General features: G+C 63.8%; 211 protein-coding genes, 4 tRNA genes and 2 riboswitches (2 of these 217 running past the window's edge). Of the genes, 86 read left to right on the top strand and 129 right to left on the bottom strand.

Annotated features, from left to right (window positions below; genetic code table 11):
* From ACLI1C_RS08690 to ACLI1C_RS08660, 7 genes are all read right to left on the bottom strand, one after another.
* Positions 1-311: the 5' end (the start) of a sugar phosphate isomerase/epimerase family protein gene (locus ACLI1C_RS08690; RefSeq protein WP_411396469.1), read on the bottom strand. 745 nt of this gene lie to the left of the window's left edge; the window shows 311 of its 1056 coding nt (coding positions 1-311); its start codon is at positions 309-311; its stop codon lies beyond the left edge, outside the window.
* 141 nt (positions 312-452) lie between these two features.
* A complete protein-coding gene (locus tag ACLI1C_RS08685) occupies positions 453-1592 on the bottom strand; it encodes a Gfo/Idh/MocA family protein (protein ID WP_411396468.1) in 1140 nt (379 codons plus the stop codon).
* Position 1593: 1 nt separating this feature from the next.
* Positions 1594-2343, bottom strand: a complete 750-nt coding sequence (locus ACLI1C_RS08680; protein WP_411396467.1) for a sugar phosphate isomerase/epimerase family protein — start codon at positions 2341-2343, stop codon at positions 1594-1596.
* A gap of 177 nt (positions 2344-2520) precedes the next feature.
* Positions 2521-3606 (bottom strand): ABC transporter ATP-binding protein, encoded by a 1086-nt coding sequence (locus ACLI1C_RS08675; protein ID WP_411396466.1) that lies wholly within the window; start codon positions 3604-3606, stop codon positions 2521-2523.
* A gap of 4 nt (positions 3607-3610) precedes the next feature.
* Positions 3611-4537: a carbohydrate ABC transporter permease gene (locus ACLI1C_RS08670; RefSeq protein WP_411396465.1), complete on the bottom strand. Its 927-nt coding sequence runs from the start codon at positions 4535-4537 to the stop codon at positions 3611-3613.
* Complete coding sequence (locus ACLI1C_RS08665) at positions 4534-5496, bottom strand: carbohydrate ABC transporter permease (RefSeq protein ID WP_411396464.1); 963 nt, start codon at positions 5494-5496, stop codon at positions 4534-4536. Before ACLI1C_RS08665 ends, ACLI1C_RS08670 begins: the two co-directional genes overlap by 4 nt.
* Positions 5497-5613: 117 nt before the next feature.
* Positions 5614-6852 carry an ABC transporter substrate-binding protein gene (locus tag ACLI1C_RS08660; protein WP_411396463.1) on the bottom strand — a complete coding sequence of 413 codons (1239 nt, stop codon included), beginning with the start codon at positions 6850-6852 and terminating at the stop codon, positions 5614-5616.
* Between the two features lie 228 nt (positions 6853-7080).
* Here ACLI1C_RS08660 and ACLI1C_RS08655 point away from each other — a divergent pair, with 228 nt between their 5' ends.
* The 3 genes from ACLI1C_RS08655 (at position 7081) to ACLI1C_RS08645 (ending at position 9503) form a co-directional block, all read left to right on the top strand.
* On the top strand, positions 7081-8154 hold the full coding sequence (locus ACLI1C_RS08655) for a LacI family DNA-binding transcriptional regulator (protein ID WP_411396462.1): 1074 nt from the start codon (positions 7081-7083) through the stop codon (positions 8152-8154).
* A 56-nt stretch (positions 8155-8210) separates the two neighbouring features.
* Positions 8211-8287: transfer RNA gene (locus ACLI1C_RS08650), tRNA-Arg, on the top strand.
* A 163-nt stretch (positions 8288-8450) separates the two neighbouring features.
* Positions 8451-9503: an SIR2 family protein gene (locus ACLI1C_RS08645; protein WP_411396461.1), complete on the top strand. Its 1053-nt coding sequence runs from the start codon at positions 8451-8453 to the stop codon at positions 9501-9503.
* 111 nt (positions 9504-9614) lie between these two features.
* Here the strand turns inward: ACLI1C_RS08645 and ACLI1C_RS08640 are convergent, their stop codons facing one another.
* The 6 genes from ACLI1C_RS08640 to ACLI1C_RS08615 are packed head-to-tail and all read right to left on the bottom strand — an operon-like array spanning position 9615 to position 17466.
* Positions 9615-10304, bottom strand: coding sequence for a response regulator (locus ACLI1C_RS08640; protein ID WP_411398278.1), 690 nt, complete (start codon positions 10302-10304; stop codon positions 9615-9617).
* Positions 10304-12982 carry a DUF4118 domain-containing protein gene (locus ACLI1C_RS08635; protein WP_411396460.1) on the bottom strand — a complete coding sequence of 893 codons (2679 nt, stop codon included), beginning with the start codon at positions 12980-12982 and terminating at the stop codon, positions 10304-10306. The genes ACLI1C_RS08640 and ACLI1C_RS08635 overlap by 1 nt, the downstream gene beginning before the upstream one ends.
* Positions 12983-13540, bottom strand: coding sequence for a potassium-transporting ATPase subunit KdpC (gene kdpC / locus ACLI1C_RS08630; RefSeq protein ID WP_411398277.1), 558 nt, complete (start codon positions 13538-13540; stop codon positions 12983-12985).
* 13 nt (positions 13541-13553) lie between these two features.
* Positions 13554-15605, bottom strand: a complete 2052-nt coding sequence (gene kdpB, locus ACLI1C_RS08625) for a potassium-transporting ATPase subunit KdpB (protein ID WP_411396459.1) — start codon at positions 15603-15605, stop codon at positions 13554-13556.
* Between the two features lie 10 nt (positions 15606-15615).
* The gene (gene kdpA / locus ACLI1C_RS08620; protein ID WP_411396458.1) at positions 15616-17325 is read right to left on the bottom strand and encodes a potassium-transporting ATPase subunit KdpA; all 1710 of its coding nucleotides are present in this window, start codon (positions 17323-17325) and stop codon (positions 15616-15618) included.
* Positions 17326-17352: 27 nt separating this feature from the next.
* Positions 17353-17466, bottom strand: coding sequence for a potassium-transporting ATPase subunit F (locus tag ACLI1C_RS08615; RefSeq protein ID WP_411396457.1), 114 nt, complete (start codon positions 17464-17466; stop codon positions 17353-17355).
* A gap of 220 nt (positions 17467-17686) precedes the next feature.
* Here ACLI1C_RS08615 and ACLI1C_RS08610 point away from each other — a divergent pair, with 220 nt between their 5' ends.
* Positions 17687-19174 (top strand): alanine/glycine:cation symporter family protein, encoded by a 1488-nt coding sequence (locus ACLI1C_RS08610; protein ID WP_411396456.1) that lies wholly within the window; start codon positions 17687-17689, stop codon positions 19172-19174.
* A 47-nt stretch (positions 19175-19221) separates the two neighbouring features.
* Here the strand turns inward: ACLI1C_RS08610 and ACLI1C_RS08605 are convergent, their stop codons facing one another.
* Positions 19222-20010, bottom strand: a complete 789-nt coding sequence (locus ACLI1C_RS08605; protein WP_411396455.1) for a hypothetical protein — start codon at positions 20008-20010, stop codon at positions 19222-19224.
* 160 nt (positions 20011-20170) lie between these two features.
* On the opposite strand from ACLI1C_RS08605, the gene ACLI1C_RS08600 reads away from it, so the two are divergent.
* Complete coding sequence (locus ACLI1C_RS08600; protein ID WP_411396454.1) at positions 20171-23860, top strand: autotransporter-associated beta strand repeat-containing protein; 3690 nt, start codon at positions 20171-20173, stop codon at positions 23858-23860.
* Here ACLI1C_RS08600 and ACLI1C_RS08595 read toward each other — a convergent pair.
* The 7 genes from ACLI1C_RS08595 to ACLI1C_RS08565 all read right to left on the bottom strand — a co-directional run bounded on the left by ACLI1C_RS08595 (position 23857) and on the right by ACLI1C_RS08565 (position 29017).
* On the bottom strand, positions 23857-24243 hold the full coding sequence (locus ACLI1C_RS08595) for a DUF302 domain-containing protein (protein ID WP_411396453.1): 387 nt from the start codon (positions 24241-24243) through the stop codon (positions 23857-23859). The genes ACLI1C_RS08600 and ACLI1C_RS08595 overlap by 4 nt on opposite strands.
* A gap of 71 nt (positions 24244-24314) precedes the next feature.
* Positions 24315-24944 carry a peroxiredoxin gene (locus ACLI1C_RS08590; protein WP_411396452.1) on the bottom strand — a complete coding sequence of 210 codons (630 nt, stop codon included), beginning with the start codon at positions 24942-24944 and terminating at the stop codon, positions 24315-24317.
* A 222-nt stretch (positions 24945-25166) separates the two neighbouring features.
* Positions 25167-25613, bottom strand: coding sequence for a thioredoxin TrxC (trxC, locus tag ACLI1C_RS08585; RefSeq protein ID WP_411396451.1), 447 nt, complete (start codon positions 25611-25613; stop codon positions 25167-25169).
* Positions 25610-25951, bottom strand: coding sequence for an ArsR/SmtB family transcription factor (locus tag ACLI1C_RS08580; RefSeq protein WP_411396450.1), 342 nt, complete (start codon positions 25949-25951; stop codon positions 25610-25612). Before ACLI1C_RS08580 ends, trxC begins: the two co-directional genes overlap by 4 nt.
* Positions 25952-26026: 75 nt before the next feature.
* The gene (locus tag ACLI1C_RS08575; protein ID WP_411396449.1) at positions 26027-26719 is read right to left on the bottom strand and encodes an ABC transporter ATP-binding protein; all 693 of its coding nucleotides are present in this window, start codon (positions 26717-26719) and stop codon (positions 26027-26029) included.
* Positions 26716-27918, bottom strand: coding sequence for an ABC transporter permease (locus ACLI1C_RS08570; RefSeq protein ID WP_411396448.1), 1203 nt, complete (start codon positions 27916-27918; stop codon positions 26716-26718). Before ACLI1C_RS08570 ends, ACLI1C_RS08575 begins: the two co-directional genes overlap by 4 nt.
* Positions 27919-27922: 4 nt before the next feature.
* Positions 27923-29017 carry an efflux RND transporter periplasmic adaptor subunit gene (locus tag ACLI1C_RS08565; RefSeq protein ID WP_411396447.1) on the bottom strand — a complete coding sequence of 365 codons (1095 nt, stop codon included), beginning with the start codon at positions 29015-29017 and terminating at the stop codon, positions 27923-27925.
* Positions 29018-29239: 222 nt separating this feature from the next.
* Between ACLI1C_RS08565 and ACLI1C_RS08560 the strand changes: the two genes are divergently transcribed.
* The 3 genes from ACLI1C_RS08560 (at position 29240) to ACLI1C_RS08550 (ending at position 30577) form a co-directional block, all read left to right on the top strand.
* The gene (locus ACLI1C_RS08560) at positions 29240-29674 is read left to right on the top strand and encodes a hypothetical protein (RefSeq protein WP_411396446.1); all 435 of its coding nucleotides are present in this window, start codon (positions 29240-29242) and stop codon (positions 29672-29674) included.
* A 107-nt stretch (positions 29675-29781) separates the two neighbouring features.
* Positions 29782-30126 carry a YbaN family protein gene (locus ACLI1C_RS08555; protein ID WP_411396445.1) on the top strand — a complete coding sequence of 115 codons (345 nt, stop codon included), beginning with the start codon at positions 29782-29784 and terminating at the stop codon, positions 30124-30126.
* A 64-nt stretch (positions 30127-30190) separates the two neighbouring features.
* A complete protein-coding gene (locus ACLI1C_RS08550; protein WP_411396444.1) occupies positions 30191-30577 on the top strand; it encodes a DUF983 domain-containing protein in 387 nt (128 codons plus the stop codon).
* Positions 30578-30584: 7 nt separating this feature from the next.
* Here ACLI1C_RS08550 and ACLI1C_RS08545 read toward each other — a convergent pair whose 3' ends face one another.
* Entirely contained in the window at positions 30585-30809 is a 225-nt protein-coding gene (locus tag ACLI1C_RS08545; protein ID WP_411396443.1) for a hypothetical protein, read from the bottom strand.
* 164 nt (positions 30810-30973) lie between these two features.
* Between ACLI1C_RS08545 and ACLI1C_RS08540 the strand changes: the two genes are divergently transcribed.
* Together ACLI1C_RS08540 and ACLI1C_RS08535 are read left to right on the top strand one after the other, a co-directional pair.
* Positions 30974-31795 carry an HlyD family efflux transporter periplasmic adaptor subunit gene (locus ACLI1C_RS08540; protein ID WP_411396442.1) on the top strand — a complete coding sequence of 274 codons (822 nt, stop codon included), beginning with the start codon at positions 30974-30976 and terminating at the stop codon, positions 31793-31795.
* Complete coding sequence (locus ACLI1C_RS08535) at positions 31795-33765, top strand: glycosyltransferase (RefSeq protein ID WP_411396441.1); 1971 nt, start codon at positions 31795-31797, stop codon at positions 33763-33765. The genes ACLI1C_RS08540 and ACLI1C_RS08535 overlap by 1 nt, the downstream gene beginning before the upstream one ends.
* On the opposite strand, the gene ACLI1C_RS08530 is transcribed toward ACLI1C_RS08535, so the two are convergent.
* The 3 genes from ACLI1C_RS08530 to ACLI1C_RS08520 all read right to left on the bottom strand — a co-directional run bounded on the left by ACLI1C_RS08530 (position 33762) and on the right by ACLI1C_RS08520 (position 36028).
* A complete protein-coding gene (locus ACLI1C_RS08530) occupies positions 33762-34844 on the bottom strand; it encodes a cache domain-containing protein (RefSeq protein ID WP_411396440.1) in 1083 nt (360 codons plus the stop codon). The genes ACLI1C_RS08535 and ACLI1C_RS08530 overlap by 4 nt on opposite strands.
* 180 nt (positions 34845-35024) lie before the next feature.
* Positions 35025-35339, bottom strand: a complete 315-nt coding sequence (locus ACLI1C_RS08525; RefSeq protein WP_411396439.1) for a hypothetical protein — start codon at positions 35337-35339, stop codon at positions 35025-35027.
* A 29-nt stretch (positions 35340-35368) separates the two neighbouring features.
* Positions 35369-36028 (bottom strand): hypothetical protein, encoded by a 660-nt coding sequence (locus ACLI1C_RS08520; RefSeq protein WP_411396438.1) that lies wholly within the window; start codon positions 36026-36028, stop codon positions 35369-35371.
* 215 nt (positions 36029-36243) lie between these two features.
* Here ACLI1C_RS08520 and ACLI1C_RS08515 point away from each other — a divergent pair, with 215 nt between their 5' ends.
* From ACLI1C_RS08515 to ACLI1C_RS08500, 4 genes are all read left to right on the top strand, one after another.
* Positions 36244-36516 (top strand): hypothetical protein, encoded by a 273-nt coding sequence (locus ACLI1C_RS08515; protein WP_411396437.1) that lies wholly within the window; start codon positions 36244-36246, stop codon positions 36514-36516.
* A gap of 262 nt (positions 36517-36778) precedes the next feature.
* Entirely contained in the window at positions 36779-37327 is a 549-nt protein-coding gene (locus tag ACLI1C_RS08510; RefSeq protein ID WP_411396436.1) for a PepSY domain-containing protein, read from the top strand.
* Positions 37324-37989 carry a response regulator transcription factor gene (locus ACLI1C_RS08505; protein ID WP_411396435.1) on the top strand — a complete coding sequence of 222 codons (666 nt, stop codon included), beginning with the start codon at positions 37324-37326 and terminating at the stop codon, positions 37987-37989. The genes ACLI1C_RS08510 and ACLI1C_RS08505 overlap by 4 nt, the downstream gene beginning before the upstream one ends.
* A complete protein-coding gene (locus tag ACLI1C_RS08500; protein WP_411396434.1) occupies positions 37986-39350 on the top strand; it encodes a sensor histidine kinase in 1365 nt (454 codons plus the stop codon). Before ACLI1C_RS08505 ends, ACLI1C_RS08500 begins: the two co-directional genes overlap by 4 nt.
* On the opposite strand, the gene ACLI1C_RS08495 is transcribed toward ACLI1C_RS08500, so the two are convergent.
* Positions 39318-39464, bottom strand: coding sequence for a hypothetical protein (locus ACLI1C_RS08495; protein WP_411396433.1), 147 nt, complete (start codon positions 39462-39464; stop codon positions 39318-39320). The two genes, ACLI1C_RS08500 and ACLI1C_RS08495, sit on opposite strands and share 33 nt — an antisense overlap.
* A 215-nt stretch (positions 39465-39679) precedes the next feature.
* Between ACLI1C_RS08495 and ACLI1C_RS08490 the strand changes: the two genes are divergently transcribed.
* Positions 39680-40126: a DUF1236 domain-containing protein gene (locus tag ACLI1C_RS08490; RefSeq protein WP_411396432.1), complete on the top strand. Its 447-nt coding sequence runs from the start codon at positions 39680-39682 to the stop codon at positions 40124-40126.
* 72 nt (positions 40127-40198) lie between these two features.
* Positions 40199-41608 carry a DUF6600 domain-containing protein gene (locus tag ACLI1C_RS08485; RefSeq protein WP_411396431.1) on the top strand — a complete coding sequence of 470 codons (1410 nt, stop codon included), beginning with the start codon at positions 40199-40201 and terminating at the stop codon, positions 41606-41608.
* Positions 41609-41667: 59 nt separating this feature from the next.
* On the opposite strand, the gene ACLI1C_RS08480 is transcribed toward ACLI1C_RS08485, so the two are convergent.
* Positions 41668-43593, bottom strand: a complete 1926-nt coding sequence (locus ACLI1C_RS08480; RefSeq protein WP_411396430.1) for an alpha/beta fold hydrolase — start codon at positions 43591-43593, stop codon at positions 41668-41670.
* Between the two features lie 191 nt (positions 43594-43784).
* Here ACLI1C_RS08480 and hisD (ACLI1C_RS08475) point away from each other — a divergent pair, with 191 nt between their 5' ends.
* Positions 43785-45080 (top strand): histidinol dehydrogenase, encoded by a 1296-nt coding sequence (hisD, locus tag ACLI1C_RS08475; RefSeq protein WP_411396429.1) that lies wholly within the window; start codon positions 43785-43787, stop codon positions 45078-45080.
* A gap of 40 nt (positions 45081-45120) precedes the next feature.
* Here hisD (ACLI1C_RS08475) and ACLI1C_RS08470 read toward each other — a convergent pair whose 3' ends face one another.
* The 11 genes from ACLI1C_RS08470 to ACLI1C_RS08420 all read right to left on the bottom strand — a co-directional run bounded on the left by ACLI1C_RS08470 (position 45121) and on the right by ACLI1C_RS08420 (position 56642).
* On the bottom strand, positions 45121-45471 hold the full coding sequence (locus ACLI1C_RS08470) for an endonuclease domain-containing protein (RefSeq protein WP_411396428.1): 351 nt from the start codon (positions 45469-45471) through the stop codon (positions 45121-45123).
* Between the two features lie 85 nt (positions 45472-45556).
* Positions 45557-46258 carry an RraA family protein gene (locus ACLI1C_RS08465; protein WP_411396427.1) on the bottom strand — a complete coding sequence of 234 codons (702 nt, stop codon included), beginning with the start codon at positions 46256-46258 and terminating at the stop codon, positions 45557-45559.
* A 5-nt stretch (positions 46259-46263) separates the two neighbouring features.
* On the bottom strand, positions 46264-47301 hold the full coding sequence (locus tag ACLI1C_RS08460) for a cupin domain-containing protein (protein WP_411396426.1): 1038 nt from the start codon (positions 47299-47301) through the stop codon (positions 46264-46266).
* Between the two features lie 122 nt (positions 47302-47423).
* Positions 47424-48497, bottom strand: a complete 1074-nt coding sequence (locus ACLI1C_RS08455) for a LacI family DNA-binding transcriptional regulator (protein WP_411396425.1) — start codon at positions 48495-48497, stop codon at positions 47424-47426.
* Positions 48482-49246 carry an SDR family NAD(P)-dependent oxidoreductase gene (locus ACLI1C_RS08450; RefSeq protein ID WP_411396424.1) on the bottom strand — a complete coding sequence of 255 codons (765 nt, stop codon included), beginning with the start codon at positions 49244-49246 and terminating at the stop codon, positions 48482-48484. The genes ACLI1C_RS08455 and ACLI1C_RS08450 overlap by 16 nt, the downstream gene beginning before the upstream one ends.
* 1 nt (position 49247) lies before the next feature.
* Positions 49248-50576 carry a histidinol dehydrogenase gene (hisD, locus tag ACLI1C_RS08445; protein ID WP_411396423.1) on the bottom strand — a complete coding sequence of 443 codons (1329 nt, stop codon included), beginning with the start codon at positions 50574-50576 and terminating at the stop codon, positions 49248-49250.
* A gap of 93 nt (positions 50577-50669) precedes the next feature.
* A complete protein-coding gene (locus ACLI1C_RS08440) occupies positions 50670-52211 on the bottom strand; it encodes an amidase (protein ID WP_411396422.1) in 1542 nt (513 codons plus the stop codon).
* Position 52212: 1 nt separating this feature from the next.
* Positions 52213-53271 carry an ABC transporter ATP-binding protein gene (locus tag ACLI1C_RS08435; RefSeq protein ID WP_411396421.1) on the bottom strand — a complete coding sequence of 353 codons (1059 nt, stop codon included), beginning with the start codon at positions 53269-53271 and terminating at the stop codon, positions 52213-52215.
* A gap of 5 nt (positions 53272-53276) precedes the next feature.
* A complete protein-coding gene (locus ACLI1C_RS08430) occupies positions 53277-54164 on the bottom strand; it encodes a carbohydrate ABC transporter permease (protein WP_411396420.1) in 888 nt (295 codons plus the stop codon).
* A 1-nt stretch (position 54165) separates the two neighbouring features.
* A complete protein-coding gene (locus tag ACLI1C_RS08425) occupies positions 54166-55197 on the bottom strand; it encodes a carbohydrate ABC transporter permease (protein ID WP_411396419.1) in 1032 nt (343 codons plus the stop codon).
* 206 nt (positions 55198-55403) lie between these two features.
* Entirely contained in the window at positions 55404-56642 is a 1239-nt protein-coding gene (locus ACLI1C_RS08420) for an ABC transporter substrate-binding protein (protein WP_411396418.1), read from the bottom strand.
* A 344-nt stretch (positions 56643-56986) separates the two neighbouring features.
* On the opposite strand from ACLI1C_RS08420, the gene ACLI1C_RS08415 reads away from it, so the two are divergent.
* On the top strand, positions 56987-57274 hold the full coding sequence (locus ACLI1C_RS08415) for a hypothetical protein (RefSeq protein ID WP_411396417.1): 288 nt from the start codon (positions 56987-56989) through the stop codon (positions 57272-57274).
* 213 nt (positions 57275-57487) lie between these two features.
* A complete protein-coding gene (locus tag ACLI1C_RS08410; protein WP_411396416.1) occupies positions 57488-57793 on the top strand; it encodes a hypothetical protein in 306 nt (101 codons plus the stop codon).
* Positions 57794-58096: 303 nt separating this feature from the next.
* Here the strand turns inward: ACLI1C_RS08410 and ACLI1C_RS08405 are convergent, their stop codons facing one another.
* The gene (locus ACLI1C_RS08405) at positions 58097-58420 is read right to left on the bottom strand and encodes a hypothetical protein (RefSeq protein WP_411396415.1); all 324 of its coding nucleotides are present in this window, start codon (positions 58418-58420) and stop codon (positions 58097-58099) included.
* Positions 58421-58549: 129 nt separating this feature from the next.
* On the bottom strand, positions 58550-58951 hold the full coding sequence (locus ACLI1C_RS08400) for an ArsR/SmtB family transcription factor (RefSeq protein ID WP_411396414.1): 402 nt from the start codon (positions 58949-58951) through the stop codon (positions 58550-58552).
* 193 nt (positions 58952-59144) lie between these two features.
* Here ACLI1C_RS08400 and trhA point away from each other — a divergent pair, with 193 nt between their 5' ends.
* Positions 59145-59828, top strand: coding sequence for a PAQR family membrane homeostasis protein TrhA (gene trhA / locus ACLI1C_RS08395; protein WP_411396413.1), 684 nt, complete (start codon positions 59145-59147; stop codon positions 59826-59828).
* Here trhA and ACLI1C_RS08390 read toward each other — a convergent pair whose 3' ends face one another.
* Together ACLI1C_RS08390 and ACLI1C_RS08385 are read right to left on the bottom strand one after the other, a co-directional pair.
* Positions 59829-60305, bottom strand: coding sequence for a DUF192 domain-containing protein (locus tag ACLI1C_RS08390; RefSeq protein WP_411396412.1), 477 nt, complete (start codon positions 60303-60305; stop codon positions 59829-59831). It abuts the gene before it with no gap.
* Positions 60306-60315: 10 nt separating this feature from the next.
* Positions 60316-60939, bottom strand: a complete 624-nt coding sequence (locus ACLI1C_RS08385) for a cold-shock protein (RefSeq protein WP_411396411.1) — start codon at positions 60937-60939, stop codon at positions 60316-60318.
* 175 nt (positions 60940-61114) lie between these two features.
* Here ACLI1C_RS08385 and ACLI1C_RS08380 point away from each other — a divergent pair, with 175 nt between their 5' ends.
* The 7 genes from ACLI1C_RS08380 (at position 61115) to ACLI1C_RS08350 (ending at position 64549) form a co-directional block, all read left to right on the top strand.
* Positions 61115-61531, top strand: a complete 417-nt coding sequence (locus ACLI1C_RS08380; protein ID WP_411396410.1) for a VOC family protein — start codon at positions 61115-61117, stop codon at positions 61529-61531.
* A 139-nt stretch (positions 61532-61670) separates the two neighbouring features.
* Positions 61671-62147, top strand: a complete 477-nt coding sequence (locus ACLI1C_RS08375; RefSeq protein WP_411396409.1) for a YcbK family protein — start codon at positions 61671-61673, stop codon at positions 62145-62147.
* 72 nt (positions 62148-62219) lie between these two features.
* Positions 62220-62294: transfer RNA gene (locus ACLI1C_RS08370), tRNA-Glu, on the top strand.
* 51 nt (positions 62295-62345) lie between these two features.
* Positions 62346-62420: transfer RNA gene (locus tag ACLI1C_RS08365), tRNA-Glu, on the top strand.
* 130 nt (positions 62421-62550) lie between these two features.
* Positions 62551-63150 (top strand): sigma-70 family RNA polymerase sigma factor, encoded by a 600-nt coding sequence (locus ACLI1C_RS08360; RefSeq protein WP_411396408.1) that lies wholly within the window; start codon positions 62551-62553, stop codon positions 63148-63150.
* On the top strand, positions 63147-63794 hold the full coding sequence (locus tag ACLI1C_RS08355) for a ChrR family anti-sigma-E factor (RefSeq protein ID WP_411396407.1): 648 nt from the start codon (positions 63147-63149) through the stop codon (positions 63792-63794). Before ACLI1C_RS08360 ends, ACLI1C_RS08355 begins: the two co-directional genes overlap by 4 nt.
* 2 nt (positions 63795-63796) lie before the next feature.
* On the top strand, positions 63797-64549 hold the full coding sequence (locus ACLI1C_RS08350) for an SDR family NAD(P)-dependent oxidoreductase (RefSeq protein ID WP_411396406.1): 753 nt from the start codon (positions 63797-63799) through the stop codon (positions 64547-64549).
* A 127-nt stretch (positions 64550-64676) separates the two neighbouring features.
* On the opposite strand, the gene ACLI1C_RS08345 is transcribed toward ACLI1C_RS08350, so the two are convergent.
* The 7 genes from ACLI1C_RS08345 to ACLI1C_RS08315 form a co-directional block, all read right to left on the bottom strand.
* Entirely contained in the window at positions 64677-65912 is a 1236-nt protein-coding gene (locus ACLI1C_RS08345) for a class I SAM-dependent methyltransferase (protein ID WP_411396405.1), read from the bottom strand.
* Positions 65913-65935: 23 nt separating this feature from the next.
* Complete coding sequence (locus ACLI1C_RS08340) at positions 65936-66709, bottom strand: DUF1365 domain-containing protein (RefSeq protein ID WP_411396404.1); 774 nt, start codon at positions 66707-66709, stop codon at positions 65936-65938.
* A complete protein-coding gene (locus ACLI1C_RS08335; RefSeq protein ID WP_411396403.1) occupies positions 66706-68040 on the bottom strand; it encodes an NAD(P)/FAD-dependent oxidoreductase in 1335 nt (444 codons plus the stop codon). The genes ACLI1C_RS08340 and ACLI1C_RS08335 overlap by 4 nt, the downstream gene beginning before the upstream one ends.
* Positions 68041-68114: 74 nt before the next feature.
* Positions 68115-69905 (bottom strand): single-stranded-DNA-specific exonuclease RecJ, encoded by a 1791-nt coding sequence (recJ, locus tag ACLI1C_RS08330; RefSeq protein ID WP_411398276.1) that lies wholly within the window; start codon positions 69903-69905, stop codon positions 68115-68117.
* Between the two features lie 77 nt (positions 69906-69982).
* A complete protein-coding gene (gene glpX, locus ACLI1C_RS08325; protein WP_411396402.1) occupies positions 69983-70969 on the bottom strand; it encodes a class II fructose-bisphosphatase in 987 nt (328 codons plus the stop codon).
* A gap of 36 nt (positions 70970-71005) precedes the next feature.
* Positions 71006-72346: a homoserine dehydrogenase gene (locus ACLI1C_RS08320; RefSeq protein WP_411398275.1), complete on the bottom strand. Its 1341-nt coding sequence runs from the start codon at positions 72344-72346 to the stop codon at positions 71006-71008.
* Between the two features lie 294 nt (positions 72347-72640).
* Positions 72641-73855, bottom strand: coding sequence for an LL-diaminopimelate aminotransferase (locus tag ACLI1C_RS08315; protein ID WP_411396401.1), 1215 nt, complete (start codon positions 73853-73855; stop codon positions 72641-72643).
* 414 nt (positions 73856-74269) lie between these two features.
* Here ACLI1C_RS08315 and ACLI1C_RS08310 point away from each other — a divergent pair, with 414 nt between their 5' ends.
* On the top strand, positions 74270-75589 hold the full coding sequence (locus ACLI1C_RS08310; protein ID WP_411396400.1) for a glycosyltransferase: 1320 nt from the start codon (positions 74270-74272) through the stop codon (positions 75587-75589).
* Between the two features lie 48 nt (positions 75590-75637).
* On the opposite strand, the gene ACLI1C_RS08305 is transcribed toward ACLI1C_RS08310, so the two are convergent.
* The 8 genes from ACLI1C_RS08305 to ACLI1C_RS08270 all read right to left on the bottom strand — a co-directional run bounded on the left by ACLI1C_RS08305 (position 75638) and on the right by ACLI1C_RS08270 (position 80308).
* Positions 75638-75997 carry a VOC family protein gene (locus ACLI1C_RS08305; protein WP_411396399.1) on the bottom strand — a complete coding sequence of 120 codons (360 nt, stop codon included), beginning with the start codon at positions 75995-75997 and terminating at the stop codon, positions 75638-75640.
* 98 nt (positions 75998-76095) lie between these two features.
* Positions 76096-76746 carry an SdpI family protein gene (locus ACLI1C_RS08300; protein ID WP_411396398.1) on the bottom strand — a complete coding sequence of 217 codons (651 nt, stop codon included), beginning with the start codon at positions 76744-76746 and terminating at the stop codon, positions 76096-76098.
* On the bottom strand, positions 76743-77012 hold the full coding sequence (locus ACLI1C_RS08295; RefSeq protein ID WP_411396397.1) for a metalloregulator ArsR/SmtB family transcription factor: 270 nt from the start codon (positions 77010-77012) through the stop codon (positions 76743-76745). The genes ACLI1C_RS08300 and ACLI1C_RS08295 overlap by 4 nt, the downstream gene beginning before the upstream one ends.
* Positions 77013-77095: 83 nt before the next feature.
* Positions 77096-77728, bottom strand: a complete 633-nt coding sequence (locus ACLI1C_RS08290) for an SdpI family protein (RefSeq protein WP_411396396.1) — start codon at positions 77726-77728, stop codon at positions 77096-77098.
* 94 nt (positions 77729-77822) lie between these two features.
* Complete coding sequence (rpsI, locus tag ACLI1C_RS08285) at positions 77823-78305, bottom strand: 30S ribosomal protein S9 (protein WP_411396395.1); 483 nt, start codon at positions 78303-78305, stop codon at positions 77823-77825.
* Position 78306: 1 nt separating this feature from the next.
* Positions 78307-78771: a 50S ribosomal protein L13 gene (gene rplM / locus ACLI1C_RS08280; RefSeq protein WP_411396394.1), complete on the bottom strand. Its 465-nt coding sequence runs from the start codon at positions 78769-78771 to the stop codon at positions 78307-78309.
* Between the two features lie 189 nt (positions 78772-78960).
* Positions 78961-79167, bottom strand: a complete 207-nt coding sequence (locus ACLI1C_RS08275; RefSeq protein WP_411396393.1) for a hypothetical protein — start codon at positions 79165-79167, stop codon at positions 78961-78963.
* A 76-nt stretch (positions 79168-79243) separates the two neighbouring features.
* Positions 79244-80308 (bottom strand): COX15/CtaA family protein, encoded by a 1065-nt coding sequence (locus tag ACLI1C_RS08270; protein WP_411396392.1) that lies wholly within the window; start codon positions 80306-80308, stop codon positions 79244-79246.
* Positions 80309-80386: 78 nt separating this feature from the next.
* On the opposite strand from ACLI1C_RS08270, the gene ACLI1C_RS08265 reads away from it, so the two are divergent.
* Entirely contained in the window at positions 80387-80593 is a 207-nt protein-coding gene (locus ACLI1C_RS08265; RefSeq protein WP_411396391.1) for a DUF2842 domain-containing protein, read from the top strand.
* Here the strand turns inward: ACLI1C_RS08265 and ACLI1C_RS08260 are convergent, their stop codons facing one another.
* Both ACLI1C_RS08260 and ACLI1C_RS08255 read right to left on the bottom strand, forming a co-directional pair.
* Positions 80594-81634 carry a polysaccharide deacetylase family protein gene (locus ACLI1C_RS08260; RefSeq protein ID WP_411396390.1) on the bottom strand — a complete coding sequence of 347 codons (1041 nt, stop codon included), beginning with the start codon at positions 81632-81634 and terminating at the stop codon, positions 80594-80596.
* 12 nt (positions 81635-81646) lie between these two features.
* Entirely contained in the window at positions 81647-83881 is a 2235-nt protein-coding gene (locus ACLI1C_RS08255) for a GumC family protein (RefSeq protein ID WP_411396389.1), read from the bottom strand.
* A 175-nt stretch (positions 83882-84056) separates the two neighbouring features.
* Here ACLI1C_RS08255 and ACLI1C_RS08250 point away from each other — a divergent pair, with 175 nt between their 5' ends.
* The 5 genes from ACLI1C_RS08250 (at position 84057) to ACLI1C_RS08230 (ending at position 90095) form a co-directional block, all read left to right on the top strand.
* Positions 84057-84608, top strand: a complete 552-nt coding sequence (locus tag ACLI1C_RS08250) for a polysaccharide biosynthesis/export family protein (RefSeq protein WP_411396388.1) — start codon at positions 84057-84059, stop codon at positions 84606-84608.
* Between the two features lie 11 nt (positions 84609-84619).
* A complete protein-coding gene (locus tag ACLI1C_RS08245) occupies positions 84620-85750 on the top strand; it encodes a glycosyltransferase family 4 protein (protein ID WP_411396387.1) in 1131 nt (376 codons plus the stop codon).
* A gap of 72 nt (positions 85751-85822) precedes the next feature.
* Entirely contained in the window at positions 85823-87343 is a 1521-nt protein-coding gene (locus tag ACLI1C_RS08240; protein ID WP_411396386.1) for an undecaprenyl-phosphate glucose phosphotransferase, read from the top strand.
* 44 nt (positions 87344-87387) lie between these two features.
* A complete protein-coding gene (locus tag ACLI1C_RS08235) occupies positions 87388-88800 on the top strand; it encodes a hypothetical protein (RefSeq protein ID WP_411396385.1) in 1413 nt (470 codons plus the stop codon).
* Complete coding sequence (locus ACLI1C_RS08230; RefSeq protein WP_411396384.1) at positions 88797-90095, top strand: O-antigen ligase family protein; 1299 nt, start codon at positions 88797-88799, stop codon at positions 90093-90095. Before ACLI1C_RS08235 ends, ACLI1C_RS08230 begins: the two co-directional genes overlap by 4 nt.
* Position 90096: 1 nt before the next feature.
* Here the strand turns inward: ACLI1C_RS08230 and ACLI1C_RS08225 are convergent, their stop codons facing one another.
* Both ACLI1C_RS08225 and ACLI1C_RS08220 read right to left on the bottom strand, forming a co-directional pair.
* Positions 90097-91068, bottom strand: a complete 972-nt coding sequence (locus tag ACLI1C_RS08225; protein WP_411396383.1) for a phosphotransferase enzyme family protein — start codon at positions 91066-91068, stop codon at positions 90097-90099.
* A gap of 69 nt (positions 91069-91137) precedes the next feature.
* Positions 91138-91214, bottom strand: a tRNA-Pro gene (locus ACLI1C_RS08220).
* A 226-nt stretch (positions 91215-91440) separates the two neighbouring features.
* Here ACLI1C_RS08220 and ACLI1C_RS08215 point away from each other — a divergent pair.
* Positions 91441-91929, top strand: a complete 489-nt coding sequence (locus ACLI1C_RS08215) for a twin-arginine translocation pathway signal (protein ID WP_411396382.1) — start codon at positions 91441-91443, stop codon at positions 91927-91929.
* A gap of 10 nt (positions 91930-91939) precedes the next feature.
* Complete coding sequence (locus tag ACLI1C_RS08210) at positions 91940-92527, top strand: ferric reductase-like transmembrane domain-containing protein (protein ID WP_411396381.1); 588 nt, start codon at positions 91940-91942, stop codon at positions 92525-92527.
* An 83-nt stretch (positions 92528-92610) separates the two neighbouring features.
* Here the strand turns inward: ACLI1C_RS08210 and ACLI1C_RS08205 are convergent, their stop codons facing one another.
* The 6 genes from ACLI1C_RS08205 to ACLI1C_RS08180 form a co-directional block, all read right to left on the bottom strand.
* Entirely contained in the window at positions 92611-93342 is a 732-nt protein-coding gene (locus ACLI1C_RS08205) for a phosphotransferase enzyme family protein (protein WP_411396380.1), read from the bottom strand.
* Positions 93343-93360: 18 nt separating this feature from the next.
* Positions 93361-93870 carry a nucleoside kinase gene (locus ACLI1C_RS08200; RefSeq protein WP_411396379.1) on the bottom strand — a complete coding sequence of 170 codons (510 nt, stop codon included), beginning with the start codon at positions 93868-93870 and terminating at the stop codon, positions 93361-93363.
* A 73-nt stretch (positions 93871-93943) separates the two neighbouring features.
* The gene (locus ACLI1C_RS08195; protein WP_411396378.1) at positions 93944-94729 is read right to left on the bottom strand and encodes an SDR family oxidoreductase; all 786 of its coding nucleotides are present in this window, start codon (positions 94727-94729) and stop codon (positions 93944-93946) included.
* The gene (locus ACLI1C_RS08190) at positions 94726-95658 is read right to left on the bottom strand and encodes a dihydrodipicolinate synthase family protein (protein ID WP_411396377.1); all 933 of its coding nucleotides are present in this window, start codon (positions 95656-95658) and stop codon (positions 94726-94728) included. The genes ACLI1C_RS08195 and ACLI1C_RS08190 overlap by 4 nt, the downstream gene beginning before the upstream one ends.
* A 24-nt stretch (positions 95659-95682) precedes the next feature.
* The gene (locus ACLI1C_RS08185; protein WP_411396376.1) at positions 95683-96543 is read right to left on the bottom strand and encodes an amidohydrolase family protein; all 861 of its coding nucleotides are present in this window, start codon (positions 96541-96543) and stop codon (positions 95683-95685) included.
* Positions 96536-98233: an IlvD/Edd family dehydratase gene (locus tag ACLI1C_RS08180; protein ID WP_411396375.1), complete on the bottom strand. Its 1698-nt coding sequence runs from the start codon at positions 98231-98233 to the stop codon at positions 96536-96538. Before ACLI1C_RS08180 ends, ACLI1C_RS08185 begins: the two co-directional genes overlap by 8 nt.
* Before the next feature lie 222 nt (positions 98234-98455).
* Between ACLI1C_RS08180 and ACLI1C_RS08175 the strand changes: the two genes are divergently transcribed.
* Both ACLI1C_RS08175 and ACLI1C_RS08170 read left to right on the top strand, forming a co-directional pair.
* The gene (locus ACLI1C_RS08175) at positions 98456-99436 is read left to right on the top strand and encodes a Gfo/Idh/MocA family protein (protein WP_411398273.1); all 981 of its coding nucleotides are present in this window, start codon (positions 98456-98458) and stop codon (positions 99434-99436) included.
* 41 nt (positions 99437-99477) lie between these two features.
* Positions 99478-100134, top strand: a complete 657-nt coding sequence (locus ACLI1C_RS08170) for a GntR family transcriptional regulator (protein ID WP_411396374.1) — start codon at positions 99478-99480, stop codon at positions 100132-100134.
* 40 nt (positions 100135-100174) lie between these two features.
* Here ACLI1C_RS08170 and ACLI1C_RS08165 read toward each other — a convergent pair whose 3' ends face one another.
* Positions 100175-101776, bottom strand: a complete 1602-nt coding sequence (locus ACLI1C_RS08165) for a GH39 family glycosyl hydrolase (RefSeq protein ID WP_411396373.1) — start codon at positions 101774-101776, stop codon at positions 100175-100177.
* Between the two features lie 327 nt (positions 101777-102103).
* Here ACLI1C_RS08165 and ACLI1C_RS08160 point away from each other — a divergent pair, with 327 nt between their 5' ends.
* The 5 genes from ACLI1C_RS08160 to ACLI1C_RS08140 all read left to right on the top strand — a co-directional run bounded on the left by ACLI1C_RS08160 (position 102104) and on the right by ACLI1C_RS08140 (position 107830).
* Positions 102104-104011: an ABC transporter substrate-binding protein gene (locus tag ACLI1C_RS08160; RefSeq protein WP_411396372.1), complete on the top strand. Its 1908-nt coding sequence runs from the start codon at positions 102104-102106 to the stop codon at positions 104009-104011.
* A gap of 69 nt (positions 104012-104080) precedes the next feature.
* On the top strand, positions 104081-105085 hold the full coding sequence (locus tag ACLI1C_RS08155) for an ABC transporter permease (RefSeq protein WP_411396371.1): 1005 nt from the start codon (positions 104081-104083) through the stop codon (positions 105083-105085).
* A gap of 2 nt (positions 105086-105087) precedes the next feature.
* A complete protein-coding gene (locus tag ACLI1C_RS08150; protein ID WP_411396370.1) occupies positions 105088-105945 on the top strand; it encodes an ABC transporter permease in 858 nt (285 codons plus the stop codon).
* Between the two features lie 2 nt (positions 105946-105947).
* Positions 105948-106970 (top strand): ABC transporter ATP-binding protein, encoded by a 1023-nt coding sequence (locus tag ACLI1C_RS08145; RefSeq protein ID WP_411396369.1) that lies wholly within the window; start codon positions 105948-105950, stop codon positions 106968-106970.
* On the top strand, positions 106967-107830 hold the full coding sequence (locus ACLI1C_RS08140) for an ABC transporter ATP-binding protein (protein ID WP_411396368.1): 864 nt from the start codon (positions 106967-106969) through the stop codon (positions 107828-107830). Before ACLI1C_RS08145 ends, ACLI1C_RS08140 begins: the two co-directional genes overlap by 4 nt.
* Before the next feature lie 22 nt (positions 107831-107852).
* Here the strand turns inward: ACLI1C_RS08140 and ACLI1C_RS08135 are convergent, their stop codons facing one another.
* The 5 genes from ACLI1C_RS08135 to ACLI1C_RS08115 all read right to left on the bottom strand — a co-directional run bounded on the left by ACLI1C_RS08135 (position 107853) and on the right by ACLI1C_RS08115 (position 114995).
* Positions 107853-108734, bottom strand: a complete 882-nt coding sequence (locus tag ACLI1C_RS08135; protein ID WP_411396367.1) for a carbohydrate ABC transporter permease — start codon at positions 108732-108734, stop codon at positions 107853-107855.
* On the bottom strand, positions 108731-109612 hold the full coding sequence (locus tag ACLI1C_RS08130; protein WP_411396366.1) for a carbohydrate ABC transporter permease: 882 nt from the start codon (positions 109610-109612) through the stop codon (positions 108731-108733). The genes ACLI1C_RS08135 and ACLI1C_RS08130 overlap by 4 nt, the downstream gene beginning before the upstream one ends.
* 66 nt (positions 109613-109678) lie before the next feature.
* Complete coding sequence (locus ACLI1C_RS08125; protein WP_411396365.1) at positions 109679-110953, bottom strand: ABC transporter substrate-binding protein; 1275 nt, start codon at positions 110951-110953, stop codon at positions 109679-109681.
* Between the two features lie 93 nt (positions 110954-111046).
* Complete coding sequence (locus ACLI1C_RS08120; RefSeq protein ID WP_411396364.1) at positions 111047-112126, bottom strand: ABC transporter ATP-binding protein; 1080 nt, start codon at positions 112124-112126, stop codon at positions 111047-111049.
* Between the two features lie 100 nt (positions 112127-112226).
* A complete protein-coding gene (locus ACLI1C_RS08115; RefSeq protein ID WP_411396363.1) occupies positions 112227-114995 on the bottom strand; it encodes a glycoside hydrolase family 2 protein in 2769 nt (922 codons plus the stop codon).
* Between the two features lie 160 nt (positions 114996-115155).
* Here ACLI1C_RS08115 and ACLI1C_RS08110 point away from each other — a divergent pair, with 160 nt between their 5' ends.
* Complete coding sequence (locus ACLI1C_RS08110) at positions 115156-116178, top strand: LacI family DNA-binding transcriptional regulator (RefSeq protein ID WP_411396362.1); 1023 nt, start codon at positions 115156-115158, stop codon at positions 116176-116178.
* Here the strand turns inward: ACLI1C_RS08110 and ACLI1C_RS08105 are convergent.
* From ACLI1C_RS08105 to ACLI1C_RS08090, 4 genes are all read right to left on the bottom strand, one after another.
* Positions 116175-117173: a LacI family DNA-binding transcriptional regulator gene (locus ACLI1C_RS08105; protein WP_411396361.1), complete on the bottom strand. Its 999-nt coding sequence runs from the start codon at positions 117171-117173 to the stop codon at positions 116175-116177. The genes ACLI1C_RS08110 and ACLI1C_RS08105 overlap by 4 nt on opposite strands.
* A gap of 260 nt (positions 117174-117433) precedes the next feature.
* A complete protein-coding gene (locus ACLI1C_RS08100) occupies positions 117434-118717 on the bottom strand; it encodes a GGDEF domain-containing protein (protein WP_411396360.1) in 1284 nt (427 codons plus the stop codon).
* Between the two features lie 284 nt (positions 118718-119001).
* Positions 119002-122004: a tetratricopeptide repeat protein gene (locus tag ACLI1C_RS08095; protein WP_411396359.1), complete on the bottom strand. Its 3003-nt coding sequence runs from the start codon at positions 122002-122004 to the stop codon at positions 119002-119004.
* A 118-nt stretch (positions 122005-122122) separates the two neighbouring features.
* The gene (locus ACLI1C_RS08090) at positions 122123-123106 is read right to left on the bottom strand and encodes a LacI family DNA-binding transcriptional regulator (RefSeq protein ID WP_411396358.1); all 984 of its coding nucleotides are present in this window, start codon (positions 123104-123106) and stop codon (positions 122123-122125) included.
* Between the two features lie 146 nt (positions 123107-123252).
* Here ACLI1C_RS08090 and ACLI1C_RS08085 point away from each other — a divergent pair, with 146 nt between their 5' ends.
* From ACLI1C_RS08085 to ACLI1C_RS08050, 8 genes are all read left to right on the top strand, one after another.
* Entirely contained in the window at positions 123253-125184 is a 1932-nt protein-coding gene (locus ACLI1C_RS08085) for an ABC transporter substrate-binding protein (protein WP_411396357.1), read from the top strand.
* Positions 125185-125262: 78 nt separating this feature from the next.
* Positions 125263-127371 (top strand): family 10 glycosylhydrolase, encoded by a 2109-nt coding sequence (locus tag ACLI1C_RS08080; RefSeq protein ID WP_411396356.1) that lies wholly within the window; start codon positions 125263-125265, stop codon positions 127369-127371.
* A gap of 11 nt (positions 127372-127382) precedes the next feature.
* Complete coding sequence (locus ACLI1C_RS08075) at positions 127383-128369, top strand: ABC transporter permease (protein ID WP_411396355.1); 987 nt, start codon at positions 127383-127385, stop codon at positions 128367-128369.
* Positions 128369-129541, top strand: coding sequence for an ABC transporter permease (locus ACLI1C_RS08070; RefSeq protein ID WP_411396354.1), 1173 nt, complete (start codon positions 128369-128371; stop codon positions 129539-129541). Before ACLI1C_RS08075 ends, ACLI1C_RS08070 begins: the two co-directional genes overlap by 1 nt.
* Positions 129542-129551: 10 nt before the next feature.
* Positions 129552-131285: an ABC transporter ATP-binding protein gene (locus ACLI1C_RS08065; RefSeq protein ID WP_411398271.1), complete on the top strand. Its 1734-nt coding sequence runs from the start codon at positions 129552-129554 to the stop codon at positions 131283-131285.
* Positions 131286-131296: 11 nt separating this feature from the next.
* Positions 131297-132073: a hydroxypyruvate isomerase gene (gene hyi, locus ACLI1C_RS08060; protein ID WP_411396353.1), complete on the top strand. Its 777-nt coding sequence runs from the start codon at positions 131297-131299 to the stop codon at positions 132071-132073.
* Positions 132074-132083: 10 nt separating this feature from the next.
* The gene (locus ACLI1C_RS08055) at positions 132084-132959 is read left to right on the top strand and encodes a 2-hydroxy-3-oxopropionate reductase (RefSeq protein WP_411396352.1); all 876 of its coding nucleotides are present in this window, start codon (positions 132084-132086) and stop codon (positions 132957-132959) included.
* 87 nt (positions 132960-133046) lie between these two features.
* The gene (locus ACLI1C_RS08050) at positions 133047-135155 is read left to right on the top strand and encodes a beta-galactosidase (RefSeq protein ID WP_411396351.1); all 2109 of its coding nucleotides are present in this window, start codon (positions 133047-133049) and stop codon (positions 135153-135155) included.
* 82 nt (positions 135156-135237) lie between these two features.
* On the opposite strand, the gene ACLI1C_RS08045 is transcribed toward ACLI1C_RS08050, so the two are convergent.
* On the bottom strand, positions 135238-135816 hold the full coding sequence (locus ACLI1C_RS08045) for an outer membrane protein (RefSeq protein ID WP_411396350.1): 579 nt from the start codon (positions 135814-135816) through the stop codon (positions 135238-135240).
* A gap of 502 nt (positions 135817-136318) precedes the next feature.
* Between ACLI1C_RS08045 and ACLI1C_RS08040 the strand changes: the two genes are divergently transcribed.
* The 7 genes from ACLI1C_RS08040 (at position 136319) to ACLI1C_RS08010 (ending at position 142691) form a co-directional block, all read left to right on the top strand.
* Positions 136319-137092 carry an amino acid ABC transporter substrate-binding protein gene (locus ACLI1C_RS08040; protein WP_411396349.1) on the top strand — a complete coding sequence of 258 codons (774 nt, stop codon included), beginning with the start codon at positions 136319-136321 and terminating at the stop codon, positions 137090-137092.
* Between the two features lie 79 nt (positions 137093-137171).
* Positions 137172-137852 carry an amino acid ABC transporter permease gene (locus ACLI1C_RS08035; RefSeq protein WP_411396348.1) on the top strand — a complete coding sequence of 227 codons (681 nt, stop codon included), beginning with the start codon at positions 137172-137174 and terminating at the stop codon, positions 137850-137852.
* Positions 137849-138604: an amino acid ABC transporter ATP-binding protein gene (locus ACLI1C_RS08030; RefSeq protein WP_411396347.1), complete on the top strand. Its 756-nt coding sequence runs from the start codon at positions 137849-137851 to the stop codon at positions 138602-138604. The genes ACLI1C_RS08035 and ACLI1C_RS08030 overlap by 4 nt, the downstream gene beginning before the upstream one ends.
* A gap of 199 nt (positions 138605-138803) precedes the next feature.
* A complete protein-coding gene (locus ACLI1C_RS08025) occupies positions 138804-140060 on the top strand; it encodes a PQQ-dependent sugar dehydrogenase (RefSeq protein WP_411398269.1) in 1257 nt (418 codons plus the stop codon).
* Between the two features lie 23 nt (positions 140061-140083).
* Positions 140084-140824 carry an ABC transporter permease gene (locus tag ACLI1C_RS08020; protein ID WP_411396346.1) on the top strand — a complete coding sequence of 247 codons (741 nt, stop codon included), beginning with the start codon at positions 140084-140086 and terminating at the stop codon, positions 140822-140824.
* Between the two features lie 32 nt (positions 140825-140856).
* Positions 140857-141873, top strand: a complete 1017-nt coding sequence (locus ACLI1C_RS08015) for an ABC transporter substrate-binding protein (RefSeq protein WP_411396345.1) — start codon at positions 140857-140859, stop codon at positions 141871-141873.
* Positions 141870-142691, top strand: coding sequence for an ABC transporter ATP-binding protein (locus tag ACLI1C_RS08010; protein WP_411396344.1), 822 nt, complete (start codon positions 141870-141872; stop codon positions 142689-142691). The genes ACLI1C_RS08015 and ACLI1C_RS08010 overlap by 4 nt, the downstream gene beginning before the upstream one ends.
* Here the strand turns inward: ACLI1C_RS08010 and ACLI1C_RS08005 are convergent.
* Together ACLI1C_RS08005 and ACLI1C_RS08000 are read right to left on the bottom strand one after the other, a co-directional pair.
* Positions 142667-144802, bottom strand: a complete 2136-nt coding sequence (locus ACLI1C_RS08005; RefSeq protein ID WP_411396343.1) for a CHASE2 domain-containing protein — start codon at positions 144800-144802, stop codon at positions 142667-142669. The genes ACLI1C_RS08010 and ACLI1C_RS08005 overlap by 25 nt on opposite strands.
* Before the next feature lie 4 nt (positions 144803-144806).
* Positions 144807-145727: a helix-turn-helix domain-containing protein gene (locus tag ACLI1C_RS08000; protein ID WP_411396342.1), complete on the bottom strand. Its 921-nt coding sequence runs from the start codon at positions 145725-145727 to the stop codon at positions 144807-144809.
* A 104-nt stretch (positions 145728-145831) separates the two neighbouring features.
* On the opposite strand from ACLI1C_RS08000, the gene ACLI1C_RS07995 reads away from it, so the two are divergent.
* The 7 genes from ACLI1C_RS07995 to ACLI1C_RS07965 all read left to right on the top strand — a co-directional run bounded on the left by ACLI1C_RS07995 (position 145832) and on the right by ACLI1C_RS07965 (position 155201).
* Positions 145832-147106, top strand: a complete 1275-nt coding sequence (locus tag ACLI1C_RS07995; protein ID WP_411396341.1) for an ABC transporter substrate-binding protein — start codon at positions 145832-145834, stop codon at positions 147104-147106.
* Between the two features lie 163 nt (positions 147107-147269).
* Complete coding sequence (locus ACLI1C_RS07990) at positions 147270-148100, top strand: carbohydrate ABC transporter permease (RefSeq protein ID WP_411398268.1); 831 nt, start codon at positions 147270-147272, stop codon at positions 148098-148100.
* Positions 148097-148915 (top strand): carbohydrate ABC transporter permease, encoded by an 819-nt coding sequence (locus ACLI1C_RS07985; RefSeq protein ID WP_411396340.1) that lies wholly within the window; start codon positions 148097-148099, stop codon positions 148913-148915. The genes ACLI1C_RS07990 and ACLI1C_RS07985 overlap by 4 nt, the downstream gene beginning before the upstream one ends.
* Before the next feature lie 12 nt (positions 148916-148927).
* Positions 148928-150007 carry an ABC transporter ATP-binding protein gene (locus tag ACLI1C_RS07980; RefSeq protein WP_411396339.1) on the top strand — a complete coding sequence of 360 codons (1080 nt, stop codon included), beginning with the start codon at positions 148928-148930 and terminating at the stop codon, positions 150005-150007.
* Between the two features lie 105 nt (positions 150008-150112).
* Positions 150113-152119: an aldo/keto reductase gene (locus ACLI1C_RS07975; protein WP_411398266.1), complete on the top strand. Its 2007-nt coding sequence runs from the start codon at positions 150113-150115 to the stop codon at positions 152117-152119.
* 896 nt (positions 152120-153015) lie between these two features.
* A riboswitch (FMN riboswitch) is annotated at positions 153016-153158 on the top strand.
* A 101-nt stretch (positions 153159-153259) separates the two neighbouring features.
* On the top strand, positions 153260-154240 hold the full coding sequence (locus tag ACLI1C_RS07970; protein WP_411396338.1) for a DMT family transporter: 981 nt from the start codon (positions 153260-153262) through the stop codon (positions 154238-154240).
* Positions 154241-154358: 118 nt separating this feature from the next.
* Entirely contained in the window at positions 154359-155201 is an 843-nt protein-coding gene (locus ACLI1C_RS07965) for a MurR/RpiR family transcriptional regulator (protein WP_411396337.1), read from the top strand.
* A gap of 83 nt (positions 155202-155284) precedes the next feature.
* On the opposite strand, the gene iolG is transcribed toward ACLI1C_RS07965, so the two are convergent.
* The 7 genes from iolG to ACLI1C_RS07930 all read right to left on the bottom strand — a co-directional run bounded on the left by iolG (position 155285) and on the right by ACLI1C_RS07930 (position 160709).
* On the bottom strand, positions 155285-156322 hold the full coding sequence (gene iolG / locus ACLI1C_RS07960; protein WP_411396336.1) for an inositol 2-dehydrogenase: 1038 nt from the start codon (positions 156320-156322) through the stop codon (positions 155285-155287).
* A gap of 158 nt (positions 156323-156480) precedes the next feature.
* Positions 156481-156936 (bottom strand): MerR family transcriptional regulator, encoded by a 456-nt coding sequence (locus tag ACLI1C_RS07955; protein ID WP_411396335.1) that lies wholly within the window; start codon positions 156934-156936, stop codon positions 156481-156483.
* Between the two features lie 26 nt (positions 156937-156962).
* A complete protein-coding gene (locus ACLI1C_RS07950; RefSeq protein ID WP_056229170.1) occupies positions 156963-157274 on the bottom strand; it encodes an integration host factor subunit alpha in 312 nt (103 codons plus the stop codon).
* A gap of 237 nt (positions 157275-157511) precedes the next feature.
* Complete coding sequence (locus ACLI1C_RS07945) at positions 157512-158489, bottom strand: beta-ketoacyl-ACP synthase III (RefSeq protein WP_411396334.1); 978 nt, start codon at positions 158487-158489, stop codon at positions 157512-157514.
* On the bottom strand, positions 158486-159556 hold the full coding sequence (gene plsX / locus ACLI1C_RS07940; protein ID WP_411396333.1) for a phosphate acyltransferase PlsX: 1071 nt from the start codon (positions 159554-159556) through the stop codon (positions 158486-158488). Before plsX ends, ACLI1C_RS07945 begins: the two co-directional genes overlap by 4 nt.
* A gap of 77 nt (positions 159557-159633) precedes the next feature.
* Positions 159634-160185 (bottom strand): YceD family protein, encoded by a 552-nt coding sequence (locus ACLI1C_RS07935; protein WP_411396332.1) that lies wholly within the window; start codon positions 160183-160185, stop codon positions 159634-159636.
* Entirely contained in the window at positions 160182-160709 is a 528-nt protein-coding gene (locus tag ACLI1C_RS07930; protein WP_411396331.1) for a ubiquinol-cytochrome C chaperone family protein, read from the bottom strand. The genes ACLI1C_RS07935 and ACLI1C_RS07930 overlap by 4 nt, the downstream gene beginning before the upstream one ends.
* Before the next feature lie 167 nt (positions 160710-160876).
* On the opposite strand from ACLI1C_RS07930, the gene ACLI1C_RS07925 reads away from it, so the two are divergent.
* Positions 160877-161326 (top strand): outer membrane protein assembly factor BamE, encoded by a 450-nt coding sequence (locus tag ACLI1C_RS07925; RefSeq protein ID WP_411396330.1) that lies wholly within the window; start codon positions 160877-160879, stop codon positions 161324-161326.
* A gap of 66 nt (positions 161327-161392) precedes the next feature.
* Here ACLI1C_RS07925 and nusB read toward each other — a convergent pair whose 3' ends face one another.
* From nusB to ACLI1C_RS07885, 8 genes are all read right to left on the bottom strand, one after another.
* Positions 161393-161887 carry a transcription antitermination factor NusB gene (nusB, locus tag ACLI1C_RS07920; RefSeq protein ID WP_411396329.1) on the bottom strand — a complete coding sequence of 165 codons (495 nt, stop codon included), beginning with the start codon at positions 161885-161887 and terminating at the stop codon, positions 161393-161395.
* 102 nt (positions 161888-161989) lie between these two features.
* Positions 161990-163093 carry a bifunctional diaminohydroxyphosphoribosylaminopyrimidine deaminase/5-amino-6-(5-phosphoribosylamino)uracil reductase RibD gene (gene ribD / locus ACLI1C_RS07915; protein WP_411396328.1) on the bottom strand — a complete coding sequence of 368 codons (1104 nt, stop codon included), beginning with the start codon at positions 163091-163093 and terminating at the stop codon, positions 161990-161992.
* Positions 163090-163566 carry a transcriptional regulator NrdR gene (nrdR, locus tag ACLI1C_RS07910; protein ID WP_411396327.1) on the bottom strand — a complete coding sequence of 159 codons (477 nt, stop codon included), beginning with the start codon at positions 163564-163566 and terminating at the stop codon, positions 163090-163092. Before nrdR ends, ribD begins: the two co-directional genes overlap by 4 nt.
* A gap of 9 nt (positions 163567-163575) precedes the next feature.
* Positions 163576-164877: a serine hydroxymethyltransferase gene (gene glyA / locus ACLI1C_RS07905; RefSeq protein ID WP_411396326.1), complete on the bottom strand. Its 1302-nt coding sequence runs from the start codon at positions 164875-164877 to the stop codon at positions 163576-163578.
* A 121-nt stretch (positions 164878-164998) separates the two neighbouring features.
* A riboswitch (ZMP/ZTP riboswitch) is annotated at positions 164999-165081 on the bottom strand.
* 50 nt (positions 165082-165131) lie between these two features.
* Positions 165132-165347: a DUF6898 family protein gene (locus ACLI1C_RS07900; RefSeq protein WP_411396325.1), complete on the bottom strand. Its 216-nt coding sequence runs from the start codon at positions 165345-165347 to the stop codon at positions 165132-165134.
* A 166-nt stretch (positions 165348-165513) separates the two neighbouring features.
* The gene (locus ACLI1C_RS07895) at positions 165514-166677 is read right to left on the bottom strand and encodes a L,D-transpeptidase family protein (protein WP_411396324.1); all 1164 of its coding nucleotides are present in this window, start codon (positions 166675-166677) and stop codon (positions 165514-165516) included.
* Between the two features lie 340 nt (positions 166678-167017).
* Positions 167018-167527 (bottom strand): transcriptional regulator LdtR, encoded by a 510-nt coding sequence (ldtR, locus tag ACLI1C_RS07890; RefSeq protein WP_056252463.1) that lies wholly within the window; start codon positions 167525-167527, stop codon positions 167018-167020.
* 212 nt (positions 167528-167739) lie between these two features.
* Complete coding sequence (locus ACLI1C_RS07885; protein WP_411396323.1) at positions 167740-168147, bottom strand: hypothetical protein; 408 nt, start codon at positions 168145-168147, stop codon at positions 167740-167742.
* 127 nt (positions 168148-168274) lie between these two features.
* Here ACLI1C_RS07885 and ACLI1C_RS07880 point away from each other — a divergent pair, with 127 nt between their 5' ends.
* Positions 168275-169006, top strand: coding sequence for a helix-turn-helix domain-containing protein (locus ACLI1C_RS07880; RefSeq protein ID WP_411396322.1), 732 nt, complete (start codon positions 168275-168277; stop codon positions 169004-169006).
* Here ACLI1C_RS07880 and ACLI1C_RS07875 read toward each other — a convergent pair.
* Positions 169003-169392: a hypothetical protein gene (locus ACLI1C_RS07875; protein ID WP_411396321.1), complete on the bottom strand. Its 390-nt coding sequence runs from the start codon at positions 169390-169392 to the stop codon at positions 169003-169005. The genes ACLI1C_RS07880 and ACLI1C_RS07875 overlap by 4 nt on opposite strands.
* A gap of 94 nt (positions 169393-169486) precedes the next feature.
* Here ACLI1C_RS07875 and hemB point away from each other — a divergent pair, with 94 nt between their 5' ends.
* The 4 genes from hemB to ACLI1C_RS07855 all read left to right on the top strand — a co-directional run bounded on the left by hemB (position 169487) and on the right by ACLI1C_RS07855 (position 172948).
* Positions 169487-170500 carry a porphobilinogen synthase gene (gene hemB, locus ACLI1C_RS07870; protein WP_411396320.1) on the top strand — a complete coding sequence of 338 codons (1014 nt, stop codon included), beginning with the start codon at positions 169487-169489 and terminating at the stop codon, positions 170498-170500.
* A 60-nt stretch (positions 170501-170560) separates the two neighbouring features.
* Complete coding sequence (locus ACLI1C_RS07865) at positions 170561-171079, top strand: RDD family protein (RefSeq protein WP_411396319.1); 519 nt, start codon at positions 170561-170563, stop codon at positions 171077-171079.
* Positions 171080-171139: 60 nt separating this feature from the next.
* The gene (locus ACLI1C_RS07860; RefSeq protein ID WP_411396318.1) at positions 171140-171868 is read left to right on the top strand and encodes an arginyltransferase; all 729 of its coding nucleotides are present in this window, start codon (positions 171140-171142) and stop codon (positions 171866-171868) included.
* 90 nt (positions 171869-171958) lie between these two features.
* The gene (locus ACLI1C_RS07855) at positions 171959-172948 is read left to right on the top strand and encodes an endonuclease/exonuclease/phosphatase family protein (protein WP_411396317.1); all 990 of its coding nucleotides are present in this window, start codon (positions 171959-171961) and stop codon (positions 172946-172948) included.
* On the opposite strand, the gene ACLI1C_RS07850 is transcribed toward ACLI1C_RS07855, so the two are convergent.
* The 10 genes from ACLI1C_RS07850 to rpoZ form a co-directional block, all read right to left on the bottom strand.
* A complete protein-coding gene (locus ACLI1C_RS07850; RefSeq protein WP_411396316.1) occupies positions 172949-173263 on the bottom strand; it encodes a Dabb family protein in 315 nt (104 codons plus the stop codon).
* The gene (parC, locus tag ACLI1C_RS07845; RefSeq protein WP_411396315.1) at positions 173260-175530 is read right to left on the bottom strand and encodes a DNA topoisomerase IV subunit A; all 2271 of its coding nucleotides are present in this window, start codon (positions 175528-175530) and stop codon (positions 173260-173262) included. Before parC ends, ACLI1C_RS07850 begins: the two co-directional genes overlap by 4 nt.
* Positions 175531-176312: 782 nt before the next feature.
* Complete coding sequence (recO, locus tag ACLI1C_RS07840) at positions 176313-177020, bottom strand: DNA repair protein RecO (RefSeq protein ID WP_411396314.1); 708 nt, start codon at positions 177018-177020, stop codon at positions 176313-176315.
* Between the two features lie 187 nt (positions 177021-177207).
* On the bottom strand, positions 177208-178131 hold the full coding sequence (gene era, locus ACLI1C_RS07835; RefSeq protein ID WP_411396313.1) for a GTPase Era: 924 nt from the start codon (positions 178129-178131) through the stop codon (positions 177208-177210).
* Positions 178128-178835 carry a ribonuclease III gene (gene rnc / locus ACLI1C_RS07830; protein WP_411396312.1) on the bottom strand — a complete coding sequence of 236 codons (708 nt, stop codon included), beginning with the start codon at positions 178833-178835 and terminating at the stop codon, positions 178128-178130. Before rnc ends, era begins: the two co-directional genes overlap by 4 nt.
* Entirely contained in the window at positions 178832-179626 is a 795-nt protein-coding gene (gene lepB / locus ACLI1C_RS07825; protein WP_411396311.1) for a signal peptidase I, read from the bottom strand. Before lepB ends, rnc begins: the two co-directional genes overlap by 4 nt.
* 93 nt (positions 179627-179719) lie before the next feature.
* Positions 179720-180118, bottom strand: coding sequence for a holo-ACP synthase (gene acpS / locus ACLI1C_RS07820; protein WP_411396310.1), 399 nt, complete (start codon positions 180116-180118; stop codon positions 179720-179722).
* Between the two features lie 151 nt (positions 180119-180269).
* Positions 180270-180863, bottom strand: coding sequence for an orotate phosphoribosyltransferase (gene pyrE / locus ACLI1C_RS07815; protein ID WP_411396309.1), 594 nt, complete (start codon positions 180861-180863; stop codon positions 180270-180272).
* Positions 180850-183135 carry a RelA/SpoT family protein gene (locus ACLI1C_RS07810; protein WP_411396308.1) on the bottom strand — a complete coding sequence of 762 codons (2286 nt, stop codon included), beginning with the start codon at positions 183133-183135 and terminating at the stop codon, positions 180850-180852. The genes pyrE and ACLI1C_RS07810 overlap by 14 nt, the downstream gene beginning before the upstream one ends.
* A gap of 353 nt (positions 183136-183488) precedes the next feature.
* Entirely contained in the window at positions 183489-183857 is a 369-nt protein-coding gene (gene rpoZ / locus ACLI1C_RS07805) for a DNA-directed RNA polymerase subunit omega (protein ID WP_092179449.1), read from the bottom strand.
* 257 nt (positions 183858-184114) lie between these two features.
* Between rpoZ and ACLI1C_RS07800 the strand changes: the two genes are divergently transcribed.
* On the top strand, positions 184115-184690 hold the full coding sequence (locus ACLI1C_RS07800) for an NYN domain-containing protein (RefSeq protein ID WP_411396307.1): 576 nt from the start codon (positions 184115-184117) through the stop codon (positions 184688-184690).
* Between the two features lie 152 nt (positions 184691-184842).
* On the opposite strand, the gene smpB is transcribed toward ACLI1C_RS07800, so the two are convergent.
* Entirely contained in the window at positions 184843-185340 is a 498-nt protein-coding gene (smpB, locus tag ACLI1C_RS07795) for an SsrA-binding protein SmpB (protein ID WP_411396306.1), read from the bottom strand.
* Between the two features lie 5 nt (positions 185341-185345).
* Positions 185346-186221 (bottom strand): 4-hydroxy-tetrahydrodipicolinate synthase, encoded by an 876-nt coding sequence (gene dapA, locus ACLI1C_RS07790; RefSeq protein WP_411396305.1) that lies wholly within the window; start codon positions 186219-186221, stop codon positions 185346-185348.
* A gap of 249 nt (positions 186222-186470) precedes the next feature.
* Here dapA and ACLI1C_RS07785 point away from each other — a divergent pair, with 249 nt between their 5' ends.
* Both ACLI1C_RS07785 and ACLI1C_RS07780 read left to right on the top strand, forming a co-directional pair.
* A complete protein-coding gene (locus ACLI1C_RS07785) occupies positions 186471-188495 on the top strand; it encodes a lytic transglycosylase domain-containing protein (RefSeq protein ID WP_411396304.1) in 2025 nt (674 codons plus the stop codon).
* Positions 188496-188554: 59 nt separating this feature from the next.
* On the top strand, positions 188555-189493 hold the full coding sequence (locus ACLI1C_RS07780) for an alpha/beta fold hydrolase (RefSeq protein WP_411396303.1): 939 nt from the start codon (positions 188555-188557) through the stop codon (positions 189491-189493).
* A gap of 9 nt (positions 189494-189502) precedes the next feature.
* On the opposite strand, the gene ACLI1C_RS07775 is transcribed toward ACLI1C_RS07780, so the two are convergent.
* The 3 genes from ACLI1C_RS07775 to ACLI1C_RS07765 all read right to left on the bottom strand — a co-directional run bounded on the left by ACLI1C_RS07775 (position 189503) and on the right by ACLI1C_RS07765 (position 194838).
* Entirely contained in the window at positions 189503-190075 is a 573-nt protein-coding gene (locus tag ACLI1C_RS07775; protein ID WP_411396302.1) for a hypothetical protein, read from the bottom strand.
* Positions 190076-190217: 142 nt separating this feature from the next.
* Positions 190218-193187, bottom strand: coding sequence for an OmpA family protein (locus ACLI1C_RS07770; RefSeq protein ID WP_411396301.1), 2970 nt, complete (start codon positions 193185-193187; stop codon positions 190218-190220).
* A 238-nt stretch (positions 193188-193425) separates the two neighbouring features.
* A complete protein-coding gene (locus ACLI1C_RS07765; protein WP_411396300.1) occupies positions 193426-194838 on the bottom strand; it encodes a hypothetical protein in 1413 nt (470 codons plus the stop codon).
* Positions 194839-195285: 447 nt separating this feature from the next.
* On the opposite strand from ACLI1C_RS07765, the gene ACLI1C_RS07760 reads away from it, so the two are divergent.
* Positions 195286-196029 carry an SDR family oxidoreductase gene (locus ACLI1C_RS07760; protein WP_411396299.1) on the top strand — a complete coding sequence of 248 codons (744 nt, stop codon included), beginning with the start codon at positions 195286-195288 and terminating at the stop codon, positions 196027-196029.
* A gap of 147 nt (positions 196030-196176) precedes the next feature.
* On the opposite strand, the gene nagA is transcribed toward ACLI1C_RS07760, so the two are convergent.
* From nagA to ACLI1C_RS07745, 3 genes are read right to left on the bottom strand one after another with little or no spacing between them, the layout of a single operon-like run.
* Positions 196177-197337, bottom strand: a complete 1161-nt coding sequence (gene nagA, locus ACLI1C_RS07755; protein ID WP_411396298.1) for an N-acetylglucosamine-6-phosphate deacetylase — start codon at positions 197335-197337, stop codon at positions 196177-196179.
* Positions 197334-198344, bottom strand: a complete 1011-nt coding sequence (locus tag ACLI1C_RS07750) for an SIS domain-containing protein (RefSeq protein WP_411398264.1) — start codon at positions 198342-198344, stop codon at positions 197334-197336. The genes nagA and ACLI1C_RS07750 overlap by 4 nt, the downstream gene beginning before the upstream one ends.
* 20 nt (positions 198345-198364) lie before the next feature.
* A complete protein-coding gene (locus ACLI1C_RS07745) occupies positions 198365-199144 on the bottom strand; it encodes a GntR family transcriptional regulator (protein ID WP_411396297.1) in 780 nt (259 codons plus the stop codon).
* A 272-nt stretch (positions 199145-199416) separates the two neighbouring features.
* On the opposite strand from ACLI1C_RS07745, the gene ACLI1C_RS07740 reads away from it, so the two are divergent.
* Entirely contained in the window at positions 199417-200313 is an 897-nt protein-coding gene (locus tag ACLI1C_RS07740) for an N-acetylmuramic acid 6-phosphate etherase (protein ID WP_411396296.1), read from the top strand.
* Between the two features lie 203 nt (positions 200314-200516).
* On the opposite strand, the gene ACLI1C_RS07735 is transcribed toward ACLI1C_RS07740, so the two are convergent.
* Entirely contained in the window at positions 200517-200837 is a 321-nt protein-coding gene (locus ACLI1C_RS07735; RefSeq protein ID WP_411396295.1) for an XRE family transcriptional regulator, read from the bottom strand.
* Between the two features lie 124 nt (positions 200838-200961).
* On the opposite strand from ACLI1C_RS07735, the gene ACLI1C_RS07730 reads away from it, so the two are divergent.
* The 6 genes from ACLI1C_RS07730 to ACLI1C_RS07705 all read left to right on the top strand — a co-directional run bounded on the left by ACLI1C_RS07730 (position 200962) and on the right by ACLI1C_RS07705 (position 206724).
* Positions 200962-201444 carry an SRPBCC family protein gene (locus tag ACLI1C_RS07730; protein ID WP_411396294.1) on the top strand — a complete coding sequence of 161 codons (483 nt, stop codon included), beginning with the start codon at positions 200962-200964 and terminating at the stop codon, positions 201442-201444.
* Between the two features lie 557 nt (positions 201445-202001).
* Positions 202002-203150, top strand: a complete 1149-nt coding sequence (locus ACLI1C_RS07725; protein ID WP_411396293.1) for an extracellular solute-binding protein — start codon at positions 202002-202004, stop codon at positions 203148-203150.
* Between the two features lie 2 nt (positions 203151-203152).
* Positions 203153-204022, top strand: coding sequence for an ABC transporter permease (locus ACLI1C_RS07720; RefSeq protein ID WP_411398262.1), 870 nt, complete (start codon positions 203153-203155; stop codon positions 204020-204022).
* A complete protein-coding gene (locus ACLI1C_RS07715) occupies positions 204023-204844 on the top strand; it encodes an ABC transporter permease (protein WP_411396292.1) in 822 nt (273 codons plus the stop codon).
* A gap of 9 nt (positions 204845-204853) precedes the next feature.
* Positions 204854-205894, top strand: coding sequence for an ABC transporter ATP-binding protein (locus ACLI1C_RS07710; protein WP_411396291.1), 1041 nt, complete (start codon positions 204854-204856; stop codon positions 205892-205894).
* On the top strand, positions 205891-206724 hold the full coding sequence (locus ACLI1C_RS07705; protein WP_411396290.1) for a glycerophosphodiester phosphodiesterase: 834 nt from the start codon (positions 205891-205893) through the stop codon (positions 206722-206724). The genes ACLI1C_RS07710 and ACLI1C_RS07705 overlap by 4 nt, the downstream gene beginning before the upstream one ends.
* A gap of 129 nt (positions 206725-206853) precedes the next feature.
* On the opposite strand, the gene ACLI1C_RS07700 is transcribed toward ACLI1C_RS07705, so the two are convergent.
* The 4 genes from ACLI1C_RS07700 to ACLI1C_RS07685 form a co-directional block, all read right to left on the bottom strand.
* Entirely contained in the window at positions 206854-207669 is an 816-nt protein-coding gene (locus ACLI1C_RS07700; protein ID WP_411396289.1) for an inositol monophosphatase family protein, read from the bottom strand.
* 13 nt (positions 207670-207682) lie between these two features.
* Positions 207683-209353: a Na/Pi cotransporter family protein gene (locus tag ACLI1C_RS07695; protein ID WP_411396288.1), complete on the bottom strand. Its 1671-nt coding sequence runs from the start codon at positions 209351-209353 to the stop codon at positions 207683-207685.
* Positions 209354-209447: 94 nt separating this feature from the next.
* On the bottom strand, positions 209448-211286 hold the full coding sequence (gene treZ / locus ACLI1C_RS07690) for a malto-oligosyltrehalose trehalohydrolase (RefSeq protein ID WP_411396287.1): 1839 nt from the start codon (positions 211284-211286) through the stop codon (positions 209448-209450).
* Positions 211287-211364: 78 nt separating this feature from the next.
* Positions 211365-211994: a class I SAM-dependent methyltransferase gene (locus tag ACLI1C_RS07685; protein ID WP_411396286.1), complete on the bottom strand. Its 630-nt coding sequence runs from the start codon at positions 211992-211994 to the stop codon at positions 211365-211367.
* 93 nt (positions 211995-212087) lie between these two features.
* On the opposite strand from ACLI1C_RS07685, the gene ACLI1C_RS07680 reads away from it, so the two are divergent.
* On the top strand, positions 212088-212981 hold the full coding sequence (locus tag ACLI1C_RS07680; protein ID WP_411396285.1) for a LysR family transcriptional regulator: 894 nt from the start codon (positions 212088-212090) through the stop codon (positions 212979-212981).
* A gap of 39 nt (positions 212982-213020) precedes the next feature.
* Here ACLI1C_RS07680 and ACLI1C_RS07675 read toward each other — a convergent pair whose 3' ends face one another.
* The 3 genes from ACLI1C_RS07675 to murB form a co-directional block, all read right to left on the bottom strand.
* The gene (locus tag ACLI1C_RS07675; protein WP_411396284.1) at positions 213021-213425 is read right to left on the bottom strand and encodes a host attachment protein; all 405 of its coding nucleotides are present in this window, start codon (positions 213423-213425) and stop codon (positions 213021-213023) included.
* A gap of 136 nt (positions 213426-213561) precedes the next feature.
* Positions 213562-213957 (bottom strand): nucleoside diphosphate kinase regulator, encoded by a 396-nt coding sequence (rnk, locus tag ACLI1C_RS07670; RefSeq protein ID WP_411396283.1) that lies wholly within the window; start codon positions 213955-213957, stop codon positions 213562-213564.
* 259 nt (positions 213958-214216) lie between these two features.
* The gene (gene murB / locus ACLI1C_RS07665) at positions 214217-215209 is read right to left on the bottom strand and encodes a UDP-N-acetylmuramate dehydrogenase (RefSeq protein ID WP_411396282.1); all 993 of its coding nucleotides are present in this window, start codon (positions 215207-215209) and stop codon (positions 214217-214219) included.
* 187 nt (positions 215210-215396) lie between these two features.
* On the opposite strand from murB, the gene ACLI1C_RS07660 reads away from it, so the two are divergent.
* Positions 215397-216170: an SDR family NAD(P)-dependent oxidoreductase gene (locus ACLI1C_RS07660; RefSeq protein ID WP_411396281.1), complete on the top strand. Its 774-nt coding sequence runs from the start codon at positions 215397-215399 to the stop codon at positions 216168-216170.
* Between the two features lie 201 nt (positions 216171-216371).
* Positions 216372-217616: a DNA polymerase IV gene (gene dinB / locus ACLI1C_RS07655; RefSeq protein WP_411396280.1), complete on the top strand. Its 1245-nt coding sequence runs from the start codon at positions 216372-216374 to the stop codon at positions 217614-217616.
* 175 nt (positions 217617-217791) lie between these two features.
* On the opposite strand, the gene phnE (ACLI1C_RS07650) is transcribed toward dinB, so the two are convergent.
* From phnE (ACLI1C_RS07650) to phnK, 7 genes are all read right to left on the bottom strand, one after another.
* The gene (gene phnE, locus ACLI1C_RS07650; RefSeq protein WP_411396279.1) at positions 217792-219141 is read right to left on the bottom strand and encodes a phosphonate ABC transporter, permease protein PhnE; all 1350 of its coding nucleotides are present in this window, start codon (positions 219139-219141) and stop codon (positions 217792-217794) included.
* A gap of 9 nt (positions 219142-219150) precedes the next feature.
* On the bottom strand, positions 219151-220110 hold the full coding sequence (phnE, locus tag ACLI1C_RS07645; RefSeq protein ID WP_411398260.1) for a phosphonate ABC transporter, permease protein PhnE: 960 nt from the start codon (positions 220108-220110) through the stop codon (positions 219151-219153).
* A gap of 68 nt (positions 220111-220178) precedes the next feature.
* On the bottom strand, positions 220179-221087 hold the full coding sequence (gene phnD / locus ACLI1C_RS07640; protein ID WP_411396278.1) for a phosphonate ABC transporter substrate-binding protein: 909 nt from the start codon (positions 221085-221087) through the stop codon (positions 220179-220181).
* A gap of 80 nt (positions 221088-221167) precedes the next feature.
* A complete protein-coding gene (phnC, locus tag ACLI1C_RS07635) occupies positions 221168-221983 on the bottom strand; it encodes a phosphonate ABC transporter ATP-binding protein (protein ID WP_411396277.1) in 816 nt (271 codons plus the stop codon).
* 109 nt (positions 221984-222092) lie between these two features.
* Positions 222093-222704, bottom strand: coding sequence for a DapH/DapD/GlmU-related protein (locus ACLI1C_RS07630; protein ID WP_411396276.1), 612 nt, complete (start codon positions 222702-222704; stop codon positions 222093-222095).
* A complete protein-coding gene (gene phnL, locus ACLI1C_RS07625) occupies positions 222701-223402 on the bottom strand; it encodes a phosphonate C-P lyase system protein PhnL (RefSeq protein ID WP_411396275.1) in 702 nt (233 codons plus the stop codon). The genes ACLI1C_RS07630 and phnL overlap by 4 nt, the downstream gene beginning before the upstream one ends.
* A gap of 2 nt (positions 223403-223404) precedes the next feature.
* Positions 223405-223529 carry the end of a phosphonate C-P lyase system protein PhnK gene (gene phnK, locus ACLI1C_RS07620; RefSeq protein ID WP_411396274.1) on the bottom strand. Its footprint extends 652 nt past the window's final position, so the window shows 125 of its 777 coding nt (coding positions 653-777); the start codon falls outside the window, past its right edge — the gene reads right to left on this strand; its stop codon occupies positions 223405-223407.

Here is a 223529-nt window from a genome sequence, read left to right as displayed (position 1 = left end):
GAAGCCGGGGCAAAGCCGTCCAGCATGGTGTCATAGACCGGATGCGCCGCGACAAGCTGGCCCTGGAGGTGGGTCGACAGCTCGGTAATGGCCAGACCATGCTTGGCGGCGGTGCCGGCCAGCTCGTCAGCATAGGTCTTGGAGGTCGCCGCCTTTTCCAGGTCGATCAGGCTGCCCACCCAGGTCGGGATTTGCACGCCCTTGTAGCCGTAATTGGCAGCCCAGCCGCAAATGGCGTCAAAGGAATTGAACGGCGCCGCATCGCCAGCGAATTGCGCCAGAAAGATTGCGGGCCCCTTGATGGTGCGCATGAAGTTTCTCCTCTAACGGCGCTTGGCGCCTTGGTCTTTGCCAGTTTTTGCGAAAACAGGCGGCGGGGTTGGCCGCCGCCTGTATGGGTTGGTCACAGTGTTGACTGGCAGATGATGCCTGTCAATGAGGTACGCACCTCACTATTTCAGCAGAGCCTGGGCATCGGCCGCGTTCAGGGCCAGCGGCCGCTCGCAAGTGGTCGACAGGGTCAGGACCTGACCGCTCTCGCCCGCCTTCAGCAAGCTGGTCATGACGTCGACCGCATGCAGGGCAACGTCGAGACCGCAGCGTGCCTTGTAGCCACCGTCGATGGAAGCCATCATGTCGGCGAGGCCGGCAGCGCGGTAGTTGGCGCGCGGCACGGGCTTGTCGAGGTCCTGATTGGCCTTGCCGAAGGGGTGTTCCCACGGCGTGACCTTGCTGCGCTCACCGGAGATGCTGGCCGTGACCAGATCGCCGCCGAAGAAGTTCGGATCGGGCACGAAGATCGAGCCGTCGGTGCCGTAGAGCTCGATGTTGTGGTGGCCATGCGCCGCCACGTCCCAGCTGGCGCCGATGGTGATTATGGCGCCGGAGTCGAATTCGAGCACACCGTGAATGGTGGTCGGCGTGCCGACCTTGACGAAGGTGCCCTTGTAGGGGCCTTCGGCCGTCACTTCGCGCTCAGCACGGGCCATGTTGGTAAAGGCCGAGAGGCGCTTGACCGGTCCGAGCAGGTGGATGAGGTCGGTGACGTAATAGGGGCCGAGATCGAGGATCGGGCCGGCGCCGGGCTGGAAGAAGAAATCCGGATTGGGATGCCAGTGCTCCATGCCGCGGCTCATCACGTGGGTCGTGCCGCTCATGATCTTGCCCAGCTGGCCGCTGTCGATGATGTCGCGCGCCTGCTGGTGCGCGCCGCCCAGGAAGGTATCGGGAGCCGAGCCGACCTTGAGACCGCGGTCATCGGCGGCCTTCTTGAGCGCCATGCCCTCTTCAAGGCTCAGCACGAAGGGCTTTTCCGAATAGGCGTGCTTGCCGGCCGAGACGATATCCATCGACACCGAATAGTGCGTCGAAGGGATGGTCAGGTTCACGATGACGTCGATTTCGCTGTTCTTGAGCAGCTCGTCGGGCGTCTGCGCCTTGACGCCGAATTCCTCGGCACGCTTCTGGGCGGCGGCCGGCACAATGTCAGCGATCGCCCGCACGTCGAGCCCCTTGAACAGGGGCGCGAGGCGCAGATAGGCACTGGAGATATTGCCGGCACCCATGATGCCGACGCCAAAGGTCTTGGCCATTTTAAACTCCGTAGCCCTTAAGGGTTGCCATTGAGGTGCGCGCGAAACGAATGGCGTCGCTCGGCTTGTCGTGCTCGAGAACGAAGTACTTTGCCTGCGTCTTGGCCTTCACTTCGGCAATGTAGTGCTTCCAGTCCAGCGTGCCGGTGCCCACGTCTGCCCAGCCGTCTTCATCGGCCTTCTCGCCTGCGGGGGCGATATCCTTGACATGAACGGCGGTGATGCGGCTGCCGAAGCGATCGAGCCAGACCAGCGGATCTTCATTGGCCTTGATGACCCAGGCCAGATCCATTTCCCACTGCGTATCGGGCGAAGCCGCCAGGATCAATTCCATCGGGGTCTTGCCGCTGGCATCCTTGCTGAATTCCCAATGATGGTTGTGATAGCCGAAGCCCTTGCCCGCCTTCTTGAAGGCGGCAGCGATCTTGCCCAGACCTTCGGCGAATTCCTGCCAGTTGCCGGTGCCGTTGCGATAGTCCTCGGACGGCGGCGCCGGGCAATAGACGGTCTCGATGCCGACCGTATCGGCGATCTTGAGCGCAGCGTCGGTGTCGGTGAGCTGGCTATAGCCCATATGGGCCGTCGGCATGGTCAGGCCCGCGGCCTTGAGACTCTGGGCCAATGCAGCCGGATCAGCGAACTGACCGCCCCAGCCCTCCACCTGAGCGTAACCCAGCGACTTCAGCGTCTTGAGCGTAGCGTCCAGCGAGGCTTCGTTGCGGGCGCTGTAGAGTTGATATGAGAAGTCCATCTTGGCCTCTTTTGTAACGTTAGAATGGGCTCTCCTGCCCGTCGATCGCGGGTCAGGAGCTATTGATTTTCGAGGACGCTGTCGCGCATTCCTGGCAGGCCCAATGCGTGAAAAGTAACATTGGCCAACAAACAGGTGGCGGGGCGCCCGGAGGCGCCGCCGCCAGAGTGAGGGGAATCAGAGGCGGTTGGTGGTCTCGGTGCTGAAGATCGAGCCGCGACCCGGATCGAAACCGACGACGATCTTCTGGCCGGTCTCGATGAGCACGTCGCTGTTGCAACGGAAGGTCACCGAATGGCCGGCAATCTTGGTCCAGGCGAGCGTGTCGGAGCCCATGGGTTCGACAATCTCGATCTCGACTTCCGTGTTGAACGGCATGGCCCGGGCATCATCACCCAGCAGGATGTGTTCGGGGCGAACGCCGAGCACGGCCTTGGTCGAGCCCGCTGCGGGCGTGGTGAACTGGTAGGTGCCCACCGGGATCGCGGTGCCGTCTTCGGTGGTGAAGACATTGCCGTTGAGAGTGCCCTGGAACATGTTCATCGAGGGCGAGCCGATGAAGCCGGCGACATAGAGATTGACCGGCTTGTTGTAGATGGTGTGCGGATCGGCCAGCTGCTGGATGACGCCATTCTTCATGACGGCAATGCGGTCGGCCAGGGTCAGCGCCTCGATCTGGTCGTGGGTCACGTAGATCATGGTGTTCTTGAGCCGCTGGTGCAGCCGCTTGATCTCGACGCGCAGATCGCTGCGGAGCTTGGCGTCGAGGTTGGACAGCGGCTCGTCGAACAGGAACACGTCCACGTCACGCACGAGGGCGCGGCCGATGGCGACGCGCTGGCGCTGGCCACCGGACAGTTCCACCGGCTTGCGCTGGAGGAGCGGCTCGATCTGCAGGATCTCGGCGGCGCGGTTCACGCGCTTGTCGATCTCTTCCTTCTTCATGCCGGCGACGCGCAGGCCGAAGGAGAGGTTCCGCTCCACGGTCATCTGCGGATAGAGCGCATAGGACTGGAACACCATGCCGATGCCACGGTCCTTGGGCTCTTCCCATGTGACGTTCTTGCCACCGATGAAGATCTGGCCGTCTGAGACGTCGAGCAGGCCGGCAATGCAGTTGAGCAAGGTGGACTTGCCGCAGCCGGAGGGCCCGAGCAGGACGATGAACTCACCCTGCGCGATGTCGAGATCGAGGTGCTGAAGCACCTTCACATTGCCGAAATTGAGCGACAGATCGCGAATGGATACACTGTGTTGCGTCATCTGCTTAACCCTTCACCGCACCGGCGGCGATGCCGCGGACGAACCATTTACCCGAGATGAAATAGACAGCCAGCGGCACGGCAGCGGTCAGGATGGTCGCTGCCATGTGCACGTTGTATTCGCGCACGCCGGTTGTCGTCTGGACGATATTGTTGAGCTGCACGGTCATCGGCATGTTCTCGCGGCCGGCAAAGACGGTGCCGAACAGGAAGTCGTTCCAGATGCCGGTGACCTGCAGGATGACCGCCACGATGGTGATCGGCACGGCCATGGGGACCATGATCTGGAAGAAGATCTGCCAGAACCCTGCCCCGTCGACACGGGCTGCCTTGAACAGTTCGGGCGGCAGCGCGGCGAAGAAGTTGCGGAACAGCAGCGTCAGGATCGGCATGCCGAAGATCGTGTGGATGATGATGATGCCCGGGAAGGTACCGAACAGGCCGATTTCGCGCAGGCCGATGATCAGCGGATAGATCACCACCTGGTAGGGCACGAAGGCACCGAACACGAGCAGGCCGAACAGGATATTGGCACCCTTGTACTTCCAGAAGGACAAGGCATAGCCGTTGAGCGCGGCGATGATGATCGAGACGGTCGTGCCCACCAGGGTGATCTTGACCGAGTTGAGGAAGCCGGGCTTGAGGCCGTTGCAGTCACGGCCGGTACAGGCCGTGTCCCAGGCCTTGAGCCAGGGCTCGAAGGTGATCTGCTGGGGCCACTGGAAGATGTGGCGCAGCTGGATTTCCGGCATGGACTTGAGCGAGGTCACGACCATGACCCAGAGCGGCATCAGGAAGAACAGCGCCGCCAGGATGAGGAAGACATAGACGCCGACGCGGCTGAGCGTCAGGGTGCGGGGCTTGGCGCCGCGCGGACCATCCTCGATGCGGGAGGTGCCGGCGGAGGGGGCAAGGGCTTCGGTGGTCATCATGCGTTCTCCTTGACCCGATTGGCGCGCCACTGCACGAAGACCTGCAGGCCGAGCAGGACGATGACCGGCAGCAGCATCATGGTTGCCGCAGCCATGCCCAGACCCACATTGGAGCGGTCGGTAATGTGCTGGATGACGAAGACGGCGGGCATCTGCGTGGAGATGCCGGGGCCGCCCTGCGTCATGGCGACGATCAGGTCATAGACGCGGACCACGCCAACGCATTGCAGGATGAAGGCGGTCAGCAGAGCGCCCTTCATCATCGGCAGCACGATGAACAGGTAGGTCTTCCAGGTGGGAATGCCGTCGATCTTGGCGGCCTTCCAGATTTCGCCATCGACGCCGCGCAGGCCGGCCAGCATGATGGCCATGGTGACGCCGACGCCGTTCCAGATGCCGGCGACCACGAGGCCGTAGATGGCGGTGCCGGAATTGACCAGCGGGGCGAAGGCGAAGTCTTCAAAGCCCCAGCCGCGCACGGTGGCCTGGATGCCGTAATTGGGATCGAGGATCCAGCGCCAGACTAGGCCGGTAATGACCAGCGACATGGCGAATGGATAAAGGAAAATCGAGCGGAACAGGTCTTCCTGCTTGATGCGCTGGTCCATGAACACGGCCAGCAGATAGCCGGCGGTCATGTTGGCGACGATAGAGAGCAGGCCGAAGAACCAGATATTGTTGACCGAAACCAGCCAGCGTCCCGTGGACCACAGGCGCGCATACTGGTCGGTACCCACGAAGTTATCGGCGCCGAAGGCCGGGAAGATGCGGGAATTCGTGAAGGAGAGCACGAAGGAGTAGATGATGCAGATGAAGAAGACGCCGACGGCCGTGGCGATCATCGGCATGGTGCCGACGATGGACATCAATGTCGACAAGCGGAACGGCTTCCGCCCGGAAGAACCGGCGGCCGGCCTCGCGGCGGCTCCGTCTTCCTTGGCTGTAGCAAGCTGAGCCATGACGATTTCCCTTGTGGGTCGATGTTTAAGGGCGGTCAGAACTCAGGCTCGACCAGGTTGCCCCAATAGCAAACCGGGTGGCCCCTTGCAGGGTCACCCGGCCTGTCAATGATCGTGTCAGTCAGCCGACGCGATGATGTCGACGAAGCGCTGCTGGGCTTCTTCAACGCTCAGGTCGGGGTTGGACCAGAGTTCTGCCCACAGGTCTTCGGTCTGGCCGATAGCGTCCTGGTTGAGGTAGATGCTGGCGCCCTGGATGACGCTGTCGGGGTTCTTGAGGATCTCAAGACCGGCCTTCATGCAGTCATCGGCGAGGGACATGTCAACGTCGTCACGCACCGGGAGCGAACCCTTGGCGTTGTTGAACAGGGCCTGCACCTGTGGATTGACCATCATCGAGGCCATCTTCAGCTGAGCAGCTTCCACTGCCGGGTCATCCTGCTTGGGGAACAGGAAGATGTCGCCGCCGGTATCCAGGTAGGGATTTTCGGCAGGACCAGCGATACAGGCGTAGTCGACGCCCGGCTGTTCGCCGGCAACGGCGAATTCGCCACGAGCCCAGTCACCCATGATCTGCAGGGCGGCCTGATCCTGGATAACCAGGTTGGTCGTGTCGTTCCAGGTGCGGTTGGCCGAACCTTCGTCGGTGAAGGTCTTGAGGCTCTTGAAGATCTTGATGGCGTTGGCCACTTCCGGACCGGCAGCCACTTCCAGGTTGCGATCCTTGTAGATCGCTTCATGGCCGGCTTTGCCGAGCTGGGACAGCATCACGACGCCCATGGCGCCACCGATCTGCCAGGCTTCACCACCGATGGCGAAGGGGATGATGCCCGCTTCCTGCAGCTTGGGAGCGGAGGCAATGAACTCGTCCAGGTTCTTGGGCAGCGGAACGCCGGCCTTTTCGAACGCCGGGACCGAAGCCCAGGCCCACTGCCAGGAGTGGATGTTCACCGGAACGCAATAGATCGCGCCTTCGAACTCGCAAACGTCGAGAATGGCGGCGGGGCGAATGAAATCGCGCCAGCCTTCGCTCTCGGCGAGCGGGGTCAGGTCGAGCAGCAGGCCGCCTTCGGCAAGCTCTTCGAACTGACGGCTGATGTTGAACTGAGCAGCGCCCGGAGGATCGCCACCGAGGGTACGCTGCAGCGTAGCCGAACGGGCATTTTCACCACCGGCAATGGCGGTATCCACCCACTTGTCTTCACCCAGAGCATCGAACTCACGAGCAAACACCGACACGGCGGCCTGTTCGCCACCCGACGTCCACCAATGGATAACTTCGACATCCGCTGCATTGACAGCGGTGGAGCCGAGCAAAGCAGTTGCCATAGCGGCAACCACTGCAAACTTCTTCATAGGTTGTCCTCCCAACGATCACTTGGAGCGAAATCGCCCCCGCGAGCTGCCAGCCGCAAGGCTACCTTCTTGTGAGGCATCCCGAGCTGGCTGCGTGTAATCGATTGCATTTTTCGGGTCCCGAAATCTCTGCAATCGATTGCATTAGTTTCATACACGTGTTGCGCACCTGTCAAGATCGATTTAGACAGATCATGTTTCTGACAGCGAGAGGGGGCGCTGGCAGGCATGACTTTGATGAAGAAAACGCCTACGATTCAAGACGTTGCGCGTTTTGCACACGTCTCGACCGCCACCGTCAGCCGCGCCCTTTCAAGCCCTGAAAGGGTGAGCGAGAGCACCCGTGCGCGTGTTTCGGAGGCCGTGCGCGTCACCGGCTATACACCCAACCAGTCGGCACGCTCGCTGCGGCAGCGGACGGCCCGTACGATCCTCGTCGCCCTGCCCGATATCGGCAATCCGTTCTTCTCGACGATCCTTGATTCCATCGAGCGCGAAGCGACGATGCGCGGCTATGGCGTGCTGGTGGCCAATCGCTTTTCGGGCGCGGATTCGGGGCGGCGCATGCGCGACTATTTCATGTCCAACCGGGTGGATGGGCTACTGCTGTTCGATGGCTCGCTGGACCTGTCGCAGCTGATGATGCTGACCGGCGAGCCGGCGCCGCTGCCGCTGATCGTCGCCTGCGAGGAAATCCCGACGGCGCCGTTCCACACGGTCAAGACCGACAACAGCTATGCGGCCGAGCGGGCGACGCGGCACCTGATCGAGCTGGGGCACCGGCGCATCGGCCATATTCGCGGACCGGTCGGCAATGTGCTGACGCTGGAGCGCGAGGCGGGCTTTGCCAAGGCCATGGCGGCGGCGGGGCTCGAAATCCGGGCCGACTGGATGTTTGCCGGGGGATTCGACATGGATGCCGGGCATGCGGCGGGCCAGAATTTCATGCGGCTGACCGACCGGCCCACGGCGGTGTTCGCCGCCAATGACGAAGGCGCCATCGGCTTTCTCTCGGCCGTGCGCCAGCAGGGGCTCGATTGCCCGCGCGACGTCTCGATCGTGGGCTTCGACGACCTGGCCATCTCCTCCCATGTCTGGCCGCCGCTCACCACGATGCGGCAGCCGCGCGAGGCCCTGGGCCGCATCGCCGCCGGGGCGCTGATCGACGTGATCGAAGGCCAGCGGCGCAGCCGCGTGCCGATGCATATGGTGCTCAGCTCGGAACTGATCATCCGCGGCAGCACGGCCTGCCCCCCTGCCCTCGGCCGCACGACTTCATCGCCGGTGGTCGCGGCGGAATAGCCCGAACAAGGGCATTCACTTTGCGCGAAAATGCGTTAAATGGGGCCATCTGCGCGGGTCCCGTAGCTCAGCTGGATAGAGCAGCAGCCTTCTAAGCTGTTGGTCGCAGGTTCGAGTCCTGCCGGGATCGCCAGATTCTCCAGAATTTAGTCGCTTCGATCATAATAGCATTGGCCCCCTCTAGTGGACTACCAGTGCATAAGCTTTGTCGGTCGCCTTGTCCTATCCCAATCCTTGGGCGAATGCTTCGCTACGCGGGCGCGCACAGCTAATGGCGGCGCTTTGAAAGGCAGGAGATGTTCAAAGACTCTACTGTATTCATTGTGGGCGCTGGCGCCTCTTATGAGTTTGATATGCCGCTGGGGGCGCACCTCGCCAAGACCATATCCAGCAACTTGGAATGGCTCTCGCGAGATGTCGAGATTTATGGTCGCCTCAGAGACAAGCAGACCAACAGCCTGATCCAACACTATGCGCAGACCCTTCCTAGGGAGCAGCAGGACGAGGTTTACCAAGCGGCGCGTCTGATACATGAAGGCATCGACCATGCGATGTCGATCGACGCCTTCATCGACATGCACGCGGACAAACCGCTAGTGGGCGCCGTAGGCAAGCTTCAAATCGCTTTGGAAATATTGCGGGCCGAGAATAATTCGAAGCTCGCCCTCCCGAGGAGTTCCCTTGGTGGGTTCGATTGGGAAATGACGAAGGACTCGTGGCTTCGCGTCTTTTCAGAGATTCTATTGGAGAAATCCAAGTCGTCGGCAATTGACTCTATCGCTGAGGACCTAACGATTATCTGCTTCAACTATGACAGATGCATCGAACACTACCTGACATACGCTGTACAACGAACCTTCGGCATAGACTGGCAAGAGGCCTACGATCACGTATCGAAAATACGGATAATTCACCCCTATGGCGACTTGGGGCCATTGAAGTCAGGTGCGACCAGTCGCAACAGCTTTGGCTCTCTTGAGGGCGTAGATTTTTGGATGGCTTCACAGCGCCTGAGCACGTTCACGGAAGAAGTCAGGGATCAGGACAGCTTGAAAGAAATCCGCTCGGCTATCGCGTCTGCCCACCAGTTGGTCTTCCTTGGTTTCTCGTTCCAGCCGCAGAACATGGCTCTCCTGCGGCCCGACAGCGACAAACGTGAAAGAAAGCGACGTCCTGCTGTCTATGCTTCGGCGATGGGTTTTCACGACGTCGCAAAGGCCGAGATCGTGCGGAGAATCCGAGATGTCCTGCGCTACGAGGCGCATCATCTACTTGATATAGAGGTCATGATAGACACCACTGCGTACGACTTGATGCGCTTCAACCGATTGAATCTGGCTCGAAGCTAGCTGCTCGATGAGTGCGCCAGACTAGCCTAAACCATGACGGGTGTAGTGAACTTTAGGTCGTTTTTTGGGGCGAGGTCACGGGCCGCGACACCACACACATTCACCCTCACCTTACTCTCGGGGTTCCAGCCGATAGCCAATGCCTGGTTCGTTCTCGATCAGGCCCCGGCCGCCCGGGGCGGGCTCGATCTTGGCGCGCAGCTGGCCGACGAGGACGCGCAGGTACTGGACGTCTTCGGCATGGGCCGGGCCCCAGACCTGGGTCAGGATCTGCCGGTGGGTGAGGACGCGGCCGGCATTGCGGGCCAATAGCAGGAGAAGATCGTATTCCTTGGGCGTCAGGTGGAGCGGCTGGCCGGCAAGGGTGACGCGATGGGCGGCATCGTCGATGGCGAGGGCGCCGAAGGCGAAGCCGTCGGGCGGGGGCTGCGTGTCCTGCCGGTGCCGCAGCGCGGTGCGGATGCGGGCCAGCAGTTCGCCGATGCCGAAGGGTTTTTCGACATAGTCGTCGGCGCCGAGGTCGAGGGCCTCGATCTTCTCGCTTTCGCGGTCGCGCGCCGACAGGACGATGATGGGCACGGCGGAAAAGGCGCGGACCGAGGCGATGACATCCTTGCCATCGCCATCGGGCAGGCCCAGATCGAGCACCACGACGTCCGGCGCCTGCGCGGCGATGGCGCGCCGGGCCTCGGCGACCGTTCCGGCCTGCAGCACGTCATAGCCGACGGCCATCAAGGCGGGCTTGAGGAAGCGCTGGATCTGCGGCTCGTCATCGACGACGAGGATGCGGGGCTGGGTGATCATGGCGCCTCGGCCACCGGCAGGCGGATGACGAAGCGGGTGCCGCGCTTGCGCATCGCGGGGCTCTCGGCCTTGATGGTGCCGCCCATGGCCGTGACGAAGCCGCGCGCGATGGAGAGGCCCAGGCCGGTGCCGGCGGGGCGGCCATCGCCCTTGGCCCGGCGATGGAATTTTTCAAAGATCAGTTCCAGCTCGTCCTCCGGAATGCCGCGGCCCTGGTCGGTCACGCTGATCACCGCCATGTTGGCCTCACGCCGTATATAGATGCTCACCGGCTTGTCGGTCCCGGCATATTTGCGGGCATTGTCGAGCAGATTGAACAGGACCTGTTCGAGCAGGGCGGGATCGGCAAGGGCCGGCGGCATGGCTTCCGCCGCGCTGATTTCCAGCGTGAGCCGGTCGTCGATCCGCTGCATGCGGTCGGCAAGGCCGGCGACCAGGGCGCGCAGGTCGACGGGTTCGCGGCGGGGCTTGAGCAGGCCCGATTCGATCCGCGTCATGTCGAAGAGATTGCCGACGAACCGCGCGAGGCGCCCGGTTTCCTCCTCGATGGAGGCCAGGAGATCCATGCGGGATTCGGCGCTCATCCGGTCGCCGAGCTGGCGCAGGCTGGTGACGGCGCCGGTGATCGAGGCGAGCGGCGTGCGCAGGTCATGCGAGAGCGAGGACAGCAGCGCCGATTGGAGCTTTTCGCCTTCCCGGGCCACGGCGGCCTGGGCGTTTTCGCGCACGAGGCGGGCGCGATCTATGGCGATGGCCGCCTGCTCCAGCACGGCGGAAACCTGGCGGTCCTCATCGGGCGAGAGCGGGCCATGGGCGGCGTCGAGCCGGATGCCGGCAATGCCGGCCATGCGCTGGTCGGACCGGATGGGGATGAAGAGATAGGGCACGTTGGGGAGCGTGCCCGTCATGCAGCCGGCCGGCTCCTTCTTGTCGAAGGCCCAGCGCGCCGCGGTCATGGCGATGTCGTCCAGCGCCTGGTCGGGCGGCCAGGCAACACGAAGTTCGAGCCCGCCGGTTTCCCCGGCAGCCAGGGCCACGGCGGGCAGGCCCAGCATGGCGTGGAGCTGCGCGGTGGTTGCCGTCAGGGCGCCATCGACGCCATAGGCGGCCGAGAGCTTGCGGGAAAAATCGTAGAGCGCCTGCGTGCTGCGGACCGCCTGGCGGGCACGTTCGATCTGCTCGCGCAGCCGCGCCGCCAGCGTGCCCGTCACCGCGGCGACGGCCATGAAGATGGCCAAGGCCAGCACCTCGTGCGGCCTGGCGATGGTGAAGGTGTGGACCGGCTCGATGAAGAAGAAGTTGTAGGCGAGGAAGGACAGGCCCGCCGCCAGCATGGCGGAGAAGCGGCCGGCCAGGATGGCCGAGAGCAGGACTGCCAGCATGTAGAGGATCGACAGGTTCTGCAGGGCCAGCAGCTGCGAAATGCCGAGGCCGAGCACGGTGATGGCGCCGACCGTGGCGATGGGCAGGCCGACGGCCGCGGCCCATTGCGGCAGGCTGCGCTTGCGCGGCCGCAGCCGCAGGCCCGCGGGGCCGGAAGCATCGGACAGCAGGTGGACGCCGACGCCGGGCGCCGCATCGACCAGCGCATCGGCCAGCGAGCGGCGGAACAGGCGAACGAGGCCGCCGGCCCGGGGCCGTCCGACCACGATCTGGGTGATATTGTCCCGCCGCACGACGCGGAGGATTTCGGCGACAAAGTCATCGGCCACGAGGCGCCGCACCTCGGCGCCCAGCTGCTCGGCCAGCACAAGCGTCGTCTCGAGGCGGGCGGACCGGTCGGCATCCAGGATCGGATCGGCGCTGCGCATCAGGGCCAGCACGATCCAGCGGGCATTGAGGCCAAGGGCCATGCGGCTGGCGGAGCGCACGACCTTTTCGGACAGGGCATCGGGGCCGACACAGACCAGCAGGCGCTCGCCAGTGACCCAGGGGCCTTCGACAGCCTGCTGCCGCCAGATGTCGCTCATCTGGTCGTCGACCCGGTTGGCGGTGCGCCGCAGCGCCAGCTCGCGCAGGGCCGTCAGGGTCTCGGGGCGGAAGAATTTCTCGGCCGCCCTGGTGGCATTTTCGGGCAGGTAGACCTTGCCCTCCTTGAGGCGCTGGATGAGCTCGGTGGGCGGCAGATCGACCAGCACCACCTCGTCGGCGAGCTGCAGCACGACATCGGGCACGGTTTCGCGCACCGGCACGCCGGCAATGCGGGCGACGAGGTCGGCCTGGCTCTCGAGGTGCTGCACATTGAGGGCGGTCCACACATCGATGCCCGCATCGATCAGTTCGGCGACATCCTGGTAGCGCTTGGGGTGGCGGGCGGCAGGATCGTTGGTATGGGCGAGTTCATCGACGATGATGATGGCCGGGCGGCGCGCAAGGGCGGCGTCGAGGTCGAATTCGTCATAGGTCCTGCCCGAATGCTCGCCCTTGCGGCGGGGCAGGATTTCGAGCCCTTCGAGGAGCTCGGCGGTCTCGCTGCGGCCATGGGTTTCGGCCAGGCCGACGACGATACCGGTGCCGCCGAGCCGGCGCGCCCGTGCGCGCGCCAGCATGGCATAGGTCTTGCCGACTCCGGGCGCCGCGCCCAGGAAGATCGTCAGCTTGCCGCGACCCTCGCCCGCGGCAAGCTTGAGCAGCGCCGCGGGGTCCGGGCGGGCCGTTTCCCTTGCCTCGTCCATTTAGCTGTTGTCGTCTCCCAAGGCGTCCAGCGCAAGATTGAGTTTGAGCACATTGACCATGGGCTCGCCGAAAATGCCGAGCAGGGGATGCTCGGTGTTTTGCTCGACCAGTGCGGCGAGGCCGGCAGCATCGAGACTCCGCGCGGCGGCGACGCGGGCGACCTGCGCCGCGGCATAGGCCGGGGAGATATGCGGGTCCAGCCCGGAGGCAGAGGCGGTGACGGCGTCGGCGGGCGCCTCGCCCGGGGCAAACGCCTGGGCGCGGGCAGCGACGTCGCTGGCGAGCGTGGCGGAGGTTGCGCCCAGATTGGTGCCGCCGGAGCCGGCCGCGTCATAGCCGACGGCCGAAGGACGGGGGTGGAAATAACCCGCCCCGGCGAAGACCTGCCCGATCAGGGCGGAGCCGACGACCTGGCCATCCTGCTCGACCAGGCTGCCATTGGCCTGGCTGGGAAAAGCCGCCTGGGCGATGCCGGTGATGGCCAGGGGATAGGCCAGCCCGGTCAGGGTAGCCAGCAGCAGGAGCAGGACCAGGGCCGGACGAAGTTGTGCGATCAGCATGGCAGGTCTCCTAGATGAGGTTGAGGGCGCTGAGGGCAAGGTCGACGAGCTTGATGCCGACAAAGGGGGCGACAAGGCCACCCAGCCCATAGACCAGGAGGTTGCGGCGCAGCAGCGCGGCTGCGCCCACCGGCCGGTATTTGACGCCCTTGAGCGCGAGCGGGATCAAGACGACGATGATCAGGGCGTTGAAGATGACGGCGGAGAGGATTGCCGATTCCGGCGAGGCCAGCCCCATGACGTTGAGCGCGCCGAGCTCGGGATAGGTCGCCATGAACAGCGCCGGGATGATGGCGAAATATTTGGCGACGTCATTGGCGATCGAGAAGGTGGTGAGCGAGCCGCGCGTCATCAGGATCTGCTTGCCGATCTCGACGATCTCGATGAGCTTGGTGGGGCTGGAATCGAGGTCGACCATGTTGCCGGCTTCGCGCGCGGCCTGGGTGCCGGACTGCATGGCGACGCCGACATCGGCCTGGGCGAGCGCGGGAGCATCATTGGTGCCATCGCCGCACATGGCGATGAGGCGGCCGCCCTCCTGCTCGCGGCGGATGAACTCGAGCTTCTGCTCGGGCGTGGCTTCGGCGAGGAAATCGTCCACGCCGGCTTCCGACGCGATGGCGGCGGCGGTTACCGGATTGTCGCCCGTCACCATCACGGTCCGGATGCCCATGGAGCGCAGGGCGGCGAAGCGCTCCTTGATGCCGGGCTTGACCACATCCTTGAGGTGGATGACGCCGAGCAGCCTCTTGCCATCGGCTACGCCCAGCGGCGTGCCCCCAGTGCGCGCGACGAGGTCGACTGCCGCGTTGAATTCGGCCGGAGCCTGGCTGCGGTCGAGACCGACAAACCTGAGCACGGCATCCACGGCGCCCTTGCGGATTTCGCGACCATCGATGTCGATGCCGGAAATGCGCGTCTGGGCGGAAAAGGGGATTGGCCGTCCCTGCCCCGAGGCCGGTTCCGCCAGCCCGTACTCGGCCTTGGCGAGCGCCACGATGGAGCGGCCTTCGGCGGTCTCGTCAGCGAGGCTGGCCAGCAGCACGGCCTGGGCGAGGTCGGCGTCGTCGATGCCCTCGACCGGCAGGAATTCGCTCGCCATGCGATTGCCGAAGGTGATGGTGCCGGTCTTGTCGAGCAGCAGCGTATCGACATCGCCGGCGGCCTCGACGGCGCGGCCGGACGTGGCGATCACGTTGAAGCGGATGAGGCGGTCCATGCCGGCAATGCCGATGGCCGAGAGCAGCCCGCCAATGGTGGTGGGGATCAGCGTCACCAGCAGCGCAGCCAGCACTGCGATGGAAAGCTCGGTGCCCGAATAGAGCGCCAGGCCATAGAGGGTGACGACGGCGATCAGGAAGACCAGGGTCAGGCCCGAGAGCAGAATCGAGAGGGCGATCTCGTTCGGCGTCTTCTGCCGCTTGGCGCCCTCGATGAGGCCGATCATGCGGTCGACAAAGCTCTCGCCGGGCCTGGTGGTGATGCGGATCCTGAGCCAGTCGGAGATGATCTGCGTGCCCCCGGTCACCGCCGAGCGATCGCCGCCGCTTTCGCGGATCACCGGCGCGGACTCGCCGGTAATGGCACTTTCATTGACGGAGGCAACGCCGGCCACCACTTCGCCATCGCCGGGAATGATGTCGCCGGCCTCGACCAGGACGATGTCGCCGACCTTGAGCGCGGTCGCCGGGATCACTTCGGAGGCGGTGTCCCCCTCGTCACCCGGAAACAGGAGCCTTTTGGCGAACAGGTCCGCCTTGCCGCGCTTGAGGCTTTCCGCGTGCGCCTTGCCGCGCCCCTCGGCGACGGCTTCGGCGAAATTGGCGAAGAGCACGGTGAACCAGAGCCAGGCCGCGATCTGCCCCGAAAAGGCGGGCGCGCCGATGCCGGTCAGCAGTTCCTGCAGCCAGAGCGCGCTGACCACCACCGCCACCACCTCGGTGACGAAGATGACGGGATTGCGCACCAATTGCCTTGGGTCGAGCTTGATGAGCGCGTCGCGCAAGGCCGGCAAGAGGATAGCCGGGTCGAAGACCGAAGGCGTTGCAGCTTTCGTTGACATGTGAGGTCTCCTAGAACGTCTGGCCGGCGAGCATGAGGATGTGCTCCAGGATCGGCCCGAGGGCGAGCGCGGGGAAGAATTGCAGGCCGCCGAGGATGAGGATGATGCCGATGAGCAGGCCGACAAACAGCGGCCCATCGGTGGGGAACGTGCCCGCGGATGCCGGCACCTTCTGCTTGCGCGCGAGCGACCCGGCTATGGCCAGGACCGGCACGATATAGGCGAAGCGACCGGCCAGCATGGCGAGCCCCAGCGTGGTATTGTACCAGGGCGAGTTGGCGGCGAGGCCAGCAAAGGCCGAGCCATTGTTTCCGGCAGCCGAGGAATAGGCGTAGAGAATCTCCGTCAGCCCATGGGGGCCACTATTCGCCGGGCCGGCCAGGCCCTGGGGCAGAACGGCGGCCAGGGCGGAAAAGCCGAGAATGGCGAGAGGCAGGACGAGGACGGCCAGCATGGCCAGCTTCATCTCGCGCGCCTCGATCTTCTTGCCCAGGAACTCGGGCGTGCGCCCCACCATCAGGCCGGCAACAAAGACCGTCAGGATGGCAAAGACCACCATGCCATAGAGCCCGGAGCCGACGCCGCCCGGCAGGACTTCGCCGAGCTGGATCAGAAATAGCGGTACGAGTCCGCCAAGCGGGGTCAGCGAGGAATGCATGGCATTGACGCCGCCATTGGAGAGCCCGGTGGTCACGGCCGCGTAAAGCGCAGTCATAGCCTGGCCGAAGCGGACTTCCTTGCCCTCCATATTGCCCAGGGCCGGATCGAGGCCCGCGGCAAGATGGATCGGATTGCCCGCCGTCTCGGCCCAGTAGATCGCGCCGATGCCGACGACCAGCAGGACGGCCATGGCCGAAAGCAATGCCCAGGCCTGCCGGCGGCTGCCGACAATCTGGCCGAAGGCGTAGACCATGGCCGCAGAGATCGACAGCATCGAGAAGATGCCGAGATAGTTCGAGAAGGCGTTGGGATTCTCAAAGGGATGGGCGGCGTTGACGTTCATGAAGCCACCGCCATTGGTGCCGAGCTGCTTGATCGCCTCCTGGCTGGCCATCGGCCCCATGGCGATGGTCTGGCTGGCGCCTTCCAGGCTCGTGACGTCGACCGATCCGGCAAGGGTCTGCGGCAGGCCGAGCGCCACGAAGACGACCGCGACCACAACTGCCATGGGCAGCAGCACGTAGAGGGTGGCGCGGGTCAGATCGATCCAGAAATTGCCGATCCGGTCGACACCCGACCGGGCAAGAGCCCGTGACACGGCCACGGCAATGGCGATGCCACTCGCGGCCGAGACGAAATTCTGCACCGTCAGTCCCAGCATCTGGCTGAGATGGCTCATTGTCGTCTCGCCGCCATAGGACTGCCAGTTGGTATTGGTCACGAAACTGACGGCGGTGTTGAAGGCGAGGTCGGGCGACAGCCCGGCAAAGCCCTGCGGATTGAAGGGCAGCACGGCCTGCAGGCGCAGGATGGCGTAGAGCAGCAGCGCGCCCAAGAAGCTGAATAGGAGGACACCGGTAGTGTAGCCCAGCCAGGTCTGTTCCGATTGCGCGTTCACGCCGGCAAGGCGGTAGAAGCCCCGCTCCACCGGGCCAAATAGCGGGGTCAGAAAGGTGCGCTTGCCGTCGAATACCTGGGCCATATAGAGCCCCAGCGGCTTGATCGCTGCGGCGACGAGCCCGAGCACCAGGCCAATCTGCAGCCAGCCTTGCCACGTCATGATTGCTCTCCTTGGAGAATTTTGGGGTCAGAAACGCTCGGGCGAGATCAGGGTCGCCAGCAGATAGCCAGCGAGGCCGAGCACGATGAGGATGATGATCACCAACATGGCGCCCTCACAGGCGCGACAGGCCGCGCGCATAGGCAAACAGGCCCAGGAACGCGATGGCGATGACGGAGAGGATGATCAGATCGGACATGGTTGCCTCCATGGCTTTGGAGGTCATTGAATGGCCCTGATGGCCATAAGGATTCCATCCGGAAGGTCCGGGCCGGCCATAAGAAAACAATAAAGTCGCCCGGCTGGTTGAGCATGGCGGGCCTATCGCCTAGCGTAGTCGTTCAGCGGAGGGCTTGAGAACTTGGACCTGGTCAGACAGCTATTCAGCCTCATTGAGGATTTCACCTGGGGCTGGTCGCTCATCCCCATCCTGGTCATCTTCGGCGCTTTCATCACCGTCATGAGCGGGTTCGTGCAGCTGGAATATTTCGGGCGGATGTTCCGGGTCCTCTCCTCCAAGAACCAGAGCAGCGATCCCAATTCCATCAGTGCGCGAGAGGCCCTTCTCGTCTCAGTCGGCGGACGGGTCGGCGGCGGGAATATCGCGGGCGTCGCCGTTGCGATTACCCTGGGGGGCCCAGGCGCAGTGTTCTGGATGTGGGCCGTGGCGCTGATCGGCATGGCCACAAGCCTGGTCGAGGCTTCACTGGCGCAACTCTACAAAAGGTCCAACGGGGACGGCACCTACCGGGGTGGTCCGGCGGCCTATATCATTCACGGCCTGGGCGCCCAGTATCGCTGGCTGGCGGTGGTCTATGCCGTTTGCCTGCTGGCCGCCTTTGGGTTCGGGTTCAATGCATTCCAGGGCAATACCTTTGCCGGGGCCGCCAATGACAGCCTCGGGATCGATCGCGTATGGAGCGGCATATTCCTGGCGGTCCTGACGGGCTTCATCGTCTATGGCGGCATTCGCCGTATCGCAAAGGCAGCCGATGTCGTGATCCCGGTCATGGCCTTCGTCTATATCGGCATGGCCCTGCTGGTGATCGCCCTCAACATCACGGCCCTGCCCGGCGTGCTCTGGTCAATCGTTGCCAATGCTTTCGGCCTCGAGGAGGTCGTCGGTGGCGGCGTGGGCGCTGCGCTGGCCCAGGGCCTGCGGCGAGGGTTGTTTTCAAACGAGGCCGGCCTCGGCTCCGCCCCCAATATTGCCGCCACCGCCGAGGTGAGGCATCCGATCAGCCAGGGGATAACCCAGTCGTTTTCGGTCTTCATCGACACGATCATCGTCTGTTCGTGCACGGCCTTCATCATCCTGCTGAGCCCGGTCTACGTGCCCGGCGCCGAAGGCGTCGATGGTGTCGTGCTAACCCAGCAGTCCCTGGTCAGCCAACTTGGCGGGTGGTCTCAGTATTTCCTGACGCTTGCCATACTGCTCTTTGCCTTCAGCTCTATCATCTACAACTATTACCTGGGCGAGACCGCGCTCAAGGTGATGACCGAAAGCAATGCGGCGCTTCACGTGTTGAGACTCTGCATTGTCGGCGTCGTTTTCCTGGGGGCCTCGGCGCCGGGAGCCACGGCTGTGTTCTTCTTCTCCGATCCGGTCATGGGCATTCTCGCCCTGGTCAACCTGATGGCGATCATGATGCTGTTTCCCATCGCGCTGCGCGTGCTGAACGATTTCCGCTCGCAGCTGAAGCGCGGCATAGCGCGCCCGGTGTTCGACCCTGAGCAGTTCGGTGATCTCGACATCGATGCCACTGCCTGGCCCTATGCCACGAGTGCCGAGCACAGGGGGACGCTTGCTGTTGATGGGTCCCTGGCGGCAGTTTCCCGACAGGTCTAGCTCGATCGCGGAGCGCGACGGGCAGGCCCGATCCGCCCTGCCCCCGGCTACGCCATCAGCTTGGCATAGTGCTGCATTTCGGCGGCGCACCATTGCTCGAATTCCTCACGGAAATCCGGCCGGACCGCGCCGGATTTCTCCGGCGCGATGATGCCGTGCGCGCGGAAATGGGCAATGACATTGGCGACATGGGATGGGGAGACCTGGAAGCGCTCGGCCATGGCCTTGTAGGTCAGCACGCGGTGGGTGGGGCCGCTCGCGTAATGGCCCGCCATCAGGCCGACCAGCAGCTGATAGCCGCAGTCGAAGCCGGCCGCGGCAAAGACCCGTGGGAAGGCGGCGATCACCGTGTCGCTTTGGCGGATCACGCTGCGCGAGCGTGCGATCAGCCTGCCAAGCGCATCGGGTGATCGTTCCAGCTCGCGCGACAGGTTCTGGCCCGTCAGGCGGTCGAAGGCCGCGACGAAACAGGCGCAGGAGCGGCCGACCTCGCGGATCAGCTCGGGCTGCGGGCGTAGCACCTTTTGCCGCCGATCGCGGGCGTCACTCTCCACTGCGATCAGGCCGGCGGTGGACAGGGTCTGCACCAGCGTGGCCGTCTGGCGCGGGCTGAGCCGGGATTCGGCCTGCAGCCGCGAGAGCGTCGCGGCGGGCGCGTCGTCGTCTCCGGCGTAGAAGAGGCCGATCAGCACATAGCAGGCATAGTAGCGGTCCAGCTGATTGAGGAATTTCCGGATCGGCCAGCCGGGCACGGCCGGCTCCGTCATGCGGTTGCAATAGTCCGCCACGGCCGCGCGGAAGTTGTCCTGGGTGATCAGACTTGAATTGATTGCCAATGCTCGTCCTCCGGCCGGAACGCAATACAGCAAGGGCCGCGACACAATCGATGCAAATTTTGGAGTAGCAACAACCTGGTGTCCTCGCCAAAAGAAACGGCAGCGCCCTGACCGGGCCGCTATCTGCCGCATACTTAAGGAAAAACGGGGGACGCAAGGGGTGGCCGGGACAAGACACACTGCGCCCGCGGTTCTGTCCGGATTGCTCTGCGCCTTCGGCGCGGGCAGCCATGGCGCGCAGGCCCAGAGCAGCATCAGTGGCTATGTCGAGGTCACCGACACCAGTACATTCGCGCAGCAGGTGACGTTCGCGCCCGGAACCCATCTGCATGTGATCGGTGGCGGCACGATCGGCGACGGGACGATCTCGACCGGTATATTCCTGCAGGGGGCAACGACAATCTCCACGACGGGCGTGCTCACCATCCAGCAGATCGCCGCCCTGCCGCAGGGCCAACCGCTGCGGTTCGGCCTCGCCGGCCAGGCCGGCACGATCCAGGTGGAGGGTTTCGGCAGTTTCAGCAACACCAATCCGCCCATCATTTCCGTTGATGGCGGCACGCTGGAAGTCACCAGAAGCTCGGCCGCGCAGTATTTCGCCTTTTTCGGTCCCGTGAACGTAGCGAGCGGCGCAGCGCTGGATTTCGGGCTGCAGAACGCGACGCTGGAAGGATTGTCGGGCGGCGGCCAGATCGGCGCGCGCAACCTGAGCGTGGGACCGGGCACGTTTAACGGATTGCTCAACGTCGGCCAGGGCGTGACCATCACGGGCGATCTTACCATGAACGGCACAATCAGTGGCGCGGAAACCGTGACGGTGAGCACGGGAGGCAAGCTGACACTGACAGCGAGCGGTGCCCTCGAGACCAGCGCCGCCCTGGTCATCAACGGCACGCTGAACGTCGGGACCGGCCAGAGCGCGGGTTCTCTTGCCGGGTCAGGGGCTGTGACGATAGCGCCGGGCGTGATCCTGTCGGTTGGCAGCGACAATACCAGCACGACATATTCCGGCACATTGTCCGGCGCCGGCTCGGGGCTCACCAAGCTGGGCACCGGCACGCTCACCCTTGAAGGCACCGGTTCCTATACCGGCGAGACACGCATCGAGGCCGGGACGCTCGCCGTGTCGGGCGGCAGCGCCATTTCAGACCAATCGGCCGTCGTCATGCAGGCTCCGGCCAGTTTCGCCGTGCTGGCGGACGAAACCATCGGCTCGCTCAGCGGCAATGGCACAGTCATGCTGACCGGGAACCTGACGACCGGCGGCGACAACACCTCCAGGTTCTTTACCGGAAGCCTGAGCGGCGCCGGCGGGCTGTTCAAGACCGGAACGGGCACGTTTATCCTCGCTGGCGTCAATACCAATGCGGGCGGCGTTGCCGTCAATGACGGCATTCTGCAATTGCAGAACGGACAAGCCGTCGCCGATACCGCCATGCTGTCGGCCACGGGCAGCGGCACGGCGCGGCTGCTGAGCAGCGAAACCGTCGGCGCCATTTCGGGGAACGGGATCATCGATCTCGGTGCCAATACGCTGACCGTTGCCGGCGCGGCGCTTTCCAATTTCAGCGGCGTGATCAGCGGGACTGGCGGCCTGGTCAAGACGGGCACGGAACGGCTGGTGCTCAGCGGCACCAACACGTTTACCGGGCCGATCCAGATCAGCGCCGGAACCATCGAAATCGGCAATGGCGGCACGACCGGATCGATTGCCGCGGGCGCCACCATCACCAATGATGGGACCCTCGTGGTCAATCGCAGCAACGACCTGACCCTGGCCAACCGCATCGAGGGGAGCGGCCTCCTGGTCAAGCGGGGCGCCGGTACGCTGACGCTGGACAACAATGCCAACAGCTATACCGGCGGCATCGAAATCCAGGGGGGCACGCTGGCCGGCAATACGCTGGCCATCCGTGGCGATATCGTGAACGAGGGCACGCTCTCCATTCTCGATATTGGATCCAACACCTTTTCGGGTGTGATTTCGGGCTCGGGCAATGTGGTCGTCGACGGCACCGATCGGCTTACCCTTGTCGGCGCCAATACGTTCTCCGGCGGCCTCACCATCAGAAACGGGAAAGCGGTGGGGGTCGCTTCCGATGCCAATCTGGGCGCTGCCGCAGGCGCCCTGACCTTCCAGGCCGGAACGCTTGCTACGAATGCGAGCTTTAGCAGCGCGCGGTCCATGACCTTCGAGCCAGGCGGCGGCGTGTTCGAGCCGGCCGCCGACACGCGCCTTACCCTGACAGGCGTGTTGTCCGGCGCGGGCGGCCTGCGCAAGCGCGGCCCGGGCGTGCTCGAGATTGCCGGCACCGGCACTTATGCGGGGACGAGCTTTGTCGATGCCGGGACGCTGGTGGTGAATGGCACGCTCGGCTCGGCCGTCAGCGTCGAGAGCGGCGGGCGGCTGGGGGGCAGCGGCACGATCGGTGGCCTGACGCTGCAGAACCTGGCGACCCTGGCGCCGGGCAATTCCATCGGCACGCTGAGCGTCAATGGCGCGGCCAGCTTCGGGGCAGGCTCGACCTATGCGGTCGAGGTCAATGCCGCGGGCCAGTCGGACCGGCTCGCGGCGACCGGGGCCGTCACCATCGATCCGGCAGCGCAGGTCTCGGTCGCTGCCGCCGATGGCACCTACGCGCTTGCCACGACCTATACGATTGCCAGCGGCGCCTCTGTCACCGGCGCCTTTGCGGGCCCGGTGGCCAGCAACCTTGCCTTTCTCGACGCTAGCCTCTCCTACGACCCGACCGATGTGCTGCTGACCCTGACGCGCAACGATGTCAGCTTCACCGATGTCGGGCAGACGCCCAACGAGGTTGCCGTTGGCGGCGCACTCGGATCGCTTCCGCCGACCAGCCCCATCGCCAACACGATCGTCGGCCTGTCCGCCGAGCAGGCGCGCCACACCTACAATCAGCTCTCGGGCGAGGCGCATGCGGACATCCGCATGGGGCTGCTGTCGGACGCATCATTGACGCGCGACGCCGTGCTGGCGCGCATGGGCGATGAGCGGACCGAAGAGGGTGCGGAAATCTGGTCGAGCGCGATCGGCAACCTGACCACCGCTGCAGCCTCACCCAACCATCCCTATGCGCAACAGTCCCTGACCGGGGGCGTGGAGTTCGGGGTGGATCGGCAGGTCGACGCTGGAACCTTGGTCGGGGCTCTGGTCGGGTCGTCCGTGACGAGTCTGAGCATCGACGCGCTCGGGTCGAGTGTCAGGGCCAGTGGCGTGCATGCCGGCATCTATGGTGCGGTGGAGGCAGGTCCCGTGGCCCTGCGTGGCGGGGCGATTGCCGGCCTCTACGACATGGCCGGCACGCGCAAGTTCGACATCCCCGGACAATCCGGAAGCGCCGTCGCGGCATATACGGCTGGGCAGGCGCAGGTGTTCGGCGAGCTGGCCTATGAGTTCCTGGACGGCCCGAGCGCCGCCGAGGCCTATCTCGGCCTGTCGCATGCGCATCTGTCCTCGACGACCTTTGCCGAGACCGGCTCCCCGCTGGCGCTGAGCGGCCGCGCAGGCGATGGCGGGCTGACCATGGCGGCCATCGGACTGCGGTCCGCAACGCAAATCGACATGGGCGGGCAGGAGGCAAGCCTGGGCCTCGGCGTCGCCTTGCGGGCAGCGGTGGGCAATTCCGAGCCCGGCTACCAGATGCAGCTTGCCGGCAGCACGGCGTTTGACGTGCGCGCCCGGCCGGTCAGCAGCCCCGAACTCGTGCTCGACGTCAGCTTCGACTCGGCGCTCTCGCAGACGACCAATGCCAGGTTCGGATATCAGGCCACTGTCGGCGGATCCGGGCTCAGCCAGTCCGCCAAAGCGACGCTGTCCATGGGGTTCTAGAGCTCGTCGGCAGCTTCGCTCAGCAGGCTCTGAACCTTGCCGGCCACGGCCTGCAGCGCAGGATTGTCGATGGCGGTCATGGAGGCTACGGGGTCGATGGCGCTGACTTCGATGACGCCATCTGCCAGCTCCCGTACGATCACGTTGCAGGGCAGCATGGCGCCGGCGCGTGGCTCCAGCTGCAGCGCCTCATAGGCCATCTTGGGGTTGCAGGCGCCCAGGATGACATAGGCCGGAATGTCGACATCCAGCTTGGCCTTCATGGTCTTCTGCATGTCGATCTCGGTGAGGACGCCAAAGCCCTTGGACGCGAGCACCTGCCTGGTGCGGGCAATGGCATCGTCGAATGTGATGCCACGCAGCTGCTTGTCGAAGGTGTACATGCTGGTCTCCTTGCATGGTGATAGGTGGCCGCCACGGCGCCAGGCCTGGACGGTCAGGGAATGTTGGGGCGTTACTTCACATCGGTGAGCCGAAGGTAGGGACGCGGCGCTTCCCAGCCCTGTGGGAACCGGTCCCTGGCCATATCGTCGGTGACCGAGAGCGGGATGATGACCTTGTCGCCCGGCCGCCAGTCGGCCGGCATGGCCACCTTGCTCTTGTCGGCAAGCTGCAGCGCGTCGATGACCCGAAGGATCTCGTCGAAATTGCGCCCGACATTCATCGGATAGGTCAGGGTGAGCCGGATCTTCTTGGCCGGATCGATGATGAAGACCGACCGCACTGCCTCGGTAAAGCTCTGCGACGGGTGGATCATGTCGTAGAGCCTTGCCACCTTGAGGTCGGCATCGGCGACGATGGGGAACTCGACATTGGTGTGCTGGGTGGCGTTGACGTCGTCGATCCACTTGAGATGTTCCGCGGCCGTATCGGTCGAGAGCCCCAGCGGCTTGGTATTGCGCTTGGCAAACTCACCGGCCAGCTGGGCCGTGCGGCCCATTTCGGTGGTGCAGACCGGCGTGAAATCGGCCGGATGGCTGAAGAAGAAAATCCAGGAATCGCCTGCCCATTGATGAAAGCTGATCGGCCCTTTGGAGGAGTCGATGCTGAAATCGGGTGCGACGTCGCCGATATGGAGAGACATTGTCTTGGTTCCTTTGCGTTCGAAGAGCGAAATGGGCGTGCCAGATCGTATGGCCGTGACTGGTCCTGCCCGGCGGGACCTGGCTGGGCTGCTGCGCCGCCAATCCCTGGAAGCCTGGTTGCTGCAAGAATGAAGACTACCTCCCGGCGCAAGGGCCACACTTGACGGAGATCAAGCGCCGGGGGGATGGAGCGTTTGTTTCCTCAGCTGTCGCCGTTCAGCTCACCGCGCCGGACCGAGCTGTTCGCCAACCCAGCGACCGATCTGTTCGGCCGACATGGCGCCAGAGACCCGGGCGACTTCCCTGCCCTCGCGAAACAGCAACATCGTCGGTATGCCGCGAATGCCCAGGCGGGATGCGACGGCCTGTTCGCTGTCGGAATTGAGCTTGATGAAGCGGGCGCGCGGCTCAAGGGCTCGCGCCGCCTTTTCGAATTCGGGGGCCATGGCCCGGCACGGACCGCACCAGGGCGCCCAGACATCGACGATGACCGGGATGCTGCTCTTGCCGATCTGGCGCTCGAAGGCGGTACCCTTCACATCGCTCGGCCGGCCCGAAAAGAGCGGCTCCCCGCACTTGCCGCACTTGGCGTCCAGGGCGTCGCGTTCGGCAGGGAGGCGGTTTGCGGCCCCGCATCCGGTGCAGACGACGTGCCGATCGGTGCTCATGCATTGTCTCCGTTTGAAGTGGGCGGCGCGGCCGTGTCACTGACTTTGGCGCAATAGATTCCGTGCAGGGTAGAAAGCAGCCGGCCCACCTCTTCCGAGGCCAGCCGGTATCGCATCGACTGCCCGTGGCGATGGGCCGAAACCAGATGCAGTGCGCGCAGCCTGGACAGATGCTGCGACAGCGGCGATTGCGCCAGATCGATGCGTGCCGACAGTTCCCCCTCGCTGAGCTCAGCGTCGATCAGATGGCAGAGGATCAGCAGCCGCTTCTGGTTGGCCATCGCCGCGAGCAGCTCGACAGCGTCTCCGGCGCGTGGTTCCAGATCAATCATCTTCATGCACATGCATTAGCAAATGCGAATATATATGTCAACCGGGCGTTGGGTGCGCCGGGCGGCACAGGACGCCGGCTGCTAGCGGCTGTCGTCGGCGATCTTGCCATCCACCATGTAGATCTGCCGGCGGCAGCGGGCAGCGATCTTTTCGTCGTGGGTGGAGATCAGGAAGCCTGTGCCGTCGGACGTGTTGATCTCGGTCAGCAGCTGCATGACGCGGTCGGCACTCTCCCGATCAAGGTTGCCGGTCGGCTCGTCGGCTAGCACCAGTTCGGGCGCATTCATCAGCGAGCGGGCGACGGCAACGCGCTGCTTCTGCCCGCCCGAAAGCTGGCTGGCGAGATAGTCACGCCGATCCGACAGGCCGACGCGGTCGAGCAGTTCGCTGCCCCGCGCCCGGTCTTCCCGCCGCTCCCGCCCGTGGCGCGCGGCGGCCGGAAACATCACGTTTTCAAGCGCGGTGAAATCGGGCAGCAGCAGGTGGGCCTGGAACACGAAGCCGATATGGCGATTGCGGAACTCCGTGAGCACAAAGTCGTCCGCGCCAACTAGGCTCTGCCCCAGGATGCGCACAGAGCCGGCAGTGGGACGCATGAGGGTGCCAAGGATATTGAGCAGGGTCGACTTGCCCGAGCCGGAGGGGCCGAGCAGCGCAACCAGTTCGCCGCGCGCAACCTCCAACTGCACGCCCTTGAGCACGCGGGCGACGTTGTCGCCTTCCTCGTAGTCCTTGGTGAGGTCGTGCACTTCGACCAGCTGCCCGTCGCTCATGGGCCGATCGCCTTGACCGGGTCGATGCGCGAGGCCGCGTAGGCCGGCCAGAGGGCGGCGGCAATCGCGCCGGCCAGCGTCAGGGCAATCGCCGCGCCATAGGCGCCCTGGCGATAGTCGACCGGCAGGCCGCCGCCGCTGGTCAGTTCGGGCGGCGGGAATGGCAGCAGCGACAGGTAGCCCAGCCCTGCCCCGAGCAGCCCGCCAGCCAGGCCGACCAGCGCCCCCTGAATGACGAAGACGGTGACCACAAAGCCCCGGCTGGCGCCCATGGCCCGCATGATGCCGATCTCGCTCTGCCGACGATAGGTGGAGAGCAGGAGGGCACTGGCCACGCCGATGATGATGGTGACAAGGGCAAAGCCCTTGATGAGGTCGCCCGAGCGTGCCTGCGCCGTCAGTCCCTCGAGCAGCTGCGCATTCTGGTCCTGCCAGGCGGTGGCCTTGAGGCCGGTCCGCGCCCGCAGATCATCGGCCACGATGCGCGCCTGCTGCAGGTCATCGAGCTTGATCTCGTAGCGCGACAGGCCCTCGGGCAGATCGAGCAGCACGCGGGCCGCCCGGATGTTGAGATAGACGGCCGCATCGTCGACGGCGGCAAGGCCGAGCTGGAAAATGCCGCCTATGGTGATGGACTGCTCGACATCGCGCTCGGAGCGGATCACCAGCGACTGCCCGATGCCGATGCCGAGGGACTCTGCCAGGCCGCTGCCGATGACGGCGGTACCGAGCATCAGCTCACTCGAACCCGCGACCAGGCTGGCGTCGATATCGGCAATGGCCGAGATATCCTTGGAGTCCAGGCCGGTGATCTGTACCGGCGCAACGGCCTCGCCCTTCACCATGAAGCCGTTGCCGAGCAGCTTGCCCACGACGACCGAGACATGCGGCGCCGTTTCGAGGATCGGCAGATAGGCCTCGGCCGATTGCAGCGTCGGCCGCTGCTGGCTCGATTTGAGCACGGCAAGCAAGGTGCCGGGCGCCTCCTCCAGCAAGGCCGGATTGCGATCGGCCGGCTCGACGATGACATGGGCGATGCTGCCGACCGTGCGGTCGATGAGCAAGACAGCGAGCCCACCGATCAGGGCGCTCATGAAGACGAAGACATAGACGCCCACTGCCACGCCGAGAACGAGCAGCAGCGACTGCCCGCGCGTGGCCGTCAGATAGCGCGTGGCGATCTTGATGCTGTAGAGCACCGCCCTACTCCCCGACCGCGACGAGAGCCCCGTCGGCCTCGACCAGCGTGCTGTCGACGATCAGCGTTTCCCCGCCCGACAGTCCCTGGGTGACCATCAGCCGATCGGAGGGCCAGTCGATATATTGGACGGGCCTCAGCACGGCCCGGCCATCTTCCACCACATAGACGGCGGGCTGGCCTGCGGCCGCCAGGGCCTCGCGCGGGATGGTGATGGCATTGTCGCGGGCCTCGACCTCGATGTTGAGCATCACGGTCAGGCCGACCGGCAGATTGCGCTCACCGGCCCCCGGCAGTGAGACGCGCACGAGACGGCCGCCGGTGGATGCGTCAACACTGGGGGAGACATGGATGACCTCCCCCGCGATCAGCTCGGAATGGCCGGCCGGACGCGCCATGACAGGCAGTCCGCGGCGCATTTCCGAGGCATAGAGTTCATCGACGCTGGCCTCGGCATGCAGGGTGGCGAGGTCGGCGATCAGGAAGAGCGGCGTCGAGCTGCTCACCACCTGCCCCGCATCGGCACCCCGGCTCAGGATCGTGCCGTCGAACGGCGCCTTGACGATGTGCTGGGCCAGCAGGTCCTCGGCCTGATCGAGCAGCGAGCTCAGCCGGTCGACCTCCTCCTGGGCGGTTTCCGCCGCCAGGCGCGCATCATCCAGTGACCGTTGCGACACCGAGGCCGTGAGCGCCTCGGCGCGCTCCAGGTCCACCTGGGCCTTGTTGCGCTGCGCCTCGGCGCCGTTGAGCTGCGAGCGGGCCTGCGCCACCGTTGCGCGCTGCTGGGTATCGTCGATGACGAGCAGCGGCGTGCCCTCTGTGACCAGTTCCCCTTCGGCCGCGGCAACGCTCAGGATGCGCCCCGACACCGTTGAACTGATTTCGACCTGCTCGGTCGGCTTCACCCGGCCATTGATGGCGAGGACCCGGCTGGCAGGCCCCTCGGTCACCACCTCGACACCGACGATGGCCGGCTTGGGCTCCCATGGGCGGTTGAGGACAAGCCAGGCCGCGCCACCGACCACCGCAGCCAGCAGGACAAGATACCAGAATGTCCGACGGCGCCGGCGCTTGGCAGCAAGGCTCTCGATGTCACTCAACGAAATGCTCCAAGTCCCGGGTCAGATCATAGATATGCTCCAACACCCGGGTCAGATCACATTACGTGGCTTATGCCGCCAAGGCGAACCCTCTCCCCGGCTGCCCCTCCCGCCTGCTTCACGCCCAAATCTACCCGCAGCAAACCCGATCTTGCTTGTCCCAGAGCAAGGACTGTGACGCGCCCATCGCCTAGACGTTCCGCAAAGCTGCGGGGACAGGCCATGAAGATCACGCCATTTTATGCCGATGCCATCGACGCCTTGCTGTGCGAGGACGGCAGCACCGTCCACCTCGACAAGCTTGCCGAGCTGGTGGTGATCGACCTCAAGGGCCATGGGCACTTTGGCAATGTCGCCCACCACATATCGCGCGGCGACTGGACGGCGGTGCACAATGCGCTGCGCGAGGTGCTGATGCTGCCGCAGGCGGCCGAGACGCTTTCCCCGCTGGCGCGAAACCTCGTGACATTGCTGGGCGCCCGAACGCGCAATCTCCGCCCCTTCCGGCCATGGCTGCTCGAGCGGGTCGAAGGCCAGACCACCGAGCTCTACCGGCGCAGCCTCGAGCGCCGCGTCGATGCGCTTGCCGAACAGCTCGGGAGGTTTGATTTCCGGTTCTCGAAATCGGCATTCCGCATCATTGCCACGCACGGCTAGGGACAGGCGATCGCCCCGCATTTGTTCCAGCTCAAGAACCGAGGGCATACGCGCTGCTAGAAGGGCCCTGCCCGTTCGACACGAGAGACACCGCGATGCGCCCAATCATGCTTGCCACCGGATACCTGATGCTGGGGCTGGGCGCGGCCGGAACGGTGCTGCCTTTGCTGCCGACGACGCCGTTTCTGCTGGCTGCGGCATGGCTGTTTTCTCGCTCATCGCCTCGCCTGGAAGCCTGGCTCTACGGTCTGCCGACAATCGGGGCGCCGTTGCGTATTTGGCGGGCAAAGGGCGCCATTGGCCTGCGCACCAGATGCGTGGCCCTGGCGAGCCTAGCCGGGGGTGTCACGCTCGCCATCGGCTCCCAGTCGCTGCCGTTGCCAGCCAGTGCAGCGCTAGTCGTCATCGCCCTGGCAGTCGGGGGCTTCATTGCGACAAGGCCGGCCCCCTGAGGCATCCTGCCCCGCCCGTGCTACCATGAGCAGTCACGATGGATTGCCACTCAAAGGAACTGCCATGCCCCCCGATCCCCACGCGAGACGCCTCAATGCCGTATGGCCCGCAATCTGGCGGGGGCTGAAATGCCGGTGCCCTCTCTGTGGCGATGCCTGGCTCTTCCATCACTACATCGAGCAGGTCGACAACTGCGCCGCCTGCAACGAGCCGCTGTCCCGCTACAAGGTCGGGCTGCTGCTGCCGCTGGTGGTGATCACCGTGATGGTGCACATCATCGGCTTCTTCATGCTCGAAATGGAGCTCACCGGGCACGGCAATCCGCTGGTTTACCTCTACGTTCTAGTACCGCTGTCCATCATCGTTCCGATCGCTATCCTGCCCTCGAGCAAGGGGGCGATTGTCGGACTGTTCTGGGCCAAGGGGTGGAGCGACGAGCAGGATCGCTAGCAGCGACCTACTCCGTGCGGCGTCCGGGCGCGACCGCTTTCCAGCAGATTTCGGCGACCACGGCGGCGGCGGTCAGTGCCGCGAATTTGAGGAAGATCTCGACTTCGTCGCCCGCGATCCATTCCGGCCCGCCGACGGTTGCGACATGCAGGCAGGCTGCGCCGAACACCAGAACGATCACGAAGCCCAGCAGGCAGGTCATGATCCAGTCTGCGGTCTTTATCTGGGGCAAGTCGGGAAACTCCGGGATGTGAGAGCAGCCTGCCAGAGGGCCATTGAGGCACCGACAATCGCGCGGATACAATTTTATCGAATCTGGAGACACAAACTTCAGGGGCGATTGCGAGGTTGGCGGCGGGGGCTCCGGATAACCGTCTGGAATATCGGGAGACTGTCTTGAAGTATGCGGTGCGTATCGTCGGCCTGTTGGCCATCCTCTTTGCCCTCTACATCATCGTGGGCGAACAACTGGTCGGCTCCAGCAGCAATGCCTATGTGAACACGCGCCTCGCCACTTTGCGCATGCCGATCGATGGCCGGATCCAGCTGTCCACCGCACCGATCGGCGGCCGGGTCTCGGCGGGCGAAGTTGCCGGGACCGGCGTCGCGCGGGACACCGGGGAAGAGAACATCGCCTGGGTCCTCGACGGCCGCCTGCAGGCGGCGGCCGACCTCAAGGCCTATGAGGGTGCCGCAGACGTCTCCGAACTGGCGCAGCGCCAGGCGCTGGAACGGCTCAGGGCCTATGAGAGCGCAAGGGCAGCACTTCGCACCCAGCAGGTCGCCGGCAACACCGTAGCGCTGCGCTCGCCGGTCTCGGGAATTGTGTGGAGTCTTTCTGCCCATAGTGGCGACCTCCTGCCGCAAGGGGAGCCCGTTGCGCGTATCGCCGATTGCGAAGCCCTGTTCGTTCACGCCACGGTCGACCAGCGGCTCTACAATGATCTTAAGCCGGGCGATCTGGCGCAGTTCCGCTTCCACAATGGCGGGGTGGTCCAGGTGTCGGTGAGCCTGCTGGCCGGCACGGGGCCACGCACCGTCTACGAGACCATGGCGGTCAATCCCACCGACCAGCAGCTGGAAGGCTATGCGGTTTTCCTAGAAGGAGCGGGACTGGACAGTGGCGGCACGTGCCCCATCGGCAAGTCCGGTCGCGTGGTGTTCAGCGATGGTCCCACGAGCTGGCTGGGTGACCTGCTGGCCGGCCTGGGTCTCTGATGCTGATTCTGCCCGAATGGCTTGTCGTCCTGGCACCCAGCATCCTGCTTGTCGGGCTCGCCGTCAGCCTCCTGCCCTTCTTCAAGCATGATTTCTGGCCCGCGCGCGTAGCCTTGGCGGTGGTCGCGATTGCCTTCAGCCTCCGCTATCTCCACTGGCGGCTGACCGAAACCCTGGCGCCTGCCGGGCTGACGCTGGACGCAGTGGCGAGCTGGTCGTTCTTCGCCATCGAGGCCGGCACCGTGCTGTCGGGCATGTCAGCTTTCGTCATTCTCTCCCGCCACCGCAACCGCTCCGGCGATGTGGACCGCCAACTGGCCGAACAGGGAGCGCCAAAGGCCGAGGTGGCCGTGTTCATCGCCACCTACAACGAGGAATGGGCGGTGCTTGAACGCACGATCATCGGCTCGCTGGCCTGCGACCATCCGCGCAAGCGGATCTATGTGCTCGATGACGGGCGCCGCGACTGGCTGGCCGAGCACTGCCGCAAGCTGGGCGTGACCCATGTGACGCGCCCGGACAACAGGGACAGCAAGGCCGGCAATATCAACCACGCATTGGGGCTGCTGCGCGCCAGCGGCCGTCCACCAGACTTCGTGGCGGTGCTGGACGCCGACTTCGTGCCCCATCGGGACTTCCTCACGCGGGGCCTGGCGCTGTTCGCCGATCCCTCGGTGGGGCTGGTGCAGACGCCGCAGCACTTCTTCAACCCCGACCCGATCCAGCACAATCTGGGCATCAGCCGCTCCTATCCGGACGAGCAGCGCTTCTTCTTTGACTATATGCAGCCGTCCCGCGATGCCTGGGGCCTGGCGGTGTGCTGTGGCACCTCATCCATCATGCGCTGGGCGGCGCTGGAGACCATCGGCGACATGCCGACGGCCAGCGTGACCGAAGACTATCTCCTCACCTCGACAATGGCGCTGCATGGCTATGCCACGATCTATCTCAACGAGCCGCTGAGCGAGGGCCTCGCGCCGGAGGGGCTCAAGGAATATATCACGCAGCGCGCGCGGTGGTGCCTGGGCCTGATGCAGATCCTGCACAGCCGGGTTGGTCCGTTCAGTCGCGAAAAGCTGCGGTTCCGCGACCGCCTGAGCATTCTCGAATCGGCCGCCTACTGGCTGACGACCTTTCCCTTCCGGCTGGCCTGCATCCTCTTCCCCCTGCTCTACTGGTATTTCGGCGCCATCGTCGTCGATGCGCGGATGACCGACATCATCTACTATTTCGTACCCTACTACCTAGCGACGATGGTCTTTCTCAATTTCGTGTCGGTGGGGATGTTCGTACCCATCGTCAACGACATCAGCCAGCTGGTGGGGGCGCTGGAAATCTCCCGCGCCGCGATCGTGGGCCTGTTCCGACCACATGGCCACGCCTTCCAGGTGACGATGAAGGGCGGCGCCCGGGGCGATATCGTGGTGCAGTGGACCATCATGCGCCGCTTCATCGTGCTGTTCGCCCTGACCCTGTTCGGGCTGCTGATCGGCCTGACCTCAAGCTACCTGTTCGATGCGAGAGCCGGCGAAGGCAAGCCGGTCATCCTGTTCTGGACACTCTACAATCTGCTGGTGCTGGCGGGGACCATGCTGGTCTGCATCGAGCTGCCGCGCACCGCCTCCCTGCTCAGGATGCGGCCAGAGCAGGTGCTGGTGACCAGCGGCACGCGGCGCTGGAACGCCTGGCTCGAGGATATCCACCAGGAGGCCGTGCGCCTGCGCGGCCTGTCGCTGCCCGCAGGGGCTGAGGTGGAGATCGCCGTTGCCGGCATCGGCAGCATTCCGGGTCGGATCACCCTCACCGTGGGCGCGACGATCGATGCGGATATCACCCTCACTACCGATCAGCGCGAACTGCTGGTGCAAAAGCTGCACACCCAGTCGGGCGCACCGGGCACCGGCGCGGTGGCCAACAGCCGCATGGCGGCGGGGATCCTGCGGCGCATCATTGCCGGCACGATCCACTAGCGCGGCGGAGCGTCCAGACCGCCCGATTGCAACCTTGCCAGCACCTCGGACAGCACCTGCACTTCCTTGAAGCGGCGATGCTCCCGGACATAGGTCACGGGCTGCCCCCTGGCCTGCGCCAGGAGCGCACTGCTGATCCGCCGCAGGGGCATGATCAGGATGCCCGCCACAAAGACGAAGGCGGCGAGGACCAGCGCCCAGGCGGCGATTGCCGCAAGACCGAACCGGGTCTGAAACCGCTGCTGCGGCCCCGCCAGCGCGGCCGGATCAAGGCGCGCCACCAGGCTCCAGCCAAAGGGTGGCATGCTGCCATAGGTGAGGTTGGGAACCGTGAACACCTGGTAGCGGACGCCGTCGGGCCAGGTTTCCTCAAAGACGCCCGCAACGCCGCGGCGCGCGGCCTGGAGCGAGTTCACCTCGGCGACGCTTTCGTCGATGACGGCCGTCGACAGGATAATGGTGCCTTCGCGATTGACCACGATGGCGTCGAGCTCGAGCAGTTGGGCGGCTTCGTCGACGATGCCCCGCACCCATTGCCAGTTCACGTGGGCGCCCAGGACGGCGATGACATTGCCGCTGGCGTCCAGCACCGGCGCGGAGAAATCGACAAAACGCAGCGGGTCGCTCGCCTCCGGCTGCATCAGCCGGGCCAGCAGCAGCGCATCATGCACGTCGCCGGCGAAGGGACCGGTCAACCCCTGCTGAAACCAGTCGCGCTGGCCGACATTCTCGCCCACCAGCATGCCGCGCGTACTGGCCAGCACCGTGCCGTCGGGAGCGGCAATGCCGATCCAAGACACCTTTTCATTGGTGGCGCCCATGGCGTCGATACGATCCTGCAGCGCCTGGCGGTCAGCCACCGACGTGATCGCGGCGGCGGCGAGTTCGACATTGCGCCACTCCTCGTGCAGGCTGCGCTCGAGCATCGTCCCGAGCGTCGTGGCCCGCACGCGCACGGCCTGCTCGGCCGTTTCGCTGCGATAGTCATTAAGCCCGGCACTGAAGACGCCCGACAGGACGACGAGTGCGATCAGGGTCGTGATGCCGACAACGATGGCCAGGAGGGTGCGTAGCTGCATGGTGTTGCATCCTTGGGTGCGCCGCGCTCACCCGCGCAGCCGTTCCTGGCACCAAGCCCCGCACGAAAGCAGAGACGTGCCAGCTCCGGGCAACACGCCAAGAATCGCCAGAATCCTACGCGCCACGTGCCGTAGGGGCAACCGGCAGATCTCCGGAGAGCGATGCCCGCTCCCCTGGCGTCAGAAGTCGAGGCAGCCCGGTTCGTCATTCACGCTGGGATGGTAGATGACGAAACTGTCGCCCGCATCGGCCAGCCGCAGTGCCTCTGGCCTCGGCAGCCACTCCGTCCGCGTGATGCGGGCATAGGGATCGCCGCGCCGGGCAGTGGTGACGAGGCAGACATGCTCGACGTCGTCGGGAATGGTGGCGGCGGGCTCGTAGAGCTTCTTCATCTGGCCGGGCGGAATCTGGTGGCCCGCCTTGTGATGGGCGAGGGCCGGGGTGGCACCGAGGGCCACGAGTGCGGCCACGACAGGCAGGGCAGATAAGCGCATTTTGGATCCTTCCAGGAGCCGTTGTTGTGTCAGGAGAAAGCCGGGAGCCTGGCCGGGCGGAGCCGCGCGCCGGGCTGCCGCGGCGTGGCGTAGCGCTGCGGGGCAAAACCCAGCCAGATCAGCCGGTTGCGAATGGCGGGCGAGAGCACCGGCCAGAGCGCGAGCTTTTCCCGCTCGCTGAGGTCGGCGAATTCCAGCCGATGCGCCGTGCTGCGCAGCTGGACCGCGAAGATGGCCGGGTCGGCATCGAGACCAGACTTTGCCAGGGCCAGCAGCAGGGTGGCCGCGTGGCCGGGCGAGAGCTGCAGGTTGCGATCGAAATAGACGGCGATTTCCGGCAAAGCCGGATCATCGCTGCGCGCCATCAGGTCGCGCAGCACGTCGCGGCAGGTCCGGTGCATCAGCCGCATGACGAGTTCGCTGACATGGCTGTTGCGCTCGGCTCCCTCGAGCAGGCGGCCGTTCTGCTCGACCTGTACCGTGCCGCGGCCCATGCAGACCTGGCAGACATGACACGTCGGGTCTGCGACGGCCTGCCGAACTTCAAAGGTAATGCGCAGGTCCGCCTTCCTGCACCAGGCGCATCGGGCGTCGAACCGGCCACGGTCCTGCATGTCGCCGGTGAACACCCACTGGCCTGCATCCACCTCATGGGGTGAATGGCCCTGCCGGCCGGATAAGTGATCCATCTCGAAGTCCTCGCGCTGGCAAATCAATGGGCCTTTTACGCGGAAGGGAGTGACGAGATTGTGATGCGGTCTGTCAGCGCGCTGTAAGGCGCCCATTTCCGGGTACTTGCTGACAAACACCTGACCGCCCGGCTCAGGCCCAGCCCATGTCGCTTGCCGTAAAACTGAGTCGCGACGGCCACCTCCGGCTGTCACAACAGATACGGAGCCAGAAAATGAACACGTCACTGAAAAAGGCCGCAGTCATGGGACTTGGTCTCGCACTGCTGGGCGGCATTGCCGGAACGCATGCGGACGAGCGCAAATCCCCCAAGACCTACGTGCTGGAAGATGGCACCGTCCATGCGACGCCGGGCGAGATGTTCCAGTACCTGCGCACGCGCGACAATGGCCTCGCCGCCGGCAACCCCAAGGACATCGTCGATGCCTATCCCGAGGAATTCGACAATGTCGGTGACCTGATCCGGCAGAAACGCCAGTCCGACTAGTCGCCACAAGCGACAAACCTACAAAGGGCGAGTGCCAAGCGGCGCTCGCCTTTTTGTCGTCGATGGTGATGGATAAAGGCACGGCCGACACCAAGCGACGGGGGGCGTATGGCGCTCGGTATCGGCCGTTTTCGATGGACCGCTGATCGAGGTGGCATGGGACACCCGAACAATGGTTCGTATTCTCTAGCATGCGCTGGTTGAGCGGCGGCTGAGATGCATTGTCAGCGTATTGTAAGCTTGACTGGGGTATATCTGGACCATGACAGCCAGACTTCTCATCGCCGTATTTCTGCTACTGGCCGCAGCGGCGCCCACGCTCGCCCAGGGAAACAGCGACGGGAACGGCAATGCGGGCAACAACGGCAATGGCGGCAATAGCGGAAACGCCGGCAACAGCAGCAGTCCGGGCAATAGCGACAATCCCGGCAACGGTGGCAATGGCGGCCGCGGAAATGCGGCGAGCGAGAATGCCGGGAACGGCGCAGGCAATGCGGGCAGCGGCAATAACAGCGGCATTGGCAATGGCGCTGGAGCCAGCGAGCCCGGCACGCCTTCGCCGCCCCCTTTCAGCGAGCCGACACTGGTACCGGAAGAAGACATCCTGTCCATGGTCCAGTCGGGCCAGGCCGTGTCGCTGTCCTCCCTGCTCCCGGGCGTGCAGGCGCGCTCCGGCGGGCAGATCATCGATGCGCAACTGGTGCGGACGCCGCGCATCCTGATCTATGCGGTCAAGGTCCTGACGCCGGATGGCCGGGTCGGCACCGAATATTACAACGCCCGTTCCGGCGCCTATATCGAGGTAAGATGACCCGGGTTCTCGTCGTTGAGGATGATGACCGCATCGCGGAGACCCTGGCCGCGGGCCTGGGCCGTTCCGGATTTCTCGTCGAGCGCGAGCGGGATGGCGAGGCCGGCTGGTATCGCGGCGACAGCGAGGATTTCGACGCCATCGTGCTGGACCTCGGCCTGCCGCAGATCGATGGCCTGACCGTGCTCAAGCGCTGGCGCCAGGCGGGCCTGATGACCCCGGTGCTGATCCTGACTGCGCGCGTTCAATGGGAGGAGCGCGTCGAGGGCATCGAAGCCGGCGCCGACGACTATGTCGTCAAGCCCTTCCATGTCATGGAGATCGCCGCGCGCCTGCGGGCGCTGGTGCGCCGCGTCAACGGCCATGCGACGTCGCTGATCGCCTTTGGGCCCTATCGGCTCAATCTGCGCACGATGGAAGTGACCAATGATGGTCTGCCGATCGATCTGTCGCCGCAGGAGTTCAAGCTCGTGTCCTACCTGGTGCAGAACCGGGGCAAGGTGTTGTCGCAACTGCAGATCACCGAGCATATCTACAACCAAGATTTCGAGCGCGATTCCAATGTCGTCGAAGTCCTTGTTGCCCGGGTGCGCAAGCGCCTGGCGCCCGATATCATCAAGACCCGCCGCGGCTTCGGCTACACGTTGGGTGACGGATATTGAACATCCGTTCGCTTCGGCTGCGCCTGATGGCGCTGGCACTGGTCTGGGTCGTCATCTCCCTCGTGGCCGCCGCGCTGGTCCTGCAATATCTGTTCACGATCAATATGGAGCGTGGCGCCCGCGAGAACATGGAGGCGGCCATGACGCGGCTAGCGGCCTCCATCGTGGTGGGGGCCGAGCCCCCTGCCCTTGCCGAGCCCATGCCCGACCCGCGCTATGCCACGCCCCTGGGTGGCCGCTACTGGCAGATCGAGGCGCTGGAGAGCGGCGCCATCAGCCGCTCGCGCTCGATGTGGGACGAAGATATCGCGGTGCCTGCCGATTTTGAGGGTGTGTTCCATCAAACCGCACCGGACAATCGCCAGCTGATCCTGCTGACCCGGCAGTTGCGCATCGATGGCCCGGCGGGCCCGCAGGCCTACAGGGTCACGGTGGGCGAGGACTACGACCCGATCCACCGCGCGACGCAGGCCTTCCTGGTGGATGCGAGCCAGCTGCTGGCCCTGCTCGGCGTGGTGATCCTCGCCGCGGCCTACCTCCTGCTGCGGCTCGGCCTGGGGCCGGTTTCCCGCATCCGCCAGGCCATCGAGGCCGTGCGGCATGGCGAAACGTCCCGGCTGGAAGGGACATTTCCCAGCGAACTCGACTCCATGGTCGACGAAATCAATGGCCTGCTCGAAGTGCGGGAGGTGATGAGCGATCGGGCCCGCGCCCGCGCGGCTGACCTCGCCCATGGCCTCAAGACGCCGCTGGCGGCCCTGCATGGCATTGCCGACCGGCTCCGCCAGACCGGTAACGCCCATGATGCCGATCTGCTGCAGGACCTGTCTTTCGAGATGTCCGAGCGCGTCGATTACCAGCTGCGCCTGTCCGTGCTGCGGCCGCGTACCGGTTCGGACAATGCCAGCTCATCGCTCAACACGACCGTCTTGCGCACCGTGGCCGTGCTCAAGAAGACCAGTCGTGGCGAGGACCTGCACTGGATCGCGCAATTGGGGGCCGACTATGCGGTGGATATTCACCGCCAGGACCTGATGGAGCTGGTCGGCGTGCTGATGGAGAATGCATCGAAGTGGGCGGCCAGCCGGGTAGTCGTCACCAGCCGGCGCGAAGGGCCACGCGCCGTGCTCGAAATCTGCGACGACGGGCCGGGCATTTCAGATGACCAGTCCTCCCGGCTGGGCGAACGCGGTCACCGTCTCGACGAAAGCCTGCCCGGAACCGGGCTGGGCCTGTCGATCGCGCAGGAAATCCTTGCGCTCAATGGCGGCAGCATCGCCTTTGGCCGGGCGGACCTGGGCGGGCTCATGGTGAGCGTCGGCCTACCGCTATCGCGGCTTGACCGGCGCGAAGTCGGATAGGCTGGGACGGCCCGCTTCCGGGCCGGCGCCCTGGTCCTCGGCGCTCAGCAACAGGCCCGCTGCCGCGAGTCCGGCCATGACGATAAAGGACAGAACCAGCAGCAGCGTGAGCATATCATCTCTCCATCTATGGCAAAACCTGCCCATATAACGCCGCAATTCCACAATAGTTCAGCCATTGTTGAAATATTTGTAAATTACAATTGGCTTACAACGGCTGTAAGCAACCTGTAATACTTTATAGTTGCAGAATTCTGGAACCAGATATCTAGATATTCATTCTCCTGCTCATCGCTTGCTTGGAATGCAAGCCAAGAAGGAGAATAGATATGAAGAACCTGCTTCTCGCTTCCGTCGCCGTGATTGCACTCGCCGCTACCCCTGTGATGGCACAGGAGGTCAAGGCCGACGCAGATGCTGGCGCAGTTGTGGGCGGTACCGCCGGGGGCGCCACCGGCGCTGTGGTCGGCGGCCTGATCTTTGGGCCCATCGGCGCGGTGATCGGCGGCTTTACCGGCGCCACGCTCGGCGCTGCGGCCGGTGTCGAAGCCTCGTCCGTCGAATATGTCCGCCTCAACCCCACCGAGCCGGTGGTGATCGAGGGTGACGTCGATGTCGGTTTCGTGGTGCCCGAGACCATCGAAGTGCACACGATCGAGAACGACGAGACCTACGGCTATTTCTATACCGAGGATCGCGTCTACTTCGTCGATCTCAGCAACCGCACCGTGGTCTATTCGCCCGGCACCGTGGTTGCGGCCGAAGTCAGCAACTAATCCAGACCATGCGGGCCGCCCATCGGGCGGCCCGTTTCATTGCCGGGGGGCGTCATTCAAGTGGAGGAAATCATGATGAAATCCAGACTATTCGCCCGCCTTGCTCTCGTCGGCGCCCTGCTGTCGACATCTGCCCTCTCGCCCGTTGGTCCACTGGCTGTCCAGTCGGTCCAGGCCCAATCAGTCAGCATCAGCTTCGATCTGTTCTTCAACGAACTCGAGCCGCATGGCGTCTGGGTGCGCCACCCGCAATACCGCCATGTCTTCTGCCCGACCGGCGTTGACGCCGACTGGCGTCCCTATACGCAGGGTCGCTGGCTCTATCTCGCCGATTACGGCTGGTACTTCGCTTCCGATGAGCCATTTGCCTGGGCGACCTATCACTATGGCCGCTGGCTCGATGATGACAATCTCGGCTGGTGCTGGGTGCCCGGCACGAAATGGGCTCCGGCTTGGGTCAGCTGGCGCCGTAGCGACAACATCATCGGCTGGGCGCCGCTCCCGCCGGAAAGCGAGGGCTATGCCGTTTCGGTGGAAATCGTGCGCGACGAGCTGCCGGAAGGCTATTGGGTCTATGTCCCCACCGAGCGCTTCGTCGAGCCGGAACTGTCGGTCAGCATCGTCTTTGGCGTCGATCAGCCTGACTACTATGCCCAGACGCAGTTTCTCGGGCCGGTGGTCGTTGAGGGCGATATCGTCACCAATAACGTGATCGAAGTCACCTATATCGAGCAGCAGATCAACCAGGAGATCGTGGTCTACAACGTCGAGGAGGCTCCCGATCCGGCCACTGCGACCGTCGCCGCTGAAGGCAATTCCGTCCAGGTCTTCACCCAGGACGTGGCGGAGCCGGCTGAAGAAGCGGCCCCTGCCGAAGCGGTGGAAGAGGCCGAGGCACCGGCCGTGATCGCTGAGGAAGGTGGCACTGCTGGCGCTACGGCGGGAGCCGAAGCCGAGGTTGAGGCCGATGCCGATGCGGCGCCTGCCGAGGCAGCGCCAGCAGACCCTGCGGCTCCGGCCAGTGATGCCGCTCCAGCGGATGCCGAAGCGCCGGCTGCTGATCCTGCGACCCCTGCGGCCGAGGATCCCGCCGCCGAGCCGCCCTGCCCGCCTGAGGTGATGGTGGATGGCGTCTGCCCGCCCGAGGCAACCGAGCCGGCACCCGAAGCTGAGGCCCCTGCCCCTGACGCTGCGGCACCCGTGGCTGCCGATGCCGAAGCCGAGGTAGAGGCTGATGCTGCCGCCGAGCTGGCCGCGCCTGTTGAACCTGAAGCTGCGGCCCCGGCTGCCGATGCCGCTCCGGCTGAGGACGCTGCACCGGCCGAGCAGGCTGCGCCTGCTGAGGAAGCCGCTCCCGTCGAGGAAGCTGCGCCCGAAGGCACCGAGGTTGAAAAGCCGCTCTGCCCGCCCGAGCTGATGGTCGATGGCGTCTGCCCGCCGGAGGCACTTGAAGGCGCCGAGGAAGAAGAGACCGCGCAGTAAGCCGCGCAGTCACTGCGACAGAGATTGAAGGGGTGCTACGGCACCTCTTCTTTTTTGCGCTAGGCCGCTTCGGCGAGCTGGCCCAGGCGAACCTGTACGAGCAGGCTCAGCTCGTCATAGACATTCCACTCGTCGACGATCTTGCCGTCCTTCCAGTGATAATGGCTCATGCCCATCACCTGGACGCGCTTGCCGGTCGGGTCGCCCAACTCACCCAGGATGCCATAGCCGAGATGGTGGCCTTCCATGATCCATCGGACGGCAACCTTGGTGCCGCCCTCCTCGCAGGGGTTGGAGGCGACATGCTGGATTTCGTAGGAGGCATCCGGCAGCGAGCCGATCAGGCCCAGATGCTGGTGCACGATGGCGGCGACGCCATAGAGCTCCTTCATCAGCGGGCCGTGATATTGCGCATTGGGGGCATAGACCTCGGCGATCTTGCCGAACATGCGCTTGGTGAAGACCTCGTGCAGCATCTCGATGGTCTGGGCTTCCACGTCGTTATGCGCCAGCGACGTATCGGCCTTCTCGGCCGGCGGAGTCTGGCCCAGAAACCGGCGGTTCTCGCCGATATCGAGCGAGGTCAGCCCAGCGTCGAACTTCTGCTTGGCGGTGCGCATGGCGAAATGGTTGGGGTCCAGCCCGAGCTGCTTGATGATGGCCATCTGGTCGGCCACGACCCATTCGCGATAGATCTTGTTGCGGTGGATCATGCAGTCGGCGATCGTGCGGCTGACAAAGGGCCGGCCGGTGGGCTGGCCGAGATGGCCATATTGGGTATGGCGGCCCGAGCCGGTCACCAGGTGGCTGGTGTAGAAGCCGTCCTGGTCATTGCCGTTCCAGATCACCTGCGTGCCCATGCCGCGCCGCTCGGGGAAACTCACCAGCCGCTGGATGGTGTCACGCACCACGTCCTCGCGGTTGTAGATCGTGCCGGTGGTGCCATAGAGCACGCAGTTATGCGTGTAATGGGTGTAGATCAGCCCGATATCGCGCTCGTCCCAGATCTTGTGCGTGCAGCGGATGATGTAGTCGACGATGTCGGTATAGATGTCGTCGAAGCCTTCCAGCGACTGGCTGCGCTTGCGGTTGGTAGGCGCCAGGTCCGGATAGTCGCGGCGCTCCACCTGCAGCACGTTTTCCGAATTCCGGAGCGAGGGCGCGCCGCCCTTGGCCTTGGGGTTGCTCTCGCTGTCGCTCATGATCGCTCCTTGGTGGTCGGCCGTAATGGCTTGATTGCTGTCGGTCCAGTCCAGCCAGTTGCGTATATGACGCGCCACTGCGGACGGATTTTCAAGCGGGGCGAAATGCCCCGCATCGGGAATGGTAAAGAGCCAGGCGCCGGGAATGCCGTCGGCAATCTCGCGATGCGCCTCGAGCGGGCAGATCCGCTCGGCCTCGCCGGCCAGCACCAGCGTCGGCACCTTGATCGCGCCGAGGCGCGGCCGGCTGTCGAGGCGATGGATCGCCACTTCCGACTGGCTGGCCAGCACATCAGGGCCGGCATCGCGCGCCATGGCCAGGATCAATGCCTGCAGATCGGCGTCGTCGACATTGCGCGGCGCAACAAGATTGCTCCAGGCGTCGAGAATATATCCGTCCATGCCATCGGCCCGCGCCCTGGCGACAGCGGCACGCCGCTTGTCGGCATTGGCTGCGGGATCGCTGCACGGCGTCGTGTCCACCAGCGCCAGCCGCGCCACCCGCTCGGGCGCCTGCGCCACCATTTCGAGTGCCACGATGCCGCCGAGCGAAAAGCCGAGCAGCGAAAAGCGCTCCGGCGCCTCGGCCAGGATACGCCTGGCCAGATCCGGGGTCGTGGCCTCACCCGTCATGTCGATGACCCTGGTCACCGGCAGTGCCAGCCGTTTGAGCAGCGGCGCAAAGAGGCGTGCGTCGCAAACCGTTCCGGGCAGCAGCAGCAAAGGCAGGGGCACCGTGACGGCGCCCTCCATCTGGGACGAGGCGGGGATAACTTCGTTCATCGCAATTTGTTTCGCGCGTCGTCCCGACGAAAGACCGAGACCAATCCGCCAAAAAACTCTGGCAAAAATTGAATACGTATGCAAGATGAAAAACAGCAGGCTGGCCGCACGAAATGTGCCAGCAGGCTTGCAGCAAAACACCGGCATGCTTGTGCGTGCTGGCATCAATCGCCTATTCGGAGATACCAGCGATGACCTCTGTTCCCGCCGCGCCTTTGCCCGGCGTCACCTATATCAAGGCGCCCGAACGCTCCTCGATCGGCGACAATGCCCCGGTCGAAACGCTGGTCAGCGAGATCATCGCCAATGTCCGCAAGAACGGTGATACCGCGGTCCGCAAATACTCGGCGAAGTTCGACAAATCCGACATTGCCGTCTTCGAAGTGACTGAGGCCGAGCGCGCGGAAGCGCTGGCCGAGCTTGATCCGCAGACGCGGGCCGACACCGAATTTGCCATTGAAAATGTTCGCAAATTTGCCCAGGCGCAGCTCGCCACCATCCTGCCGCTGGAGGTCGAAACCCTCACCGGCGTGCATATGGGCCACCGCGTCATCCCGATCCAGCGCGTGGGCTGCTACGTGCCAGGCGGGCGCTATCCCCTGCTCTCCGCACCGATCATGACCATCGTCCCGGCCAAGGTGGCCGGCGTCGACGAGGTCATCGCGTGTCTTCCTCCAAACGCTCATAAGGCGATGATCGCCGGCTGCGTGCTGTCCGGCGCCGACCGCATCTTCCGCATCGGCGGCGCCCAGGCCATCGCCGCCATGGCCTATGGCACCGAAAGCGTACCCGCCGTCAACAAGATCGTCGGCCCCGGCAATGCCTTCGTCAACGAGGCCAAGCGCCAGGTGTTCGGCCCGGTCGGCATCGACCAACTCGCTGGCCCGTCTGAGATTTTTGTCGTCGCTGATGCGACCGGCGATGCCGAGATGATCGCCACTGACCTGCTGGCCCAGGCCGAACACGACATCCGCACCCGCGTTGGCCTGATCACCACCGACCGGGCCCTGGCCGAGGCCACTCTGGTCGAGGTCGAGAAGCAGCTGCAGACCCTCTCGACGGCCAATACCGCCCGCGAAGCCTGGATCAACTATGGCGAGATCACCGTCTGCGACAGCGAAGCGGCCATGATCGCCTATTCCGACCTCATCGCCGCCGAGCACCTACAGGTGCACACCGCCGACGCCAAGGCGTTTGCGCTGAAGTTGCGCAATTATGGCTCCCTGTTCATCGGCGAGCTGGCCAGCGTGGTCTATTCAGACAAGTGCAGCGGCACCAACCACACCCTGCCCACCATGGGCGCCGGCGCCTATACCGGCGGGCTCTGGGTCGGCGCCTATGTCAAGATCGCCACGCATCAGTGGCTCAGCGAAGAAGGCGTCAAGCAGGTCGCCCCGCCCGCCGCCCGCCAGTCGGCCAGCGAAGGCCTGGAAGGGCATCGCCGGGCAGCGCAATTGCGGCTGGACCGCATGCAGGCGAAAATCTAGCGGGCTTTCCTCCCCCGCTTGCGGGGGAGGGGGACCGCCGTCAGGCGGTAAAGGGGGGCGCCACAGCCGCGATAGCAGCAATGACGGCTGCCGGGCGCACCTCCACCTCCTCCGTAGAGAATCGCAACACCGTGATGCCCTGCCGCTGTAGCCAGGCGGTACGACGCGCATCGCGTTCGGCCAGGTCGATGTGAACCGGCCCATCGACCTCGACACAGAGCTTCAGCGGGGCACAGTAGAAGTCGAGAATGAAGGGGCCAATGGGATGCTGGCGTCGGAAGTGCCAGCCCAGACTATTGCGGCGCAGCAGAAACCACAGCGTCCTTTCCGGCCCCGTCATGTTGCGACGCAGGTTCTTCGCGCGGTCGCGGATGAAGTCTGGTGACCGCACAATAGCCTCGTGTGTGGGCTCCCCTCTCCACCACGCTACGCGTGGTCCCCCTCTCCCGCAAGCGGGAGAGGAAGGCGCTGAGATCTCACTTGATCTTGTCCGCCTCAATCCAAGCCGCCCTCAGCTTTTCCACCGTAAAGCCCGGTGCCCTGGCCGCGGTCAAAATCGGCACTTCCTTCCGCATGACGACGTCGATGGCCCAGGCCATGCGTTCGATATGCTCGGCCGGGATGACCACGCCGCCATGGCGGTCGGCATGGACGAGATCGCCCGGCCGCACGGTCATGCCGAAGACCGTCACCGGACAGTCCAGTTCCGTCACATGCACGAAGGCGTGGCTCGGCCCCACGGCGCCGGCGATGACCTGATAGCCCTCGTCGAGCATGCCCAGATCGCGCAGCACGCCATTGGTCAGCGTGCCAGCAATGCCCAGGCCCTTGTGCTGGGCCACCTGCATCTCGCCCCAGAAACCGCCGATGACATGGGGATAGTCGGTGTCCTCGATGACCACGACATTGGGGCCCTGCCCGGCCGCGACATACTCGTAATATTCCATGCGCAAGGCCCGCACCTCGGCCGCCGGCTTCTGGGCCGGCGAGGAGGCGCGGATCTTGGCGGTGCGGGCAAAGCCAACGACCGGCGGCAGGGCGGGATCGGCGCAGACCACGGGCGTCTTGGTGAAACCCTCCGCGGTGCGCCCGCCCATGACATGTTCGAGCGCGTTGCAGACAGTCGGCGTATCGGCCTTGCGCAGGGCGGCGAGGACATCGGGCGAGATGGTTGGCATAGCTGCTACTCTGCCGCCTGCGCCGTGGCCCAGACCGGTGCGGCCGGAGCGGCGGCACCACGGACCACGAAGGCGATGGCATCGGCCGAGGCCGGGTTGCGGAAGCCGTGCGCCAAGCCGATCGGCACGGTCAGCGTATCGCCGGCACCCATGATCAGCTTGCCGTCGGCCCAGTTCACCTCGAGCGTGCCGGACTGCACGAAGATCACTTCCTGCTCGCTGCGGCTATGCGGCGCGATGGTTGCGCCGGTGGCAAGCTTGAGGCGGCGCAGGGCAAAGCCGTGCTGCCAGTGGCCGACGATGGGGCCGGCCGTGAAGCCGTCACCGGCATCGACGTCGCCGATCAGCGCGGCTTCCTCGACGCCCTCGCCGGCCAAAGGCGAGTTCGGGTTGGCCTTCATCTGCTCGGGCTTGAGCGCATATTTTGCCAGCTCGTCCATGGGCGGGGTCGCCAGTTCCTTGAGCTTCTCGGCCGTCGGCGGCTGTTCCAGCTCGGCGCCTTCCGGCACCTTTTCACCCAGCGTCGTGTCGATCAGCTTGCCGCCCTTGAGCAGCTTGAGGCCGAAATCCTCGGCCATCTTGAACACCGACGGCGCCCAGACCACCTTGCCCGGATCGTCATGACCCAGGACCACGTAGAGAAACCCGGTGCCCTCGTCGCGCTTCTCGAAGCCGCGGAACATGTGGGTGGGGACCGTGGCCACGTCGCCCGGCTCGACGTCGAGATAGCCCTCGTCCTTGTTGGCGCCGAAGACGAAGCGCCACTTGCCGGTATGGACCACGAAGGTCTCCGCCGTCAGGTGGCTGTGCTGGGAATTGGTGCAGCCGAAGGGCTGGCGGGCCGCGCCGACATTGAAGCCATGCGCCTCGGGGATATGCACCACCTGAGCGGGGTTTTCCGACACGCCCGGCCCGATGATGGTGAAATTCTCCTTGCGGTCCGAACCCGGCGTGCGCGCATCGATGAAGGCGTTGCGCAGGCCCTTGAGGTCGGCATAGCGCACCAGGCGCTTTTCCATTTCAGTCTGGGTCCATTTGGTCATGGGTCAGTCCTTTCACTCGCAAACGGGGATAATTTTTGCATTCGTATGCACAGCGCGCGCTAAATGCGCGGAATCATTGGCCATCCGGCTCCGCAGGTCGGCGAGGCGCGCGGGGATGGCCATCACGACTCCCTTGGCCGGTAGATCTGCTGGCCGTCGCGCTCGACGATGCCGCTGCTGGGCAGCCGGGCCGAGGTCCGCACCACGAGATCGCCGTTGAGAATGCGGTGCTCGGCTTCGATGTCGCCGCTGGCGATCTGGTCCATCAGGATATCGACCGTGGCTTCGACCATGCGCTTGAGCGGCTGGCTCATCGAGGTGATGCCATAGGAGGTCCAGCGCGCCGGGCCGACATCGTCATAGCCGACCAGCGAGAGGTCCTGCGGAATATTGAGCCCGAACTCGTAGCGCGCCACATCCATGACGGCGACGGCCATGTGATCATTGGCGACGAACAGGGCTTCGGGCCGGTCGGGCCGCGAGAGCATCTTGCGCGCCGCGGTCTCGGCATCGATGCGCGAATAATTGCCGGTCTCGATGGCAACATCGGTGATGCCGTGGGCAGCGAGGCCCTCGATGAAGCCCTGCTGGCGGTCGCGGTTGGTCGAGGAGTTTTCGAGGCCTGCAATATATCCGAAGCTCTTGTGCCCGCCGGCCACCAGGAAGTCGGCAATGCGCTTGCCCCCTTCCCTGTTTCGGGTGGTGACGCTCGACACCGCGTCGCGCTCGGTGGTGCGGTTGAACAGCACGACCGGAATGCCGGCCGTGGCGCATTCCTCGGACAGCTCGGACGACAGCGAGGTCGAGGCCAGGATGATGCCGTCCACGCGATACTGCATCAGCTGGTCGAAGACCGGATCGCTGTCACGGTCCATGAAGCCGGTGAACAGCAGCAGGTGATAGTTCTCGGCGGCGAGGGCGCGTCCGAGCTCTTCGAGCACGTCGGGATAGAACAGGTTTTCGAGATAGGCCATCACCACGGCGATGATGCGCGAGCGGTTGGTGATCAGCGAACGGGCAATGGCATTGGGCCGGTAGCCGAGCTCCTTGGCCGAGGCCAGCACCTTCTGCCGCGTCTTGGACGAGATGGAAGCGCCGGGCGTGAAGGTGCGCGAGACGGCCGATTGCGACACGCCCGCATGCTCGGCGACCTGCGAGGAGGTCACCCCCGGCTTCTTGTTTACTCCGCCGTCCATCCGCCATCCACCAGAAGGGAAGCGCCGGTCACCAGGGACGCGGCATCGGAGGCCAGGAACACGATCGGTCCCATGATGTCTTCGATCCGGCCCAGGCGGCCGAGCTTGATCTTGGAAAGAACCCAACTCCGGAATTCGGGATCGCTGAGGTTCTTCGCCGTCAGTTCGGTCTCGATGAAAGTCGGGCAGACTGTATTGACCCGGATATTATGGGCACCCAGCTCGATAGCCATGCCCTTGGAGAGGCCTTCAACAGCAGACTTGCTGGCGGCATAGACCGCGCGGTTGGGGCCGGCAACGTGGCCCATCTGCGACGAGATATGAATGATCGAGCCCGGCAGGCCCGCTGCCACCAGTCGGGCCACCACGGCCTGCGAGACAAACAGGGTGGCCGAGAGATTGAGGTCCATCACGAGCTGGTAGTTGGCCTCGGTGATGTCGAAGAAGCTGGAATGGCGTGCCGTACCGGCGGAATTGACCAGCACCTGGAAGGGTTCGACATCGTCGACAAAGGCCTTGATCGTCGCGGTGTCGGTGATGTCGAGCGCTACGCCCTCGGCAGCCAGGCCGGCATCGGCCATCTGGTTGACCACCGTTTCGATGTCGGCTGAGGTACGAGCCGCGATGGTCACGGCAGCGCCGGCCTCCGCCAGCGCCACCGCAGCACCCAGCCCGATGCCGCGCGTGCCCCCGGTGACGAGGGCACGCTTGCCGTCGAGGCGAAAGCTGGGGGTGCGCGGCAGGGTCATGCTATTCGGCAGCCTCGATATGCGGCGTTGCGCCGGTGCCATAGGGGATATTGCGCCCGCCATAGCGGCGCACGCGGATATTGGCCTGTTCGGCATGGCCGACAAAGCCTTCGAGCATCGACAGGCGCGAACCATATTCGCCGATCATGGCCGAAGCCGCGTCGGTCGTGACGGTCTGCCACGTACAGGTTTTCATGAACTTCCCCACCCACAGACCACCCGTATAGCGCGCCGCCTTCATCGTGGGGAGGGTATGATTGGTGCCAATGACCTTGTCGCCATAGGCGACATTGGTGCGGGGCCCAAGAAACAGCGCGCCGTAATTGGTGAGATTGTCGCGGAACCACATGTCGCGGTCGGTCATGACCTGCACATGCTCGGAGGCAATCCGATCGGCCTCGACCAGCATTTCGGCATAGTCCTCGCAGACGATCACCTCGCCATAGTCGGCCCAGGATTTCCGCGCGATTTCGCCCGTGGGGAGGATTTCAAGCAAGCGCTCGATCTCGGCCATGGTTTCGCGCGCCAGCTTCTCCGAATTGGTCAGCAGGATGGCGGGGCTGGTCGGGCCGTGCTCGGCCTGCCCCAGCAGGTCAGTGGCGCAGATTTCCCCGTCCACCGTCTCATCGGCAATGACCAGGGTTTCTGTGGGTCCGGCAAAGAGGTCGATGCCGACACGGCCGAACAGCTGGCGCTTGGCTTCGGCCACGAAGGCATTGCCGGGGCCGACCAGCATGTCGACCGGATCGATGCTCTCGGTGCCGATGGCCATGGCGCCGATGGCCTGGATGCCGCCAAGCACGTAGATTTCATCGGCACCGGCCATCGCCTGTGCGGCGACGACGGCCGGTGCCGGCTTGGCTCCGAAGGGTGGAGCGCAAGTGATGACGCGCTCGCAGCCGGCCACCTTGGCGGTGATCACCGACATGTGGGCAGAGGCGAGCAGCGGATATTTGCCGCCGGGGACGTAGCAGCCCACGGCATTGATCGGGACATGCTTGTGGCCGAGCGTCACGCCGGGCAGTGTCTCGACCGACAGATCGGTCATGGTCGCGCGCTGGGCCTTGGCGAAATTGCGCACCTGGGTCTGCGCGAATTCGATATCCACCAGGTCCTGGTCGGTGAGCTGGGCCATGCAATCGTCGATCTCGCGCTGGCTGAGGCGGAAATCGGTGCGGTCCCACTTGTCGAACTTCTGCGACAGCTCGCGCACGGCCGCATCGCCACGCTTTTCGATATCGCCAAGGATGGCCTCTACCGTCGCGCGAACCTGGCGATCCGCCTCGGCCCGCTCCTCGACATCCTTACCGCGCTTGAGCCAGACTGGCATTTGTCGCTCCCGTATTCTTGCTGCTGTTCATATTGCATACGTATGCAAATTTGTAAACCAAGACCATGGTCGAAGGCCGAGACCCTCGCCAGATCAGGTCAGACTTGGTGGTCGCTGGACGGCGTGATCGGTGGCGCGCTCGAAGGCGTCGCCGATCTGGACGATCCGGGCTTCATCGTGATGCCGGCCAATGATCTGCATGCCGATGGGCAGGCCCTGATGGAAGCCCACGGGCAGTGCCAGCACCGGATGGCCGCTGACATTGAAGCCGATGGTCCGCATGGGCGTCCACACCGCCTCCTTCTCGAACGGAGCCGCCAGCAGGGCCGTGGTCAGTGCGCCGACGGTGATGATGGCATCATGCCGCTCCAGCAGGCGATCGACCGAGTCGCGGAACAGCTGCCCTGCCCGCCTGGCTTCCGCCAAGTCACTGTCGCTGACGGCAACGCCGGCCGCCAGGCTCAGGAAGGCGCGGCGTCCATAGGCGTCAGGGTGATCGCGCAGCGCCGCCGCGTGATAGTCGAAGCTCTCGCGATGCAGGATCGCGGCGGCGGCGACCTCGATGGCGTAATAGTCGGGCAGTTCGATTTCCTCGACCACCGCGCCAAGCTCGGACAGCGTCGAGAGGGCTGCATCCATGGCGGTCAGGACCGCGGGCATGGTCTGGCTGTCGCTGGCGAAAAAGTTGCGGGCATAGCCGATACGCAGGCCCCGGACGGGCTCGCCGATCAGCCGCGCGGCCTTGCTGCCGGCTATGACATCGAGCGTCACCGCCGCTTCGGCCACGGTGGCGCTGATCGGACCAACGTGATCCATGCTGGTCGCCATCGGCAGGACGCCGGCATTGGGCACTGTGCCAAAGGTCGGCTTGAGGCCGACGACGCCACAATAGAAGGCCGGGCCACGCAGCGAGCCGCCAGTATCGGTGCCCAGCGTGGTGCGCAGCAAGCCACTGGCCACCGCGGCCGCACTGCCCGAGGACGAGCCGCCGGTGATATGGTCGAGGCTCCAGGGGTTGCGGGCCGGCGGGAACAGGCCGGACGTGTCGGGCCCAACCGTGCCCCATTCATAGGTCGCCAGCTTGCCGATCAGCACGGCGCCGGCTTCGATCAGCCGGGTGACAACCGCGGCGTCCGCTTCCGACACTGCCTCGGCGCGGCCCGGCGCGTCGGCTGTGGTCGGCAGACCAGCAACATCGATCAGGTCCTTGAGGCCGACGGGTATGCCGTGCAGCGGTCCCCGATCCTGCCCGGCGGCCAGTTCGGCGTCGGCCCTGGCAGCATGGGCCAGAGCGCGTTCGGCGGTGACTCGATAGAAGCTGCGATAGGCGCCGTCGCGGGCGGCGATCCGATCAAGGCAGGCCTGGGTGAGGGCCACCGACGTCAGCCGACCGTCGCGCAGGCGCCTGCCCTGCTCCAGAAAACTCAGGTCCAGTATCGCCGACAGGTCTTCTTCTTGTGCCGGAAAGGTCTCGGCCAGGCCTGCAATGCCGTCGCCCATCCAGGCGGCCAGCTTGAAGACGCTGCCGCTTTCATGCGGCGACAATGCGATGCCATGCTGCGCTAGGCTGGCCTCGAACGCCGCGCGGCGCTGCTCATTGGGGTCGATGGCCAGGGCTGGCTCCTGCGCAGACATGTCAGATGCCGGCCACGATACGCGTACCGGTGGCCCGGTCAAACAGATGACAGGCCGCAGGCGGGATATTGACCTTGGCGACGTCGCCGATCTCGGCGCGATAATCCTTGCCCACCTTGATCGAGACCAGTTCGCCGGCCACGCGCATGGAGAGCATGGTCGCCTCGCCCAGCAGCTCGACCGTGTAGATTGGTGCCTCGATCTGGCCCATGTCGGTGGCCAGCGTCGCATCCTCGGCGCGGAAGCCGAGCGTGACCGGCCCCTTGACGCCCCTGGACAGTCCCTCGACGCGAATGCCGGCGGCGCTGAAGACGCCATCGGCGATGTCGCCGTGCACAAGATTCATGGCGGGCGAGCCGATGAAGCTGGCGACAAAGGTATTGGCCGGGCGGTCGTAGATTTCCATCGGCGTGCCGACCTGCTGGATCAGCCCCTTCTGCATCACCACGACGCGATCGGCCAGCGTCATGGCCTCGATCTGGTCATGCGTCACATAAATGGTGGTGCGCTTGAGCGTGTGGTGCAGGTTCTTGATCTGCGCCCGGGTCGAAACGCGCAGCTTGGCGTCGAGGTTGGACAGCGGCTCGTCCATCAGGAAGGCATTGGGCTCGCGCACGATGGCGCGGGCCAGGGCCACGCGCTGGCGTTGGCCGCCGGACAGGGCTGCGGGCCGGCGCTGCAGGAAATCGTCGAGCTCCACCATCTTGCTGGCCGCCATGACGCGCTCATGGTGCTGCTCGGCCGGCACCTTGCGCACCTTGAGCGGGAAGCGGATGTTCTCGTAAACGGTCATGTTTGGGTAGAGGCCATAGCTCTGGAACACCATGGAGATGTCCCGGTCCTTGGGCTCGAGCTTGTTGACCAGGCGATCGCCGATCCAGATCTCGCCTTCGGTGATGTCCTCCAGGCCTGCGATCATGCGCATGGTCGTGGTCTTGCCGCAGCCCGAAGGCCCCAGCAGGACCAGGAATTCCTGGTCGGCGATGTCGAGGTTGAAATTGTCGACCCCGACGAAGTTGCTCCAGCGCTTGGACACATTCTTGAGACGGATCTGAGCCATCTGGATTACCCCTTAACAGCGCCGGCGGTGAGCCCGCTGACGATCTGGCGTTGGAAGAAGAGCACGAGGATGAAGAGCGGCACGGTGGCCGAGACCACGGCGGCGACGGCATACATGACGTTGCCTGCCTCCTGCACCGAGCCGAGAAAGCTCGAGATCTTGGGCACCATGGTCTGGTTGTCGGCGCTCAGCAGCATCGAGGTGGTGGCGAAGTCGTTATAGGCGAGCAGGAAGCTGAACAGGCCCGTCGTGACGACGCCCGGCCACATGACCGGAATGATGACGCGGCGGAAGGCCTGGAAGCGCGAGCAGCCGTCGACCATGGCGCTTTCGTCGAGATCCTTGGGGATCGACAGGAAGAACGAGTGCAGCATCCACAGCGTGAAGGGCTGGTTGATCGCCACCAGCACGATGATGGACGTGGGCAGCACGCCCCAGATATTGAGCTGGAAGAAGGGCAGCAGATAGCCCGAGACCAGGGTGATATGCGGCATGGCGCGGAATACCAGCGCCGCAATGAGGATCCAGAAGGCATAGCGCTGCCCCGAGCGCGCCAGGGCATAGCCGCCCAGCGTGCCCAGCGTCAGCGAGATCACAGTGACGCTGACGGTGACAATGGCGGTATTGCCGACGGCGCGCCAGAATTCGCGCGTCACCCAGGCACCGTAATAGCCATCGCCGGTGAAGGCACTGCCAGTCTGGGCCTGCGTATAGGTGCCGAAAATGGCATTCCACCAGCTCTCGCGGGAGAAGAAGTCCGGCTCGACCTTGAACGATCCCCACACCGTCCAGACAAAGGGGAATGCGGCGAGCACCACCCAGAACACGATGAACACCGTGATCAGCAGGTTGAGCGGCAGCGGGCGCTTCTGGGTTTGCGTGGCTTCGGACATGTCAGACCACCTTGTGGTTGAATTCGCGCCAGGTGCGGATCAGCACCGGGGTGAGCAGGATGATGACGCCGATAATGGTGAGCACCGAGGTCGCCCCGGCCGAGCCGAAGAGCTGCGCATCGCCGCTGAGGTCATTGAAGATCATCCAGCTCAGCGAGGTGGCATTGGCCTCGGCGGAAAAGCCGACGATCGGTTCGAAGACGCGGAAATTGTCCATCAACTGCACCAGCGCCACGAAGGTGGCGAGCGGCATCAGGTGCGGGATGATGACGTAGCGGATGCGCTCCCAGCGGCTGGCGCCATCGATCATGGCCGATTCCAGCGTATCGCCGGGCACGGTCTGCAGGCCGGCATAGAAGACCACGAAGCTGAAGGGGGCATTGCTCCAGACGCCGTAGAACAGCAGCGACGCCCAGGTCAGCACGGGCGATGCCCGCAGCGACAGGGTCGGATCATTGAACAGGTTCTGCAGCGAGGCGCCGATGATGCCGTTGGACTGGATCATCCAGTAGAGGATCAGCGAACCCACCAGCGGAGTGATGATCATCGGCAGCAGCGAGAAGAAGATCACCGGCCCCTTGATCGCCTTTGGGACGGCATTGACCGCCAGCGCGATGACAAAGCCCAGCGCCATGGCGAGCGGCGTCACCACGAAGCAGAAGACAAGGGTGAAGGATAGCGCCTTGTAGAAGGGCAGATTGTAGATGCGGCTGACGACGTCGCCGAAGCCGGCATTGCTGGAGAGGATCTGGCCGATCTCGTTGACCGCCAGGTGCCCGCGATTGAGGTAGGTGCCCAGCCCGTTGAACTGGCCCATGGGCTGTTCCTGCTCGAGCTGCTGCATGGCGGCGGTATCGACCCGCACCTCCTTGGTACACCCGCCGAAGGGCTGGCAGTTCTCCACCTCGACCAGGACGCGCGGATGCTCGACATGCAGGCTCTGCACCACCACCGAGACGATGGGCAAAGCGATGAACAGCACCATGGCGATCAAGGACGGGAGAATGAAGGCAAAGAATGTCTTGTGTGGCATCAAGGCCCCCGGAAGCAGAGCTGGCGAGTATTGGCTGCCTTCGGCTTGTCGCGCTGAAGGAGCAGTCGACACCCTCCCCTTGTGGGAAGGGATCGGGTGGGGTGGTTTGGCTCCGATATCCGGGCTCTCGCCATCCCCTCCCAACCTCCTTCAAGAAGAGGTGCCGTTCGGTGCCTGGGGCGACAGCGCCCCAGGCGAAGCTTATCCTACAGGTACCCGCCTTCCTTGGCGGCGGTATCATAGGCGGCCTTGACGTCGGCCAGGGCCTGGGCGGCGTCTTCCGTGCCGGCCATGAACTCGGCCAGTTCGGACGACAGCGCGGTATGCAGCAGGCCCATATAGGGCTGCATCGGATAGGCACGAGCACCGGCATTGGCGGTGGCGATCACGCCCACAGCGGCCGGGCCGGGTTCGTAGCCGGCGACCAGCCAGGTGGCGACCGCCGGGTTGGCGGCAACCATTTCCGGGCTGATGCCGTGGACCATGGCCTGGAAGGACGCGGCAGCGTCTTCATCGGAGATGTTCTTGGCGATGGTGAAACCATCCCACCACAGCGCAACCGCCGGGATGGAGCCGCCACCGATGGTCGGGGCCGCGGCCAGCACGGTGTTTTCCACCACGCCTTCGGCAGCACCCTCGTCGTCGATCGTGGCACCGGCCAGCGAGCCCCACTCGACCATCATGGCGGTGTTGCCGGCTTCATACTCGGCCTTGATGGAATTGGCATCGAAGGTCAGGTAGTCCGGGTCCATATAGGCCGTGAGGGCACGCATGGTCTCGAGGACCTTGAGGCCGTTCTCGTTGTCGATGGCCAGTTCAGCCGAACCGGGCGCAAAGAACTCCGCGCCGGTGCCGAGATAGGCATTGACGAATTCGGCGGCGAGGTCCCAGCCCGGCTTGACCGAGGCGGCGACCGGATATTCCATGATGCCGGCATCCTTGATCGCCTTGGCGGCGGCCAGGATGTCTTCATAGGACTTGGGCTCGGCAAGGCCGGCCTGGTCCAGGATATCCTTGCGATAGAACAGGTGTTGGGCATTGCCCATGAAGGCGACGGCCATGGTCTTGCCGTCGATCTTGATCAGCTGGTTGGGCTGCAGCGAAGCGCCATACTGCGCGACCAGGTCGTCGAGCGGGCGGATCAGGTCGTCATTGAGCAGCGGCACGATGGAATTGTTGGCCACCACGGCGACGGTATATTCGGCCGGATTGATCGAGAGCGCCGGGACCTGCAGGTTCTTGTGCTCGGCATTGGCATTGGCCGTGACGGTCACGCCGTCGGTGGCGCACTCTTCGGCGGTGGTATTCACCAGGCGCAGGGCCTCGAAGTCATTGGAGAGAATACGGACCGAGCCCGCTCCCTCGATGCCGCAATCGGCAAAGGCTGCGCCGGCGGTGAGGCACAGGACCCCAAGCGATACGGTCGTCTTCAACATAAGCTTCATTTCGTTCTCCTGACGGTGAACGGCGCTCTCTTTGCTCAGTGCGCCGACCATCCCCTGTTGTCGTTTACGCTCCCGCGGCCGGCTCGGGTCTCTTGATCCACTCGCCCCGATCCAGCCCTTGTCTTTCCGCACAGCACAATTGGTAAGCGGCATTGCATACGAATGCAATCCCTTTTGCATGCGTATGCAAAGACGCGCGTTGGAGCCGGGTCTTGGTTGACGATTGCGTTGCCTAATGGCCGGCAAACCCTGAGGTGCAGAATATGCCCGCACCGCATGCTCCGCCAGAAGTGACTTGCCCGGACGCCACTCTTGGCCCAGCCTCTGGCGATGGAGATTGCGATATGATCAAGGGCTTCATGCTGGCCGCGGTCATGACCTTGGGGACCGCTACATCCGCCATGGCCGCCTGCCCCAGCCAGGTCCCCGGCTCGACCATCGAGGCCATCAAGGCCAATGAGCAGCGCGTCCTCTGCCTGCTGCGCGAGGTGGAAGCAGCGGCGCAACAGCGCCAGTACGAGTCCCAATTGAAGGCGCTGGAAAACTCCGTCCGGGACCTGCAACTGCAACAGCGCTTCAACGCCATGCCCAGCTTCACCGCGCCCGCTCCGTTCGTCCCGCCAATGCTCTGACGTCAGCCCATCAAGGCCCACGCCCAACGGCAGGTCCCGCCTGTGCAGCCTGTCCTCCCGCGTGAGAAAACCTGGCGGGACTGATCGGTCATCTGTGCTCCGCTTTCAACCGCGCGCGAATCCTTGGTTTTGACACCATGTTGGGCTGTCATCGCCGGCGTAGTGCAAGTCTTCCGGCCAAATGGACCGGAAAAACCGACAGAGGAGAAACAAATGACCATGCGAGCCAAAACGGCGCTCAAGATCGTCGACGAGGATCATCAGCAAATGGAGGCGACAATTCTGGAAGCTTCCAAGCAAGCCGCACCCATGGTGCAGCGCCTCGCGACGCATCGCGACCGCATCGATCTGGCGATCAAGGAGCTCGAAAGCGAGCGCTTCGAACTGATCTCACGGCGTGACCACCTGCGTCGCCAGGCCGAGGCCGTAGATCAGGGTTTCGCGATGCATATCGAGGACATTGAAGCCACGTTGAAGCTCTATGAAGGCGGTTTGAACTCGATTGCGGTCACGCATTAGTTGCCCAATCGGACGCCAGCGATCCAGCCGGACCGCCAGGGAGACGGGAGTGCTCTAGTGCGGCTACCAGACTGCCCGGTTGGATCGATGAGATAAGAAAAGCCTGTTGCGACTTCGCGGTCAGCGGCGTTGCGCTGACACCAATCCCAAGACATGCCTGCGCCCGATCTCGACTTGCGCCGCGTTTGCCATCCACCGGGTGTGATGGGCAAGCCGGGCGCCGGGCGCGCTGCCCTTGCCTCACAGTCCGAAAAAAAGGCGGCCCATAGGCCGCCCTCACCGATATTTGATCGCCAGTGGCGCTTACTGGGCGGCCGGTGCAGCCGGCGCGGCTTCTGCGGGCGCAGGTTCGGTCGCAGTAGGGGCGGCTGGTGCAGTGGTTGCAGCAGGCGCCGCGGGGGCGGCGGCAGGCGCGGGCGTGGCTGCGGCGGGCGCAGGCGCGGTGGCTGCCGGTGCGGGTGCCATGGCTGGGGCCGTCTCGACGGGCGCTGCAGGCTCGGCGGGCGTATTGACGGTGGTGTTCGTTGTCACCGAGGCGGGGGCCTGGTTCTGCGTATTCATGAAATAGACGACGGCGATCAGAGCGACGACGGCGACGAGAATGCCAATAATCCAGTTTCTGTTCATGCACTGCTTCCTTTGTGGTGTGGGACGCGAGCTATACGCTAAAGCCGCAGCCGCGTCGGACTATTCGACGGCTCACGGATAAACAGAGGTCCTGACCCGCAGGCGCGGCTGGCTTGTGGACGTTCAGGATCAGAAGTCGAAGCCCATCTGCGACACCGGCGCTGCCCGCCGCGCCTTGGGGGGTGCCGGCTCCGGTGGCCGTTCAACGACTGGGGCCGGCGTTGCCAAAGGAGTCTGTGTGACCTCGACAACTGCCGGAGGGTCAGTCGCCAGCGGCGCCAGTTCACCCAGCCAGTCCGCCACGGGCCGCAACCGCTTAATATGCAAGGCATAGAGGTTTTCGCGGCCCGACTTCTTCTCGCTGATCAAGCGCGCCTGCTTGAGCACGCGCAGGTGGCGGGAGATGGCCGGGCGGCTGATATCAAACGATGCCGCGAGCACATGCACCGGCTTGGGTCCATCGCGCAGGATTTCGATGATGCGGCAACGCGTTGGGTCGGCCAGCGCGACAAGGATGGCAATCGGGGGCATGCGGACTTCCGGAACGTGGTCTCATCCCCAGTAGTAACGCAGGTGTTACCCGTCAAGCATGCCCCTTGTGACGCAACCGGTTATTCACCAGATGCGTTGTGGCACGCTTTACGATGGCGCAAGATGCTCGTCGCGGCGCAATAATCTGGTCACTTCCCTGCGCCAAGCTCGGGGTCAAAGGAGAACGATCCCAGTGCAACACATTCCGTCCGGCTATTCATGGTGGAGTCGCGAGCAGCGCCCCTTCACCACCGCGGAAAAGGTGGCGGATGGCGTCGTCCATATCCTCGGCCTGATCGTCGCCATTGCGGCGGGTTCGGTGCTGCTGGCCTTTGCGATCATCGAGACGGCGCCCGAAGCTGTGCCCGCACTGGCAGTCTATATCGGCTCGCTTGTGGCGGTGCTGGGCGTGTCCATGGCCTATAATCTCTGGCCGGTCTCGCCGATCAAGATGTGGTTGGCCCGGCTCGACCAGGCGGCCATTTTCCTATTCATTGCCGGCACTTACACGCCTTTCCTTGCCGTACTTGGCGGCACCACCGCGGGCGTGCTGATGACCACCTTTGTCTGGGGGGCCTCGCTGATCGGGGTGGCCCTGAAGCTGATCGTGCCCGAGCGCTTCGGCCGGCTGGCCATCGCGCTCTACCTCGCGATCGGCTGGAGCGGCATCCTGGTGTTCCAGTCCCTGGCACAGACCCTGCCCAATTCGACGCTGTGGCTATTGCTGGCCGGCGGAGTGACCTATTCCCTCGGGATCATCTTCCACCTTTGGGAACGGCTCAAGTTCCAGAACGCGCTGTGGCATGTCTTTGTCGTGGTCGGCGCGAGCCTGCATCTCTGGGCGGTGATCGACTGCATGGTCATTCACCGGCTGTAGTCAGTCGGCCGCAATCCGGTCGTGTTCCATCCTGTCGCCCGGCTGCAGGCCGATCTCAACCGAGCGGCCACCCGGGATTTCCAGCACATATTGCACCGGACCATCCGAGGGGATGGAGGTGACGTCATGCGGGCGCGCATTGACGTGGACATTCCTGACCAGCCCATCGGCGCCGACGAAGATCATGTCGAGCGGGATGAAGGTGTTGCGCATCCAGAAGGAAACCGGCCGCTCTTCCTTGAAATCGAACAGCATGCCGGCATCGTCGGCCAGCTCGGTGACGAACATCAGCCCCTGCGCGCGGCTTTCCGGGGTGTCGACCACCTGCACGTTGAAGCTGTATTCCCCGGTCGCTGTCTGCAGTACCAATTTGGATTCGTCGGCGAGGATCGCGGTCGGCAGGGCCAACAGGGCAAGGGCGATCACCGCACCGGCGTGGCGCAGCGCCGGGGCAAGGCCTTGGGCAGACAATATCATGGCAGCATTCCTAGTGGGAGGACGGCGCGTCGCCCCAACCATCGGGCCGGATTTCGGCGACCATAAGGCCCTTGGGACCATTGCCGTAGCGAACCAGCACGAACTGGCCCGGCCGCAGCTCGGTAATGCCGAAGCGGCGCAGCGTTTCCATATGCACGAAGATATCCGGCGTGCCCTCACCGGCCGACAGGAAGCCGAAGCCGCGGATGCGATTGAACCATTTCACCTCGAGCCGGACCATGCCGGAGGTCGGTTCCACCACGACATGGGTGCGGGGCGCAGGCATCTGGGCCGGGTGACGGGCCGTGGATTCGTCCATCGACACGATGCGGAAGGCCTGCAGGCCCCCGGGGCGATTGAGCGCCTCGACAACGATGCGCGCGCCCTCATAGGCCGTCTGGTAGCCGTCGCGGCGCAGGCAGGTCACGTGCAGCAGCACGTCGGCCAGGCCGTTATCGGGGACAATGAAGCCGAACCCCTTGCCGGCGTCGAACCATTTGATGGAGCCAGAAATCTCGATCGTGTCGAGGCCGGAATCCCCGGCGGGAGCAGAAGCGCTGGAATGGCCCGCCGAATCCGTGTCGTGTGACACGGCTGCAGCGTCTTCGCTATCGCCAGTAAACTTGGCCCCCATGCTCCCCAAAGCCCTTCGCACTCGCCCCGCAACTGCGAGGTACTCCACAAGACAGGACGCTACTGTGTCCGATTCAAACGCAATTGTTAAGAGTCTGTTTGGAATTGCATTGGTTGCCGCAGCGCCGCGGTCTTGCTAGGCCAGCGGCAATCGATTTCAAGAAGGAGCATTTGCCGTGAAATATCTGCACACGATGGTTCGGGTGACCAATGTCGAGGAGAGCCTGCGCTTCTACTGCGAGGGCCTTGGGCTCGAAGAGGTGCGACGCACGGAAAACGAGAAGGGTCGCTTCACCCTGATCTTCCTGCGCGCGCCGGGCGATGCGGGCGGCGAGGTCGAGCTCACCTACAACTGGGACCCGGAAGAATATACCGGCGGGCGCAATTTCGGCCACCTGGCCTACCGGGTGGACGATATCTACAAGCTCTGCCAGCATCTTTCCGACATGGGCGTGACCATCAACCGGCCGCCACGCGATGGCCACATGGCTTTCGTCCGTTCGCCGGACGGCATCTCGGTCGAACTGATCCAGGACGGCACCCTGCCCCCGCAGGAGCCATGGCTGTCCATGCCCAATACCGGCAAGTGGTAAGCCGCGCCCGACAGCCGCTAACGCTTCGCTAACCGTGGCGCTTAGCCTGCGGTTAGCGAAAAGGATCGTATTTTAGCGACTTCACAAACGGGCCATTGCCTGTTGCCCAAGGGCAACAGGTGGTCACTCGGAAGTTGCCATGCCCCTCTCGATCCGCTCTCTTCTCGCCATTGTCCTGACTGCGCTGACCCTGGCAGCCTGCATGCCCATGGCCATGTTTGCCAGCGGCAGCGGCGCAGCCTATTCGGGCAAGAAGAGCGACTGGGGCACCTATGTCGCCAGCAATGAGGTCAACGCCCTCTGCCTCTCGCCCAAGCTGCGATTCCTGATCTGGGAATTCGAGGGACAGTTCGGACGCAAGGTCATCATGAGCTCGGGCTACCGGGATGGCCGGCACAATGCGGCAGCCGGCGGCGCGGACAATTCCTACCACACCAAGTGCATGGCGGCCGATTTCTACATTCCGGGCGTCGACAAGCAGCAGTTGATCGCCTTCGCCATGCACCGCAGCAGCGCCGGCGGGCTGGGCTGCTATCCGGGCCGGCAATTCATCCATGTGGACGTGCGCGACAGGCCGCGCGGCTATAATCGGCCCGTCACCTTCTCGGGCTGTTGAAAAATTTGGCTTTATGGCCGCAAATGGGTTGCACATCCCAAATCACCCAACTATACGACCACCAGCGCTTAGGCGCCCTTCGTCTATCGGTTAGGACGGCACCCTTTCACGGTGCAGAGAGGGGTTCGACTCCCCTAGGGCGTACCATTCCCTCCTTGCGGGAAATGACATAGACTAAGCCGACTTGTTCCTAGGTCCGCGGCCATCGTCTATCGGTTAGGACGGCACCCTCTCACGGTGCAGAGCGGGGTTCGATTCCCCGTGGCCGTACCAGGAACCCTCCCCCACAAGAAAACTGCCAGCATGCTTGCGGCAAATGCGCCAGCTGCTGCCGGTTTGCCGCCCATCCACTGATCCATTGCACGACGCTTCGCGTAGGAGGGTTACGCAGGCGGAGCAGCCGATGTATGCCGTAGTTATGACCAATTCAGATATGGGCGCGCCGCCCCCGCCGACCGAATTGCCAGACCCGGCCGGGCTCGTGCAGCGCATTGCTACGCAGCAGGACCGCGCCGCTCTGGCCGCGCTGTTCAATCTGTTCGGCCCGCGCGTAAAGTCCATGATGCTCAAGCTGGGAGCCGGCGAGGCGCTGGCCGAAGACCTGGTACAGGAGACGTTTCTCACCGTCTGGCGCAAGGCGGCGCTCTATTCCAGCCAGCGCGGCGCAGCAAGCACCTGGATCTTTACCATCGCCCGCAACCTGCGCATCGACCAGTTGCGGCGCCAGTCCAACCGGCCCTACGAGGATCTCGAAAAGGTCACGCTCGAGAGCGACGCGCCCCTGGGGAGCATGCTTGTCGAACAGAATCAGGTAGTTGCCCGCGTGACCGCCGCGCTCGAAACGCTCTCAGCCGAGCAGCGCGACGTGATCCGCCTCAGCTTCATCCATGATATGCCGCACGCCCAGATTGCCGAGACCACCGGCATCCCCCTGGGCACAGTGAAATCGCGACTTCGTCTCGCCTATGAACGGCTCCGGCCTTTGCTGGAGGACCTGCAATGATCCAACACCACCCCGATATCGCCACCCTGATGGCGTTCAGCGCCGGCACGCTTGATGGCCCTTATGCCACGGTTGTGGCGACGCATCTGGCCATGTCAGATGGCGGGCGGGAGACGTTGCGCCACATGGAAACCATCGGTGGCGCCCTGCTGACGGCGGAACCTGCTGCCGAACTGTCAGCCGGCGCGCTCGATCGGTTGCTCGGATCTGTAGGCGAGGACCAGATTTCCGTCGCGCCGCGCGCGGAGCGCAGCGCCAATGAGCTTCCCCTGCCCCTGCAACCCTTCCTGCCCAAGGGGCTGGATGGCGTCCGCTGGAAGTGGACCGGGCCGGGTGTTGCCACGGCCGACCTCGCCTGGGGCGACGACGGCAAGTCGCGGCTGATGCTGCTGCGCGTCGCCGGTGGCCGGCGTGTGCCCGAGCATGGTCATGGCGGGCACGAGTTGACGCTGATCCTGCAGGGAGCCTATCGCGACCGCTTCGGCGTCTTCGCCAAGGGCGACATTGCGGACCATGACGAGGATGTAGAACACCAGCCGATCGCCGAGCCGGGTGAAGACTGCATCTGCCTTGTTGCCGTCGACGCAAAGCTGACGTTCCGTGGGCGGCTGATGCGGGCATTGCAGCCCATGTTCGGAATATGAGAATGCAGCCGGGCGTGGCCTGGATCATCGGCGGCGGTTCGGGGATCGGCGCGGCCGTTGCTCGCCTACTGGCCAAGCGCGGCTGGACGGTGGCCATTTCCGGCCGCCGGGCGGATAAGCTGGACGAGGTTGCGTCGGCCCATTCGACCATTCGCCCCTACCCGCTCGACGTGACCGATGGCGAGGCGATTGCGGCGACGGTGACCAGGATCGCCCAGGAGCTGGGCCATATCGATCTCTTCATCTTCGGTGCCGCTGCATGGCAGCCAATGGATGTTGGCGACTATGCGTTCGACAAGTTCGCCAAGATCGTGGACACCAACTATCTGGGCGTCATCCGGGTGGCCAACCCGCTGCTGGCGCAGATGGACAAGCAAGGCGGCGGGCACTTTGCCGTCATCGCCTCGGTCGCGGGCTATTTCGGCCTGCCGCGCTCGGCGGCCTATTCCTCGACCAAGGCCGGGTTGATCAATCTGCTCGAGACGATGCGGACCGAACTGGCGCCGCGCAATATCAAGGTGCGAATGATCGCGCCGGGTTTCGTCAAGTCCGAGCTGACCGACAAGAACGACTTCCCCATGCCCTTCCTGATGGAGACCGACGACGCCGCGGAGCGGATCGTCGACGGGCTGACGCAGTCGGACCGCTTCGAGATCGCCTTTCCCAGGCGCATGGTCTGGCTGATGAAGACGATCCGCTGGTTGCCGTATCCGGTATTCTTCTGGCTGACCAGCAAGATGCTGCCGAAGGGCTAGGGGCAGCCAACAGACCCCACCTAGCCTCCCCTGGAAGGGGGAGGGACACATCGAGTTTGGCCGCGATCACGTCACAGCAACAAGCCGGGTGCCTCCCCTTCCAGGGGAGGTCCGGTGGGGGTCTTCCCTACGCCGGCTTGCGATACTGATAGATCCCTACATCGATCGAGCCTTCGGTGAAGCCCGCCTCGCAATAGCTGAGGTAGTAGACCCACTTGCGCTTGAACTCTTCGTCATAGCCGAGCGGGGCGATCATCGGCCAGCGCTCGAGGAAACGTTCGCGCCAGAGCTTGAGAGTCCTGGCGTAGCTCAGGCGGAAAGTCTCGACGTTCTCCAGCACCAGGCCGTATTTCTCGCCGAACTCCTGCATGACCGTCTTGGTCAGCAGCATGCCGCCGGGGAAGATGTAGCGCTGGATGAAATCGGGGCCGCTCTTGTAGCCCTCGAAATCGGCCTCATTGATGGTGATTGCCTGGATTGCGGCGGTGCCGCCGGGCTTGAGCCGATCATGCACGGTCTGGAAATAGCTCGGCCAGTTGTCCTCGCCCACGGCCTCGATCATCTCGATCGAGCCGATATGGTCGAACTGGCCCTCGGTGTGGCGATAGTCCTCAAAGACCAGGGTCGCAAACTCGTCGAGGCCCTGACGGGCCAGGCGTTCCTGCCCGAACTTGAGCTGCTCGGCCGATAAGGTAATGCCGCGCAGATGGGCCTTGTAGTCGCGCGCCACGGTTTCGGCGAAGCCGCCCCAGCCGCAACCGATCTCCAGCACTGAGGAGCCAGGGGTTACGCCTGCCATGTCGGCAACGCGGCGGTATTTGACGAGCTGGGCTTCCTCGAGGCTCTGGTCGCCTGACGTGAAGACTGCCGAGGAATAGGTCATCGAGGGGTCGAGCCACTGGCCATAGAAGTCGTTGCCGAGATCGTAGTGCTCGGCAATGTTCTTCTTGGAACCCTCAAGCGTGTTGCGGCGCGACAGGTGATAATGCAGATCGCCGGCCGCCTTGCGGAAGAAGCCGGGATTGGCCTGATCGAAGGTGTCGCGGTTCTGCAGGAAGAAGCGGAACAGCGCAGTTAGGTCATCGACCTCGATGTCACCATTCATATAGGCCGCGGCAAAGCCGACGGTGCCGCGCTGCATGGCCTCGGTGATAACCCGGAAATTGTTGAGCCGGAGCACGGAGTGCTCGCCTGTCGACGGGTCACCCACGGTGCGGGTCCGGCCATTGGGCAGGATGACCGTGACGGCCCCATGCTTGACCTTGCCAATGAGCTTGCTGCCGATCCGATCGACAGCCCAGGAGGCAAATCGGGTCCACGGCGTAACGCCGGTATTGGTGCTTTCTGCTACGGATTTCGTCATCGTGCCGCTGAATCCAAATATCGCTAGACTTCGCGGCGGCGCTTGGATTGCCGCCTCAACTTGAGTGTCGGCGGTACACCCTTGAGCCACAAAAGCAGTGCTTCCCAGTGTATGCCCGCGACTACTTTAGCGGTCATAAATGGATATGCAAGCAGCAGTTTCAATAGGGTAGCGTCCGTCAGGGGGCGCTGCTCCCCTTCGAAATAGGCCGTCAGCAAACCACCCTCGGCGTCCGAGAGCGTGATGCCGAGAAAGACGGTCTCGGCGGGCTGACGCACCGAAAACCGATAGGCACCCTCCAGCGTGTTGAAGGGCGAGACATAGAAGGCCTTCTTGGCCTCGTGCCGAATCTGGTCGCCGCTGGGCTGTACGGCCGCCTGGTAGAAGTGATGCTCGCCAAAGGTATTGCTGACTTCGTAGGCCATGAATGACGTCACCCCGGCAACGTCCTCACAGAAGTAGACGGTGATGGGATTGAAGGCGAAACCGAAGAGCCGCGGATAGGCCAGCATGCGGATGCGCGCCACGTCCGTTACCCCGGCGGCCGCTGCCTTGCGGCGGATGAAGGCGGCTATGCTCGTGCCGTCGCGCGGGCCAAAATCCCTGGTGAACAGCGACACAAGATTGAATCTATTCAAAGAGAAGAGGCGCAGCTTCTCATGTAGCGAATCAAGCCGGTCGAGATCGACGAGCATCGAGAAGACCCGGTAGCGCAGCGCATGCCGCTTGGGGCGCGCGCGCTTGTGCACGACATCGCCGACATAGATCGCGCCCAGCATGCTGGCCGTATCGTTCACTCCGCCGCCCACAGGCTCTGGTCTCCCTCGACCCAATTATGCGCAATGCGGTCTCGCTGGTGGCCGACCTGCCATGGGCGCTGCAGCGGCCCGATGCGTTCGGCAACCTCAAGCCCCGCCTGCAATCCATCCTCATGGAAACCGTAACCCATCCAGGCACCTGCAAACCAGGAGTTGTTGACCCCCTGGATCTGCCAGAGCTGCGGCTGCATGGCGACGGCTTCGGCGTCAAAGAGCGGATGCTCATAATCGGTTTCGTAGATGATCGAGCCGGGCGCAAATTCCCGATGCGGATTGAGCGTGACGAACAGGCCCTTGGTGGTGGCCAAGGGCTGGAGCTTGTTCATCCAGTAGGTCAGGCTCAGCCCTTCGTCTTCGCCGCTGGCGCGCAGATAGTTCCAGGCCGACCAGAGATGGCGGCGCTTGGGCATGAAACTGGGATCGGAATGCAGGACTGCGCGATTGCGGGAGAAGCGGAACGCCGACAGCACACGCTGCTCGGCCTCTGTCGGATCGGCGATCAGCGCCAGGGCCTGATCGGCATGGGTGGCAAAGACCACCTGGTCAAAATGGCGGTGGCTGCCGTCCTCGAAGTAGATCTCGACGCCCTGCGCATGGCGGCGGACCTGGGCAATCGCCGCGTTGAGCACCGTTTCCATACGGCTCTGCGCGACGAGGCTGTCGATATACTGCCGCGAGCCCGACTTGACGGTGCGCCACTGCGGGCGCCCGAGGACCTGCAGCAGGGAATGGTTGGCGAAGAATTCGATGAAGGTGCGGGCGGGAAAATCGAGCATGCCGCGCGACGGAGTGGACCAGATGGCCGCTGAGATGGGCAGGATATGGTCATCAATGAAGGCGCGGGAATAGCCGAAGCGATCGAGAAACTGGGCGATGGTCAGATCGTCCGGACAGAGCTCGATCTGCTGCTCTGCCTCGCGGAAGAACCGCATGATATCGGCAACCAGCTTCCAGTGGCGCGGCCTGACGATGTTGCGGCGCTGCCCGAACAGGCCCCAGAGATACTCGCCGGAATATTCCATCCGACCCTCGCCCACCGAGACGGCGAAGCTCATGTAGGAGCGGGCTGTTTCCACGCCCAGGTGATCGAAGAACGCGGTGAGGTTGGGGTAGTTCTTCTCGTTGTAGACAATGAAGCCTGTGTCGACTGGAACTGGACCCTGCGGGGTGGGCGCCAGGATCGTGTTGCTGTGTCCGCCGAGTACTGCGTTCTTTTCGAACAGCGTCACTGCATGGGTCTTGGACAGCATCCAGGCCGCTGACAGGCCTGCGATTCCCGAGCCGATCACGGCGATATTCGAGGCAGTCATGTCAGCAGTGTCTCCGAACTATCAAGCAACTGGATACGTGTGGAGATACGCCGTGGATCAGTGGAGAGTTTCGGTCAGCCCTTGGGCCTCGCGAGATCGGTCAGGCGGAACTGAACCTGCTCGCGGCCCTGATAGTGGTCGATTGAGAGGGCGCCGGCAAAATGGAAAGGGGTATCAGAATCGCGCAGCAAGGCGTCGCCGATCGGGGTACTGGCGGCGCGGAAGGCAATGGCCTTGAGGCGGGCACCATCCTCGGAGGTCAGTGTGAAGCTGACATGGCCGCCCTTGCCGACGATCTGCGCAAAGCGGGCGCGATGGGCGGGAAAGGCAAAGACCGGGCTCGGATTGCCCGAACCGTACGGGCCGGCCTTTTCCAGGTCATGCACGAGGTCAAGCGTCGCCCCACGAGCGGTCAGCGCCGCATCGATCGGCAGGGCCGTCGCGGCCCGCGCAGCGGTCACGTCGACCGAAAGCTTGCTGGCCAGGAAGGACCGGAAGGGGCCGAGCTGGCCTGGCTTGATGGTAACGCCGGCCGCCATGGCATGGCCGCCGCCCTTGGCGATCAGGCCGAGCTCCACCGCTTCGATGACGGCGCGGCCAAGGTCCACACCGGGCATGGAGCGCCCCGAGCCCGTGCCGGTGCCGTCGGGCTGCAGGGCAATGGCAAAGGTGGGTCGCTCGAATCGTTCGCGCAGCCGCGACGCGATGAGGCCGGCAACACCGGGATGCCAATTGGCGGAGGCCAGCACCAGGACGGGAGGGCCCTCGCCGCTGCCGATTTCCATCTCGGCGACAGCGGCAGCCTCTTCGACGGCCTCGACCTCGATGCGCTGGCGTTCCGAATTGAGCTCGTCTAGGCGCGCAGCGATGGCCAGGGCATGGTGCTCGTCGTCGACGGTCAGCAGTTCGGTGCCGAGCGCCGCATTGCCGATACGACCACCGGCATTGATGCGCGGCCCCAGCAGGAAGCCCAGATGGTAGGGGTTGATTGGTCCGCTCAGCCGCGACGCCAGGGCCAGCGCGGCAATGCCCTTGTTGTCGCCACGTCGCGCGACTTCGAGGCCACGCACGACGAAGGCACGGTTAAGTCCGGTGAGCGGGACCACGTCGCAAATGGTGGCCAGGGCGACCAGGTCGAGCAATTTGAGCAGGTCCGGCAGGCCCGTATCGCCGCGTTGCCGCAAGGTGCGGTTGACGGCCACCAGCACCATGAAGGTCACGCCGGCCGCGCAGAGATAACCAAGTCCGGAAATGTCGTCCGGCCGGTTGGGATTGACCAGCGCAGTCGCGTCGGGGAGGTCGTGGTCGGAAAGGTGATGGTCGATGACCAGAACATCGACACCCCTGCCCCGCGCATGGGCGATCGGCCCATCACTTGTGGTGCCGCAGTCGAGCGTGATGACGAGGCTGGCGCCTGCGTCGATCAGCTTGTCCATGGCCGCGATATTGGGGCCGTAGCCCTCGAAGATGCGGTCGGGAATATGGACCTGCGGCTCGATGCCGAAATGGCGCAGGTAGCGGGCCATGAGAGCGCAGGAACAGGCGCCGTCGACGTCATAGTCGCCAAACAAGGCAACGGCCTCATTGTCGGCGATCGCCTTGGCCAGCCGCTCGGCCAGGGAATCCATGGCGGTCAGGGTCGAGGGATCGGGCATGAGGCCGCGAATGGTCGGCTCAAGATAGGTTTCCGCCGCGTCGAGATCGACTCCCCGGGCGGCGATGATGCGGGCCAGAATCTCGGAAATGCCGATGCGCTGGGCGATTGCCGTGGCGGTACGGGTGGTGCCGGCGTCCAGACGATCGATCCATGCCCTTCCGGTGACGGAGCGGGAGACGTCGAGGAAAGGTCGCGGCGCATCGAGCATGGGTGAGAGGTAGGCGATTTGGGTGCAGGTGGGAAGGCCGCTTTTCACCTCTCCCTTTGGGAGAGGTAAGAGGTGCCCTACCGCGCGTGCTGCGCCTTGATCCACCGAACTGTCTGGCTCCAGCTCCGCATGACGATAGTGTTGGTCTCGACAGAGTTGCGGCGCAGGCGGACGCCTTCGAGCAGGGTGCCATCGGTGACGCCGGTTGCCGCCACCAGCACGTCGCCGGCGGCCAGTTCGGTCACGTCATAGATGCGGTTGGGGTCGGAAATGCCCATGGCGATGGCGCGCTCGCGCTTGGCCGGGGTGTCGAGGATCAGCTTGCCCTGCATCTGCCCGCCAATGCAGCGCAGGGCCGCGGCCGCCAGCACGCCTTCGGGAGCACCGCCCGAGCCAAGATAGATATCGATTCCGGTATCCTCGGTGTTGACGGCGTGGATCACTCCGGCGATGTCGCCGTCGCTGATCAGCTTCACCGCCACGCCCGTGGTGCGCAGCTCGTCGATCAACCCGGCATGGCGCGGGCGATCCAGCACGATGGCGGTGATCTCCGAGATCGGCACACCCTTTGCCTTGGCCAGCGCCTTGACGTTTTCCGTCGCCGTCCAGTCGATGTGGACGGTGCCCGGAGCATATTCGGAGCCAATGGCGATCTTGTGCATATAGACATTGCGGGCGACGTTCAGCAGCCCGCCGCGCTCGGCCATAGCCAGTACCACGATGGAGTCGGGCTGGTTCTTGGCGCAGAGCGTAACGCCCTCGAGCGGGTCGACGGCGATGTCGACCTCGGGCCCCTGCCCGGCGCCGACGGCCTGGCCGATATAGAGATTATCGCACTCGTTCTCTTCGCCCTCGCCGATGACGATACGGCCGGATATGGCGACGCGGTCGAGCTCGGCTTTCATGGCGAGGACGGCGGCTTCGTCGGCCGCCTGTTCATTGCCCTTGCCGCGCCATTCGGCGGCAGCGATGGCCGCGCGCTCGGTCACGCGGACCAGTTCCAGGGTCAGGCTGCGGTGCAGGTGGGCCGGGCTTCTGTCGCCCTCGACCTTGCTCAGTCTCATATATCCTCCCGGGGCCTGACTTGCCCCGGCGGGGTATCAGAGCGTTTCGATCCGGATCAGTTGCGGCTCGCCAACGATAAACCCGTCGGCTGCGATCTGCGCAAGCGATTCACGCACCGATGATTCCAAAGTCTGTTGAGTGATCATCACCACCGTCCGAGTCGATGACCCGTCCGGCGCCAGTGCCTTAGCGTTCAAATCCGACCGCTGGATGACGGAATCGATGGAAATGCCGTGTTCGGCCATGCGGCTGGTGATGGATGCCAGTGCGCCGGGCACATCCTTGGCATTGAGGCGGATATAGTAGCCACCCTCATGCGCGCGCATGGGGGCATCCTTGTAGGGCAGCAATTCGTCGCTCGGCACGCCAAGGGGCGGAACGCGCGTGCCTCGGGCAATGTCGAGAATATCGGAGAGCACCGAGGACGCCGTGGGCGGCCCGCCGGCGCCCGGGCCCGCCAGCAGCAGCTCGTGCACGTGGTCGGTTTCGAGCGCCACGGCGTTCATCACGCCATCCACGCCGGCAATGGCGCTGCCCTTGGGCACGAAGGTGGGGTGCACGCGCTGCTCGATGCCTTCATCGGTGCGCTGGGCGATGCCGAGCAGCTTGATCTTGTAGCCCAGTTCTGCCGCGACCTTGATGTCGTGCTGGGTGATCCTGGAGATGCCTTCCACCCGGATCTTGTCGGGCGCGATCTCGTAGCCGAAGCACAGCGTGGCCAGGATGGAAAGCTTGTGCGCGGTGTCGAAACCCTCGACGTCGAAGGTCGGGTCGGCCTCGGCATAACCCAAAGCCTGCGCGTCCTTGAGGCAATCGGCGAAGCTGATGTCCTCGTTGCCCATGCGGGTCAGGATATAGTTACAGGTGCCGTTCATGATGCCGAACACCTTGGCAATGCGGGCCGAGCCCAGGCCCTCTCGCAGCGTCTTGATGACGGGAATACCGCCGGCAACAGCCGCCTCGAAGCCGAGCTGGGCCCCTGATTCTTCGGCCAGCCGGGCCAGGGCGACGCCGTGCTTGGCCAGCAATGCCTTGTTGGCTGTGACCACGGGACGGCCGATTTCCAGTGCAGCCTTGACCGCGGCAAAGGCCGGACCGTCTTCGCCCCCGATCAGCTCGACAAACAGGTCGATGCCATCGGACTTGGCAAGGGCCACCGGATCGTCGAACCAGTCGAGCCCGGAAATATCAATGCCACGGTCGCGGGATCGCGAGCGCGCGGCAACGGCCGTCACCACCAGCTGGCGGCCAAGTTTTCGCGTCAACTCGGCACCATCCTTCTGCAGGATGCGCACCAGCGTGGCGCCGACATTGCCGAGCCCAGCCACGCCAACGCGCAAGGGTGCCTGCGCCTCGCCGTCGCCGAAATCCTGCATCGCCTTGAGGATGCGCGCACGCGTATCGGAGCGGGGCTCGCGGCCCTCGCGCAGGTCAAAGACGAACAGCGGATCGCCCGCAACGGTGCGGCCGAAGCGGGTCGGCGTCCAGCCGCGGGCGGAGATGAAGGTTTCGACGGATTGGCGGAAAGAAGCAATGTCACTCATGGTGGCGACATCTGCATAGGAATTCGCCTAGCCGTCAATAGGAGTTTGGGCAGGCCGCCCATGTTTGGCGGCATGCCCGTTCGCGGTCGTCCTCACTCCGGCCTGGAGGGCCAGAGCATACAGGCCTTACCTTGCTAGCGGCACCACGTTGCCTGCTCCGGTCTTGGAGCCGAGCAGCTTCTTGATGTTGCGGGCCGCTTGGCGGATGCGCTGTTCGTTCTCGACGAAGGCAAGACGGATATACTGATCGCCATATTCGCCGAAGCCGACGCCCGGCGCGACGCCGACGCCTGTTTCCTTGATCAGGAGCTTGGCAAATTCGAGCGAGCCGAGATGGGCGAACTGGGCCGGGATGGGCGCCCAGGCAAACATGGTGGCCTTGGGCACCGGAATGTCCCAGCCGGAGCGGGCAAAGCTCTCAACCATCACGTCGCGTCGGTGCTTGTAGACCTTGCGCACTTCCTCGATGACATCGTCCGAGCCATTCAGCGCAGCCGTGGCCGCCACCTGGATCGGCGTGAAGGCACCGTAGTCGAGATACGACTTCACCCGGGCCAGCGCCGCGATCAGGCGCTCATTGCCCACGGCGAAACCGACGCGCCAGCCGGGCATGGAATAGGTCTTGGACATCGAGGTGAATTCCACCGTGATGTCGATCGCACCCGGCACCTGCAGCACGGAGGGCGGCGGCGCGTTTTCATCGAAGTAGATCTCGGAATAGGCGAGATCGGACAGGATGAAGATGTCGTTTTCCCTGCAGTACTTGACCACCTCGGTGTAAAAATCGAGGTCCGCCGTGTAGGCGGTCGGATTGGCCGGGTAGTTCAGCACCAGCGCGATCGGCTTGGGGATCGAGTGGCGAACGGCCCGATCGAGCGAGCGCATGAAATCTTCATTGGGGTCGGCCGGCATCGACCGGACCACGCCGCCGCTCATGATGAAGCCGAAGGAGTGGATCGGATAGGTCGGATTGGGCACCAGCACCACATCGCCGGGCGCGGTGATGGCCGAAGCCATATTGGCAAAGCCCTCCTTGGACCCCAGCGTCGCGACGACCTGGGTATCGGGATTGAGCTTCACGCCGAAGCGGCGACCATAATAGCTGGCCTGGGCCTTGCGCAGGCCGGGAATGCCGCGCGAGGTGGAATAGCGGTGGGTGCGACCGTCCTTGACGGTTTCCTGCAGCTTCTCGACGATGTGCTGCGGCGTCGGCATGTCAGGATTGCCCATGCCCAGGTCGATAACGTCCACACCCTCGGCGCGTGCCTTGGCCTTGAGCGGATCGATGTGAGCAAAGACATAAGGGGGAAGTCGGCGGATTTTATGGAAGTCGGCGCTCATGATTTCCTCGACGGTCCCTTGGGGGACCTGACTGGCCGCGACGCGCTGCAGTGGCGCCACGCCCTCACACTGAGGCCGTGATTATCGCGGAATTATGGTTGTAAACGGGTTAAGTGGCCCGCTTTGGGCCGGGCTATCGTGTTCGGCTCTTCCCAGCCCAGGCGGGGCCACGCGGGAAGAGCTAGCGGGCGTTTGCCGCCGCCACGAGGGCAGCCGCAGCCACTGCACAACCGGCGAGCGAGGCTCCAACCATAGCAACAGTGTACAGAGACTGCATGTCCCTTGCCCTTCGGATGCGATTTTTGTAAGGAAATCAGCTATCGACAAGGCCGTTCATAAATCCTCCTCTGGGTATTGTAAATGGTCCGAAGGGTGCCAACCTTCGGCCAGAGCGGTGTATGGTGAGGTAAGACTTTGAAGCGCATTGCCCTCGTCACGATCGGCACGCAAGGCGACGTTCAACCCTATCTAGCCCTCGCGATCGCCCTCAAGGATCGTGGCTATTCGGTTGTCCTTGGCGCCTCTGAAGAATTTCAGGACATGGTGGAAGGCTATGGCATCGAGTTCCATACGCTCGGGCCCTCCATCCAGTCCTTCCTGACCCAGCAGCGCTTCGAGAATGCGATGAGCCAGTCCATGCTCATCAACGGCCCCTCCCTGCTCCGGCAAGGCCAGCAGATCGTCGATACCGCGGCGCGCCATGCCTGGAACATGTGCCAGGGCGCCGACATGCTGATCCTCAACATGAATACCAGTTTCGGCATCGACATTGCCGAGGCGCTGCATATTCCCGCCGTCATGGTGGCGCTGCAGCCGCTGAATTCGACCAGCGAATTCCCGCTCTGCATCTATTACGATTACGGCGCCGACTTCGGCCCCGCCTTCAACAAGCTCAGCTACACGGCAATGACCGTGCAGCAGATCTACTACAACCTGCCGCGCAACAAGTTGCGCCGCGAGCTGATGGGGCTGGATGCGCGCAAGAAGGGCGGCTTCTTCCGCAATACCGATGGCACGGCGCTGACCACGCTCTACCCCTATTCCTCGGTGGTATCGCCCCGCCCGCGCGACTGGCCCAAGAGCGCCATCGTCACCGGCTACTGGAACCTGCGGGACCGCAGCGACTGGCAGCCTTCGGCGGCCTTCCAGAAGTTCCTCTCCGAGGGCGACGCACCGGTCTATATCGGCTTCGGCTCGATGCCGTTCGGGGCGGAGCGCAATACAAAGATCCTCAAGGAAGCCGTTGCCATGTGGGGCGGCCGCGCCGTGGTGGCGCGAGGCTGGGGCGGGATCAATCCGCAGGACTTGCCCGACACCATCTTTGCCATCGAGAAGGCACCGCACGACAAGCTGTTCAAATATGTGTCAGCTGTCGTTCATCATGGTGGCGCCGGCACGACATCAGCGGGGCTGCATCTGGGCAGGCCGACCTTTGTCGTGCCGCAGACCGTCGACCAGCCCTATTGGGGCCGCCGGGTCTATGAACTCGGTTGCGGCCCCAAGCCGGTACGGTTGCGCAAGCTGACCTCGGAAATCCTGGCCGGAGCGCTGGAGGATCTCTCCACCAACGAAGACTATCGCCGCAACGCCGCCGATATCGCCGAGCAGCTGCATGCCGAAAACGGCACCGAAAAGGCCATCAAGGTCATCGAGCGGGTGATGGCCAATTACGTGCCGCGCGTCCCGAAGGTCAAGAAGACCAGGCTCAAGCCGGCACTGAAGCTGGTGGGCTGAAAGCCAGGGCCGTCTGCAGAAGCTAGCGCACTGGGCAACCGCGCCTGCTCACGCATCCGCTTGGCAGACGATCTCGAGATTGTTGCCGTCTGGGTCCAGCACAAAAGCCGCGTAGTAGGTGGGCGTGTAGTCACGATTGCCGGGGGCGCCATTGTCCTTGCCGCCAGTGCTGAGCGCCGCGGCATGGAAGGCGTCCACGACGGAGCGGTCGTCGGTCTTGAAGGCCAGATGGATATTGGATCCACCCTTGTCATCCGCGCCGATCCAGAAATCGGGGTAGTCGCGGCCGAAGCCGGCCGTACCCGGATACTCCATCAGCACCGAATAACCGATTGGTGCGAGGGCGGCCTTGTAGAAGGCGAGCATGGTGTCGAACTGGTTGGTGCGCAGGCCGATGTGATCAAGCATGGGATGTCTCCGTCTGTATAGAGCCGAGTGTCCCTGCCCTATCTCACCCCGTGCTGACAGGCCGCGTCAGTAGTGGCGGATGAATGATGGTGTGAACGTCAGTGCCCACGGGACAGCCGATAGCTGTAGAGGCCGCCGATCAGTAGCGGGATCAGGACGCTCACGGCGACCACTGCCAGCAGAGCCTGAGGATTGCTGCTCAGCAGGGCAGCGATGACCATGGCAAGCCCGCCGAGCAGCATCAGCCACCCCACTAGGCGATTGGTCGCCTGCCAATTGGCCGGATTGGCTATGGTCCAGGGCAGGCGGACGCCGGATACCGCATTGGGCTGGGATTTTGGCAGGACATTGCCCAGCAGCACGAAGAGCACGCCGATGGCCAGGACGATGATGCGCACCATATCGACCTCCTGGCCCATCCCGATCAAGATCACGGCACACTGGATGACAAGACCAAGCGCCAGTATGCCGGGCACAACGACGCGCAGGCCGTGGCGGGCGCCGGCGACGCGCTCTGAAGCGCTCAATCTGGTCAGGAACCAGATCAGGGCTACAACACCCAGCATAATGGCCGGCAACTGCAGCAAGGCGGCATCGCGCGGCATGAAAGCGTCGGCCTCCCCGCTGATGCCCCAGTGAACCGGCAGAATAGTGTCGGCCGGCACTAGGAAGAAGCCGGCGAACGTCGCTGCGAGCAGGCAGAGCGCCAGAACTGCGGCGGGTGGAGTGAAGAAATCACGCAAAGTCATTTGTCCTGCTCCTTGAGCGACAAGACGTCGGCCAGCGCCTGTTCGAGCACCGACGTGTTGAGATGGTAGATGAGGCTGGTTCCCTGCCGTTCCACGGCAACAAGATCGGCCTCCTTGAGCTTGGCGAAATGCACCGACAGGGTCGGCCGGCTGATATCGAAGTGGCCGGCCAGATCGCCGGCACTCATCGGCCCGCTCTTGAGCAGGGCAAGCACCTTGCGCCGCACCGGATGCGACAGCGCTTCAAAGACGGTATTGATGCTCACTGCGGCTCCTTATTTCGTCGATACGCTAATTAGTTGTTTTGCTAATTAGTGTCAAGACGAAATATCGGATGGCGTATGCGAGATCAGCGTCGCGTCAGCGCGGTGGCCAGTCCGGCAGTCGCAGGGGGCAGGTAAAGAGCCGCCAGAAAAGCCAGAACCATGCGCCCTGCCCCGACATCAAGCCAGGCCAGAATCGCCAGGCCAATTCCCGCCAAGGCAAAGGCAATACCCGCGGCACGATGCACCAGGCGCCAAGCGCTGTCGGATGGAATTGGCCAGGGCATGCGCAGCCCGGCATAGGTGTGCCGCTCGGCCTCGAACAGGATGATCCCCAGCAGGACCAGCACAGGGCCCAGCGCAAATCCGGTGAAGCGGATGAAATCAAGATCGGAGCCAATGCCGGTCAGCAGCAGCCCAAACTGCGTCGCCGTGATGACGGAGAGTTGCAGCGTCAGCGCCGGGTCGAGAATATGCTGGCTCTTGGCGAACTGGTTCCTGGTGAACTGCCTGCCGAGCAGGAAGAACGCCGTGATCAGCACAACCTGCAACACGGGCGCCACGATGAGGACATCGCGCGGCCAGACCCAGTCGGCGGCGCTGCCAGCCCAATGGGCGGGAAAGACGAAATCTGCGGGGATGCGAACGAAGCCGAGACCAGTAATCGCCAGGGTTACGGTCAGCAGCAACAGGTGAAAGCGGGTGACGAGGGTCTGCATGGCGGGCTCGGTCGAATGCGCCTGACGTGGTGCCTATGAGCGCAAAAGAAAAGGGCCGGTTTCCCGGCCCCTCTCCATATCTGCAAATCGAGGCTTAGCGCTTCGAGAACTGGAAGGACTTGCGGGCCTTGGCCTTGCCGTACTTCTTGCGTTCGACGACGCGGCTGTCGCGGGTGAGGAAACCACCCTTCTTGAGGATCGGGCGCAGGGCGGGCTCGAAGTAGTTGAGCGCCTTGGAGATGCCGTGACGAACGGCACCGGCCTGACCCGACAGACCACCACCGGCAACAGTGACGACGACGTCGTACTGGTCGGTGCGTTCGGTCGCGACGATCGGCTGCTTGACGATGAGCTGGAGAACCGGGCGAGCAAAATAGGTAGCGAATTCGCGACCATTGATGACGACCTTGCCCTTGCCCGGCTTGATCCACACGCGCGCAACAGCGTTCTTGCGCTTGCCGGTAGCGTAGGCGCGGCCCTGGGCGTCGAGCTTCTGCACATGCACAGGAGCAGTGTTCACGGCCGGAGCGACAGTGGAGGTGCCGAGGTCTTCGAGGGAGTTGATGGTTTCGGCCATATTACTTCACCCGCGCATTCTTGGAGTTCATCGCAGCAACGTCCAGCTTGGCCGGGTTCTGCGCTTCATGGGGATGCTCGGCGCCAGAATAGACGCGGAGGTTCTTGAGCTGTGCACGGGTCAGCGGACCGCCCGGCATCATGCGACGAACCGCGTTCTCGAGCACGCGCTCGGGGAAACGACCTTCGAGGATCTCACGCGCGGTGCGATCCTTGATGCCGCCGGGGAAACCGGTGTGCCAGTAGAACTTGTGCTGGTCCAGCTTGCGGCCAGTCAGCTTCACCTTGTCGGCATTGATGACAACGATGTTGTCGCCCATGTCCATGTGGGGGGTGAAGGTCGGCTTGTGCTTGCCGCGCAGACGCGAAGCGATGATCGAAGCAACGCGACCCACGACGAGGCCACTGGCGTCGATCAGGATCCACTTCTTTTCGATCTCGCTCGGTTTTGCCGAGTAAGTGCTCATGCTTGAATTCCCTAGATAATTGGGGCTTGCAGCCTTCATCCAAGGAAGAAAGCGGCGTGTTCGGGGCGTCGTGTAGGGGGGAATCTAAATGTCGTCAAGAGGCTTGATTTATAGAAGCAAAATCAATGACTTACATATACGGTATTATGATACCACAAAATTGGTCAGTCCCTTGTGCGGCCGAACACCCTAGTCTTGCCTGTGGATGGAGTGCCAGTGCCAGGCCATACCAATCAAAATCGAGATCAGGAAAGCGCCGCAAACCAGCAGGCCAATCGTGGTCTCGTTCATCGGAACAGGCAGGCTGTCGGCGCCGTGCACAACGGTGGCGAGCAGTCCCAAACTTATCACGCACATCACGATCTGGATGCGCCATCTCAAACTCAGATAGTTCATGCGTCCACCCCAGAGCCTGGACGCTAGTCAAAACCCCTTTACTTGGAGTTGAACTGTTACACGCAAACCGTTCCGACTAACGAGCCGCCCGCCGCATATCTGCGATATAGGCCATGGTGACGCCAGCAAGCATGAAGGCTAGGGCCTGGTGGCCAACGGCCAGCGAGATCGGCACGGCAGTCAGCAGCGTCGCGATGCCCAGGGCGACCTGCAGCAGCACCAGCAGGCCAAGCCGCGGCAGCCAGCCGTGCATGCCGGAGAAGCCACCGGCGCGATGCTGGCGCCACAGCATCACCGCCAGATAGGCCACGATAAGATAGGCTATGGCGCGGTGGATGAATTGCACCGTGAGATTGTTCTCGAAGAGATTGCGCCAGAGCGGCTGCATCACGTCCATGCCGGCGGGAATGATCGCGCCATCCATCAGCGGCCAGGTATTATAGCCCATCCCGGCATCCAGCCCGGCAACGAAGGCCCCTGCCCCTATCTGGAAGATGATGAGGACCAGCAGGCCCGTTGCCCACCCGATATTGTCGCCGGTCACGCGCCCCTCCACCCGCCCCGGTTCGAGCGAACGAGGCAAATAGACGAGCGCGATGAACAGCAGCGACGCGGCCGTCAAATGCGCGGCGAGCCGGTATTGCGAAACCGAGGTCAGTTCGGTGAGGCCGGACGATACCATCCACCAGCCCAGCGCCCCCTGGAAGCCGCCGAGGATGAACAGGCCGAACAGTGGCCAGGCCAGCTGCGCGGTGAACCGCTTCTGAATCAGGAAGACTACGAAGGGCACTGCGAACAGCACACCCAGCAGGCGCCCAAGCAGGCGATGCAGATACTCCCAGAAGAAGATGACCTTGAAGTCGTCAATGGTCATCCAGCTGTTGTTGACCTCGTATTGCGGGATCTGCTTGTAGGCATCGAACTCGGCCTGCCAATCAGCGTCGCTCAACGGCGGGATGGTCCCGGAAATCGGCCGCCAGCTGGTGATGGAAAGCCCGGATTCGGTGAGCCGAGTGATGCCGCCCACGGCAACCATCAGCAGCACGAATGCCGCCATGGCATAGAGCCAGATGCGCACCGGGCGCAGCTGGTCGCCGGCATAGGTGGTTTGGCTCAGTGCGGCACTATGGGCGCTGGTCACGGCAGTTTCCCGGTGTCGGTCTTCGGCCGGGAGTGGTATGCCCGAGCAGACTTTCTCGCAATAGGCGCGATGCCGCACATGACGCAGCGTAACCGCAAATTCATCGGCGTTCTGCTGATCCTCGGCTCCATTGTGGCCTGGCTCAGCATTTTCACTTCGGTTTACCTGGCCTTTCCGGCCGGCCTGCCGATCTGGATCCTGATGCCCTATTTCATCGTCGCGGGCATGGGATGGCTGTTTCCAGCCATGGCGATCATCCGCTGGATGGCCAAGCCGGATGCCTGATCAGCCGACCAGCTTGCCGATGGCGGAAAAGATCGCGCCGGTAGCAAAAACATCCACATAGCGGCGCGATTGAAAGTATCCGTTGAGGGAAATGCGGGGCAAGGCGTGCGGGTTTTGCGCATGGCGCGCATAGAGACCGCCAGGACGCGTTGTCACCGCGGACCGAAAGCCCAGTTCCCGCGCAAGGTCGAATTCGCGCTGCCCTGCAGAAAGCGGCCCGCCCAGTGGATAAGAGAAGTGCACCGGACGCCGGCCGAATTGCGCCAGCAGGATATCGGCAGACTGCGTCATTTCGTGGCGCGCCTGATCGACGGGCAGCTTGGCCAGTTCATAGTGATGCACGGTGTGGGCACCGATGGTGCAGAGCGGGTCTTCGGCAAACTGACGTAGTTCCTGCCAGTCCATGATCAGGTCGCGGCACTGCCCGTCGAGATCATAGCCATAGGCCGCGGCGAAGCTGTGCAGCAGCGCTAGGCGATCGGTTTCGGGCATCCGGCGCATCTGCCAATAGAGGGCTCTGAAGGCCTCTTCTTTCTCTGAGGTGGTGCGGGTGTCGACATAGTCGGTCTCACCGCCAGTATTCATGGTGATGGCCTCCTGCCGCGCGATAATGTCCTCGATCGCCTGCCACCAGATCTCGCCGACGCCATCCACAAATGCCGTCGGGACGTAAAGCGTGAACGGGGCAGCCTGCCGCCGCAATATGGGCAGCGCAAATTCGAGGTTATCCTTGTAGGCATCGTCCAGGGTAAGAACCACGAAGCGGCGCCCGGGATGGGGGGCACCGAGGCGCTCCAAGGCCTCGTCGAGACTGACAATGTCCAGATCGAGGTCCCTCAGCCGCTCGATGACATATTCGAGATAGTCCGGTCGGACCTGCAGGATTGCATTGGGCGAAAAATCCGCCGGCTCGTCAGGCAAGACACGGTGCAGAGTGAAGATCACGCCACGCGACGCGGACAGCGCCCGAACCAGGCTGGGCAGACGTGACAGCCACAGCAGTTCGAAGATGGCGCGGATAGTCGCGTATTTGGCCGACATGGAGCGCTCCGGTCAGGCGGCGACGCGAGCCGGAACAGCGGCAACCTCGCAGTGTTCGAAGCCGGTGCCGAGCAGGCGCTTGCGCGTTTCGGCAACAGCGTTGAGGTCGTCCTCTTTTCCGGCCACCAGAACAAGTCTGCCATCCAGTCCGTCGAAGAGCGGCAGGCTCGAAGCCGCGCCCACCCGGCCGGTCATCAGCACCACGACCTCGTAGAGGTCGCCCAGCGCTTCGACCAGGGTCATTGGCTTGGACGAGGTGCGGGCAATCTCACCTGCCCGCCCCCAGGGCACTTCGGCAAAGCTGTTGTCAGCCGACTTGTGCACCACATCGCCGAAACTGGCGGCGTTGGTGCTGAGATCGGCAAGTCCGGGTTCCTCGCCGGCGCGTTCGCTGCCGGCATCGACCAGAGCAACGCTCAATCCACGCGACAGCGCGTCACCAACCAACTCCTCGGCCAGCACTTCGCAATCGGCATTGGAACCGTGCGCGGCAAGAATCAAGAGGCGTGTGCGCCCCAGTGCGAGGTCAGAGGCCAGGTCGGACGGCCGGATCAGGCTTGGCACGTGCACCGACTCGGCGGGTGCCGGTGGGACCACAGTCTCAGGCTCGTCAATTTCGGGCGCGGGCTTCACGACGGCGTCGGGTGCCGCAGCGGCGCGGTTGCTGGTGAACGCCTGGAGAAACCGCTTGAACTCGGGCTGTGCGGTGACGCTGCCCTTCGTCTCGGGCTTCTCCTCGACGACTGCCACGGGAGCGGCCACTGCGACCACGGCTGGCACAGGCTGCTTCTGCCAGACTTCTTCGGGCTCGAGCTCTTCTGCCACGAAGGGGACTTCGTCCAGTTCATCCTGCGCGGGTTCTGGATCGCGACCGGCGATGACGGCGCGGCCGGACACCAGCTCGGAAAAGATGATGATGCCCACCTGGACCAGGACGGAGACGAGCCCCACGGCAATGAGGAACAGCTGGGTATTGGGGGATGCCGGCGTGACTGACGGCGCGGCAAGGCTCACCACTCGCACATCGGGCAGTGTCGAACTGGACTCAGAGCGCGAGAACGCTTCGTTGTAGCGCTGCAGGTAGCCTTCGAGCAGATCGCGCTGCGCCTTGGCCTCGCGCTGCAGGCCATCCAGCGTCACGATATCCTGCGTGGCCGTGGAAGCGGTGACCTTGGCGCGCGCCATGTCGCCCTGGAGCGAGGCTTCAAGATCGGCTTCGATCTGGGCTTCGGCGTCGAGCGCGTCGGCGACCCGGCGACCCTCGATGCTGATCTGGTTATTCAGTTCGGCGATCTGAGCCGTCAGGGCCTGAACGATGGGATGGTTGGCCAGAAGGGTAGCCGAGCGCTGGGCCTTCTCGCCCTGCAGGCGCGCCTTTTCCTCGCTCAGCTGCTGGATGACCACAGAGTCGCGAACGTCGGCCACGCCCTCGATCGACTGGCCGCGCTCAAGCATGCCACGGATCAGGGCGGCGCGGGACAGGGCCGCATTCTTGCGCTCCTGCGCTGCGCTGATCTGGGTGGAAATTGCGGAGAGCTGCTGGTCAAGCAGGCTGGTATTGTTGGCGCCAGTGAAGAGATCGTTGTTGACCTTGAAGTCAGCGACAGCCGTTTCGGCAGCTGTGACCGTTATGCGCAGCCGCTCGATTTCTTCGGCCAGCCATCCCGAGGCCTCCGCCGTATCCGACAGCGACAGTTGGGCACGACGCGTGACATGGGCATTGGCGACGGCATTGGCCAGGTTGGCGGCAAGCTGCGGATCAGTCGAGCGCACCGCCACCGAGATCAGCCGCGAGTCGCGTTCCTGCGCCACGGTCAGGCGCTCATAGAGATTGTTGAGCACCGTCTCGTCGATACTGACGGGTGCAGACCTGCGGCCCAGCAACTGACCGACGAGGCCGAGCGGGGAGAAGCCGCCGCCACCGCTGCCATTGAACTCCGGCACCGAGCGCAGGTCGAGCTGGTCAATCACCTTGAGCAGCGTGTCACGCGATTTGAGCAATTCGATCTGGCTCGAAACGACACCGGCTTCGCCGGAGGCGGCCGGCGCCTGCTCGTTCGCGGCGCGGATATAGACGTTGCTACGCGGCTCGACCAGGATCGAGGCCGAGGATTCATACATGCGCGGCATGAACATCAGGATGACGAATGTGGCCGCCAGCAGCAGCAATGTCAGCAGAATGATGCGCGGCAGGCGCTGAACCACAGCGCCGAGCATCGCCGCCACATCGATCCGAGCGTCGAGCATTGCTGGCGACTCATAGGACATTGCTGTTCCCCGTTTTTCTGCAGCACTTATCGCAATGACGTAGTAAGCAATTGGTTAAACCCTTTGCAGAGCGCAATAATACCGCGGGCACGGAAGGGGTTTGTTAACCATCCCGAAGCGACACTGCAGCCACTTCTCTTAGCGCGGGATTCCCATGCGTTGGCTGCCATTGCTCACCCTTGCCCTGATGCTGCCACTGGCGGCATGCGCCACGACGCGTCCGGCAACCTATCTCGTGGAGACCAAGGGGCCTTATCAGCTTGATACGGGCGACACCGTTCGTGTGTCGGTCTATGGCGACGAGGAATTGAGCGACACCTACCGGATCGATGACAGCGGCGCGATCGCGTTTCCGCTTGTCGGCCCGGTGCAGGTGCGCGGCGCAACGACCAAGGATGCCGCGGGCCGGCTCGCCGCGGCGCTGGCCAATGGCTACATGCGCAACCCCGATGTTGCGGTGGAAGTGGCAGAGTACCGGCCCTTCTTCATCCAGGGCGAGATCAAGAATGCCGGGCAGTTCCAGTATGTCTTCGGCATGACGGTGCGTGCCGCAATCAGCACGTCGGGCGGTTTTTCCGACACGGCAGACCGCAGCCGCGCCATCGTCTACCGGCGCCAGGGCGACCAGATGGTCAAGGGCACGGTCGACCTCGACTTCCCGATCTATCCGGGCGATACAGTGGTCATTCTCGAACGCTGGTTCTAACGGAGCGGCCAATGGCTGAGCCCAGGCTGCGCATCTTGCAGGTGATGCGGGCCCCCGTTGGAGGCCTGTTCCGGCATGTTGCCGATCTCACGCGAGAGCTTGCGGCCCGCGGCCATGACTTGGGGCTCGTCGTTGACAGCCTCGCCAATGACGCCCAGACCGAAAGCAAGCTCGCGGCCCTCCTGCCGCATGCGAGCCTTGGAATCCATCGCCTGCCCATGCCACGCATACTGGGCCGTGCCGACTTCAAGACGCCATTCACCGTGCGACGCCTCGCTCGATCGCTCAAGGTCGACGTCCTGCATGGCCATGGCGCGAAAGGTGGCTTCTATGCCCGTCTCGCTCGCCTGGGTGGTGGCAAGGCCGTCGCGCTCTATACGCCCCATGGCGGGGTGCTTCATTTTTCCAGGACATCGCTCTCGGGGCGGGTCTTCCACAGACTGGAGCGGGCGCTGATGGCCCAGACGGGCGCCATCATCTTCGAAAGCGCGTATGCCCGTAGCACCTATTCGACGCTGATCGGCGTACCCGCCTGCCCCACCGAAGTCATTCACAACGGCCTGGCGCCTGACGAGTTCATTCCCGTGCCACCGGCTGCGGATGCTGCCGATTTCGTCTTCATCGGGGAATTGCGCGCCCTCAAGGGCATTCACGTGTTGGTGGAGGCCCTGGCCGCCGTGACGCGGCCCGATGGCAGGCCGGCCACGCTGACAATGGCGGGGGACGGCCCAAGCCGGGCCGCGCTCGAAGCACAGATCACAGAGCTTGGACTGGGCGACCGGATCAGCCTGCTGGGCGCACAGCCCGCGCGACCGACATTTGCTGGCGGCAGGATTTCGGTGGTCCCGTCACTGGCTGAATCCCTGCCCTATGTTGTGCTTGAGGCGGCGGCGGCGCGCCTGCCGGTCATCGCGACCCGGGTGGGGGGCATTCCGGAGATCTTCGGGTCGACATCGGACAGGCTGGTTCCCGCCAACGACGTCAAGGCGCTGCGCGCCGCCATGCAGGCAGCACTGGATGACGGACCGGCCACACAGACCGAGATGGAAGTCCGCTTGGCGCATATCGAAAGCCGGTTTTCACTCGCTGCGATGACGGACGGCATCGAGGCGCTTTATCGGTCGGTATTGGCGAAGGCTTAGCCTTCAACTTCACTGAGTATAAACCCCTTGCCGTGACAATGACGCGCAGAGTTTTGTACCGGTAGCGTACCCATGTTTCGAGTAGACACCAAGCAGGCCATGCAGGCGCATGCGTCCCGGCAGGCTGCCGCTGGCGAGCCAGGCCGGACGTTGTCGAGGCAGGCGGAGGCGATCATTGCTGCCCCCGTGGAGCGCCGCGTGTCAGGCGCCGTTGTTGCCGGCGTGGCGCAGGTCGTCGAAGCAACGCTGCTCGCGGCACTGGGATATGGCATCTACGAGTTCTATGTCGAGCTTGGACAGCACGCCTTTTACATCCCAGTGATCCTGGCCTCATGCCTGCTGGCCAACGTGCTGTTCAATGCCGGGCGAACACATCGTATCTCTGCCTATCGCACGGTATTCAGCCAGACCGGCCGGGTGCTGATCGGCTGGACCGTAGTGATGACGGTTCTCACCGTCGGAATATTCTTCTTCAAGGCGGCCGACCTGTTCTCGCGGGTCTGGCTGGCCAGCTGGTATGTGAGCGGCGCCGTGCTGCTGGTGGCCTACCGACTGGGCCTGCGCGCCCTCGTGATGCGCTGGACGGCGCAGGGCCGGCTGCGGCGGCGCACTGTCATTGTGGGCGGAGGCAAGGACGCGGAGTCGCTGATCGAGCAGATCCGCTCCGGCGCCAGCAATGACATCGCCCTGCTGGGCCTGTTCGATGACCGCATCGACGCGCGGTCACCTGACAATGTTGCGGGCTATCCCAAGCTGGGCAAGGTCGCGGACCTCATCGAGTTTGCCCGCCGCACGCCGGTCGACCTGGTCATCGTCTCGATGCCACTATCGGCCGAAAAGCGCGTGCTGCACATGCTGACCCAGCTCTGGGTGCTGCCGGTCGACATCCGCCTGTCGGCCCATATGAGCACGCTCAAATTCACCGACAAGGCCTATTCCTATGTCGGCGACATCGCCGTGTTCGACATGGCCGACCGGCCCATCTCGGACTGGAACCTGGTGTTCAAGTGGGTGTTCGACAAGCTTGTCGCCATTACCGCGCTGATCCTGCTGTCCCCGATCATGGTGGCCACTGCCTTTGCCATCAAGCTCGAGAGCCGCGGGCCGATCTTTTTCATGCAGAGCCGGCATGGCTTCAACAATGAGCTGATCAAGATCTACAAGTTTCGCTCCATGCGTACCGACATGGCCGATCAGAGCGCTGCCAAGCTGGTGACCAAGGGCGATCCACGCGTCACCAAGGTCGGACGGTTCATTCGCAAGACCTCGATCGACGAGCTGCCGCAGCTGTTCAACGTGCTCAAGGGCGAGTTGTCTATCGTCGGGCCGCGCCCGCATGCGCTGCAGGCCAAGGCCGCCAACCAGCTCTATTATGAAGCAGTCGAGGGATATTTCGCTCGCCACCGCGTCAAGCCCGGCATGACCGGCTGGGCGCAGATCAACGGCTGGCGCGGCGAGACCGACACGATCGACAAGATCATGCAGCGCGTGAACCACGACCTCTACTATATCGAGAACTGGTCGATCCTGTTCGACGCCTACATCCTGGTGATGACGCCGCTCCGGCTGTTCAACTCCGAGAACGCATATTGAACATGTTCAGGGCTGCTCGCATCCACGCCGCAGGTCTTGTCGCCTTGATCATCTTGTCGGCGGCGGCCGGCCCGGTGATTGGCAATGACGAGATCTGCGTGGACTGCGTGCAGGTGCGGGTCGGGCCGGCCCACGTCATCCGGGGCCCTTTCCCCGACGAGCTCGATGCACCTTTCACCGCCCTCAAGCTCGACGACGGAACGTTCCGCGGCTTCAGTGCCAATGGGTCGACCTACGCCATCGAGGGTCCCACACTGTGGGATATGGCTGGCGAGCGCCGCGAAGTCCTCCAGGCGGGGCCACCGGGGAGCATCAACGATTGCGGGCGCTGGCTGACCTCGCTGACGCGGTCTAGCGACAGGGTGCTCGGCTTCGTCCACCAGGAACGCATCTGTGACTATGGTCCGCAGGGCCACACCGACAAGACGATGGCCATTGCCACATCGTCCGATGATGGTCTGACATGGACGGACCTGGGCACGGTCATCACCGGCAGGGATGCGCCGGCGCCGGTCGGGATCACCGGCGAGGGCGACTGCACCATGGTGGATGGCCGCGACGGCTATCTCTATGGCTATTGCCTGCGCAACTCTGACTGGCAGACCATCGTGGCGCGGGCCTGGGCAGGCGAGCCAACCGACTGGCGCAAATATTACGAGGGCAGATGGGACGAGCCGGGCCTTGGTGGCAGGGCTACGGCGATCGGCTTCGTCGGGACTGGAGCAGGCTATCTGCAGGAGCCGGGCTGGGTCGCCGCCGTCGCGACCGATCCATGGTTCGGCGGGGTGCGGCTCTCGCTGTCAGCGGACAAGGTATCCTTCGTCGACCTCGACGAGCCGCTGCTGACAATCGACGGGTCCGATTGGAACCGACCGGCTGCCAGCGATCTCATCTCCTACGCCACCATGCTGAACCCCGACAACGGCAGCAATGCCGTCAATTCACGTTTCCTGCTGGCCTACAACTATGTCCCGCCCGGCAAGGGCTTCGATAGCCGCTATCTGGTCTACCACGAAGTATCGCTGTCCGTTGAAGACGAGCCGGTTGCAGTGCAGGTCGGCATGGCGCTGACCCGCTGGTCCGCCCCCCAACGGGGTGGATATGTGACTTCCACCGGGCCGCTGACGGGTGACCGGCTGGCCTACGGCCGTGACACGCTTGTGGCTTATATGCTGACGCGTGCGCCTGACGCAGTCGCAAGCATCAAGTTTGCCGAATGCTCCAGCAATGCATCCGGGCAGCTCGATCAGTTCCTCGCCGAAGATGGCAGCTGCGAGCCAGCCGGATATGCACGCGAGCGCACTGCAGGCTGGCTCTATGCGAGCGAACAGCCGGGAACGGTGCCGGTCTATCGCTGCATCAGTGAGCCGGCGCGGACGCACTTTGCCTCCGGCGCGCCAGACTGCGAGGGCCTTGGCAGCATGGAATTCCTGCTCGGATATGGGCTGTCGCCATGAGCACGGACATCGGCTCCCGCAATGGAACGGCCAATGTCGGCATCAGCTTGGCCGGCCTGCGCTTTGCCGTCTTTTCGACGCGGAACCTGATCTTCCTGATCGCCGTTCTGGCGATGAACTTCACGCTGATGCGGCCCTCGCCCGTCGACCTGCTCTACATCACGTCCTTCCTGGTCACGCTCGTCTATATGTCGCTCTTCACCCGGATGGAGGTGACCCGGCGCGTCGTGGCGCTCACGCTGCTGCTCGCCGCCTGGGCACTGTCCTTCTTCCTGGCGTCGCTGCCCCATCTCCGGCAGGATTTCGTGACCTTCGAGCTCCTGGCAAAGTCCTTTGCCATCTCGATCGGCGTCATTGGCGCCTTCGTGTCGATGAGCTGGAACCGCCGGCACTTCGAGACCTTCATGCGGGTCTATATCGTCTCCTGCGTGATTGCTTCGCTCCTGGGCACGGTCGGCTTCCTTACCCAGATGGAGCTGTTGACCTGGGATGGACGCGCCAAGGGCCTCATCGACGATCCGAACATGTATGGCTCGTTCCTGATACCGGCCGTGGTCTTTTGCGCCTATTTCCTGTCCCGGGGTCAGGGCAGCAAGGTGCTGCTCAGCGGCGCCCTGGCCGTGGTCCTGCTCGGCATCCTGCTGTCATTCTCGCGCATCGCCGTGGTGGCCGCGCTGTTCTGCTTTTTCGCCTATATCTTCTTTCACAATCGCGGACGGCCGCGCCGGCTGCTGATGATCATTGGCGGCCTGGTGGTCACCGCCATCGTGCTGTTCGCCTTTGCCAGCCTCACATCGGCCGAATTTACCGCCAAGCTCCTCGATCGCCTGACCTTTGCCAAGGCCTACGACCTTGGCGAGGATGGACGCTACGCGCGCTATCTGCGGGTAATACCGATGATCCTGCAGAACCCCATCGGCATCGGCGTGCTGCAGCTCGAGAAGATATTCCCCGAGCCGATCCACAACATCTGGCTGAGTTCCTTCGTCAACTATGGCTGGGGCGGCGGCATCAGCTATGTCACGCTTGCCGTCGGGAGCGTGGTCGTGTCGATCAGAAACTATCGCAAGACCGGCAACGAGATCACCATCGCACTGCTCATCTCGCTGGTCGGCATCGTCTTCTGCTCGACGTTGCACGAGGGTGAGCACTGGCGCCATACGTGGCTGCTCTACGGGCTGGTATGGGGCCTCAACCCTTTCATTGTCGGCTCGGATCGCAAGCCTGCCGCTGGCCGGCGCCCTGCCCCGCACCAGGCTGCGCAGCAGCCCATCAATAGCCGCGCCAGCGCCTGACCTAGGGCCAGATCGGGCCGCGCAGATAGCGCTCGGCCAGATGGGCCGTGCCGTCGGCAAAACCCTGCATATGCTGCTGCGCCAGCCGGGTCTCGGCATGCGAGCCTATCCAGGCCAGCAAGGCCATGCGCCGCAGCATCACCATGGAATCGATCGCTGCCACATCCTCGTCGCGCAGGGTCCTTGCTGACCCATAGCCCTCCAGCCAGGCGGCCTTGAGGGCCGGAATGGCGGGATTGGTCTCATGGAAGGAGATGGCGGCTGCAAAATCGTAGGTGAACCAGCAGAAGCCGCAATCGTCGAAGTCGATCAGGGTCACCCGGCTGCCATTGACCAGCAGGTTGCCCAGCCGCATGTCGGCATGGATGAGGCCGAAGCGGTCCGGGCCAGTGCCATATTCCGCCAGCCGCCGCCACAGCGCCTTGTCCAGCCGGTCCAGTACCGCGCGGTTGGTGTCATTGACGCCTGGCGCGACGCGCCAATCACCCCAGGGTCCATCGGAATCGAGAATTGTTGCGGCCTGCCAGACCTGACGCTGGAACGCCGGCGGGCGTTGCCAGGTCGTGGCATGGTTGTGCAGGGCGGCAGCATATTGGCCCAGGGTGACGAACACCTCGCCCAGGTTGCTGTCCGGCTCGGGCTCGCGACCCGGAACATGGCGGAACAGCACAGCGAGCCGCTCCCCCTTGTCCGTGGCAAAGGCCTGCAGCAGCTGACCGTCGACGCCGGCAATCGGTTCGGGAATGGGCAGTGTCGTGTCGCGCCGCAGCGCCATCAGCCAGGCAAGCTCGCTGTCGATCGAGGTGCGCGACTGGTAGCCTGTGCGGTGCACGCGGAGCGTGTAGCTGCCCTGGCTGACCGTATCGATCTGAAAGGTCTGGTTTTCGGAGTGATTGATAAGCCGGGCAGTGCCCCCACTCAATTCACTCCAGCATGACAGTGCGGGCTCGACTTCGCGCGCCGTCAAAGGCATCGGCAAGGCTCCAGACTGGCAGCGTGGTGCCTATGGAGGCACATCGCGTTGACCGAACGGAGGGGAAGATGGTCGGAGCGGCCGGATTTGAACCGACGACCCTTTGTCCCCCAGACAAATGCGCTACCAGGCTGCGCTACGCCCCGACTGCGCGGAGACATAGAGAAACGGGGGATTTGGTGCAACCCTCAATTTGAAGGAGTGTGTGAACAAGGCGAGATTCTTTCGGCCGTATAGTCCTTCGCGGAACCGAAAGTCCCTCGCCTCCATCACGAAACCGTGCCCTGATTTGTTTGCAGCGTTGATTGGTCGGCAGCCGAAAAGGCGCTAACTTTCCCAGTAGTCGTCATCGAACTCGAGAAGGAGATCGGCATGTCTGACACCCTCTTCCAGAGACGAACCGTGCTTGGCGCTGGCGCTGCATTTGCGGTGGCCGGGCTTGCGGGCCTCACAATGCCGGCTCGCGCCTCCAGCATTCCTGCGACGCCCTCGATGCGCGGCGGCGCCAACAATTATATGCCCGGCGCGCCGATAGTTGAGCGCATCGGCGGCGGGGGCTTCTGGATGTCTGGCACGGTACTCCGCGCCAGCGATGGTGCCCCGCTCATGGGCCAGCGCATCCAGATCTGGGCTCATACAACGGAAGGCAGCGAGCGTGACTGGCATAGCCACGGCGCTACGCTGACTGACGCAAACGGCGCATTCCGGCTCGAAATGCCGCAGATCGTTCCGGCCCTGGGCCAGGCGCACGCGCACCTCGCCTATGACAGCGGCGAGTACGAGACCGTATTCCTCCGCCCCTTGCTGTCCAGCGCCAAGGACACCAGTCTCGTCGCGCACTTCGTCCTGCAGTCGGCCTGACCCCGACGCGATGCGGCCAGCCCACGCGCTGCTGATCTGGGCCGGCTTGGCCCTCGCCGTCGTCGTGCCGCTGACCTTTGCCGCAACAAGCGAGTATCTCGCTTGGCGCGACCCGGTCTATATCGCTGCCGGCTTCTCGGGCGTCATTGCGCTGTGCGTCGCGCTGGTGCAGCCGCTGCTCGCTGCCGGCTGGCTCCCCGGCCTTCGCAGGCTGCGCGGACGTCGTGTCCATCGTTTCATAGGTGTCGTCTTGGTCGCCGCCGTTGTCGTCCACGTCGCCGGGCTGTGGATCACCAGTCCGCCCGACATAGAGGACGCGCTACTCCTGCGCTCGCCGACGCCGTTCTCCGTCTGGGGGGTCGTCGGCATGTGGGCGCTGTTCGCAGCCGCGCTGCTCGCGGTCCTCCGACGCCGCCTCTCGCCGCGGGTCTGGCGCGTCGGCCACACGAGCCTTGTCAGCATCGTCGTGCTTGGTGGCGCGATCCACGCGATGCTGATCGAAGGCACAATGGAGCCGATCTCGAAGGCCGTACTCTGCGGCCTCGCCATTGTGGCGACAGCTGCAGCGACAGCATCCCCATGGCTGCGCGCGCGTTGAAAGCTGCCGAAGAAGCGGGAAGCTGCATGGCAGCTCTTGGTTCGACCAACTGAACACAGCACACATGCGCACACGGAAGCTGGCTAGAGGGGCCTCACCTCGGCAAGCCGCTGTTTCGAGTAGTCGTCGTCCCAGCAGACTGCTGCCTCCCAGGCAGCTGACGCCTGATGCGCGATCTCCCACGCGACTGGTCCGAGATCGGCGGCGTTGTGAGGCAATTCGAGGTCAAGGTCAGGAACGTCGACATGCGACTCGTCCCAGTCGATGAGCGCAACCCGCTCGGTCGTCACAAGAATATTGCGTGGATTGGCATCACCATGGACAACACAGGTCTCTCGACCGGCAAGCCGCGCCCAAGCGGCCCGGCACCTCGCGACGCCCTCGGGCGGCATCCTCGTGAGGTCGATGCGAGTGCCCCGGTCCGCGTCCAGCAAGTCAATGGATGACCGCCAACCCGGGCGTTGCGGCCAGCCTCGAGTCACCTCGTGTAGTCTGCGAAGTGTATCGGCGACCCGGCGCCAATCGGCCTCCGTTTCGGGTGGCTTGCCTTCCAGGTACTTCATTACGACCAGGCCATCCACAAACAACCGCCCATCCATAGTTGGGATAGGCATCGGCACTGTCATGCCATTCTGGTCAAGGTGCTGGAGAAGCCCCGTTTCCCAAGCCAAATCGGCATCGCTGCGGGTGCCAAGACGGGCGACGGCAACTTGTCCGCCTATCTGTACGCTCCACACATCGTTGGCGACGCCGCCGGCCAGTCGCTTGGTCCGGCTGGCGCCTCTCCCCCAATGTTCGAGCAATTCCCACCCCATTGCGAACCTCTCTAGCTATCAGGTGAGGCGGGCAAGAATATCGTCAACGACGTCCGACACAGGGCCCGTCGTATCAATGGCTATGCCAGGTGGAAAATGTAGGCTGCTTCTATGGTAGCGGAGAACTACCGCGCGCTCGTCGGGTGCATGGCCGGGTTCATTGGGTCTCCCATCCAGCCGTTTGTTCAGCGTTTCGAAATCAAGGTCGAGAACAAAAACTTCGTCGAACACATCAAGGAATTTTTGAAAGTTGCGGGAGCCCCCACAGAAGAAAGTCACCGGACGCGTCGTGTCAGCCGCGATCGCACGCACCTCTGCCACGGGCCACACCCAGTTCGCGTAACTCCATTCGACGCGGTCCGCGCCATGCGGCGGCCCTGTAAGCGCCCGGCCTGTTTCTGGATCCCCAACATAGGCCAAGACCCGATCACCGTGAACGACATGGTGACCCCGCCGCTCCAGCTCGGTGGCGACGGACGTTTTTCCAGTGCCCGAGCTGCCTTCGATCAAATAGTTCCTGATGCCCATAGAGCCCGTTTACAACAGCATGCGCACCGCTGAAAAGATCCTTCACAATGTACTGGCGCGGTGACGCCGGGTTTCAAGTGGAGCGGATCATGCCGCCATCGACACGCACGATACTGCCGGTCACATAGGACGCCAGCCCGCTGGCCAGAAACGTGACTACAGCGGCCAGCTCGTCCGGCCGGCCGTAGCGACCTGCGGGAATGGTAGCGATCGAGTCGGCACGCACCACGTCCACAGTTTTTCCCAGCCGCTTGGCAGCCGCTTGGTCGAGTTCGTCGACCCGGTCGGTATGGATGCGGCCCTGCACCACGATATTGGCGGTGATATTGTCTGCCGCGACCTCGCTGGCCAGGGTCTTGCTCCACCCCAACAGCGACTGGCGCAGCGCATTGGAGATGGCGAGGCGCGGGATCGGGGCTTCGACGCCCGACGAGGTCAGTGTGATGATCCGGCCCCACTTGCGCTGGCGCATGCCGGGCAGAAGAGCCTGGGTAATCGCGATGAGGGGGGTGACGAGGATATCGAACTGCCTTGAGAACTCGGCCGCCGCTACCGCGCCGGCTTCGCCCGGCGGCGGTCCGCCCGAATTGTTGATAATGATATCTGCTCCGCCGTCGGCAAGGATGGCGTCAACGAACGCCGTCACTGATTGTGGATCGGCCAGGTCGAGCAAATGCGCCGCAATGCTGCCCGTCGCGCCAGCATCGAGTTGGCCGGCCAAGGCGGCAATGGCATCGACCGAACGCGCGGCGCCGATCACCTGGCAACCCTCATTGGCCAGCGCGATTGCGATGCGCGCGCCCAGCCCCTTGCTGGCGCCGAGCACGACGGCACGCTTGTTCTCAAGACCGAGCTTCATGCGCCGATCTCCGCCAGGCGCCTGGCCTGCCGGGCCAGGAGACGCTCCACATCGGCAATGTCGAGCTTGCTCAGGGTTGCGCCGGGCTTGCGCAGAGCGGCCGACGCGATGACGCCGCGCTTTGCCAGCACATATTTGCGCGCCGCCAGGCCCAGCCCCTGCTGCTGCTCGTAACGAGCCAGCGGCAGATAGGCATCGAAAATGTCATGGGCGCGCTCGACATCGCCCTTGCGGTAATTCTCCACTACGCCGACCATCATCTCGGGATAGCAGAAGCCAGTCATGGCACCATCGGCGCCGCGGCCCATTTCCTCGGGCAGGAACAGCCCGCCATTGCCGCAGAGGATAGAGATGCGCCGCGTCTCGCCCTTGTCGCTCGAGGCGCGCAGTGCCGTGATCTTGCCAAGCCCCGGCCAGTCCTCGTGCTTGAGCATGACGCAGGTCGGCACGTCGCGTACGATCCGGTCGATGACCTTGGGCGCAATGGTGACATTGGTGGTCAGCGGATAGTCCTGCAGCACCCACGGCGTCTTGCCCAGGGCATCACCGACCGAGGCGTAGAAACTATAGGCCTGGTCGTCGGTCTTGGTGGTCCAGGGCGGCGCCACCATCACGCCTGCAGCGCCCATGTCCATCACGGAGTCGGCTAACTCGCGCATTGGCGCCAGGCCGGGTGCCGAGACGCCCACCACGATGGGCAAGCGCCCGGCAACCCGGTCGATCACCCGCTTGGCGATCGCCCGGGATTCCTCGGAGGTGAGCTTGGGCGCCTCGCCCAACTGGCCCAGTATCGTCAGTCCGGAAACGCCCTTCTCCTCATAGAAGTCGACCATGCGGTCAACGCTCGCCCAATCAACCTCGCCCGCGTCGGTAAAGGGGGTGACGGCAATAATATAGACGCCCTTGGCATCTTCGGTGAGGAGGGACATGTGGCATCTCCGTTCAAGCAGTGGTTAGTGCGACCAATACAAGTGCTTGGCTGTCTGAGTGAAAACGAGGTCGTGGCTTTGCGCCGGCACCGCGGCAAGGCTCAGCGCCACCAGATCATCGTCCTCGGGCATGGCGTCAAAGAGTTCGGTATGGGGCCAGTCGCTGCCCCAGACGAGCCTGTTTGCATGATCTTGCGCGAGCTTCTGGACAACACTGCGATAGCCATCGTTGCTGGAATTGTCCTTGAGCCGATAAGGCGCTGAAATCTTGGTGAAAACCCGGCCGCTATCGAGCCCGCGTTGCAGGTCCTCGAGTGCGGTCTCTGGCGCATCCAGCGTCACGAAGGCCAAGTGGTCGATGACCCCGTCGATCTCGTATTGGTCGCACAACCGGGCAACCGCGCCGATCGCATCGGGCCCAACCTGGAACTGCACATGCCAGCCGAAGGTCCTTATGCGCGGCGCCAGTTCAGCCAGTGCGTCGATCCCCACACCGCCCTTGTTGCGCAGGTTGATCCGCACCCCGCGTACGCCCAGGTCATCCAGTCGCGCAATCTCGCTCACTGGCGTTTCCGGAGGGATGACAACGATCCCTCGGAGGCGATCGGGCGCGTAAGCGAGCGCATCCAGCAGAACGGTATTGTCGAGCCCGTAGACGCTGGGCTGAACCAAGACCCCCTTGGCAATGCCAAAACTGTCCGCCAGGGCGAGCCATCCCGCCAGTGTTTCCATCCGCGGCGTGTAGCTGCGTGGATTGGTCAGGGGTGCACCGGGCGCAAAGACGTGGAAATGGCAGTCGCATGTGCCGGGCGGCAGGCGCAGGTCGCCGCCATTGCGCAACGGCCTTGGGGGCAGGCAGAGCGCCGCCGCCTCAAGCTCACTCATGCCGCGCGCCCATCAGAAAATCGAAATCGACCCCGTCATCCGCCTGGGTAACATGGCGGTCATAGAGCTGGGCATAGCCGCGCTCGGGTTCTGGACGCGCGGCCGGGATGGACTGCATGCGCAAAGAAAGCTCCGCTGCGTCTACCAGGAGGTCCAGACGGCGGTTGGGCACATCGAGTTGTATCCGATCGCCGGTACGGACCACGGCCAGCGGCCCGCCATCGGCTGCTTCAGGGGAAATATGCAGAACGATCGTTCCAAATGCCGTACCGCTCATGCGAGCATCGGAAATGCGCACCATGTCCTTGACGCCCTGCCGCGCCAAGTGGCGGGGAATGGGAATATAGCCAGCCTCGGGCATGCCAGGCGCACCCTTGGGCCCGGCATTGCGCAGCACCAGGATATCCTCGGCCACGATCTCAAGGCTCTGATCATCGAGGCGCTCGGTCATGTCCTCCACCGAATCGAACACCACGGCGCGGCCCACATGACGCTGAAGCGCCGGATCGGCAGCAGCATGCTTGATGACGGCACCGCGTGGAGCGAGATTGCCGGACAGTACGGCGATGGCGCCGGACGTAGAAATGGGGTTGGCGCGCGGGCGGATGATCTGCTCCTCATGGCGTGGCGCCAAGGCCGCAACACTATCCCCTATTGTGCCGCCAAAAGCGCGCGGCGCACTCAGATCGAGCAGGTCGGTGAGTTCCGAGAGCAGGCGTGGCACCCCACCCGCAGCATGAAATTCCCCCATATAACCCTGGCCGGTCGGCTTGAGATCGACCAGCACCGGGACCTGCCGGCCAATTGCATCGAATTCGGCCATATCGAGCTTGCGGCCAAGGCGGCCATAGATCGCCGCCAGATGCACCACTGCATTGGTTGAGCCGCCCAGCGCCTGCAGCGTGATCAGCCCATTGCGCATCGCCGCGGGCGACAGCACCTGGGCCGTGGTCAGGCCGTCCCGGGTCATGGCGACAGCCGCCCGGCCCGTCTCCTCGGCGAGCCGCATCCGCTCTGCGGAGGTGGCGGGCGCCGAGCCCGCCATGGGCAGGGCAAGGCCCATCGCCTCCATCAGGGCCGCCATGGTCGACGCTGTCCCCATCACCGTGCAGGTGCCCACCGAACTGGCCAGCTTGCCATTGATCTCGGCGACTTCGGCCTCATCGATCTGGTCCGCCCGGAACTGCGCCCACAGGCGCCGGCAATCGGTACAGGCGCCGAGCCGCTCGCCGCGATGATTGCCGGTATCCATCGGCCCGGTCGGCAGGACGATCGCAGGGACTTCGCTGCTCGCCGCTGCCATCACCTGGGCGGGAAGCGTCTTGTCGCAGCCCCCGATCAAGATCACCGCATCCATGGGCTGGGCGCGCACCATTTCCTCGGTTTCCATTGCCATGAGGTTGCGCAGATACATGGAGGTAGGCGAGGCAAAGCTCTCGTGGATCGACATGGTGGGAAACACCATGGGCATGCCGCCCGCCAGCATCACACCGCGCTTGGCGGCCTCGATCAGTTGCGGCACATTGCCGTGACACGGATTGTAATCCGAATAGGTATTGGTAATGCCCACGATCGGCCGATCCAGGGCGTCGTCGGAGTAGCCCATGGCCTTGATGAAAGCCTTGCGCAGGAACAGCGAGAAGTCCTGGTCGCCGTAGCTTGTCAAACGTCTGCGAAGCCCGCGCGTCACGAAATCCTCCCGCCGTCTACCCTGCGGCTCAGTCCGGCCATTCCTACAGTCACAATCGTTATTGTCAATAATTTATCCTACCTCTTCACAGGAGACCCATTGTTTCAGGTGCGCATCTACGGTTAAAATCAGCCAAATGGCTCGCTCATCCTGTGACAGAACCGTCTGCAGCAAGCCGTTTCATTATTGACAAAGTGGCGTGAGGTGGACGTGCGGATCGGAATGGTTGGAGCAGGTTGGGTTACGCAGTATCATCTGCCTGCATGGCGCCTGGTGCCGGGAGTCGAGGTGGTCGCCATTTGTGACCCCGAGCCTGCAGCCCTGTCGCAACGCGCCGATGCCTTTGCCATCCCGCAGCGCTTCGCCACCCTCCACGATATGCTCGACCATGCCCAACTGGATGCGCTCGACATCGCCTCGCCCCGGCAGTTCCACGCCGCCCATGTCCGCGCAGGCGCGGCGCGGGGTCTGCCACTTTTGTGCCAGAAGCCGCTGGGCGTCGATCTGACTGAGGCCGAGGCGCTGGTGGACGAGATTGCCGTCCCCTTCATGGTCCACGAGAACTGGCGCTTTCGTCCGTACTACCGGGAGCTCAAGGCCTGGCTCGAGGCAGGCCTCGTCGGTGAGATAACCGCCATTCGACTCGATTTTCATTCGAGCGGCATGATTACCGGCGCCGATGGCCAGCGCCCTGCCCTGGTGCGTCAACCATTCTTCCGCCACGAACCGCGGCTGCTGGTCATGGAGGTCTTGATCCATCACCTTGATACGCTGCGCTTCCTCTTTGGCGAGCTCGACCTCGGTAGCGCGGTTCTCGCCCGAAGCAACGCCGATATCATTGGCGAGGACAGCGCCATCCTGGGCCTGGCGCGCCGTTCCGATGGCGTGCCTTTGCAGGTTTCGGGCAATCTGGCAGTACACGGCGCGCCGCCGACCCCCGCGGACCAGCTCTGGATCTGGGGCGCCAGGGGCACCATTCATCTCGACGGCGCAACGTTGCGCTTGCTCGGGCCGCAACCCCGCGAGATCGCTTTCGATCCCGCCAGCAGCTATCAGGCAGCCTATAATGGAGCGATCGCCCATTTCGTGCAGCGCCTGGCTACAGGCGCCCCGTTCGAAACTGCCGCGACCGACAATCTAGAAACGCTTCGCCTGGTTGAAGCCGCTTACCGGATCAGCGGATTTCAACCCGCACTCGTTTGATGCTAGAGCAGACAATCAGGGACGGGCCGAGACCGACTGCCATGTATGACCAGATCAAGGATACCGAGCTCGACGACGTCAAGATCGTGCGAGCGCTCGAGGAGGATATCATCTTCGGGCGGCTGGCGCCGGGTGCGCGCCTCACTGAGGATTCCCTGCTCGGCCGCTTTCCGGTCACACGCCATTTCGTGCGGCAGGCGCTTGTGCAGCTCGAGCAGATGGGAGTCATCATCCGCGAGCGCAACAAGGGCGCCATGGTCCGCTCGCTGACCCCCGATGAAGTTCGCCAGATTTATGACGTGCGCGAGCTGGTGCAACGCCAGGCCGCCTTGATGATTCCGCTGCCGGCCCAGCAACCCCTGATCGACCAGCTGCTAGCCATCCATGAGGAGCACGGCGCCCATATCGAGAGCGGATATCTGCGCGGCGTCCACGAAACCAATGACAGGTTCCACCTGACCCTCTTTGGCGCTTCGGGCAACAAATACCTGGTCCAGACCATCGAGCTCTACATGCGCTACAGTCTGCCGGTGCGCGCCAATTCGATGTCCGATCGCGCATCGCTGGACATTTCGCACAGCCAGCACAAGCTGATGATCGACATGCTCTCGGGCCGCGACAATTGGCTGTTGTCGCAGCTCTGCGTCGATCATCTCCAACCGTCCAAGCACCGCTACCTCGGCCTGGTGGGGAGCTGACCGCGCTCCAAAGGGAGCAGGAGCGCGGCCAGGTTTCGCATCAATAGTCGATGCGGAGCAGTGACACGCCCTGCCGCGGCAGGTGCGTGGAGAGCGTGGCGGAGCCATCGGTGGCGTCCACGCTGATGGTTTCGAGCGTCGCCAACTGGCCAGCCGCTTCGAGCTTCTTGAAATTCTCGCCACTGACCTCCTGTGGCGATCCCATCGCCTTCCAGACGCCAAAGGCATTGGAATGGTCCTTGTCCATTCGATAATGCGTCAGCTTGTGTTTGCCTGGCCGCAGGTTGCTGAGCGCAATGCTGACATTGGCCGCTCCGTCTTCCACGTCATCGTCGTGATAGTTCCACACCAGGACACTGATTCCGTCAGCATCGCGGGTTGCCACGGCATTGACGTCGGGCTGATCGCGAACCCCGTGCTCCATTATCGTATCAATATCCACCGCATGGTCGCTCGTGGTTGTGACCCACTCGCCCTTCAGCTTGCCCAGCATGCGGAAGCCGTTCAGCACGGCCTTGTCCACGCCATTGGTGGCCAGATCGCGGAAGCCGTCGAACCAGGGCTGTTCCTCGAACAGGAACGCCCATGTCACCGCACCCTCGATCTCGATCCCTGCCCGCTGCGACAGCTCGTAGGTGCGGATCATGCTTTCGACCACATAGGCGCCATAGAGCGGCCCGTTGCGATAGCCGTTCTGCGGGTGCACCCGCGCCGAGCAGGCCGCGCAGCCTTCGGGATCGGACTCACCGATAACCGTGGGCAGGTGCCGCAAGGTCGGGAATTCGTTGACGATGGCGAGATTCGCCTCGATGTCCCGGAGCTGCTTGTGCAAACCCATCCGGACGTGATCCTTCCAGATCACCGGATTGCCTTTGGCGTGAAAGGCGATGAAGTCGATCGGCGAATTGTTGTCGACCACATGCTGCAGGAATTCGCGCAGGAAAGCCTGAGCCTTGGGATTGTTGAAGGCCCCACAGGTATGGGGGCCACCGACGCGCGCGCCGGGTAGCGCTGCCTTGATGGCCTTTGCCGTCACGTCATACATGGCGCAGAATTCAGGCACCGTCCCTTTCCAGTAGTGCCCGTCTGGCTCGTTCCACACCTCCCACGGCCATGACAGGACGTTTTCCTCGCCATAGCGATCCGCAAGATGCCGGGCCCAGGCATGGATCAGGTCAGCCCATTTCTTGAGATCGTTCGGCGGCGACGCCCAGCCGGTCATGATGGTGACGTAACGATCTTCCAGGGACCAATTGTGCCGGTAGGGACCGGGATCGCTCGATAGGGCCTCGGGGGTGAAACCCACCTGGATCAGCGGGATATTGCCCGCCTCGACATAGGCATCGAAGATGCCGTCCATCACCGTCCAGTCATAGACCGGGTTACCTTCTGCATCCTCGGTATAGGCATTGGTCGAGCCCCACTTCAGCGCATATTTGCCATCACCTGACGTCAAGAGGTTGTGCGTACGGATGCGCGGTGGCTCAGGGCTGAGTTCGGTCAGCTCCTTCAGCAGCTTCCTGCCATTGGCCGTGTCAGTGTAGTTGGGCTCATCATAGCCGAACCAGTTCCACAGCGGCCTGTAGGCGCCGCGGCTGGCGCCCGCGTCCACAGCAATATGGACCTCATAGCTCTCGGTCATGTGGTTTCTCCACCCTTCGATTGTTGGAAGCAGATGGGCGCACGGGCCCGGATCGTCGATAGCAACCTATCCGCAGCCGCACTTTTGTCAATAATACTAAGCACCCAGGGCTCATCTTCCGCCAAATTCTGGGGTTAAGTTGCCAATCTGATCTATCTTTGTCGATAATCCTGTTGCCCTTGGATAAAAAATTGTCGATAAAGACGTCGGGTTGGCCTGCGGGAGGATTAGCGCTGGGCCAAGCCTCGACGAGGGAGCGACGATTCGTGGGCGGGATATTGCCCTGTCGATCGCCGCCCGCTTTTGCGGGCATCAGGAGGAACGACCATGCAATTGAAGAAGCTCGCCGCAGCCGCCATGGCCATCGCCGCGCTGGTGGTGCCGGTTGCTGCGCAGGAATTTATCGCGGGCATCCCCCGCAACGAAGCCCTGATCATCCAGGGCCCGGCAGCTCAGAATGCCGAATGGTTCAACCTGTGGGCACCCGGCGGCGGCGCCAGCAATAATGGCCTGCAGCAGCTGACGGCCGACACGTTCTGGTTCATCAACCCCGAAGGCACGGGCGACGCCGCCTGGACCAACGCGCTGGCCAGCGACCGACCTGTCTACAACGACGACTTCACGCAGATGACCGTCACGCTCAAGGAAGGCATCTTCTGGAGCGACGGCGTTGAATTCACTGCCGATGACGTGGTCTATACCGTCCAGACCCAGATCGAGCATCCCGGCATGGGTTGGAGCGCCCCGTTCACCGTCAACGTCGACAGCGTTGAAGCACCCGACCGCAACACGGTCGTGTTCAACCTGAAAGCGCCCAATTCCCGCTTCCACACGCTCTTCACCGTGCGCTGGAACGCCGCCTGGATCATGCCCAAGCATGTGTTCGAGACGGTCGACGACCCGCTGACCTACAATGCCAATCCGCCGGTCTCGCTATCGGCCTATGTACTGCACAGCTATGACACCGCCGGAAACTGGGTGATCTGGAAGCTGCGCGATGACTGGCAGCGCACCTCCATCGGCATGGAGCTCGATGCCGAGCCCCAGGTCAAGTACGTGGTCTATCGCAATGCGGGCAACCCGGACGCCCGCGTCATCGAGCAGCTGAACCACAATCTTGATGTGATCAACGACATCGCACCCGAAGGCATGTTTACCATCGCCCGCGATGCCGCCGACACCACGGCGACATGGTTCCCCGGCTTCCCCTTCGCCCATCCCGATCCGACGCTGCCGTCGGTGCTGTTCAACCATCAGCGCGAACCGTTCGAGAACAAGGACGTACGCTGGGCTCTGGCCATGCTGATCGATATCCGTGCGGTTGCCATGGGCTCCTATCGCGGCGCAGCCAATCTGGCCGCTCTGTCGACCCCACCAACCGGCACCGCCGTCACCGACTACTATGTCCCCATGCAGGATTGGCTCACGAGCTTTGAGCTGAACACCGGCACAAGGACCATCAAGCCCTACGATCCCACCGTCTCCGAGCAGATCGCCGCGTTGGTCAAACCCCAGTGGGGCGATCAGATCCCGGCCGACCCCGACCAGCTCAAGGCCATGTTCGGTCATGGCTGGTGGAAAACGGACGCTACAGCAGCGGCTGAACTGCTGCAGAAGGCCGGCTTCACCAAGAATGGCAATCAGTGGCTTAAGCCCGATGGCACACCGTTCACCATCAAGCTGATGGTTGAAGGCGACGCCATTCCGACACTCGCCCGAGCCGGCACCATCATCGCCCAGCAGTGGTCGATGGAAGGCATCCAGACCACGGTCGACGTCGCTGGCCCCACCAATGGCCAGCGCCTGGGTGGCGGTGATTTCGATGTCGCCATCTACTGGACCGTCGAGACCTGGGGCGGCCATCCCGACCTCAGCTTCTTCCTTGAGAGCTATCACTCCAGCTTCATCAAGCCGGCCGGCGAGATCCAGCCGCCGCGCAACTTGACCCGCTGGCAGGACGAACGGCTCGACGCCATCATCGAAGCCAACCGCACGGTGAGCTTCGACGCGCCGGAAGTCGCCCAGCTCGGCATGGACTACCTCAAGCTGGCCGTGGAGGAGATGCCCTTCATTCCGCTGATGGCCTACAACAAGTTCGCGCCGTTCGACACCACCTACTGGACAGGTTATCCGAGCGCCGCCGACCCCTACTCCGCCTCCGGTCCGTTCTGGTCCAACCTGCGCTACATGGTGGTGCAGCTTGAGGCCAATCCGAACGCGCCCGCCGCACAATAATCCACACAAGGGGCGGAACCGCCTGGCTCCGCCCCTTGCCGCATTACCGTATTCGAGAGTGGATTGAAGATGAACGGCTTCGCCAAATATCTCGTCCAGCGGCTCTTCCAGTTCTTCCTCGTGATTTTCCTGGGCGTGTCTCTGGCCTTTCTCATCACCAATCTCTCTCCGGTGGATCCGGTGGAGCAGTCGGTTGCATTGATGACCAATTTCGGCGCCACCGATCCGCGCGCCGTGGAGTTGATGCGCGAAGCACTGGCAGAGCTCTACGGCCTGCAGGGGACAGTCCTCGACCAATACTTGTCCTTCTGGGGTCGCGTCATCCGCGGCGATTTCGGCCCCTCTCTTTCGGCCTTCCCCACGCCGGTCATGTCGCTCATCATGAGCGCCCTGCCCTGGACCATCGGCCTGCTGACGCTGGCGCTGGCCATCTCCTGGTCGCTCGGCAACCTGCTCGGCGCGCTCGCAGGCTATTATCGCTCCAACCTGTTGCTGCGCCTCTCGGGAGCCGCCGTCATGGCTCTTCATCCAGTGCCGGCCTACATCATCGGTCTGGTCTTGCTGCTGCTGCTTGGCTTCATCTGGCCGGTCCTGCCTATTTCGGGCGGCGCGCAGATGAACCTGCAGCCCGGTTTCACCATCGACTACATCTATTCACTCATCCTGCATGGCACATTGCCAGCGCTGACCTTGGTGCTGGTGGGTATCGGCAGCTGGTTCATCTCCATGCGTTCACTGGTCTCCAACATCGTTACCGATGACCATGTGGTCTATGCCGAGCTGGGGGGCGTCTCCTCGGGCAAGATCTTCTCGCAATATGTGGCACGCAACGCGCTGCTGCCGCAGCTCACCGGCCTTGCCCTCAGCCTCGGCAACGTCTTCGGCGGCGCTGTGATCACCGAGTTTCTGTTCAACTATCCCGGCGTCGGGCGTCTGCTGATCCAGGGCATCTATCGCGGCGACTACTCTCTGGTGCTGGGCGTCACCACCATGTCGATCATCGCCGTCGCCGTGGCCGTATTCATCATCGATCTGCTCTACCCGCTCATCGATCCGCGCGTGAGGCTTGGCTGACCATGTTCAAAGTCCTGATCGACCTGCTGCGCTATAACCGGGAATTTGCCATCGGCTTCGTGCTGACAGCGGGAATATTCCTCTTCGCTTTGGCCCATTTCTGGGCGCCGCTACCGGACACCGCCATCTATCTGCTACCGCCCGATATGCCGCCCTCGACCGAATACTGGTTTGGCACCACCTCGCGCGGGCAGGATGTGTTGTGGCAAATGAGTTCGGCCATCTGGAACACCATGCTGTTCGGCCTCACCGTGACCATCATCAGCCGGATCCTGGCCGTCGCCGTGGGCATGGTTTCCGGCTATCTGGGCGGTCGTTGGGACCAGGCCATGATGACGATCAACGACACCATGATCGCCCTGCCCAATATCCCGATCCTGCTGCTGGTCTATTTCGTCATGCGCGACAGCATGAGCTGGCCCATCCTGGCGCTGACCGCAGCCCTGCTCGGCTGGAACTACGATGCCCGCCTCATCCGCTCGGTCACGCTCAGCCTGCGTAACCGCGAATTCACCCGTCATGCCGTCTTTGCCGGCATGAGCGTGCCACAGATCCTGGTGCGCCAGCACCTGCCCTATGTGATGCCGGTCATCTTCTTCACCGCCATGAACAACCTCATCTGGGCCATCGGCCTCGAGGTCACCCTTTCGGTGCTTGGCTTCTCGGATATCAACCGCCCCACCATCGGCGGCATGATCTACTGGGCCAATCAGCACCAGGCCATCATTGCGGGTATCTGGTGGTGGATCGCTTTCCCCATAGGCGCCATCGTGCTGCTGTTCCTTGGGCTCTTCCTGCTTGCCATCTCGGTCAACGAATATATCGACCCGCGCAGCCGCCTCAGCCGGATGGGAGCTTGAACATGCTCGACGCCCTTGCAACACCGTCCGAAACCAGGACGCGGCCGATCCTCGAGGTCAAAGGCCTCAAGGCCTATTACCAGATGAACTATTTCGGTGTTCAGCGTGAAGTGCGCGCGGTCGACGATGTGACGATGACCATTCGTCGCGGCGAGATCTACGGCATTGCCGGGGAATCCTCGTCGGGCAAGTCATCCCTGATCAAGACCATTGCCGGCGCCATCAGGCCGCCGCTGCGCGTGGTGGAGGGGTCGGTCAAGTTCGATTTCGGTGGCAAGACACTGGACGTCTACGCCGACCCCGCCCGCATGAAGGCAGCACGCTGGCAGCACCTGAGCTATATCATGCAAGGCTCAATGAACGTGCTGAACCCCGTCCGCAAGGTCAAGCATGCCTTCCACGACTTTGCCTACAAGCATATGAGCCTGGGGGAAGGCGATTTCCGCCAACGACTTGTCAGCCATCTGGAGCGCATCGGCCTCGATCCGCGCGTACTCGAGTCCTATCCACATCAGCTCTCCGGCGGCATGCGACAGCGCCTGACCATCGCCCTCGCGACCGTCTGCGAACCCGAATTCATCATCGCGGATGAGCCGACCACCGCGCTCGACGTGCTGGTGCAGCAGGATGTGCTGGCACTGATCAAGGACGTGCAACGCCGCATGGGCTCGTCGATCATTTTCGTGACGCACGACATGACCGTGCATGCGGCCATCGCCGACCGCATCGGCATCGTCTATGCCGGGCGACTGGTGGAAGAAGGGCCCACGCTCGATGTTTTCCAGCAGCCGCAGCACCCCTATACTGCCCATCTCATCGCCAGCCTGCCTCGCATCGGCGACCTGCGCAAACGCAAGGCGCTGCCTGGCAAGCCGCCCAATCTTTCCGAGCCGCCGAGCGGGTGCCGGTTTCATCCTCGCTGCCCTCTCGCCATCGACATCTGCAAGACCGAGAACCCGCCGCTCGAAACCCGCGGCACGGGCCGTGTGGCCTGCTGGCGCGCCGGGGAGGTGGAGGCCGCATGACTCCGCTTCTTGAACTCAACGGCGTGAACAAGGACTATTCGATCGGGGGCTTTCTCGATCGGTCGACCCTGCATGCCGTCAAGGATGTCAGCTTCAAGCTTGAGTCCGACAAGCCCGAGATCTTTACCATCGTGGGGGAATCCGGATCTGGCAAGACCACCACCGCCCGCATGATCCTTGGCAATGAAACACCCACCAGCGGCACCCTGCGCTTCATGGGGCAGGATATCGCGGCCATCCGCAGCCGCGCCGATCGGCTGAAATTCATGGCCCGGGCCCAGCCGATTTTTCAGAACCCGTTTGAGGCGTTCAACCCGCTGACCACGCTGGATTATTACCTGTTTTCCACGGCGCGGCGGTTTCTTGGACTGAAGAGCCGCGCCGAGGTCGAAGCGGCAGCAGACCGATCGCTCCAGCATGTGGGCCTATCGCTCACCGAGGTTCGAGGCCGCTATTCCCATGAATTGTCCGGTGGGCAACTGCAACGTATCGCTGTGGCCCGCGCGCTCATTCCAGGGCCCAAGCTGATTGTGGCCGACGAGCCGGTTTCTATGGTCGATGCGTCGCTGCGCATGTCCATCGTCAACCTGTTTCGCGATCTGCGTGACAACCTGGGGGTGTCGATCATCTATATCACCCACGACCTTTCGACTGCCTTCTACATTTCGGATCGGGTGATCATCATGTATCGGGGCGAAGTAGTGGAAAGCGGGGACGCAAAAACCGTGCTGGGCAGCCCTACCCATGCCTATTCCAGAGCGCTCCGAAACGCCGTCCTGCCACCCGACCCCATCGCAGCGCGGGCCATCATCGAAGCCAAGTTGGCCGATGCCAACTTGGCGGGACCGGCCGAAGCTTAGGTGGCCGCTCCAGCGGGCCGCATCAACCCTTGACCCCGGCCGACAGCATGATTGCCTGGGTCACGCGCCGCTGGAAGATGAGATAGACGATGGCGACTGGCAGGCCCGCCACGACCGCCGAGGCCATGAGCTTGCCATAGACGATGCCATAGGCGTCCTTGACCTGGGTAATACCCACCGGAACCGTCATGGTCGCCTCCCCGGTGGCCGCCAGGAACGGCCACAGGAAGCTGTTCCATGCGCCGATGAAGGTGATGATCGCTAGCGCGGCCGTTACGCCCCAGTTCATGGGCAGGTAGATGCGGAACAGTATCTTGAAGTGGCCGGCAGAATCCATCTGCGCCGCTTCACGGAACTCCTTGGGCACGCTGTCGAAGAACTGCTTGTAGACGATGATGACCACCGGCACGATCAGTTGCGGCAGGATGATGCCCGCCCATGTATTGAGCAGCTTGAACTGCGCCATCAGCACGAAATGGTTCACGATCAGGGCCTGCATCGGCACCATGAAGCATGCCAGGATCAGCACATAGATGATCCGCCGTCCGGGGAAATCGAGCTGGCTCAACGCATAGGCGCAGCCGGCCGAACTCACGATCACCAGCGCCGTTATGACAATGGAGGTGACGAACGAATTGATGTACCAGGTCGCGATATTGGTGTTGTTCCAGATGTGGATATAGCTGTCGAACACGAACCGTCCGGGCCACAGCGAGTTGCTGCCCGAGATCACCTCGCCGTCCGGCTTCACCGAGGTGATAATGGCCCAGTAGATCGGGAAGAACGAGGCCAGGGCGACCAGCAAAGTGAGTGCGGTCAGCACGATGCCAATGAGATCGAGCGGCCGATCACGACGGCTGCCGGTTGTCACGGCCTGGCTGCGGGGAAGAGCTTCGGCGGTCATTTGTCACCTCGTACGCGCAGCACCTGGTATTGCAGCACCGACAGGATCACGATCATGCCGAACAGCAGCACCGAGGCCGTGGCCGCCTCTCCGCCCTTGTTCTGCTGAAAGGCGAGCTTGTAGACATACTGCACCAGCGTGATGGTCGCGTCCTGACGCCCCCCGATCGAGAACAGGTAGACCTGGTCGAATATCTTGAGCTGGGCGATGAGCTGAATGGTCAGCACCAGGGCCGTCACCGGCCAGATCAGCGGCCAGGTGATGCGTGTGAACTGCCGCCAGCGGCCGGCGCTGTCGAGCTGCGCCGCTTCGTAAATCTCGGGCGAAACGTTGCGCAGACCGGCAATGAACAACAGGATATTGAAGCCCATCGTCCACCAGACGGTGACGAAGGCCACTGTCGGCATGAAGGCAGGAATGGTGCGTGTCAGCGACATTGGCTCGCCGCCGTTGAACGGCCGAACGAACACCTGCGCCAGCCCATACTGCACGTCGATGATCCAGTTCCAGGCCAGGAACACTACCGACACCGGCAGGATATAGGGCAGGAAGAAGCAGGCCAGAACGAAGCCCTGCACCCAGCCGTTGTGCCGGTTCACCGCCATGGCGATGAGCAGCGAGACCAGCGTATTGGGAATGACCGTCAGGAGCACGAAATAGGCCGTGTTCCAGAACGCGGAATGAAACAGCTTGTGACTGAGGATCTTGACGTAATTGTCGATGCCGACCCAGTCACCCGACCCGATCAGCGGCGCCTTGGTGAAGCTCAGCATCACCATCTGGATGGTCGGCCAGACAAACAGGCCACCATAGATGAGCACGAAGGGCCCAACCAGAACCAGCGCCGTCAGCCATTCTTGCCGTCTGTCCCGGAGCATCGCCATACCTCCTCGTATCGCGTCAAAAAGTGGCCGGCGCCCCGAGGGGCACCGGCCGTTAGTCCGCTAGAGCTGACCGTTGAGGTCGTCGCGCATCTGCACGGCAGCGTCGGCGGGGGCGATTTCACCGGTGGTGGCTGGATTGACGTAGTTGCTCCAGGCATCGCCCAGCGGGGCGGCAGGACCGGCCAGGATGGTGCGCGGATCGAACACGGCCGTATCGGCAAAGCCGGCATAGTCCGACTGCGGCTTCAGTGCCTGGAATTCGGCGCTGTCACGCACGGCGTTGTAAGCCGGGATATGGCCCGCACCGGCCCAGTCCAGCGAATGCTGGTCCATCCATGCGATGACCTTCATCACCGCAGCGCGCTTGTCAGCATCGGCCTCCTTGCCGGCATTTGCCGGGACGACGAAGGCGTGCGAGTCAGACCAGGCTGCTTTGGTTTCGAATAGCGTCGGCAGTTCGACCGCTCCCCATTCGAACAGCTCGCCTTTGGCGTGGAGATCCACAAAGGTCGGGATTTCCCAGTTGCCCATGATGAAGAACGGCGACTGTTGCGAGGTGAACAACGCCAGGGCTGCCGGGCTTTCGACCTGCACAGGCGTGTAGCCGCTATCGACCCAGCCCTTGACGACATCTATGGCGCTGGTGAGCTTGGCAACATCGGCATCGGTCGGGAAGAAGCCGCCAGCCGCTTCGTCGAACATGGTGCCGCCCTGCTGACCGAACAGGCTGTAGATGGTGCGGTAGCGGTCGCCGGTGGGGGTCGAGAGGCCATACTTGCCGTCACCGGTGAACTGGGCCAGCACGGCATTGAAGTTCTCAAGGCCGTCGAGGCCAGTCGGCAGGCCGTCGTCGTCGATCAGACCGGCTTCGGCGAGCATGTCCTTGTTGTAGTAGAGGATCAAGCCATGCTGGTCGAACGGCACGGCATAGCGGGTCCCGTCGACCTTGCCGGCTTCGGATGCGGCAGCGGTAAAGTCGGCATCGGAGATGCCCGCGCCCGACATATCCTCGTCGGTGATCTCGCTCAGCGTGCCGCTATCGACGGCCAGCGGGATGCGCGACAGGTGATAGGTCGCGATATCGGGGCCTTCTCCAATGGCCGCGGAAGTCTGCAGCTTGGTGTAGAAAGGGGTACCCCACTCCAGCGTCGTATTCTCGATGGTGATTTCGCCGGCATGCTCGGTATTGAATGCCTCGATCAGCGCCTTCATGCGTACGCCATCGCCGCCCGCCAGGAAGTCCCACCACACCACGGTCTGCTGCGCCATGGCGCCGGTCGCGAGCGCGAAAAACGCGGTCGAAGCCAAAGCAAGGCGACGTAGAGATTTCGTCATTCTTTCCTCCCAAAAAGGTTGCTGCTCTATGCTCGTCAATCGGCTGGTGCGTCGCATTGAGCTTGTAGTCCGCACGGCCGAAACTGGATTTCGTCAGCTCGAGTGGTAGGCGATGCCCTCCGCGTCGAAGATGTGCATCTCGCTGCGCGCGGCAGCGAGCGACACCGTTGCGCCCGGCTCCAGCGCGCTCTTGCCACCATCCTCGGCGACGACAAGGGACCCGTCGGGCAGCCGCACATGCACCAGCGTCCGGTCGCCCAAACGCTCCATGATTTCGACAACTCCCGAGATGGAACCACCCGCGGTGACCTTGAGCGCGTCAGGGCGCACGCCCAGGGTGAGCCCATTGCCCGAAGGCAGGTTCGCAATCGGAATCTCGGTGGCGATGGAAACGCCGCCAGCATTGACCACGGCCTGCCCGTCGCTCTCGGCAATCGAACTGACAGGCAGGAAGTTCATCGCCGGCGAGCCGACGAACGCAGCCACGAAGCGGGAGGCCGGACGTGAATAGACTTCCATCGGCGTCCCAATCTGCTCGATCCTGCGGTTGTTCATCACCACAATGCGGGTCGCCAGGGTCATGGCCTCGGTCTGGTCATGCGTCACGAAGACCATCGTCGTACCGATACGCTGGTGCAGTTGCGCCAGTTCGACGCGGGTACGAACGCGCAGGCTTGCGTCGAGATTGCTCAGCGGCTCGTCCAGCAAAAAGGCCTTGGGTTCGCGCACGATGGCACGTCCGATGGCGACGCGCTGGCGCTGGCCACCCGACAGCTGGCTTGGTCGGCGTTCCAGCAACGCGCCGATCTCGAGCATGCGTGCCGCATCATCGACCCGACGCGCGATCTCGGCTTTGTCGGTGCCGACATTCTGCAGGCCGAAGCTCATGTTCTCCCGCACCGTCATATGCGGATAGAGCGCGTAATTCTGGAACACCATGGCCACGCCGCGCTGATTGGGCGGCAACTGGTCGACCCTGGTGTCCCCGATATGGATCTGCCCCCCATTGACCTCTTCGAGACCCGCGATCATCCGCAGCAAGGTGGACTTGCCGCAGCCCGATGGACCCAGGAAGACGATGAACTCGCCGGACTTGATGTGCATGGAGACGCTATCGAGCACCTGCACCTGCCCATAGGACTTGCTGACGTCGGACAGCACGATATCGGCCATGACTTCCTCCTCGTTTTGGCCAGCGCAGCTTTGCTGTCTTCTGGTCCACATCGTCATCCACTCTCGCCCTTGGGGAGAAGGGGAGCACTCCGCTCGGTTCCTAGCGGTCCACCGGCAATTCCACAGTCGCCATCACCAGTGCGTCGAACAGAGCCGCCGCCACTGGATCGGCGCCCGGCGCTTCGCGCATCAGTCGGAATGTCGTCGCCACGACCCCACCCCGGCCCACGCGCTTCTCGCCGATGATCGCCGCCGGTTTGTGAACCCAGCCCACGACGATGCCGGCATGGACATTGCTGCCGAACTCCCAGGGCCGGAAACCGGTCAGCAGATGATGCGGCACCACGCCTGAGAAGCTGAGATCGAAGATCGGTCCACCCGGAATATTGGCAAACGGACCATCGCGGCGAATCCATGAAAAGCCGGCGATCCAGTCACCGCGCCAGATGGTGCCATCGCGTTCGACCAGGCTGATACCGGGCAGATGCTGGTCGAGACTGGGGCGGAACTTCTTGCCATCGGCCACGATGCTGCGGTGCGGCAGCTCGCCGTCCGGCATGTCGGTGCGCAGGTTCTTGTTTGTCTCCACCGTCCCGTCGGCCAGGATGAGGAAGCGGCCCCCGGCCTTCATGACTTCCACGTCGGCCCCGTCGACGGCATGGCAGAGCACGATATCGGCCTGCTCGGCCGAGACCACGCTATAGCCCAGGCCCCTCGCATAGGTGGCAAGGGCCGCATCGGCGGCGGCGATGGTCGGCAGGGCCGAGGTGTCGCGCCTGGAATAGAGGGCGATGTCGCAGCTATTGCGCGCCACGACATCGCCGCCAGCCTCGAGCGTAAAATCAAGACGTGCCATGCGGCTCTCGCCGGCGGCCGGGAGGTCGATCTTGAGCGCCTGCGGGCTGGTAGTCGAGACAGGGCCGGTCGCGGCAAGGACCACCGAACCGGAAGCGTCCCCCGACCAGCGCAGGGTCGCGCCGTCAGGCAGTGCCTTGCCGCCGGTGGCGATCGTCACTTCGACCGCCAGCGTCTCGCCAGCATAGGCCGAGTAGCGCTCGGGCCGTGGCACGATCACCGTGTCGGTATTGATCTGGGCAAAGACGTCGTGGAACACGCGTGGATTGCGTTCGATGTCCATGAGGCCATTGGCTTCCCAATGGACGTCGGTCAGTTCGGTGATCACATAGCCCATGATCGAGGAATAGCGACGCATCTCCTCGATCTGGTAGCGGAGGTTCATGAACTGGTACCACTGCACGTTTTCGATGAAGCCATCGAACGAGCTGAAGGTGCGGTGCAGGTCGAGCGAGGCGAAGCGCTCCTCGATGCCGTGCGGCAGGGCAACGCCGTCGCCCCACAGCGAACCGGTCTCGAACCAGTCCGGCTCGCTCCCGTCCTCTTCGCGCAGGAGCTTCGGGTCCGGCAGGCCCCAGACGCCAAATTCGGACACGACCAGCGGCTCATCGCCGGTTCGCTCGGCATCGCCGAGTGGCGAAAAGGTCCAGTCGGCGCCACCGGCGAACTGGGCTGTGATGTCATCCCATTCCTGTCGCCGCTCGGGCACCGAGCGATAGTAGTGATAGTCGTTGAGGTCCGTCTTCATATGGAAGTTGGGGAAACAGGCCGAGTTGTCGACCACGAGACGCGTCTTGTCTTCGGCCTTGAGCCAGTCGTAGCTGTCCTTGAGCCACTGCCGGTGCTCGGCATTCTCCATCAGACGCGTGCCCCAATCCTCGTTGATCAGCGTCCAGGCGATGATCGAGGGATGGTTGCGGTCACGCTTGAGAATGCCTTCCATCGTCTCGCGCATGCGCCGAGCCGAGGCGCTGGTGAAGTTGGCGACATTGGGCACTTCGGTCCAGACCAAGAGGCCCAGGCGGTCGGCAACTTCGTAATAGCGCGGGTCGGGCACCTTGATGTGGCAGCGCAGCAGGTTCAGCCCAAGATGCTTGGCCTTGCGCGCCTGGTCTTCCAGGAACTCCAGCGACGGCGGCGTGTAGATGCCATCCGGGTAATAGTCCTGGTCGAGCGCACCACGTATATAGATAGGCTTGCCGTTGAGCAGGATTTGTCCGCCCCTGGCCTCGATGGTGCGGAAGCCGAATGTCTCGATGCGCTTGTCGGTGCCCAGGTTGACCACGAGCGAATAGAGGCTCGGCTCATCCGTCGACCAGAGCCGTGCGTTGGCGACCCTTAGGCTCGCGGCTGCAGATGCCCCGGCCGTGACGCCCGCTTCCGCTACCACATTTCCGCCAGCATCGAGCACCGACAACTGCACCGGCTTGCCGTTTGCGGCGGCAGAAGTGCCAAGCTCAACGTGAGCAACGCCATCGGTACCAGCGGTGATCACGAGGCTTTCGACATGCGCCGGATCCCGCGCTTCGAGTGCCACCGACTGCCACAGCCCGCCAATGCGGCCGTACCAGCTGATCTTGCCATGCGGCACTTCGCCGAACGGATAGTCGGGATAGGCGCGCTGATCGGCCGAAGGCATGGTCACGCGCACTTCGAGTTCGTTGCTCGACTTCAGCGCCGAGGCCGGCAGCACGATTTCGAAGGGCAGGAAGGCGCCCTCATGGCTGCCGATCGCCTGCCCGTTGAGCAGCACTTCGCAGAAATAGCTAACGGCGCCGAACTGCAGCGCCAGCTCCTGGGTGCCCCACCCTTCAGGCAGCGCGAAGCTGCGCTTGTAGACGGCACGGCCGCTCGTATCGACCAGATCGGAGAATTGGGCCTGCCAGGGACCAGGTACATGCGCCTCGCGCCAGGGCCCGTCTTCGTGGCGGAACTGCCAGACGCCATCCAGCGAAAGGCGACGACGCACACCCGAATCGTTGTCGGCAACCTGCACAAGGCTCGCCCGCTCCATCCCTCAGCTCCTCACCAATATTAGTTATATTTTTATCATAGGTCGGTGCAGGCGGACTTGGCAAGGGGCTTATGCGTGGCGCTTGGGGCTGACTGTCTGCTAAACACTTGGGAGCCAAGTGCGGCATTGGATCGAGACATCTGCGAGTCGAGGAAATAGCTTGGAAAAGCGCGCGACAATGGTGGACGTGGCGGAACTGGCCGGCGTCTCTCAGGCCACGGTTTCCCTAGTTCTCAACGGGGTGCCTAACGCCCGCGTGTCCAAGGCCACGCGCCGGCGGGTGCTGGAAGCTGCGGAACAGCTGTCATACCGCCGCGGCAAGGCTCATCCGGTGCCCGAAGGCCGCAAACGCGTCGTCGGCCTCTTCCTCGATGAAGTCTCCACCACGCCCTTCGCGGCGCAGTTCATCGAAGGCGCGCGCGACGAGGCTGCCCTGCAGGACGTTACCGTCGCAATGTTCTGCACCCAGTCCGACCCGGCTCTGGAACAGGCAGCCATCGATCTGCTCGTCTCGCAAAAGACTATCGGCGTCATCTACACAACGCTCATCACCCGCCAAGTGACTGTTCCGGATGCCTTTTCTGAACTCCCGTTGGTTCTGCTCAACTGCTACGAGCGGAAGCTCCGCTTCCCCTCGGTGGTCCCTGGGGACATTGTCGGCGGCTACACCGCCACCCAGGCCCTGCTCCGGGCGGGCCATCGTCGCATCGCTCACATGACCGGCGAGATCTTCGTTGAGGCCGCCGTCGACCGCGAAAAGGGCTTCCGCCAGGCCATGGCCAAGTGGAATGTCCCGGTCGACGAAGACCTCGTCAAACAGGCCGGATGGACCATTCGCGGCGGTCGCGAAACAGCCATCGCCTTGATGTCGCGGCCCAACCCGCCGACAGCAATCTTCTGCTTCAACGACCGTATGGCCATCGGCTGCTACGAAGCAGCCCGCATGCTCGGCCTGTCTGTTCCCCACGACATTTCCATCGTCGGTTTCGACAATGAAGACCTGGCCGCCAACATGGATCCGCCGCTCACCACCATCGTCCTGCCACACGACGAAATGGCCCGCTGGGCTGTTGCCGAATTGCTCGACAGCTATGAAGACGCCGACCACGACGAACGCCTGCAAAAGGTCAAGATCGAGTGTGAGCTTATCGAGCGCAACTCAATTGCGCCGGTGAAGACTTAAACCTTTGGCGCCGCTACCGAATCTCGCTCAATCAGCGGGCATTCCAGCTTTACCAGGGGGTAGCGCCCCTGCCCCGGCACCGACTCCCCAAGCTGCTCGACGATCCACTGCCCCATAGCCCGATGTGGCAGAAGCGAGGTCGTCAGCCGGGGATGTAGATGTCGGGAAATTTCTTCGTCGTCATAACCCACCACGGCCATGTCGCGGGGGATGTGGTAACCGCCCTCTTTGAGCGCCTCATAGCAGCCGATAGCGGTGCGATCATTCTGGCAGAAAATGGCCGTTGGCGGCTCCGGCAGCGCCAGTAATTGCCGCGTGGCGTCATAACCGGCACTGGCTGACCAGTCGCCTTCCACCACCAGCGCGGGATCGAACGGGATATCGGCCGTAGCCAGCGCCCTGCGATAGCCCTTGAGCCGGTCCTGAGCCGCCTCCATCCAGATTTCGCCGGTAATGGTGGCAATGCGCCGATGTCCGCTTTCGATCAGGTGTCGTGTGCTGCGTTGCCCCCCGGCGATTTCACTCGGTACCACAGCGGGATAGGCTTGGCTGGTCGTATAGCAATTAAGCAGGTAGACCGGCATTTCCAGTCCGATCAGCGCCTCCGGGAGCACGACCTCGCGGGTGAATATGGTCATATAGACCAGCGCCGCAACGCGCTGCTCGACAAAGGTCCGGATCAGCTCGGCCTCGAGCTCGACATCATTGTGCGTTTGCGCCACCAGCACGACATCGCCGCCAGCCCGCGCCGCCTGCGTCAGCCCCTCGATCGCCACCATGGCCTCAGGACTAGTCGCCAGCTGGTCGGCGATAAACCCGATCCTTCGACCCCTCGATGCCGGCACCGGCAAGGCCGGCACCGCATAGCCCAGCCGTCGCGCCGCTTCAAAAACCCGCTGCTTGGTCTCGGCGGAAAGCTTGATCCCAGGCGCATGATTCAGGACAAACGACACGGTCGCCTGTGAACACCCCGCCTCGCGCGCCACATCGGTCATAGTCACGCGCCGCCGACCATTCCGCTTTCCGCGAGCAACGAGCGGCTCAATTGTTTCGGCTGACCTGGGCATATCGAATCCGTCTCGAACCAACATTTGCTAATGCACAATCAGGACTATTATCAAGTATTAGCAAATGCGAGTCCAGCGAGCGCGGGCGCTCATCGAACGTGAACCGGAACCGAGCGAAGGATATGATACCGTGGCAAAGTTCGCGATCATGCGATGCAACAGCGTGAAGACGCCGGCTGTCGGGGCAGCTAGACCGCAAATCTCGACAGCGCTTCGGGAGGTGGCTGGGTGGTGGGGTTGAACGCCATCACCCGATTTCGCCCTGCCCGCTTGGCCGCATAGAGAGCCTGATCAGCCTGTCGCTGCAGATGCTCGGGCGTGTGTTCGCCAGAGCCGGTGGTGCCCGCGGCAACGCCGATGCTCACGGTGACGAACGGCGCCACCCGTGAACCGGGGCTGGAGAAGGCGGCCGCCGCTATGGAGCTGCGGATCTGCTCAGCGACCGTGAGTGCTTCGGCATCCGTCACATTGCAGAGCAGGATCATGAATTCCTCGCCGCCGTAGCGGGCGACGCAATCCCGCGTGGATCGCAGGTGATGCCGGATGATGTCGGCCACTTCGCGGAGGCAGCGGTCGCCTTCGGCATGCCCGCGATGGTCGTTTAACGCCTTGAAATCATCGATGTCGCACATCAGGACCGCCACCGTGGAGGCCTCGAGCCAGAGCTTGCCGACCAGTTCGCGCATCCAGCGCCGGTTGGCGACGCCGGTCAGCGGATCGAGCTTGGACAATTCGTCGAGCCGATGGTTCGCCTCCGCCAGTTCGGCCACATGGCGCCGATCGCGCAGTTCGAGCAGGAAGGATTTCTGCGCCAGTATGGTGGCGGTCCGCCGCGCTACGACGGTGGCGCTCACGCCACAGAAATAGAAGAAGAAGCCCGACAGCGCGCTTCGCGCTTCCACAAGCGGATTCTGCAGCTGCAGCAGAAGGTAGAGACTCAGAACAATGGCGGCGAGCGCCACTGTATGACGCATGGGCACCGCGAAGATAATGATCCCGGTGATCGCCGTGAAAACCATGACGTTGAGGAAGCGCTCGTAGAGCTCGCCCCCCGCCGCAACGCCCATCAATCCGATACCGAACAGCATGAAGAGCATCGCTACGGTCAGCGACCCGTGCAGCACGCGAGTTGATCGTCGCTTGCGCCAGACCAGGAAGGCAGCAACGGCGGCAGACAGGACGATCGCCGCAGGCAGCAGCAGCGCGGCGCCGGACGTCTCGGGCAACAGAATCAGGTTCAGCACCAGGGTCAGGGCATCGAGCATCATGACCCAGACCATCCATGATCGGACAATCGTGGAGGCCTGTCGCCAGGTTCGATCCCAGAACGCCTCGGCCACCGCCCCCTTGAGCCGGATGTTGCGGGTACGACCGGAGAGCAGCCGTTCGACCTCTTCCATGATCGCCGGATCCCGGACATAGGCATCCAATGCGCTGGCCGTCGCGACAGAAGTGGGCGACTGGTCGGTCATCGCGCAGGTCCGCGCCACCCCGAGGACAGGGTCTGCCCAAATGAGGGCGTAGCCAGCCGATCGCCGGCCATAGCCATCGGCGCGCCCGACACAATGCGCTTGCACATTTGTGACCCTCCCAGGAGTTCTTGGTGTTTGACGCTGGGAGAGGTTTGGGCCGCGCCGGCCTAGCAAAGCCTTAACATAACCGCCAATGTTGGAGGCAGGGTTTAGATGTCCCTAACCAGATCATCCGCAATGTGATGAGTGTGCGGACCGTCCGTTGGCGAACGGCCCGTCAGGCCTCAGGAGCGCAGCGGCTGGGGGCGGCTGGCCAGGTAATTGCCTAGCAGGATGGCCACTTCCGGGGTCAACGGCCCCTGTGCGCAGGTCTCTTCCACGCCCTCCTGCCGGCAAACGCGATTGATCGCGGCAATGGTCTGGCGGGTGAGATAGCCGTCCAGCGCACCATTGTAGAAGCCGGCATCGCGCAGGCCCTGCTGCAGTACGTAGACATAGGCATTCTTGTTTCCCCAGAAAAGCATCTGCACCGTCTGTGACAGGTCCGAGCGGGCCAGCCCGGCCAGCGACTGGCCGATATCCTGGAGGGATTGCGCCGTGGCCGGCGGAACAGCGCGCAGGGCGATGGTTTCGAAGGCGACCGCCTCGGGCGGCAGCAGATCCGCATGCGCGTCGAGCATGGACTGAGCCTGCCTCAGGCTTGGCTTGAGCCCGGGACCACCTGAACGATAGAGCTGCAGCAACAGGCGGAGTGCTGCGGGGTCGCCCGAATCGACTTCCGCCCGCAACGCCCCATCGGCAGCACGCGCCCCATCGCTACCCAACAGCCCCATAGTGCCCAACCGGGCTCGTTCGACGATTGCTCCGGGCCGCTTGGCCGCCACCGCAGCCTCAACCAGTTCGATGCCCTCGGCACGATGTTCCTTGGCCAGTGGTCCGGTGGCCAACAGCATGCCGAGCCGCAGCATGGCACCTTCGTCGCCGCCCCGCTGTGCCGTCTCCGAGAACTGCAAGGCCTGGGGGTAGTCGGGCGGGAGGTGGCGGCCATCCGCATAGAGCCCTCCCAGCGTGCCATTGGCCCAGGCATCGCCGGTGCTTGCGGCCAGCTTGAGCAGGTCCACCGCCTGGTCCACATCCCGCGTTACGCCCTTGCCGTCGAGCAGCAGCAGGGCGAGACTGATCCGGCCGACGCTCTCGCCACGGTCGGCTGCTTCTGTGAAATAGGCGGCGGCGCGGCCGGGGTCCGGTGCGACCGAGCCCCTGCCTGTCATGTAGAGATACCCCAACTTGATCGAAGCTGCTGACAGCCCCTGCTCGCGAGCCGCCCGGTAGGCAGCCAACGCGCCTTGGGCATCGACGGGCATAGCCTCACCCGAAGCGAGGACGTCACCCAGCTGGATCTTGGCCCAGCCATCGCCGATGGCCGCAACCTCGCGCAGCATCGCCAGTCCCCGTGCGGGATCGGCCGCGGTGCCTTCCCCCTTGACCAGCATCATGCCGAGCCGGCTCTTGGCACCATAGTCGCCCAGCGCCGCGGCCGCCTCGAAATACCCAGCCGCCTTGGCCGGATCGGTTGGCACCGTTCCCGCGCCGGTCACGTAGAGATTGCCAAGGCTGGCGAGGGCTGCTGCATTGTTCTGTGCGGCAAGGGGCTCCAGCAACGCCAGCGCGCGCGGCCCATCGGCATCGATCCGGTCGCCGCGGATCAGCAGGTCCGCCAGTATGGTCGCCGCCCAGGCGTCGCCGGCCCCTGCTGCCTCGTCGAGCAATTGTACGGCACGCAGAATGTCCTGCGAAGCGCCCGCCTCGAGCAGCATGAGCGCCAGATAGATGCGGCCGGTGGCGTCCTGCGCCGCCGCGGCACGCTCGAAGAATTCGAGGGCGAGAGCCCGATCGGGTGCGATATCGCCAAGACCCGTGCGATGGAGCAGGCCCAGCCGGCTCAGCCCGGCGGCGTTGCCCAGATCGGCCGCTGCCTGGTAGTGGCGCGCTGCCGCTACCGCGTCGAGCGGCAATCCGCTTCCCTGCGCATAAAGATCGGCCAGCTGCAGCATGGCCCAGGTGTCGCCGCTGTCGAGGACCGGCTGCAGCAGCGCGAGGCCCCGGGCGACATCGACGTCGCCCCCCTGCCCCTGCAACAGCATGAATCCCAGGCGGTTCATCGCGCCAATGTCGCCTGCCTCGGCGGCGCGAGTGAACAGTCCCCGGGCGCGCGGCAGGTCGACCGCGATCACCCCGGCGCCCTTGGCATAGATGTCGCCCAGCCCAACCAGCGCGGCGGCATTGTCCTCGTCGGCGAAGGGCTGCAGCAATTGCACGGCGCGCGGCCCATTGAGCGGCACCACCTTTCCCTGTGCGTAGAGGCTGGCGAGAATCGTGGCAGGCCAGACTTCGTCCTCTCCGGCAGCTTGCTCCAGCATCGTCACGGCTCGCGCCGCATTCGCTTCGCCACCGCTTCCCAGAAGGCTTTGCGCCAGCAGCACGCGGCCGGCCACATCGCCGAGGGTCGCGGCCCGTTCGAGCAGGCGGGCGGCCGCTGCGGCGTCAGGTACCACCGTTCCAAGGCCGGACTGATAGATCTGTGCCAGCCGCACCATGGCGGCCGAATTGCCCGTTTCGACGGCCTTGCCGAAATAGTCGACGGCCCGCTCCATCGGCGCGGCCTTGCCGCTGGCATAGACGTCAGCGAGCTGGATCAAGATCCAGGGATCACCCCCTTGGCTGAGCTCTTCCAGCAGGTCGATAGCCCGCGGCACGTCGCCGGGGATGCCGCGCCCGTCCAGCAGCATCAGGGCCAGTTGATACTTGCCATGCGCGTCGCCTGCAGCCCCCGCCCTGGCATAGTAGCGGGCCGCGCGGGGCAGATCCGGCGCAATGGTGCCTGCTCCCTTGGCGAAGAGATCGCCCAGGCCGGACAGGGCACCAACGCTGCCATTGGCCGCAGCGGGGATCAGCAGCGCGCGGACCTTGTTTCCATCTTCCGGCACGCCCTTGCCCTGCAGATAGAGGCTGGCGAGGATGCTGGTAGACCAGGGGTCACCGGTGGCAGCGGCCTGCTGCAGCAGATTCGCGGCGCGGCGCCAGTTGGGACCTTGCTCCGGCTCATCCAGCAGCATGCGCGCCAGGTCGATCTTGGCCACGATGTCGCCTGCGGAGGCGGCGGCCTCCAGCACGTTGCGGATACAGGCGCGGTCCGCCTGGATGCAATCGGCAGTGCCTGCCGCCAGCCCCGCCGGGGCAACAAAGGCGGTACCCAACATGAGCACCATGACTGACCAAACACGCATCTCGCCCTCCGCTCGGCTAGGGCGTCACTTTGGCGGAACCTGCTTCGGGTGCATTGATGGTTGTCAATGGCGGGTCGGCAACGCCCGCGCAACAGGGCAATCGTGATCGGGACGCGTCTCAGCGCGGGCTGGCCGCCCCGGTGGATTCGCGAATGACCAGGTGCGAGACAAACCCGACGCGAACGGGGACGTCTGGGGGAATTCGCTGCTTCAGCCGGTCATCGAGGATGCGCACGAGGCCTGCCCCCATCTGGAAGCCCTGCACCTTGACCGTGGTCAGGCGCGGGGAGATCTGGGTTGCCGCCGAATAGTCGCCAAAGCCGATGACCGAGATGTCCTCGGGGATGCGGTAGCCGAGCCGCAGCAGTTCGGAGACGACGGTCAGCGCCATGCCGTCATGCGCGCAAAAGAAGGCCGTCGGAGCGAAACCGTCGGCCTGCACCTCCTGCAGGTGCTGGGGAAACCGCATCTCGGTCTGGAATTTCATTTCGCGAAAGGTGACCTCGGGATGGGTCTCGAGCACTTCGCGCACGCCGTAGAAGCGCTCGACGCGGCCGCGATAGCCCGGCGTGCCATGCACATAGGCGATGGAGCGATGGCCCAGTTCCAGCAGATAGCTGGCGACAGCCGAGCCGGCCTCGTGGTCGGTGCCCGAGACAGTATCGAACGGCTCCAGGGCCCCTACCCAGCCCTGGCGGGCCACAGGGAGACCCAGCTCTCGCACGGCTTCCATAATCTCGCGTGGATGCGGGCCAACCATGGCGACCCCCTGGCAACCACGCGCAAAGGCGACGATCTCGTCGGTGAGGTGAGTCCAGCACATGCGCACCTGGTAGCCGCCACGCTGCGCCTCGGTCTGGAAGCCGCTCTGGATCAGCAGGTGCAACTCCGAGTTGACCAGGTCGGTATCGTGGAACACAACGCCGAGCACCGGCGCCTGCACCGCCTCCACGACGCGCTGGTAGCCAAGCTCGGCGGCAACCTGCTGCACACGGCGGCGAGTCTCGTCGCTGACGCCATCCTTGCCGGCGAGCGACCGGGACACGGCGAATTTCGAGAGGCCGGTCATTTCGGCAATCGTGGACAGGGTTATGCGCGCCATTCGAGCTCCAGGGACAATCGTGGAATGCTGTCTCTATCCACATTAATCACATCAATATCAACATAACGCTTTACCTAACAAGATGCCAGTCTCAAGCTAACGTCCAACTAAGAACGCCACAGGCGATTAGTGAGGAGGAGATCAAGATGGGTAGTATCAGCCGCAGGGCTTTCATCGTTGCCAGCTCTGCTTTTGCAGGGGCATTGGCCATGCCGACCTGGGCCCGCGCACAGGGCACACAGGAATCGGCCTTTCTCAAATCGGAGGTCGATGCCGGCAACCTGCCGCCCGTCGCCGAACGTCTGCCCGCCAATCCGCTGGTGATCACGCCGTTCGAGCGTGCCGGCCAGCAGGGCGGCGACTGGAATCATGCGCTGGTGGGTGGCGGGTCGCTGTCCATGCTGGTGCGCTACCAGGGTTATGAACCGCTGGTGCGGTTCAACCCGGATTGGTCGGGTCTCGTCGACAACGTCGCTGAATCCTGGTCGGTCAATCCCGAAGCCACCGAATATACCTTTACCCTGCGCAAGGGCCACAAATGGTCCGACGGCGTGCCCTTCACCACGGCCGACGTGCAGTTCTGGTACGACGCCTACTTCACTGACGCGGAAGCAACGCTGGGCGGCAATGCCTGGTGGTCGGTCAATGGCGAGGTTGCCAAGCTTGAAGTCGTGGACGAGCAGACCTTCAAGGTCATCTTCCCGGCTCCCAACGGCTTCTTCGTGCAGCAGCTCGCCTGGGCCCAGCAGGACCAGATGACGCGCACGCCCAAGCATTACCTCGAGCAGTTCCACATCCGCTACAATCCGGACGCCGATGCGCTGGCCAAGGAACAGGGTCTGGAAAGCTGGATTGCGCTGTTCCAGCGCGAGATCGGCATGCTGGATGACAACACCTTCTACCAGAACAGCAATCGCCCCACGCTCAATGCCTGGGTGTTCACTGACGGCGCCCCTGGCGAGAACACCGAGCGCGCCATTGCCACGCGCAACCCCTACTATTTCAAGGTGGACGACCAGGGCACCCAACTGCCCTATTTCGACCGCGTGGTTTACCAGATGGTCGCCGATCCCGAAGTGCTGCTGCTCAAGACGCTGCAGGGCGAGATCGACATCATGGACCAGTATATCTGCACGCCGGCCAACAAGCCGGTCCTGTTCGATGGCCAGGAAACGGGCAATTACGGCTTCTATACGCTGAAAGAAACCGCGGCCAATGTCATGGCCTTCCAGCTCAATCTCAACCATCTCGATCCGGTCAAGAACAAGCTGTTCAACACCATGGAATTCCGCCAGGCCATGTCGCATGCCATCGACCGGCAGGCGCTGATCGATGCGGTCTTCGTCGGCCAGGGCTCACCGGCCCAGCCCTCAATGCGCGAAGGCGATCCGCTCTACAATGAGCAGCTGGCCAAGCAGTTCACCGAGTTCGACCCGGCCAAGGCCAATGAGCTGCTCGACGCGTTGATCCCGAACAAGGATGGCGAGGGCTATCGCCAGGACGAGGAGGGCCGTCGCGTCTCGATCATCTTCGAGATCGACCAGACCCGCACCACCTTCCTCGACATGTTCGAGCTGGCCATCCCGATGTTCCAGGCCATCGGCATCGATGCGCAGATGCGCACCATGGACCGCTCGCTCTGGGAAGAACGTGTCCGCCGCGGCCGCGAATACGATGCCACGGCCCATCAGTTCGGCGCCAATTCCGGCATCGCGGCCATGCTCGACGCCCGCTTCTACGTGCCGATCAACAACAACTGCTTCTACGCTCCGGGCTGGGCGCTCTACTACACCCAGCCGGACAATGAGGCTGCGGTTGAGCCGCCGGAAGCGGTCAAGGCACAGCAGGAGCTCTATCGCTCGCTCGTCGGCACGGCCGATCCGGCCAAGCAGAACGAACTGATGGCTCAGGTGCTGCAGAACGCGGCCGATCTGTTCTTCACCTTCGGCGTCAGCCTCCCGGCCGACGGCTATGGGGTGGTCAAGAACGACGTGGTCAACCTGCTCGACACCATGCCCAATTCGTTCGGCTGGCCCACACCTGGCCCGGCGCGTCCGGAGCAGTTCTTCAAGGCCTGATCGCCTCACAACGCACATCACGGTCAGCGCCGGCCCTTTGGGGCCGGCGAGGGCCCCCTCATACCCATTGGATCCGTCATGCTCGACACCAAGGCACAAGCCACCGATCACCTCCGCGCCCCGGACTGGTACAAGTCCGCGACGCGCTGGACCCAGCTCACCCTGGCCGAGGATGACCCGATCAAATACGATCCGGCCTTCTGGATCGACGTGTTCAAGCGCACGCGCTCCAATGCGACCTGCCTGAGCGCGGGCGGCTATGTGGCCTACTACCCGTCCAAGGTGCCGCTGCACTACGTCTCGAAATTTCTTGGCGATAGCGATCCGTTCGGCGATCTTGTCACCGGCGCGCGCCAGCTGGGCATGCATGTCATGGCCCGCGTGGACCCCCATGCCATCCATCAGGATGCGGCCGATGCCCACCCCGAATGGATCGCGGTGGACAAGCAGGGCAACAAGCGCCGTCACTGGGCCTTCCCCGACGTCTGGGTCACCTGCGCCTATTCGGACTACAACTTCAAGTTCATGCCCGAAGTGCTCAAGGAGATCACCACCAGCTACGACATCGATGCCATCTTCGCCAATCGCTGGCAGGGCCATGGCGTCTGCTATTGCGACAGCTGCAAGACCAATTTCCGCGCTGCCTCCGGCCACGAGCTGCCGATGGACCAGAGCCTGGAAAACCCGGCCTGGCTGGCCTGGACCGCCTGGCGCCGCAATGTGCTGAGCCGCCTTGTCGTCGAGTGGGACGAGGTGATGAAGGCCATCAAGCCGCATACCAGCTTCATCCCGAACATGGGCTCGGTCTCGCTCACCGAATTCGATCTCGACATCATCGAGAAGTACTGCCCCTTCCTATGCGTTGACGACCAGGGCCGCCGGGGCACCGAGCCGGTCTGGATGAGCGGCCGCAACGGCAAGCGCATGCGCGCCACCTTCCGCGACCGCCCGGCCATCCTGATCACCTCGATCGGGCCGGAAGAAGAATACCGCTGGAAGGACTCCGTCACCACGGGCCCGGAAATCCAGGCCTGGATGGATGACGGCACCACGCAGGGCCTCTTGCCCTGGTTCACCAAGTTCAATGGCGTCGTGCCCGATACGCGCTGGGTCCAGCCGGTGGCCGACAGCTTTGGCCTGCATGCCGATCTTGAGCCTGTGCTCAAGGGCATGACGCCCACTGCGGAGATCGCCATTCTCGATCCCGCCACCACCCTGCGTCACCACGGCCAGGACACGCGCCGCGCCGCCGAGGCCGACGATCTGGGCTTCTACATGGCGCTGATCGAGGCCAAGCTGCCCTTCGAAATGGTCTCGGACCAGGCCATGACCCCGGCGATGCTGGACAGGTTCAAGGTCATCATCCTGGCCAATTCCACCTGCCTCTCCGATGCGCAGGTCAAGGCGCTGGAAGACTATGTGGCGCGTGGCGGTTCGGTTGTCGCCGCGCATGAAAGCTCGACCCGCACCGAGGCCAACAAGCCGCGCAATGCCATTGCACTGGGCAAGCTGCTGGGCGTTACGATGACCAAGCCCGCCCGTGGTCCGGTCAAGAATACCTATGTCGCGATCAATGGCGATCATCCCATCTCCAAGGGCTTTGAAGGCGCCAATCGCATCATGGGCGGCACGAAACTGCTCGCGGTCGACACGGTCGCCGATGCGCAGCACCCATTCCTCTTCGTGCCGGATTTCCCCGACCTGCCAATGGAAGAAGTCTATCCACGCGAAGACCCCAAGGGTGCAGCCGTGGTTACGCGTGAACACGCCTCGGGCGGACGCACGGTCTATATTCCCTGGAATATCGGCGGCATCCTCTGGGAAGTCATGGCGGGCGATCATTCCCGGCTCATTGGCAATGCCGTGCGCTGGGCACTCAACCGGCGGCCTCAGGTCGAGATCAGCGGCTTGTCCGTGCTCGATCTTTCGGTTCGCGAGGACCGGACCGGCCTTGCGGTGGTGCTCAACAACCTTTCCAATCCGATGATGATGAAAGGGCCGATCCGCGAAGTCTATCCGGCGGGGCGGCAGGAGGTTTCCATTGCCATCCCCTCCGGCAAGTCATTCGGTGGGGCCGAACTGCTGGTGGCCGGCGGCGAGGCGCAGGCCAGTGTCGCCGATGGCCGCGTCACGGTGGTGGTGCCCTCCATCTCGACCATCGAAGTCGTTTACGTGACCTGGGCCTGAGTGGAAGTGCCATGCTGAACTATGTGATCAAGCGACTGATCTACATGATCCCCACCCTCGTCGGGATGTCGATCATCGCCTTCACGATCATCCAGCTGCCCCCGGGCGACTATCTGACTTCGATGCTCGCATCGATGGCCGATAGCGGCGCCAATATCGATCCCGGCCAGATCCAGCGCTATCGCGAAATCTACGGGCTCGATGCGCCGATGTACGAGCAATACTGGAAGTGGATCAGCGGCATCCTGCTGCGCGGCGACTTTGGCTATTCCTTCGAATGGAACCGTCCGGTCGGCGACCTGATCTGGGAGCGCATGGGCTCGACCCTGGGCATTTCCATCGCCTCGCTGCTCTTTGTCTGGGCCGTGTCGCTGCCCATCGGCATCTATTCGGCCATGCGCCGCCATTCGGTGGGCGACTATGCCTTCACCTTCCTGGGCTTCATCGGCCTTGCCGTACCCAACTTCATCATGGCGCTGGTGCTGATGTATTTCAGCTACAAGTATTTCGGCCAGAGCGTCGGGGGGCTGTTCTCGCCAGAATATGCCGAGGCGCCCTGGAGCTGGGGCAAGTTCGTCGACCTGATGGCCCATCTGTGGATCCCCATCGTGGTCATCGGCACGAATGGCACGGCCGCGCTCATCCGTATCCTGCGGGCCAATCTCACTGACGAGCTCAACAAGCCCTATGTGATCACCGCCAAGGCCAAGGGGCTGCCGGAATACCGGGCGGTGGTGAAATACCCCGTACGCATCGCGCTCAATCCCTTCGTCTCAGCCATTGGCTGGGTGTTGCCCGAGCTGATTTCGGGCGTCACCATCACCGCCATCGTCCTCAACCTGCCCACAGCCGGCCCACTGCTGCTGCGGGCCCTGATCAGCCAGGACATGTACCTGGCCGGCAGCTTCATCCTGCTGATGGGTGTGCTGACCCTGGTCGGCATGCTGGTTTCGGACATCCTCCTCGCCCTTCTCGACCCACGGATCAGGTTCAACTGATGATTGCCCATACCTTCATCGAGGATGCGCCTGAGACCGGCCCTGCCGTCTCCGCGCTCAAGACCGGCAAGCCGATCGAGACCGATGCCGCGGGTCCCTGGCGGCTGATGTGGACGAAGTTCGTGCGCAACAAGGTCGCCGTGGTCGCCGGCATCATCATCCTGATGCTCTATATGATCGGGCTGTTCGCCGAATTTCTCGCCCCCACCCTGCCCGACACCTCGCGCCCGCAATTCACCAATGCGCCGCCGCAGGAAATCCGTCTCTTCGCCGACCAGCCTGATGGCAGCCGGGATTTCCTGCTGCATGTCACCGGCTACACGATGACGGTGGACCAGGCCTCGCTGCGCCGCTCCTATGTCATCGACGACAACCAGGTCGTGCCAATCGGCTTCTTCGTACAGGGCGCGCCCTACAAGCTCTGGGGCGTGTTCCCCTCGGATACCCATCTCATCGGGCCGCTCAACCCCAGTGACACCATGTATCTGCTGGGCACTGACAAGCTCGGCCGCGACCTGCTCAGCCGGCTGATCCACGGCACGCGCATCTCCATGTCAATCGGACTGATCGGCGTCACCATCAGCCTGATCCTGGGCGTCGTGCTCGGCTCCATCTCGGGCTTTTATGGCGGCTGGATTGATCTCGTCATCCAGCGCGTCATCGAGGTCATCTCCTCCATGCCCACCATTCCGCTGTGGCTGGGGCTGGCGGCGGCGATCCCGCTGACCTGGTCGCCGCTGACGGTCTATTTCGTCATTACCCTCATCGTCTCGCTGTTCGGTTGGACAGGATTGGCCCGCGAAGTGCGTGGCCGGTTCTTCGCCCTGCGCAGCGAGGACTTCGTCACCGCCGCGAGGCTGGACGGGTCGAGCGAGCGCCGGTTGATCTTCCGGCATATCCTCCCCTCGCTCACCAGTCACATCCTCGCGGTGGTTACCCTGGCGCTGCCGACCATGATCGTCGCGGAAACGGCGCTGAGCTTTCTCGGCATTGGCCTCAAGGCGCCAGTGGTGAGCTGGGGCGTGTTGCTGCAGGACGCCCAGAATGTGCGCACCATTGCCAATGCCTCCTGGCTGCTTATCTGGCCGTCCGCGGCCGTGGTTCTGACGGTGCTGGCTTATAATTTCCTCGGCGATGGCCTGCGCGACGCCGCTGACCCCTATGAAAGCTGACGCCATGCAGATGCAAGCCGTCACCACCGAAAGACAGTCCGATGGCGCCGAAGGCGATGTCGTGCTCAAGGTGGAAAATCTCAGCCTCGACTTCCGCCTCCGCACGCAGATCCTGCATGCCGTGCGCGATGTGAGCTTCGAGCTGCAAAGGGGCAAGACACTCTGCCTCGTTGGCGAAAGCGGTTCGGGCAAATCCGTCACCGCGCGCGCCCTGCTGCATATCCTGGACAAGAACGGCGCCATCACCTCCGGCCGGATCCTGCTGGCCGGCAAGAGTGGCGACATCGACATTGCCACCCTCACCGAGCGCAGCCCCGAACTGCTGAAGATCCGCGGCGGCCGTATCGGGCTGATCTTCCAGGAGCCGATGAGTTCGCTCTCGCCGGTCCATACGATTGGCAGCCAGATCGTCGAGGCGCTGCGGCTTCACCGCCGCATGGACAAGAAGCAGGCGCGGGCCGAGACCATCGAGCTGTTGCGGCAGGTGGAAATCCCCAATCCCGACAAGATGATCGACCGCTATACGTTCGAGTTTTCCGGCGGCATGCGGCAACGTGCAATGATCGCCATGGCGCTGGCGGCGGACCCGGAAATCCTCATCGCTGACGAGCCGACCACGGCGCTCGACGTCACCACCCAGGCCGAAATCCTTGATCTCATCAAGCGCCTGCAGGTGAGCCGCGGCATGGCCATGTTGCTGATCACCCACGACATGGGCATCGTGGCCGAAGTGGCCGATGCGGTGGCTGTGATGCGCTATGGCCGGATTGTCGAGGCGGGCAGCACCGACGCGATCTTCCACGATGCGCGTCACCCCTATACGCAGCGGCTGCTCAACTCGACGGTCAAGCTGGAGCGGAACCAGCGCTCCGATGGCCGAGCCGATCCCGTCCTCCTGGCCCGCCAGCCGGTGCTGAGCGTCCGACACCTCTCCAAGCTCTATGGCGCATCGACCTCCTGGTTCGGGGGCAACGCCCACGCGATCAAGGCAGTCGATGATGTCAGCTTCGATCTCTATCCCGGCGAGAACCTTGGCATTGTCGGCGAAAGCGGCTCGGGCAAGACCACGCTGGGCCGGCTGATCCTGCGCACGGTCGAGCCGAGCTCCGGGCAGGTCAGCTATTTCGGCAGGGGCGAACCTGTCGATGTGACGGGCCTCAGCAAGCGCCAGCTCAAGGCCTTCCATCGCGATGTGCGCCTGGTGTTCCAGGATCCGTTCGCCTCACTCAATCCGCGCATGACGGTCAAGGAGATTGTCGGCGACCCGCTGGTGGTATCGGGCACGATGAAGGGCGTGGCACTCGAAAGGCGCGTCGCCGAATTGCTCGATCTTGTGGGCCTCGATGCCATGGCCATGGAGCGCTACCCGCACGCCTTTTCCGGCGGCCAACGCCAGCGCATCGGCATTGCCCGCGCCCTGGCGCTCGATCCGAAGATCATCATCGCCGACGAAGCCACGGCGGCGCTCGACGTCTCGATCCGCGCCCAGATCCTCGATCTGCTGCTCGAAATTCAGCAACGGCTGGACCTCAGCTTCGTCTTCATTTCGCATGACATTTCAGTGGTGCGGTATTTCTGCGACCGCGTCGCCGTGATGCATCGCGGCAAGCTGGTGGAGATGGGCACCGCCGAGCAGATCTGCACCGATCCGCAGCAGCCCTATACCAAGAGCCTCATCTCCGCCGTGCCCAACCCCGACCCGCGCAACAAGCGGATGATGCACCGCACCCGCTTTACCGCCTGAAGGACCCTCAAGTGCCCAAATTCTCTGCTAATCTTTCCTTCCTCTATGCCGATCTGCCCTTCCTCGACCGCTTCGCGGCGGCGGCGAAGGACGGGTTTCGGGCCGTCGAATATGTCGGGCCCTATGGCTTTCCCGCCGAGGATGTCGCTGCTGCCCTCAAGTCCAATGGGTTGACCCAGGCGCTGTTCAACCTGCCGGCCGGCAATTGGGATGGTGGCGAGCGTGGCATTGGCTGCCTTGCCGACCGCGTGGTGGAATTCCAGGCGGGCGTCGAAACTGCCATCCGCTATGCGCAGGCACTGGGCTGCGACAAGATCAATTGCCTGGCGGGCATCGCACCGGCCGGTACCACGGCCGACGAGCGTGACGCTGTTTTGGTCGCCAACCTCAAATATGCCGCCCCGCGCCTCGCCAGTGCCGGCATCAAGCTGCTGCTCGAGCCGATCAACCTGCGCGACATTCCGGGCTTCCACGTGTCCACGACCCACCATGCCGAGCGCCTGCTCGACGCCGTGGGGTCCGACAATCTCTTCATTCAGTATGACGTCTACCACACCCAGGTGATGCAGGGGGACCTGGTGCCCACCTATGCCCGCCTCAAGGACCGCATCGGCCATGTGCAGATCGCCGACAATCCCGGCCGCAATGAGCCCGGCACCGGAGAGATCAACTATGGCTTCGTGCTCTCCGAGCTCGATCGGCTTGGCTATGACGGCTGGGTGGGCTGCGAATACAAGCCGAAGGCCGGCACGTCGGCCGGCCTCGGCTGGATGAAACCCTATCTCTGAGGAGCGTGACATGAATATCGGTTTCATCGGCCTCGGCGTCATGGGCCGCCCCATGGCGGAACACCTGATTGCCGCCGGACACAGCCTTGTCTTGCACCGGGTCAAGGATGCATCGCAGCATCTTGTCGACAAGGGTGGCAAGCCCCTAGACAGCGCCAGGGCGGTTGCCGAGGCCAGCGACATCATCATCCTGATGCTGCCTGATACGCCGGATGTGGAGGCCGTGCTGTTCGGCGCCGACGGCGTCGCTGCCGGCCTTGGCGCCGGCAAGCTCGTCATCGACATGAGTTCCATCTCCCCCGTTGCGACCAAGGATTTCGCCAGGCGCATCGAGGCGCTCGGCTGCGACTATCTCGATGCCCCCGTCTCGGGCGGGGAAGTCGGCGCAAGGAATGCCGCGCTGACCATCATGGTCGGCGGCCGGCAGGAGGTGTTCGACAAGGCCCTGCCCCTGCTCCAGCTCATGGGCAAGAACATCACCCTGGTCGGGGGCAATGGCGATGGCCAGACGGCCAAGGTCGCCAACCAGATCATCGTCGGCCTCAATATCGAGGCTGTCGCAGAGGCGCTGCTCTTCGCCAAGAAGGCCGGCGCCGATCCCGCCAAGGTGCGCGAAGCGCTGATGGGGGGCTTCGCCGCGTCCCGCGTGCTGGAAGTGCATGGCGAACGCATGATCAAGCGGACCTTCGATCCGGGCTTCCGCATTCGCCTCCACCGCAAGGACCTGTCGCTGGCCGTCGATGCCGCCAAGGCGCTCGACATCGCTTTGCCCAATGCCGTTGCGACGCAACAACTGATGAATGCCGCCATCGCCCGCGGCGACGGCGACAAGGACCACTCCGCCCTGATCCGAACCCTGGAGGCGCTGGCCGGCGACGACAGCTAGCTCCAGCCCTCTGCCCTGTCCCAACCCACCAACGGCGATGCCATCGCGTCGCTGCATGACGAACCATTGCCGCAAGGAAGCCAGACCATGCCTCTCGACAAGCTCCCGCAGATCCCGTTCGGCGCGGTCTATTTCCGCAAGTCCAACCCGCCCAAGGCCGATTGGGAGCGTGACTATGGCGTCGCCTCAGAAGATGGGCTCAATGTCTTCCGTCACTGGTTCATGTGGGCGGCGATCGAGCGCAAGCCGGGCGTGTATGACTGGGAAGACTATGACCGCCAGATGGACCTGGCGGCCAAGAACGGCATCAAGACCATCATTGCCGAGCTGACCCATACCGTCCCGGACTGGGCCTATCGCCAGTGGTCCCATGCCAGGCAGGTGCGTGCCGATGGTCGGCCGATGACGTCCAATATGGGCGTCAGCTCCGCGACGGGCGGCTTCTCCAACAATGGCGGCGGCGCTGGTGCCCTGACCATGAATGCGCCCGAGGTCAAGGAGGCCGTCGGCGCCTTCCTCAAGGCCCTGGCCACGCGCTACAAGGGTCATCCGGGCCTGCTCGGCTACGATGTGTGGAACGAGGTCAACTACGCCGCCGACGTCGATTTTTCCGACTATATGAAGGCGGACTACCGCCTCTGGCTCCAGGCCAAGTATGGCGATCTCGATACGCTGGCCCAGGCCTGGTACCGCTATTCCTATGCCGGGTGGGACGATATCGAGCCCCCGCATGAAGTGGCTGCCTATCCGGAAAACCTCGACTGGCTCGAGTTCAAGCGGCAGAACTACTACGACCAGATGCAATTCAAGATCGACACGATCCGCGGCATCGATTCCGACTGCCTGATCGCCGCGCATGGCGTCGGCGGGGCCATTCCCAACATGGCCGCCAATGGCTCGGATGACTGGCTCGCCGCCTCGAAGGTCGAGCTCTACGGTCTCACCTGGGTGCCCAGCCGCCGCGGCTTCAAGCCATGGCAGAACTTCTTCGGCCCCGACCTGACGCGCGCCGCGGCGCGGGGCAAGCCATGGTGGCATGCCGAGCGTCCGGGCGGGCCACTCTGGCTGCAGCCGCAGGTGCTGGGACGCGACAAGGAAGACGGTCGCGTCATGGACCCCGAGGATATTCGCACCCTCACCATGACCTCGTTTGCCGCGGGCGCCACCGGCGTGCTCAACCTGCGCTATCGCCCCCTGCTCGATGGGCCGCTGTTCGGTGCCTTCGGCTCCTACGGCATGGACGGCTCGCGCACGCCGCGCTCGGACATGGCCAGCGCGATCGGCAAATGGGCCAATGCGCCCGAACAGAAGCCGCTCTTCGCGGCCAAGCCGGTCAAGGGCGACATCGCCATCCTGGTGATTCCAGAGGCGCAGGCCTGGGATTATCTGCTCAACCACCACCACAAGCCCGAGACCTATCGTGAGGCCATGTGGGGCGCCTATCGCGGCTTCTTCGACAATGGCATTCAGGCCGACTGGGTCCATATCGACCACATTGCCGACTATGACACCATCTACGCCCCCTACCCGATCATGCTCACCGCCGAACATGCCAAGGCCCTGGCGGCTTGGGTCGAAGCCGGCGGGACGCTGATCTCGGAAGCGACGCCGGGCTATTTCGGTGATCGGGGCAAGGTCGGCACGGTCCAGCCAAACAACGGGCTGGACGCCGTGTTCGGCGTCCGCGAGGACGAGGTCGAGTTCATGCCCGATATCGGCGACCGCATCCATTTCGCGCTTGATGGCAGGCCCGTCCAGGGTGGCGGCTTCCTGCAGTCCTATCGGGTCACGACCGGCAGCGGTCGCGGCAGCTTCGCCGATGGCCGCCTGGCCGTGGTGGAAAACCGCTTTGGCGCCGGCAAGACGATGCTGGTCGGCACCCATCCGGGCATTGCCTATTTCAAGACCAGTGGTGCCGACAATCTACGCTACTTCGCCGACGCCTTTGCCTGGACTGGCAAGACACAGCAGGTGCAATTGTCCAACCCCGCTCTTCAGGCGCGCCTGCATGAGGGGCCAGCCGGCAGGATACTCTGGGTGATCAATTCCACGCGGGAAGTCCAGCAGGCGACGCTATCCGTTGGCTCGGGGGAAGCAACGCTGGGAACCGTGTACTGGGCGGGCTCCGGGGCATCCGCCAGCGGCACCAGCATTACCGTGCCACCGCGCGATGCCGTGGTGGTTCAGCTGCTCTGAGACGACAGTGCTACAGGCCTGTGCAAACAAAAACGGCTGCCCCGAGGGGCAGCCGTCAAACCGTTCAAGTCGATGGTTCGACTTAGAAGTGGTAGTACACGCCGACGGTTGCCTTGGCCGTTTCGAAGAACGGGTCAGCAGCGCCGTCGAAGTCACCCTGGCCAACCAGTTCACCGCGAACGGAGATCGAGTCGGTCACAGCCAGTTCGACGCCGCCGCCGAGCTGGTACACGCCCTGGTTGAAACCAGTGCGGTTGTTGGTGCCAACGCCACCGATGGCATAGACGAGGACCGAATCGGTCACAACGGCACCAGCACGCAGGTTGGCGAAGAATTCGCCGGTGCTGAACGCGTTGTTCCAGATGTAGTCGCCGGTGACTTCAACGCCGACCAGCAGCGGATCCATCGGCAGGAAGTTCACGCCGGCAGCAACGCCGAGCACGCCCGAGGTCGAGCTGATCGGATAGCCGGCATAGGTGCTGGCGTCGGAACCGGTGAACTGGCCACCAGCGCGAGCACCGACATAGAGACCTTCCCAATCGAAGCCAGCAGCCTCATAGATCGGCTCGGGAGTGGTCGGGATGATGAGATCGGCGGCCTGAGCAGCAACAGAACCGAGAGCGGCGATCGAGACGCCGATGAGAAGAGCACGTACAGACATTTAAAGACTCCTGGGAGAAGGAACCCGCAATATCGCCCGGGGGAGTCGGATGCACAAGGGCGCGTCGGCCCTGGCCTGCACAAGCGGACCGTCATGTTGCCCAAAAGTCTCAGTGCGATATCGCCCCGCGAAGGTGCGAACCCTCGCGAGCCATGGCCAAGTCTATTGGTATTCAGAACTCTTTTTCGAAGCTAGCCCAGCTTTTCGGGCAAGGCAACGGTCCGCGCTGCGGGGCCGCAATTGGGCTCACGGCCCTGCAACGCAAGACTCCCACCGCGCAGAGTCGATAAAATCACACCGGCGCTGCTTGATAACCAGCATCGACCTCGCCACACGGTGCGCCGGGCCCTCCAATCTTGGCATCGGCAACTCCTGGCCTGGCCAATTTGAGCATGCGCGCGCGACTCACCCCGGGGAAGAGAAACATCCTTCCAGGTGGTTGAAACTGGCCGTCCGCGGGCGCAGCTTCCACGCCAGATGTTTGCGTTCGTAGGAGAACAAAATGAAGCTCTCGAAGTCGTTGCTGGCCATTGGCCTAGTGCAGTTGGCCCTGGCGACACCAGTGCTCGCGCAGTCCGCGCTCGACCAGATCAAAGAGGCCGGCGTGCTGCGGATCGGGACCGAAGGCACCTATGCGCCCTTTACCTTCCATGATGCGTCAGGCGCACTCGTGGGCTTCGATGTCGAGATCGGCCGCGAGGTTGCCGAGCGGCTGGGCGTGGAAGCCGAGTTCGTTGAAGGCCCCTGGGATGGCCTGATCGCAGGCATCGATGCCAATCGCTATGACGTGGTGATCAACCAAGTCGGCATCAACGAAGAGCGTCAGGCCAAGTACGACTTCTCCGAGCCCTATATCGCCTCCAAGGCCGCGCTGGTGGTCAAGGGCGACAATGCCGACATTGCCAGCTTTGAAGACCTGGCGGGCAAGCGCTCGGCGCAGACGCTGACCAGCAATTATGGCAAGCTGGCCGAAAGCTATGGCGCCGAGATCGTGCCGACCGAAGGGTTCGACCAGTCCATCGCACTCGTGCTGCAGGGCCGCGCCGATGCGACCATTAATGACAGCCTGTCCTTCTTCGATTTCAAGAAGCAGCAGCCGGACGCCGATGTGAAGATCGCCGCCACCGAAGCGGATGCCGACTTCTCGGGCGTGCTGCTGGCCAAGGGCAAGCCGGAGCTGCTCGAGGCGATCAACACCGCCCTTGCCGCCATCAAGGACGATGGCACCTATGCCGAGATCTCGCAGAAATATTTCGGTGAGGACGTCTCACAGTAGCCTTGCCTGCCAGGGCTGTTTACAAGGATCGACCGAAGGTTTCGGCCGATCCTTTTTTCATGAATGACGGAATCGCCTGATGCCGCAATGGCTCTCCCTGATGATCGAGTCGCTGCCGTCACTGCTGTGGGCCTGCATGGTCTTCACGGTGCCGCTGACGCTGTTGTCCTTCGCCCTTGGCCTGGGCGTCGGCTTCGTGGTCGCGCTGACGCGCCTGTTTGCTCCCGGCCCCCTGGTGATGCTGGTCCGCTTCTATGTGTGGATCATCCGCGGCACGCCGCTCTTGGTGCAGCTGTTCCTGATTTTTTATGGCCTGCCCAGCGTCGGCATCGTGCTCGATGCCTTCCCCGCGGCGCTGATCGGCTTCACGCTCAATGTGGGCGCCTATACGTCCGAGATCATTCGGGCGGTGCTGGTCTCTGTTCCCAAGGGACAGTGGGAAGCGGCCTATTCGATCGGCATGACTTGGCGCCAGGCCATGTATCGCACCATCCTGCCCCAGGCCGGGCGGATCGCCGTGCCGCCGCTCTCCAACACCTTCATATCCCTGGTCAAGGATACCTCGCTGGCCGCCGCAATCACGGTCCCCGAACTGTTCCGGGCCGGGCAGCGCATCGTCGCCACCAGCTATGAGCCGCTGATCCTCTATGTCGAGGTGGCGCTCATCTATCTCGTGGTCAGCTCAGTCCTTTCCAGCCTGCAGGCGCGGCTCGAAAAGCGGCTCTCCCGCTACGGCGGCTATATCGAGGCAGCGTCGTGATTACCCTCGAGCACATCCACAAGAGCTTTCAGGACAACCACGTTCTCAAGGGTGTCAGCCTGGTTGTCCCCGAGGGCGGTGTCACCGCGCTGATCGGCGCTTCGGGCAGCGGCAAGAGCACGCTGCTGCGCTGCGTCAACCTGCTGGAAATTCCGCAATCGGGCCGCGTGCGCATCGACGATGCGGTCATCGACTTCTCGCCCGGCGGCAAGGTCCCCCGCAATGCGATCCTGGCGCTGCGGCGCAAGACGGGCATGGTGTTCCAGAATTTCCAGCTCTTTCCCCACCTGACGGCGCTGGAAAACGTCATGGAAAGCCTGGTCACCGTCTTGAAGTGGCCGCAGGAGAAGGCGCGTGCCCGCGCCATGGAGCTGCTCGAAAAGGTGGGCATGGTGGCCAAGGCCGATGCCTGGCCCGCCAATCTCTCTGGTGGCCAGCAGCAGCGCGTGGCGATTGCCCGGGCGCTGGCCCCTACGCCCAAGGTACTGCTCTGCGACGAACCGACTTCGGCGCTCGATCCGCAGCTGGCAGTAGAAGTGGTCGAGGTGCTGGCGCAGTTGGCGCGCGAGGGCACGACCATGCTCATGGCCACCCATGACCTGCGGCTTGCCGCCACCATTGCCAGCAATGTCGTCTTCCTCGACAGCGGCGACATCGTCGAGGCCGGCCCTGCCCGGCAGGTCTTCGGCGCCCCGGCAGACGAGCGCACCAAGCGGTTCGTCTCCACCCTGACTGCACAGACAACACTCTAGGAGGCCTGGCGGCCCCGGTCAGGACCGCTTCAACTTCCATACGAGCGGGTTGCACTGTCGGACAACTTCGCGCAAAACGGGGCGGACGGCATTCGCCGCCCCCTCATCCGCCAGCTCCAGGAAAACTCTCATGGTCGGAACCATTCTCATTTTGCTCGTGCTTGCGGCACTGGTCGCGGCTGCGGTCTGGTACTGGATCATGGAGTATCCCCGCCATCCCCGCCATCACGTCCCCGTTTATGGCACGGCGCCGCAGATTCCCGAGGCGCATCCCCAGGGCGGCATGCCGACCCTCAAGATGCCGACCGCTAAGGGCTGGGCGCCGGGTGACAAGCCAACGCCGGCGCCGGGCCTTTCGGTCAGCGCCCTTGCCATGCAGTTCCAGCATTGCCGCTGGATCTATGTGCTGCCCAATGGCGACGTGCTCGTCGCCGAAGCGTCTTCGGAAGCTGGCCGCGTCAAGTCGCTGATGGATCTGGCCACCGTGCACACCATGAAGCGTGCGGGCGCGATCTATCCCAGCGCCAACCGCATCATCCTGCTGCGCGATGCCGATGGCGATGGCGTGCCCGAGATTCGCGAGACCTTCCTGGAAAATCTCAGCCAGCCCTTCGGCATGGCGCTGGTCGGCGACACCTTCTATGTCGGCAATACCGACAGCGTCATGGCCTTTCCCTATGAGACCGGCCAGACCCGGATCACTGCGCCCGGCCGCAAGCTGACCGACCTCAAGCCCGGCGGGCACTGGACGCGCAATCTCATTGCCAGCGCCGACGGCACCAAGCTGTTCATCGGCGTGGGCTCGCAGAGCAATATCGCCGAAGGCGGCTTCGACGTCGAAGTGGACCGTGCCGCCATCCTCGAGCTCGACCTCGTCACCGGCCAGCGCCGCACCTTTGCCGGCGGCCTGCGCAATCCGGTCGGCATGGCTTTCGAGCCCACCACCGGTTCGCTCTGGACCGTCGTCAACGAGCGCGATGGCCTCGGCGATGAAACCCCGCCCGATTACCTGACCTCGGTCAAGGATGGCGGCTTTTACGGCTGGCCCTATTCCTACTGGGGCAAGATCGTAGATGACCGCGTCACCCCGCAGGATCCGGCGCTGGTCGCCAGCGCCATCGCGCCCGATTTCGCGCTCGGCGGCCATACGGCGTCGCTCGGCCTCTGCTGGCTGCCCGAAGGCACCCTGCCCGGCTATCCGGCCGGCATGGTCATCGGCCAGCATGGCTCGTGGAACCGCAGCAAGCTCAGCGGCTATCGCGTCGTCCTGGTGCCCTTTGCCGATGGCAAGCCTACCGGCCAGCCGCCGATCGACCTGCTGACCGGCTTCCTCGCGCCCGACGAGAAGCACTCCAACGGACGCCCGGTCGGTGTCGCGCTGGCCAAGGACGGTGCCCTCCTAGTCGCCGATGACGTCGGCCACGCCATTTGGCGCGTGACGCCGGCAGCGCGCTAGGCCCGGCACGCGGCCGGTCCCGGATGATCGCGCTCTATCGCGTGCTGGTCTTGGCCGGGCTGATTGGCCTCTGGTGGCTCATTTCACTACAGGTGGGCGGGGTTATCATACCCAGCCCACCGGCGACCCTCGGCGCCGCGCAGATGCTGCTGGCTGAAGGCCGGCTGCTCCCCGCGCTCGGCGATAGTCTCATCACCTTCCTCGGCGGCTATGGGCTCGCCATCGTTGTCGCCATCCCCTTCGGCCTGCTCATGGGGGCCTTCGCCCCGGTCGGCAAGACGCTCGAAGTCTATGTCTTTGCCCTGGCGGCCACCCCACGCGTCGCTTTCGTGCCGCTGATCATCGTCTTTCTGGGCCTGGGCGTCGAAGCCAAGATCTTCATCGTCTTTCTCGGCGCCGTCATGCCCATCCTGATCAACACCTATGCCGGTGTGCTCGCCACTGATCGGGACCTGCTGGAAATGGCGCAGTCGGTGCGCGCGGGACGGCTCGAGACCTTCCGCCGCATCGTGCTGCCGGGGGCCGTGCCCTTCGTCATTGCCGGCCTGCGCCTGGGCGCCACGATCGGGCTCATCAACACGGTGGTGGCCGAGCTCTACACCGCCGTGCGCGGGCTGGGCGGCCTTTTGGCGCTCTATGGCAATACCTTCCGCATGGCCGAATATTTCGTCATCGTCCTCATGCTGGCCTGCATTGGCGTCCTGGTCGCCGAAGGGCTGCGCCTCGCTGAAAAACGGCTGGTGCGCTGGAAGTCCGGCAGCTAATCCAAGTCAATTCCCAACAGGCCCAAACCACCATGATCCGTAACGCGCTCCACGCTTTTCTCCTTACCCTTGCTGCCTTGGCCGGCCTCAGCGCGCCGGCTGCGGCTGAGCCGTTCCGGCTGATCGTCACCCATCTGGAGCCGCCACTGGTGCCCAATTCCGTGATGGATCTGGCGGTCGAGCTTGGCTATTTCGAGCGCGAAGGCGTCGAGGTCGAGCTGGTCCGCGTCCAGCAGACGCCCTCGGCCATCGCGGCCATCCTGTCGGGTGACGGCGAAATGGCCAATGTCGGGCTCGACGCCCTGCTGCAGCTGGTGGCCCGGGGCGAGACAGGCCTCAAGGCCGTGCTCTCCCCCAACAAGTCCCTGCCCTTCCTGATCGCCGCGCGCGACGACATCGCCACGCCCGCCGATCTCGCCGGCCGCAGCTTCGGCATCGGCCGTCCGGGCTCGCTCGATCATTCGCTATCGACCCGTGTGCTGGGCGGTGCGGGCGTTGATATGGATGGTCTTGAACTGGTGGCGCTGGGGCAGCCCGAGGCACGCGCCCAGGCGCTGGCTGCGGGCCGGATCGATGCCACCACCATGTCGATCGGCGTCTGGCAGGTGCTGCCCGACAAGGCCGGCCTGCATGTCCTGGTCGACACCGACGCCTATTTCGCCGGCGCGCCGGTGGTCAACAAGGTCAATATCGTCAGCCAGTCGGCCCTGACGGAGCGGCGTGACGAGGTCAAGGCGGTCATCCGCGCCCTGCTGCGCATCTCGCGCGACTTCGCCGCCACACCCGGCGCCTGGGCCACGGCCATCGCGCCCTACCAGCCAACCCTGACGGCAGATGACCTGACCGCGCTGGATGCCGGCTTTGCGGGCAGCTGGAGCGTCAATGGTGGCATGAATGCCGAGGAGCTGGCCTATTCCTCCGAATGGCTGGCCGGCACGGAGGACTTTGCCGGGCTGGCTGTCCCGGCTCTCTCTGATTGGGCCGACCTGACCTTGCTCGACGAAGTGCTCATCGAGCTGGGGACCGACCCGGCCATGGACGCGCCGTGACCGAACCGGCTGGCCATGTCGTCCTGTCTGGGGTGTCCAAACATTTCGGACACCGCGACGGCACGCCCATGGCGGCCCTGACCGGCGTTGACCTGACCATTGCCGGTGGCGAATTCGTCGCAATCCTGGGCCCGTCCGGCTGCGGCAAGACGACCCTGCTGCGGCTCCTCGATGGTCTCCTGCAGCCCGACTCCGGCAGCATCAGCGTCGGCGGTGCACCGCCCCGGCCCGGGCCGGAAACCGGCCTAGTCTTCCAGAGCTTCCGCCTCATCCCCTGGGCCAATGTTCGGGACAATATCGACTTCGCGCTGACCAGCAGCGGGCTTTCTCTTGCCGAGCGCGCTGAGAAGGTCGACGAGGCCATTGCCCTGGTCGGCCTGCAACGCTTTGCCAGCGCCTATCCGGGCGAGCTGTCGGGCGGCATGAAGCAGCGCGTTGCCCTCGCCCGCGCGCTGGCCAGCGAGCCGCAGCTCCTGCTGATGGATGAGCCCTTTGCCAGTCTCGACGCGCAAAGCCGCGAACTGATGCAGACCGAGCTGATGGCGCTCTGGGCGCGGCGTCGACCCACCGTGGTCTTCGTCACCCACAGCGTCGACGAAGCCATTCTCCTGGCCGACCGCGTGCTACTCATGGCGCCGCGGCCCGGCCGGGTCATCGAGAGCCTGCCCGTCGAACTGCCGCGACCGCGCTGGGGCTATGATGTCCATGGCCATCCCAGCTTCATCGCCCTGCGGCGCCACCTGTCGGAGCGGCTGCGCGAGCTGGTGCTGACCGATCCCGGCTCCGATTTCTTTCAGAGAGGCGCGCCGCGCTCCTGAAGCATGAGATGCGAGTCGCCGACAACAACCGGAGCGAAATCCGCCCGGCGCTTCACACTGGCATCATAGAAGCCGCCCAGCCGCGGATCGATCCGCACCGCAGCCGCCCGGCACCGCTCAAGCGCATCCGCTGCTGTCTCGCCCCTGGCCCAGGCGGCGACCAGCGCATCGTGTTCTGTTCGCAGCGCTCCGAATTCCGGCGACGCCGCCAGAGAGGTCGGCCCCACCAGCAGATGGATCGGCTCGGGATGACTGATGCCCTTGAGTACCACGTGGCCGGCATCCAGAAGGGCCAGGTCGGGCACGGCGGCGCGCGTTTCGGCCGTCACCAGCACATCATAGCCGACATATCTGCAGGCGCCCTCCAGGCGGCTGGCGACATTGACGGTGTCGCCGATGCAGGAATAGTCGAAGCGCGCCTCGAACCCCATATTGCCCACCAGCGCCGGCCCGGTGGAAATGCCGATACCGATGGCGATCGGCTCGACGCTGGCCTGCTGCGCATTGAGCTGCTGCAGGGCCTCGCGCATCGCCAGGGCCGCCTCGCAGGCGCGCCGGGCATGTTGGGGCACGTCCACCGGGGCGTTCCAGAACGCCATGACGGCATCACCCATGAACTTGTCGATCGTGCCCTGGTGCCCGACAATGGCCGCGCCCAGCGCCGCGAACAGGCGGTTGAGGATGCCGACCAGCTCGGCCGGCGCGGTGCGTTCGCTGAGCGCGGTGAAGTTGCGCACATCGGAGAACATCACGGTCAGCTCGCGCACGTCCCCACCCAGCTTGAGCAGGCCCTCGTCGGCCTCGATCTGGGCCAGAAGCGAGGGCTCGACATAGTGGGCGAAGGCCCGGCGGATGCGGCGCTTGTCGGCGTCGGTCACCGCGAACTGGAAGAAGGCCATGGCCGCATAGACGACCAGCACGGCGAAAAGGGCAAAGCCGGGATCGATCAGCAGGCCATATTGCGCGAAGGCGAGCCAGCTGCCCGCCAGCACCAGCGCCGCGATGACCCCCGACACCAGCAGGCCCGGCAGGGGGCCGGTCAGCAGCAGGGCCAGCACCACTGCGACCGCGCTGCCGGCAATGACCAGCACTTCCAGTCCGCCCACCCAGTCGGCGCGGTACAGGTAGGTGCCGGTCAGCATCTGTTCCAGCGCCTGCAGGTGGATCGAAACGCCGGGCACCGCCCCGCCCAGCGGGCTGGCGCGAATGTCGAGCAGTCCGGCGGCCGAGGCGCCAACCAGCACGATATGGCCCGCCAGCGCGGGCGCGAGTTGGGCATAGTCCGCTGCAAGCAGCCGCTGGGCCGAGACATAGGTTTCCGGCGGCAGCTCACGATAATAGAGCCACATGTCGCCATTGGGCCCGGTGGGCACTTCGAACTGGCCAATCCGCAGCCCATCCACCGTTCCCGCGCCGGCCGTGTCGCCCAGCACGACCAGCGTCGAAACACCTTGCGCAACGCGCAGCGTTTCCACTGACAGCGTGGGCAGCGGTGCAGTGCCGTTCGACCACAGCAGGGGCAGGCGTCGCGCCACGCCCGCGCCCTCGCGATCAAGACTCGCCACGCCCAATCCCGCCGCAGCCAAAGCCAGCGGGGGCAGCGGCGCGGCGACACCGTCCAGTATGGGCAGGCCGGGCAATGGGTCCGCCCCCGTCATGGCATAGCCGGATTTGGGTGCGGGCGCGACGCCACCCTGCCCGGCCCGGCTAACCGCCAGGATGGTCGGGCGTCCTTCCAGGGCTCGGGCGAACAGATCATCATAGTCCTCGCCACCCGCCACGATGGCCGATGGCGACAGGCGATCTGGCTCGGAAAACAGGATATCGAAGGCAATGGCGGAGGCGCCCAGTTCGGTGAGCCGGTCGGCAATCCGCGCCATGACCTGCCGCGACCACGGCCACTGGCCGACCGCGGCGAGCGAGGCTTCATCGATATCGATGATGCGCACCGGCAGGTCGGCTGGTGCCGGCCGCGGCTTGAGTTGCTGGAACACATCGAAGGTGGTTTCCCGCGCCACCCGCACCGCATAGGGGTCCGCTGCCCGCAGCGCGACAAGCGCAACCACCACCGCGGCGCCGAACAGCAGTGCCGACAGGCGCCGTTTCCACATGGATCTAGTTCATGGGGCCGTTGGTCCGGCCGTTCACCGTCACTGGCGCGGGCGGCCTGCGACGCACGTCGCGCCGGAAATCGGTGGGCGACATGCCCGCGATCTTGCGGAAGGACTTATTGAATGCACTGAGTGAACCGAATCCGCTATCCATCGCCACCTGCAGCACATTCGCTTCTTCCTGCATCAGCAGGGCCTGCGCATAGCTCAGGCGCATGAGGTTCACATAGTCGTTGAGCGTCATGCCCGTCGATTTCTTGAACACGTTCATCGCGTATTTGGGATGGATGTCCGCCGCCTGGGCGATGTCGGCGGAATCGATCTCCTCGCGGAAATTGTCGGCGATGAAGTCGCAGATGCGGACCACTATGGGCGAGGAATGGTGGTCGAGGCCATCGACCACGCTCACGACATTGGCCGGCCCGGGCAGCAGCTTGTAGGCGTCGAACCGCACCCGCTCGATCCGCAGCAGCAGTTCGTCCACGGCAATGCCGGCCTTCATCGGGTCGCCCGAGCGGGCATAGTCATTCCATCGCGCGAAATTGAACGTATCGGATGCGTCGGTCGCCTGGCTGACCAAGGTCGCCCCCTGCATCAGTTTGGACTGCACATCCTGGGGCAGCCGAAGACGGAAGAAGTGCACCAGCGGCAGGTGGCCACCGGCATAGACGACATCCTCTGCAGCATCGTCCAGCTGATGCGGCAACCCGCCCCAGAACAGGGCCATATCCCCTTCATTGAAGCGGACTTCATGGCCGCTCATCCGGTAATGGACCCATCCGCGCACGATGTAGTTCACCTCGACCTGGGCGTGCCAGTGCGGCGCCAGCATGACCGGTGGGGAAGCATGAAACATCGACAGCACAGTGGGGAGGCGCTCTACCCCGTTTTTGACATCGGGCTCGTAATACACCCTTTCGGTCATCTTACTTTCCGCCAACTCTGCATGCCTTTTCGCATGGACGTAATGCACCAGAGGCATAGCTTAGAAAGCGCTCGACATAAGAGCAAATGAAAAGGGAGGACTACATGATCCGCACAACTTCGCGGTGGCGCAACACGCTTGCTGTCGCACTCACGGGCATCAGCCTGTTCAGCGTCACGGCCGCATCTGCGGCCCAGATCACCGTCTGGTGCTGGGACCCGAATTTCAACGGCGCGACGATGGAAGAGGCTTTCTCGCGCTACCAGGCCAACAATCCCGACGACACAATCAAGATTGAAATCTTCGACAAGGCCGCCATGGAGCAGAAGCTGCAGGCGCAGCTCGCATCCGGCGCCACCGATGGCCTGCCCGACATCGTGCTGATCGAGGATTACCGCGCGCAGAAGTACCTGCAGTCCTTCCCCAGCGCCTTCGAGCCGCTCAACAGCCACGTCGATTACTCGACCTTCGCGCCCTACAAGGTCGAACTCGCGACCCTCAACGGCCAGACCTATTCCATCCCCTTCGATTCCGGCGTCACCGGCTATTTCTACCGCTCCGACCTTCTGGCAGAAGCTGGCTTCGGCCCGGCTGATCTGGAAAACATCACCTGGGACCAGCTGATCGAGATCGGCAAGGCGGTCAAGGAAAAGACCGGCGAAACCCTGCTCCCGATCGATCCGACGTCGTCGGACTGGATCCGCATCATGCTGCAGTCCGCTGGCAGCTGGTACTTCGATGCCGATGGCAACGTCACCATTGCCGACAATCCGGTATTCAAGGCCGCCGTCGAGACCTATCAGCGCCTGATGGCCGCCGGCATCACCACCCCGGTTTCCGGCTGGACCGAATATACCGGCAGCTTCACCTCCGGCAAAACTCTCTCGACCTTCTCGGGCGTGTGGATGACCGCCACGATCAAGGCCAATCCCGACCAGGCCGGCAAATGGGGCGTTGCCCCCTCGCCGCGTCTTGATGGCGTCGAAGGCGCCAGCAATGCCTCCAACCTCGGCGGCTCGAGCTGGTATGTGCTGTCGTCAGCCCCCGAAAAGGAAAAGGCCATCGACTTCCTGACCACGATCTGGGCCCAGGACGTTGATTTCTACCAGGAAATCCTGGTCAATCAGGGTGCTCTCGGCTCGCTCCTGGCAGCCCGCGAGGGTGAAGCCTACCAGGCCACCGACGACTTCTTCGGCGGTCAGCCGGTCTGGCAGAACTTCTCGTCCTGGCTGGCCGAGATCCCGTCGGTCAACTACGGCATCTTCACCGAAGAGGCCGACACAGCCACGGTCGCCCAGATCCCCGCAATCACCAGCGGTGGCAATGTCGACGAGATCATCGCTGCCATCGACGCCCAGGTGCGTCAGCAGATTCAGTAGTCACACCTCCCGGGGGCAGCCTTTTGCTGCCTTCGGCCTCCCGCGATCCCGCGCCTGGCGCGCGGGGTCGTTGGCAATGGCATCGATGAACTGAACAACGGGGCGGCAAGTGGCGCAATCTGCACTGGCGCGCAGCGAACGGATCAGCGGCTGGCTTTTCGTCATGCCGGCATTGGTCCTGCTGGGCATTTTCATGGTCTATCCGATCCTCTGGTCGCTCTGGATGAGTTTGCAGGTCGGGCGTGGGATGAACTTCAGCTTTGGCGGGACGGCCAATATCGTCCGGCTGACGCAGGATCCGGTCTTCATCCGGGCGCTCACCAATACGCTGCTGTTCCTGGCGGTGCAGGTTCCGATCATGCTGGTGCTGGCGCTGTTCTTCGCCAATGCCCTCAATGACAGCAGGCTCTGGGGTCGCGGCTTCTTCCGCACGGCAATCTTCCTGCCCTGCGTGACCTCGCTCGTCGCCTATTCGGTCATCTTCAAGTCGATCTTTGCTCTGGACGGCATAGCCAACCAGACGCTGATGTTCATCAATCTCATCGACAACCCGATCAACTGGCTGTCAGATCCGTTCTGGGCCCGCGTCGTGGTGATCACGGCCATCACTTGGCGGTGGACCGGCTACAACATGATCTTCTACCTGGCGGCGATGCAGAATATCGACCGCTCGATCTACGAGGCGGCCAGGATCGATGGCGTCCCCGCCTGGGCGCGCTTCTGGTACCTCACCGTGCCCCTGCTCAAGCCCGTGATCCTGTTCACCAGCGTCATCTCGACCATCGGCACGCTGCAGCTGTTCGACGAGGTCAACCTGCTGACCCAGGGCGGGCCGTCGGATTCGACCCTCACCCTGTCGCTCTACATCTACAATCTCAGCTTCAGGTTCATGCCCAGCTTCGGCTACGCGGCCACCGTCAGCTACGTCATCGTCATACTGGTGGGCATCCTCAGCCTGATCCAGTTTATCGTGGCAAAGGATCGCCGCGCATGAGCAACCCACTCGCCCTCCTCGGTCGCGCCGGCACCTATCTGCTGCTGTCGCTCGCGGCCTTCGTCTCGATCTTTCCCTTCTTCTGGATGGTGGCCGGCGCCACCAATACCTCGGCCGACATCATCCGCGGCAAGGGTACGCCGGGCACGGCGCTGTGGGACAATATCGTCAAGTTCATCAACTCGTTCGACATGGTCCGCGTGCTGTTCAACTCGTTCCTGCTGGCGGGTCTGGGCACGGTGCTGACTCTCATCGTGGCATCGCTGGCAGGCTATGGCTTCGAAATGTTCCGCTCGCGCTTCCGCGAGAAGATCTTCGGCGGCCTGTTGCTGATGCTCTCCATCCCCTTCGCGGCGCTGATGATCCCGCTTTTCGTGCTGATGGCGAACTTCAAGATCATCAACACCTATCAGGCCGTCCTGCTGCCAACCATCGCCTCGATCTTCATCATCTTCTACTTCCGGCAGGCCACGAAGGCCTTTCCCAACGAGCTGCGCGACGCTGCGCGCATCGATGGGCTCAAGGAGTGGCAGATCTTCCTCTACGTCTATATGCCGGTGATGCGGTCGACCTATGCGGCCGCCACCATCATCGTCTTCATGAACAACTGGAACAGCTATCTGTGGCCGCTCATCGTGCTGCAGACCAACGAGATGAAGACCCTGACACTGGTCGTGGCCACGCTTACCTCCGGCTATACGCCCGATTTCGGCGTCATCATGGTCGGGGCGATCTGCGCCACACTTCCCACCCTAATCATTTTCTTCGTCCTCCAGCGCCGCTTCGTCGAAGGCATGCTGGGCGCGGTCAAATAAGGTGCATTCAGAATGAGCAGCTTGAAGCTAAAGGGTGTGCGCAAGGCCTATGGCAGTGTCGAGGTCATCAGGGGCGTCGATCTCGAGATCAAGCCGAAGGACTTCGTCGTCTTCGTCGGCCCCTCGGGCTGCGGCAAGTCGACCTTGCTGCGGATGATCGCCGGGCTCGAACACATTACGGCCGGCGATTTGGAGATCGGCGGCCAGCGCATGAACGATGTCGATCCGAGCAAGCGCGGCATCGCCATGGTGTTCCAGTCCTATGCGCTCTATCCGCATATGACGGTACGCGACAATATGGGCTTTGCCCTGCGCTTTGCCGGCGTCGCCAAGGACCAGATTGCCCGGCAGGTGAATGATGCCGCGCGCATCCTGGCGCTCGAGCCGCTGCTGGATCGCTATCCCAAGCAGCTGTCCGGCGGCCAGCGGCAGCGCGTCGCCATCGGCCGGGCCATCGTGCGCAATCCGCAGGTCTTCCTGTTCGACGAACCGCTCTCCAACCTCGATGCCGAATTGCGCGTGCATATGCGCATCGAGATCGCGCGGCTGCACAAGGAACTGCAGACCACGATGATCTATGTGACGCATGATCAGGTCGAGGCCATGACCCTGGCCGACACCATCGTCGTGCTGCGCGACGGCATCATCGAACAGGTCGGCCGGCCGCTCGATCTCTATGACGATCCGGCCAACCAGTTCGTCGCCGGTTTCATCGGCTCGCCCAAGATGAATTTCCTCGAGGCCGAAGTGGTTGACTCGACCCCGACCGGGGTGACGATCGAGTTGATCAATCACGGCCGGACGCGCCTGGTCCTGCCGGTCAGCGGCGGCACGATGGGTGAAAAGGTCACCCTGGGCGTGCGCGCCGAACATTTCGGCGAGCCCGGCGCGGGCAATTGCGACATCACGCTCCAGGTCGACGTAGCCGAGCATCTGGGATCGACGAGCTATGTCTATGCCAATGCCGGCGGTGAAGCCCTGGTGATCGAACGCGAGGAATCGCGCCATCAGAACGATCTTGACCGCATGGTGGTCTCGATCAGCGCCGACAAGGCCTACCTCTTCGACAGCCAGGGGCACCGCATCCGCTAGCAACCTCCCCTATCCTCCGAACACCGCATACCCCGCCGGCGGGACTGATCCGGCGCATTGAACACGGCTGGTCAAGTCACCGGCCAATTGAATTTGAGAAGGACCATTTCCATGTCTGAAAAAATCCGCTGGGGCATTATCGGGCCGGGCAGCATTGCCAAGGCCTTTCAGGGCGGCGTCGCCGGCAGCAAGCACGGCGTGCTCGCCGCCATTGCCACGCGCGATCCCAACAAGCCCGGCCTCGCCACCGACTTCCCCGGCGCCAGGATCGTGCAAGGCTATGACGCCCTCCTGGCCGATCCCGAAATCGATGCCGTATATATCGCGGTGCCCCATACCGGCCACGCCGAATGGGCCATCAAGGCGGCCGAGGCCGGCAAGCATGTGCTGGTCGAGAAGCCGCTGGCGCTCTCGGCCTTCGAGATCGACGCGGTCTTCCACGCCCATCGCAAGGCCGGCACCTTTGCCGGCGAGGCCTTCATGTACCGGCTGCATCCGCAGGCCGCCAAGCTGCGCGAGCTGATCGTCTCGGGCGTGGTCGGCGAAGTCCGCATGATCCAGTCGAGCTTCGGCTTCTCGATGGGCAAGTTCCAGCCCGAACACCGGCTGTTCGCCTCCAAGCTGGCTGGCGGCGGCATTTTGGATGTCGGTGGCTACCCCGTCTCCATGTCCCGCTTCATCGCTGGCGCCGCCATGGGCAAGCCCTTTGCCGATCCGGTCAAGGTTTCCGGCACGGCCAAGCTCAATGCCGAGGGCACCGATGACTGGGCCGCGGCCATCCTCACCTTCGAGAATGGCATTGTCGCCCAGGTCTCCTGCGCCGTGATGGCCAATCTCGACAACGTGCTGCGCATCCATGGCTCGGAAGGCCGCATCGAAGTGCCGGACTTCTGGTTCGCCGGTGGCGACCGCACCACGGGCCTCGGCAAGATCGACATCATCAAGGGTGGCAAGACCGAGACCATCAGCGTCAACGAAACCCGTCACGTCTATTCCTTCGAGGCCGATGCCGCAGCCGAAGCCATCTTCGCCAAGCGGCAGGAGCTGGCTGCCCCGGGCATGAGCTGGGCCGACAGCCTGGGCAATGCCCGGGTGCTCGACGCCTGGCGCAAGGATGCGGGCATCGAATATTCGGTCGAGAAATCCGCCAATCGGGTCAACACCCTGGCCAATCGCAAGCTGGGTCCCAACCAGGGCGTCATCCCCAAGCGCTCCATTCCGGGCCTTGCCAAGCAGGCTTCGGCCGTCGCGCTGGGCTTTGAGGATTTCAAGACCTTCGCCTCGGGCGCCATCCTGCTCGACGCCTTCTGGGAACGGGGCGGCAACCTGTTCGACACCGCCTTCGTCTATGGCGGCGGCTATACCGAAAAGCTGTTCGGCGAATGGCACCGCAACCGCGGCACCCGCGAGGGCGCGGTGTTGATCGGCAAGGGCGCACATAGCCCGCTGGTCTATCCCGACGTCATCGGCAAGCAGCTGACCCAGTCGCTCGATCGCCTGCAGACCGACTATGTCGATGTCTATTTCATGCATCGCGACAATCCCGACATTCCGGTCGGCGAGTTCGTCGATGCCATGGATGACGAGGTCAAGAAGGGCCGTATCCGTGGTCCGTTCGGCGGCTCCAACTGGACTCGCGAGCGGTTCGACGAGGGCATTGCCTATGCCGAGCGCACCGGCAAGACCAAGCCCATGGCGCTGAGCAACAACTTTGCCCTGGCTGAAATGCTCGATCCGATCTGGGACGGCTGCGTCACCTCCTCGACCGATGCGTGGAAGCAGTGGCTCAAGGATCGCCAGGTGACCAATTTCTCCTGGTCGAGCCAGGCCCGCGGCTTCTTCACCGACCGTGCCGGTCGCGACAAGCGGGACAATGAGGAACTGGTCCGCGTCTGGTACAACGAGCAGAACTTCGGCCGCCGCGACCGGGCCATAGAGTTGGCCAACAAGCTCGGGCACAACCCGATCCACGTTGCCCTGGCCTATGTGCTGGCCCAGCCCTTCCCCTCCGTGCCGCTGATCGGCCCCCGTACGCTGGGCGAACTCGACGACAGCCTCTTGGCCTTCGACATCAAGCTGACGCCCGAGCAGGTCGTCTGGCTGGAGGGCTAGCCTCCCGACCGCTCCCGGCCTCTCCCCCTTGCCGCTGTGCGCTTGCGACCCCACCCCCTCCCGGCCTCCCCCATCAAGGGGGAGGTGCGGTTCGGTAGTTGGGACTCGATTGTGCCTATGAGTGGAGCAAAACCTCCCCCTTGATGGGGGAGGTAGGAGGGGGTGACGGTTGCTCCCGATACCCGGGCCAAACACACCCCCTTTGACCCTTCTCACCTAAAATCGTTCCACCGGAACAATGTTGCCTTCGGCTGGCTCGAAGCCCGGAAGGCGGAGGGTGTCGACTGAGAAATCGTGCCACCAGTCCAGGTCGTCCCCCGGATCAAGCCCGGCGCAACTCCCGGATTTGCTCGTATATCCAGCTCCCACCACAAACTTATCCCCCTCCGCCAAACCTCCTGCATACTCTCACCATCTACCCGCCAGAGCGCGATCATGACGAGTGATGAGCGGGCCAGACTGCCGGGGAGCATGGGTCGCCAGGCTCCCGCATGTATGCTGACCACCGGCCTCGCGCCGTCCCGCAGGGCAAATCTCTCCAGTGGAGAGATTTGAGGTTAGAAGGCCATGCGAGCTTCGCTCGAATGGCACGAACCTCCAGACGGAACGGAAGCGATAAAATCCGAAAGGGCGGCCGCTCGATGCGTGTGTGAAAAATCCCGGCGTGATGGCGAGGCGTCTGTCTCACTATCTAAAACTAACCTTCGAGGCAGTCGCCTCGCCATCACTGCTCACTCGCTGAGCAGACCGAACCACACGATCACCGCAACCCAGGCGGCGCTTTGGCACGCACAATTGTTCCACACTGTTCGCGCAAGGCGCACAGTTACTCCCTTGTGTCTACTTGCCGACAATCCGCCCCTCCCCTATGTTCATCGGGCGGGACATTGCGTTCCGCATGTTCTCAGGGCGGGGTGCGATTCCCCACCGGCGGTAAAGGCGGCAACGCCAAGCCCGCGAGCGCCCGGCGAAAGCCGGGGTCAGCAGATCCGGTGCAACTCCGGAGCCGACGGTATAGTCCGGATGAAAGAGAACGGGACCAGCGCTGGCTTGCCGGCGTCCGCAACCCATTGGGGCCGGGCGCAGGTGCGCGGCGACTTCCCGTAACCCTGAGGAAACTGGTTACGGAAAGGACTTCATATGAACCACGTTTCCTCCTCCACCCCCAACAATGGCGCCGCCACGGGCGCCTTCTTCATGATCGCGGCAAGCCTCGCCTTTGCGGGGAGCAATCTGCTGCAATCGGCGCTGCCAACGCCTGTGGAGTATGGTGGCTATGGCATGAGTTCGACCGGCATGGCCTTCTGGCAATATGTCATCGCCTCGCTGCTGGCCCTGCCACTCATTCTCCGCATCGGTCTGGGCAACCTGCGCACCAGCCACCCGGTCGCCCACCAGATCCGCGCCTTCGTCTCGGCGCTGGGTGTGCATGTCTTCGTCTATGGTTTTGCCACGGGCGTACCGATCTGGCAGATGGTGACCCTCCTGGCCACCGGCCCGCTCTTCATCATCCTCGGCTCGACCCTGTTTCTCGGCGAACGGGCCTCCGCCGTTCGCATCGGTGCCGCTTTGGTCGGCTTTGTCGGCGCCATCATCGTATCGGGCGTGGGCGCGGAAAGTCTGAGTTCAGCGGCCCTCATCCCGATCGTGGCTGCGGCTCTGTGGGCCACGACCGACGTGCTGACCAAGTATCTCAGCAAGCGGGGTGAGCGCCCCGAGACGCTGACGATCTCACTGCTCGTCCTCGTGACCCCGAACCACCTGCTGATTCTCATCGCCGTCTGGGCGCTTGGTGGGGTGGCTCCAGGCTTGCTGCCGTCGGGCCTGGCCGACAACGTCTTCGCCCTCCCCGGTGGCACCGCGCTCGCGCTGCTGGTCCTGCTCGGGGCGCTGACGGCCGCCGCGCAATACCTGCTGGCTGTTGCCTACAAGGCGGCCGATGCGACCTATCTGCAGCCCTTCGGCGACCTCAAGGTGCCGCTCAGCGGACTGCTGGGTTGGGTCATCCTCAGCCAGGTTCCGGGCGACTTGTTCTGGGCCGGCGCGGCACTGATCCTCGCCGCTTCTCTGTTCATCCTCTGGGCGGAAACCGATCGTCGTCCCAAGCTCAGCGTGGCATAGCGCGCCAAACGGCCCGCGGACCTGGTTCGCGGGCCGTTCTGTTTTCGGAACAGACTTTCCAGCAAGGCTTGATTGCAGCGCAGGATTGGGGATTATGGTGCGAATGCGAGAGTGAGCCATGTCCGACGTCACTGCCAAAGAACTGCCACCGCAGGATTTTGATGCGCTGCGGGCAGCGATCCTCGAGCGCAAGGCCGAGTTGCCCAAACGCCTGACCCAGGTCGCCGCCTATGCACTCGACCATCCGGACGAGATCGCCTTCGGCACCGCGGCCAGCATTGCGGTCTCGGCCGATGTGCAGCCGTCCACGCTGGTCCGCTTCGCCCAGCATTTCGGCTTCGACGGCTTCTCTGGCCTGCAACTGCTGTTCCGCGCCCGACTGCGTGAACGGACGTCATCCTATGAGGAGCGCCTGCTGACGCTGGAGCAGAATGGCGCGGCGCTGGCCGAGAGCACCACGATCTTCAACGGCTTCATCTCGGCGGCGCATCGCTCGATCGATGCCATTGCCGCTGCCGTCGAGCCGGACGCCTTCGAGCGCGCCGTGACCCTCCTGGCCAAGGCCGAGACCATCTACCTCATCGCCAAGCGCCGCTCCTACCCGATCAGCAGCTACATGGCCTATGCCTTCGGCAAGCTGCGGGTGAAGTGCCAGCTGGTCGGCACCTCGGCTGGTATCGACGATGACCTCCTGGCCATGGCCACGCCGCGCGATGCGGCCTTCGCCGTCAGTTTCTCGCCCTATGCCTCCGAGAGCGCCGCCCAGGCCCGCATGCTCAGTTCACGCGGCATTCCGGTGGTGTCGCTGACCGATTCCGCCTTCTCGCCCCTGGCCGAATGCTCCAAGGAGTGGTTCGAAGTGGTCGAAGCCGATCATGCGGGCTTCCGCTCGCTCTCCGCCAGCATGGCCTTTGCCATGGCCCTCACCGTCAGCATCGCCGAAAAGCGCCGGCGGCAGTGAAGTTATCCCCGCTGCCGAGAGCAGCGCTAAACTGAAAAGGCCGCCGGATTGGCGGCCTTTTGCATGGGACGGAAGCCGTGTTGTCAGCGACCCTGGAATACCGATCGGTCGGCAAGGGCGCCGGTGACTTCGCTCACCTTTACGGCCCGGCCTTCCTGGACCGACTTCAGGGCGGCATCCGCCAGCGCCAGGGCGATCAGCCCGTCGATGCCACTGGGCGAGGCCGGAGATTTCGATTCAACGGCGTCGATGAAGGTACTGATTTCACGCGCATAAGCTTCGGTGTAGCGGGTCATGAAGAAGTCATGCAGCGGCGGCCTCGTGTAGCCGTCGGCATTGGCAACCTCGATCGACACCGGGCGCTGGTTTTCCGCCGAAACGGCGCCCTTGGAGCCATGCACCTCGATGCGCTGGTCATAGCCATAGGTGGCGCGGCGCGAATTGGAAATGGTGGCATGCTTGCCCGAGGCGGTCGCCAGCATCACCGAGACGCTGTCGAAGTCCCCGGCTTCGCCGATCGCCTTGTCGACCAGCACGGAGGCCTGGGCGCTGACCGTGTCGATTTCCTCGCCGAGCAGGAAGCGGGCCATGTCGAAATCGTGGATGGTCATGTCGCGGAAGATGCCGCCCGAGCGCTTGATATAGTCGACCGGGGGCGCGCCGGGATCACGCGAAACGATGGTGACCATCTCGACCGTGCCGATCTCGCCCTTGGCAATCACATCCTTGACCGCCATGAAGTGCGGGTCGAAGCGGCGGTTGAAACCCACCATCAGCGTGCCGCCTTCGGCGTCGACCACCTTGAGGCAGGCCTTGACGCGCTCGACGTTCAGGTCGATCGGCTTCTCGCAGAAGATGGCCTTGCCGGCGCGGGAAAACTGCTCGATCAGGTCGGCATGGGTATCGGTCGGGGTGCAGATCACAACCGCATCGATATCGCTGGCCGCCAGGATCTCTTCAATGCTGCGGACGTCGCAACCATATTGTGCCGCGATGTCGCTGGCCGCCTTGGGAAAGGCATCGGCCACCGCAACGAGCTTGGCCTTTGGGTTGGCGGTCACAGCCTTGGCGTGAACCTTGCCGATGCGCCCTGCACCAAGCAGGCCGAAACGAACGGTCATTTTTTTCTCTCCGGGAATGGCAGGCTGGCGCAACATATGCACCGGTTTGATGTCAGTCTAGAATATTCATTCCAGACCATGACAGAAGCATGTCGCGCATCGGTGCCTCATGCTGCTGGTGAGGGGTCTGGACAGCGCGACGCGCAGGTGGCGTGCGGTCAGGTCTCGCGGGCGCGTTCGAGGATGCGCTTGCACTCCAGCAATTCGCGCAGGACGTCCGACAGCTTGTCGCGGGATTCCCGGTCGAGGCCGGGGCTCGCCAGCATCACGGCTTCTTCGATCTCCGCCTCGTCGCCGGCGGCCTCGGCCTGCTCGATCATCGGCAGGATGTCTTCGAGCGGCTTACCCTCGCCCACGGCGATGACATAGCGGCTGCCCTGGTCCTTGAGGATGCGCTGCACGCCCTTGATGGTGAAACCCTGATCATAGAGCAGGTGGCGGATGCCGCGCAGCAGCAACACGTCTTCCGGGCGGTAGTAGCGGCGGCCGCCGCCGCGCTTCAGGGGCTTGATCGTTGAGAAACGAGTCTCCCAGAAGCGCAGGACATGCTGTGGCAGGTCCAGCTCATCGGCGGCTTCGGATATCGTCCGGAAGGCGTCTGGCGACTTATCCACGGAGGCTGAGACTCGCTCTGGATGGCTTATTTTCCAGCACGAACCATAGATTTGTTGATCTTGGACTTCAACACATTGGACGGTTTGAACACAAGAACCTGTCGGGGGAGGATCGGCACCTCCTCACCCGTCTTGGGATTGCGGCCGATGCGCTCGTTCTTGGAGCGGACCTGGAAGGAGCCGAATGAGGACAGTTTGACGTTTGCACCGGTGATCAGGGCGTCCCCGATAAGCTCGAGCACCCGCTCCACCAGTTCCGCCGATTCGGTCCGTGACAGCCCGACTGTGCCATATACCGCCTCGGCCAGATCGGCCCGCGTAATCGTCTTCTGCGTCATTCGTACCCCCGTGTTGTCGAAAGGTGCAAATTCCCACGCCGGGACGGCTGGCGTCCCTGATCAAGTTGCTGCCGGCACGGCCCAACGGGCCGAACCATAGCGCGGGAATCCTTCCCTTCGCGCAGCGCTACCAACCGTCATAAACCCCTCATGCGGTTGATTTCGGCGCTGTGTTCCTCCACCCAAAAAGACACTAACGCCTTGAAAGGCTTAAGGTCAATCACGAGGCGACAGGTGTTACCAGCGAATGAGACAGGCGCCCCAGGTAAAGCCACCGCCCATGGCTTCGAGCATGACGAGGTCCCCGGCCTTGATGCGGCCATCGGCAACGGCCGTGCTCAGGGCAAGCGGCACCGATGCGGCCGATGTATTGGCGTGCAGGTCGACGGTCATCACCACCTTTTCCGGCGGCAGGCGCAGCTTGTTCCCTGCCCCCTCGATGATGCGCTTGTTGGCCTGATGCGGCACGAACCAGTCAAGATCGTCGACGGTGTAGCCGGTCTTGTCGAGCGTGGCATAGACCACGTCGGTGATCTTGCCGACGGCATGGCGGAACACTTCGGGGCCCTGCATGTGCACATGGCCGGTCGTGCCGGTGGTGGACGGGCCGCCATCGACATAGAGCTTGTCCCAGTGGTGACCGTCGGAGCGAAGTGCCGAAGCCAGGATACCGCGCTCGGGAGCGTCATCCTCGAGTTCGATCTTCTCCACCACCATGGCGCCGGCGCCATCGCCGAACAGCACGCAGGTGGTGCGATCGGTCCAGTCGAGCAGGCGGGAGAAGGTCTCGGCACCAATGACCAGCGCCCGGGTGGCTAGGCCGTTCTTGATATAGCTGTCCGCGGTGGCCAAGGCATAGACGAAGCCCGAGCAGACGGCCTGGATATCGAAAGCCATGCCGTGATGCATGCCAAGCTTCATCTGCACCAGAGTCGCAGCGGCCGGAAATGTATAATCCGGCGTTGTGGTAGCGACGATGATCAGGTCGATGTCGTCGGGGGTGACGCCCGCCGCCGCCATGGCTTTCCTGGCCGCCTCTACCGCGAGATCGGACGTGAACTGTCCCTCGGCGGCGATGTGGCGCTCCTTGATGCCGACGCGCTGCTGAATCCACTCGTCGGAGGTGTCGACCATAGTGGCCAGTTCGGCATTGGTCAGCACCTTCTCAGGCAAGTAGCCGCCGACACCGCGGATGATGGTACGCGTTTTGGTCACGCCGGTTTCGCCTCAGGTTCTGCTTCGGTTGCGACTGCCGCAGCCTTGATGGGGAAGCGCTTCATGGTTTCATCGATCTTGTCGATCAGGCGGCTATGCGCCATCTCGTAAGCCAGACTCAGCGCGCTCTTGTATCCGATCTCATCAGTCCCGCCGTGCGATTTGATGACGATCCCATTGAGACCCATGAACACGCCGCCGTTGACGGTGCGCGGGTCCATCCGGCGCCGCAGGGCATTGAGTGCCGAGCTGGCGAACAGTGCGCCGATGCGGCTCATCAGATTGGATTTGAGTGCGCTGCGCAGATAGGAGCCGACCTGGCGGGCTGTGCCCTCGGCGGTCTTGAGCGCGACATTGCCGACAAAGCCTTCGGTCACGACAACGTCCACGGTGCCCTTGCCGATATCATCGCCTTCGACAAACCCATGATAGGTGAAACCGGAGCCGCTGGCCTCGGTCAGGATGCGCCCGGCTTCCTTGATGAAGTCGAGGCCCTTGACCTCCTCGGTGCCGACATTGAGCAGACCGACGGTCGGGGATTCGGCCTCGAAAAGGCAACGCGCCAGTGCCGAGCCAAGAATGGCATAGTCAACCAGCTGCTGGGCATCCGCGCCGATGGTCGCGCCCATATCGAGCACGATGATGTCGGTGCGCAGCGTCGGCCAGATGGCGGCGATGCCCGGGCGGGAAATGCCCTTCATCGGCCGCAGGCAAAAGGTGGCCATGGCCATCAGGGCGCCGGTATTCCCGCCGGAAATGGCGACATCGGCCTCGTTGTCCTTCACCGCCTGGATCGACATCCACATCGAGGACGTGCCCTTGCCCTTGCGCAGGGCCTGGCTGGGCTTCTCGTCCATGGCGATGACAAGATCACAGTGGCGGATGGTGGAGGCGGGCTTGAGATCGGGAAATTCATCGAGCAGAGGAGCGATCTGCTCCTCACGCCCATGGAAGATGAAACGGATATTCTTATGCTCGCGCAGCGCCAAATGGGCGCCGTGGATCACCGCACGGGGGGCATTGTCTCCACCCATCGCATCCACTGATATCGTTATTGTATCGGTCATTTCCGCCCGTTCTACGCCCCGCGAGGAGGCAGCCAAACATATCCCATCGGGGAGTCGGTGCAAGCCGGCGCTTGTCGCTACCGGTCGATATCGGTGGACTTCTTGAGCTTTTTGAGGGCAGCAAAGGGCCCAGCAGCTTCGTCTCCAAGGTCAACCCCAAGGGAATCCAGACCCTCGCCCGGAAGGCGGGGATAGGGATCGATGGCAAGGGCCAGGGTCTCGATCAGCAATGCGCTGAGATCAACTTCCGGGCCGTCGATGTGATCGGGAAAGTCCTCATCCTCAAGGTCGACGAAGATCTCCGAGCCTGGCGTTGGCTTGTGATCCTGGGCCTCGGGAAGAAATACCCGGTCGATTGCCTCGTCGATATGCTGTCCAACCGGTTCGAACGTCACAACCGAGGGCTGCACGATGTCCGCGACAAGGCGCCCCTGGGCTCGCAGGCCGCCGCGCAGTGGTGCCACCATCAAGGTGGCCTCGAAGGAGTCGATCGCGCTCAGCTTGAGCAGTTCGGCAAGCGCTGCACGAGTGGGCGCGTCGAGCGAAACCGCCAGGTCCCGCCCGGAGGATGGCATACGGTCGATGCGTACAACCGCATCGAACAGAGGAGGCGTTGCGGAAGCGGTCACGCTGCAGCCTCAAAGCTCAGGGCGCCGCTCGTAATGGCACTGGCGGGCTGGGATGCCAGTGCCCGGTCCTCGGCGAGGAGGTAGTCGGCAAGGGACGCGACATGCGGGCCGGGGACACCATCGAAGATGTTGCGCGCCAGCACGTCCTGCAAAGCTGCGGCGTCATTGCGGTCCATCGCCTCATTCAGCGCGGCCAGCAGCCCGAAGAAGAGGTTGCCCATCTTCTGGATGCGCTTGGGCACGCCCAGATCGCCCACGCCCATCTCGCGCAAGGACCGATCCATGTCCTTGAAGAACAGATCGAACACCGCCTGGCTGAATTGCTTCTGCGCTCCGGATTCGGCGCGCAGGCGACGAAACAGCAGCGCCATGTGCAGGCTAATCATGTCGAAGCGTCCCGTGACCGTGTCAGGGACGCCCCACTCGGCGTAGAACCGGGGTTGCCGGGATTGCGCCACAATGGCGCTATAGACGGCGTAAACCGGTTCGGTAGCTGTGTTCTTGCGAAACAGGGACAGGATCATGGGATTGCGCTCAGCATCTTGATCGGCCTAACAGGGGGCAAACAGGCCTGCCGGTCCATTGCCAGCTTGCCAGACGGACAAGTAGGCAGCTAAACATTCCGGCGGCTACAAGGGCCGCCGCCTTGTCGCCGTGCCTATAGTCGAGAGCCATCGGGAAAGTCAAATTCATGTCCTTGCGTACCGCCACCGGTCCAATAGCGCCGCTTGCCGCTGCCGCCCTGCTCGCATTGGCCTTGGCTGCCTGCACCAGCAGCAACTCGCTGATCACGCAGCGGACCCAGGGATATGAGATATCCGACAGTGCACTGGCGCAGATCCGTCCCGGCCAGAGCAAGGAGCTGGTCACGCTGGTGCTCGGCTCGCCGCAGTCGACCAATACGTTCGGTGACCAGTCTGCATTCTATTATGTCGAGACCAAGGTGCGCCAGACGTCGTTCGGCATGACGATGATCGACTCGCGCACCGTGCTGGTCGTCTATTTCGACAAGAACAACAAGGTGGTCGACAAGGCCGTCTATGGTCTGCAGGACGGCAAGACCGTCGCCATCGAGAGCCGCCGTACCCAGTCCTTTGGCGAGGACCGCACATTCATCGACCAGATCCTGCAGAGCTTCTAGGCCGCAGTTGGACGAATTGAAAAGCCCCGGGAAACCGGGGCTTTTTGTTCTCAGAAGCGGTTGTGCCTACACAGTCCCGGTCAGGTCGGTGCCGGCTTCGCGCGCCATGGCATCGAGGGCGGCGTTGACGAGGCCGGTGGCATCGTCTTCGTAGAAGGCCTTGGCCACATCCACATATTCAGTGATGACAACGCGGGGCGGGATGTCCTTGCGACGCAGCAGTTCGAATGCGGCGGCGCGCAGAATAGCGCGCAAGGTGGCATCAACCCGTTCCACCGGCCATCCCTCGGCGAGCGCCCGATCAACGGCGGGGTCGATAGCCAGCTGATGCTTGGTCACACCGGTGACGATCTGGCGGAAGAAATCGGCATCGGCGGGCAAATACTGTTCGCCTTCAACCTCGCGGCCCAGGTGGAATGCGCCGAACTGGGCCAGGGTGTCTTCGAGCGTCGCGCGGCCAACGTCCATCTGGTAGAGGGCCTGGACGGCTGCAAGGCGAGCGGCACCGCGCTGGTTGGCAAGGCGGTCGGCTTTGGGGTCGCGTTTGGGGGCGTCGGCCATAACTGCTTTCATCTTCATTGAGTGGCCGCGGGGCCGCGCTGCCATCGCTGGCGTCGCAACCCAATAATCTTCCGCGGATGGAACTTCAACAGGCGTTGCGGCTCAATTGGGTCGCGATGGACGCTCGTAAAGCACCAAAGTGTCGTCGCCGAGGCGCTGGCGCCCTGTCTCGGCAAGGCCGGCGGCGCCCAGCAAGTCGGCGATAGGACCATCGGGACTGGCTGGTACGCCACCTTCTCCCACACTCAGAGGCGACAGGATCAGCGCGAAGCGGTCGACAAGATCGGCCTCCAGCAGACCGGCAACGAGACGCTGGCCTGGTTCGACCAGGAGATTCTGGATTCCCTTGCGGCCCAGCGCCGTGAGTGCTGCTTCAAGGTCTGGACGACCCTGACTGCCGGCGACACGGATGGTTTCGACCGATACCGGCGCATCGACCGCCACACCGGTTTCCGCAATGACCGCAGTACGATAGCCGGAAAACCTACCAACAAGATTCACTTTGCGATCAATGCCACCCGCTCCAGCAAGTACGACGCGAAGAGGGGTGCGGAGTGCCAGGCCGGGCAGAGCCACGGTCAGGGCGGGATCGTCGGAGCGGGCAGTGGCGGCACCGACAAGGATTGCATCGGCGCGGGTGCGCTGCAGGTCGATCCAGTTGGATGAGGGCTGCCCGGCAATGGGTGCCCTGCCCGCCCCGCTGCGGCCAAGCATACCGTCGGCAGAGGCGACAAGAACGGCCGTTACGAAGGGGCGCGCCGTGGTGTGACGAAGGGTATGACCAGCATGAAGGGCGAGCGACGGAGCATGGTTAGCCAGCACTGTTTCGACGCCGGCCGATTCCAGGTGGCCGATGCTGCCGGCTGCCTGCGGATCGAGGTTGGCTGCGCCAATGACCACGCGCATGATGCCGGCGCGAATGATTGCATCTACGCAGGGCGGTGTGCGCCCCCAGTGGTGGCAAGGCTCAAGGGTCAGGTAGAGCGTGCATCCGGCAGCCTCGAAGCCCGCCACTGCGATGGCCTGCGACTCGGCATGGGGTCTGCCGCCCTTGGCCGTTACCGCTCGCGAGACCAGGGTTTGAGACCGCGGATCGACGAGCAGGGCGGCCACGGCAGGCTCGTCAGCCGTAGTGCCAACAAAGGGCGATGCATAGCGCACGGCGGCATCGAGCCAGCGCCTGTCTTCTGCCGTGAGCTCGGTCACTCGTCGTCCCGCAGCGTGCCCTGCCCTTCAGCCAATTCTGCCAGGAAGTCGCGGAAGTCGTCGGCAGCGGAAAAGTTCTTGTAGACCGAGGCGAAACGCACGAAGGCGACGTCGTCGAGGCCCTTGAGACCATCCATCACATATTCACCGATCTGGTCGGAGGTCACTTCCACATCGCCCAGGCTTTCGAGCTGGCGGACAATGCCGGAAATCATGCGTTCGATTCGATCGGCCTCGACGGCGCGCTTGCGCAGGGCGGTATAGACCGACCGTGCCAGTTTCTCCCGGTCAAAGGGCACCTTGCGGCCGCTCTTCTTGACCACGGTCAGATCGCGCAACTGCACCCGCTCGAAAGTGGTAAAGCGGCCGCCGCATCCATTACAGACGCGGCGGCGGCGAATGGCGCCAGAATCCTCGGTCGGCCGGCTGTCCTTGACCTGCGTATCGTCGTTGCCGCAATAGGGACAGCGCATGAGGAGCCCTTACTGGCCGTAGATCGGGAAGCGGTCGGTGAGGATCTTCACCTTGGCGCGAACCTGAGCTTCAACGGCACCGTTGTTCTCGTCGCCATTTTCCTTGAGCCCATCGAGAACTTCGATGATCAGCTCACCGATCAGCTTGAACTCAGCCTCGCCAAAACCACGCGACGTCCCTGCTGGAGTACCCAGGCGGATTCCCGAGGTAATGGCCGGCTTCTCGGGATCGAAGGGCACAGCGTTCTTGTTGCAGGTGATATGCGCGCGCTCCAGAGCCTGCTCTGTCGCCTTGCCGGTCAGGCCCTTGGGACGCAGATCGACCAGCATCAGGTGATTGTCGGTGCCCTTGCTGACGATATCGACGCCGCCCTTGACCAGGGTCTCCGCCAATACCTTGGCATTGGCCACGACCTGACGGGCGTAGTCCTTGAACTCGGGCTGAAGGGCTTCCTTGAAGGCGACCGCCTTGGCAGCGATGACATGCATCAACGGACCGCCCTGGATGCCGGGGAAGATCGCCGAATTGATCTTCTTGGCAATATCCTCGTCATTGGTGAGGATCAGGCCGCCGCGGGGGCCGCGCAGAGTTTTGTGCGTGGTCGTCGTGGCGACGTGGGCATGCGGGAACGGGCTGGGATACTGGCCACCGGCGACGAGCCCTGCCACATGGGCCATGTCGACGAAGAGGATGGCGCCCACTTCATCGGCAATGGCGCGGAACTCTGCCCAGTCCATGATGCGGGAATAGGCCGAGAAACCGGCCACGATCATCTTGGGCTTGTGCTCGTGCGCCAGCTGGCGAACCTGGTCCATGTCCACCAGGCCGTCCTGCTTGCGCAGGCCATATTGGATGGCGTTGAACCACTTGCCGGACTGGTTGGGCTTGGCGCCGTGCGTCAGGTGGCCGCCAGCGTCGAGCGACATGCCGAGGATGGTGTCGCCGGGCTGGATCAGCGCCTGATAGACGCCCTGGTTGGCTTGCGAGCCCGAATTTGGCTGCACATTGGCGAAACCGACGCCGAAAAGCTGCTTGGCACGTTCGATCGCCAGCGTTTCGGCAACGTCGACATACTGGCAGCCGCCATAATAGCGGCGGCCGGGATAGCCTTCTGCATACTTGTTGGTTAGCACCGAGCCCTGCGCTTCGAGCACGGCCTGGGAAACGATGTTCTCCGAGGCGATCAGCTCGATCTCGCCCTGCTGCCTGCCCAGTTCATCCTGGACGGCACGGGCGATTTCCGGATCGGTCTCTGCCAGCGAATTCGAAAAGAAGCTCGGGAAAGGCGAGGTGGACATTGCAGCGCTCATGGGAAAATGACCTCGCAGGAAACGAAACAGATCGGCGTTCCGGTGGCTTTACCACGTGGCGAAGTGCGATTCCAAGGCCGACAAAGCTGGGATATGTGCATGGGGGCTCCCCTAGTGTGCGAATGGGTGCCCAGGCGAGCGGCTCTACAAGGTTCGCGTTCCCCGATGGTTACCCATCTCTTCTCGCCAGTCGCGCGAACGTAGTGATTATGTCGCAGAATGCTCATGAGGGAAAGAGGCAATGGCTGCACGGGTCAAGCGAACCTGCCGGGCGTGACCGGAGGGGGCACTGGGGCCGCTTCGGCAAGCTTCTTGCGAAGCTTGGCCAGCGCGACCTGCTGCATCTGGTATCGGGTGGCGTTGACCGGGGTTACGACAATCACTTCGACACCGGTGGCGGCATCGACGGCGGCGACCCGCATCTGCTGGCCGACCTGCACGAACTCGAAATAGACCTCACCATCAGCCATGAGCGCCCCCTGCCCGCACTCTAGCCGATTCTCTGGCTTCCAATAGAAGACGCCCTCCACGAGGGAGGGCGCTTAACACACGGGGATAGAGTATTCGTGGGCCACAGGCCTCATGGCCTTGCCCCTCAAATCGCGCCACTGGCGCGATTTGCCCTGCGGGGCGGCGTCAAGCCTGTTCGAAGGACACCTTGCCCTGCGCGTCGAACTCATAGACGTCGTCGCGGAAGCTGACAGTTCCCTGGCGATTGGCCCAGGCGGTGATGTAGGTAGTGTGGATCGGCACGCGCGCCTTGCATTCCACGTCAAGGCGCTGGAGCGACGCGAAGGTGGAGTCCACCTTGTTCTGATCCCAGTCTCCATTGTCGCGCAACAGCCAATTAACCAGTTGATTGACGCCGTCGACACGCACGCAACCGGAGGAGTGGAAGCGGGCATTCTCGCCGAAGAGAGCCTTGGTGGGCGTATCGTGCAGATAGCAGTCATAAGGATTGTAGAAGTTGATCTTGCAGTGCCCCATGGAGTTGGCCGCGCCCGGCTCCTGGCGGTACATGTAATTCACTTCCGCATCCGAGATGTTGACCCAATTGATCGACTGCGGGTCGATCTTGTTGCCAGAACCATCATATATGAAGATGTTCTGCTCAGTGAGATAGTTCGGATTTTCCTGCATGTACTTGGTCAGGTCCTGGCGGACAAGCGACTTAGGCACGTGCCAATAGGGATTGAAATTGATCTGGCTGATCTTGCTGGCCATGATCGGCGTTGCACGCTCTACCCGGCCCACGACCGCAGTGTGGCGCTGCTCGACCATACCATCATTGACCGCCTCGATCGTGGCGGCGGGAATGTTGACCACCACATAGCGCGGGCTCAGGCTTGCGGCCATGTTCTGGACGCGCGTGTAATTCAGGTAAAGCTGCTGCAGGCGCGTGGCAGCGGGCACATTCATCGCATACCAGGTCGCCTCATCCACCTGGCCGTTGACGATCAGGCCATGGCGGGCCTGGAAACTGCGGACGCCGCGGTCGGTGGCTTCGTCGAACAGGTCGTTGACATTGGGCACCAGGACCATGTCGCCCGAGGAAATCAGGCGGCGCTTGAGCGCAATCACGGGTTCGCCGGACTTGCCGATCGAGAGGCGGAACGCCTCCTGCGGTATTTCCTCCCAGCCGCCATTGGCGACGAAGGGCTCATACTGGGAAATCGCCAGTTGCAGATTATAGACCGTGTCGAAGGAGAGGATCGGCTCGTTGGTGGCGATCAGCGCCTCGGCGGCTGCCGTATTGCCATCCTTGTCGACGTTGCGCAGCACGTTGCCGCGACTCATCATGTCGAACACAGATTCCTGCCCACGCGCGAGCGCCGGCAGAGCCAGGGATGCGCCGGCCACGGCCGTGTACCGGAGCAGAGAACGTCTATTCAGCCGCATTGAGTCACCCGAAATTGTCAGCCGCAAAGCAGAGCGGTTATTACCATTGCACCCCGCGGCTCACAACGCGGTCAACCGCAAGTGAACCGAGCAAGTCTTGGTGAATCAAGAATACTCGGGAAATGGTTTCAAACCACGTAATGAGCGAAATTGCGCGGGTTTGCGGCACAAATGTGAACGCCGGCCCTAGGGACCGGCGTTTGCAATCGAGTGTAGCGCAGCAGCAACAGTTGTCTGGCGCCTAGAGCTTGTAGAGGATCTGGTCGACCCAGAAGCGCTCGAGCCGGGCAAGGGCCTTATTGAGGCCGTCGAATTCGTCGTCGCCCAGACCGCCGACCTTGTCGATCGACTTGAGGTGACGATCGTAGAGCTCGTCGATGACCTCGGCCACTTCCTCGCCCTTTGGGGTCAGCTTGATGCGGACCGAGCGGCGGTCGGAGCGCGACCGCTCCTGGAAGATGTAGCCGGTTTCGACCAGTTTCTTGAGATTGTACGAGACGTTCGAGCCGAGATAGTAGCCGCGGGAGCGAAGCTCGCCGGCGGTTAGTTCGGCATCGCCGATGTTGAACATCAGCAGGGCCTGGACCGGGTTGATATCGTCCCACCCCATGCGGTCGAACTCATCCTTGATGAGATCGAGCAGGCGGCGGTGCAGGCGTTCGACCCGGGAAACCGCTTCCAGATAGAGCGGCTTAAGGCTCTGCGGACGTTCCGGAACGATGGCCTCTGCTGCGTTGGATTTGATTGCCATTTGTGCCTCACTGTTTTTGCAGTCTGCGCGATTTCTTCGCATCTCATGAGGCCAAACTACGGCGTCCGGACTAAGATCGCCCTAAGCGGCGTGATTAAGAGCATGTTACTGGAATGCAATGAGAATTTGGCTTTATTCTTCGTTACACCGGTGCATAAATTTGTAACCTTACGCGAGTGTGAAGGGCGGCGAGTCCGCCCTTCACACTACCATCATGCCAAGAGCGAACGGGCTCCAAAAAGCTTCAGTGCCAAGACTGCGGCGACCGCTACGCCCTGCCCCGCCAGCAGGGCCATACCTGCCGGGCTGAGGTTGGCGGCATGGAGCATGATCAGCGCCAGACTGCCCAGGACCCAGGCGATATCGCCGGCTATGTTGCCGAGAACAAGGGGCCGCGCTGGAACGGCCATTCGCGCGATCCAGGCGTTGAAGGCGGCCCAGGGCAGGAGCAGCAGGCCGATCGTCCAGAGGAAGGCCGAAGGCAGGGTCCAGCCCGCAAGTCCGGTCAGGGCGTCGGCCGACACCAGCAGCGCCAGCCCCATGGCTAGCGAGCCTATGGCATCGAGCCAATAGACGAGATGGGGGTCGAGGCGCGGAAGGGTTTGCACTTGGGTGGTCACGGCGGATCTCCATGCTCCGTTTTGTGGTGACCACAGCGTGGGGGAGCAACGTCATGGTCTCAATTACCTCCCAGGTAATGGAATGCGGCGGCAGACAGGGGCATGGTGTGAGAAATGGAGGATGCGAATGTTCAGCGCGATGTTGCGGGAGTGGCGCGGCCTGAGGGGGATGAGCCAGTTGGACCTGGCGCTGAGCGCCGAGGTGTCGGCCCGGCACATCTCGTTCATCGAATCCGAGCGGTCAAAACCCAGCAGCGACATGGTGCTGCGGCTTGCCGAAGCGCTGAACCTGCCGCTGCGCGAGCGCAATGGCCTCCTGGTCGCGGCCGGATATGCGCCGCAGTTTGGCGACAGCGAATGGCACAGCGATGCCATGGCCGATGTGCGTCGCGCCGCCGCGCTGCTGCTGGCGGCGCATGAGCCACATCCGGCCATAGTGCTTGACGCTGCCTTCAACATTCTCGACGCCAATCCCGGTGCGCGCGGGATGATGGGAGTCAGCGCCGACACAGGAGCGCCGGTCAATCTTGTCGACCTGGTCTTCAGACCTGGCGCGGTCCGCGCTTCGATCGTGAACTGGGTGGAGGTGGCAGAGTACCTGCTGCATCGGATGCGGGACGGCGTGCGCCGGCAAGGGCCGCAGTCGCCCATAGGCGCTGTGATGCGCCGCGCCATGACGCAAGCGGGGGCCGCAGAGCTTTCCCCGGTGCGCGGGCGCGGACATGGCGCGGTGGTGCTGCCGCTGGAGTTCCGGATCGACGGACACGTCACGCGCTGGTTCACCACTGTGACCAGCTTTGGCGCCCCACAGGATGCCCTGGTCGAGGACATCACGATCGAGCAGTTCCACCCGGCCTAGTCGGTCGCGCGGGCACGCTCTAGGCGGATGGAGAGCACGAAGATGATCGTGATGGCTGCCAGCAGCACAAGGCGGACGGCAAAGGCGAAGGCCGTCATGCGCACATCGGGGTTGCCCAGCAGGTAGAGCGCCAGTTCTGCCGCGGTGGACCCGACCAGCAGGACTGCCCCCCAACTGGCCTTGATCCAAAGCCCCACTGCCGCGAAGAGGCGCGCCAGGGCGAAGATCGCCAGGTAGACGAAGCCGGACATGCCCATGGTGGCAATGGGACTGGCATCGCCCAGGCCGACCCCGAGCAAGCGTGCCGCATCGTTCAGGCCCAGCAGGAGGCTGATGATGGCAACAATGCGGATATAGATGCCGATTGGCTGGGCGTTGAAATCCATGCCGGTTTCTATCGCCCCACGGCGGATGCGACAAGCCGGAGCTTGGAGGGCGCCCGTGGCGCTGATAAACGAGTGCCACCAAAAGGAGCGAGCCATGGCCCAGGATTGGCAGAAGCACGACATGGAATTTCTTGGCGGTCGCCGCTTGCGGCGGACGCGCAGGACGGCGTGGAGCCGGGCCATGGTGCGCGAGACCATGCTCACCCCCTCGGACCTCATCTGGCCGCTCTTCGTCATCGAGGGGCACAACGAGAAGACGCAGATCCGCACCATGCCGGGAGTCGAACGGCTGAGCGTCGATTTGTGCGTCGAGGCCGCCAAGGCGGCCCGCGACGCCGGCATTCCCGCGCTGGCGCTGTTTCCCAATACCCCGGACCACCTGCGCAGCGAGAGTGGCGCCGAGGCCTATAACCCGGACAATCTGATGTGCCGGGCACTCAGCGCCATCAAGGACGTGGTGCCGGAAGTCGGGCTGATCGCCGACGTGGCGCTGGACGAGTATTCGAGCGATGGCCAGGACGGCTTGGTGCGCGACGGCGAAATTCTCAATGACGAGACGGTCGCCGTGATGATCCGCTCGGCGCTGGTGCAGAGCAAGGCGGGGGCGGACATCATCGCGCCATCGGACATGATGGACGGGCGCGTGGGTGCCATTCGCGAGGCGCTGGACGGGGAAGGGTTCGAGCAGACGCAGATCATGGCCTATGCGGCCAAATATGCGTCCTACTATTACGGGCCGTTCCGCGAAGCGGTGGGGTCGGGCAGCCGGCTCAAGGGCGACAAGCGCACCTATCAGATGGACTATGCCAATTCCGACGAGGCGATGCGCGAGATCGAGCAGGATATTGCCGAAGGCGCGGACAGCGTCATGGTCAAGCCCGGGCTGCCCTATCTCGATATCGTGCGCCGGGCCAAGGACAGCTTCAACATTCCCATCTACGCCTACCAGGTGAGCGGGGAATTCGCGATGATCGAAATGGCAGCAGCGGCAGGCGCCATCGACCGCAAGGGCGCGATCCTTGAGAGCCTCTGGGCTTTCAAGCGAGCCGGCGCCAGCGGCGTGCTGACCTATTTTGCGCTGGAAGTGGCGCGCGAACTGGGACGCTGAGGTCACATTTCTGTGCCCTTGCCTCTTGCAGAGAGCGGGCAGCATGACAATGTTTCGGTCATGAACCAGACCGAGACCATGCGCCCCGCCCTGCCCGACCCTGCAACGGCCCCCGAACTGTTCGAGGGGGTGCTGACGCGACGGGTTATTGCGTTCATCATCGACCTCATTGCGATGGGGGCGATGATCCTGGCGTTCAGCCTTGTTGGGCTGATTGCGGGCTTTCTGACCTTCGGGCTGGCCTGGCTGGCCCTGGTCTTCGTGATCCCGGCTACCATCGTGCTCTATTATGGCGCTACCCTCGGCTCGGCCAAGCGCGCCACCCTGGGCATGCAGATGATGGACATCGTGCTGACGCCAACGCGTGGCCAGCCGCTCGATGGGTGGATGGCGATCATCCATGCCGGGGTGTTCTGGATCACCGCCTGGATTTCGCTGCCGCTGTCGCTGGTCTTTACCCTGTTCACGCCGCGCCGGCAGATGATTCACGACCTGATCGTGGGCACGCTCATGGTCCGTCGCTCGCCGATGGTACGCCATTGGCAGGCCCGTTCGGGCCGCCCGACCGCGGCCTATTGACCCCGTTGCCCGAGGGGACGCAGGAGCGTACACTCTCCTGAATGCATCCAAGGGTCTTAGATGACCGACCAGACGCCGGAAACCACACAGCTCTTCCTGACCGCGGCCATGCCGTGTCCCTACCTGCCCGGCAAGCAGGAGCGGAAGCTGTTTACCCATCTGTCGGGCCGCCGCGCGTCGAGCCTGCATCACCTGCTGAGCGAAAACGGCTTCCGCCGCAGCCAGAACCTGATCTATCGCCCGGCATGCGAAGGCTGCAATGCCTGCCAGTCGGTGCGAATCGTCGCCAATGATTTCGTGGCGTCCGGCCGTTTCCGGCGCGTGCTGCGCCACAATGACGACCTTTCGGTCGAGGTTCGTCCGACCACGGCGACCAGCGAACAGTATGAGTTGTTCAAGCGCTACCTGGAATCGCGCCATGCCGGCGGTGGCATGAACCAGATGAGTTTCGTCGACTATGAATACATGGTCGAGGATACGCCGGTGCAATCGGTGCTGGTGGAATACCGGCTGCGCGACCATCCGGACCAGACCCTGGTGGCGGTGGCGCTGACCGATGTGATGCCCGATGGGTTGTCCATGGTCTATTCCTTCTACGACCCCGACCTCGCCGCGCGGAGCCTGGGGACGTATCTCATCCTTGACCACATAGCGCAGGTGCGCTCGGCCGCGCTGGACTATGTCTATCTGGGCTACTGGGTCAAAGAATCCCCCAAGATGGCCTACAAGGCGCTGTTCCGACCGCTGGAAGTGCAGCGCGGAACGCTTGGCTGGTGCCCGCTCGACTGAGCGGCGCACACGGGATTTTTGATTGCCGCAGCCATGGTTGCGCCATAAGTGTCGGCGACATCGCTTGACGCTTTCCCTCCCGGACTTTCCATGTCTTTTCTTCTCAAGCTGATCCAGCTTGGCCTTGTGCTCGGCGCGCTGGGCGTTGCGACATTTGCCATTCTGGCGCTGTTCGGCTTCGCCGTTCCAGAGCTCGACCTGCTCAACCATGCCCAGATCCTGCTGCTGCCGGGCACGCTGATCGCCGTGCTGGTGCTGGCCCTGATGCTGCGGGGATGGGTCCGTGGGGCAGCTGTCATCTATGCGTTGGTGGGTTTGGCAGCGTCGGTCAATGTGATGCTGCCCGAATATCTCGGCTCACTGCGGGCGCGCCCGGCGGCGCCGGAGGTCGGCACCATCACGATGATGACCCACAACCTGTTCGGCATGAACTACGAGATGGAGAAGGTCACTGCGGCCATCTTTGCCGAGGATCCGGATATCATCGTGTTGCAGGAATATTTCGGCGAGCAAGCGAGCGAGCTGCACCCGCTGCTGCTGGCGGAATATCCCAACTTCGTGCGCTGCCGCGGCGGCAAGCGGGCCAATCTGGGGCTCTATTCGCGCCTGCCCTTCGACCAGCAGGAGGATGGCGCCTGCCCCAGCGACGCCTACGGCACCACGCGAACGGCGCATATCCTCGCCCGCTTCCAGACCGAGGACGGCAAGGCTTTTTCGGTCATCACCACGCATATGGACTGGCCTATCCCCGTTGCACGCCAGCGGGAACAGCTTGATGCGCTTTCCGATGTGGTGGATGAAATCGAGGGGCCGATGATCCTGGCGGGGGATTTCAACTCGACGCCGTGGTCGTATTCGCTGCGGCAGTTCGTGGCGGGTAATGGGCTCGTGCGGGAGACGATGAACCTGCTCACCTTTCCGATGAGCTGGTATTATTTCGGCGCCTGGCGCGACACCCTGCCCTTCCTGCCCCTGGACCATGTGATGACCCGAAACGGCATCTTGGTGCATGAGATCCATGCCGGCCGGGCGACGGCGAGCGATCACCTGCCGGTGGTGTTCAGCTTCTCGGTGGAGTGATCAGTCCGCGATCTTGAGGTCAAAGACCATCAGGCCGTCGGGTCCGCCTTCAAGAGCGGCGACGAGGCGGGAGCCAGCCGCCTTATGGGCGGGATCGACCAGATAGCGATCGCGGGCTGCCTCATCGGCGAGGTCCATGATGAAACCGTCGTTGAAGCCCTTGGCCATGCCCTCGGGCGAGACATTGGGGCCGAAATCAGCGGAGAGCAGGCCATCGATCTGCCCGACCAGGGCGGCGAGGCCGGCATAGATCTCGGCGCGTTCATCGGCGGAGACGCCGGAGCGGAATTTCACGAAGACGCAGTGGCGGATCATCCGACAAACCTGTTGTTGCGAGGGAAGCCGTTGGGGGGCTGGCGGCCGGCGGTGGCGCGGTCGCCGAGCCAGTCGGTGAGCTCTTCCATCGGCTTGGTATAGGTGCGGCCGGAGGAGTCGGTCCAGGTCAGGCCGTCGGCGGCATAGAAGGTCTTGAGGTCGGAAATGCCGCCATCCTTGTATTTCTGCAGACGTACGCCCTTGCCGCGGCCCATGGCGGCCAGCTGGGTCAGCGGGAAGACCAGAAGCTTGCGGTTCTGACCGATGACGGCGACGCGATCGCCATTGACGGGGACCAGCAGGGCCGCCTCGTCGGGCGTGCCGACATTGAGGACCTGCTTGCCCTTGCGGGTATTGGCGACCATGTCGTCTTCGCTGACGATGAAGCCGTAACCGGCAGCCGAGGCGATGATGCGCTTCTGACCCGGGCGGTAGATGAAGATATCGACGATATCCTGACCTTCCTCGATATCGACAATGATGCGGACCGGCTCGCCCTGGCCGCGGCCGCCCGGCAGCTTGTCGCCGGAGAGGGTATAGACCTTGCCGCCGGTGGTGAGCATCAGCAGCTTGTCGGTGGTCTCGCATTTGAGGGCGAGCTTCAGACGGTCGCCGGACTTAAAGCCCTTTTCGTCATTGACCTCCACGGCATGGCCGCGCGGTGCACGGATCCAGCCCTTCTCGGAGAGGATGACGGTGATCGGCTCGCGCTCGATGAAGGCCTCGGTGACCTCGGATAGGTCGGCATTGGGGGCATCCATCAGGATGGTGCGGCGGGCGCCCAGCGCATGCGGGCTGCCATCTGGGTTGGTCAGCGGATAGGCCTTCTTGAGGGCCTCGATTTCCTTGCTGATGGCGCCCCATTGCCGCTTGTCGGACGCGAGCAGGATTTCGAGATGCCCCTGCTCGTCGGTCAGCGCGGCATGCTCCTTGCGCAACTCGATTTCCTCGAGCTTGCGCAGCGAGCGCAGGCGCATGTTGAGGATGGCTTCGGCCTGCACATCGGTGAGCTCGAACGTGCTCATCAGGCTGGCCTTGGCATCATCCTCCTCGCGGATGATGCGGATCACCTCATCGAGATTGAGATAGGCGATGATATAGCCGCCCAGCACTTCGAGGCGGTGGGCGATCTGCTCCAGCCGATGCTGGGAGCGGCGGACCAGCACTTCCTTGCGATGTTCGAGCCAGGCCTTGAGGGCCTGGGCAAGACTCATCACCTTGGGCACGGTGCCGCGATCGAGCACGTTGAGGTTGAGCGGGAAGCGAGTCTCAAGGTCGGTGGTCTTGAACAGCTGCTCCATCAGAATGACCGCATCGACGGTGCGGGCGCGTGGCTCGAGCACGAGGCGGATATCGTCCGAGGATTCGTCGCGGACGTCCTTGAGCAGCGGCAGTTTCTTGGCGAGCAGGAGTTCGGCGATCTTTTCGACGAGGCGCGACTTCTGGATGCCGTAGGGAATTTCGGTGACGACGATGAGATAGACGCCGCGGCCGGTCTCCTCGACATTCCACTTGGCGCGCAGGCGGAAGGAACCGCGGCCGGTGGCATAGGAGTTGGCGATGGAGGAGGCCGATTCCACCATAATTCCGCCGGTAGGGAAGTCCGGGCCCTTCACGTAGTGAGTCAGGTCCTGCGCGGAAGCGTCTGGATTGACATTGATAAGATGCAGCGCCGCGTCGCAAAGCTCGGCGACATTGTGGGGCGGCACCGAGGTGGCCATGCCCACGGCGATGCCGGTGGAGCCATTGGCGAGCAGATTGGGGAAGTTGGACGGCAGGACGACCGGCTCTTCGTCTTCGCCGTCATAGGTCGGCTTGAAGTCGATGGCATTCTCGGTGATGCCTTCGAGCAGACGCATGGCCACGTCGGTCATGCGGCTTTCGGTGTAGCGCATGGCGGCGGCGTTATCGCCATCGATATTGCCGAAATTGCCCTGCCCGTCGACAAGCGGATAGCGCAGGGCGAAGTCCTGCGCGAGGCGGACCAGCGCGTCATAGATGGACTGGTCGCCATGCGGGTGGAACTTACCGATCACATCGCCGACGATACGGGCGGACTTCTTGTAGCCCTGGCCCGGATCGAGCTTGAGCAGGCGCATGGCGTGGATAATGCGGCGATGCACGGGCTTGAGCCCGTCACGCGCATCGGGCAGCGCACGCTGGGTGATGGTGGACAGGGCGTAGGAGAGGTACCGCTCCTCGATGGCCTGCTTGAGATCGACGACGCGCTGGTCGTCGGCAGGCGGGAGGGTATCGCTTTCAGACATCGGCAGGCATTCCGGGAGAACGAATCAGGAAAGCAGTATAGCCGCTGGAGTGCCCGAACTCACAATTTACGGCAGGAATGCGGGGTTCTACACGATTTATGGACGCGCGGAAGCGCCGCCTGGAGTGCGGTTGTCGTGTGGTTCGGTCTGCTCACCGAGTGAGCAGTGATGGCGAGGCGACTGCCTCGAAGGTTAGTTTTGGATAGTGAGACAGACGCCTCGCCATCACGCCGGGATTTTTCACACACGCATCGAGCGGCCGCCCTTTCGGATTTTATCGCTTCCGTTCCGTCTGGAGGTTCGTGCCATTCGCGCATAGCGCTCATGGCCTTGCCCTGCGGGACGGCGCGAGGCCGGTGGTCAGCATACATGCGGGAGCCTGGCGACCCATGCTCCCCGGCAGTCTGGCCCGCTCATCACTCGTCATGATCGCGCTCTGGCGGGTAGATGAGGTGATTATGCAGGAGGTCTGGCGGAGGGGGATAAGTTTGTGGTGGGGCGAAAAAGGTCAACGCGGGCGGAGGGTTAGCCCAGCGTTTCCTGGAGAGCACATATCGGGCGTGCGACCCCACCCCCTCCTACCTCCCCCATCAAGGGGGAGGTTTCGCTCCACTCGTGAGGCACGATCGAGTCCGAACCACTGAACCACGCCTCCCCCTTAATGGGGGAGGCCGGGAGGGGATGGGCCGCAAGCGCCGAGCTCCGGCAGGGCCGCCTCCCCGTCTCAAGAAACGCGGTGTCATCCCGGGTGGGGAGATTTCTGGGCAGCCCTTGCGGTCGCCCTAATCCTCGCGGCTCAGCATCCCCACCAGGCCATCGCGGATCGTGGGATGGTCCAGTTGCCTGGGGCCCCAGACCTGGCTTTGGAGGAAGTGCCCCGTCAGGCTCAGCGCGTCGGCGATGTCGTGCGGGCTCGCATTGCCGCGGGCGGTGAGGAAACTGGGGAGGGGCAGCAGGCGGTCGAGATAGGGGGCGGCAGCCGCGCGGGAGACGGCGCGGCCGGATTTGGGGGAGACGTGGGTCAGGTCCTCGGTGGTGCCGGTGACGGCGCAGGCGGTGAGGTCGAGGCCGAAGCCGAGGTCTTCGAGCAAGGCGAGTTCGAAGCGCGCCAGGGCAGCGCCGTCAGGTGGACTGTCGATGAGGCGGAGCGCCATGCCGAGCAGGCGATCATGCGGGTCGCGCTCGGGCAGAAGACGGAGATGTTCGCAGAGCAGCTGGCTGAGATAGAGGCGGGTGCGATCCTCGATCAGCGCGGCGGCGCGGGCGGTCAGCAGTTCGACGGAGAACATGCCGAGCTGGTCTTCAAGGCGGGCGCGCCAGGTGAGCTGGATCGTGTTGCCGGGCTGCAGGACTGCGGCGAGGCGGCGGGTGCGGCCACCGCGGACGAGGCCAAGATGGCGACCGCGGCCGGCGACCATGGCCTCGGCAATGACGCTGGTCTCGCCGTGGCGGCGGACGCCGATCAGGAGGGCTTCACCGGTCCATTCCATCTATTGGGTTTCGCGTATGTGGAGGGATACCCCCCTCCGAGCGCCGCTAGGCGCTGCGCGCCAAGCTTTGCTTGCCTCCCCCACAAGGGGGGAGGTAGGCACCGTGGATTGGGCTAAATCATGCCGCAAGCTCGATGCCACCCTCCCTCTTGAGGGGAGGGCCAGGGAGGGGGTTGCGTGAAGCGCGTCAGCCTTTCCCATGCGGGTATTCCAGGCCCATTTCGCGGTAGCGCTCGGGGTCGTCGCCCCATTTTTCGCGGACCTTGACGAACAGGAAGAGGTGGATGGGCACCTCGTACATGTCCATCAGTTCCTTGCGGGCCTCCTGGCCGATGGCCTTGATGGTCTGGCCGCCGGCGCCGAGGACGATCTTCTTGTGGCTGTCGCGGGTGACATAGACCACCTGGTCGATCTTGTAGGAGCCGTCCTTCTGGATCTTGAAGGACTCGGTTTCGACCGTGGAATTGTAGGGGATCTCGTCGTGGACGCGCAGGAACAGCTTTTCGCGCGTGATCTCGGCGGCGGTGATGGCCATGGTGAGATCGGTGAGGTGATCCTCGGGGAAATGCCAGGGGCCGGGCGGGATGTGCTTGATGCACCAATCCATGAAATCCTGCACGCCATAGCCCTTGAGGGCCGAGATCATGAAGGTGGCCTCGAAGCGCAGCTTGGCGTTGATGGCTTCGGAGAGCTTGAGCAGCTCCTCGTTCTTGACCGTGTCGATCTTGTTGAGGATCAGGATGCGCGGATGTTTGACATTCTCCAGGCCCTCCAGCAGCTTTTCGAGCTCCGGGGTCAGGCCGCGATCGACGTCGACGATGAGGGCGACGATATCGGCATCCCCTGCCCCGCCCCAGGCGCTGTCGACCATGGCGCGATCGAGCCGCCGCTTGGGTGCGAAGATGCCGGGCGTGTCGATGAAGACCAGTTGGGCCTTGTCGAGCGTGACGACGCCGCGCACCTGGCTGCGGGTGGTCTGCGCCTTGTGGGTGACGATGGAAACCTTGGTGCCGACCAGGGAATTGAGCAAAGTCGACTTGCCGGCATTGGGAGCACCCACCAGGGCAATGAAGCCGCAGGAGGTATCGGAGAGTTGTTCTGGCGTGTTCATGGCGTTTCCTTCCACACCTTCTGGGCAATCAGGAACAGTTCGGCGGCCTTGTGTTCGGCGATCTTCTTGGAAGGCCCGGTGGCGCTCAACGGTTCGAAATCACCCAGGGTGACGGCGATGGTGAATTGGGGGGCATGGTCGGGACCCTGCCGTTCGGTCTGGGTATAGGTTGGGGGCTCGAGGCCGCGGGCCTGGGCCCATTCCTGCAGGGTCGTCTTCGCATCGGCCTTGTTGGCCTGGCCATCGGCGAGGAATTCCTCGAACATGCGCTCGACGAATTCATAGGCCTTGCCCAGCCCGCCGTCGCAATAGATGGCGCCGATCACCGCCTCGGTGACGTCGCCGAGAATGGCTTCCTTCTCGGCGCCGCCGGTGCGCGCCTCGCTGTCGCCCAGGATCATGGCGGAGCCGAGGTCGAGGGTGCGGGCGATGATGGCGCAGGTCTCCTTGCGCACGAGGGTATTGAGGGTGCGGCTCAGCTCGCCCTCATTGGCCTTGGGATAGCGGCGGTAGAGCATGTCGGCGACGACGAGGCCGAGCACACGGTCGCCGAGGAATTCAAGGCGCTGGTAGGACTGCTCGATGCGCTTTGCCGGCGAGATGGCACTGGAATGGGTAAGCGCGCGGTTCAACAGGTCCGGATCGGCAAACTTGTAGCCGAGCCGGAACTGGAGCTTTTCATAATTGCGCGCGGCACGGCTCATCGATCGATGGTCTGGAACATGCGGTCCCAGCGGACATTAGCCGGCCACTGCCAGAGCTGCCAGGGGGGGATATTGTCCTTGATCGAGAAGAAGCGCGCCTCGGCCTTGGCGATGAGGTTGACGGCCGGGACATAGCCGACCTGGCTCAGCACGCGGCTATCGGCGGAACGGTCGCGGTTATCGCCCATCATGAAATAGTGGCCGGCGGGAACGACATATTCGGAGGTGTTGTCGAGCGGGCCGTTATCGGAGATTTCCTGGATGGTATGGACGGAGCCTTCGGGGAAGGTCTCGCGATAGACGGTGACCTCGCGGGTCTGGCCTTCGCTGTCGGTATCCTGTGCGGTGCCGATGGCCTCGCGCTCGACCATGGTGCCGTTGATATAGAGGCGCCCCTCGCGGACCTGGATGGTATCGCCGGGCAACCCGACGACGCGCTTGATGTATTCGATATTCTGCGGCACCGGGCGGAACACGGCGATATCGCCGCGATTGGGCTCACGACCGAAGATGCGATTGCCGACGGGCAGCTCGAAATCGAGCGCGGTGAAATCGCCGTAGCGGCCGAGCGAGAAGGAATGCTTGCCATAGCCCCAGACGAATTTGTTGGCGACGAAATAGTCGCCGATCATCAGCGTCTGCTGCATGGAGGCAGTGGGAATGGAGAAGGGCTGGTAGAGGAAGGAGCGCAGCACGATGGCGATCAGCAGCGCCTCGACCACGACAACGATGGTTTCCACCCATTCATTGGTCGCGGACTTCTTGATGGGCTTGTCGACGGGCTGGCTCATGAATTTCCCCGGAAATGCGGTGCCGAAGCGTTAGGCGTTTGTGCCGTTCGGGTCAACGCGATTGGCTGATGGGCCAATCCGAAAAGTCCAAGACTATTCGGGCAGCGCCTCGATGATGACGAAGGCCTGGGCGAGCCCGGCATCGTCGGTAATGGTCAGGTGGATGTGGGGAACGTGGCCGGGCGGGACAAGGCGGGCCAGCGCTTTTGCCGCGCCATTGGTCAGATGCATGGTCGGCTTGCCCGAGGGCAGGTTCACCACGCCCATGTCGCGCCAATAGACGCCCCAGCTGATGCCGGTGCCGAGCGCCTTGGAGCAGGCTTCCTTGGCGGCGAAGCGCTTGGCATAGGAGGCGGCGCGCTGGGCGCGGCGGTCGGACTTGCGCTGCTCGATCTCGGTGAAGCAGCGATTGGTGAAGCGGGCGCCGTATTTGTCGAGGGTCTTGGCGACGCGGTCGATCTGGATGAGGTCGGAGCCGAGGCCGATGATCATGGCAATGCTCCGCGTCCGGGGAGATACCCCCACCTAGCCTCCCCCTGACAGGGGGAGGTATCTGCCGGTGGTTGTGGCGAGACGACAGCAAGAAGAGTGGAGCGGCACCTCCCCCTTGATGGGGGAGGCTGGGAGGGGGTGACCGCCGGGCTCACTTCACACCCTGGATGCCGCGGCTGCCGGGTTTGACGGCGGGGATGGCGGCGAGTTCGGGAGGGAGCTGGTCGGCGGGATAGGCGGGAACCTTGAACTCGATGAGGCTGACCAGCGGCACGCCGACATCGGCCTCGCCGCCGGAGCGATCGATCAGGCAGGCGGCGGCGACCACGTTGGCCCCGATGGCGCGCAGGGCCTCGACGCATTCGCGGATGGAGAGGCCGGTGGAGACAATGTCCTCGACCACAATGACCTTGTCGTCGGGGGCGATCTCGAAGCCGCGGCGCAGCTCGAACTTGCCGTCGACACGCTCGGTATAAAGGGCGGGGACGCCGAGGTGGCGGGAAGTCTCGTAGCCGGGAATGATGCCGCCGATGGCGGGAGAGACGACCTTGGTCACATCGCCGAAGCCGTCCGCGTGGATCTTGTCGGCCAGGGCCTTGCATAGCTTTTCGGTCTGGCTGGCATATTGGAACACCTTGGCCTTCTGCAGGAAGACCGGCGAGCGCAGGCCGGAGGACAGGATGAAATGGCCTTCGAGCATGGCGCCGCAATCGCGGAAAATGGCCAGTACTTCATCTTTCGTCATCGGCAAACCTCCGGTCGACCTGGCCGTCCCACTCCAGGGTCGAAATCATGCCCGCCTCGCGAATGCCGGCGCGCTGGACGGCGGAAAGGCCGGGACTGCGCTTGAGCGTTGCCAGAACATCCGTGAGTTGTGCAAGGTCGCGCACCTCGATTTCGAAGATCAGCTGGTGAAAATCGGGCGAAATCATCCGCATCACCAGATTGTTGATGTTGGCGTCGCAGGCGGCGATGGCCGAGGATATCTGCGCCAGTGAGCCGGGGCGATTGACCGATTCCATGGTGATGACGGTGGGAAAGAGCTTGTCCTCGCGGCCGGCGAGGTTCCAGCGCACGTCGACCCAGGCGACGTCGCTGTCATGCATGTCGATCAGGGCATCGGAATGGATGGGGTAGACCAGCATGGCCTTGTCGGGCTGCAGGATGCCGACGAGGCGATCGCCGGGCACGACCCCCTCCCCAGAGACCGTAACCGGCATGTGAAAATCGAGCTGGGCCAGGGCGGCCTTGGCGCGCGGGCCGGAGCGCTGGCCGCCGGGAACGCGGAAGCGGAAGAGATCGGTGGAGCGCAGGGCGAACCAGCCATCGGCCGTATCGGCCACCGGCAGGTCGAGCTTGCGGCGGCGCTTGCGCAGACCCTTGAGCTTGGCGAGTTCCGCGGCCAGCGGCTCGGAGCCGATCTTGCCTTCGCCCACGGCGATCAAGAGGTCGCGCCGGCTTGCCGCGCCGAGGACTTCGGCCAGGGCCTTGGCCTCTGCGTCGTCGAGCATGACGCCTTCGCGCTCGAGCATCATGTTGAGCACGTGCTCGCCCAGGGCAAAGGCGCGCTGGGCGGCGGCGTGGCGCACGGAGCGGCGAATGGCGGCGCGGGCCTTGCCGGTGGCGGCAATGCCGAGCCAGTTGAGGGGCGGCAGATGGTTCTGGTCGCGGATGATCTCGACTTCATCGCCGCTGCGCAGCTGGGTCACCAGCGGCAGGATGGAGCCGTTGATCTTGGCGCCGACAGTGGTGTCGCCGATATCGGTATGCAGGGCATAGGCAAAGTCGATGGGTGTAGCGCCGCGGGGCAGCGCGATCAGCCGGCCACGGGGAGTGAAGCAGAAGACCTGATCCTGGAAGAGCTCCAGCTTGGTATATTCGAGGAAATCCTCGGTGGAATTGCCGGCGGTGAGGTGCGCGATGGTGGAGCGCAGCGAGCCATAGGCCTGTGACTCATTCTCGATGCGGCTCAGGTCGGCCGAGGCGCCATCCTTGTAGAGGGCGTGGGCGGCGATGCCGTATTCGGCGACGCGATCCATCTCCTCGGTGCGGATCTGCAACTCCGCGCGCTGGCGACCGGGCCCCACGATCGTGGTGTGAATGGACTGGTAGTCATTGTGCTTGGGGACCGAGATATAGTCCTTGAAGCGGCCGGGCACGACCTTCCACTTGGTGTGAACGACGCCGACCGTGCGGTAGCACTCCTCCACCGAGCCGACGATGACCCGGAAGCCGATCATGTCGGAGAGTTGTTCCAGCGCGATCGACTTGCGCTCGATCTTGTTGAAGATCGAAAAGGGCGACTTCACCCGCGCCTTGACGCGGGCGGTGATGCCCTCGGCGGCTAGGCGCTCGCTGAGCTCGGTGGAAATGACAGAAATGGTCTCGCGATATTCGGCCTGCATCTCGTCGAGCCGGGCGATGATGGCCTGATAGTGCTCAGGCTGCAGGATCCGGAAGGAGATGTCCTCCAGCTCGTTGCGCATGTCCTGCATACCCATGCGGCCGGCAAGCGGGGCATAGATATCCATGGTCTCTTGGGCGATGCGCTTCTGCTTGTCTGGCGGCATGAACTGCAGCGTGCGCATATTGTGCAGGCGGTCGGCCAGCTTGACCAGCAGCACGCGCACATCCTGGCTGATGGCCAGCAGCAGCTTGCGCAGGTTCTCGGCCTGGGCCTCCTCGCGGGAGACCAGGTTCAGCCGATCGATTTTGGTCAGGCCATCGACGATGGTGGCAATCTCGGCGCCGAACAGCTGGTCGATCTCGGCGCGGGTGGCGTCGGTATCCTCGATGGTGTCGTGCAGCAGGCCCACGGCGATGGAGGCATCGTCGAGCTTGAGCTCGGTGAGGATGGCGGCGACTTCGAGCGGGTGGTTGAAATAGGGGTCGCCTGAGGCACGCTTCTGCGAGCCATGCTTCTGCATGGCGTAGACATAGGCTTTATTCAACAACTGCTCGTCGACGTTCGGGTTGTAGGCCTGAACGCGTTCGACAAGCTCGTACTGACGCATCATGGGTGGGTGCCGCTCGCTTGAAGAATGAGCTTAGCGCTTTGAAAGAAAATGGAAAGGGTGGCGGCGGGAGTATCTGAGTTGCAGCGGGTTGGGAAGGCGCATGGTGCCCAAACCCCACCCCCTCCCACTCTTGATCGCTCAAATCGCTCCACTGGAGCGATTTGCCCCTTCGGGTCGCTCACAAGCCCATCGAGGGGGAGGTTTCCCTCCACTCTTGAGGCACAATCCAGTCCCACCCACCAGACAGCACCTCCCCCTTGATGGGGGAGGCCGGGAGGGGGGCGGGTAAGCACGATCAAACGAAAACACCCCCGGCTTGCGCCGAGGGTGTTGAATGCACTGCGCAACGACCTTTAGTCGTCGCGGCGTTCTGGCGGGGCGAGGCTTTCGATGCCGCGCAGCAGTTCTTCTTCACTGATCGTGTCGAAGTTGATCGAATCATCGCCATTGGCGCTTTCGATGAGCGGAGCGGCGTGCTCTTCGGGCTCGTCGACCTCGACATATTTCTGCAGCGAATGGATCAGGTCTTCGCGCAGGTCATCGGGAGAAATCGCGCCGTCGCCGATTTCACGCAGCGCCACAACGGGGTTCTTGTCGTTGTCGCGGGAAACGGTGATCTGGGCGCCGGACGAAATCATGCGCGCGCGATGGGCGGCCATGAGAACGAGATCGAAGCGGTTTTCGATCTTTTCGATGCAGTCTTCAACGGTGACGCGTGCCACAGACGTCTCCAAAATTTATGGAATGAACGCTTCCCATACACGAGCGACCCGGCGGGCACAAGGTTGGCGTGGCTTGCAGCAGCTGCATGGGTCATTGAGGGTCACCCCGCCAACACCCACGCCTTGCCGGGTTCCGGAAAACGTGCGAATAGCGAAGTTAAGATAAGGTTCTCGGTGGAATTTAAATTTGACCGTTCGGGACTGCTTTTGTGACGGCACATCATTTGGCGGCAGCAACCGCAAATGGGAGATTTGAGATGCCCATCGATTCCAGAGAAAAGATCGTTTTGTTCATCGATGGCGCCAATCTTTACGCCACATCCAAGGCTATCGGGATCGATATCGACTATCGCCGACTGCTCGCTGAATTCAACGCCAAGGCCTATCTGCTGCGCGCCAATTACTACACGGCGCTGATCGAGGATCAGGAATATTCCTCGATACGGCCGCTGATCGACTGGCTGGACTATAACGGCTTCACGGTGGTGACCAAGCCGGCCAAGGAATTCACCGACGCGACCGGCCGCCGCAAGATCAAGGGCAACATGGATATCGAGCTCTGCGTCGATGCGCTGGAGCTGGCCCCCTACTACGATCACATGGTGTTGTTTTCGGGCGACGGCGATTTCACCGCCCTGGTGGCGGCGCTGCAGCGCAAGGGCAAGCGGGTGACCGTGGTATCGACGCTGACCACTTCCACGCCGATGATCTCCGACGACCTGCGCCGGCAGGCGGATTTCTTCATGGATGTGGCCGACCTGGCCAAGAATGTCGGCCGCCCGCCGAGCACCCGACCGGTTGCTGCGCCGGTGGCGGCTGAGGTTGAGGAATAAGGCTAACCAGGTGGAAGGCCCCTCACCCGGGGCTAAGCGCCGACCAAGCCACTCGGCCCGGCCTCGCGGCCTTCTCACCTAAAATCGCTCCACCGGAGCGATTATGCCCTTTGGGCCGGTTCGAAGTCCCCAGAGGGAGAGGTAAGAAGGCCCTACCCCCGGCCGCCCTCTTTCATGATGCGGGATTTGTCGCGGTTCCAGTCGCGGTCACGCTCGGTGGCGCGCTTGTCGTAGTTCTTCTTGCCCTTGCCGATGCCGATCAGCAGCTTGGCGCGCCCCTGATCGTTGAAGAAGAGCTTGAGCGGAACGATGGTATTGCCAGCGCGCGCCACTTCCTGGTCGAGGTGGGCCAGCTGCTTGCGCGAGACCAGCAGTTTGCGCGGCCGCTTTTCTTCATGGTTGAAGCGATTGGCCTGCAGATATTCGGGAATATGGGCGTTGATCAGCCAGAGTTCGCCCTTTTCGGGCGAGGCGTAAGATTCGGTGATCTGGGCCTTGCCCAAGCGCAACGACTTGACCTCGGTGCCGGTCAGCACAATGCCGGCTTCCATGGTTTCGCCGATTTCATAGTCGTAACGCGAGCGACGGTTCTCAGCCACGAGACCGTGGCTGATTACACCGTTCTTTGCTTTGTCGTTCTTTGGAGCCATGAGGCTTAGATAAGGCCTGCGTGGCGCATTGCAAAGTCCACGGCCTCTTCGGTGGCCTTGCTGACCGGGACCAGCGGCAGGCGCAATTCATTGGCGCAGCGGTTCAAGCGGCTGGCCGCATACTTCACCGCAGTCGGATTGGGCTCCATGAACAGGTTCTTGTGCAGGTGCACCAGCTTGTCCTGCACCAGCAGGGCGCCCTTGAAATCACCGGCCAGCGACAGCTCCTGCATCTGCGAGCACAGGCGCGGCGCGATGTTGGAGGTGACCGAGATACAGCCGTGGCCGCCATGCGCATTGAAGGCGAGCGCGGTAATGTCTTCGCCCGAGAGCAGGATGAAATCCTTGCCGAGCTTGTCGCGCTGCAGGCTGGCCCGACCGAGATCGGCGGTCGCATCCTTGACGCCGATAATGTTGGAATGGGCTTCATGCAGGCGTGCGATGGTATCGACGGTGAGATCGACCACGGTGCGGCCGGGCACACTGTAGAGAATAACCGGAACGCCGACGGCCCTGGCTACCGCGGAGAAGTGCTGGAACATGCCCTCCTGATTGGGCTTGTTGTAATAGGGCACGATGGTCAGCACGGCGTCGGCGCCGGCCTTTTCGGCAAACCTGGCCAGTTCGACCGCTTCGGCCGTGGAATTGGAGCCGGCGCCAGCAATCACCGGGACGCGCTTGTTGGCGGTCTCGACGGCAATTTCTACGACGCGGCGATGCTCTTCATGGCTGACGGTGGGGCTTTCGCCCGTCGTTCCGACTGGTACGAGGCCGTGCGTTCCTTCGGCAATCTGCCAGTCGACAAAGCTGGCGAAGGCTTTCTCATCGACATTCCCATTGAGCATGGGAGTGATGAGCGCCGTAATCGATCCTCGCAGCATTTGTCGAAATGTCCTTGGGTTGGTTTGCCACAGTTCAGCCGTGGCAGAGTGTCATAGAGCGGCTGTAGCGCCGTTTTTTGTGCGCCGCACCATAGTTTTTATCCGACCGCATCACAACGCTTTGTTGCGGCGGCGACCAGACGGGTTCATCGGCGGCAAGACCATCTTTACCACGATGGGGTAAGTTTGGACTGACCGCAGGTGGGGGCGCCCAGCCGGTTGAACAGACACGTACCAGCAGGACGGCAGATGACGCAGCGCTTTCGGGCAGGCCTCATCGCAGCGGTTTTGGGCCTGGCGAGCTTTGCCCCCCTCTCGCATGCGATAGCCAATGACGCGATCGACACGGTAACAACGGGCTCGGTCCCGGCGGAGGCCGGTATCACGGCCGGTGAGCCAAAGGGCTCGGAAGCTTTCCGCGCCGCACTGGCTGTCCTGCTCACCGGCGATCCGGTGGCAGCCTACAGCCAGGCAGCCGCACTGGATAATGCCGTCGAACGCCGCACCGTGCAGTGGGCGGCGATCTATTTCCATGCCGGGGAGATCGACTACCGGTCGATCGAGCAGTTCATCGCTGATGCACCCGATTTTGCGCCGACCAGCATCGCCAGGACGCGGATCGAACAATCGCTGGCCCGGGCGGAAGCCGGCGCGGGCGCGGTGATCGAGACGCTGGCCGGGAGCACGCCGCGCACCGTCGACGGCAAGATCCTGCTGACCAGCGCCTATCTGGCCGAGGGCGACACCCAGCGCGCCACCAGCCTGGCGCGAAGCATCTGGATCGACAATTTTCTCACCGAAGCACAGGAAGCCAAAGTTGCCGCCCGGCTGGGTAGCCTGCTGGATGGCGAGGCGCATTGGGCACGAGCCGTGCACCTGATGATGCATGACCGGGCGCGGGGCAGTGAGCGGCTCTTGCCGCATCTGACCGAAGCGCAGAAGTCGCTGGTGGTGGCGCGGGCGGCGGTGTCGCGCAACGCCGGCAACGCCAAGGCGCTGCTCGACGACGTGGACGAAAGCCTGCATGACCACCCGGTCTATCTCTATTCGCGCGCGCAGCGCGCGCGGCAGTTCGCGCTCTGGGAGAGCGCGGTCGACTGGCTCAACCGGGCGCCCGAAGTGCTGCCTGATTCAGCCGAGTGGTGGTATGAGCGGCGCACCCTGATCCGCCAGCTGCTGAACGAGGGGGAGCCCGCCCTGGCCTACCAGGCTGCAGCAGGCTATCGCCGCGGTCCCGAGGGGCGGCTGGTGGAGGCGCATTTTCACGCCGGGTGGATCGCGCTGTCCTTCCTTGCCGATCCGGCCGCGGCGACCCAGCATTTCACCGCCATGGCGGGCCTGGCCACCCTGCCCGACAGCGTGACGCAGGCCAATTACTGGCTGGCGCGCGCGCATCGTGCGGCTGGTGACGCAGCATCGGCGCAAGCTGCGCTGGAGACGGCGGCCGCCTTTGGCACGGTCTATTACGGGCAGCTGGCGCGTGCAGAGCTTGGCGAGGCCGGCGTCGATATCCGCCCCCTGCCCGACGCGCGGCCAAGCGAAACCCTGTTCAACGCCCATCCGGTGGTGGGCGCGGTGCGGCTGCTGGCGGCCAATGGGCAGGCCAAGATGGCTGTGCCGCTGCTGCGCCATTTTGGGGTGGGCCTCACCAGGGGCGGCGAACTGCTGCTGGCGGCGCAACTGGCGGAGGAGATCGACGCGCATCATCTGGCGATCTCCATTGCCAATACCGCCGACCAGCGGGGCACGCCGCTCGACATGTTCAGCTTTCCCCAGGCCGGACTGCCTGACGATGCACGGCTCGCCGCCGACCGGGCCGCGGTCTATGCCGTGGTGCGGCAGGAATCGATGTTCCAGATCGATGCCGTCTCCTCGGCGGGCGCACGCGGGCTCATGCAGCTGATGCCGGGCACCGCCCGGGAGGTGGCCCGCGAAGTGGGCGTCGACTATTCGCCTGGCCGGCTGGTGAGCGACGCGGCCTATAATGCGCTGCTGGGGTCGACCTATCTCAGCGCGCAGCTCGAGCGCTATGACGGCTCGCTGGTCCTGGCGGCGGCGGCCTATAATGCCGGACCCGGCAATGCCAACAAGTGGATCCGGGCCTATGGCGATCCGCGGGCGGACAATGTCGATCCCGTCATCTGGGTGGAGCTGATCCCGTTCCAGGAAACGCGCACCTATGTGAAGCGCGTGCTGGGCAATTACCTGGTCTATCGCGCGCGGCTGGGCGACAGTCCGCTGACGCTGCAACAGGCCTTGCGGACCATTCGATAGGCGGCACCCCTTGAGCAGACTCGCGCACTGCCTCTAGATAGCGGCAACCAGAGTTGCCCATGCCACGCAAAAGAACCGTCCCTGCCGACCATGCCGCCTTTGCCGACCTGCCGATCACCCATGTGACGCTGTCGGCGGGGGTGCGCGCGGCCGTGCATGTGGCCGGGCAGCTGTCGAGCCGGCGGCTGCCGGTGGTATGCATTGCCGGCTATCAGCGCAATATGAGCGATTTCAGCGCCTTTGCCGCCTATTTCCGCCGCGTCGGTGGCGGGGAATGGCCCGTGGTGCTGATCGACCTGCCGGGGCGCGGACGCGCCGACGACCGCCTCCGGGCCGAGGACTACAGCTCGCTGGCCGATGCCGACGATGTAGCCTCGGTCATGGCGGCGCTGGGGGTTGGTCCGGCCGTGATGCTGGGTCAAGGCCATGGTGGCCAAGTGGCGATGGCACTGGCGACCCGTCACCCCCGGCTGATCGCCGGGACGGTGTTGCTCGACGCGGGGCCGGTCACCGACTCGCGCGGCATTGTCCGGCTGCGCAACAATCTGGCGCATATCGAAAGCCTGCAGGGCGCGGCCGTGGTCACGGCAGGCTTCCGGCGCATTCTGGGCGGGGATTATCCCGGCCTGGCCGATGACCGGCTCAACGCGCTGATCGGGCGCAGCCACATGATCGACAAGCGCGGCAGGGCGCGGCCGCTGTTTGACCGTCGCCTGATCGAGGCACTGGCCAGCATCAATTTCGACGATGTGTTGATGGCACAATGGCCGCTATTCGATGCGTTGCGCTGTGCGCCGCTGATGCTGCTGCGCACGCAGCTGACTGACCAGTTGCGCCGCGAAACGTTCGATGAAATGTCGCGCCGCCGGCCAGATGCGGTGGCGCTGACGGTTGCCGGACAAGGCTCGCCTGCCCTGTTCGACCAGCGCGAGGAAATCGAGGCCGTGGCCGAATTCGTCATCCGGACCAGCGTGCAGGTGCTGGGGCGCGCGGCCTAGTCGTAACCGCTAGGCGTCGGCCTTGGCCTTCGAGAGCTCGATGGCCTGCTCGACCCAGCGCTCGCGGCGAATGCGGCCCTTGAACGCCAGCTGTCCCTCGACCCATTCTGCATTGGCCTTGGACCAGCCAGCAATCTGATCGATGTGGAAGACACCCAATGCATAAAGCGATGCTTCAATCTTCGGGCCGATTCCCTTGATCTGCTTGAGATTGTCGGCCTTGCCGTTGCGCGCTGCGACAAGCGCCGGCGGCTTGGCATCCCCGGATTTTTCCTTCGACAGGCGTTTGGCAGTCGCTGGTTCATTCGGGGCTTTGGCCACGACGGGAGCCGGCTCGACCCGCTTCGGCGCCGGGAGCGGTTCGTTGACGGTGGCCGCGAGGCGCGCGGCATGGCTGCGCGGGGGACGCGACTCCGAGGGCGCAGCCGGTGGAGCCACCACTTGCTGCGGCACGGCGACGACCTGCCTGGTTCCCCGGGCGGCGTGGAGAATGCGGCGGACGCCATAGCCGAGGATGCAGCCGAGCAGGTAGGCCACCAGCAACAGGAGCGCGGTTTCGACGATGTGGGCCGTGTTGCTCATCGGCAGCTCAGGGCCTTGGCGGAGCAAAGCTGCGCCAGCCGACGACTAGACCGACAAGGCCGGCCGCCGCCAGATAAGGCCAGTAGACGCCCAGGAGATAGCTGAGCGCGCTCCAGTTTATTGCCATGCCCTCCCCCGCGACCTAATCCTGAGCCTTCACCGTGACGACAATCCGTCGGTTGATGCGCTTGCCCTGGGCGGTGTCGTTGTCGGCGATGGGCATGGATTCCCCATAACCGACGGCATAGAGCCGGGAGTAATCGACGCCGCGAGCGACCAGGGCGGCAACGACGGCCTCGGCCCGCGCCACCGAGAGGGCCATGTTCAACGTTTCGTCGCCGTCGGCATCGGTATGGCCCTCGATATGGACGACGGCGTTGGGACAGGCGGCCAGGTCGATGGCCAGTTCGTCGAGCGCCGGGGCGGATTCGCCTGCGATCGTTGCCGAGCCGGAGGCAAAGAAGATGGCGTTGCGGGCGGAGAAATAGGCCACAGGCGCCGCACAGGCGGCAATGTCGGACGGGACAGGCGCGCCCGGCTCGACGGCCGCGACCTCCGGCGTTTCCGGGGTAGCGGCGGCGGGAGCTGTCTCGGGCACCGGTTCGGGTTCGGGTGCCGGTTCAGGTTCAGGTGCGACAGTGATGTCAGAGGCCCAGGCTGCCCCGCCCGGGTCCGCAGCAAGGGCAGTCTCGATGGCGGCGCTCGACGCCTCGTCCGGGGCGACACCCCGGAGTGACCAGACACCATCAGCAAAGGCAAGGTCGCCGGTTTCGAGCTGCAGAAGCGCGCGAAGACCGGTTTCCGCGCTCGGCAGGAAGGCCTCGGGAGCGCCTGGGGACACCGTCACGGCGGCGATATCGCCATCGCTGATGGCGCCGAAATAGCGTCTCGCCGGCTCGGCGGGCACCTTGCCGCCCAGTTGCACTGCACCACCGGCGCCGCGACGCGCCGAGAAGGCATAATCCGGATCGACAGCCGGGGCGGCCGGTTCGGCAATGGCGGGTTCGGGCGCTTGCTCCGGCTCAATGGCGGGCTCGGGCTCCGGAACAGGTTCCGGTTCCGCCACAACCTCCGGCTCTGGTTCGGGTGCCGTAACGGCGATGGACCAGCCATTGCTGTCGGTGGCGACGGCAAGCGAGGCCAGCAAGGCGTCGCGGGCTTCGATGGAGGCGGCGGCGCCCTTGAGGGACCATTGCTGCCCATCAAAACGGACTTCACCCTCTCCCAGCGCGAGGACGGCATCGAGGGCCGCGGTCGATGTGGCCACGAAATCGGCGGGTGCACCGCTGCCGATTTCGGAGGTGTCGACGACAGAATCGCCGGCATGCACGGCCAGGAAGCGCTTCAGATTTTCTGTCGGCACGTGGCCCATCAGCGTGACGCCGTCGGCGGTGCGGGTGGCAGACCACAGATACGGCGAAACATCGGTGATGATGGGCGCCGGTTCGGCCACGGCGATGGACCAGCCGGCCGATGCCCGTTGCTGCGCCAGGAAATCCGCATCAATTGCCTGCTTGTCGGCCGCCGAATTGGCCGTGCCGGTGACGGTCCAGCCGAGGCCGTCATAGGTGACGCTGCCGTCACGCAACCACTGGAGCAGGCCTATCGCGGACTCGGCGGAGGCGACAAAGTCGCTCGGCTCACCCGAGGCGTAGGTCATTGCTGCAGATGAAGTTTCACCTGCAGCAGCGCGCAAGGCGGCTTCTGCTTCGGGGTTAGGAACCATTCCCGACAGGACAATGGCGCCACTTTCATCCTTGCTGGCTGACCAGTTGTAGCTGCTCACCCGAGGCGCATGGACTTCGGCGCGCGCCAGCACGAGTCCCTGCGGCGCACCGGCAGCCAGTGTGGCGACCAACGTTTCATAATCGGCGCCGGAACGGGCCACGCCGGTGATGGTTAGGACATTATCGCGCAGGGCGATGCGGCCTTCGCTCATCAGGTCGAGAGCGGAAAGGCCGAAGTCGACGCCAGACTGGTAGCGCTCGGGAGCACCGCGACCGAGCTTGAGCCAGGTGATGTCGGCCCCCTCGCCCAGGCTGAGCTTTTCGCGTGTGACTTCGTCGGGCGCGTAGCCATCGAAGACCACCACGCCGCCGGGCTGGCGCGTGGCGCTGATCCAGTAGTCTTCAACCCGCGGCGGTTCGAGGGTGACAATGCTGCCGGAGGGCGCCAGCGATTCGACGATGCCCTGCGCGACTTCGAGCGTTGGCGGCGCACCGGTAAGCGCACTTTCGCCACCGGTGATGCTGGCCGAGCCATATTCGAGGCGCACCAGCTGCTCAATCAGTATCTGGGAAAGCTCAGCAAAACCATCGGGTTCGCCGGAACCCAAGGCCAGGCCGGTGGCGACCGGTATGCCGGATACGTCGGCGGTGCGGAGACGCTCGGCAGATGCGTCGTCCGGCACGAAACCGGTCACCTCGATACGCTTGCCGTCGAAGCTGGCGCTCCACTGATAGGGCTCAACCAGCGCGGGCGTGATCTCGACTGCGCCGAATGCGAGCCCGGCGGGAGGACCGGCTCGCAAGACAATCAGCAGGTCGCGATAGTCCCGTTCAGACTTGGCGCGACCGGCGACGCTCACAGTGAGGTCGGAGAGGACAATCTCGCCCTGATCGAAGTATTTCAGGTTTTCGATGGCAAATTCGGCGCCGGACACCCAGCTGCGGCGATCGGGCATGCCGGAGTGCAACTGCAGATCGGCATCGTCGAGACCTGCCATGGCGAGGAGACGGTGCCGGGTCGCCTCATCGGGGACACCACCGGAGAGGCTCGCGGCGTCCTGATCAATAGTGGCCTGCAGAGTGTAGGGCCTCGCCATAGGCGCCAGCGTCACAGCAGGCGTTATGGTGCGGATGCCATCGATGGCCGCAAGGCGCGTGATTGCGGCCTCAACGATAGTCGGATCGGTGGTGGTGCCGGACAGGGTCAGGTCGCGGACATCGAGCGACAGCTCGGCCCAATCGTAGCCGCTGGCCGCCATGGCGGCGTTGCCCCTGGCCGTCAGATCGCCAGCAATGTCGGCCGATGTCATTGCAACGGATAAAGTCGTGCCACCCAGGACCGTCGCCAGTCCCGGCACGACCCACTTGATGAGGTCCCTGATCATTCCTGTTCCGTGAATGTCCGCAATTGCTGCAACGCTAGTGCATTTCGCCCGGCGCGCAAACGAAAACGGCGGCTCTAAGTGATTGTCTGCGCGGGATTATTTCTGGCACACGCGCAAGTTCGCGGCGGCTGCAGGGTCGAAACGAGAGAATCAGCACGTGAGCGCTGAAGAGCAGCGCACAAAAGCAGAAAGGCCCGGCATGAGCCGGGCCTTTCCGTAGTCCAAAGCGATCCGAGGATTACTCGAAGGACTTGGCAGCCTTGAAGGTGACCTTGTAGGCACCGTTCTGCTGGACCTTGGCACCGATGGACGATTCGAAACCGCCACCTGGCTTCCAGCCGAGTTCGGCCGAAGCGTAGAAGTCGGAGAATGCAGCAGCCGGAGCAACCGGAGCAACATTCTCGCCGTGGCCATAGACACCGATCTCGCCGGTGAGCTTGATGGTTTCGGTCAGAGCAGCGATCAACTGGGCAGCGACCTGGTAGCCATCGCCAACGCCATCGGTACCGTCGTTGAAGTAACGACCGCCGATGTTGAGTTCGATGCCTTCAGCAACCGTGGCGCCGAACGAACCGCCGAAGCCGAAGTCGGTTGCCAGGGCAGCGCCGCCGACAGCCGTGCCGCCGATAGCTTCAGCCGAGAGAGCGACCTTGAACATGTCGAACTTGGCTTCGCCCGAAACCAGGCCGTTCCAGAGAGCCCAGTTGCCAGCGGGGTTGTAACCGCCCGAGTACGAACCAGCAGCGCGGACCTTGAACGCATCGAAGGTGCCGGTGATGCCAGCATGGACGCCGTAGGTGTCGCCGGTGGTCTGGATGCCATCGAGCAGGCCGCCGAGCGAGCCGCTGATGTGAGCAGTGATGCCTTCGCCAGCGTATTCGAGAACGCCAATCAGGCTACCAGCCTGGGTGTTGGCAACGCCAGCGAGTTCGTCGCGGTTGAGGGCTTCGAGGCCGATCTTGCCGATGAAGCCTTCGCCGAACTGGTGCTCGAGCTGGATGACGTGACCGCCCTTGCGGACGGGGCCTTCCCAAACGCCCTTGTCGGCGTCGTCGGAGTTGAACAGGCCGGTGAAGTTGAACGGCTCGTCGTCGCCTTCGTTGAAGATCGAACCCTTACGACCAGCGGACAGGATGGTGGTGTCACCGACCTGGACGTAGGCGTCTTCAGCGCGCAGGGCATGGTTGTCGCCGTTGGCGACCGAGATGCCGTCACGGCTACGGATGTAGTCGCGCTGGCGCAGGTTGATCACGACGCGAGCCGGACCGAAGTCGCTCGACGCGGTACCAACGAACTTCAGCAGGGTTTCAACCTTCGAGTCCCAATCCTGGTTGGAAGCCGGAGCTGCCAGCGCGCTGGGGGTGTCGATGTTGCGGACGCCGTCCTGGTTGATGGCGAAGCCAGCAGGAACCACACCCGACAGGGTGTTTGCGATGTTGCGAGCAGCGCCATTCCAGTTGCCGTATTCGAACGTGTACGAAACCTTGCCCGAGATCTGCAGGCAGTTGGTGTCGGACGAGATGGTCAGGCCAGCAAGGCCCAGCTCGTCGCAAACGTCGAGCGAGGTGAGAACGCCGAGATCGGCAGCAAAGCCAGCGGTCGAGAGACCGGCGGCAGCAACAGAACCGAGGATAAGGCTCTTGAGTTTCATTAGTTGACCTCCAAAGTCAGTCATTCTTGGTGCCGGTTACCCAGCGGTTTGTCGTAACGCGACCACACTTATTCGTGGTGCAGTGTGTTGCCGTCGCGCTGCGACCGACAAACGATCCCATGCATGGATTCGCAAGACCCACTCTACGCATGGCTGGAGATGACGCAATCACGCAAAAGCCGTTTTGCTGGGCCGGCAATATGGTTGCCAACCGGATGTTGCAGATTCAGCACACAGATGGAAACCACTTGTTAACCCGGCTGAACGAGCCGTTAAAGTCGCCCGGTTTTCGGGGGTCTTCGAAGCAAGCTAAACCAGTTTGACGGGTGAAGGGCGCTAAACACGCCAGATAACCAATCTGGGACGCCGAGCGAAATAAGGCGCAAATGCGCAGAGATTTTGGAATCAACGGACCGCGACGCGGTCGCTGCCACAATTGGAGAGAGCATGGAGACGCAGAGGAAAGTCGCGGTGGTCACGGGCGGCAGTTCGGGGATTGGCCGGGCGGCGGCGCTGGGATTTGCCGCCGTGGGATATGATGTGGCCATTTGCGGGCGCCGGGCGGATGCCCTGCAACAGGTCGCCAACGAGACGGGCGGCCATTGGGGAGAGTGTGACGTCACCGATCCGGCGGAAGTGGCGCAGTTCTTTTCCGGGGTGAAGGAGAGATATGGCCGGATAGACCTGGTGTTCAACAATGCCGGCCGGTTTGCGCCGGCCGTGTCCTTCGGCGATCTGGACGTCGTGACCTGGAGAGAGATGGTCGATACCAACCTCAATGGCGCCTTCTATGTCGCGCGCGAGGCGTTTCGGGCGATGCGGGACCAGTCTCCGCAGGGTGGGCGGATCATCAACAATGGATCCATCTCGGCCTATGTGCCGCGGCCCGGGGCAGCGTCCTATACCGCGACCAAGCATGCCATCACCGGTCTGACCAAGGCGATATCGCTGGATGGCCGCGCCTTCAGCATCGCCTGCGGGCAAATCGATATCGGCAATGCGGCGACAGACATGACCAGCAGCATGAACAGCGGCTCGCTGCAGGCCAATGGGACAATGATGCCGGAGCCGACCTTTGATGTGAAACATGTGGTCGATGCCCTGCTCTATATGGCCGGGCTGCCGCTCGAAGCCAATGTGCAGTTCATGACGGTGATGGCGACCAACATGCCCTACATCGGCCGGGGCTAGAACCGATCGACTTTCAGCTGATGCTGGCCTGCAAATGCCGGTGTTCTGCGCTTCCGGTGCTCACGTACTTGAACGTACGCTCCGCTCCGGTTCTCGAACATCGACATTTTCGGCCCAGCCTGAGCTGAAATTCGACCGGTTCTGCCGTCATGCGCGCCAGACTTCACGCCCGCCGATCCAGGTGGCGTGGAGCTGACGGCCACTGGACAAGTGGAGGAAGTTGGCGCGGGCGCCGGGCTGGAGGTGGCCGAATTCGGCATCGATGCCCATGGCCTGCGCGGGATAAAGCGAGGCCATGCGGAGGGCCTCCTCGATGGGCAGTCCGATACGGCCATGCATGAATTCGACGGCGTCGATCATGTCGAGGTCGGCGCCGGCCAGGGTGCCATCGGCGAGGCGCAGGGCGCCTCCGGCGCGGGTAATGGTGCGGCCATTAAGGGTAAGTGAGGTCAGGTCGGTGCCGGTCTGGGACATGGCATCGGTGACGAGGAAGATGCGGCCGGGGCCGGTCTTGGCGCGCAGGGCGATCTCGATCGCGGCGGGATGAACGTGGATGCCGTCGGCGATCAGGCCGGCATGAACAGCGTCATTGGTGAGTACCGCGCCGACCACGCCGGGCTCGCGGTTGCCGAGCTGGCTCATGGCGTTGAACAGGTGGGTGGCCATGCTGGCGCCGGCAGAAAATGCAGCATTGGCAACAGTTAAGGAGGCATCGGAGTGGCCGATGCTGACGATGATTCCGGCGTTGGAGAGGGTTTGAATCTGGGCCGGGGTGACGGTTTCGGCGGCGACGGTGACCAGGAGGTTGGGCAGGTCGGGGCGGGCAGCGAGGATGCGGGCGAGATCTGCGTCGTCCATGGGGCGGATCAGGGCCGGGTCATGCGTGCCCTTGCGGGCGAGCGAGAGATGCGGCCCTTCGAGATGGAGTCCGAGAAAGCCCGGAACGCCTTGTTCTGTCGCAGCTTTTCCCGCTGCGATGGCGGCGATGTTGATCTCTGGCGTGTCGGTGATCAGGGTCGGCAGGAGGGCCGTGGTGCCGAACTGCGCGTGCGCGGCGCAGATGGTGCGGATGGTATCGACCGTAGGATTATTGTTGAACAGCGCGCCGCCGCCGCCATTGACCTGCAGGTCAATGAAGCCCGGCGCCACAATTCCGTCACCGAGTTGAACGGTGAATGAATGCGCCGGCACGTCACTCCGGCGCACAATGGCGCAGACCTGGCCGAACTCGATCAGCAGGGCTGCATCATCATGCCAATCATGCCCGTCAAAGATGCGGGCGCCGACAATGGCCTGCAGGTCGCTCATAGCGTCTCGGTGACCTTCTTGAGTGCCGGGGGCACGTCGGGGTTGAAGCCGCGATGCAGCGACAGCTTTTCGACAAAGCCATAGAAGGAGACGATCAGGGCCAGCGGATCAGTCAGCGGATGACCGGTGGCGGCGAAGGGCAAGGCTCTTGCCCCGCCCGGGCGGTCACTGGTGACAAAGGACAGCGCGCCCTGCCCGGCCAGCTTGTGGGCCATGTCGGCGACCGAAGCCTCGGCGGCGTCGCGGGCGGCCAGGCTCAGAACGGGATAGCCCGGCGTGACGATGGCGACGGGGCCATGCATCACTTCGGCGGCGCTATAGGCCTCGGCCTGGATGTTGCAGGTTTCCTTGAACTTGAGCGCTGCCTCGCTGGCAATGGCAAAGCCGGGACCGCGGCCCAGGACATAAAGGGCATTGTGGCCGTCGAGCGCGCCGATGAGTTCGGACCAATCGCAGGCGACGGCGCGGGCCAGGGAATTGGGCAGATCGTTGACGGCGGCGGCGAGCGCGTCGTCGCCGCTCCAGCGGGCGATGAGCGCCAGACCCGCCACGACCGAGGTGGCGAAGGTCTTGGTGGCGGCGACGGACTTTTCGAGGCCGGCATGCAGGTCAATGGTGAAATCGGATGCGTCGGCCAGAGGGGAGCCGGCGGTATTGGTGATGGCAATGGTGGTGGCGCCGGAGCGGCGGGCCGACTGGGTCATGCCGACAATGTCGGGGCTCTTGCCGGATTGCGAGATGGCAATGGCGGCGCAACGGTCGAGCTTGAGATCCTTGCCATAGATCGAGGCAATGGAGGGGCCGATGGAGGCGACCGGCAGGCCGAGGGTCAGCTCGATGGCATATTTGAGGTAGGACGAGGCGTGATCGGAGGAACCGCGGGCGACCGTAGCGACCAGAAGCGGATTGCGCTCACGCAGAGCCGCGGCGGCGGCATCGAGCACCGGGCGGCTCTGATCGAGGAAATTGGCGACGACGCCGGGAATGGCTTCGACTTCCTGGCGCATATGGGTCTGGTTCGGCAAAGTCACGGCTTGCTGGCTCCTGTCGCAGGCGAGTCGCCGAGCCGGAGTTCGGCGACAAAGTCATAGGTATCGCCCCGGTAGATCGAGCGGGTGAATTCGATAACGCGGCCCGAGGCGAGATAAGAGGTGCGCTCGATATTGAGCCCGGCCGAGCCGGCCGGCACCTGCAGCAAAGCCGCATCTTCCTCATTGAGGTTGGCAGCGCGGATGCGCTGGATGGCGCGAACCGGGCGGCTGGCGGTCTTGTCGAGGTGCTTATAGAGAGAATCGGCGATGCCGGCGGGATCGGGCAGCGTGCGCGAGGAGAGGCTGGCGCGCTCGATGGCCAGCGGTGTATCGCCCGTCAGGCGGAGGCGCGCGATGCGGGCCACCTGCTCGCCCGAGGTCAGGCCCAGGATGACGGTTTCTTCCGGCGACGGGACATAGAGACCGCGATCGAGCCATTCGGCGCGAACGGCCATGCCCCGACGGGCCATATCCTCGGTGAAGGAGGTGAGGTTGGACAGGGACTGTTCGACGCGCTGGGTCTGCGGCGCGACGAAAGTGCCCGAGCCGTGGCGCTGAACCAGAACACCGTCCTTGACCAGTTGCAGCACGGCCTTGCGCACGGTGACACGCGATACATCGACCTTGGTGGCCAGATCGCGCTCGGATGGGAGGGCGTCGCCGGGATTGACCGCGCCGCTATGAATGGCATCCTCGATCCAGCGCTTGAGCTGGAGATAGAGCGGTCCACCCGTTGGCAGCACCACCGGACCATCGGCAAAGAAACTGTTGGGCATATCGGCCACTCTTTCCCCCTCGCCTCGTTGCACCTGACGGTGCGATGCATATCACTAAATGTCCGCGGATTGGCCAAGCCCCGCTGCTCGGGCGCCATAATACCAATAAAATACCATTCACCAAGCCCCAAAAAGCGCCAATGCACTATTGAGGCATAACGCTGGCGCAATTGACGTTTTAGGGCTGACGCGACCCGTATGAGACGAAGGGTCGCGCCGCTGAGTAGACAAGTGGTATTTTTTTGGCATTATTGCGACGACAGGAGAGCGGCATGACTGCAACGCAAACCGAGATGGTTCATGCCCGTGCGAAAGGCTTCGACACGCGGCCCCCACAGGAGGCATTGGCGATTCTCGCCAACGCGCAGGCCGAGGCCGCCAGGGTGGTGCAGGACGCGGTGCCGGAGATTGCGGCGGCGGCCGAACTTGCCGCGACATGCCTCAAAGGCGGCGGAAGGCTGATCTATGCGGCAGCGGGCAGTTCGGGGCTGATGGCACTGGCCGATGCGCTGGAACTGCCGGGCACCTATGGCATTGCGCGGGACCGCATCAAGGTGCTGCTGGCCGGCGGCATTGCCGGACTCACCAATATGGAAGGCGGGCCGGAGGACGATGCCGAATCGGCCAGGGCCGAGATCGCCGCGGCGGGTGTCGGGCCGGGCGACTGCGTCATCGCGCTCACGGCCAGCGGCTATACGCCCTACCCCATGGCCGCGGTCGAAGCAGCCCGTGCGGCGGGCGCCCGCGCCATCGGCATCAGCAACAATCAGGGCGCACCAATCTTTGCCAAGGTCGACTTGGCCATCTGCCTGCCGACGCCGCCCGAGGTGATTGCCGGATCGACCCGCATGGGGGCGGGCACGGCGCAGAAGATCGCGCTCAACATGCTCTCGACCATGATGGCCATTCACCTGGGCCATGTGCATGACGGCTTCATGGTCAATGTGATCGCCGACAATCTCAAGCTGCGCGGGCGGGCGCAGCGGATCGTGATGGCCGTCAGCAGCGTGGATGAAACTGCCGCCGCGGCAGCGCTGGAGCGGGCGGATGGCGCGGTGAAGGTGGCGATCTTGCTGGCTGCGGGCGCGGAGGGGGTTGAGGGCGCGCAGCGATTGCTGGCGGAGAGTAACGGGCATTTGCGGCCGGCGCTGGGTGCGCTGGGGCGGTAGCGTCTTTCTTCACCTCTCCCTATGGGGGAGAGGTCGACCCTCTTGGGTCGGGTGAGGGGGCCTTCCTCAGGCAGCTCACCCAGAAAAGGCCCCCTCACCCGGCGCTGCGCGCCGACCTCTCCCCCATAGGGAGAGGTGAAGGGGCTCCACTCTGAGCGGTTGCACCATCAAAGCATGGGGTGGGTCAAAGTGGCTCGTGAAGGTCAGGGAATGTCGTCTTCGCCGGTGGTGCCGCCTTCGCCTTCCCAGGTCTGGATGCGCTTGACGGTGAGGCGCGGGAATTTGAGGCGGACGCCGACGCCTTCGCCGCCCTGTTCGGGCAGGAAGAGGACGCCAGCGGCTTCGAGCGCGGTGCGGATGGCGCGCGGGCACTCGACATCGGGGTCGAGGGTTTCCGCCTCGAATTGCTCGATCTGGTTGACCCTCATGGCAGTCGCTTCGGCCAGCGCGGGAAGCGACCAGCCGACAAGGGCGCGGCCGGCGCGGCTCTGGGCGGCAGTGATAGGCGGCGAGGTGTCGGTCATGGCAATGCTCCTGTGCCGACCACAGAGCACGGCAGGCCGCAAAAATCAAAAAAGCGGACATGTCTGTCGAAAACAGGCGGTGCGGCTCGTCGCCTGAGTGACACGGAACGCCACGGAGAAATAAATGACCAATGCTCTTCCCACCCAGGATACGGATCGCGACCTGGTGCTGACCCGGGTGCTGAATGCACCGCGCGACAAAGTCTATCAGTGCTGGACGCAGCCGGACCTGCTCAAGCAGTGGTTCGCCCCCAAGCCCTGGACCACGCCCAAGGTCGAGATCGACTTGCGCCCGGGCGGCGCCAGCCGGTTCACCATGGCCGATGAGGCGGGGACGGAATATCCCAATCCCGGCCAGTATCTCGAGGTGATCCCCAATGAGCGGCTGGTGTTCACCGATGCCTTCATCGGCGACTGGGCCCCTTCGGAAAAGCCGTTCTTCACCGCCGTGCTGACCTTCGAGGATGCCGGACCAGGCAAGACGAAATACACCGCGGTCGCGCGGCACTGGAGCGCGGAAGACGCGGAAAGCCACAAGAAGATGGGATTTCACGAGGGCTGGGGCCTTTGTGCGGCGCAGCTGGAGACGCTGGCTGCCAGCATCTGACGCCGAAAAAGGGCCGCGCGCCGTCGCGGCCCCGCTCCGTTTGGCGACGCCCATGGATCTAACCGTTGTTTTTGGAATTTATGTTTCAAAACTAGAACTCCCGACGCGGATCGTTCGAAACGTGCGATGCCGGCTCGGTCGAGCGAAGAACCGACCAAGCAATGTCGTCAGGCGCAAAGCTGCGCATCTTGGTCGCAACGGACGGCGATGCAGCTCACGCGCGCCAGCCCTGAGCCGCACAAGCCATGGCGGCGGCCGGCAGTGACCGGCAATCTGCCATACCAGGCAAGGATTTGCTTTGTCACAAAACCGCCTGGCCCGGCGGAAATCGACGCCCTCATCCCGCGATTTTTGCGCTGTTACATGGCTGTCGCAAAGCTGTGATTTGTACGCCGCTGTCGTGGCGCTGCCGACCGACGGGTTTCCGCTTGCATAATTTCCTGACCGGTAGTTAGCTTTGGTTCGGGAGTGGTCGACGCAAGATCGATGAAACCTACAGGCGGATTTCACCGCCATGTGGAACATCCGTTCTAATGAACGGACTTTGGGAGATTACAATGAAACGGCGTGATTTCATGCTTGCTGCCGGCACGGCTGCCGGTGCTCTTATGCTGCCCCGCATGTCCTTCGGTGCGGAAGGCGTCATCGACGTCTATTTCAGCTCGGACCAGAACGTCATCGACTTCTGGACCAATGTGGTGAAGCCGAAATTCGAAGCGGCCAATGCCGGCATTACCCTCAACCTGGTTGACGGCGGCGACGGCGCCGGTGTCGCCGCTATCGGCGACCGCGCACTGGCCGCCCTGGCCTCCGGCACCGATCCGCAGGCGGACCTGTTCGAAGGCTTCGACACCCGCGTCACGGTCGATGGCATTGCCAAGGGCCTCTATGTCGATTTCGAGACGGCTGGCCTGTCCAACTATTCCAAGGTCAATCCGCTGGCCTTCGACATCCCGACGAACCTGCCTTACCGCGGGTCGCAGGTGTTGCTGGCCTATGACACGACCAAGCTCGATCCGGCCAATGTGCCCAAGACCTGGCCAGACCTGGTTGCCTGGATCAAGGCCAATCCGGGCCAGTTCATCTACAACCGGCCCAACAAGGGCGGTTCGGGCGGCAATTTCGTCCGCCGTGCTATCTATGAAGTGAACGGCAATGATCCGAGCCTGTTCACCGTCGACAACTACAGCGCCGACAAGAACGACACCATGCTCAAGCCAGCATTCGACATGCTGCTCGAGCTGGCCCCGTCGCTGTTCGATGGCGGCGCCTATACCTCGGGCAATACCCAGTCGCTGCAGCTGCTGGGCCAGTCGGCGGTGACCATGATCCCGGCCTGGTCCGACCAGGCGCTATCGGCCATTGCCCAGGGCGTGCTGCCCGAGACCACCGGTCTCGTCCAGCTGCAGGACCTCGGCCTGCCCGGCGGCTTCACCAAGCTGGGCGTGCTCAGCAATGGCGCGAACAAGGATGCCGCGCTCAAGCTGGCCGATTTCCTGCTGACCGAGGAAATCCAGTCGGCCGTGCTGACCGAGCTTGGCGGCTTCCCCGGCGTGAGCTGGGACTATGTGTCGCCCGAGCTGCGCGAGCGCTTTGCCGATCTCATCCCGCAGACCATTCCCAATTTCCCGAGCGGGGAATGGGAAGCAGCCATCAATGACGGCTGGTATCGCGCCGTGGCACCAAATGTGGATCCCGCTTCGTGACCATGACCACCCCGGACCAGATCGGGTCCGTTACACCCGTGCGCAGGAGGCCATATGGCCTCCTGCTTGTCGCCACGCCGGTCTTGCTGGTGCTCTGGCTGATCATCTGGCCGATCATCTCGGCCATCATCACCACGCTTTGGGTCCCGACGCCCGAGGGCAGCGCCTTTTCCATCGAGACCTACCGCTTCTTCTTTTCCGACGGCTATAGCCTGTCCAACCTGTCGATCACGCTGTGGACGACCGGTGTCTGCGCCATCCTGCTGCTCGTGGTCTGCCTGCCGATCGCGCTTTATCTGAGGTTCTCCAACACCAAGGTCGCGGCCTATGTGCAGGGCCTCGCCATTTTTCCGATGTTCGTCCCCTCGATCATCCTGAGCTTTGCCTTCATCCGCGTGCTGGGCCCGAACGGCACGGTCGACCTGCTGTTCAATGCCGTCGGCCTGCCCAAGATCCGCACGCCCTATCTCACGCCCTGGGGGCCGGTGATCGGCCTGGTCTGGGACAATATTCCGCTCACCGTGCTGATCCTGCTCTCGGGCCTGGGCAATGTGTCCAATCAGGCGATCGAGGCTGCGCGCGACGTCGGTGCCGGCCGGTTTGCGCTGCTCTGGCACATCATCCTGCCGCGCATCTCCAACTCGATCCTGGTGGCGATTTCGTTTGCCGTGCTCGGCATCTTCTCGGCCTTCACCCTGCCCTATATCCTGGGGCCGGCGGCGCCGGAAATGATGGGCCCGTTCATGCAGCGCACGTTCCGTGACCTCTATGATCCGCAGACGGCCATTACCCAGGCGGTGATCACCTTCGGGTTCTGCATCGTGTTCGGGCTTTTCTACGTGCGCTCCGTCGCCAAGAACAGGGCCGCGTAAATGGCTGCAACGCTCACCCATCGCAAGATCGACTGGACCGGCATCGCCTTCGCGGTGGTGCTGACACTGATCATCGTCTTTCCGCTTCTCGTCGTCGGCACCTGGGCCTTCACCAATGTGTGGCGCTATCCGTCGGTCATTCCGCAGGAATTCGGCCTGCGATTCTGGGAGCAGACGCTGGCCCGGGCCGACGTGTGGAGCTCCATCACCATGAGCCTCACCCTGGCCTTCACGGTGACGGCCCTGTCCGCCGCCATCTGCCTGCCGGCGGCCTATGCCTTTGCGCGGCTGGATTTTCCGGGACGGAACCTGCTGTTCTTCTCTTTCCTGGCCGGGCACGCCTTTCCCAAATTCGGCCTGCTGGTCGCCATTGCAGGAATTTTCCTGCAGCTCAACCTCATTGGTACCTTCTGGGGCGTGGTGCTGATCCAGCTGGTGGGGACGCTGCTGTTCATGATCTGGATTCCGGTGGCCGCCTTCCAGTCGGTCGACCGGCGCATGGAGGAAGCGGCGCGCGATGTGGGCGCCAGCCCGCTGCGGGTGTTCTGGTCGATCACCCTGCCCCAGGCCGGGCCGACCATCGCCGCGGCAATCCTGCTCAGCTTTGTCGGCACCTTCTACGAGACCGAAGGCGCCTGGCTGATCGGGGCGCCGCAGGTGCGCACGCTGCCGGTGCTGATGATCTCGTTCATCAACAACCAGCCGGTCATCCAATATGGCGCGGTGCTCTCCGTCCTGCTGTGGGTTCCCAGCTTCATCGCGCTGCTGTTCGCGCGGCGGGTGGTGAATTCCGGTTCGTTTGCCCGCGGTTTCGGCGGCTAGGAAGTTTTCATGTCGGTTCTCAGTATCAAAGACGTCTCCAAGATCTTCCCCAATGGCAATGTGCGGGCGGTGGACAGCTTCTCGCTGGACGTGGCGGATGGCGAGCTGGTGTGCCTGCTCGGCCCGTCCGGCTCCGGCAAATCGACGCTGCTGCGCATGGTGGGGGGCTTTGAGACGCCGACCAGCGGGGTTATGACCATCGATGGCGAGGACATTACCCGCCTGCCGCCGGAGAAGCGGCCGACGGGAATGGTGTTCCAGAGCCACGCGCTGTGGACGCATATGAATGTGTTCAAGAACCTGGCCTTCGGGCTCAAGCTGCGCAAGGTGTCGCCGGACGAGATCAAGCGACGAGTCGAAGGCGTGCTGGAGCTGGTGGGCCTGGGCGGTTATGGCACGCGCGGCGTCGGCCAGCTGTCGGGCGGGCAGCAGCAGCGCGTGGCGCTGGCGCGCTCGCTGGTGCTGGAGCCGAAAATCCTGCTGCTCGACGAGCCTTTTGCGAGTCTTGACCAGCACTTGCGCGAAAGACTTCGCGAAGAGGTGCGCGATATCCAGCAGCGGCTCAAGATCACCACTCTGTTCGTGACGCATGGCCAGGACGAGGCCCTGTCGATGGCCGACCGGATCGTGGTGATGCGTGACGGCCGCACCGAACAGATCGACCGGCCGGACGTGGTCTATCGCGAGCCGCAGACGCCCTTCGTGGCAGGCTTTATCGGCACGATGAACCTGGTGGAGGGCACGGTGTCGAATGGCATATTCAGTCGTGCCGGTTATTCGACACCCCTGCCGGTCAGCGATGGCCCGGCGACCCTGGCGATCCGGCCCGAAGCGCTGGACCTGGCAGCGGCGGAGGATGGCGGCCAGGGCAAGGTGCATCGCGTCACCGACTATGGCACGCATGGCCTGGTCGATCTCGACCTGCGCGACAATACCAGGATCAAAGCGATGGTATCCCATCCCGACCTGTTCAAGGCCGGCCAGGGCGTGACGCTCAAGCCGCGCGCCATCGCGGCGTATCGGGACAATGCGCTGATCCACCGGGCATGACCGACCCCATCTTTATCACGCGAAACGGCCATCGCACCTGGCTCAAATGGCACCGTGCCCGGCGCAAGGCGAGCGATCCCGTGTTTACCGGGGCGCGGATCATCGAGGGGATGCAGCTGGGGGCCAGCGTCGAGGTGGACCTGGTGGTGCATGCCGATCGCGGCTATGCGGTGCTGCATGACCTGAGCGTCGAGCGGGAAACGACCGGCAGCGGCAAGGTGGCCGAACTGGGCGCGGCGGAGTTGCGCTCGTTCCACCTGCGCGGCGAGGACGGGGTGCCGCTGCCCGACACGGTGATGCTGCTGGAAGACCTCTGCGCCCTGCTGGCGCAGGGCGGGCTGCATCCCGATGCGCTGCTGCAGCTGGACTACAAGGAGGACTGGCGGGCGCTGGACGCTGCCGCGGTCGCCTCGTTCAAGCAGAGCGTGGCACCGGTGGCGCGGCACATGATCCTCTCGTCGGGCGATGCGGAATCGGTGCGGCTGCTGACCGAGGGCGTCGAGGGCCTGCGCATCGGCTATGACCCCTGCCATGACGGGGCGCTGGAGCGGCTGATGCAGTCGCGCGACTTTGCCGGCTTCGTGCGCGACGCGGTGGCCGCCTCGCCCAAGGCGGAGATGATCTACCTCTATTACGGGCTGGTACTGGAGGCGGATCGGCTGGGCTTTGACATCGTCGCGGCATTTCATGCCGAAGGGCGACGGATCGATGCCTATACGATCAACCGCGCCAATGCGGAGAGCCAGCCCAAGGTGGCGCGGCTGCTGGAGCTGAAGGTGGACCAGATCACGACGGATGATCCGGAGGGGTTGCTGGCGTTGATGGGGTGAGGCCGATACCCCCCGCCTTTCGGGCGTAGCCCTCAAGGCCTTGGCAGCTAAAATCGCTCCACTGGAGCGATTTTGCCCTTTGGGCCGCTGCCAAGCCCCTCACCCGGCGCTGCGCGCCGACCTCTCCCCCTAGGGAGGGGTGGGGACCGGGTCCTTCCTCGGGGCGTCTTTGAGCTTGTCCAGCAGGTAGGCGTGGGTGGGCTTGTTGGCCACGATGACGCAGCCGGTGCGCTCGTAGAATTCGGGGCCACGGCCCCACCAGTCGGTGACGATGCCGCCGGCTTCCTCGACCAGCAGCACGCCCACCGCCCAGTCGACGATGCCGGATTCCTCGTAGTAGCCGGTGAGGCGGCCCAGGGCGACATAGGCGCAGGAATTGGCCGAGCTGCCGACGATGCGCACCGAGCTGATCGGCGCGCGGATGGCGTCGAGGCGCTGGTAGAAGCCGGGATAGGTGAAAAGGCCGGGGGTGGCGAGACCCGTACCGACGTTGAACAGGCCAATATCGGCCTGTTCGCTGACCTTGAGTGGCTCGCCATTCATGAAGGCACCCTGCCCCTTGATCGCCGTGAACATCTCGTCGGAGACCGGGTTGTACAGCGCACCGCAGACCGTCTCATTGCCGCGACGCAGCGCGATGGAGATGGTGTAGTGCATGCCATTGATGAAATTGGTGGTGCCGTCGATGGGATCGACCAGCCAGCGGTGGTCGCTGTCCTTGTCGACGGCGGCGAATTCCTCGCCGGTGAAGCTCCAGTCGGGATAGCGCTCGAAGAGGAACTTGCGGATCAGCAGTTCGCTCTCCTTGTCAGCCTCGGACACGAAATCGGCCGGCCCCTTTATGCCGATCTCCAGGTCGCGGAAACGCTTGAAATAGGTGAGCGTCAGGGCCCCTGCCTCGCGGGCAACGGCAATCATGTCTGCGAGGACAGCATCGTAGTTCATTACTAGCTCCGGATTATTTTGCCGTCTTGGGCTCGAGGACGGCATGGGGACGCAGGCGGCTCTCGTCGAGCTCGCCCTTGGTTTCGAGAATGGGATAGGCGACCGAGGCCAGGTGGGCGTTGATGCGCTTGAGATCGCGCAGCAGATCGAGGTGAAGCGAGCTGGTCTCGACCGAGGCCGGCACGCGTTCGCGCACACGCTGGATATGCTCCTGGGCCGAACGGGCCTCAAGCCGGCGCACTTCGACCTTGGCGGCCACCAGCTGGCGTGCCAGCTGCGGATCGCCCGTCATGAAGACCGTCTGGCTCAGCTGCATGTTGGTGATGGTCTTTTCGTAGAGCGCGACGATTTCGGCCAGGCCATCGGGCGAGAATTTGAGCTGGCGCTTGGCCATCTTGCCGGCGACGTCGTAGAGACCGCTTTCGACGATATCGCCGACATGTTCCAGATTTATGGCAAAGCTCATGATCTGCGTGGAACGGCGGGCCTCGTCCTCTTCGAGGTCGGTCTGGTCGAGCCGGGTCAGGTAGAGCTTGATGGCCTGGTTGAGGGCATCGACATCATCATCGAGCTGGGATGCCGCGCTGCGCGACGCGGGGCCCGGCTTGCGCAGGGCATCGAGACTGCCCGAAAGCATGGCGAGCACGATGTCGCTGACGCGCAGGGTCTCGCGGGCGGCGGCGGCCAGGGCGATGGTGGGCGTATCAAGGACGCTGTCATCGAGATAGTTGGCGCCTTTTTCCGGTGTGGCGGGCTTGGGAATGGCCAGGGCCGCCAGCTTGCCGATGGGGCCGAGCAAGGGCAGGAACAGCACCAGCAGGGCCAGGTTGAAGCCGATATGGGCGGCAATGGTCAGCGCATTGGCATTGGGCAGGATGGCCTGCAGCAGGCCGGCGGCAGGCGCCGCAAATATGGTCAGCACGATTGCGCCAATGGCGCGGACGACGAGGTTGGCAAGGGTCAGGCGGCGGGCCTCGGTGCCCTCGTGCAGCACGGCGAGCAAAGGCGGAATGGCGCCGCCGAGATTGGCGCCGGCCACCAGCGTCACGGCCAGAGGCGGCTCGACGATGCCGGCCGAAGCCAGCAGCGCAACGAACAGGACAATGGCAAGGCTCGACGAGGCGACCAGAGCCAGCACCGCCGCCAGGATCAGCGCAAAGGCCGGCGCATCGCCCAGGCCGGAGAGAATGGCGACCATGACATCGGATTCGCGCAGCGGTCCGGTAACACTGCCGACCAGTTGCAGCGCCAGGAGCATGAGACCCAGGCCCAGCACGGCGCGGCCGATGCCCTTGCCGCGCGCATACTTGCTGAGGGAGAAAATGGTGACCCCGAGCAGAATGGTGGCCGAGGAAAACCAGTGCACATCAAGCGACAGGATGACGGCGGCAATGGACGTACCGACATTGGCCCCCAGCATCACGGCCTGGGCCATGCGCGGCTGGATGGCGCCGCTGCTGGCAAAGGAAGCTGTGATGACCGCGGTGGCCGTGCTCGACTGCAGCGCCAACGTCGCCATCATGCCGGACAGCACGGCGGTGAAGCGATTGCCGGTGCCCCGGGCAATCCACAGTCGCAGCGAGGCGCCAAAAGCGCGCATCACGCCCGTCTTGATCAGGCGCAGGCCCCAGAGCAGCAGGGCCCCGGCGCCAAGCAGATTGATCAACTGAATTGTGGAATGCATATTCCCTTACCGAAGCAGTTTAGAACAGGCAGTGTACGCCAGTCCTGCGCGCTGTCGACCTATTTCGCGTCTTTTCCGCGGCCAGGAGCCTGTTTCAGACTTCCACGGTCCAGAGCACCGTCCAGGGACCCAGCGTGCCCTGCTCGGCAAAGCCCTGCAGATGAATGCGGCGGCCAATAGCCGACGGCAGACCGGTCCTGGTGACCTCATCCAGATTGGCATAGAGACGGAGCGTGGCGCCATCGCCGAGGCGCCAGCTGACCAGCACGCATTGCGCGCCGAGCACCTCATAATCAGAGGCAAAGCCCTCTATGCCGGCGAGCCGGGGGATGATCTCCATCCGGCGGGTATCGATCAGGGCACGATAGTGGGCGAGCCATTCGGCATGGGGCGGCTCGGCGAGGTCCTGCCAATCGAGCCGGGCCGAGGCGAAGGTGGCCGGACTGGTCGGGTCGACAGCCTCCTCGACATCGGGCTTGACCGGATCCTCGTGCTCAGGCGTGCTCTTGAGCTCCTCCTGGCGCCCCTTGCGCACAGTTTCGCGCAGCTCGGCCGGGACGTCGGAGAAGAAGGGGAACGGGTTCTGGCTGGCCCATTCCTCACCCATGAACAGCATGGGTATCTGGGGCGACAGCAGATAGACGGCGGTCAGCGCCTTGACCGCATCCGCATTGGCGAGGCGCGTGATGCGATCGCCCTTGATGCGGTTGCCGATCTGATCGTGATCCTGCATGTAAATGACAAAGGCGGTGGGCGGCAGGCCGGCGCTGGGTTCCCCGCGCCGCATGCCCTCATGCGGCTTGATGTTGCCCTGATAGGCAAAGCCCTCAGCCAGGGCGCGGGCCAGCTTGTCGCAGCGCGCTTCCATATTGTCGAAGTCTGCATAATAGCCGGTATTCTCGCCGGTCGCGGCCTCATGCACCAGGTGATGGATATCGTCGTTCCACTGGGCGGTGTAGTGGATGGGCCGCGCCTCGCTGTTGCGCCGGAGCCAGATCGCCTGGTTTTCCGAATTCTCGACGATCAGATGCAGATGCCGATGGGAGCGCGCGGCCCGCAGGCGCGCGGCCAGCAGCTCCAGGATGTGGGTGGTGCTATCGTCGGTAATGGCGTGGACAGCATCGAACCGGAGGCCGTCGAGATTGAATTCGGTCACCCAATAAAGCGCGTTCTCGACAACGAATTCGCGGACGACCGAAGCGCCCTGCCCGTCATAATTTATGGCCTCACCCCAGGGGCTGGTGTGCTTGCGGGTGAAGATGGGCGCGACCAGCGCCAGGCAGTTTCCGTGCGGGCCGAAGTGGTTGTAGACGACGTCGAGAAAGACCATCAGAGAGCGGGCATGGGCTGCGTCGATGAAGGCCTTCAGATCTTCGGGGCGGCCATAGCTGGCCTCGGGCGCAAACCACATGGCGCCATCGTAGCCCCAATTGAAGCGACCATAGAAATCGGCCAGGGGCATGAGCTGGATCGCAGTGATGCCCAGCGCCACCAGATGGTCGAGCCTGTCCATGGCGGCACGGAAGGTACCCTCTTCGGTGAAGGCGCCGACATGCAGCTCATAGATGATGGTTTCTTCCCAGGGCCGGCCGGTCCAGCCGTCATCGGTCCACTGGAACTGCGCCGGATCGATGACCTCGCTGAAGCCGTCCACGTCATCGGGCTGATGGCGCGAGGCGGGGTCGGGAATTTCGCTATCGTCGGGCAGCACGAATTTGTAGCGGGCGCCCGGCTTGACGCCTTCGACATCGAGGCAATGCCAGCCATCGTCGATCGCCTCGAGCTGCAGCAGGGTGCGCCTGCCCTTGAGCCTGAGCCGGATGCTGCGGCATTTGGGGGCCCAGAGCTGGAACCGGGTGCTGTCCGTCCGGACTTCGGCGCCAAATCGCATCGCATGTTTGCGCGAGATGGATCGGGCCGAGGGACGCTGCATGTTCTACCGCCTGTATGGTGACACCATAGCAATGGCTGCGGAGCAGAACCGTTCCTGACAGGATGCTGTCGCTGATCGTCAGCCCGGCTTGCGGGCCACGACGAAGAGCGCCTTGCCGCGGCCGGGCAGCCATTGATGGGCAATGGTGAAGCCGGCGCTGGTGAACTTGTCGAGCAGCTGGGCACTGCTCATGACGCTGAGCTGGGGCAGCAGGCCCACGGCGCGGCCGAGCGGGGCAATGAACTTGAGGGCGGCCATGGTGTCGCCGAGGCAGGCGGTGCTGGTGATGAAACAGCCGCCGGGCCTGAGCATGGCGAAGACTTTTCCGATCATCGCATCGGGATGCTTGAGGAGGTGGAGGATGCTGAGGCCGAGGACGATGTCATAGCTTTCGGCGGGCTCGGACAGAGCCGCGATATCGGCCTGCTCGAAGGTGACGTTGTCGACGCCGGCGGCTTTTGCCTTGTCCCGGGCGATCTCCAGCATGCGCTCGGAAAAGTCCAGCGCGCGGATATGGGCGACGAAGGGCGCATGGCTGATGGCGGTGCTGCCAGTGCCGCAGCCGAGTTCGAGCAGGGTCATGTCGGGGCGGAAATAGCTGCGGGAAACGCGCAGCTTTGTCTGGTAGGCCGCCTCGTCGGCTATGGGCTGGCGGGCATATTTGTCGGCCAACCGATCCCAGAAACTGCTGCCTGCTGTCGTCGTCATCGCGCTCACCCCGTCCATCTATGCGGCGGATCATAGAGCGAGCTGCGATATAGGGAAATTGCCTAATCTTGTAGCAGCGTTATACATATACGCATGACTGAGAGAGTGATCGACTTCGACTGGAACCAGATGCGCGCCTTTCTCGCCACGGTGGAGCGGGGATCGCTCTCGGCCGCGGCGCGGGCGCTGGGGCTGACGCAGCCGACGCTGAGCCGGCAGATCGCCGCGCTGGAACAGGCCCTGGGCCTGCTGCTGTTCGAGCGGGTGGGACGGCGGCTGGTGCTGACGGCGGCGGGCGGGCAACTGGTCGAGCAGGTCAAGATCATGCGGGCGGCGGCCGACCGGATCGGGCTGGCGGCGTCGGGGCAGTCCCAGGCGAGCGAGGGGCTGGTGCGGATCACCTCGAGCGACATCGTGGCCGCCTATCTGCTCCCACCAGTGCTGGCGCGGCTGCGGGAGGTTGCACCGGGAATCGTGGTCGAGGTCATCGCCTCGAACAGCATTGACGACCTGATGCGGCGGGAGGCCGATATCGCGATCCGCCATGTGCAGCCGGACCATCCCGACCTGATTGCCCGCCGCTGCCCGGACAGCGCGGTGATGATCTATGCCGCCAGCACGCTGCTCGACCGGCTGGGCCGGCCGGGCAAGGCCGCGGCGCTGGCGGAGGCGCCGTTTGTCGGCTTTGTGCAGGGGGAGAGCCTCGTGGCCGAGCTCAATGCGCGGGGTGTCTTGGTCGCGCAGGAGAATTTCCGCTGGATTACCAACAGCTTCGTCGCGAGCCTTGAAATGGTGCGGCAGGGGCTGGGGATGGGCGTGATGTTCAGCGAAGTGGCCGAGCTGGTGCCGGAGCTGGAATGCGTGCTGCCCGAGATGAAGCCGATTGTCGCGCCGATGTGGCTGGTGGCGCATCGCGAGCTGCAGAGCAGCAAGCGCATCAGGCTGGTGTTCGACCTGCTGGTCGAGGCGTTTTCGCGGCCGCGATAGGCCGCAAGGGCCGCCCGGAGGCGGCCCCTGCGGGTTGGATCAGGCAGCCTGAACGGCGGCGGCGATTTCGTGGAGGGGGCGGCCGGCGAAATTCTTGGCCAGTTCGCCCACCAGCTTGCCCTGCAGGTCGGCGTGGAAATGCTTGCGCAACTCGCCCAGGGTGCGCGGATCGGCGATGACGAAGAGCTTGGAGACGGTGCCATCGAGCGCCAGGCGGTTGAGCTGGTCGGCGACGCCGGCGGCGAAGGCATCCTCGCTGGCGCGGTCGCCATCGGGATTGGCCGAGTCATTGCGGTGGCGGCCGCCGGAGCCGGCATTGCCCGCTTCGACCTTGGGCTCGTCCATATCGACCAGGTCCAGCTGCGTCTCAGTGCCCTTGTTGCGGTAGAGCGCCAGGCTCTGGCCATCGGCCACTGCCACTATGGTGCCGTTCGGAAGGATCATCTGGTGCAACTCCTGCTCCTGGCGCTGCAACAGGATGATCCCGTTGCCAAGCGCGCCGGTTCTGTTCCCCTCACATGGTGCGCCGGGGCGCGGTTCTCAAGCGCGCGCCCCTGCTTCGCGGTGTCGCACCGCCCGGTCAGGCCGGTTCGGCCGGCTGGCTGACGGCCAGGACGGTCAGCACATGCTTGCGCTCGTCGCGCGACACCCAGGTGATCGACTGGCCGGTGCGCAGGCCGATCAGCACGGCGCCGACGGGGGTCAGCACCGAGATCTTGCCGGCCGAAATATCGGCATCGGCCGGATAGACCAGGGTCACGTCGACGATCTCGTCGCGGTCGGTGCGGTACTGGACCCTCGACCCCATGCGCACGGCATCGGCGGGCAGCTTGCCCTCCGGCACGACGCGGGCACGCTCCATCTCGGCCAGCAGACTTTCGGCAGCGTCGTTGGAGCTGCCAGCAGCAAGGGCCAGGAGTTGGCGGTGCTCTGGCGCGGCAACGACAATCTGGGGTCTCAGGGTAGGCGTACGCATGGAAAAACTCCCTCGGGCGTAAACTGGACGGCCATGACGCGGATGGACGGGAGAACCCCGAAGCCTGGCGGCTGGCCGACCGAATGTGAATGAAATAGGACCCCTAAACCTGCCGGGCGCAGTGGCGCACAGGTTTAGGGCGGCTAGCTTTCGAGCGGAATGTACCGGCGCATCAATGGCGCGAGGGTGTTCAGCGAAATGTCCATGCCAGCAAGGTAAGCGCGGGCGGGGCAAAGTCAAGCCGCCCTGCCCCATGGGTTCAGAGCAGCTCGGGCTCCTGGACCAGGTGGACGCCGAAGCGGGCCTCCACGGCCGAGACGATCTCGCCGGCCAGGTCGCTGATCTGCTGCTGGGTGGCGCCGCCATGATTGACGACGACGAGGGCATGCTGGTCGGAGACGCCAGCGGCGCCGTGGCGGTGGCCCTTGAAGCCGCAGCGCTCGATCAGCCAGGCAGCGGAGAGCTTGACCCGGCCATCGGCCCCGGGATAGCGCGGCGCCTCCGGATGCTCGGCGGCGAGCCGGTCGGCTACGGAAGCGTCGACAATGGGATTGTGGAAGAAGGAGCCGGCATTGCCGAGCTGGCGCCAATCGGGAAGCTTGCGGTTACGCACGGCGACCACGGTCTGCATGATGGTCTTCGCGTCCGCGTCGGCCGCGAGCGTGTTGAGGCCGGGATAGCCGAGATTGGGGCGCCAGGCCTTGGGTAGCGCCAAGGTTACCGAAACCACGATGAAACGGCCCGGCGTGCGCTTGAACACGCTCTGGCGGTAGGAGAAATCGCAGTCGTCGCGGGTGAAGGTCTTGAGCGTGTTGTCGTCGGTGTCGAGGGCGACAAGGGCGTGGAAGCGCTCGACCAGTTCGCAGCCATAGGCGCCGATATTCTGGATCGGGGCGGCGCCCAACGTGCCGGGAATGCCGGCGAGGTTTTCGAGACCCGGAAGATTATGCTCTATCGTCCACTCGACGAGCTGATGCCAATTCTCGCCGGCGCCAACGCGCACCAGCATGTGCTCGCCGTGCTGGCCGAGGAGCTCTCGACCTGCAATGGCCATGAGGCCGATGACACCATCGAAGCGTGGACGCAGCACGACATTGCTGCCGCCGCCCAGGACCCGAAACGGGAGGCCAAGCGCCGCAGCCTCGGAGAGGAGTGGCGCCAGCTCGTTAGCCTGGCTGATGGTGGCGCCGAAGCGGGCACGCGCTGGCAGGCCAAGGGTATTGTGGCCCTGCAGGTCAAAGTCCGGCGTCATCGGCAGGCTGATCTCCAGGCGCCGAGTCGGGGGAGCGGCGCGTCACGACTGCAGATATAGCGAAGATGCGCCGAAATCGAGACTCCTTCACCACATCGGAGGGGCGCGCGGTTTGGGCGTCCGCCTTGTATTAGCGCTAACTGGCTCTTATCACTGGCCCTCCCCCGCCCAAACTTCGAGTCCTGCCATGACCCAGTTGACCATTCCCGATCTCGCCGGCAAGGCCGTGCTCATCACCGGCGCCTCGACGGGCATCGGCGCAGCCCTCGCCAAGGCCTTCGGCGCCCAGGGTGCGTCGGTCGGCGTGCACTACAATTCCAGCAAGGAGGCGGCCGAAGCGGTGGCCAAGGCCATCACCGACGACGGCGGCAAGGCCGTGCTCATTCGCGCCGATGCCAGCAAATCGGCCGAGATTGCCCGCGCGGTCGAGGAAACGGCAGCCGCTTTCGGCCGGCTCGACGGGCTGATCAACAATGCCGGCGGCATGGTGGGCCGCATGGCCTATGCCGACATGGATGACGACTATTACGACAAGGTGATGGACCTCAACGGCCGCTCGGTGATCGCCGCCAGCCGCGCCGCGATCCCCCATCTCAAACGCCAGGGTGGCTTCATCATCAACACGTCGTCCATCGCTGCCCGCAACGGAGCGAGCAATGGTGCGGGGCTCTATGGCTCGTCAAAGGCGCTGGTATCCAACATCACGCGCGGCATGGCGAAGGAACTGGTTGGCTTCGGCATTCGCGTCAATGCGGTGGCGCCCGGCGTGATCGATACGCCCTTCCATGAACGCTACTCTACCGAGGCGCAGATGAAGGCCAATGTGGCGACGATTCCGATGGGGCGCGCCGCCACGGCGGAGGAATGCGTGGGCGCCTACCTGTTCCTCGCAGCGCCTAGCCTGTCGGGCTACATCATCGGGCAGGTGATCGAGGTCAATGGCGGGCAGCTGATGCCGTAGGCCTTTACCTCTCCCTTTGGGGGAGAGGTCGACCCTCTTGGGTCGGGTGAGGGGGCCTTCCCCAACGCCGCACCCAGTAAAGGCCCCCTCACCCGGCGCTGCGCGCCAACCTCTCCCCCAAGGGAGAGGTAAGAAAGCTGTGCTTGACTCGTCGCGTCGTTTGTTCCCTTTATGTTCTAGTCAGAGCTACAGGGGTTTCAGGTGGATGGCGCGACGATCCTGCATGCTGACCTGGATGCGTTTTATGCGTCGGTAGAGCAATTGCTCGACCCCTCGCTGCGCGGCAAGCCGATTGCGGTGGGCGGGGGCGTGGTGCTGGCCGCGTCGTATGAAGCCAAGGCATTTGGCGTCTATGGCGGCATGGCGGGGCGCAAGGCGCGCGAGCTTTGCCCGCAGCTGATCTTCGTTGGCGGGCATTTTCGGGACTATCAGCGGCTCGGCGATGCCGCCATTGCCATTCTGGGCGACTATACGCCGCTGGTGGAGCGCATTTCGATCGACGAGGCCTTTGCCGACGTGGCGGGCACAGCCCATCTGTTTGGGCCGCCCGCGGTGGTGGCCGAGACGATCCGGCGGCGGGTGCGAGACGAGCTGGGACTGCCGATCTCGGTGGGAGTGGCGCGCACCAAGCACCTGGCGAAGATTGGCTCGCAGGTCGCCAAGCCGGACGGCATGATGGTGATCGAGCCGGCGGATGAACTGGAATTCCTGCATGACCTGCCGGTGGAGCTGATGTGGGGCGTGGGGCCCGTCACCAAGGCGAAACTGGCTGAATCGGGCATCGTGACCATCGGCCAGTTGGCGGCGACGCCGGGACGCTCGCTGGAGCGCCTGGTGGGGCACGCGGCGGGCGAGAAGCTGTTTGCTCTGGCCTGGAACCGCGATCCGCGCGCCATCGTCACCGACCATCGGTCCCGCTCGGCGGGGGCGCAATCGGCGCTCGGCCGCAAGCCGTTTCGCGAGAGCGTGTTCCGCCCTACCCTGCGCCTCCTGGCTGACCGCATCGGCTCGCGGCTGCGCGACAAGGCGTGGGCCGGCCGCACGGTGACGACGCGGGTGCGCTTTGCCGATATGCGGGCCGTCACCCGCGCCATGACGCTGGGCGCGCCGGTTTCGGCGACAACCACGATTGCCGAGATCGCCGAGGAACTGGTGGCTGGCGTGCACAGGGAATTTCCCCAGGAGCGCGATATCTCGCTGCTGGCGATTTCGGTCTCGCATCTGGTGCCGGACAGTTTGATGCAGCTGGAATTCTCGCTGGGCGGAGCGCAGGACGCCCGCCGCCCCGGTACGCGCATCGGCGTGGCGCGACGACAGGCGGACGGGGCCATGGACAAGGTGCGCGACCGCTTCGGCTGGGACGCGATCGGCTATGGCTCGGTGGTGCTGGAAGCGCCGCGCACGGTGCCGGACGCGTTTCGGGAGCTGGCAGAGAAGCGGCTTTGAGGAGTTTGGCGTCAGGCTGGCGGTGAGTATCGGGGCAATTTCACTTGGCCTCTGGCGGCAAGCATGCCCTCTGGGGTGTGCGATACCCCGATTTTTGGGCCAAACGCCCCCACCCTTGATCCCTCCCCACAAGGGGGAGGGTGTCGACTGTGAACTCAGTGGTCCCCAAGGCCCCTTAGTGCCCTGTCGGGCCGATGAGGCGGGAGCGGAGGGCGGCGCTGAGGTTGTCGAAGATGAAGACGACGATCAGGATCAGCAGCACTATATAGGCGACGTTTTCCCAATCCTGATTGGTGCGCATGGCTTCGAGCAGCTTGAGGCCGATGCCGCCGGCGCCAACCGCGCCGATAATGGTGGCGCCGCGGATATTGGCTTCCCAGAAGTAGAGCGTCTGGCTGATGACGACCGGGGCAATCTGCGGCACGACGCCAAAGCGGTTGACGTCGGCTGCCGAGGCGCCCACCGAGCGCACGCCTTCGCGCTGCTTGTCATCGATATTCTCAATGGCCTCGGAATAGAGCTTGCCGAAGGTGCCGGTGTCGGTGACGAAGATTGCGGCAATACCGGCCAGCGGGCCCGGGCCGAAGCCACGGGTGAAGACCAGCGCCCAGATCAGCATGTCGACCGAGCGGGTGAAGTCGAAGAAGCGCTTCGTGAGCCAGTTGGCCGGCCGGGAACTGGTGACGTTGCGGGCCGCGATGAAGGCCAGCGGGAAAGCCAGCGTGGCGGCGAAGAGCGTGCCGACAAAGGCCATGACGATGGTCTGCAGCAGCTTGTTGAGCACGTCGCCGTGCTGCCATTCCGAATTGGTCAGGAATTCGTTCCAGGCCAGGGACAGGTTGGACTGATCGGGACTGATCTGCGGGCCGGCAGCGACGCTGGTCCAGAGTTCAGGCAGGCCCATGCCCCAGAAGGGAGAGGTGGTGTCGAACCAGAAATTCTCCCAACCCAAGAAGCGCCGGCGCACCAAGACCTGGGTGGCGCGGATTTCGGCGCTGCCGGCAAAGCCGTAGTCGACGGTGACCCGGCCGTTCTTCTCGCTCATCGCCGCGGGGGCATCGGCAGGCAGGATGGCCGCTTCATCGGCGAAGGCGATGTCATAGGGCACGCCGCCGAGGACGGCGACCACCCCGGTGGTGGCAATCTCGATGCGGTTGGATTGATCGCCGAAGGTCACTTCCTCACGGCCGTCGGGCAGTGCGGTCATCCAGTCGGGATCCGGATTCTCGCCCAGCGGGGAGAAACGCTGATGCTCGATCTGCAGCGTGCCGTCAGGCTGGCAACGGTAGCGCGGCTGGGCTTCCCAGCTGATCCAATCGGCCATGTAGACGCTGGCGCGCTCCCACTTGCCCTCGGCCAGCTTGGGGCCGACCTCGAAGAAGCTCCAGCAATAGACCAGGTAGGCCAGCGCGCCGGCCAGCAGCATCAACCCGCCCCAGCGCTTGAAGAGGCCGGGGGCGAACAGATCGGGATGCATCTTGCGCAGGCGGGTACGGTCGGCGGCGGTCAGGGCGATGGCGGACATGACGAGCTCCTAGGCGCCGAACTGGAAGGCGGCGTTGCCGACGAGGCGCCGGCGCAGCCAGCCGGACAGCTGGTCGATAGCGACAATGGTCAGGAACAGCAGGATGACGATGGCGTAGGTCTTGGCCGCGTGGTCGCGGCCGATGGACTGGCGGAACACTTCGCCAATGCCGCCGCCACCGACGGCGCCGATAATGGTGGAGGCGCGCACATTGATCTCGGTGCGCAGCAGGAAATAGGAGACGAAGTTGGGCATGACCTGGGGCACGATGGCGAAGCGTACGCGCTCGAACCAGTTGGCGCCCACGGCGCGCAACCCGTCATCGGGCTTCATGTCGGCGTTTTCGACCACTTCGAAAAACATCTTGCCCAGCGCGCCAACGGTATGGACCGAGACGGCGAAGATGGCAGCGATCGGGCCGAGCGAGAGCACGGCGGCCAGCATGCCGGCCAGGACGATTTCGGGGAAGGCACGCATCAGCTCGAGCAGGCGGCGCATGATCCAGCGCAGCGGTGCGGCGACGCCGAGATTGGAGGCGGCGACAAAGCAGAAGAGGAAGGCGAACAGCCCGCCGATCAGCGTCGAGGCGAAGGCGATGTTCAGCGTCACCAGCATTTCGTAGAAATATTCGGGGATGTAGAAGCCCGTGCCGAACAGATAGTGGCGGCCCACTTCATAGTCGTATTTGAACGAGCCATCAGCATAGGGCGAGGGCAAGTCGAACATGGCGCGGACGATCTCGAACGGATCGTCGGGCACGAAATTCTTGATGAAATCAAAGAGATAGGGCAGCCGGTCGAGGAACTTGCCCGAGCTGGCATTGTTGGCGAAGAGCAGCGCGAAGACCAGCACCACAGCGAGGCCGGCCACGGCCAGCAGCGAGTAGAGCCGCCGCGTCATCAGCAATTGGCGATAGTGCCGGTGGATGGTCCCGGTCGCGGCGCTGAGGCCCGACCCGCCGCTCGTCATGTCCGCCATGCTAGTCTCCCGATAAAGCATCGGCCGGACCCCGAATGGAGTCCGGCCGACAGATTGGCTTAGCCGCCGATGGTCGCTTTGCGGGCGTCGATCACGGGCTGGTAGAAGGTCGGGTCGACCTCGACATAGCCGTTGTAATCACCGGCCTGGGCGGCGCGGAAGCAGTCGTAATTGGTTTCCGGCAGGGCCTTGAGGAAGGCTTCGATCTTGTCCTTGGTGGCCTGATCGAGGCTTGAGCGCAGGACGATGGGGCCGTTGGGGATCAGCGGGGACTTCCACACTTCCACCACGTCTTCCATGTCGAGCATGCCCTTGTCGACCATCGAGCGGATATTGCCCGAGGTGTAGCCTTCCATGAAGTCGCCGACGCCCGAGCCCCAAGTCACGCCGGCGTCGAACTGGCCATCCAGCACGGCGAGAACGTTGTTCTCATGGCCGCCGCCGAAGCCGGTTTCGGAGAAGTATTCCTCGACCGGCATGCCGATATCGTTGGGCAGCGCGACGACGGGGATGAGGTAGCCCGAGGTGGAGTCCGGATCGGCAAAACCGAGCGACTTGCCCTTCATGTCCTCGAGGCTGGTGATGCCGCTGTCCTTGCGGGCCAGCATGATCGAATAGTAGCCGGTGGCACCATCGGTCTGCTCGGTGGTGAGGATGGGCTCGACCGCATCGGGGTCCTGCAGGTAGATGGCGGCATAGGCCGAGGCGCCGAGTTCGGCATAGTCGAGCGTGCCGCCCAGCAGGCCCTGGATCACGCCATTATAGTCGGCGGCGGGGAAGAGCTGGACATCGGAGAAGCCGAGTTCGGACTTCATCAGATCGACCAGGCACTGGTTGTCGCGCAGGCGGTCAGCCTCGTTCTCGCCGCCGAGCAGGCCGATGCGCAGGACGTTGTCCTGGGCGAAGACGCCGGTGGTGAGGGCAGCAGCGGCAATGCCGGCAAGCAGGATGGTACGGATCGCAGTCATGGAAATCTCCTTTGGTGACGCGAGGATGTCGGCAGACTGGCGCCGCCTTGGCGGTCAGGCAGTTGCGGAACGCTGGAAACTCAGTGGGCGCGGGCCGTGACGACCGGCGGAGTGATGGGCGCGATCGCCGTCGAGGTCATGGCCTCCGAGAAGGCCTCCTTGAGGCCGTCGGCGCCATAAAGCGTGCGGGCAACGTCGGTGGTCAGCTCATCGGGCGTGCCATCGAACACGACCCGGCCAGCCGCCATGCCGATGATGCGTTCGCAATAGGCGCGGGCGGTATCGAGCGTGTGCAGATTGGTGATGACGGTGATGCCGTCGGCATTGATGTCGCGCAGGCTGTCCATGACGATCTGGGCATTGCGCGGATCGAGGCTGGCGATGGGCTCGTCGGCCAGGATCATCCTGGGGTTCTGCATCAGGGCGCGGGCGATGGCGACGCGCTGCTGCTGGCCGCCCGACAGGGTCTGGGCCCATTGCATGGCGGTGGCCGCGATATCGAGCCGCTCCAGCGCCTTGAGCGCCAGCATCTGCTCGTCGACCGAGAACAGCTGCAGCAGGTTGAGCACCGGATTGCGGCCGTTGAGGCCGCCCAGCATGACATTGGTGATGACATCGAGGCGCGGCACGAGGTTGAACTGCTGGAAGATCATGGCGCAGTCGCGCTGCCAGTTGCGCAGTTCCTGGCCACGCAGCTCGCTGGTCTTGACGCCGTTGTATTCGATGTAGCCGGAGGAGACATCGGCCAGGCGGTTGATCATGCGCAGCAGGGTCGACTTGCCGGCGCCGGAGCGGCCGATAATGCCGACCATCTGGCCCTGGGGGATTTCGAGGCTCACGCCATCGACGGCCAGCTTGTCACCGAAGCGTCGCGAAACGTTGGAAATCTTCAGCATCAGACGTGCCCCGCCGTTGAACTGCGGCAGACCTAGGGCGGGGAGGTAACGTCATCATGTAGGTTCGGTGACGGTTGCGTGACTGTGCACAGTGGCGTCGTGGCGGCCTCTATTCATACTTCTTCAGAAAGGCCTCGATCCCCAGCTTGCGGAAATCGGGGAGTGCCTGATGCAGCTTGTCGTGGCTCCAGTCCCACCAGGCCATGGCATCGAGCCGGCCGGCGATGTCGTCGCTGAAGCGCTGGCGGATAGTGCGGGCGGGAACGCCGACGGCGATGGCGAAATCGGCGACATCCTTGGTTACCACGGCATTGGAGCCGATGATGGCGCCATTGCCGATGGTGACGCCGGGCATGATGACGGCGCCGTGGCCGATCCAGGTATCGTGGCCGATGCTGATGGGCGTGCTTTCGCGCCAGTCGAAGAAGGACTGGTCGTCTTCCTCGCCCTCGAAATATTGCGCCGAGCGATAGGTGAAGTGGTGCAGCGAGGCGCGTTCCATGGGGTGCATGGAGGCGTAGATGCGGACATGGGCGGCGATGTTGGAGAATTTGCCGATGGTCGAATAGGCGATCTGGGTGCCACCGACGCAGTAGGAGTAATCGCCCATGCTGGAATGGGAGATCGAGCAGCCGGCGCCGACCTCGGTATAGCGGCCGAGCACGGAGTCGTGCACCTTGGCGGTCGGGTGGATAAAGGGTTCCAGGCCAAGCTTTTTCATGCGGCGATCCTCGGGGCAAAGGCGGTGACGTCGACGATGCGGTCCGCCACCTGGGCGCGGACTTCCTCGTCATGGAAAATGCCCAGCAGGGCGACGCCTGCGGCCTTTTTCTCGGCGATCATGGCGACGACCACGGCGCGGTTGGTGGCGTCGAGCGAGGCGGTTGGTTCGTCGAGCAGGAGCACCGGATGATCGGTGATGAAGCCGCGGGCGATGTTGACGCGCTGCTGTTCACCGCCCGAGAAGGTGGCCGGTGGCAGGCTCCACAGCCGCTCGGGCAGGTTCAGGCGTGCCAGCAAGTTTCTTGCAGCCTGCTGGCTGTCTGCTCGCTCCTTGCCGCGGATGACCAGCGGCTCGGCCACGACATCGAGCGCCGAGACGCGCGGCACGGTGCGCAGGAACTGGCTGACATAGCCGATGGAGTCGCGGCGCAGGGTAAGCACGGTGCGCGGATCGGCGGTGGCGAGATCGACCGCTTCGCCGTGATGGCGGAGGGTGATGGCGCCGGCATCGACGCCATAATTGCCATAGACCATCTTGAGGATGGAGGACTTGCCGGCGCCGGAGGGGCCGCCGAGCACGACGCATTCGCCGGCATGGACGTCGAAATTGACGTTGGCGACGACGGGGAGGATGAGGCCGTCACGCAGGTGCATGGTGAAGGTTTTTGAGAGGTTCTGGACGGATAGGGCGGTCATTCTCACACCTGCAAAATCGAGCTGACGAGCAACTGCGTATAGGGCTCGCGGGGGTCGTCGAGGACTCGGTCGGTGAGGCCGGATTCGATGACATGGCCGTCCTTCATCACCATCATGCGGTGGCTGA

The sequence above is a fragment of the Devosia sp. XGJD_8 genome (genome assembly GCF_046614475.1).
Lineage (GTDB): Bacteria > Pseudomonadota > Alphaproteobacteria > Rhizobiales > Devosiaceae > Devosia.
Note: the sequence above shows the minus strand (reverse complement) of the source record. Positions and strands in the feature narration are given on the sequence as shown.

What these genes read in the sequence shown, in the direction of transcription:
- ACLI1C_RS08685 (WP_411396468.1), bottom strand. Translation starts at nt 1,592, where the DNA reads ATGGCCAAGACCTTTGGCGTCGGCATCATGGGTGCCGGCAATATCTCC.
- ACLI1C_RS08680 (WP_411396467.1), bottom strand. Translation starts at nt 2,343, where the DNA reads ATGGACTTCTCATATCAACTCTACAGCGCCCGCAACGAAGCCTCGCTG.
- ACLI1C_RS08675 (WP_411396466.1), bottom strand. Translation starts at nt 3,606, where the DNA reads ATGACGCAACACAGTGTATCCATTCGCGATCTGTCGCTCAATTTCGGC.
- ACLI1C_RS08670 (WP_411396465.1), bottom strand. Translation starts at nt 4,537, where the DNA reads ATGATGACCACCGAAGCCCTTGCCCCCTCCGCCGGCACCTCCCGCATC.
- ACLI1C_RS08665 (WP_411396464.1), bottom strand. Translation starts at nt 5,496, where the DNA reads ATGGCTCAGCTTGCTACAGCCAAGGAAGACGGAGCCGCCGCGAGGCCG.
- ACLI1C_RS08660 (WP_411396463.1), bottom strand. Translation starts at nt 6,852, where the DNA reads ATGAAGAAGTTTGCAGTGGTTGCCGCTATGGCAACTGCTTTGCTCGGC.
- ACLI1C_RS08655 (WP_411396462.1), top strand. Translation starts at nt 7,081, where the DNA reads ATGACTTTGATGAAGAAAACGCCTACGATTCAAGACGTTGCGCGTTTT.
- ACLI1C_RS08645 (WP_411396461.1), top strand. Translation starts at nt 8,451, where the DNA reads ATGTTCAAAGACTCTACTGTATTCATTGTGGGCGCTGGCGCCTCTTAT.
- ACLI1C_RS08635 (WP_411396460.1), bottom strand. Translation starts at nt 12,982, where the DNA reads ATGGACGAGGCAAGGGAAACGGCCCGCCCGGACCCCGCGGCGCTGCTC.
- kdpB (WP_411396459.1), bottom strand. Translation starts at nt 15,605, where the DNA reads ATGTCAACGAAAGCTGCAACGCCTTCGGTCTTCGACCCGGCTATCCTC.
- kdpA (WP_411396458.1), bottom strand. Translation starts at nt 17,325, where the DNA reads ATGACGTGGCAAGGCTGGCTGCAGATTGGCCTGGTGCTCGGGCTCGTC.
- ACLI1C_RS08615 (WP_411396457.1), bottom strand. Translation starts at nt 17,466, where the DNA reads ATGCGCGCGGCCTGTCGCGCCTGTGAGGGCGCCATGTTGGTGATCATC.
- ACLI1C_RS08595 (WP_411396453.1), bottom strand. Translation starts at nt 24,243, where the DNA reads ATGTACACCTTCGACAAGCAGCTGCGTGGCATCACATTCGACGATGCC.
- ACLI1C_RS08590 (WP_411396452.1), bottom strand. Translation starts at nt 24,944, where the DNA reads ATGTCTCTCCATATCGGCGACGTCGCACCCGATTTCAGCATCGACTCC.
- trxC (WP_411396451.1), bottom strand. Translation starts at nt 25,613, where the DNA reads ATGAGCACCGATCGGCACGTCGTCTGCACCGGATGCGGGGCCGCAAAC.
- ACLI1C_RS08580 (WP_411396450.1), bottom strand. Translation starts at nt 25,951, where the DNA reads ATGAAGATGATTGATCTGGAACCACGCGCCGGAGACGCTGTCGAGCTG.
- ACLI1C_RS08575 (WP_411396449.1), bottom strand. Translation starts at nt 26,719, where the DNA reads ATGAGCGACGGGCAGCTGGTCGAAGTGCACGACCTCACCAAGGACTAC.
- ACLI1C_RS08560 (WP_411396446.1), top strand. Translation starts at nt 29,240, where the DNA reads ATGAAGATCACGCCATTTTATGCCGATGCCATCGACGCCTTGCTGTGC.
- ACLI1C_RS08555 (WP_411396445.1), top strand. Translation starts at nt 29,782, where the DNA reads ATGCTTGCCACCGGATACCTGATGCTGGGGCTGGGCGCGGCCGGAACG.
- ACLI1C_RS08550 (WP_411396444.1), top strand. Translation starts at nt 30,191, where the DNA reads ATGCCCCCCGATCCCCACGCGAGACGCCTCAATGCCGTATGGCCCGCA.
- ACLI1C_RS08535 (WP_411396441.1), top strand. Translation starts at nt 31,795, where the DNA reads ATGCTGATTCTGCCCGAATGGCTTGTCGTCCTGGCACCCAGCATCCTG.
- ACLI1C_RS08530 (WP_411396440.1), bottom strand. Translation starts at nt 34,844, where the DNA reads ATGCAGCTACGCACCCTCCTGGCCATCGTTGTCGGCATCACGACCCTG.
- ACLI1C_RS08525 (WP_411396439.1), bottom strand. Translation starts at nt 35,339, where the DNA reads ATGCGCTTATCTGCCCTGCCTGTCGTGGCCGCACTCGTGGCCCTCGGT.
- ACLI1C_RS08520 (WP_411396438.1), bottom strand. Translation starts at nt 36,028, where the DNA reads ATGGATCACTTATCCGGCCGGCAGGGCCATTCACCCCATGAGGTGGAT.
- ACLI1C_RS08515 (WP_411396437.1), top strand. Translation starts at nt 36,244, where the DNA reads ATGAACACGTCACTGAAAAAGGCCGCAGTCATGGGACTTGGTCTCGCA.
- ACLI1C_RS08510 (WP_411396436.1), top strand. Translation starts at nt 36,779, where the DNA reads ATGACAGCCAGACTTCTCATCGCCGTATTTCTGCTACTGGCCGCAGCG.
- ACLI1C_RS08505 (WP_411396435.1), top strand. Translation starts at nt 37,324, where the DNA reads ATGACCCGGGTTCTCGTCGTTGAGGATGATGACCGCATCGCGGAGACC.
- ACLI1C_RS08495 (WP_411396433.1), bottom strand. Translation starts at nt 39,464, where the DNA reads ATGCTCACGCTGCTGCTGGTTCTGTCCTTTATCGTCATGGCCGGACTC.
- ACLI1C_RS08490 (WP_411396432.1), top strand. Translation starts at nt 39,680, where the DNA reads ATGAAGAACCTGCTTCTCGCTTCCGTCGCCGTGATTGCACTCGCCGCT.
- ACLI1C_RS08485 (WP_411396431.1), top strand. Translation starts at nt 40,199, where the DNA reads ATGATGAAATCCAGACTATTCGCCCGCCTTGCTCTCGTCGGCGCCCTG.
- ACLI1C_RS08480 (WP_411396430.1), bottom strand. Translation starts at nt 43,593, where the DNA reads ATGAACGAAGTTATCCCCGCCTCGTCCCAGATGGAGGGCGCCGTCACG.
- hisD (WP_411396429.1), top strand. Translation starts at nt 43,785, where the DNA reads ATGACCTCTGTTCCCGCCGCGCCTTTGCCCGGCGTCACCTATATCAAG.
- ACLI1C_RS08465 (WP_411396427.1), bottom strand. Translation starts at nt 46,258, where the DNA reads ATGCCAACCATCTCGCCCGATGTCCTCGCCGCCCTGCGCAAGGCCGAT.
- ACLI1C_RS08460 (WP_411396426.1), bottom strand. Translation starts at nt 47,301, where the DNA reads ATGACCAAATGGACCCAGACTGAAATGGAAAAGCGCCTGGTGCGCTAT.
- ACLI1C_RS08455 (WP_411396425.1), bottom strand. Translation starts at nt 48,497, where the DNA reads ATGGACGGCGGAGTAAACAAGAAGCCGGGGGTGACCTCCTCGCAGGTC.
- ACLI1C_RS08450 (WP_411396424.1), bottom strand. Translation starts at nt 49,246, where the DNA reads ATGACCCTGCCGCGCACCCCCAGCTTTCGCCTCGACGGCAAGCGTGCC.
- hisD (WP_411396423.1), bottom strand. Translation starts at nt 50,576, where the DNA reads ATGCCAGTCTGGCTCAAGCGCGGTAAGGATGTCGAGGAGCGGGCCGAG.
- ACLI1C_RS08440 (WP_411396422.1), bottom strand. Translation starts at nt 52,211, where the DNA reads ATGTCTGCGCAGGAGCCAGCCCTGGCCATCGACCCCAATGAGCAGCGC.
- ACLI1C_RS08435 (WP_411396421.1), bottom strand. Translation starts at nt 53,271, where the DNA reads ATGGCTCAGATCCGTCTCAAGAATGTGTCCAAGCGCTGGAGCAACTTC.
- ACLI1C_RS08430 (WP_411396420.1), bottom strand. Translation starts at nt 54,164, where the DNA reads ATGTCCGAAGCCACGCAAACCCAGAAGCGCCCGCTGCCGCTCAACCTG.
- ACLI1C_RS08425 (WP_411396419.1), bottom strand. Translation starts at nt 55,197, where the DNA reads ATGCCACACAAGACATTCTTTGCCTTCATTCTCCCGTCCTTGATCGCC.
- ACLI1C_RS08420 (WP_411396418.1), bottom strand. Translation starts at nt 56,642, where the DNA reads ATGAAGCTTATGTTGAAGACGACCGTATCGCTTGGGGTCCTGTGCCTC.
- ACLI1C_RS08415 (WP_411396417.1), top strand. Translation starts at nt 56,987, where the DNA reads ATGATCAAGGGCTTCATGCTGGCCGCGGTCATGACCTTGGGGACCGCT.
- ACLI1C_RS08410 (WP_411396416.1), top strand. Translation starts at nt 57,488, where the DNA reads ATGACCATGCGAGCCAAAACGGCGCTCAAGATCGTCGACGAGGATCAT.
- ACLI1C_RS08405 (WP_411396415.1), bottom strand. Translation starts at nt 58,420, where the DNA reads ATGAACAGAAACTGGATTATTGGCATTCTCGTCGCCGTCGTCGCTCTG.
- ACLI1C_RS08400 (WP_411396414.1), bottom strand. Translation starts at nt 58,951, where the DNA reads ATGCCCCCGATTGCCATCCTTGTCGCGCTGGCCGACCCAACGCGTTGC.
- ACLI1C_RS08390 (WP_411396412.1), bottom strand. Translation starts at nt 60,305, where the DNA reads ATGATATTGTCTGCCCAAGGCCTTGCCCCGGCGCTGCGCCACGCCGGT.
- ACLI1C_RS08385 (WP_411396411.1), bottom strand. Translation starts at nt 60,939, where the DNA reads ATGGGGGCCAAGTTTACTGGCGATAGCGAAGACGCTGCAGCCGTGTCA.
- ACLI1C_RS08375 (WP_411396409.1), top strand. Translation starts at nt 61,671, where the DNA reads ATGCCCCTCTCGATCCGCTCTCTTCTCGCCATTGTCCTGACTGCGCTG.
- ACLI1C_RS08360 (WP_411396408.1), top strand. Translation starts at nt 62,551, where the DNA reads ATGTATGCCGTAGTTATGACCAATTCAGATATGGGCGCGCCGCCCCCG.
- ACLI1C_RS08355 (WP_411396407.1), top strand. Translation starts at nt 63,147, where the DNA reads ATGATCCAACACCACCCCGATATCGCCACCCTGATGGCGTTCAGCGCC.
- ACLI1C_RS08350 (WP_411396406.1), top strand. Translation starts at nt 63,797, where the DNA reads ATGCAGCCGGGCGTGGCCTGGATCATCGGCGGCGGTTCGGGGATCGGC.
- ACLI1C_RS08345 (WP_411396405.1), bottom strand. Translation starts at nt 65,912, where the DNA reads ATGACGAAATCCGTAGCAGAAAGCACCAATACCGGCGTTACGCCGTGG.
- ACLI1C_RS08335 (WP_411396403.1), bottom strand. Translation starts at nt 68,040, where the DNA reads ATGACTGCCTCGAATATCGCCGTGATCGGCTCGGGAATCGCAGGCCTG.
- recJ (WP_411398276.1), bottom strand. Translation starts at nt 69,905, where the DNA reads ATGCTCGATGCGCCGCGACCTTTCCTCGACGTCTCCCGCTCCGTCACC.
- glpX (WP_411396402.1), bottom strand. Translation starts at nt 70,969, where the DNA reads ATGAGACTGAGCAAGGTCGAGGGCGACAGAAGCCCGGCCCACCTGCAC.
- ACLI1C_RS08320 (WP_411398275.1), bottom strand. Translation starts at nt 72,346, where the DNA reads ATGCAGGATTTCGGCGACGGCGAGGCGCAGGCACCCTTGCGCGTTGGC.
- ACLI1C_RS08315 (WP_411396401.1), bottom strand. Translation starts at nt 73,855, where the DNA reads ATGAGCGCCGACTTCCATAAAATCCGCCGACTTCCCCCTTATGTCTTT.
- ACLI1C_RS08305 (WP_411396399.1), bottom strand. Translation starts at nt 75,997, where the DNA reads ATGCTTGATCACATCGGCCTGCGCACCAACCAGTTCGACACCATGCTC.
- ACLI1C_RS08300 (WP_411396398.1), bottom strand. Translation starts at nt 76,746, where the DNA reads ATGACTTTGCGTGATTTCTTCACTCCACCCGCCGCAGTTCTGGCGCTC.
- ACLI1C_RS08290 (WP_411396396.1), bottom strand. Translation starts at nt 77,728, where the DNA reads ATGCAGACCCTCGTCACCCGCTTTCACCTGTTGCTGCTGACCGTAACC.
- rpsI (WP_411396395.1), bottom strand. Translation starts at nt 78,305, where the DNA reads ATGGCCGAAACCATCAACTCCCTCGAAGACCTCGGCACCTCCACTGTC.
- rplM (WP_411396394.1), bottom strand. Translation starts at nt 78,771, where the DNA reads ATGAGCACTTACTCGGCAAAACCGAGCGAGATCGAAAAGAAGTGGATC.
- ACLI1C_RS08275 (WP_411396393.1), bottom strand. Translation starts at nt 79,167, where the DNA reads ATGAACTATCTGAGTTTGAGATGGCGCATCCAGATCGTGATGTGCGTG.
- ACLI1C_RS08265 (WP_411396391.1), top strand. Translation starts at nt 80,387, where the DNA reads ATGACGCAGCGTAACCGCAAATTCATCGGCGTTCTGCTGATCCTCGGC.
- ACLI1C_RS08260 (WP_411396390.1), bottom strand. Translation starts at nt 81,634, where the DNA reads ATGTCGGCCAAATACGCGACTATCCGCGCCATCTTCGAACTGCTGTGG.
- ACLI1C_RS08255 (WP_411396389.1), bottom strand. Translation starts at nt 83,881, where the DNA reads ATGCTCGACGCTCGGATCGATGTGGCGGCGATGCTCGGCGCTGTGGTT.
- ACLI1C_RS08250 (WP_411396388.1), top strand. Translation starts at nt 84,057, where the DNA reads ATGCGTTGGCTGCCATTGCTCACCCTTGCCCTGATGCTGCCACTGGCG.
- ACLI1C_RS08245 (WP_411396387.1), top strand. Translation starts at nt 84,620, where the DNA reads ATGGCTGAGCCCAGGCTGCGCATCTTGCAGGTGATGCGGGCCCCCGTT.
- ACLI1C_RS08240 (WP_411396386.1), top strand. Translation starts at nt 85,823, where the DNA reads ATGTTTCGAGTAGACACCAAGCAGGCCATGCAGGCGCATGCGTCCCGG.
- ACLI1C_RS08230 (WP_411396384.1), top strand. Translation starts at nt 88,797, where the DNA reads ATGAGCACGGACATCGGCTCCCGCAATGGAACGGCCAATGTCGGCATC.
- ACLI1C_RS08225 (WP_411396383.1), bottom strand. Translation starts at nt 91,068, where the DNA reads ATGCCTTTGACGGCGCGCGAAGTCGAGCCCGCACTGTCATGCTGGAGT.
- ACLI1C_RS08215 (WP_411396382.1), top strand. Translation starts at nt 91,441, where the DNA reads ATGTCTGACACCCTCTTCCAGAGACGAACCGTGCTTGGCGCTGGCGCT.
- ACLI1C_RS08210 (WP_411396381.1), top strand. Translation starts at nt 91,940, where the DNA reads ATGCGGCCAGCCCACGCGCTGCTGATCTGGGCCGGCTTGGCCCTCGCC.
- ACLI1C_RS08205 (WP_411396380.1), bottom strand. Translation starts at nt 93,342, where the DNA reads ATGGGGTGGGAATTGCTCGAACATTGGGGGAGAGGCGCCAGCCGGACC.
- ACLI1C_RS08200 (WP_411396379.1), bottom strand. Translation starts at nt 93,870, where the DNA reads ATGGGCATCAGGAACTATTTGATCGAAGGCAGCTCGGGCACTGGAAAA.
- ACLI1C_RS08195 (WP_411396378.1), bottom strand. Translation starts at nt 94,729, where the DNA reads ATGAAGCTCGGTCTTGAGAACAAGCGTGCCGTCGTGCTCGGCGCCAGC.
- ACLI1C_RS08190 (WP_411396377.1), bottom strand. Translation starts at nt 95,658, where the DNA reads ATGTCCCTCCTCACCGAAGATGCCAAGGGCGTCTATATTATTGCCGTC.
- ACLI1C_RS08185 (WP_411396376.1), bottom strand. Translation starts at nt 96,543, where the DNA reads ATGAGTGAGCTTGAGGCGGCGGCGCTCTGCCTGCCCCCAAGGCCGTTG.
- ACLI1C_RS08175 (WP_411398273.1), top strand. Translation starts at nt 98,456, where the DNA reads ATGGTTGGAGCAGGTTGGGTTACGCAGTATCATCTGCCTGCATGGCGC.
- ACLI1C_RS08170 (WP_411396374.1), top strand. Translation starts at nt 99,478, where the DNA reads ATGTATGACCAGATCAAGGATACCGAGCTCGACGACGTCAAGATCGTG.
- ACLI1C_RS08165 (WP_411396373.1), bottom strand. Translation starts at nt 101,776, where the DNA reads ATGACCGAGAGCTATGAGGTCCATATTGCTGTGGACGCGGGCGCCAGC.
- ACLI1C_RS08160 (WP_411396372.1), top strand. Translation starts at nt 102,104, where the DNA reads ATGCAATTGAAGAAGCTCGCCGCAGCCGCCATGGCCATCGCCGCGCTG.
- ACLI1C_RS08155 (WP_411396371.1), top strand. Translation starts at nt 104,081, where the DNA reads ATGAACGGCTTCGCCAAATATCTCGTCCAGCGGCTCTTCCAGTTCTTC.
- ACLI1C_RS08150 (WP_411396370.1), top strand. Translation starts at nt 105,088, where the DNA reads ATGTTCAAAGTCCTGATCGACCTGCTGCGCTATAACCGGGAATTTGCC.
- ACLI1C_RS08145 (WP_411396369.1), top strand. Translation starts at nt 105,948, where the DNA reads ATGCTCGACGCCCTTGCAACACCGTCCGAAACCAGGACGCGGCCGATC.
- ACLI1C_RS08140 (WP_411396368.1), top strand. Translation starts at nt 106,967, where the DNA reads ATGACTCCGCTTCTTGAACTCAACGGCGTGAACAAGGACTATTCGATC.
- ACLI1C_RS08135 (WP_411396367.1), bottom strand. Translation starts at nt 108,734, where the DNA reads ATGACCGCCGAAGCTCTTCCCCGCAGCCAGGCCGTGACAACCGGCAGC.
- ACLI1C_RS08130 (WP_411396366.1), bottom strand. Translation starts at nt 109,612, where the DNA reads ATGCTCCGGGACAGACGGCAAGAATGGCTGACGGCGCTGGTTCTGGTT.
- ACLI1C_RS08125 (WP_411396365.1), bottom strand. Translation starts at nt 110,953, where the DNA reads ATGACGAAATCTCTACGTCGCCTTGCTTTGGCTTCGACCGCGTTTTTC.
- ACLI1C_RS08120 (WP_411396364.1), bottom strand. Translation starts at nt 112,126, where the DNA reads ATGGCCGATATCGTGCTGTCCGACGTCAGCAAGTCCTATGGGCAGGTG.
- ACLI1C_RS08115 (WP_411396363.1), bottom strand. Translation starts at nt 114,995, where the DNA reads ATGGAGCGGGCGAGCCTTGTGCAGGTTGCCGACAACGATTCGGGTGTG.
- ACLI1C_RS08105 (WP_411396361.1), bottom strand. Translation starts at nt 117,173, where the DNA reads ATGACCGATGTGGCGCGCGAGGCGGGGTGTTCACAGGCGACCGTGTCG.
- ACLI1C_RS08100 (WP_411396360.1), bottom strand. Translation starts at nt 118,717, where the DNA reads ATGACCGACCAGTCGCCCACTTCTGTCGCGACGGCCAGCGCATTGGAT.
- ACLI1C_RS08095 (WP_411396359.1), bottom strand. Translation starts at nt 122,004, where the DNA reads ATGCGTGTTTGGTCAGTCATGGTGCTCATGTTGGGTACCGCCTTTGTT.
- ACLI1C_RS08090 (WP_411396358.1), bottom strand. Translation starts at nt 123,106, where the DNA reads ATGGCGCGCATAACCCTGTCCACGATTGCCGAAATGACCGGCCTCTCG.
- ACLI1C_RS08085 (WP_411396357.1), top strand. Translation starts at nt 123,253, where the DNA reads ATGGGTAGTATCAGCCGCAGGGCTTTCATCGTTGCCAGCTCTGCTTTT.
- ACLI1C_RS08080 (WP_411396356.1), top strand. Translation starts at nt 125,263, where the DNA reads ATGCTCGACACCAAGGCACAAGCCACCGATCACCTCCGCGCCCCGGAC.
- ACLI1C_RS08075 (WP_411396355.1), top strand. Translation starts at nt 127,383, where the DNA reads ATGCTGAACTATGTGATCAAGCGACTGATCTACATGATCCCCACCCTC.
- ACLI1C_RS08070 (WP_411396354.1), top strand. Translation starts at nt 128,369, where the DNA reads ATGATTGCCCATACCTTCATCGAGGATGCGCCTGAGACCGGCCCTGCC.
- ACLI1C_RS08065 (WP_411398271.1), top strand. Translation starts at nt 129,552, where the DNA reads ATGCAAGCCGTCACCACCGAAAGACAGTCCGATGGCGCCGAAGGCGAT.
- ACLI1C_RS08055 (WP_411396352.1), top strand. Translation starts at nt 132,084, where the DNA reads ATGAATATCGGTTTCATCGGCCTCGGCGTCATGGGCCGCCCCATGGCG.
- ACLI1C_RS08050 (WP_411396351.1), top strand. Translation starts at nt 133,047, where the DNA reads ATGCCTCTCGACAAGCTCCCGCAGATCCCGTTCGGCGCGGTCTATTTC.
- ACLI1C_RS08045 (WP_411396350.1), bottom strand. Translation starts at nt 135,816, where the DNA reads ATGTCTGTACGTGCTCTTCTCATCGGCGTCTCGATCGCCGCTCTCGGT.
- ACLI1C_RS08040 (WP_411396349.1), top strand. Translation starts at nt 136,319, where the DNA reads ATGAAGCTCTCGAAGTCGTTGCTGGCCATTGGCCTAGTGCAGTTGGCC.
- ACLI1C_RS08035 (WP_411396348.1), top strand. Translation starts at nt 137,172, where the DNA reads ATGCCGCAATGGCTCTCCCTGATGATCGAGTCGCTGCCGTCACTGCTG.
- ACLI1C_RS08025 (WP_411398269.1), top strand. Translation starts at nt 138,804, where the DNA reads ATGGAGTATCCCCGCCATCCCCGCCATCACGTCCCCGTTTATGGCACG.
- ACLI1C_RS08020 (WP_411396346.1), top strand. Translation starts at nt 140,084, where the DNA reads ATGATCGCGCTCTATCGCGTGCTGGTCTTGGCCGGGCTGATTGGCCTC.
- ACLI1C_RS08015 (WP_411396345.1), top strand. Translation starts at nt 140,857, where the DNA reads ATGATCCGTAACGCGCTCCACGCTTTTCTCCTTACCCTTGCTGCCTTG.
- ACLI1C_RS08005 (WP_411396343.1), bottom strand. Translation starts at nt 144,802, where the DNA reads ATGTGGAAACGGCGCCTGTCGGCACTGCTGTTCGGCGCCGCGGTGGTG.
- ACLI1C_RS08000 (WP_411396342.1), bottom strand. Translation starts at nt 145,727, where the DNA reads ATGACCGAAAGGGTGTATTACGAGCCCGATGTCAAAAACGGGGTAGAG.
- ACLI1C_RS07995 (WP_411396341.1), top strand. Translation starts at nt 145,832, where the DNA reads ATGATCCGCACAACTTCGCGGTGGCGCAACACGCTTGCTGTCGCACTC.
- ACLI1C_RS07990 (WP_411398268.1), top strand. Translation starts at nt 147,270, where the DNA reads ATGCCGGCATTGGTCCTGCTGGGCATTTTCATGGTCTATCCGATCCTC.
- ACLI1C_RS07985 (WP_411396340.1), top strand. Translation starts at nt 148,097, where the DNA reads ATGAGCAACCCACTCGCCCTCCTCGGTCGCGCCGGCACCTATCTGCTG.
- ACLI1C_RS07980 (WP_411396339.1), top strand. Translation starts at nt 148,928, where the DNA reads ATGAGCAGCTTGAAGCTAAAGGGTGTGCGCAAGGCCTATGGCAGTGTC.
- ACLI1C_RS07970 (WP_411396338.1), top strand. Translation starts at nt 153,260, where the DNA reads ATGAACCACGTTTCCTCCTCCACCCCCAACAATGGCGCCGCCACGGGC.
- ACLI1C_RS07965 (WP_411396337.1), top strand. Translation starts at nt 154,359, where the DNA reads ATGTCCGACGTCACTGCCAAAGAACTGCCACCGCAGGATTTTGATGCG.
- iolG (WP_411396336.1), bottom strand. Translation starts at nt 156,322, where the DNA reads ATGACCGTTCGTTTCGGCCTGCTTGGTGCAGGGCGCATCGGCAAGGTT.
- ACLI1C_RS07950 (WP_056229170.1), bottom strand. Translation starts at nt 157,274, where the DNA reads ATGACGCAGAAGACGATTACGCGGGCCGATCTGGCCGAGGCGGTATAT.
- plsX (WP_411396333.1), bottom strand. Translation starts at nt 159,556, where the DNA reads ATGACCGATACAATAACGATATCAGTGGATGCGATGGGTGGAGACAAT.
- ACLI1C_RS07930 (WP_411396331.1), bottom strand. Translation starts at nt 160,709, where the DNA reads ATGATCCTGTCCCTGTTTCGCAAGAACACAGCTACCGAACCGGTTTAC.
- ACLI1C_RS07925 (WP_411396330.1), top strand. Translation starts at nt 160,877, where the DNA reads ATGTCCTTGCGTACCGCCACCGGTCCAATAGCGCCGCTTGCCGCTGCC.
- nusB (WP_411396329.1), bottom strand. Translation starts at nt 161,887, where the DNA reads ATGGCCGACGCCCCCAAACGCGACCCCAAAGCCGACCGCCTTGCCAAC.
- nrdR (WP_411396327.1), bottom strand. Translation starts at nt 163,566, where the DNA reads ATGCGCTGTCCCTATTGCGGCAACGACGATACGCAGGTCAAGGACAGC.
- glyA (WP_411396326.1), bottom strand. Translation starts at nt 164,877, where the DNA reads ATGAGCGCTGCAATGTCCACCTCGCCTTTCCCGAGCTTCTTTTCGAAT.
- ACLI1C_RS07900 (WP_411396325.1), bottom strand. Translation starts at nt 165,347, where the DNA reads ATGGCTGATGGTGAGGTCTATTTCGAGTTCGTGCAGGTCGGCCAGCAG.
- ACLI1C_RS07895 (WP_411396324.1), bottom strand. Translation starts at nt 166,677, where the DNA reads ATGATGAGTCGCGGCAACGTGCTGCGCAACGTCGACAAGGATGGCAAT.
- ldtR (WP_056252463.1), bottom strand. Translation starts at nt 167,527, where the DNA reads ATGGCAATCAAATCCAACGCAGCAGAGGCCATCGTTCCGGAACGTCCG.
- ACLI1C_RS07880 (WP_411396322.1), top strand. Translation starts at nt 168,275, where the DNA reads ATGTTCAGCGCGATGTTGCGGGAGTGGCGCGGCCTGAGGGGGATGAGC.
- ACLI1C_RS07875 (WP_411396321.1), bottom strand. Translation starts at nt 169,392, where the DNA reads ATGGATTTCAACGCCCAGCCAATCGGCATCTATATCCGCATTGTTGCC.
- hemB (WP_411396320.1), top strand. Translation starts at nt 169,487, where the DNA reads ATGGCCCAGGATTGGCAGAAGCACGACATGGAATTTCTTGGCGGTCGC.
- ACLI1C_RS07865 (WP_411396319.1), top strand. Translation starts at nt 170,561, where the DNA reads ATGAACCAGACCGAGACCATGCGCCCCGCCCTGCCCGACCCTGCAACG.
- ACLI1C_RS07860 (WP_411396318.1), top strand. Translation starts at nt 171,140, where the DNA reads ATGACCGACCAGACGCCGGAAACCACACAGCTCTTCCTGACCGCGGCC.
- ACLI1C_RS07855 (WP_411396317.1), top strand. Translation starts at nt 171,959, where the DNA reads ATGTCTTTTCTTCTCAAGCTGATCCAGCTTGGCCTTGTGCTCGGCGCG.
- ACLI1C_RS07850 (WP_411396316.1), bottom strand. Translation starts at nt 173,263, where the DNA reads ATGATCCGCCACTGCGTCTTCGTGAAATTCCGCTCCGGCGTCTCCGCC.
- parC (WP_411396315.1), bottom strand. Translation starts at nt 175,530, where the DNA reads ATGTCTGAAAGCGATACCCTCCCGCCTGCCGACGACCAGCGCGTCGTC.
- recO (WP_411396314.1), bottom strand. Translation starts at nt 177,020, where the DNA reads ATGGAATGGACCGGTGAAGCCCTCCTGATCGGCGTCCGCCGCCACGGC.
- era (WP_411396313.1), bottom strand. Translation starts at nt 178,131, where the DNA reads ATGAACACGCCAGAACAACTCTCCGATACCTCCTGCGGCTTCATTGCC.
- rnc (WP_411396312.1), bottom strand. Translation starts at nt 178,835, where the DNA reads ATGAGCCGTGCCGCGCGCAATTATGAAAAGCTCCAGTTCCGGCTCGGC.
- lepB (WP_411396311.1), bottom strand. Translation starts at nt 179,626, where the DNA reads ATGAGCCAGCCCGTCGACAAGCCCATCAAGAAGTCCGCGACCAATGAA.
- acpS (WP_411396310.1), bottom strand. Translation starts at nt 180,118, where the DNA reads ATGATCATCGGCCTCGGCTCCGACCTCATCCAGATCGACCGCGTCGCC.
- pyrE (WP_411396309.1), bottom strand. Translation starts at nt 180,863, where the DNA reads ATGACGAAAGATGAAGTACTGGCCATTTTCCGCGATTGCGGCGCCATG.
- ACLI1C_RS07810 (WP_411396308.1), bottom strand. Translation starts at nt 183,135, where the DNA reads ATGATGCGTCAGTACGAGCTTGTCGAACGCGTTCAGGCCTACAACCCG.
- ACLI1C_RS07800 (WP_411396307.1), top strand. Translation starts at nt 184,115, where the DNA reads ATGCCCATCGATTCCAGAGAAAAGATCGTTTTGTTCATCGATGGCGCC.
- smpB (WP_411396306.1), bottom strand. Translation starts at nt 185,340, where the DNA reads ATGGCTCCAAAGAACGACAAAGCAAAGAACGGTGTAATCAGCCACGGT.
- dapA (WP_411396305.1), bottom strand. Translation starts at nt 186,221, where the DNA reads ATGCTGCGAGGATCGATTACGGCGCTCATCACTCCCATGCTCAATGGG.
- ACLI1C_RS07785 (WP_411396304.1), top strand. Translation starts at nt 186,471, where the DNA reads ATGACGCAGCGCTTTCGGGCAGGCCTCATCGCAGCGGTTTTGGGCCTG.
- ACLI1C_RS07780 (WP_411396303.1), top strand. Translation starts at nt 188,555, where the DNA reads ATGCCACGCAAAAGAACCGTCCCTGCCGACCATGCCGCCTTTGCCGAC.
- ACLI1C_RS07775 (WP_411396302.1), bottom strand. Translation starts at nt 190,075, where the DNA reads ATGAGCAACACGGCCCACATCGTCGAAACCGCGCTCCTGTTGCTGGTG.
- ACLI1C_RS07770 (WP_411396301.1), bottom strand. Translation starts at nt 193,187, where the DNA reads ATGATCAGGGACCTCATCAAGTGGGTCGTGCCGGGACTGGCGACGGTC.
- ACLI1C_RS07765 (WP_411396300.1), bottom strand. Translation starts at nt 194,838, where the DNA reads ATGAAACTCAAGAGCCTTATCCTCGGTTCTGTTGCTGCCGCCGGTCTC.
- ACLI1C_RS07760 (WP_411396299.1), top strand. Translation starts at nt 195,286, where the DNA reads ATGGAGACGCAGAGGAAAGTCGCGGTGGTCACGGGCGGCAGTTCGGGG.
- nagA (WP_411396298.1), bottom strand. Translation starts at nt 197,337, where the DNA reads ATGAGCGACCTGCAGGCCATTGTCGGCGCCCGCATCTTTGACGGGCAT.
- ACLI1C_RS07750 (WP_411398264.1), bottom strand. Translation starts at nt 198,344, where the DNA reads ATGCGCCAGGAAGTCGAAGCCATTCCCGGCGTCGTCGCCAATTTCCTC.
- ACLI1C_RS07745 (WP_411396297.1), bottom strand. Translation starts at nt 199,144, where the DNA reads ATGCCCAACAGTTTCTTTGCCGATGGTCCGGTGGTGCTGCCAACGGGT.
- ACLI1C_RS07740 (WP_411396296.1), top strand. Translation starts at nt 199,417, where the DNA reads ATGACTGCAACGCAAACCGAGATGGTTCATGCCCGTGCGAAAGGCTTC.
- ACLI1C_RS07735 (WP_411396295.1), bottom strand. Translation starts at nt 200,837, where the DNA reads ATGACCGACACCTCGCCGCCTATCACTGCCGCCCAGAGCCGCGCCGGC.
- ACLI1C_RS07730 (WP_411396294.1), top strand. Translation starts at nt 200,962, where the DNA reads ATGACCAATGCTCTTCCCACCCAGGATACGGATCGCGACCTGGTGCTG.
- ACLI1C_RS07725 (WP_411396293.1), top strand. Translation starts at nt 202,002, where the DNA reads ATGAAACGGCGTGATTTCATGCTTGCTGCCGGCACGGCTGCCGGTGCT.
- ACLI1C_RS07720 (WP_411398262.1), top strand. Translation starts at nt 203,153, where the DNA reads ATGACCACCCCGGACCAGATCGGGTCCGTTACACCCGTGCGCAGGAGG.
- ACLI1C_RS07715 (WP_411396292.1), top strand. Translation starts at nt 204,023, where the DNA reads ATGGCTGCAACGCTCACCCATCGCAAGATCGACTGGACCGGCATCGCC.
- ACLI1C_RS07710 (WP_411396291.1), top strand. Translation starts at nt 204,854, where the DNA reads ATGTCGGTTCTCAGTATCAAAGACGTCTCCAAGATCTTCCCCAATGGC.
- ACLI1C_RS07705 (WP_411396290.1), top strand. Translation starts at nt 205,891, where the DNA reads ATGACCGACCCCATCTTTATCACGCGAAACGGCCATCGCACCTGGCTC.
- ACLI1C_RS07700 (WP_411396289.1), bottom strand. Translation starts at nt 207,669, where the DNA reads ATGAACTACGATGCTGTCCTCGCAGACATGATTGCCGTTGCCCGCGAG.
- ACLI1C_RS07695 (WP_411396288.1), bottom strand. Translation starts at nt 209,353, where the DNA reads ATGCATTCCACAATTCAGTTGATCAATCTGCTTGGCGCCGGGGCCCTG.
- treZ (WP_411396287.1), bottom strand. Translation starts at nt 211,286, where the DNA reads ATGCAGCGTCCCTCGGCCCGATCCATCTCGCGCAAACATGCGATGCGA.
- ACLI1C_RS07685 (WP_411396286.1), bottom strand. Translation starts at nt 211,994, where the DNA reads ATGACGACGACAGCAGGCAGCAGTTTCTGGGATCGGTTGGCCGACAAA.
- ACLI1C_RS07680 (WP_411396285.1), top strand. Translation starts at nt 212,088, where the DNA reads ATGACTGAGAGAGTGATCGACTTCGACTGGAACCAGATGCGCGCCTTT.
- ACLI1C_RS07675 (WP_411396284.1), bottom strand. Translation starts at nt 213,425, where the DNA reads ATGATCCTTCCGAACGGCACCATAGTGGCAGTGGCCGATGGCCAGAGC.
- rnk (WP_411396283.1), bottom strand. Translation starts at nt 213,957, where the DNA reads ATGCGTACGCCTACCCTGAGACCCCAGATTGTCGTTGCCGCGCCAGAG.
- murB (WP_411396282.1), bottom strand. Translation starts at nt 215,209, where the DNA reads ATGACGCCGGACTTTGACCTGCAGGGCCACAATACCCTTGGCCTGCCA.
- ACLI1C_RS07660 (WP_411396281.1), top strand. Translation starts at nt 215,397, where the DNA reads ATGACCCAGTTGACCATTCCCGATCTCGCCGGCAAGGCCGTGCTCATC.
- phnE (WP_411396279.1), bottom strand. Translation starts at nt 219,141, where the DNA reads ATGTCCGCCATCGCCCTGACCGCCGCCGACCGTACCCGCCTGCGCAAG.
- phnE (WP_411398260.1), bottom strand. Translation starts at nt 220,110, where the DNA reads ATGACGAGCGGCGGGTCGGGCCTCAGCGCCGCGACCGGGACCATCCAC.
- phnD (WP_411396278.1), bottom strand. Translation starts at nt 221,087, where the DNA reads ATGACTGCGATCCGTACCATCCTGCTTGCCGGCATTGCCGCTGCTGCC.
- phnC (WP_411396277.1), bottom strand. Translation starts at nt 221,983, where the DNA reads ATGCTGAAGATTTCCAACGTTTCGCGACGCTTCGGTGACAAGCTGGCC.
- ACLI1C_RS07630 (WP_411396276.1), bottom strand. Translation starts at nt 222,704, where the DNA reads ATGAAAAAGCTTGGCCTGGAACCCTTTATCCACCCGACCGCCAAGGTG.
- phnL (WP_411396275.1), bottom strand. Translation starts at nt 223,402, where the DNA reads ATGACCGCCCTATCCGTCCAGAACCTCTCAAAAACCTTCACCATGCAC.